This window comes from Streptomyces sp. NPDC088254, from assembly GCF_044740925.1.
In the GTDB taxonomy this organism is placed as follows: Bacteria; Actinomycetota; Actinomycetes; order Streptomycetales; family Streptomycetaceae; genus Streptomyces.
Genome location: NZ_JBIURQ010000015.1, coordinates 57,672 through 243,590 on the forward strand (window position 1 = coordinate 57,672; position 185,919 = coordinate 243,590).

Below are 185,919 nucleotides of genomic sequence, written 5' to 3' on the forward strand. Positions count from 1 at the left end.
CAACGGCAGCGTCGCCGGCATGCGCGTCGGCGTGGTCAAGCAGTTCCGCGGCGAGGGCTACCAGGCCGGCGTCATCCAGCGGTTCGACGAGTCCGTCGCGCTGCTCAAGGAGCTCGGCGCCGAGATCGTCGAGCTGGACTGCCCGTCCTTCGACCTCGCGCTCTCCGCGTATTACCTGATCGCGCCGTCCGAGTGTTCGTCCAACCTCGCCCGCTTCGACGGCCTGCGCTACGGCCTGCGGACCGGCGACGACGGCAACCACTCGGCCGAGGAGGTCACCTCCCTCACCCGTGAGGCGGGCTTCGGCCCCGAGGTCAAGCGCCGCATCATGCTCGGCACGTACGCCCTGAGCTCGGGCTACTACGACGCCTACTACGGCTCCGCGCAGAAGGTCCGCACGCTCATCACCCGCGACTTCGAGAAGGCCTTCGAGCAGGTCGACGTGATCGTCTCCCCGACGACGCCGACCACCGCCTTCGCGATCGGCGAGCGCGCCGACGACCCGATGGCGATGTACCTCGCCGACCTGTGCACCATCCCCACCAACCTGGCGGGCAACGCGGCCATGTCGCTGCCCTGCGGCCTCGCGCCGGAGGACAACCTCCCCGTCGGCCTGCAGATCATCGCCCCGGCCCTGAAGGACGACCGGCTGTACAAGGTCGGCGCCGCCGTCGAGGCCGCCTTCGTGGAAAGGTGGGGGCACCCGCTTCTCGAGGAGGCTCCGTCGTTGTGAGCGCACTGACCAAGGCCAAGAGCTTCAACAAGTCCAAGTCCGGTCTGTACCTGTCCATGGCCGGCACCGCGTTCGGCGCGCTCGGCGTCGCCAAGCGGCTCCGGAAGGCCCGTGCCGAGAACGACCTCCTGGTCGTGATCGACGCCACCGTGTCCGCCGCCGCCATCGTCACCGGCCTCGCCGTCCTGTACCGCGAGCTGAAGCGGCTGGGCGACGACGACGTCCTGCTGGGCTGAGAGGGAAAGTTCACCGTGACCACCACGACCGACCTGGTGTCGTACGAGGACGCGCTGGCGTCGTACGACCCCGTCATGGGCCTCGAGGTCCATGTCGAACTCGGCACCCGGACCAAGATGTTCTGCGGCTGCTCGACCTCGCTCGGCGCCGCCCCGAACACCCAGACCTGCCCGGTCTGCCTCGGCCTGCCCGGCGCGCTGCCGGTCGTCAACGCGACCGGCGTCGAGTCCGCGATCAAGATCGGCCTCGCGCTGAACTGCGAGATCGCCGAGTGGTGCCGCTTCGCCCGGAAGAACTACTTCTATCCGGACATGCCGAAGAACTTCCAGACCTCCCAGTACGACGAGCCGATCGCCTTCAACGGCTACCTCGACGTGCAGCTGGAGGACGGCGAGACCTTCCGCGTGGAGATCGAGCGCGCCCACATGGAGGAGGACACCGGCAAGTCGACCCACGTGGGCGGCGCCACCGGCCGCATCCACGGCGCCTCGCACTCGCTGCTGGACTACAACCGCGCCGGCATCCCGCTCATCGAGATCGTCACCAAGCCGATCGTCGGCGCGGGCGAGCGCGCTCCCGAGGTCGCCCGGGCGTACGTGCGTGAGCTGCGCGAGGTCATCCGCGCGCTCGGCGTCTCCGAGGCCCGCATGGAGATGGGCCAGATGCGCTGCGACGTCAACCTGTCGCTGATGCCCAAGGGCAGCGAGAAGTTCGGCACGCGCTCGGAGACGAAGAACGTGAACTCGCTGCGGTCCGTGGAGCGCGCGGCCCGCTTCGAGATCCAGCGGCATGCCGCCGTGCTCCAGAGCGGTGGCCTGATCGTCCAGGAGACCCGCCACTTCCACGAGGACACCGGGTCGACGACCTCGGGCCGGGTGAAGGAGGAGGCCGAGGACTACCGGTACTTCCCGGAGCCCGACCTCGTCCCCGTCGCCCCGTCCCGCGAGTGGGTCGAGGAGATCCGCTCCGCGCTGCCCGAGCTGCCGCTGGCCCGCCGCAACCGGCTGCTCGCCGAGTGGGGCATCTCCGCCACCGACATGCAGTCGATCACCAACGCCGGTGCTCTGGACCTGATCGTCGCCACGATCGACGCCGGCGCCGACGCGGCCTCCGCCCGCAAGTGGTGGATGGGCGAACTCGCGCGCAGCGCCAACGAGTCGGGCAAGGCGCTCGACGAGCTGGCGATCACCCCGGCGCAGGTCGCCCGGGTCGCCGAGCTCGTCGCGAAGGGCGACCTGAACGACAAGCTGGCCCGTCAGGTCATCGAGGGCGTCCTCGCGGGCGAGGGCACGCCGGACGAGGTCGTCGACAAGCGCGGCCTGAAGGTCGTCTCCGACGAGGGCGCGCTCACCGCCGCCGTCGAGGAGGCCATCGCCGGCAACCCGGGCATCGCGGACAAGATCCGTGGCGGCAAGGTGGCCGCGGCCGGCGCCCTGGTCGGCGCGGTCATGAAGGCCACCCGGGGCCAGGCCGACGCGGCCCGGGTCAAGGAGCTGATCCTGCAGCAGCTCGGCGTCACCGACGCCTGACCCGGCCCACGGGGTTTCGAAGGGGGACGCACCGACTCGGTGCGTCCCCCTTCGCACGCCCCGGCTTCGGCACCCCCCTGACCTGCCCCGTCATCGAAGGCGCTACGCTCGCGCGGCATGAGTGCACGACCCGACTCCGGCAGGCAGAGCGACGTGCAGGGCGGTACGGCCGTCGACGAGGACGAGGAGTACGGCGTCGAGGACGCCCGGCGCGCCCGCTGGACGGCGACCGGCACCGGCGCCCTGCTCACCCTGGCCGGCCTCGCGGCCTCGCTCCTGCGGCTGACCGGCCCCGCCCCCGCGCTCGTCCCCGCCGCGTACGCCCTCGGCGCCGCCGTCTGCGCGCTCGCCGCGCTCCTCGGCTCCCGCGGCCGCACCCGACGCGCACTGTGGCTGCTCATCGCCGGAGTGATGATCATGGCCGTCGGCGACCAGTCCGACTGACGCCGCGGCCCGGCCACGAGGACCGCCCGTGAGAGGCTCACCGAGGTCGGGGACGGTCTCACAGGAGGAGCGGCAGCAGGATGTACGCGATATCGCTGGGCGACGACGGAGCGGAACTGCGCCCACTGGAGCCCTGGCACGCCGAGGAGTTCCTCGCCCACCTGGAACGCGGCCGCGAGTTCATCAACCGGTTCGTGCCCTTCGGCTCGAAGGCCACCGACGTGGACACCGCCCGCGAGCTGCTCCAGCGGTACGCCGACATGCGTGCCGCGGACACCGCCTCCCTGCACGGCCTGTGGCTGGACGGCCGGCTCGTCGGCGGCGTGCTGTTCCTGAACTTCGACGCCGAGCAGGGCAACTGCGAGGTCGGCTGCTGGCTGGAGCCCGCGGGCACCGGGCGCGGACTGGTCACCCGCGCCATGCGGGTGCTGATCGACTTCGCCGTCGAGCAGCGCGGCGTCCACCGCGTCGAATGGATCGCCTCCGCGGGGAACGAGCCCAGCCTGAACGTCGCCCGCCGGCTGGGGATGACCCGGGACGGCGTACGGCGGGAGGCCTATCCCCATCACGGGGTGCGGCACGATCTCGAGACCTGGTCCGTGCTGGCCCCCGAATGGCGTGCCGCACGCGCGCGTGGCGCTCACAGCGGACGTTAAGAAACCTCTCAGACAGCGTCCGTACGGTGCGGGACATGGCAACCAGGACTGAAGACGAGACCGGCGTCACGACGGGCGCCGAAGCGGCCGAGAAGAAGGCCGACGGCCCGGGCCGCGAGACGCCGGCCGAGGTCGCAGAGAACACGCCCCACGCGGCGGACGACACCGACGGCGAAGCGACCGCACAGGCGGGCGGCGCCCCGGCCGCCGGACCCTCCGGGGTCGGCCAGGGCGCCGGCGCGGTGGTGTCGGTCGTGCTCGGCCTGGCGTCCCTGAACGGCGGCTGGCTCGGTACCGTCGCCGCCGCCCGCCAGACCCTCATCGGCCAGCTGGAGACCTCCTCGCGCGCCGGCGTGGCCCAGCAGATCCAGGCCGTCTACGGCGACGCCTGGCAGGCCACCGCCCTGTGGGCCGGCGTGTTCGCGCTGGCCGCGCTCGTCACCGGCTTCGTCGTGCTCGCCCGGCCCGCGTTCGGCGCGCCCGGCAGGCCGCAGGCGCCGTGGATCAAGTCGGTCGCCTGGGCGGGCGTCACGGTCGGCGTGATCGGCCTGCTGCTGGCCGTCCTGAAGTACACCGGCATCCTGTTCGGGCTGCCGTCCGCGAGCTGAGCGCCGCGCCCGGCTCACCGGACGACCGAGCGACGACAAGGGGCCTCAGGCCCGGCCGTAAGCGCCTTACGGCCGGGCCTGAGGCCCCTTACGCGCGTCTGAGGCCCCCCGAGCGGCCCGAAGATGCGGAACCCTCCCGATGTGACGGACCCCCCTGGCCCAGGAAGGTGGAGGCATCGCGGCGGACTGCGCCGCGACAGCAGCCCCGACCACCGGCATTCCAGGGGGACACCGTGTTCGAGTACACCCACCAGCAGGTCCGTGCCGCCGAACTGATCCGTCGGGCCGACGACGAGCGGCTCGCCCGCGAGGCCGTCCGCGCCCGCCGCGCCGCCCGCCGCGAGGCCGCCGAACGCGCCCGCGCCGGCGACGGCGCGCCCCGCGACGGCCGCCCGCGCCGACTCCGGTCCACCCGGACCGCGTGAGCGCCGGCCGCGCTTCCCGCGCCTCCGCGACGACGACCACCGCCGTGACGACGACCACTGGGGCGGTTCCACGCCGCTGTGCGATGCTCGCCCCCGTGGATACCAGGTGCGTCAGTCCCGTCTTCGTAGGCCGAGCCGAGGAGTTGGGCGTCCTGAACGACGCCCTCTCCCGCGCCGCCGCGGGAGAACCGCAGGCACTGCTCATCGGCGGCGAGGCCGGGGTGGGCAAGACCCGGCTCGTCGAGGAGTTCGCCCGCACGGCCGCCACGGCCGCCACGGCCGGACGCCCCGGCGACCACCGCCCCGCCGCCGTCGTCGCCCTCGGCGGCTGCGTCGAGATCGGCGCCGACGGACTGCCCTTCGCGCCCTTCTCCACCGCCCTGCGCGCCCTGCGCCGCGCCCTGCCCGCGGAACTGGCCGCCGCGGCGGCCGGCCAGGAAGACGAACTCGCCCGCTTGCTCCCCGAGTTGGGTGAGGCGACGGGGGGCCGGCACGACGAGGAGGGCATGGCCCGCCTCTTCGAACTCACCGCCCGCCTCCTGGAACGCGTCGCCGCCGACCGCACCGTCGTCGTCGCCCTGGAAGACCTGCACTGGGCCGACGCCTCCACCCGCCACCTCCTCGCCTACCTCCTGCGCACCCTGCGCACAGGACGCCTCGTCGTCCTCGCCACCTACCGCTCCGACGACATCCACCGCCGCCACCCGCTGCGCCCCCTGCTCGCCGAACTCGACCGGCTGCGCACCGTGCGCCGCCTCGAACTCGCCCGCCTCACCCGCGAGGAGGTCGGCCGGCAGGTCGCCGGCATCCTCGCCCAGGAACCCGACCCGGCCCAGGTCGACGACATATTCCAACGCTCCGACGGCAACGCCTTCTTCGTCGAGGAACTCGCCGTCGCCGCCCACGAGGGCTGCCGCACCGGACTCACCGACTCCCTGCGCGACCTGCTGCTCGTCCGCGTCGAAGCGCTGTCCGAGAGCGCCCAGAGCGTCGCCCGGATCGTGGCCGAGGGCGGCTCCACCGTCGAGCACCGGCTGCTCGCCGCCGTCGCCCGGCTCACCGAGGACGACCTCATCGAGGCGCTGCGGGCCGCCGTCGGCGCCAATCTCCTGCTCGCCACACCCACCGGGGACGGCTACCGCTTCCGCCACTCCCTCGTCCGCGAGGCCGTCAGCGACGACCTGCTCCCCGGCGAACGCTCCCGCCTCAACCGCCGCTACGCCGAAGCCCTCCAGGCCGACCCCACACTCGTCCCCGCCGACGAGCGCGTCATGCGGCTGGCCAGCTACTGGTACCACGCCCACGACCCGGCCAAGGCCCTGCCCGCCGTCCTCGACGCCTCCGTCGCCGCCCGCTCCCGGCACGCCTACAGCGAGCAACTGCGTCTGCTGGAACGGGCGATGGAACTCTGGGAGACCGTGCCCGGGGAGGTCCGCGCCCGGCTGCGCCCCGCCGACTACATCGAGGTCCCCCCGTCCCGCGACTGCGGCTCCGCCACCGAGCCGCTGTGCTACCTCGACCTCCTGGCCGAAGCGGCCGTCGCGGGACGCCTCTGCGGCGAACGCGAACGGGCACTGAAGATCACCAAGCGGGCGCTGCGCCTCCTGGAGGACGCCGACGACCCGCTGCGCGCCGCCTGGTTCTGGGTGCAGCGCTCCCGGCTGGTCCGCTTCCTCGGCCGGGGCAGCGGACGCGAGGAACTGGCCACCGCCCAGGACCTGATACGCGGCCTGCCGCCCAGCGAGGTGCACGCCGAGGTGCTCACCCACATGGCCAACTGGTCGCTGCTGCACGCCCCGGGCCCCGACGCCTACTCGGCGGGCGAGCACGCCGTGGAGTACGCCCGGATGGTCGGCGCCCGCGAGGTCGAGCTCAACGCCCGCCAGATCCTCGGCGTCCTCATGGTCGACGCCGGCCACGTCGAGGCCGGCCTCACCGAGCTGTACGAGGTCAAGGAGCGCGCGCTCGCCGAGGACGTCCCCTCCGTCGCCCTGAACGCCTACGTCAACCTGCCCAACGAACTGGAGGCCGTCGGCCGCTCCCACGAGGCCCTGCCCATCATCGAGGAGGGCGTGGCCTTCGCCCGGGGCCGCCAACTGGCCGAGAGCGAGGCCTGGATCCAGGCCAACCGAGCGGAATCCCTGATCTCCCTGGGGCGTTGGGACGAAGCCGAGCGCGCCTGCGCCGTCGCCGGCCGTATCGGCCTCGGCGTCGCCATGCAGGGCTTCCATGCCGCACTGTCCGCCGAACTCGCCCTCTGCCGCGGTGACCTCACCGAAGCCAGACACCAACTGGAGTCCGCCCGCGGCTACTTCGGTGCCCAGGACCACTCGCCCCACCACGAGATCCCCCTCGCCCGCCTCGCCGTCTCCCTCGCCGCGGCCGACGGCCGCCTTCAGGACGCCCGCGACCACCTCACCCGCGTCCTCGACCGGGGCTTCCCGCCCGGCGCCCAGCGCTACGCCTGGCCTCTGCTGATCACCGCCGCCTCCGTCGAGGGCGACGCCCGCACCCGGCCCTCCGCCGAGGAGGGCCGCGCCGCGGTCCTCGACCGCATCCGCGAGGCCGCCAAGCAACTCCCCGCGATCGTCCCCGTCTGGCAGGCCCACGCACACTGGCTGTCCGTGGAACTCCTGCGCGCCGAGGGCTGCGCCCGCCCCGGGGACTGGTGCTCGACGGTCACCGCGTTCGAGGCCCTGGAGCGCCCCTACGACCTCGCCCGCACCCGGTACCGCCAGGCCGAGGCGCTCCTTGACGCCGGCGGCGACGACGAACGCGAGCGTGCCGGCGAACTGCTCCGCCTCGCCCACGCGGTGGCCGGACACATCGGCGCCCGCCCGCTCGCCGACGCGGTCGCCCGGCTCGCCCAGCGCGCCCGCCTCGCCCTGGCCGCCCGATCGGCCGGCGCACCGGACGACCCCGTCCGCGCCCTCGGCCTCACCGACCGCGAACGCGACGTCCTGCGCCTGGTCTCCGCCGGCCGCACCAACCGGCAGATCGCGCAGGAGCTGTTCATCTCACCCAAGACGGCGAGTGTCCACGTCTCCAACATCCTGGCCAAGCTCGGCGTCTCCGGCCGCGGCGAGGCGGCGGCGACGGCGCACCGGCTGGGGCTCTTCCCGGCCGAGACGCCCGCGACGCGCTGAGGCGTACGCTGGCAGGACCCGGCTGTGGAGGCGCTGTGTTCAACATGTTCGAGGAACTGTTCGCGCCCGGCCGCAAGCACACCCGCGACGAGCAGAACCGCCTGGAGCTGACCCGGGAGGACGTCGGCGACACCGACCCCGGTCACGGGCCGATAGACCTGTCCTCCGGCAAAGTCGTCGTCCGCCCGCCGGCACCGCCGGCGGACCGGGGCGAGGGGGAGCCGGAGGCGGGCGCGTGAGCCGCACGGCGCACCTCGGGGCGCTCAGCTCACCCGGAGTTCCAGTATTCGGTCGTCGCCCCCCTCGGGCGCGCCCCGGCCGTCCGTGTTGCTGGTGGTGACCCAGAGCCTGTCGCCGCCCGCCGCGACCACCGTGCGCAGCCGGCCGTACTCGCCCTCCAGGAAGGCCTGGGGGTCCGCCGACGCCTGCGTGCCCTTCAGCGGGACGCGCCACAGCCGCTTCCCGCGCAGGCCCGCCATCCAGATCGAGCCCTTGGCGTAGGCGATGCCGCTGGGGGAGGCCTGGTCGGTGCTCCACTGGGCGAGGGGGTTGCGGTAGGCCGGGTCGTCCGACCTGCCCTCGACCTCGGGCCAGCCGTAGTCGCCGCCCGGCGTGATCGCGTTCAGCTCGTCCCACGTCTTCTGGCCGAACTCCGCCGCGAACAGGCGCTGCTCGGAGTCCCAGGCGAGGCCCTGCACATTGCGGTGCCCGTACGAGTACACAGGGGAGTCGGGGAACGGGTTGCCCGGGGCCGGCTCCCCCTCCGGGGTCAGCCGCAGGATCTTGCCGCCCAGGGACTCCTTGTTCTGGGCCAGCCCCTCGTCGCCGGTCTCGCCCGTGCCCGCGTAGAGCATCCGGTCCGGGCCGAAGGCGATCCGGCCGCCGTTGTGGATCATGCCCTTGGGTATGCCCCTGAACACCGTGTCGGGTGCGCCCAACTGCTCCCCGGCGGGCCGCCGCGCGTCGTACAGCATGCGTACGACGCGGTTGTCCGAGGCGGAGGTGTAGTAGGCGTAGACCATGTGGTCCGCGGCGTAGTCGGGGGAGAGGGCCAGGCCGAGCAGACCGCCCTCGCCGGCCGCCGAGACCCCCGGCACCTCGCCCAGCAGGGTCTTCCTCCCCGTCGCCGCGTCGACCCGGGTGATCGTCCCCTCGTCACGCGAGGCGACCAGCAGACCGCCCTCGGGCAGCGGGGCGAGACCCCAGGGGCTGTTCAGCCCCTCGGCCACCGTGCGCACCACCGTGACGGTGCCCTTGGCGGGCGGGGTCGCCTCGGCGGGGGACTGCGCGGGCGGGGACGCGGCGGATGTGGGCGCGGCGGACGGCCTCGCCGCGCCACCGGCCGGCCCTCCACCGTCGGAGGAGCAGCCGGCCGCCAAAAGAAGCGCACTCGCGGCCGCCACGGCCCTCACTGCTCGACGCTGCACGATCTTGGTCCCTTCGCCACAACGCTCACGGCACCCTCCCCTTGTCATACACCGCCCACCCCGCCAGAGTTCCCGATCCCCGATTCCCAACGCAGAACACGGACCCCGGGCAGGGCACCCCACCCGAGGGGCGCGGGGAACTGCGCGCAGAGCCACGACGCCGCCGCACCCGAAGACAGGCATCGACCAGGCCATGTCACCCCCGGGCAGGGCACCCCACCCCTGCCCGCGCCCCCAGCGGAGCGTCATTCCCAAGACACCCGCGCCGCCGGCAACGCCGACACCTCCGCCAGGTCGCGCACGGCCAGCCGCAGCCCGCACGCCGCGGCGTTCTGCGTGACCCAGCGTTCCTGCTTGGTCCCCGGCACCGGGATCACGTTCCGGCCCTGGGCCAGCACCCACGCCAGCGCCACCTGCGCCGCCGTCACCGTGTCGCCGTGCCGCGCGGCCACCCGCCGCAGCCCGGCGACGATCGGCTGGTTCGCGGCCATCATCTCGGCGGTGAACCGGGGGTGCCGGGCCCGCATGTCGTCCGGCTCGAAGCCCTGCCCCGGGGTCAGCGTCCCGGTGAGGAAGCCGTTGCCCAGCGGCATCGCCGCGAGGAAGCCCACCCCGCGCGCCTCGCACCACGGCAGCAGCGCGTCCAGCGCCTCCGGCGACCACACCGACAGCTCCGCCTCCACCGCGCTCACCGGGAAGACCTGCTGCACCCGCCGCAACTGCCGGATCGTCGCGTCGTAGAGCCGCCCGCCCGACCGCCGGCCGCCCCGCGCGCCCACCGCGCACAACCCCAACGCCCGTACCTTGCCCGCCTGTACGAGCTCCGCCATCGCGCCCCAGGTCTCCTCCACGGGAACCTCGGGGTCGGCCCGGTGCAGCTGGTAGAGGTCGATGACGTCCGTCTGCAGCCGCCGCAGCGAGGCGTCGCAGGCTCTTCTCACGTATCCGGGACGGCCGTTGGCCACGATGTGCTGCTCGCCGACCAGCAGCCCCACCTTCGTCGACACGAACGCGTCAGCGCGCCGCTCCTTCAACACCCGCCCCACCAAAAGCTCGTTGGTGAACGGGCCGTACATGTCGGCCGTGTCCAGAAGGGAGGCGCCCAGATCCAGTGCCCGGTGCAATGCCCTCAGCGACTCGTCGCCCCGCTGCCGCGACCCGCTGTAAGCCCAGCTCATCGGCATGCACCCGAGTCCGACGGCCCCCACCGCGAGCGCCGCCGCGCCGATCGTCCTGCGCTCCACCTGCTCGTGACCCTCCCTGTCCTGGCCCACCAACCTAACCTCTGCACGCGCGCGTGCCTCACATAGCCTCCTGAGCATGACTACGGACACACCCCGCGACGTCTGGCTGCCCATCCCGCCCGACGAGATCGACGGCCTTCCCGAGGGTCCCCGCTATCTCTTCTGGGACGGCGGCGACGCCGGCGAGCAGGACTTCCCCGGCGATCCCGCGGACTGCGTCCTGTACGTGGTGCCGTACATGAAGCGTCAGCCGGTCAAGGTGCGCCCGCTGCGCGAGATGCGCCGCCTCCAGGTCGTGCAGACCCTCACCGCGGGCGTCGACGACATCACCGCCCGGCTGTCCGACCTCGTGCCCGGGGTGCGGCTGTGCAACGCGCGCGGGGTGCACGAGGCCAGCACCGCGGAGCTCGCCCTCACCCTGACCCTGGCCTCCCTGCGCGGGATCCCGCAGTTCGTGCGCGCGCAGGAACAGGGCGTGTGGCGCGGCGAGTTCCATCCGGCGCTCGCCGACAAGAACGTCCTCGTCGTCGGCTACGGGGCCATCGGCGAGGCGATCGAGGACCGGCTCGTGCCCTTCGAGGTGGCGCGGGTGGCGCGCGTCGCGCGCTCCGCGCGCACCACGGAGCGCGGCCCGGTGCACCCCTTCACCGATCTGCCCGCCCTCCTCCCCGAAGCGGACGTCGTGATCCTCTCGACGCCCCTCAACACCAGCACCCGCGGCCTCGTGGACGGCGACTTCCTCGCCCGCATGAAGGACGGCGCCCTCCTCGTCAACGTGGCCCGCGGCGCGGTCGTGGACACCAAGGCCCTGCTCACGGAGGTGCAGAGCGGCCGGCTCACCGCCGCCCTGGACGTCACCGACCCCGAGCCGCTGCCCCCGGGCCACCCGCTGTGGCGGGCGCCGGGCGTTCTGATCAGCCCGCACGTCGGCGGCCCCACGTCCGCGTTCCGGCCGCGCGCCGAACGGCTGCTGGCGGACCAGTTGAGGCGATTCGTGAACCAGGAGCCGCTGCGCAACGTGATCCTGACGACGGGCGCCACGGACGAGACGTGACGGCCGTGGCACGCGGGCGCTCCGGTTCGGGCACCCTCCGCAGTCCCGCGGACGCGGTACGTGCGCGCGTCGCCGCTGGTCGTCACTGAGCGTAGAGGAACTATGTCCCTGAGTGACGAGACTGGTGTATCGTCCGGACTGGGGCTGCGCCGCGCACCGTTCGGCGCCGGGGACGAACATTCCAGACGTGAGGGGGGCGACGGGCGATGCACGGCCAATGGACGAACGATCCGACGCGGTGGAGCGGCCGCCGACGGCCCTGCCACGCGGCCACGCGCCGACGACGCGGCGGCCCCGCCGGTCACCGGGCACCGACCGGGAGGCCACGGTGAGTTCGCCGCCGACCTCCACCCCCCTCCTCGACGGAGCGCCGCGCGCGCACCCGGCGCCGGGTGCGTCGCCGTCCGAGCCGCCGTCCTGCGGCCATGGACCGGGAGCGGTCCGCCAACTGGTGCTGGCCCTGGTGTGCGCGGGATACGCCGTCGGCTCCGCGTGCGGCTGGGGATCCGACCGGACCGCCCTGGTCATGGGCGACTTCGGCCTCGCCGCCGCGGCGGGGACGGCGGCGGTGTCCTGCTTCCTCTACGCGCGCAACCGCCGCATCCGCTTTCGGCCCGCGTGGCTGCTGTTCGGGCTCTCCTCGACGATGGCCGCCCTCGGCAACCTGGTCTGGGGCTGGTACGAGGTCGTGCTGAACCGGCCCGTGCCCAGCCCCAGCTACGCCGACCTCTTCTTCCTGTGCTTCGCGCCGCCCGCGATCGTGGGACTGCTGGTGCTGGCCGCCCGCCCCGTCACCAAGGCCGGCTGGGTCTGCCTCGGGCTCGACGCGTGGCTGATCGCCGGCTCACTTCTCACGCTCTCCTGGAGCCTCGCGCTCGCCCAAGCGGCGCAGCTCGACGGCCCCAGCGTGGCCCACGCCGCGCTGTCCCTCGCCTACCCGCTGCTCGACATCGCCCTCGTCAGCATGGTGCTGGTGCTCCACTTCCGGCGCTCGCCGGTCAACCGCACGGCGGTCAACACCGCCGTCGGCGCCCTGGCGCTGACCGTCATGTGCGACGCCTTGTTCACCTCACCGCTCCTGCACCACTCCTACCGCTCGGGCCAACTCCTCGACGCGGGTTGGTTCGCGGGCTCGCTGCTGCTCGCCTACGCCCCCTGGGCCGCGGACCGGCGGCACCGGCGCGGCGAGGACGGGCGCACGCGTGTGGTGCACGAGCACCTGCCCGGCCGGCGCACCGGCATCGTCGCGCCCCCGCAGCGCGACCCCCGGCCGCAGCCGCCCGGCGAGCACGCCCGGTACCCCGCCACCCGCCCCATCACCGGCTCCCTCGGCGCCCTCACGCCGTACCTCGCGGCCGCCGTGTGCACCCTGGGCATCCTCTACAACGTCCTCAACGGCCGCAGCGTCGACCGCGTGGTCCTCCTGACCGGCGGCACCGTCGTGCTGGCCCTCGTGGTGCGCCAGGGCATCATGCTGCTCGACAACATCACCCTCACCCAGGAACTGGCCCAGAAGGAGAACTACTTCCGCTCCCTGGTGCAGGGCTCCAGCGACGTCATCATGATCGCCGCGCCCAGCGGCATCCTGCGTTACGTCTCCCCGGCCGCCGCCGGCGTCTACGGACGGTCCGCGGAGGACCTGGTGGGCACCGAACTGGCCCAGCTCATCCACCCGGAGGACCTGGGCTGCGTGGTGCACGAGGTGCGCCGCTTCCTCGCCGCCAGCCCCAAGGACGAACCCACCACCCGTATCGAGTGCCGCTTCCGCTCCGGCGACGGCGGCTGGCTCAACGTCGAGTCGACCGTCAACCGCCATCAGGGCGGCCTGATCTTCAACAGCAGGGACGTCACCGAACGCGTGCGTCTGCAGGCGCAGCTCCAGCACAACGCCGAGCACGACCCGCTCACGGACCTGCCCAACCGGGCGCTGTTCACCCGGCGCGTGCGGCAGGCGCTCTCCGGCCGCCGCAGCTCCGACCGGGGCACCGCCCTGCGCAACACCGCCGTCCTCTTCATCGACCTCGACGGCTTCAAGGCCGTCAACGACACCATCGGCCACCAGGCCGGGGACGAACTGCTCGTCCAGGCCGCCCGCAGGCTCCAGGACTCCGTCCGTCAGGGCGACACCGCCGCCCGGCTCGGCGGCGACGAGTTCGCGGCGCTCATCGTCGGGGACGGCACCCGCGACCGCTCCGCGCGCGAGCGGCACATCGTCGACCTCGCCGACCGGCTGAGGGTCACGCTGTCCCAGCCCTACCTCATCGACGGCAGCGAGGTCAGGGTGGCCGCGTCCATCGGCGTCGCCTTCGCCGAGACCGGGCTCGGCGCCGGCGAACTGCTGCGCAACGCCGACCTCGCGATGTACCGGGCCAAGGCGGGCGGCAAGGGCCGGGTCGAGCTGTACAAGCCGCAGATGCAGCAGGACGTCGTCCGCAAGGCCGAGCTGGCCACGCGGCTGAGGGCCGCCCTGCACGACGGCGAGTTCGCCCTGCTGCACCAGCCGGTGGTGCGGCTGGAGGACGGCCGGATCGCATCGGTCGCCGCCCAGGCGCGCTGGCGGTCCTCCCAGGGCGTGCTGTTCACACCGGCGGAGTTCCTGCGGGTCTCGCAGGACGCCGACGACAGCGACAAGACCGCCGAACTGGGCCGCTGGACGCTGGAGGAGGCCGTCGCCCAGGCCGCAGACCGGGCCGCAGGCGGGCTGAACCAGCCGGTGGTCGTGCGGGTGGGCGCCCGTCGCCTGCTGGATCGGTCGATGCCGCTGGGCTCCGTCGAGGCACTGCTGACCCGGCACGGACTGCCGCCCGCGTCACTGGTGATAGAGCTGTCCGACATCGACTCCCGGGTGCCGCTGGACGACCTGGAGCGCCGGCTGGGCGCCCTGCGCCGGCTCGGCGTGCGGATCGCGCTGGACGGCTTCGGCGGCTGCGTGGCCATAACGGCCCTGCGCCGGCTGCCCGTCGATGTGCTCAAGCTCGACCGCGGGCTGGTGGAGGGCGTCGTCGAGTCCGCGCGGCTGCACAAGATCACCAGCGGGCTGCTGCGGATCGCGGGCGACCTCGGACTCCAGTCCGTGGCCGAGGGAGTGGACCTGCCCGAACAGGTCGTCGCCCTGCGCGCGATGGGCTGTACGCACGGGCAGGGGATGGCGTTCTCCGGGCCGCTCGACGAGTACCGGCTGCGCCGGGCCCTCGGCCGCGGCGACTACCCGGTGCCGCACGGACCCGTCGAACCCGCGTTCGCGGGCGGCGGGACGGCGACGTACACCAGCGGCATCAGCGCCGTCCTGGGCGGGACGCCCCTACGCTCACATAATGAGACCCATGTCCCACCCACTTGACAGTCGGTGCGCGCCGGGGGGAGGGTCAGTGCCATGCGCACCCGAATTCTCGTACTTGGAAAGCGCGTCGGCTGAAGCTGGTGACGCTCCGGACGGACCCGGAACTCCCAGCGACCCCACCCGGCGCGCTCCCCTCGCTTGCCCTTTGGCACGAGGGGTTTTTTGTTGCACAGGCAGCATTCGCACACCGTACAAACAACGCAAAAACCCTCAGCATCGAGAAGAGAATGCCGATGACCGAGCAGGCCACCGGGGCCAGTCACCCGCAGCCCCGGCCCCGATCCGGAGGACACTCCGCTTCCGTCGAGAGCGTGACGGGCGCGCAGTCCCTCATCCGCTCCCTCGAGGAGGTCGGCGCCGACACGGTATTCGGCATTCCCGGCGGTGCGATCCTCCCCGCCTACGACCCGCTGATGGACTCGACCCGGGTGCGCCACGTCCTGGTCCGTCACGAGCAGGGCGCCGGCCACGCGGCCACCGGCTACGCGCAGGCCACCGGCAAGGTCGGCGTCTGCATGGCCACCTCCGGCCCCGGCGCCACCAACCTGGTCACCCCCATCGCCGACGCGCACATGGACTCCGTGCCGCTGGTCGCGATCACCGGCCAGGTCGCCTCCAAGGCGATCGGCACCGACGCCTTCCAGGAGGCGGACATCGTCGGCATCACCATGCCGATCACCAAGCACAACTTCCTGGTCACCAAGGCGGAGGACATCCCGCGGGTCATCGCGCAGGCCTTCCACATCGCCTCCACCGGCCGTCCGGGCCCCGTCCTGGTCGACATCGCCAAGGACGCCCTCCAGGCGCGGACGACCTTCTCCTGGCCGCCCACCATGGACCTGCCCGGCTACCGGCCCGTCACCAAGCCGCACGCCAAGCAGATCCGCGAGGCCGCCAAGCTGATCACCGCCGCCAAGCGGCCGATCCTCTATGTCGGCGGCGGTGTCCTCAAGTCCGGCGCCACCGCCGAGCTGAAGGTCCTCGCCGAGCTGACCGGCGCGCCCGTCACCACCACGCTGATGGCGCTGGGCGCGTTCCCCGACAGCCACCCGCTGCACCTGGGCATGCCCGGCATGCACGGCTCGGTGGCCGCCGTCACCGGCCTGCAGAAGGCCGACCTGATCATCGCCCTCGGCGCCCGCTTCGACGACCGCGTCACCGGCAAGCTCGACAGCTTCGCCCCGTTCGCCAAGATCGTCCACGCGGACATCGACCCGGCGGAGATCGGCAAGAACCGTGAAGCCGACGTGCCGATCGTCGGGGACGCGCGCGAGGTCATCGCGGACCTGATCCAGGCGGTGCAGAAGGAGCACGGCGAGGGCCAGCAGGGCGACTACAGCGCCTGGTGGAAGGACCTGTCCCGCTGGCGCGAGACCTACCCCCTCGGCTACGACCAGCCCGCGGACGGCTCGCTGTCCCCGCAGCAGGTCATCGAGCGCATCGGTCAACTCGCCCCGGAGGGCACCGTCTTCGCGGCCGGCGTCGGCCAGCACCAGATGTGGGCCGCCCACTTCATCCAGTACGACAAGCCGGCCACCTGGCTGAACTCGGGCGGCGCCGGGACGATGGGCTACGCGGTCCCGGCCGCGATGGGCGCCAAGGCGGGCGTCCCGTCGAAGACCGTCTGGGCGATCGACGGCGACGGCTGCTTCCAGATGACCAACCAGGAGCTCACCACCTGCGCCCTGAACGGCATCCCGATCAAGGTCGCGGTCATCAACAACGGCGCGCTCGGCATGGTCCGCCAGTGGCAGACCCTGTTCTACAACCAGCGCTACTCCAACACGGTGCTGCACTCCGGCCCGGGCGACGTCAACCCGGAGGCCCGCGGCACGCGCGTCCCCGACTTCGTGAAGCTGTCGGAGGCGATGGGCTGCTACGCCATCCGCTGCGAGTCCCCGGACGACCTCGACAAGGTCATCGAGGAGGCGAACTCGGTGAACGACCGCCCGGTCGTCGTCGACTTCATCGTCCACGAGGACGCGATGGTGTGGCCGATGGTCGCCGCAGGCACCTCCAACGACGAGATCATGGCCGCCCGGGACGTCCGCCCCGACTTCGGCGACAACGAAGACGACTGAGCGAGGAAGACCCAAGAGACATGTCCAAGCACACGCTCTCCGTCCTGGTGGAGAACACCCCGGGCATCCTCGCCCGGATCGCCGCCCTGTTCTCCCGCCGCGGCTTCAACATCGACTCGCTCGCGGTCGGCGTCACCGAGCACCCCGACATCTCCCGCATCACCATCGTGGTGAGCGTCGACGACCTGCCGCTGGAGCAGGTGACCAAGCAGCTCAACAAGCTCGTCAACGTGCTGAAGATCGTCGAGCTGGACCCCTCGCAGGCGGTTCAGCGCGAACTCGTCCTGGTGAAGGTGCGCGCCGACAACGAGACGCGCTCCCAGATCGTCGAGATCGTCCAGCTCTTCCGCGCCAAGACCGTGGACGTCTCCCCGGAGGCCGTGACCATCGAGGCCACCGGCAGCAGCGACAAGCTGTCCGCCATGCTCAAGATGCTGGAACCGTACGGCATCAAGGAACTGGTCCAGTCCGGCACGATCGCGATCGGCCGTGGCGCCCGTTCGATCACCGACCGGTCGCTGCGCGCACTCGACCGTTCGGCCTGACGGCCGATACGGGCGGTCGGGTGACACCGGCCGCCCGTATACCGAGACCCCGAGACTTCCCTTCCGCCCGCCGTCATACGGTGGGACGCAACATCTGCATTCAAGGAGAGAACCCAAGTGGCCGAGCTGTTCTACGACGCTGACGCCGACCTGTCCATCATCCAGGGCCGCAAGGTCGCGGTCATCGGCTACGGCAGCCAGGGCCACGCCCACGCCCTGTCGCTCCGTGACTCGGGTGTCGACGTGCGGGTCGGTCTGCACGAGGGCTCCAAGTCCAAGGCGAAGGCCGAGGAGCAGGGCCTGCGCGTGGTGACCCCCGCCGAGGCCGCCGCCGAGGCCGACGTCATCATGATCCTCATCCCGGACCCGATCCAGGCCCAGGTCTACGAGGCGTCGATCGCCCCGAACCTGAAGGACGGCGACGCGCTGTTCTTCGCCCACGGCTTCAACGTCCGCTTCGGCTTCATCAAGCCCCCGGCCGGCGTGGACGTCGCCCTGGTCGCCCCCAAGGGCCCGGGCCACCTCGTCCGCCGCCAGTACGAGGAGGGCCGCGGCGTCCCCGCGATCGCCGCCGTCGAGCAGGACGCCACGGGCAACGCCTTCGACCTGGCCCTGTCGTACGCCAAGGCGATCGGCGGCACCCGCGCCGGCGTCATCAAGACGACCTTCACCGAGGAGACCGAGACCGACCTGTTCGGTGAGCAGGCCGTGCTCTGCGGCGGCACCTCGGCCCTGGTCAAGGCGGGCTTCGAGACCCTGGTCGAGGCCGGCTACCAGCCGGAGATCGCCTACTTCGAGTGCTTGCACGAGCTGAAGCTGATCGTGGACCTCATGTACGAGGGCGGCCTGGAGAAGATGCGCTGGAGCGTCTCCGAGACCGCCGAGTGGGGCGACTACGTCACCGGCCCGCGCATCATCACCGACGCCACCAAGGCCGAGATGAAGAAGGTCCTCGCCGAGATCCAGGACGGCACCTTCGCCCAGAACTGGATGGACGAGTACCACGGCGGCCTGAAGAAGTACGACGAGTACAAGACCCAGGACTCCGAGCACCTGCTGGAGACCACCGGCAAGCAGCTGCGCAAGCTGATGAGTTGGGTCGACGAGGAGGCGTAAGCCTCGGCGCCGGGGCCGGAGCCGATCGCTCCGGCCCTTTCGGCGAACCGCGGGTAACGTCGTACGAGTCGGTGTTGTCCACCCCGTCCATTCACGGACGGGTGATCCTTCCGCAGAGGCGCAAGACGACCTTTGCCGCAGCACTAGACTGCTGCACTAATACGCGTCAGGCCCACAGCGTCGTGCGTCTTCCGCGGCACAGCGACCCCGAGAAATATCCGGCACACCCCCGCGCCGTCCGGCACGCACTCTCGCCGCACCGGCCAAAGGCCCTGGTAGCTCCGCTACGAGGACCTTCGTCCGGCACACCGAGAGCACGCACCGAACAACGCGGGAGCGCACCTGAAATCTCCCGGCGCCGCTCCCCTCCACCGCCTGCGGCCGTCGGGACGGCCGTCCGCACGCATTGGACTTGTGAGGACTCACGTGAGCTCGAAACCCGTCGTACTCATCGCTGAAGAGCTGTCGCCCGCCACCGTCGACGCACTCGGGCCGGACTTCGAGATCCGGCACTGCAACGGAGCGGACCGGGCCGAGCTGCTCCCGGCCATCGCCGACGTCGACGCCATCCTGATCCGCTCGGCGACCAAGGTCGACGCCGAGGCGATCGCCGCCGCGCGCAAGCTGAAGGTCGTCGCCCGCGCCGGCGTCGGCCTGGACAACGTCGACGTCTCCGCCGCCACCAAGGCCGGCGTGATGGTCGTCAACGCCCCCACCTCCAACATCGTGACCGCCGCCGAGCTGGCCTGCGGTCTGATCCTCGCCACCGCCCGCAACATCCCGCAGGCCAACGCCGCGCTGAAGAACGCGGAGTGGAAGCGCAGCAAGTACACGGGCGTCGAGCTCGCCGAGAAGACCCTCGGCGTCGTCGGTCTCGGCCGCATCGGCGCGCTCGTCGCCCAGCGGATGTCCGCGTTCGGCATGAAGGTCGTCGCCTACGACCCCTACGTGCAGCCCGCGCGGGCCGCGCAGATGGGCGTCAAGGTGCTGACGCTGGACGAGCTGCTCGAGGTCTCCGACTTCATCACCGTCCACCTGCCCAAGACGCCCGAGACGGTCGGTCTCATCGGCGACGAGGCGCTGCGCAAGGTCAAGCCGGGCGTGCGCGTCGTCAACGCCGCGCGCGGCGGGATCGTCGACGAGGAGGCGCTGTACTCGGCGCTCAAGGAGGGCCGGGTCGCCGGCGCCGGCCTCGACGTGTACGCCAAGGAGCCCTGCACCGACTCGCCGCTGTTCGAGTTCGACCAGGTCGTCGCCACCCCGCACCTGGGCGCCTCCACCGACGAGGCTCAGGAGAAGGCCGGCATCGCCGTCGCCAAGTCCGTGCGCCTCGCCCTCGCCGGTGAGCTCGTGCCGGACGCGGTGAACGTCCAGGGCGGCGTCATCGCCGAGGACGTCAAGCCGGGTCTGCCGCTCGCCGAGCGCCTCGGCCGTATCTTCACCGCGCTCGCCGGCGAGGTCGCGGTCCGCCTCGACGTCGAGGTGTACGGCGAGATCACCCAGCACGACGTGAAGGTGCTGGAGCTGTCCGCCCTCAAGGGCGTCTTCGAGGACGTCGTCGACGAGACGGTGTCGTACGTCAACGCCCCGCTGTTCGCCCAGGAGCGCGGCGTCGAGGTGCGGCTGACGACCAGCTCGGAGTCGGCCGACCACCGCAACGTCGTCACCGTGCGCGGCACGCTCGGCAGCGGCGAGGAGGTGTCGGTCTCCGGCACGCTGGCCGGCCCCAAGCACCTCCAGAAGATCGTCGCCGTCGGCGAGTTCGACGTGGACCTCGCGCTCGCCGACCACATGGTCGTCCTGCGCTACGAGGACCGTCCGGGTGTCGTCGGCACCGTCGGCCGCATCCTCGGCGAGGCGGGCATCAACATCGCCGGCATGCAGGTCGCCCGTGCCACGGTCGGCGGCGAGGCGCTGGCCGTCCTGACCGTGGACGACACGGTCACCGCGGCCGTGCTGGCCGAGGTGGCGGAGGAGATCGGGGCGACGTCCGCGCGTTCCGTGAACCTCGTCTGACGCGACCCACGCACGAGCGCCGGGCGGGCTGACCGACGTCAGCCCGCCCGGCGCTCGTCCGTTTCCCCGTCACTTCACGCGGATGCTCCGCAGCGTCATGGCGGCCGCGACCGCCGATCCCGCCAGCAGCACCGCCGCCGCGACCGCCGCACCCTGCATCCCGCTGGTGAACGCCTCACGCGCGGCCGTGGCCAGGGCGTCTCCCGCGCGCCCCGGAAGCTGATCGGCGATCGCGAGCGCCCCGCCCAGGGTCTCCCGGGCCGCGTCCGGCGCCGAGGCCGGGACGTCGTGGCGGTAGACGGCCGTGCCTATGGAGCCGAGGACGGCCATCCCGAGGGCGCCGCCGAACTCGCCGCCCGTCTCCAGCAGGGAGGAGGCCGAGCCGGCGCGCTCGGCCGGGGCGGCCCCCAGCGCCAGGTCCGTCATCTGGGAGACGACCACGACCATCCCGGAGGCGAGGACCCCGCAGGCGACCAGCACGAGCCACAACGAGGCGGTGCCGGCGGGAAGCAGCAGGGCGTAGCCGGCCGCGGCGATCACGAAGCCCGCCGTGACGACGTGGGCCCGGTTGACCCCCTTCTGGACCAGGGCGGTGGCCAGCGGGGCCGTCATGCCGATCGGCACCGAGGGCAGCAGCGCCCACAGGGCCGCCTCCAGGGCGCTCTTGTCGAGGACCGACTGCAGGTACTGCGTGGTGAAGTACGCCGATCCCATCATGCCGAACGAGGCGACCAGGTTGAGGACGACGGCGGGCGCGAAACCGTGGCCGCGGAACAGCACGGGGGAGATCATCGGTGATTCCGCCGTGCGCTGGCGGTGGACGAAGAGGGCCGCGAAGAGCAGACCGACGGCGATCGAGACGACGTACTCGGCGTGCACGCCCTCGACGGCGATCTCCTTCAGGCCGTAGATCACGGGCAGTACGGCGGCCATCGACAGCGGGACGCTCGGCAGGTCGAAGCGGCCGGGGGAGGGGTCGCGCGACTCCGGCAGCAGAACCGGGCCGAGGACCAGCAGCAGGACCATCGCGGGCAGGTTGACCAGGAAGACCGAGCCCCACCAGAAGTACTCGACCAGCACCCCGCTCATCACCGAGCCGAGCGCGACGCCCGCCGTCATCACGCCCGACCACAGGCCGATCGCCTTCGCGCGCTGGCCGGGGTCGGTGAACATCGTGCGCAGCAGGGCCATCGTCGACGGCATCAGCGTGGCGCCCCCGATGCCGAGGACCGCGCGTGCGGCGATGAGGGTCTCGGGGCTTCCTGCGTACGCCGCCACCAGGGAGGCGGCGCCGAAGGCGGCCGCGCCGACCAGCAGCAGCCGGCGGCGGCCGAAGCGGTCGCCCAGCGAGCCCGCCGTCATCAGCAGGCCGGCCAGGACGAACCCGTAGATGTCGAAGATCCACAGTTGCTGGGCGCCGCTCGGCTCCAGGTCGGCGCTGATGGCCGGGACGGCGAAGTAGAGGACGGAGACGTCCATCGAGACCAGGAGCAGCGGGAGCATCAGGACGCCGAGGGCGGTCCATTCGCGGCGCCCTGCACGGGGGCCCGCAGAGGTGTGCGTCGAGTTCGTCATGCCGAGGACTGTACGGCCGTATTAAACGAATGTATAGGACGTCTGTATAAAACCACTGTGTAAAACTTTCGTCTAGGACGGATGTATGGATCGGGCGGTAGGCTGGTCCGCATGGGACACCGTGAGGATCTGCTCGACGGCGCCAAGCGCTGCCTGGTGCAGAAGGGCTTCGCGCGGACGACGGCGCGCGACATCGTCAAGGAGTCGGGGACCAATCTGGCCTCGATCGGCTACCACTACGGCTCGAAGGACGCGCTGCTCGCGCAGGCCTACGTGGCGCTGGTGGAGGACATGGGCCCGGCCTTCGACGGCGGCGGCGAGGGAAGCCTTCCCGGCGAGCCGGGCTCGCTGGAGCGCTTCCACGCACTCTGGTCCAACATCATCGGCACCATGCGGGAGCCCGGCTCGATCTGGCGGCTGGGCATGGAGGCCCTGGTCATGGGCGACCGGATGCCCGAGGTGCGCGACCATCTGGCGCGGGCCCAGCGGGAGGCGGGACGCGGTCTCGTGCCCCTGCTCATGGGCGGACGCGAGGAGGACGTCTCCGACGAGACCGCGGACACCCTCGGGGCCTTCTGCGTCACCCTGATGACGGGCCTCATCGCCCAGTGGAACTTCGACCCGGCGACCGCCCCCGACGCCGACCGGCTCACCGAGGGGATGCGCCAGGTGATCGCGGGGATGCGGCCCGCCGAGAACAGCACCGCCCCCTGAGGCGCGGCCTCACAGCCGGCGTGCCTTGAGCGCCATGTGCAGCAGCAGGCGGTCCTCGCCGTCGTCGAGGTCGAGGCCGGTCAGCTGCTCGACCCGGGACAGCCGGTAGTACAGCGTCTGTCGGTGGACGCCCAGCTCCGCCGCCGTGCGGCCGGCCTGGCCCGCGCAGTCCAGATACGTCTCGGCGGTGTGAGCCAGCTCGCGGTGCGCGGGGGCCAGCAAGGCGTGGACGGTCCGGTCGCGGACGGCCTCCGGGGGCAGCGCGGTCAGCAGCCGGTACGGCCCGATGTCCGCCCACTGGGCGACCGGCCCCAGCCGCGGCTCGGCGAGCACCGCCCGCGCCGACGCCGAGGCCTCCCGCCATGCCGTGCCCAACTCCGCGAGACCCGCCCGCCCCTCGGCCACCCCGGCGGCCGCCCGCGCCCCGGCGCCCTTCGTCGTGTCCGCCCCCGCGTCCCCGCTCGCCACCCGCTCCAGCAACCGCCCCGCCACCACGGTCGCGGGCGTCGACGCGGACGCCGAGCGGAGGCGCACCAGCACCGCAAGGCACTGCTCCGCCGCGCCCCACGGGACCGTGCACAGGGCCTCCGCGCCGGCGAGCGTGCGCAGGGAGGGGGCCTCGGCGGGGTCGGCGGACGGCCAGGGGGCCACGCACACCACCGTGTGGGGGGCGTCCGCGCGCGAGCCCAGCGCGGTGCGCAGCTCGGCCACCGCCATGTCCCGCTGCCAGCCCCGCCCGGCGGTCAGCACCGCCCGCAGCTCCCGGGTGAGGCCCGCGCCGTGCCGGGCCTCGTCGGCGAGCAGCGCGCCGATCCGGGCGGTCACCCGCATCGCGGCGGCCAGCTGCTCGTCCGAGGGGCCGGGATCGCCCTCCAGCAGCCAGACGTAACCGAGGACGACGCCCCGATGCCGCACCGGGAGACACACACGGCCCCGGTGGACGCCGGCCTCCGGGGTCGGCGGGATACGGACCGGGCCGGACGCCCGGGTGATGCCGAACCCCTCGAACCACGCCCGGACCGCGGCCGTGGAGCGCCGGGTCAGGATCGAGCGGGTGCGCACCGGGTCCAGGGCGGCGGCGTCGAGCTCGTCGTCGCTGTCGTACGCGCCGAAGGCGATCAGCTCGAAGTCGCGGTTCTCCAGCGTCGCCGGCGCGCCCAGCAGCTCCGACAGCTCGTCGACCAGCTCCTGGTAATCGCCTCTGAAGTCCCGGAAGTCCCCGCTCACCACGCCATTCTCCCGCATCGCGCGCGACCCTTCATACATCTGTCTGAGATCCGCGGCACGGATGCGTGACAGCTGTCGATGGCAGACGATCGGAGGGATCCTTAGGTTTCACGGTGGTTCTCCGTGCCGTCCCGGATCGTCGGGAACGGCCTCGTGTGGGTTGGTATGTGGAGGTGCCCCGTGCTGGGTCCCGTGATTCTCGCCGCGTCGCGCAGCGACCGGATGCGTCGTCTGATCTCGGCGGCCCCGGTGACCAAGCAGGTCGTCGACCGCTTCATCCCGGGCGAGACCGTCGACGACGTGCTCCCCATCATCGGCGAGCTCACCGCCCGTGGCCTGGAGCTGACGATGGACGTCGTCGGCGAGGACATCACCACGCCCGAGCAGGCCGCCGCGGCCCGGGACGCCTACCTGGACCTGATCGGCCGGCTGGCCGGGCTGGAGCTCGGCGAGCGCGTCGAGATGTCCGTGAAGCTGTCGATGTTCGGCCAGGCGCTCCCCGGCGGTCACGAGCTGGCGCTCGCCAACGTCCGCCCGGTCGTCGAGGCCGCCGCCGCCATCGGCACCACCGTCACCCTCGACGCCGAGGACCACACCACCCTCGACTCGATGTTCGCCATCCACGAGGAGCTGCGGAAGGACTTCCCGCAGACCGGCTGCGTCATCCAGGCCTACCTCTTCCGCACCGAGGCCGACGCCCGCCGCCTCGCCGGCAGCGGCAGCCGCGTCCGCCTGGTGAAGGGCGCGTACAAGGAGCCCGCAGAGGTCGCCCACCAGGACAAGCGCGAGATCGACAAGGCGTACGTCCGCGTACTGCGGACGCTGATGGAGGGCGAGGGGTACCCGATGATCGGGTCGCACGACCCGCGCCTGATCTCCATTGCCCAGGAACTGGCCCGGCGCGCCGGCCGCAAGCTCGACGAATACGAGTTCCAGATGCTGTACGGCATCCGCGGCGAGGAACACCTCCGGCTCGCCGCCGAGGGCCACCGCATGCGCGTCTACACCGCCTACGGCACCGACTGGTACGGCTACTTCATGCGCCGCCTCGCGGAGAAGCCGGCGAACCTGCGCTTCTTCGTGCGGAGCATGGTCACCAAGGGCTGAGCCCGCACCACCCCGCCGGCGACACCCCGCCCCCCGCACCACCCCGCTCGTAACACCGCTCAGTAAGGAGTAGAGGAACCCATGGACGCTGTGACCCAGGTCCCCACCCCCGTCAACGAGCCGGTGCACGGCTACGCCCCCGGCTCGCCCGAGCGGGCCCGGCTGGAGGTCAAGCTCAAGGAGCTGGCCGAGAACCCGGTCGACCTGCCGTGCACCATCGGCGGCGAGAAGCGGATGGGCGGCGGCGACGCCTTCCAGGTGGTGCAGCCGCACAACCACAAGGCCGTCCTCGGCACCTACCGCAACGCGACCGAGCAGGACGCGCAGGACGCCATCGACGCGGCCCTCGCCGCCGCGCCCGCCTGGCGCGCGATGTCCTTCGACGACCGCGCCGCGATCATCCTGCGCGCCGCCGAACTGCTGGCCGGCCCTTGGCGCGAGACCCTGGCCGCCTCCACCATGCTCGGCCAGTCCAAGACCGCCCAGCAGGCCGAGATCGACACCCCCTGCGAACTCGTCGACTTCTGGCGCTTCAACGTCCACTACGCCCGCCAGATCCTGGCCGAGCAGCCCCCGGCCAACTCCCCGGGCGTGTGGAACCGGCTGGACCACCGCCCGCTGGAGGGCTTCGTCTACGCGATCACGCCGTTCAACTTCACGGCCATCGCGGGCAACCTGCCCACCGCCCCGGCGCTGATGGGCAACGTCGTCGTGTGGAAGCCGTCCCCGACGCAGACCCACGCCGCCGTGCTGCTGATGCGGCTGCTGGAGGAGGCGGGCCTGCCCAAGGGCGTCATCAACCTCGTCACCGGCGACGGCATCGAGGTCTCCGAGGTCGCCCTCAACCACCGCGACCTCGCCGGCATCCACTTCACCGGCTCGACCAAGACCTTCCAGTACCTGTGGAAGACGGTCGGTGCCAACATCGAGAAGTACCGCTCCTACCCGCGGCTGGTCGGCGAGACCGGCGGCAAGGACTTCGTCGTCGCCCACCCGAGCGCCGACCGCGCCGTCCTCAAGACCGCGCTGACCCGCGGCGCGTTCGAGTACCAGGGCCAGAAGTGCTCGGCAACCTCCCGCGCCTACATCCCCGCGTCCATCTGGAACGACGGCTTCCGTGAGGAGTTCGCCGCCGAGGTCGACCACATCGCCATGGGCGACGTCACCGACCTCTCGCACTTCATCGGCGCCGTCATCGACGAGCGCGCCTTCGCCAAGAACAAGGCCGCCATCGACCGCGCCCAGGACGACCCGTCCTGCACGATCGTCGCCGGCGGCAGCTACGACGACTCCGTCGGCTGGTTCGTCCGCCCGACCGTCATCGAGTGCACCGATCCGGACAACGAGGTGTTCACCACCGAGTACTTCGGCCCGATCCTCGCCGTCCACGTGTACGAGGACGACCGCTACGACGAGATGCTGACCCAGATGGAGTCGGCCTCCGACTACGCCCTGACCGGCTCGGTCATCTCCGGTGACCGCGCCGCCGCCGCGTACACGATGGAGAAGCTGCGCTACGCGGCCGGCAACTTCTACATCAACGACAAGTCCACCGGCGCCGTCGTCGGCCAGCAGCCCTTCGGCGGCGGCCGCGCCTCCGGCACCAACGACAAGGCCGGCGCCCCGCAGAACCTGACGCGCTGGACCCTGACCCGCGCCATCAAGGAGACGCTGGTCGCGCCGACCGACTACACCTACCCGCACATGGGCTGACGCCCCGTCGAACGGGCCGGTCCGGGGGGCGTCCGCCCCCTGGCCGGCCCTTCGCCGTCTCAGATAGTAGGAAGTCCGAGTAATTGTGGAGACAGGTGCGCGCTCCTCGCTTAACTTTGTAGGAGCCGAACGTCTCGCTCGATCCAGCGAATGGCGGTCGTGAGCCAGGCCCCGTGCAGGCAACCCCTGCGGCCGGCGCTCCCCGCCCATCCGGCGTCTCGTACCCCCTGCCGTGCTCCCTGTCCTGTGAGAAGGAGTCGATTCCCCATGGCCGAGACGACCGTCCGCCGCCGAGTCCGCCGCGTCTCCCGCACGAGCGAGTCCGACCGCAAGAACGCCGCCGCCGCCCTCCAGCGCGCCCTCGACCGCCGCGACAACGGCGGCGAGACGGGCCACTGACGCCCCCTCAGCCCGCCCGCCCCTCCTGAACCGGGAGCCGCCCGCCGGGAGCCGCGCCCGTCGAGGGTGCGGCGCGGAGCCCGAACGGGACCTCAGGCTCCGCGCCGCACCTCGAACCGGTCGATCCGCGCGCCGTCCGCCGCGCGCGCCGACACCGTCAGCCGCGGTGACGGACCCGCGACCGCCTCCACCGCGAGGAACGAGAAGCCGCGGTAGCGCACCCGCGACCACTCCACCGTCTCCGCCGCCCGCTCCCCGGACCGGGTCCACCGGAAGCTGTCGATCTCCCGGTGGCGGGTGACGTGCCCCTCGTAGCTCTCCGCCACGCCCGCCCCGAACCCGTACAGCGCCCGGCCGCCGCCGCCCGCCGTCACGTACACGGTTCCGTCCCGCGCGGGATCGGCCGAGCCGCCGACCGGCACCGGCCGGCCCACCCCGCCGTCCCTCACGGCGTCCGTGCGCTCGTACACATGGTTGTGACCGTTGATCACCAGGTCCACCCGGTGCTCCTCGAACAGCGGCAGCCACGCGTCGCGCACCCCGCCGTCGGAGGCGTGCGTCGAGGTGGAGTGGACGCAGTGGTGGAAGAAGACGACGACGAAGTCCACGTCGTCGGCCGCCCGCAGCGCGACCAGCGTCCGCCGCAGCCAGGCCGTCTGCCGGCCACCCGTCCGCCCCAGGTTCGCGGGGATCTCGTACGACACGTCGTTCGCGTCCAGCGCCACCACGCCCACGTTGCCGTAGACGAAGGAGTACGCGCCCGGCGTCGTGCGCGGGGCGAGGCCGCTGTCGGGGAGGGAGAAACGGGCGAGGAGGCCGCCGTAGCCGTCGGGGGAGTACCAGGCCTCCATGTCGTGGTTGCCGGTGGTCGCCAGCCACGGCGTCGAGCGCGCCACCGGCTCGCTCTGCCGCCAGAACGCGTCCCACACCAAGGGGTCGTAGCCGTCCGACCGCGCGCCCTGCCCGGCGCCGTCCGCGTAGCAGATGTCGCCGGCGTGCAGATGGAACGCGGGCCGCTCCCGGGCCAGCAGCCGGTTGACCGCGACCGGGCCCCGGCCGACGCCCTGGTCGCCGAAGGCGGTGAAGACGAACCGCTCCGGGCGGGCCGGCGCCGTGCGGAACGAGGCGATCGAGGCGCGGTGCTCCGGGGCGGCCGGGTCGAAACCGTCGTGGCCGACGCCGTAGTAGTACGTCGTGCCCGGCAGCAGATCGTCCAGGGCCGCGTGCACGTAGTACTGCTCCACGGCCGGGCGCACACCCTGGACCCCGGGCGTGTACAGGGGGCGCACCTCGGCTTCGGCCTTCGCGCCCAGCGCGTCGGGGCGGGCGCCGAGGCGGACGTACGGACGGCGCACCGGGGCGGGCACCTGCCAGGAGACCCGCATCCGGGTGCGCGGGTCGGCGCCGAAGGAGAGATGGCGGCCGAAGGGGACGACGTCGCGGCCGGCGATCTCCCCGGCTGTGGGCCGCGGCGCGGGCGCGGCCGGCGAGCATCCGGTGAGGAGCCCGCCCGCGACCGAGCCCGCCAGCGCCCCGGCGCCCGCCAGCGCCCGGCGGCGCGACGGCCTCGCCCGCCGGTGCGCGCTCCACAGGTACTCGTACTGCTCCGCCATGCTCATCCGCTCCGCGAGCCGAGGCGGAATGCCGACGTCCGGTGTCTCCATGCCGCCCAGCCTCCCCGTACGCCCCGACGGCCGTCCGGCGAACGAGGGAATCCGCGTCCGGTTCACCCCGCATCGGCTGTCCGTATGCCGGACGATCCGTGTCATCCCATGGGACGAGGAGTAGGGTGCCCGCATGTCTCGCAGCATCGATCTCGCAGTGATCCCCGGTGACGGCATCGGCCAGGAAGTCGTGGCCGAAGGCCTCAAGGTCCTCTCCGCCGTCCTCCCGCAGGATGTGAAGCTGGAGACCAAGGAGTACGACTTCGGCGCCCAGCGCTACCACGCCACCGGTGAGACCCTCACCGACGCCGACCTCGACGCACTCAAGCGGCACGACGTCATCCTGCTCGGCGCGATCGGCGACCCGAGCGTCCCCTCCGGCGTGCTGGAGCGCGGCTTCCTGCTCAAGCTCCGCTTCGCCTTCGACCACCACGTCAACCTGCGTCCGTCGAAACTGCTCCCGGGCGTCGCCACCCCGCTCGCCGGCGAGCCGCAGATCGACTTCGTCGTCGTCCGCGAGGGCACCGAGGGCCCCTACACCGGCAACGGCGGCACGATCCGCAAGGGCACCGAGCACGAGGTCGCCACCGAGGTGTCCGTCAACACGGCCTTCGGCGTCGAGCGCGTGGTCCGCGACGCCTTCGCCCGCGCCCAGGCCCGCCCGCGCAAGAAGCTCGCGCTGATCCACAAGAACAACGTGCTGACCTTCGCCGGCCACCTGTGGACGAACGTCTTCAACAAGGTCGCGGCGGAGTTCCCCGAGGTCACCACCGAGTACATGCACGTGGACGCGGCGACCATCTACCTGGTCACCCAGCCCGAGCGCTTCGACGTCATCGTCACCGACAACCTCTTCGGCGACATCATCACCGACCTCGCCGCGGCCGTCTCCGGCGGCATCGGCGTGGCCGCCTCCGGGAACATCAACCCGTCCGGCGAGTTCCCGTCCATGTTCGAGCCGGTCCACGGCTCCGCCCCGGACATCGCCGGCCAGGGCAAGGCCGACCCCACCGCCACGGTCCTGTCCGTCGCGCTCCTCCTGCGCCACCTCGGCTACGACGCCGAGGCCGGCCGCATCGAGGACGCCGTCTCGGCCGACCTCGCCGAGCGCACCGGCAAGCCCGCCCGCTCCACCTCCGAGATCGGCGACGCGCTCGCCGTACGCGTAGCCGGCTGACCCGGGCCGCACGCAGCTTGCACGCAGCCGCCGGGTCGCCTCCGCGCCCGGCGGCTTCCGCATGTCCGCCGTCGGGTGACACCATCATCCCGGGCCGCATTCACGCCGTTTTCCTCCATGGCACCCCGCTTGAGACAATCGAACGCGGAGCCGCGGAATGAGGGAATGCTCGGACGTCCTAGCACTGGCCACCGGCCGTGCGGGGCGTGAGCGCGGCCCGTCACTACAACCGGTGAAGGACACCCACTCATGACGACGCCCACGATCGAGCTCAAGCCCTCCGCGCACCCGCTCGCCGCCGCCGAGCGCGAGGCGGCTCTGGCGAACCCCGGCTTCGGCCGCCACTTCACCGACCACATGGTGACGATCAAGTGGACCGAGGGCCGCGGCTGGCACGACGGCCAGCTCGTTCCGTACGCGCCGATCCCCCTCGACCCGGCCACCAACGTCCTGCACTACGCCCAGGAGATCTTCGAGGGCCTCAAGGCCTACCGCCGCCCCGACGGCTCGGTCGCCACCTTCCGCCCCGACCAGAACGCCAAGCGCTTCCAGCGATCGGCCCGCCGCCTCGCCATGCCCGAGCTGCCGGTGGAGACCTTCGTCGCGGCGTGCGACGCGCTGGTCGCCCAGGACAAGGACTGGGTGCCCGCGCACGGCGGTGAGGAATCCCTCTACCTGCGCCCCTTCATGATCGCCACCGAGGTCGGCCTGGGCGTCAAGCCCGCCAACGAGTACCTCTTCATCGTCATCGCCTCCCCGGCCGGCGCCTACTTCCCGGGCGGCGTCGAGCCCGTCTCGATCTGGGTCTCCGAGGACTACGTCCGCGCCGTCCCCGGCGGCATGGGCGACGCCAAGACGGGCGGCAACTACGCCGCCTCCCTCCTCGCCCAGGCCGAGGCCGCGGCCCACGGCTGCGCCCAGGTCTGCTACCTGGACGCGGTCGAGCGCACCTGGGTGGAGGAGCTCGGCGGGATGAACCTCTACTTCGTCTACGGCGACCGGATCGTCACGCCGTCCCTCACCGGCTCCATCCTCGAAGGCGTCACCCGCGACAGCCTTCTGTCCGTCGCCCGCGACCTCGGCTACCGGGCCGAGGAGGGCCGCGTCTCCGTCGACCAGTGGCAGCGCGACTCCGAGAGCGGCGAGCTGACCGAGGTCTTCGCCTGCGGCACCGCCGCGGTCATCACCCCCGTGGGCACCGTCAAGCGCACCGGCGCCGAATGGAAGCAGTCCGACGGGCGCCCCGGCGAGGTCACCATGAAGCTGCGCCGGGCGCTGCTCGACATCCAGCGGGGAACGGCCGAGGACAAGCACGGCTGGATGCACGAGCTGGGCTGAGCCGCCCGCCCGGGAGCGCCCCGGGCGGCGCCCCGGGTGACGCCGTCCCGATGACCGACCGTCGGGCGACCGCATCCTGAGACGGTCGGTGAGCGCGGGGGAGGCTTGTGCCAGACTTCCCCCGTGCTCTCGTTCGCCACGATTATTGGCAGCAGGCGCGCCGGTCCGCAGTGACCGCCACGTACGACCAGGTACGGGTGGCCATCGTCGTCCTCGACCCGCGCGCAGACCTCTCGCACCCGCGAGAGGTCTTTCGTTTTCCCGGCCCACCTTCAGCCGGGAGCGAGGTGCGAGGGACCCTCTGGGGGGACGGTGGAGCCGGTCATTCCGGTAAGACCGAAGATCCACAACAGGAGCCTTGAGACCATGACCGAGACGGCAACCAGCGAGCTCGACGACTCGTTCCACGTCTTCGACACCACCCTGCGCGACGGCGCCCAGCGCGAGGGCATCAACCTCACCGTCGCCGACAAGCTCGCGATCGCACGGCACCTGGACGACTTCGGCGTCGGCTTCATCGAGGGCGGCTGGCCCGGCGCCAACCCCCGTGACACCGAGTTCTTCGCCCGCGCCCGGCAGGAGATCGACTTCCGGCACGCCCGGCTCGTCGCCTTCGGCGCGACCCGCCGCGCCGGCGGCAAGGCGTCCGAGGACCCGCAGGTCAAGGCGCTCCTGAACTCGGGCGCGGACGTCATCACCCTGGTCGCCAAGTCCCACGACCGCCATGTGGAACTCGCGCTGCGCACCACGCTCGAGGAGAACCTGGAGATGGTCCGCGACACCGTCTCCTTCCTCCGCGAGCAGGGCCGCCGCGTCTTCGTCGACTGCGAGCACTTCTTCGACGGCTACCGCGCCAACCCCACCTACGCCAAGGCGGTCGTACGGACGGCCTCCGACGCCGGCGCCGACGTCGTCATCCTGTGCGACACCAACGGCGGGATGCTCCCCGCGCAGATCCAGGCGGTCGTCTCCACCGTCCTCGCCGACACCGGCGCCCGCCTCGGCATCCACGCCCAGGACGACACCGGCTGCGCGGTGGCCAACACGCTCGCCGCGGTGGACGCGGGCGCGACCCACGTCCAGTGCACGGCCAACGGGTACGGCGAGCGGGTCGGCAACGCCAACCTCTTCCCCGTCGTCGCCGCCCTGGAGCTGAAGTACGGCAAGAAGGTCCTGCCCGAGGGCCGGCTGCGCGAGACGACCCGCATCTCGCACGCGATCGCCGAGGTCGTCAACCTCACGCCCTCCACGCATCAGCCGTACGTGGGCGTCTCCGCGTTCGCCCACAAGGCGGGCCTGCACGCCTCCGCGATCAAGGTCGACCCGGACCTGTACCAGCACATCGACCCCGAACTGGTCGGCAACACCATGCGGATGCTGGTCTCCGACATGGCGGGCCGCGCCTCGATCGAGCTCAAGGGCAAGGAACTCGGCGTCGACCTCGGCGACGACCGGGAACTCGTCGGCCGGGTGGTCGAGCGGGTCAAGGAACGCGAGCTCGAGGGCTACACGTACGAGGCGGCCGACGCCTCCTTCGAACTCCTGCTGCGCGCCGAGCTCGAGGGCCGGCCGCTGAAGTACTTCGCCGTCGAGTCCTGGCGCGCCATCGTCGAGGACCGCCCCGACGGCACCCACGCCAACGAGGCCACGGTCAAGCTGTGGGCGAAGGGCGAGCGCATCGTCGCCACCGCGGAGGGCAACGGCCCCGTCAACGCGCTCGACCGCTCGCTGCGGGTGGCCCTGGAGAAGATCTACCCCGAGCTCGCCAAGCTCGACCTGGTCGATTACAAGGTGCGCATCCTGGAAGGGGTCCACGGCACCCAGTCCACGACCCGCGTCCTGATCTCGACGTCGGACGGGGCGGGGGAGTGGTCCACGGTGGGCGTCGCCGAGAACGTCATCGCCGCGTCCTGGCAGGCGCTGGAGGACGCGTACACGTACGGCCTGCTGCGGGCGGGCGTCGAGCCGGCGGAGCCCTCCACCGACGGGGACATCGGTCGTATGTCCTGAGCGGTCCTCGCACTGTGCCCGTCCGGGGCGCGCGGCCTGGCACCGCACCCCGCCGCGTTGCCGGAGTCCTCTGGTAGGGCCGCTACCAGAGGACTCCGGCGCCTTGCGATGCACGGCACCGGACCACGCGCCCTGATCGGACGCTCATAGTGCAAGGACCCCTTTGCGCGCGGTTCGGGTAGCGTCGAAGTATGAAGGTCGCACGATCGACCCGAGGCTTCGCCGGACTGCTGGTCGCGCTGGCGCTCGCCGCCCTGAGCCTCCTGGCGGCGGGTGCCCCGCGCACGTCCGCCGCCCCCGCCGTCACCAGCGTGGCGACGATCGCCGAGGCGCTCCGCGAGAGCCCGGTGTACGTCGACCGGGAGGCCTCCGGCCAGCTCTCCCCGGCCGACGCGCACGCGCTGCAGAAGAAGATCGAGGACGCCGACAAGCCGGTGTTCGTCGCCGTCCTGCCGGCCGGCTACCCGACCGCGGGCCTCTTCACCGACCTGCGCACCGCCACCGGCGTGACCGGCCTGTACGCGATTCGCCTCGGCGACCGCTTCGACGCCCGCGCCGACTCCTCGGTGCTGCCGAACACCGCCGTGCGCAACCTCGTCGCGAGCGTCCGTGACGTGAGCGGAGCCCGCGACCAGCTGAACGAATTCACCGACCGCGCGCTGGCCGACATGGGCGGCTCCGCTCCCGCGAGCTGGAGCCCGTCCTCCGGGGGCGGCGCGGTCTCCACCACCGCGCTGATCACCGCGGGCGCGGTCCTGCTGGCCGGCAGCGCGGGCGCGTACTCCGTCGTCCGGCGCAACCGCAGGCGCCGGGCGGAGGAGCAGCGGGCCGCCCTCGACCGCCTCAGGGTCGTCGTCGACGAGGACATCACGGCCTTCGGCGAGGAGCTCGACCGGCTCGACTTCCAGCCGGCCGCCCCCGAGGCCGACGACGCGATGCGCGCCGACTACGAGAGCGCCCTCGACGCCTATGACCGGGCCAAGACGGCCATGGCGGCGGCGACCGCACCGGAGGACGTGCGGGTCGTCACCGAGGCCCTGGAGGACGGCCGGTTCTCCCTGGCCGTCCTCGCCGCCCGCCGCTCCGGCCGGCCGCTGCCCGAGCGCCGCCCGCCCTGCTTCTTCGACCCGCGGCACGGCCCCTCGGTCGCCGACGCGGCCTGGACGCCGCCCGGCGGGGCCCCGCGCGAGGTCCCGGTCTGCGCGGCCGACGCCACCCGGCTGGCGGACGGCCGCGACCCGGTGATCCGCGAGGTCGACACCGACTGGGGCCGCCGCCCCTACTGGGAGGCCGGCCCGGCCTACGGCCCCTGGGCGGGCGGCTACTTCGGCGGCGGCATCCTGCCCGGCCTGCTGGTCGGCACCCTGCTCGGCAGCATGATGGCCACCCCCACCTACGCGGCCGACTACGGCTCCGGGTACGGCGACTTCGGCGGCGGCTACGAGGGCGGCGACGTCTCCGGCGCGGACTTCGACCCCGGTGACTTCGGCGGAGGCTTCGGAGGGGGCGACTTCGGCGGCGGAGGCGACTTCGGGGGCGGCGGGGACTTCGGCGGCGGCTTCTGAGACCGGCGGCCGCGTGACCCGCCGACGGGCACGGCGCGGGATGCGCCGTGCCCGCCGATGTCGCACGCCCCGTCAGAGGGAGGCGGCCGCCGAGGCGATCGCCGAGGCGAAGGTGGAGACCTCGGTGTAGACGCCGGGCGCGTCGGCCCGGGCGCAGCCGATGCCCCAGCTGACGATGCCGACCTGGATCCAGGCGTTGTCGGCGTCGCGGCGGAACATGGGACCGCCGGAGTCGCCCTGGCAGGTGTCGACGCCGCCTGCCGCGTAGCCGGCGCAGATCTCCTCGTTGGCGATCAGACCGCTGTAGCCGCTGTACGACCGACAGATGGCGTCGCTCACGAACGGCACGGTCGACTTGAGCAGATAGCGCTGCTGGGCCCCGCCCTCACGGGCCGCGCCCCAGCCGGCGATGGTGAAGGTGCCGGTGTTGTACTGCGCGCTCGACGCGATCTTCAGCGTCGGCAGGTTGATCGGCTGGGCGAGCTTGACGAGCGCCCAGTCCTTGCCGTCGCCGTTGTAGCCGGGGGCGCGGTACACGTACGTGGAGCGCACCTGGACGCGGCCCGAGGTGGACTGGAGGTCCACGACGCCCGCGGTGGCGGTGATGCCCGTGTTGGCGCCGGTCGCTCCCACGCAGTGGGCCGCCGTGAGCACGATCTGCTGGGTGTAGAGGGCGCCGCCGCAGCCCATGGAGAGCCGGACCATGAACGGGAACTCCCCCTGTGCGGCGCGGGTGCCGCCGACGACGGGGGAGGGGGCGGCCTGTGCGGCCGAGACGGGCTGGAGGCTGACGATCGCGAGGGCGGCGGCGCCGATCGTGGCGCATCTCTTGAGCGCCGTGAGGATTCTCTTCACCGTGATGCCTTCCATGTGGGGGGTTGGCATGGGCAGGTCAAACCTGCCTGGAGTATGAGAACCCCGCGCCCGCCGCACAAGGGAGGCGATCCGGCCACGTACACTCCCCGCCCGAGGGCTCCCGCCCGGCGCGCACTCATGGCGCGTCACTCCGACGGGTCAGCCGACGCGCCGGTCCGTGTGAAGGGCGTCTCACCGCCCGGCTTTGTGCGACCTCTACAACCGCCCGGCCCTCTGAGCAGTCCGAACGCCTGCAAGCCACCCCGGTTCTGTTCAGGGGCACCAGGAAAACGGGTCGGAGACTGTACGGAGTCGACGTCTCCCTTTCCTTGGTGCTCTTCGTAAGGTCGCTACATGACCGTTTTGGAAGAGACGACGGGTGAGCCGACCGCCGAGCCGACGGACGCGCGCGGGCGCGTGGCCGAGCTGCACGAGATCCGTGCGCAGGCCCTGGCCGGGCCGGGCGAGAAGGCGACGGCGGCGCAGCACGCCAAGGGCAAGCTGACCGCCCGGGAGCGCATCGAACTGCTCCTGGACCCGGGCTCCTTCCAGGAGGTCGAGCAGCTGCGCCGGCACCGGGCGACCGGATTCGGCCTGGAGGCGAAGAAGCCGTACACCGACGGCGTCGTCACCGGCTGGGGCACGGTCGAGGGCCGCACGGTCTTCGTCTACGCCCATGACTTCCGCATCTTCGGCGGCGCGCTGGGCGAGGCCCACGCCACGAAGATCCACAAGATCATGGACATGGCCATCGCGGCCGGCGCGCCCCTGGTCTCCCTCAACGACGGCGCCGGCGCCCGCATCCAGGAGGGCGTCTCCGCGCTCGCCGGCTACGGCGGCATCTTCCAGCGCAACACCAAGGCGTCCGGCGTCATCCCGCAGATCAGCGTGATGCTCGGCCCGTGCGCGGGCGGCGCGGCCTACAGCCCCGCCCTCACCGACTTCGTGTTCATGGTCCGCGACACCTCGCAGATGTTCATCACCGGCCCGGACGTCGTCAAGGCGGTCACCGGCGAGGAGATCACGCAGAACGGCCTCGGCGGCGCCGACGTCCACGCGGAGACCTCCGGCGTCTGCCACTTCGCGTACGACGACGAGGAGACCTGCATCGCGGAGGTCCGCTACCTCCTCTCGCTCCTCCCGCAGAACAACCGCGAGAACCCGCCCCGCGTCGAGTGCTCCGACCCCGCCGAGCGGCGCGGCGAGGCCCTGCTCGACCTGGTCCCGGCGGACGGCAACCGCCCGTACGACATGGCCAAGGTCATCGAGGAGCTCGTCGACGACGGCGAGTACCTGGAGGTCCACGAGCGCTGGGCGCGCAACATCATCTGCGCGCTGGCCCGCCTGGACGGCCAGGTCGTCGGCATCGTCGCCAACCAGCCGCAGGCCCTCGCCGGCGTCCTCGACATCGAGGCCAGCGAGAAGGCCGCCCGATTCGTGCAGATGTGCGACGCCTTCAACATCCCGATCGTCACCCTTCTGGACGTCCCCGGCTTCCTCCCCGGCGTCGACCAGGAGCACGGTGGAATCATCCGCCACGGCGCGAAGCTCCTCTACGCCTACTGCAACGCGACCGTGCCCCGGATCTCCCTGATCCTGCGCAAGGCGTACGGAGGCGCCTACATCGTCATGGACAGCCAGTCGATCGGCGCCGACCTGACCTTCGCCTGGCCCACCAACGAGATCGCCGTCATGGGGGCCGAGGGCGCCGCGGGCGTCATCTTCCGACGTCAGATCGCCGAGGCCGAGGACCCCGAAGCCATGCGGGCCCGCATGGTCAAGGAGTACAAGTCCGAGCTGATGCACCCGTACTACGCGGCCGAGCGCGGCCTCGTCGACGACGTCATCGACCCCGCCGAGACCCGCGAGGTGCTCGTCAGGTCGCTGGCGATGCTCCAGTCCAAGCACGCCGACCTGCCCTCGCGCAAGCACGGCAACCCCCCGCAGTAACCCAGCGGACGCTCCGCGACACCACAGCGGAAACCTCTTCCACGGAGACTCACTTTCATGAACCCGCCTGACATCCGCGTCGAGAAGGGCCACGCCGAGCCCGAGGAAGTCGCCGCCATCACGGCGATCCTCCTGGCCCGCGCCGCCGCCCGGACCTCCGAGCCCACCCCGACCCACCGCGGCCGCCCCAGGGCCGGCTGGCGCCGCCTGGAACGCGAGAACGGCTTCCGCGCCCCCCACAGCTGGCGCTGAGCCTTTCCGGCAACGACGAGAAGGGCCCCTCTTTCGAGGGGCCCTTCTCGTCGTTGCCTGGAGGGCGCGGGGAACTGCGCGACCAACCACGGGCTGCCCGCAGACGGCGTACAACCGTCAGGGGCAGCCCGGTGGCCGCACGCCCGCTAACGCAAGCGAGCCATGAGGGCGTGCTCCACGAGAGTGATCAGCGCCGACTTGGCGTCAGCGCGATGCCGCGCGTCCGTCGTGATGATCGGGGTGTCCGGACCGATCTGCAGCGCCTCGCGCACCTCGTCCGGGTTGTACGGCTGGTTGCCGTCGAAGCCGTTGAGGGCGATCACGAACGGCAGACCCGAGTTCTCGAAGTAGTCGACCGCGGGGAAGCAGTCGGCGAGACGGCGGGTGTCCACGAGCACGATCGCGCCGATGGCGCCGCGTACCAGGTCGTCCCACATGAACCAGAAGCGGTCCTGGCCGGGCGTACCGAAGAGGTACAGGATCAGGTCCTGGTCCAGGGTGATACGGCCGAAGTCCATCGCCACCGTCGTGGTGGTCTTGTCTCCGGTGTGGGTGAGGTCGTCGATGCCTGCCGAAGCAGACGTCATGACGGCCTCGGTACGCAGCGGGTTGATCTCCGAGACGGCCCCGACGAACGTGGTCTTGCCCACGCCGAAGCCACCCGCCACCACGATCTTCGCTGAGGTGGTGGAGCGGGAAGGACCGCCGCTAGAGCTTGCGAAGTCCACTGAGCACCCTTTCGAGCAGTGTCACGTCTGGCTGGCCGCCGGCGTTCTCGTCGCCGCCGGGCTGATGGATGGCGACCAGTCCCGCCTCCGCCAAGTCGGCGACGAGGATCCTGGCCACGCCGAGAGGGATGGTCAGGAGGGCCGAGATCTCGGCCACCGACTTGATCTCACGGCACAGATTGCAGATCCGCTGATGCTCGGGCAGTTGGCCCTGCATCTGGTGCGGCTGCGCAGTGGTGTGCACCAGCGCCTCGATGGCGAGCTGGTAGCGCGGGCGCGTCCGGCCGCCGGTCATGGCGTACGGACGCACCAGGGGGTTGTTCGACGCCCCGGCGGGCGCCGGCTCGGGACGGCGCTGCGGCTGCACGGGCTGGATGCGCGGCGAGTGCGGCCGGTCGTACGGGGACGGCCCGGGACCCTGCGGACCCTGGGGCGTGTACGGCCGCTGCTGGCTCGGGGCGGAGGGGAAGTTGTAACGGTTCGGGTTCTGGGAACCGTCGCCTTGACCCTGGGCAGGGCCGTACGACCAGTTGCCCGAATGTGAACCGCCTGGGGGTGTTGCCACTTTCTCTCCTCCTCCGACTGTGCCTGGCACCCGTTCATGTGGAAGCCGCGTCCCGAAACCCTACGGCCTCGGGACGCCAAAACGCACCGTCCGTTTGTTAGTTGAGAAGGCTTCCTTGGAGCTCCGCACGAAGGTCGGGCGTCAGAACCGTACCGGCACGGTCCACCAGGAGGGCCATCTCGTACCCGATGAGGCCGATGTCCGCCTCCGGGTGGGCGAGAACCGCGAGCGAGGAACCGTCGGAGATGGACATGATGAAGAGGAATCCCCGCTCCATCTCCACAACCGTCTGGTTCACACTGCCTCCCTCGAAGATGCGGGAGGCGCCTGCCGTCAGAGACGTCAGACCGGAGGCGACGGCCGCGAGCTGGTCGGCGCGGTCGCGGGGGAAGCCTTCGGACATCGCCAGAAGGAGTCCGTCGGCGGAGACCACCACCGTGTGGGACACCCCCGGGGTGTTGTCCACGAAGTTGGTGATCAACCAGTTCAGGTTCTGTGCCGCCTGGCTCATCGGGCTCACACTAACGCTCCTGGTTGTAGGTGCTGTCAGGACCGAGGCCCTGGCCGTTCGTTTCACTGCCTGCGTTGCGCCCGCGCTGTACGCCGCGACGCAGGTTGCTCAGCCTGCCTCGGACGTCCTCCGGGGCGCGGGAGACCTGGGGGCCTCCCTGGGGGGTGCTCTCGGCGGTGCCCTCGACCAGATTGGCCTTGGGCACACGTCGCGGCAGACCGGAGGAGGTGACCCCACCCGCCTTGGGCTTGCGGAGCGAGGCGGCCTGCTGCCAGCGCGCGTCGTTCGCCGAACGCCAGCTGTCGTCGCCCCCGCCGTCGCCCTCCGAAGTGGTGGCCGGCGCTTCCTGGTTCACGGGGCGAGAGCCGTTCGAACCGCTCGCCGCCGCGATGGATCCGCGGCGGGGCAGCCCGGCGTCGGTCATCGTGGGAGCGGAGGAGGCGGCCGGACCCGGACGGTCGAAGCCTACGCGGTCCTGCTCACCTGCGTCAGCGGCCTGCGCGGATTCCGCTTCCGGAGCGTACTGGTCCGGGTAACCGTTGCGGTAACCGCTCTGCTGCGGCCAGTCGTCCTGGTAGGACTGCTCCTCGTAGGATCCGAAGCCGTCGGCGGCGTCGGCGCGGCCTGCGGAACGCTCGTCCTGCGCCGGCTCCGCGTACGCGGAGTCCGGGTAGCCGCCGTTCTGGGCGTAGCCGCCGTTGTGCGGCGCACCGCCGCCCGTCGAGAAGCCGTCGCCCGCCGAGAAGGCGTCGCCCTGGGGCGCCTGACCGTTCGACGTGAGGTACGGGTCCTCGTACGCCTGGCGCTGCTGTTCGCCGTACGGCGTCTGCTGGTCGTAGGCCGAGGGCTGCTCAGCGTACCCCGTGGCTGCGTTGGCGCCGGCGTCGTAGCCGCCCTGCGCACCGGCGAAGCCGTTCTGGGGGGCGTCGTAGGACTGCTGCTGCGGCTGGCCGAAGTTCTCGCCGTAGGCGGGCGACTCGGGGGCGCGCTGCTGCTGCGACTGCGGCTGCTGCTCTTCGTGCGGCTGGGACTCCAGGGCCGCACGGCGCTCCTCGCGCATCAGGGAACGGCCCACGGGGTCCAGGTCGCGCAGGTCGTCGGGGACCGAGGGGTAGGCGTTGTCGTCGAAGCCGAGTTCGGCCGCGGTGCGCATCGGCACGCCGTTGTTGAAGTCCTCGGCGCCGAAGTTCTGCTCCGGGATGATCTGCGAGACGGTGAACTCGTCGCGCTCGGCGGGCTGCTCGCCGCCGCCGCCGTGAGTGATCGCGTCCGGCAGCATGACCAGCGAGGTGGTGCCGGCCTGCTCGCCCGAGGGGCGCAGCTGGACCCGGATGCCGTGCCGGTCGGACAGCCGGCCGACCACGAACAGGCCCATGCGCTGGGAGATCGCGGCGTCGACGGTCGGCGGGTTGGCCAGCTTGTGGTTGATGTCCGCGAAGTCCTCGGCGGTCAGGCCGATTCCCTTGTCGTGGATCTCGATCATCACCCGGCCGTCGGGCAGACGGGTCGCAGTGACGCGGACCTTGGTCTGCGGGGAGGAGAACGTCGTCGCGTTCTCCAGCAGCTCGGCGAGCAGGTGCACGAGGTCGGTCACGGCACGGCCGTGGATCTCGGCCTCCGGGACGCCGGACAGCTCGATGCGCTCGTACTGCTCCACCTCGGAGGAGGCGGCGCGCAGCACGTCGACCAGCGGGACCGGCTGGTCCCAGCGGCGGCCGGGCTCCTCGCCGGCGAGGACGAGGAGGTTCTCGCCGTTGCGCCGCATACGGGTCGCCAGGTGGTCCAGGCGGAAGAGGTTCTCCAACTGGTCCGGGTCGGCCTCGTTGTTCTCCAGGTCGGTGATCAGGGTCAGCTGGCCCTCGATCAGGGACTGGTTGCGGCGCGAGAGGTTGGTGAAGATCGCGTTGATGTTGCCCCGCAGCAGGGCCTGTTCGGCGGCGAGCCGGACGGCCTCGCGGTGGACCTGGTCGAAGGCGCGGGCGACTTCGCCGATCTCGTCGGTGGTGGTGATCGGGATCGGGGCGACCCGGGTGTCGACGCGCCCGGGGTCGGTGCGGGAGAGCTGGTCGACCAGCATCGGCAGCCGCTGCTCGGCGACCCCGAAGGCGGCGTTGCGCAGCTGGCGCATCGACTGGCTCATCTGCCGCGCCATGAGACTGGCGATGATGAAGGCGGCGAGAAGGGCGACGATGACGATGCTGCCGTTGACGATGGCGTCACGGCGGGCGTCGGAGGCGATGTCCCCGGCGTCGCTCACCGCGCGGTCGATCAGTTCCTTCTCGACCTGGCTGTAGGCCTGGAACTTCAGCGTGGCGGCCCCCATCCACGCCTGGGCGGTGATGCCCTGGTCGGCGAGGTCGGAGGGCTTCTGGCCACTACCGATGGCCCCGATCATGTCCTTCATGGGGGGCGCGGGGACGTAGTTCCGCCCCGCGGCCTCCGCCTTGGCCTTGGCGTCGGCCGCCAGCTGCTGGCCCTCGGCCTGCTTCTGCTGCAGGACCTGCTGCAGCCGGTTGGCATCCGCCGTGGTGCCGCCGGACACGTACTCCTGGAGCGCGATCTGCTCCAGGTACGCGTACGAGGTGAACGCGGTGACCTGGCGGGTGAAGGTCTTCTCCTCGGGGCTCGGCCGCACCAGCAGGTGCATGCCGATCGAACGCTGGAGCGACTCGGCGCCCTTGGCCAGGGCGATGGCGTAGACCGTGCGGCCGTAAGCGGTGATGTTGCCGGTGCCCAGACCGAGTTCGTTGGAGAACTCCATCAGCAGGTGCTCGACGGCGACGTAACCCTCTTCGGTCTGCACCGGGTCGGACTTCGCGGTGTAGGCGGCCGCGCGCACCTTGGCGAGCTGTGGTTCGGTTTCCTCGACAAGGTTCAGCCTGCGCTTGAGGCCCGGCTTGTCCGGCATGCCGACGACTTCGGCGTGGAAGGCCTTGGCCTTCTCGTCGGTGACGGCGCGGGCGTTCTTGACGACCTCGCTGTCCTTCTTGTTCTGCAGGAGCGGCTCGGCGGACACGTCCCGCTCGTTGAGGAGGGCCTCGGCGTACTCGCCGGCGGCGGCCACGATCTTCGCGGTCTTCTCCGCGTCCAGCGCCTCCTGCCAGGTGTCGATCGACGTCTTCACCTGGAAGCCGCCCATGACCAGGCCGACCAGCACGGGTATGAGCAGGATGGCGTTCAGCCGGGTCGGCACGCGCCAGTTGCGCGGGGAGAGACGACCACCGCTCTTGGCGGGTGCGGCCGTCGGCTCCGAGCCGGGCACAGGGGCGGTCGCCGCTCCGCGCGGCGGCGGGGTGAAGTTGCCCCGCGCCGCCGGCTCGGGACTTTTCTTGCTTCGCCTCACTCGACCAACAACCTCTCGGCGGTCGGCACCTTCGTCGTGCCGCAGTGTCTCAGAGCCCGGTCAGCCATCGACCATGAGTACGTCATTGACTATTGGGCAGTTCAGGCATTCCAGCACGTCGGCCTGCGCTCCTCCAAACACCGGTAGGGCACGAATCCTTGGGATGTAAGCCCTAGATAAAACGGTCAAACAGCGCGAGCCCCGCCAAATGGCGGGGCTCGCGGGAGCGCAGTGAGACCGGACGACCGCGAAGCGTGGCCGTACCACCCGATTCCTCTGCCGAAACGTTATGAACACCGGAGCCGGCCGTGTCAAAGGCCACAGCCGGCTCCGATCCGCCTACGACGGCTGCCGTAGGGCAGCGCCGGGAGTGCTACCGCAGACGCGCCATCAACGCGTGTTCCACCAGGGTGATCAGAGCGCTCTTGGCGTCCGACCGGTGCCGTGCGTCGGTGGTGATGATCGGGGTGTCCGGACCGATCTGCAGCGCCTCGCGCACCTCCTCCGGCTGGTACGGCTGCTGACCGTCGAAGCCGTTGAGGGCGACGACGAACGGCAGGCCGCTGTTCTCGAAGTAGTCCACCGCCGGGAAGCAGTCCGCCAGCCGGCGCGTGTCCACCAGCACCACCGCGCCGATCGCGCCACGCACCAGGTCGTCCCACATGAACCAGAACCGGTCCTGGCCCGGAGTGCCGAACAGGTAGAGGATCAGGTCCTGGTCGAGCGTGATGCGGCCGAAGTCCATGGCCACCGTGGTGGTGGTCTTGCCCCCGGTGTGGGTGAGGTCGTCGATGCCCGCGCTCGCGGACGTCATCACGGCTTCCGTGCGCAGCGGGTTGATCTCCGAGACGGCGCCCACGAACGTGGTCTTGCCCACGCCGAAGCCGCCCGCCACCACGATCTTCGCGGAGGTGGTGGCCCGGCCTCCGTCAGAGCTTGCGAAGTCCACTGAGCACCCTTTCGAGCAGCGTCACGTCAGGTGCGCCGCCGTTGTTCTCATCGCCGCCCGGCTGGTGGATGGCCACCAGACCGGCCTCGGCGAGGTCCGCGACGAGGATCCGCGCCACGCCCAGCGGCATGGCCAGGAGCGCCGAGACCTCCGCGACCGACTTCACCTCACGGGTGAGGTGGCAGATGCGCTGGTGCTCGGGAAGCAGCCCCATGAGCGCTGCCGGGTCGGCCGTGGTGGTGATCAGCGCCTCGATGGCGAGCTGATAGCGCGGCCGGGTCCGGCCGCCGGTCATCGCGTAAGGACGCACCAGCGGCTGGTCGCCCTCATCCCCGTACGGCTCCGCGTACGGGTCATGAGAGGCGGTGGGCGGGGTCATGAATCCTCCGGGCGGGACAGCATGTCTCGGTCAGTCGTGCCGTCCGTCGAGGCCGGTGGGGGGATGGTGGCGGCCGGACGGTGATTTCGTGAGGGGGGTGGTACCGGGGACGGTCAGTGGAGCAGACTGCCTTGGAGTTCGGCGCGCAGGTCGGGCGTCAGGACCGCGCCCGCGCGGTCGACGAGGAGCGCCATCTCGTAGCCGACGAGGCCGATGTCGCACTCCGGGTGTGCGAGCACGGCGAGGGACGAGCCGTCCGAGACGGACATGAGGAAGAGGAATCCCCGCTCCATCTCGACGACCGTCTGGGACACCCGGCCGCCCTCGAAGATCCTCGAGGCGCCCGCGGTCAGCGAGGTGAGCCCGGACGCGACGGCCGCCAGCTGGTCGGCACGGTCGCGTGGGAATCCCTCGGACATCGCCAGCAGAAGCCCGTCGGCGGACACGACGACGGTGTGGGACACCCCGGGGGTGTTGTCCACGAAGTTGGTGATCAACCAGTTCAGATTCTGGGCCGCCTGGCTCATCTGGCTCAACTAACGCTCCTGCTGGTGAGTGGGGCTGGGGAAACTGCCGGTCGAGCCGTTGCCGGCCTGACGACCCTGTGCGATGCCCCGACGAAGATTGGTCAGCCGTCCGCGTACGTCGTCAGGCGCACGCGAGACCTGCGGACCGCTTTGGTGCTGTTGCTGCTGAGCCGTGCCCGGGACGAGGTTCGCCCGGGGCACCCGGCGCGGCAGGCCGGAGGTGGTGACGCCGCCCGCGGCCGGCTGCCGGACGCGCTCGGCCTGACGGACGAGTTCGTCGTTGGGCGAGGTGCGCCACGAGGAGGTCGTGGCGCCCGTGGCCGCGGGACGCTGGGGTGCGGCGGGAGCCTGCGGCTGCTGCCGCTGAGGCGCCGGCGCCGCGCCGTTGCCGTCCTCGCCCTGGGCACCGTGGAACCAGTTGGTCTCCAGGGTGTCGTAGAGCGGGGTACGGCCGTCGCCGGGACCCTGGGCCGGCGGCAGCGCCTCCGGCTCGGGGCGGGCGGCGTGACGCTGCGGGGCGGGCTGCTGCTGTGGGGAGCCGTAGCCGTTGCCCGCGGTGTCGTTCTGGGGCCGCTGGTACTGGCCCGTGGACGCGGGGTCCTGACGGGCGGGCAGCGAGGGCTGCCCGGGAGCGGCGCTGTCGTAGCCCGGTGCGGCGAACTGGCCGGTGGAGCCGTTGTCGTACGCCTGCGGAGCCGCGAACCGGCCCTGGTCCGCCGGGGTGTTCTGGGCGCCCGGGGAGCCGAAGACGTCCGAGCGGACGAAGCCGTCCTGCTGGCCGCCCGCGTCGGGAGCCGGGAACTGGCCCGTGTCCTGGTGACGGTCGTTGCCCTGGCCGCCGTTGACCGCCGGGTACTGACCCGTGCCCTGGCCGCCGGCCGGGCGCATGAAGTCGGCGGGGCCGGCCGTGCCCTGGCGCTCGTCGATGCGGGGGAGCGCGGGTATCTCGGCGGTGGAGCCGGGACCCCGGTCGCTCACGCGCGGCATCTGCGCGGTCTGGGCGGCGTCCGGCTCCTCGTGGCCGCGCGGGGCGTCCAGCGGGGTGCGCGCGGCCGGCGGGTAGGAACCGTCGTCGGCCCAGTTGGTACCGACGTTCCCGCGCGGCGGCCGGTTGCCGCCCGGCAGTTCGGCGCGCGGTCCGCCGCGCGGCGCCAGCTGCGGCTGACGGCCGCGGCCGCCTTGCTCGGACCGGTTGTCCTGGGGGCGCTGCGCGGACGGCGGACGCCCGCCGCCGAACAGGTCCTGACCCTGGGAGGGCGCGCCGGTACCGGCCGCCTGGAGGCCCTGCGGGGCGCCCGGGGCCTGACCGCCGAAGCCGGCGCCCGCCGGGGCCGGGCGCCCCTGCTGGGGCGAGGCGGGGGGCTGAGGTCCGCGCGGGGGGTTGTTCGGACGGCCGCCGCCGTCCCGTCCGGGCAGCGCGGCCCGGGGGCCCTGACCGGCGGGCAGGCGGCCGCTGTTGCCGCCGCCGAAGGCGCCGCCACCGCCGAGCGCGCCGGCCTGCTGACCGCCCTGCTGACCGCCCTGACGGCGGGCGGCAGCGGCGCCGGCGGCGGCCTGCGCGGCGGCGGGACCGCCGGAGGCCGCGCCCTGGCCGGGCTTGGGCTGCGGCTTCTTGCCGCCCTGGGCGACGTCGACGGGCAGCATGACCAGCGCGGTCGTACCACCGGAGTCGGACGGGCGCAGCTGGATGCGGATGCCGTGCCGCTGCGACAGCCGGCCGACCACGAAGAGGCCCATGCGGCGGGAGACGGAGACGTCCACGGTGGGCGGCGAGGCGAGCCGCTCGTTGATCGCGGCGAGGTCCTCGGGGGAGAGGCCGATGCCGGTGTCGTGGATCTCGATCAGCACCCGGCCGTCGGGCAGCGCGTGACCGGTGACCTTGACCTTGGTCTGCGGCGAGGAGAACGAGGTGGCGTTCTCCAGCAGCTCGGCGAGGAGGTGCACGAGGTCGTTGACGACCCGGCCGGCGACCTCGGTGGTCGGCACCGAGGCCAGCTCGATGCGCTCGTACTGCTCCACCTCGGACGCGGCGGCGCGCAGCACGTCGACCAGCGGGACCGGGCGGGTCCAGCGCCGGCCGGGCTCCTCACCCGCGAGGACGAGGAGGTTCTCACCGTTACGGCGCATACGGGTCGCGAGGTGGTCGAGCTTGAACAGCGAGGACAGCTGGTCCGGGTCGGCCTCGCGGGACTCCAGTTCGGAGATGAGCGAGAGCTGACGCTGGATGAGGCCCTGGGAGCGGCGCGAGAGGTTGGTGAACATCGCGTTGACGTTGCCCCGCAGCAGGGCCTGCTCGGCGGCGAGACGGACGGCCTCGCGGTGCACGTCGTCGAAGGCCGCGGCCACCTTGCCGATCTCGTCCCTGGAGTGCACACCGACCGACTCGACGGAGGTGTCGACGTCCTGCGGGTCGGACTCGGACAGCTGCTTGACCAGCTCGGGCAGCCGGTCCTGGGCGACCCTGGTGGCGGTCTCCTGGAGGCGGCGCAGCGAGCGGATCATGGACCGGGCGACGACGAAGGCGCCGACCAGCGAGACGCCGAGCACGAGCAGGATCAGCGCACCGGAGATGATCGCTTCCTGCTCCGACTCGGCGCGCAGCTCGCGGGCCTTCTGCTCCATCTGCTCCAGCAGCGTGGTCTCGATGTTCTTCATCTGCTGGATCTTGGTGGTGCTGGCGTCGAACCAGTCCTGGTACGACCGCTTGTTCAGCGACTGCAGACCGGTGGCCGAGCCGAGGGCCCGGGTGGCGTAGGTGTCCGCGTCCTCGATGGTGGGACTGCCCTGCTCGACGGGCTCCAGCAGGGTCTCGGCGTCGTCGTCGCCATAGATGCTGCGGAAGCTCGCGAGTTCGGAGTCCTGGTTCTGCAGCGCGGCGTCGCCGTACTGGCGGTCGTTCTCGGAGAGCTTGCCGAGCTGGGTGTTGCTCGCCGGCAGGGCGGCCGACAGGACGGCCCGCTGGACGGAGGCGTACTCCTTGGCGGAGGAGAAGGCGGCCAGCGCGCGGGTGCGCTGGATCATCTCCGGGTTGCTGGTGGCCTGCGCCATGTCCTGCGACAGGTCGAGCAGCGAGGTGATGAGGCGGTGGTACGCCTCCACCGTCTGGGTGGAGTTGTTCTGCTCCGCGTAGGCCGCCTTGCGGACCTTGGCGATGTTGCCGAGGTCGCCGAGCAGACCCACGAGGCTGTCGCGGACGCCCTGGAGGTTGTCGTCCGAGCTGGCGGCGTCGATGTCCTCGGAGGAGTCGCTGAACGCGGCCAGCGACTGGTCCGTCTTCTCCCGGACGCCCTTGATCGTCGCGTCGGTCTCCTTCGCGCCGTGGGCGAGGGGGCCGGCGGACTTGTCGCGCTCCTCCTGGAGGCGGCTGGCCAGCTCGGTGGCCTGCTTGGTCATGTCGGTGAGCAGCCGCATGTTGTCGAGCTGCTGGATGTCGTCCATCGACTGGCTGATGCGCAGCGTGCCCAGCGTCGTGGCCGCGACCACGGGCAGGGTCAGCAGCGCGACCAGTCGGGTGGAGATGCGCCAGTTGCGCAGAGCGACACGGGAGCCGGTGCCGGGGGAGGCGGCCGGAGGCTTCACCGTCGGAGTCTGGGGGAGCGCGGCCGCGGACGCGGACGTGCCGGAGCGGCCGCCGCCGTCACCGGAGGCCTGGCCCGGATTCTGGGCGTGCTGGGGCGAGGAGCTGCCGGCCGTGGGGCCAGTCCCGCCGTGCGGCTCCGGCTCCGCCGAAGCGCTGCCATCCCTCTTGAAACGTCCCTGCACTAGCGTCGCAACCTCTGGACCAGGCGCCCCCCGCGTGAACGGAAGGACGGTGTCGGCGTGTTGAGGGGTGCCCTGAATGCGGCCCCTCTAACGGTCGTGATGGACCGGCGCTGGCTCCCCCTTCTCGCCGCCGCTCGGCGCTGCTGTGCGCCCTGCGCGCCGGCCAGTTCCAGCGGCGGTCCGTGAGATTCCAGCACAGTGCCGGATCTCCAACAAGGCTTGGTGGCCGGGCTGTGACATGAGTGACAGTCCGTGAGGGGTGGATTACCGCATGTAGAAAGTGTTCTCTCGCAATGCGGACAAAGGCGGGCGAAGGTCTGGGATCAGGGACGTGTCCCAGTCGCCATGATCAGGAGCGAAATGGGTGGTTCGGTATGCCGATGTCCGTTTCCTCATGCCCGCGGGTGGGCCTGATTTGACCGAATTGGGTGGGGATTCGTGAGCAAACTCACACGCAGATCATGAGACCTTCACGCCTTCCCCGGGAATGGCGTGCATAGCCTGAGCCTTTACAGATATGGCAAATCCGACAAGCCGCGCCCCTGCGGAGGTCCGCCGACGGCCCTCCCGGCGCCCGAAGAGAACAGGGCTACGTAGAACAGTGAAGACGACCGCGATGTTCCACAAGATCGCCAACCCGCAGCGTACGACGCTGGCGCACCTCAAGGACGCCGACGAGCTGCGGCTCCTCGAACAGAGGGAGCACGCCGTCGATCTCCCGGCCCAGACCGCCAACCCCAAGCGCACCATCCTCAACGAGGTACCCGTCGCGGCACTCGCCGCCTCCGCGGAGTAGTACGCGCGCCGGCCGCCGGATGCTCAAGGCGGCCGTCCACGGATGTCAAGGGCGTCCCCGGCCGGGGACGCCCTTCCGCGTTAGCCTGGACCGTCAGACTCCCGCCAGCTCAGCAAGGGGCCAACCAACCCGTGCGCATCGCCAGGTTCTCCATCGACGGGAACGTCGCCTTCGGCGCGGTCGAAGGCGACAAGCCGGACGAGCTCGTCCTGAACATCATCAAGGGCATCCCGTTCGCGGAACACGAGCTCTCCGGCACCAGGGTGCCGATGAGCAAGGTCCGGCTGCTCCCGCCCGTGCTGCCCAACAAGGTCGTGGCCTTCGGCCGCAACTACGCCGAGCACGCGCGTGAACTGGGCCACGACGTCCCCGACGCCCCGTTCGCTTTCTTCAAGCCGTCGACCTCGGTCATCGGGCCCGGCGACAACATCCAGTACCCGCCGTTCTCCGAGGAACTGCACCACGAGGCCGAGCTCGCCGTCGTCATCGGCCGCATGTGCCGCGAGGTCCCGCGCGAACGCGTCGCCGACGTCATCCTCGGCTACACCTGCGCCAACGACGTCACCGCGCGTGACGTCCAGCGGCGCGAGAAGCAGTGGGCCAGGGCCAAGGGCTTCGACAGCTCCTGCCCGCTCGGCCCGTGGGTGGAGACGGACCTGGACCTGAAGGCCGCGTCCGACCTCACCGTCCAGCTCACGGTCAACGGCCGGCAGCGGCAGCTCGGCCGCACCAGCGAGATGATCCACCCCATCGAGGATCTGATCGTCAACATCACCGAGGCCATGACGCTGCTCCCCGGCGACGTGATCCTCACGGGCACCCCGGCAGGGGTCGGCCCCCTCAACGTCGGCGACGAGGTCGCCGTCACCATCGAAGGCATCGGCACTCTCACCAACAAGGTTGTCAAGCGTGGCTAGCGCACCCGGCTCCCCCGTACGCGTCCGTTTCTGTCCCTCGCCCACCGGTAACCCCCATGTGGGCCTGGTCCGCACCGCCCTGTTCAACTGGGCGTTCGCCAAGCACCACCAGGGCACCCTGGTCTTCCGCATCGAGGACACCGACGCCGCCCGCGACTCCGAGGAGTCCTACGAGCAGCTGCTCGACTCGATGCGCTGGCTGGGCTTCGACTGGGACGAGGGCCCCGAGGTCGGCGGCCCGCACGCGCCGTACCGCCAGTCGCAGCGCATGGACCTCTACAAGGACGTCGCGCAGAAGCTGCTCGACGCCGGCCACGCCTACCGCTGCTACTGCTCCCAGGAGGAGCTGGACACCCGCCGCGAGGCCGCCCGGGCCGCCGGCAAGCCGTCCGGCTATGACGGCCACTGCCGTGAGCTGACCGCCGCCCAGGTCGAGGAGTACCAGGCCCAGGGCCGCGAGCCGATCGTCCGCTTCCGCATGCCCGACGAGGCGATCACCTTCACCGACCTGGTCCGCGGCGAGCTGACCTTCACCCCGGAGAACGTCCCGGACTACGGCATCGTCCGCGCCAACGGCGCCCCGCTCTACACGCTGGTCAACCCGGTCGACGACGCCCTGATGGAGATCACCCACGTCCTGCGCGGCGAGGACCTGCTCTCCTCCACCCCCCGCCAGATCGCCCTCTACAAGGCGCTGATCGAACTGGGCGTCGCCAAGGGCATCCCGGCCTTCGGCCACCTGCCGTACGTCATGGGCGAGGGCAACAAGAAGCTCTCCAAGCGTGACCCGCAGGCGAGCCTGAACCTCTACCGGGAGCGCGGCTTCCTCCCCGAGGGGCTGCTCAACTACCTCTCCCTGCTGGGCTGGTCGCTCTCGGCCGACCAGGACGTCTTCTCCACCGACGAGATGGTCGCGGCCTTCGACGTCACGGACGTCAACCCCAACCCGGCCCGCTTCGACCTCAAGAAGTGCGAGGCGATCAACGCCGACCACATCCGGCTGCTCGACGTGAAGGACTTCACCGAGCGCTGCACCCCGTGGCTGAAGGCCCCGTTCGCGCCCTGGGCGCCGGAGGACTTCGACGAGGGCAAGTGGCACGCGATCGCCCCGCACGCGCAGACCCGGCTGAAGGTCCTCTCCGAGATCACCGACAACGTCGACTTCCTCTTCCTCCCCGAGCCGGTCTTCGACGAGGTGAGCTGGGCCAAGGCGATGAAGGAGGGCAGCGAGGCCCTGCTGCGCACCGCCCGCGAGAAGCTGGAGTCGGCCGACTGGACGTCCGCCGAGTCCCTCAAGGAGGCCGTCCTCGCGGCCGGCGAGGCCCACGGCCTCAAGCTCGGCAAGGCCCAGGCCCCGGTCCGCGTCGCCGTCACCGGCCGCACGGTCGGCCTGCCCCTCTTCGAGTCCCTGGAGATCCTGGGCAAGGACAAGACCCTGACCCGCATCGACGCGGCCCTGGCCAGGCTGGCGTCGTAACGCGCACCACGTGAGGGGCGGTGTCCGGAAAGAGCCCGGGCGCCGCCCCTCACGCACGCGCTACCGTCGAGGCCATGACGATTCGCGCGGTTGTCTGGGACGTCGACGACACCCTCTTCGACTACACGAGCGCCGACCGGGAGGGCATGCGCAGGCATCTGGACGTCGAGGGACTCCTGGCCGCGTACGACACCCCCGAGGCCGCCGTCGTCCGGTGGCGGGAGGTCACCGACCGGCAGTGGCGGCGTTTCGAGGCGGGCGAGGTCACCTTCGAGGGGCAGCGCCGCGACCGGGTGCGGGTCTTCCTGGGCCGTGAGATGACCGACGCGGAGGCCGACGTCTGGTTCCGGCGTTACATGGATCACTACGAGGCGGCCTGGGCGCTCTTCCCCGACGTGCTGCCCGTCCTGGACGCCCTCGCCACCAGCCACCGCCACGCCGTGCTCTCCAACTCCAGCATCCACGTCCAGGACCGCAAGCTGCGCGTCCTCGGCGTGCACGACCGCTTCGAGGCGATCCTGTGCGCGGCCGAACTCGGCGTCGCGAAACCGCAGGCCGCCGCGTTCCTCGCGGCCTGCGAGGCGCTCCGGCTGCCCCCGCACGAGGTGGCGTACGTCGGCGACCACCCGGAGATCGACGGCCAGGGCTCCGCCGACGCCGGCCTGCTCTCCGTGTGGGTCGACCGCCACGGCGGCACGGCCACCGTCGAACTCCCCTCCGGGCGGCACCGCATCGCCGACCTGTCCGAACTCCCGGCGATCCTCGGCGCGGATACCCGTTTTGGAGCGCAGTCCACCTTCGGGTAATGTTCCTTCTGCGCCGCCGGGGAGCGGGCCGAAAAGGCCGGAACCCGGGGGAGCGAACTAGAACAAGATCCCTTCCGGGGTCGGCGTTCCAGTGGCCTATGGTGTAATTGGCAGCACGACTGATTCTGGTTCAGTTAGTCTTGGTTCGAGTCCAGGTAGGCCAGCTCGCAGAGCTCATCTGCACCAGTGGAGATCTGCTCCACGAAGCCCCCGTTGTGTAGCGGCCTAGCACGCTGCCCTCTCAAGGCAGTAGCGCCGGTTCGAATCCGGTCGGGGGTACAGATCCTTCCCGCGGGGAGAGTTCGGGTAGCTCCCGCTCACCTCGATGCAGGATCGCTAGGGCCCCCGTTGTGTAGCGGCCTAGCACGCCGCCCTCTCAAGGCGGTAGCGCCGGTTCGAATCCGGTCGGGGGTACAAACTGGTCTAAACCACATTGGTCTATGGTGTAATTGGCAGCACGACTGATTCTGGTTCAGTTAGTCTAGGTTCGAGTCCTGGTAGACCAGCTCGGATCTGCGGCGGTGCCGTTTTGGACGCCTGCAAGATCCTCGCCCCCGTTGTGTAGCGGCCTAGCACGCCGCCCTCTCAAGGCGGTAGCGCCGGTTCGAATCCGGTCGGGGGTACAAGACAGCGGCTCCCCACCTCAGCTGAGGCGGGGAGCCGCTCGCGTTGTGCGACGGACAAGGCCGGTTCGCGGGACGCCGCCGCCCCGAGCGCGTCATGTGATCGTTCCTCCGTGGCCCGCCGCGGCGTTGAGGCCGGCCCCGGAGGAACGTGGTTCTGGCTTTCCGGTCAGCCCGTGCGGCGCAGCGCCTCCGAGAGGCGGCCCGCCGCGTCGATGACGGCCTGCGCGTGCATCCGCCCCGGGTGGCGGGTCAGACGCTCGATGGGGCCGGACACCGAGACGGCGGCCACGACCCGGTTGGAGGGGCCGCGCACGGGCGCGGAGACGGACGCCACGCCCGGCTCGCGCTCGCCGATCGACTGGGCCCAGCCCCGCCGCCGTACGCCCGACAGGGCCGTCGCCGTGAAGCGGGCGCCCTGCAGTCCGCGGTGCAGGCGCTCGGGCTCCTCCCAGGCCATCAGGATCTGCGCCGAGGAGCCCGCCTTCATCGTGAGCGTCGAGCCGACCGGGACCGTGTCCCGAAGGCCGGACAGGCGCTCCGCCGCGGCCACGCAGATCCGCATGTCGCCCTGGCGGCGGTAGAGCTGCGCGCTCTCGCCCGTCACATCGCGCAGGTGGGTGAGCACCGGGCCGGCGGTCGCGAGCAGACGGTCCTCGCCCGCGGCGGCGGCCAGTTCGGCAAGCCGCGGACCGAGGATGAACCGGCCCTGCATGTCGCGCGCCACCATGCGGTGGTGTTCCAGTGCCACGGCCAGCCGGTGGGCCGTGGGTCGTGCCAGTCCGGTCGCCGCGACCAAGCCCGCGAGGGTGGCCGGACCGGACTCCAGAGCGCTCAGGACGAGGGCTGCCTTGTCCAGAACGCCGACGCCGCTACTGTTGTCCATGAAACGATATTCCCGTCTCACTCTGTGAAACGCAAGTTCAATTTTCAGTGAGACGCGCAACCCTTGGACCTACAGCGGCCCGCAGACCAACGGGCCCGGCGGCGAGCGCCCGGGGACCGGGACAGGGTGCCGCCTCCACAAGATCTCTAGTTGGGCCGGGCGACTTCCGCCGGCCGGAGGGAAAGCGATGGGTAGGACACTCGCGGAGAAGGTCTGGGACGACCACGTCGTCCGGCGCGCCGAGGGCGAGCCCGACCTCCTCTTCATCGATCTGCACCTGCTGCACGAGGTGACCAGCCCGCAGGCCTTCGACGGACTGCGCCAGAACGGCCGGCCGGTGCGCCGCCTCGACCTCACCATCGCGACCGAGGACCACAACACTCCGACCCTCGACATCGACAAGCCCATCGCCGACCCGGTCTCCCGCGCCCAGCTGGAGACCCTGCGCAAGAACTGCGCCGAGTTCGGCGTCCGGCTGCACCCGCTCGGCGACGTCGAGCAGGGCGTCGTCCACGTCGTCGGACCGCAGCTGGGGCTGACCCAGCCGGGCATGACCGTCGTCTGCGGCGACTCCCACACCTCCACGCACGGCGCGTTCGGCGGACTGGCCTTCGGCATCGGCACCTCGCAGGTCGAGCATGTGCTGGCCACCCAGACGCTGCCGATGACCCGCCCCAAGACCATGGCCATCACGGTCGACGGCGAACTGCCCGAGGGCGTCACCGCCAAGGACCTGATCCTGGCGATCATCGCCCGCATCGGCACCGGCGGCGGCCAGGGTTACGTCCTGGAGTACCGCGGCTCCGCCATCGAGAAGCTCTCGATGGAGGCCCGGATGACCATCTGCAACATGTCGATCGAGGCCGGCGCCCGGGCCGGCATGATCGCCCCCGACGAGACGACCTTCGCCTACCTCGAGGGCCGTCCGCACGCCCCGAAGGGCGAGGACTGGGACGCGGCCGTCGCGTACTGGAAGACCCTGAAGACCGACGACGACGCCGAGTTCGACGCCGAGGTCGTCATCAAGGCATCCGAACTGTCGCCGTTCGTCACCTGGGGCACCAACCCCGGCCAGGGCGCGCCGCTTTCGGCGGATGTCCCCGACCCCGCTTCGTACGAAGACGCTTCGGAGCGCTTCGCCGCCGAAAAGGCCCTGGAATACATGGGGTTGGAGGCCGGGCAGCCGCTGCGCTCGATCAGCGTGGACACCGTCTTCGTAGGCTCCTGCACCAACGGCCGTATCGAGGACCTGCGGGCCGCCGCCGACATCGTCCGGGGCCGTAAAGTCGCCGACGGCGTACGGATGCTGGTCGTCCCGGGCTCCGCGCGCGTGGGTCTGCAGGCCGTCTCCGAAGGCCTGGACGTCGTCTTCAAGGACGCCGGCGCCGAATGGCGGCACGCGGGCTGCTCGATGTGCCTCGGCATGAACCCCGACCAGCTGGCCCCGGGAGAGCGCTCCGCGTCCACCTCCAACCGCAACTTCGAGGGCCGGCAGGGCAAGGGCGGTCGTACGCACCTGGTGTCGCCGCAGGTCGCCGCGGCCACCGCGGTCCTGGGCCACCTGGCCTCCCCGGCCGACCTGTCCGACGACGCCCCCGTCACGCCCGCTGGAGTCTGATCAGTCATGGAAGCATTCACCACGCACACCGGCCGGGCCGTCCCGCTGCGCCGTTCCAACGTCGACACCGACCAGATCATCCCCGCCCACTGGCTCAAGAAGGTGACCAGGGACGGGTTCGAGGACGGGCTGTTCGAGGCCTGGCGCAAGGACGAGTCGTTCGTCCTCAACCGCCCCGAGCGGCAGGGTGCGACCGTGCTGGTCGCCGGCCCCGACTTCGGCACCGGCTCCTCCCGCGAGCACGCCGTGTGGGCGCTGCAGAACTACGGCTTCAAGGCCGTGATCTCCTCCCGCTTCGCCGACATCTTCCGCGGCAACTCGCTGAAGAACGGCCTGCTCACGGTGGTCCTGGAGCAGAAGACCGTGGACGCGCTGTGGGAGCTCACCGAGAAGGACGCGACCGCTGAGGTCACCGTGGACCTTGAGGCGCGTGAGGTGCGCGCCGAGGGCATCACCGCCCCCTTCGAGCTGGACGAGAACTCCCGCTGGCGGCTGCTGAACGGGCTGGACGACATCTCCATCACCCTGCGCAACGAGGCCGACATCGCCGCCTACGAGGCCAAGCGCCCGTCGTACAAGCCGCGGACGCTCACGGTCTGATCCGCAAGGACCCCTCAGGGGGCTGTCCCGGCGCCGCCCGTCGGCAGGGGCGAGATCCGGCCACCGCGAAACCCTTCCGTACCCCCGATCACTCCGATCGGGGGTACGGCCGTTTTCGTCGTCGTACACCTCGGCGAGTCTTCGCGGTTCCTCCCAACTTCCCACGTTAAGCAGGTGGTTGCCGGGGTACGCGAGGTGTGTGGACGCGATCTCCGCAGTCGCCCGGACGGCTGTCCCAGGCGGCAGTTGCCCCCTGGGCGGGCGACAACTCGCCCCAGATGGCACAATCTGTGCATGGAACACGACGGCCAACTCCAGCTCTATACGGCGGTCGCGAACCAACTCAAGGAAGCGCACTCACGAGTGCGCGCACTGCAAGTCCCGGAGGGCGTACGGATGGCGCTGGCCCGGAAGCTGCTGGTCATTACGGCCGCGGCCAAGCACGATCTCGCCGATGCGACAAGGCGGCTGGAGCGGTTCATGGCGGACCTCGATCAGGGACGAATGCCTGAAGAGGAGCGCTGATCGCCTCCGGAGCAGCCGATTTCGTTGCGGCACAAGGGTGATTAGCCCGTTTCGTGTTTGATTTGCGGTATATATCTGCCTAACGTGCGAAAAAGCTTGAACACTTTCGTTCTGGCGAGGTTCCGAAGGGGAAGACGTGAACAAGGCGCAGCTCGTAGAAGCGATTGCCGACAAGTTGGGCGGCCGCCAGCAGGCCGCCGACGCGGTCGACGCGGTCCTGGACGCCATCGTCCGCGCGACCGTCGGCGGGGACCGGGTCTCGGTCACCGGCTTCGGTTCGTTCGAGAAGGTCGACCGTCCGGCGCGATACGCCCGCAACCCCCAGACGGGCGAGCGGGTTCGGGTCAAGAAGACGTCCGTGCCGCGCTTCCGCGCCGGCCAGGGCTTCAAGGACCTGGTGAGCGGCTCGAAGAAGCTCCCGCGCGGCGGCGAGGTCTCCGTCAAGAAGGCTCCCAAGGGCAGCCTGAGCGGCGGTGCCACGGCGACGGTCAAGAAGGCCGCCGCGAAGAAGGCCACCACCAAGGCCGCCGCGAAGAAGACCACCCCCGCGAAGAAGACGACGGCCGCCGCGAAGAAGACCTCGGCCGCCAAGAAGACGACCGCGAAGAAGACGACGGGCAAGACGGCCGCTGCCGCGAAGAAGACCGGCGCCGCGAAGACCGCCACCGCGAAGAAGACGACGGCGAAGAAGGCCCCGGCGAAGAAGGCGACCGCCGTCAAGGCCCCCGCCAAGAAGTCGACCGCGCGCAAGACCACCGCCAAGAAGACCACTGCCGCCCGCCAGGCGTAAGGGTTCAGGGGCACTCACACGCCGGGCCGGACTCCCTCGTGGAGCCCGGCCCGCGGCGTGTCCGCACGCGCGTCACGCCCCCCGCGAACCCGCGCCCCTGACGCTCCCGCCGGGCGCCGGTCAGAACGTCTGCAGCGTCACGAGCGTGATCCGCCGCGCGTCCCCCTCGCCCTCGGTCTCGATCCGCACCCGCTGACCGGGGCGCAGCAGCCTCAGCCCGCCCGCGTCGAACGCCGGCGCGTCGAAGGGAACCGGAGTGCCGTCGTCCAGCAGCACCTGTCCGCTGCGGCTGCCGGGGTCGTACGTGTACGCGGTGGCCTGCATGACGGCAGCCTACTGCCCGGGAATCAGCAGCCGCGCGGCCGCCGCGGCCGTGCGGGGGCCCACGCCCAGGGCCAGGGCGGCCCGCAGGTCCTCGCCGGTGTCCACGTCCTGGCGGACGGAATCCACCGCGTCGAGCCGGAGTTCCACCGCCCCGGAAACACGGTGGCGGTCCCGGGAATCCGGACCGAATGCGGGAAGCAATTCACCGTCCGGGCCGACGGCGAGAAGGGTCGTGCCGATTGCCGCGGCATCCGGGAGAAAAGCGCGCGGGAATTCAGCGGCCGCGTCCAGTACCCGCGCCAATTCCAGTGGACGCAGAGCCGGCAGATCGGCGTTCAGCGCCGCGAGCGCGCTCCGGGGACGCGCGGCCCGCACCAAGGCCGCCCCGTGCTCCAACGCGCCGTTCAGGCCGGTGCGCGGCTCGTCGGGGACGACGCGGGCGCCCAGCGCCGCCAGTTCACGCCCGGCCAGCACGTCGTCCGTGACGACCGCCACATCCCGCACCACCGGGCAGGCCAGCGCGGCCGCCACCGTGTCCTGGGCGAAGGCGAGGGCGAGTCCGGGGCGCAGTTCGCCGGCCGCGGTGTCCGCGAGCCTGCTCTTGGCCAGCGCCAGAGGCTTCACGGGTATGACCAAGTTCCACTGCACCGGTGTACCGTCCCTCTCTCGTCTCCGCCATTGTCACCCGGCCCCTCCGGCACGGCCTCGGTCGGGGCGTACGGTGTTCTCGACAGAGAGGCGGCCTGGGGCGACACTTGTGCGGCCCCCAGGCGCCGTAGGGAAGTCCTAGAGGAAGGTGTCCGCGTGCCCCGCCGCAGAATCGGGTTCTGGTACCGCTTCGCTGCGGTCCTGTGCAAACCGCCCTTGGTGGTACTGATCAAGCGGGACTGGCGCGGAACGGAGCACATCCCGGCCGAGGGCGGATTCATCACCGCGGTGAACCACAATTCGCACGTGGATCCCTTCGCCTACGCGCACTACCAGTACAACACCGGACGAGTGCCGCGATTCCTGGCGAAGAGCGGGCTGTTCAAAAAGGGGTTCGTCGGCGCCGCGATGCGCGGCACCGGGCAGATCCCCGTCTACCGCGAGAGCACCGACGCCCTGAGCGCCTTCCGCGCCGCGATCGATGCGGTGGAGCGCGGCGAGTGCGTCGCCTTCTACCCCGAGGGCACCCTCACCCGCGACCCGGACGGCTGGCCGATGACCGGCAAGACCGGCGCCGCGCGCGTGGCCCTGCAGACCAGGTGCCCGGTGATCCCCGTCGCGCAGTGGGGCGCCAACGAACTGCTGCCGCCCTACGCGAAGAAGCCCAACCTCTTTCCCCGCAAGACCCACCACGTCCTCGCGGGCCCGCCCGTGGACTTGGCGCGGTTCTACGGCAAGGAGATGACTCCCGAGCTGCTGAAGGAGGCGACGGAGGTCATCATGGCCGCCGTCACCCGCCAGCTGGAGGAGATCCGCGGCGAGAAGGCGCCCGCCACGCCCTACGACCCGCGCCGGGAGCGGATCGAGCAGCGCCGCCGTACCCAGGAGGAGCGGCCGCCGGAGGCGACGCAGGCTCAGCAGACGCCGGCTCCGGCATCGGTACCCGCACCGGCACAGACGAAGACGCCCGCACCGACGCAGACCGGTCGGCCGGCCGTCCGAGAAGGGGAGAACGGCACGTGAGCAAGCCCGTCAAGGCGGCCGTGTTCGGCACCGGATCCTGGGGCACCGCCTTCGGGCGGGTCCTCGCCGACGCGGGCTGCGAGGTGACGTTGTGGGCGCGCCGCGCCGAGCTCGCCGACACGGTCAACTCCACGCGGACCAACCCGGACTACCTGCCCGGCGTCGAGCTCCCCGCCAACCTGCGGGCCACCGCCGACGCCGCCGAGGCCGCGCGGGACGCCGACTTCACCGTCCTCGCGATCCCCTCGCAGACCCTGCGCGACAACCTCGCCGAATGGCGCCCGCTGCTCGCCCCGCACACCGTCCTCGTCTCCTTGATGAAGGGAGTCGAGCTCGGCACGACCATGCGGATGAGCGAGGTGATCGAGGACGTCGCCAAGGTGGCCCCCGAACGCGTCGCCGTGGTCACGGGACCCAACCTCGCCAAGGAGATCGCCTCCCGGATGCCGGCGGCGGCCGTGGTCGCCTGCGTCGACGAGCCCGTCGCGCAGCGGCTCCAGACCGCCTGCCACACCCCGTACTTCCGCCCCTACACCAACACCGACGTCGTCGGCTGCGAACTGGGCGGCGCGGTGAAGAACGTCATCGGGCTCGCCGTCGGCATCGCGGACGGCATGGGCCTCGGCGACAACGCCAAGGGCTCCCTGATCACCCGCGGCCTCGCCGAGACCACCCGCCTCGGTCTCGCGATGGGCGCGGACCCGCTCACCTTCTCCGGACTCGCCGGTCTCGGCGACCTGGTGGCGACCTGTTCCTCGCCGCTGTCGCGCAACCACACCTTCGGCACCAACCTCGGCAAGGGCATGACCCTCCAGGAGACCATCGCCGTCACCCGGCAGACCGCCGAGGGCGTCAAGTCCTGCGAGTCCGTGGCGGATCTGGCCCGCCGGCACGGCGTCGACATGCCCATCACCGAGACGGTCGTCGACATCGTGCACGAGGGGAAGCCCCCCGTGGTCGCGCTCAAGGAGCTGATGTCGCGCAGCGCGAAGCCCGAACGACGCTGAGCGACCCCCCCGAGGGACCCTGAGCGACCCCCCGGGAGTCGACGCTGTGTCCGGGCACCGCCACCGGGTACTCTCAACCCGATATGAGCACCGAGAACCTCCCCCAGAGCCCCGGCCAGCCCGCCCGCAAGCCGCGCGTGGCCGTCGTGTTCGGCGGGCGCAGCTCCGAGCACGGGATCTCCGTGGTCACCGCGGGCGCCGTCCTCAAGGCCATCGACCGGACCGAGTACGAGGTCCTGCCGATCGGCATCACCCGGGACGGCCGCTGGGCGCTCACCGTCGACGCGCCCGAACGCATGGCGATCACCGAGCGTCGGACGCCCAGCGTGGAGGAGCTCGCGGAGTCGGCGGAGGGCGGCGTCATCCTCCCCGTCGACCCGGCCAACCGCGAAGTCGTCTACAGCGAGCCCGGATCGGTGCCCAAGGCGCTCGGCGAGGTCGACGTCGTCTTCCCGGTGCTGCACGGCCCCTACGGCGAGGACGGCACCCTTCAGGGCCTGCTGGAGCTCTCCGGCGTCCCCTACGTCGGCTCGGGCGTGCTCGCCTCCGCCGTCGGCCAGGACAAGGAGTACATGAAGCGGGTGTTCACCTCCTTCGGGCTCAAGGTCGGCCCGTACGTGGTGATCCGCCCCCGGGAGTGGCGGCAGGACGAGTCCGCCGCCCGCAAGAAGATCGTCGACTTCGCCGGCGAGCACGGCTGGCCGCTCTTCGTGAAGCCCGCGCGAGCGGGCTCCTCCATCGGCATCACCAAGGTCGACGACCTCGCCGGACTGGACGAGGCGATCGCCGAGGCGCAGAGCCACGACCCGAAGATCCTCGTCGAGGCGGCGCTGCGGGGCCGCGAGATCGAGTGCGGGGTGCTGGAGTTCGAGGACGGCCCGCGCGCCTCCGTCCCGGCCGAGATCCCGCCGCCGGACGCGCACGCGTACTACGACTTCGAGGCCAAGTACATCGACTCGACGCCGGGGATCGTGCCCGCGCCGCTGACCGACGAGGAGACCGCCGAGGTGCGGCGGCTCGCGGTGGACGCCTACGAGGCCGCCTCCTGCGAGGGCCTCGTGCGCGCGGACTTCTTCCTCACCGAGGACGGCGAGTTCGTCATCAACGAGATCAACACCATGCCCGGCTTCACGCCGATCTCGATGTACCCGCAGATGTGGCAGGCCAGCGGCGTCGGCTACCCCGAGCTGGTCGAGCGGCTCATCCAGGCGGCGCTGCGCCGCTCCACGGGACTGCGCTGACCGTCGCGGCTCGAAGTCAGTCGGCGATCCCTTCGGGGATCGCCTTCTTGACGGCCGGTGCGAGGTCCACCAGCGCGGCCGCCCCGTCCCCGGAGGGCACCGAGACCTCGACGTACGCCCGCCGCAGAGCGGTGGTGCACCGGTAGCCGCCGTCCCCCTGCTTCTGCATCAGCCAGGCCACGCCGTCCACCTCCCCGGAGTCGGCGTTCGTATCGTCCATCTCGGCGGGCCGCTCGACACCGCAGCGCAGTATGATCGCCGGGTCCCCCCAACCCGCGGTCAGCGCAGACGCGGGTCCGGGATCCCGGCGGTCACGTCCGTCCACCTTCGACGGCAGCGCCCTGTCGAGGTTCCGGCACAGTTCCACGACCTTCGCGGAAGGGCTGGGAACCGCGACCGAGGCGCTGTCGTCTGCCGAGGAGCAGCCCGCGGCCGCGCAGAGCAGAGCGAGGACCGGCAGGCCACTGAGCCGGCGACGGAAAAGATTCACCGGCCAAGCGTAGACGGGGGCTACAGATGCACGACCGGGCAGGTCAAAGTTCGCGTGATCCCGTCCACCTGCTGGACCTTGGCGACCACCATGCGGCCGAGATCGTCGACGGTGTCGGCCTGGGCCCGCACGATCACGTCGTAGGGACCCGTGACGTCCTCGGCCTGGACGACGCCGGGGATCTTGCCGATCGACTCGGCGACGGTCGACGCTTTACCGACGTCCGTCTGGATCAGGATGTACGCCTGTACCACGGAACCTCCAGGGCGGCCACGAGGATCATGTGGGGAAAAGGAACGCCACGGTATCGCGTCGTAGCTCGCCACGGGGAGACCCGCGGGGAGCGCGACTCGCGCGCCGGGGTGGGGGCAGGACAGAAGTTGACGGCCACCTCGACCGTATCGAGGACACTGGTGACGCGCGACCGGGCAGGACAGCATCAGAAGGGGCGAAAGGTCAATGAAGGGCACTGTTGGTGAGCTCGGTGAGTTCGGGCTCATCAGGGAGCTCACCTCCCGTCTCACGACCTCCGCGGCGGTCCGGGTGGGCCCCGGCGACGACGCCGCCGTGGTCGCCGCCCCCGACCGGCGGGTCGTGGCCAGCACGGACATCCTGCTGGAGGGACGGCACTTCCGCCGGGACTGGTCCACCGCCTACGACGTCGGCCGCAAGGCGGCCGCGCAGAACCTGGCCGACATCGCCGCGATGGGCGCCGTCCCGACGGCGCTGCTGCTCGGCCTGGTCGTGCCCGCCGAACTGCCGGTCACCTGGCCCACGGAGCTGATGGACGGCCTGCGCGACGAGTGCCAGGTCGCCGGCGCCTCCGTGGTCGGCGGGGACGTCGTGCGCGGCGACACGATCATGGTGTCGATCACCGCGCTCGGCGATCTGCGCAACCAGGAGCCCGTCACCCGGGCCGGCGCGCAGCCCGGCGACCTGGTCGCGGTGACCGGCTGGCTGGGCTGGTCGGCCGCCGGGTACGCGATCCTCTCCCGCGGCTTCCGCTCGCCCCGCGCCTTCGTCGAGGCGCACCGCCGCCCCGAGCCGCCGTACCACGCGGGCCCCGCGGCCGCCGGGCTGGGCGCGACCGCGATGTGCGACGTGAGCGACGGGCTGATCGCCGATCTCGGGCACATCGCGGAGTCCAGCAAGGTCCGCATCGACATCCGGTCCGGCGCGATCGACATCCCCTCGCAGATGAACGACATCGGCCAGGCCGTCGGCGTCGACCCCATGCAGTGGGTGCTGACCGGGGGAGAGGACCACGCCATCGTGGCGACCTTCCCGCCGGACGTGAAGCTGCCGGCCCGCTGGAAGGTGATCGGCGAGGTCCTCAACCCGTCCGCGCTGCCCCAGGTGACGGTCGACGGCGCCCCTTGGACGAGCAAGGGCGGCTGGGACCACTTCGGGGACATGGAGTCATGAGCGCACCGCCCAGGGTGCTGACGGTCGCCGGCTCCGACTCCGGCGGGGGGGCGGGAGTTCAGGCCGACCTGAAGACGATGCTCGCGCTGGGCGTGCACGGCATGAGCGTGCTCACCGCCGTCACCGCCCAGAACTCCCTCGGCGTGCAGGGCGCGTGGGAGCTGCCGGCCGAGGCGGTGCGCGCCCAGTACCGCAGCGTGGTGGACGACATCGGCGTCCAGGCCGTGAAGACCGGCATGCTCGCCTCCGCCGAACTCGTCGAGACCGTCGCCGAGTTGCTCGCCGGCACGGACGCGCCGGTGGTCGTCGACCCGGTCGGCGTCTCCAAGCACGGCGACCCGCTGCTGGCGGCCTCGGCGCTGGACTCCGTCCGCGCGAAGCTGCTCCCGGCGGCGACCGTCGCCACCCCGAACCTGGACGAGGTGGCCCAACTGACCGGCGTGCGCGTCGAGTCGGAGGCCGATCTGCGGGAGGCGGCGCACGCCGTGCTGGCGTACGGGCCGCGGTGGGCCCTGATCAAGGGCGGGCATCTGGCCGGCCCCGCCGTGGACCTGCTGACCGACGGTGTCAGCGAGCACTGGCTGCGCGCCCCCCGGCACGACAACCGGCACACCCACGGCACGGGATGCACCCTCGCCTCGGCGATCGCGGCGCAGCTCGCCAAGGGCCGCCCGGTGCCGGAGGCGGTGACGGCGGCCAAGGAGTACGTCACCGGGGCGATCGCCGCCGGGTACGCGCTGGGCGGGGGCATCGGGCCGGTGGACCACGGCTGGAACCTCACCCGGGGCGGCTGACCGCCGTCCCGCCGGATCCGGATACAGCAAGAAGCCGGTCCACCCAGGGTGGACCGGCTTGATGCAGCGAACCGGCAGTGGCCGCGCGCTCAGCTGAGCGTCAGCGCGAGACCTTGCCGGCCTTGATGCACGAGGTGCAAGCGTTCACGCGCTTCGGCGTCCCGCCGACCACGGTACGCACGCGCTGGATGTTCGGGTTCCAGCGACGGGACGTACGGCGGTGCGAGTGCGAGATGTTGTTGCCGAAGCCCGGCCCCTTGCCGCAGACGTCGCAGTTGGCAGCCACGGGTCACTCCAAAGACTTCAGATGCACTTACGGTTGATCCCGGCATGCCGGGATCAAGATCGATGGGATCAGAGATCTGAGTGGCGGTGCCAGGGGATGGCCCGATACGGATCGGGCAACCGGAGCAGCATACAACGGCTGCGCCAGTACAACGAAACTACCATGGCTGCTCAGGGGCCCCGCCCCGGCCCGCTTCCGGCGGACACCCCTCCAAGGTCTACGCTGCGTGCCAGTCCAGCAGCTCAAGGAGGCCCAGGTGCCGCAGGTGCCGCAGACATTCGATGCTCTCGCGGTCCGCACCTGGTGCGGCCTGGCGCTGGGCGCGCTGGGACGCGCGCGTGAGGAGATCGACGCGATCAACGTCTATCCGGTCGCGGACGGGGACACCGGCACCAACCTCTATCTGACCGTCGAGTCCGCGGTGACCGCCGTGGAGGCCGTGTTCGCGGGACACGAGGCCGGGTCGGCCGGGAGTGGGGGCCGCGGCGTCCCCTCGCTCGCGGACGCGGTGCGCGCGATGGCGCACGGCGCGCTCATAGGCGCGCGCGGGAACTCCGGGACGATCCTGGCCCAGTTGCTGCGCGGCATGGCCCAGGTCCTCGCCGCCGAGGGTGAGAGGCTTCACACGGACGCCGGGGGGCTGCGCCTGGCGCTGCGGCACGCGGCCGATTCCGCCCGCCGGGCCGTGGCCCACCCCGTCGAGGGCACCGTCCTGTCCGTCGCCGCGGGGGCCGCCGATGCGGCCGGTGCGGCCGACGGCGACTGCGGGACGGTGGCCCGCGCGGCCTACCGGGGCGCGTGCGCCGCGCTCGCCGCGACCCCCGGCCAGCTGGCCGTCCTGGAGCGCGCCGGGGTGGTCGACGCGGGCGGGCGGGGCCTGGTGGCGGTGCTCGCGGCACTGGTGGAGACACTCACCGGGGAATCGCCGACGGCCCCTTTGGTCCCCTCCCGGGCCGTGCGCTCCCCGGACGCGCCGGACACCCCGCGCTCTCCGGCCGCCCCGGACTCCCTCGACTCCGAGGTCTGCGAGGACGGCCCCGAGGGCAGCGGCCCCGCCTTCGAGGTGATCTACCTGCTGGAGGCCGACGACACCGCCGTGGACCGGCTCCGCAGCCGGCTCGACGCCCTCGGCGACTCCCTCGTCGTCGTCGGCGGCGACGGACTGTGGAACGTCCATGTGCACGTCGACGACGCCGGCGCGGCCGTGGAAGCGGGCGTCGAGGCCGGCCGCCCGTACCGCATCCGCATCACGCACTTCGGCCTCGACGACGTGCACGCGCGCGGGGGCGAGCGGCCGCCCCGTGAGCGCGTCGAGCGGGCGGTCGTCGCCGTCGTGGAGGGCGAGGGCCTCGCGGGGCTGTACGCCGAGGCGGGCGCGACGACGGTCCTCGCGCGCCCGGGGGAGCCGCCCGCGAGCGGAGAGCTCGTCGAAGCCGTGCGACGGGCCCACGCGCGCGAGGTCGTGCTGCTGCCCAACGACGCCGACCTGCGTCACACCGCCGCCGCGGCGGCCGAGCAGGCCCGCACGGAGGGCATCCGGGTCGCCCTCATCCCGACCCGCTCCGCGGTCCAGGGGATCGCCGCGCTCGCCGTCCACCAGCCGGAGCGCCGCTTCGACGAGGACGTGGTCTCCATGACCTCGGCGGCCGGCGCCACCCGCTACGCCGAGATCACGGTGGCCGAACACCAGTCCTGGACCATGGCCGGCATCTGCCAGGCCGGCGACGTGCTCGGGCTCGTCGACGGCGACGTGGCCGTCATCGGCGCCGACGTCACCGCCACCGCCGAGACCGTCCTGAACCGCATGCTGTCGGCGGGCGGGGAACTGGTCACCCTGGTGCTCGGCGACGAGGCGCCCGAGGGCGTCGCCGAGCACCTTGAGGCACGGGTGCGGGAGGCGTACCTCGCCGTCGACACCGTGGTCTACCGGGGCGGCCGGCAGGGCGCACTGCTGCTGATCGGCGTCGAGTGACCCGCCGCCGGGTGCTCAGCCGGTCTGCTCCGTCGTGACCTGGATCAGCTGCTCGGCCTCGGCCCGCCGCGCGCGGACCGTCCCGTCCCCGGTGCAGGGGTCGTCGTCGGCGTAGGCCGCCAGCACCGCACGCGCGCGTGCCGCCGCCTGCCCGGGGCGGCCGAGGTCGGTCTCCAGCCAGCCGGCGGCCAGTTCGGCCCCGGTGCGTGCGTGCAGGGCCTCCTCCCCCAGGGGGACGAACACGGCGACCGCGCGGGCCATCTGCGACAGGGCGACCTCCCACGTGTCCCGGATGGACTCGTCGTCGGCGTCCTCGGCGGCCGAGCGGGCCAGCAGATCGCCGAACTGACGGTGGGTGTGCCCGAGTTCGAGGACAAGTTGCGGACGCGCCTCCGCCGTGTCCGCCGCGTCCAGCGCGTCGGCGCACTCCTCGACGGCCCTCGTCATCAGCTCACGCGCCGCGTCGACGCCGCCCTCGGCGCGCAGCGCCAGCCACGCGCGGGCGCGCAGGGACCGGATCAGCCCGTGGACGTTGCCCAGGGAGCGCCACAGCTCACCCGCGCGCGCGTACGCCCGGTCCGCCTCCTCGTGGAGCCCCGCCTGACCGAGGGACTCGCCGGCCAGGTGCGCGAGCGTGGCGTGGTCGTGCTGCTCGGGCCAGTGCCGGGCTGTGTCGGCTGCCTGCAGCCGCCGTTCGGCGCTCGCCCGGTGTTCGCCGAGCTCGCTCAGACAGTCGCCGAGCCACCACTGCGTCTGGACGATCGCGCCGTCGCCGTGCGTCTCGGGGCTCAGGTCCGCGAGCGCCGACTCCAGCACCTCCGCCGCCTCCGCCCACCGGCCCTGCCGGACCAGGAACCCGCCCAGCTGGTGCCGCGCCCACGCCCCGAGCGTCGGGCCCTCGCCGGCCTCGTCGGCCCAGTGCGCGGCCTCCAAGGCGTGCTCCGCGGCCTCCTCCGGCTCTCCCCGGCCGCCGACCACCTCGGCGAGCTGGAGGCCGAGCTGCGCCCGCCCCACCGGCTCCAGGAACGCCCCGCCGTGCTCCAGCGCCGCCCGCAGCGCCCGCTCCGCCTCCACCAGGTCGCCCAGGTGATGGGCCAGACCGGCGAGCCGGGCCTCGTACTCCACGGCGAACCAGGGCAGGCCCGCCTCGGTGAACTCCGCCGCCGCCCGCGCGAACAGCTCCGCGCCCGCCTGCGCGTCCCCCGAGCGCACGGCCAGCTCCGCGAGCATCGCGTGCCCCTCGGCGACCCGCGCGGCGAGCCGCACGTCGTCCCCGGCCCGCCCGTCGACGAGCGCGAGCAGCTCCCGCACGGCCGCCTCGGCCTCCGACAGCACCGCCGCGGCCTCCGCCGTGTCCGTCGGCTCCGCCTCGTCCGGCTCCCCGACCGCCTGGACACGGCGCATCAGTATGCGAGCGCGGCCCATCAGCACACCCGCCGCCTGCGGCATCTCCGTGCCGCCGTCGGCGTACAGCGCGAGGACCAGGTCGTAGGGTTCGGCGACGGCCGTCAGGGCCGCGTCGACGTCCCCGGCGAGCGCGCGGACGTACGCCGCACGCGTGCGTGCCGCCAAAGCCTCCCCGGGGTCGCCGGCCTCCGCGTACAGCTCGGCGGCCCGCTCGAACTTCCCCGCGCCCTCAGGGCCGAGTGCCATCGCCTCGTGGTCGGCGATCTCCGCGCGGTCGCGCGCCTCCAGCGCGACGCCCTCGGCGGCCCGCGCCACCGCGGCCCACGCCTCCATGGCGTGCGGCTGCAGGGCGTCCGACAGCCGCCGCGCCTCGGCGAGCAGCGTGGGCAGGTCCGCCTCGACAGCCCCCGGGTCCGCGGCCGCCGGCGGCTCCCAGGACGCGGGCGGCGGTACGGCCGGCGTCGCCGGGCGGGCCGTCCGCACGCCCAACGGCAGCCGCTCCACCAGCGGTTCCTGCGCCATACGCGCGCGGGCGCGCTCACTCACGTACGAGGTGCCGTTGCGCTCGTCGAACCGCGCGGCCAGCGCCAGCGCCTCCTCGCGCGCGTGGGCCGCGAGCTCGTCCGCCGTCCACGCCCGCCCCGCCGGGCCGGGCACCGGCCGGCCGCCCAGACCCTGCGCCGACAGCCGCGCCATCAGCAGCGCCACCACGCTCAGGAACTCCAGCCTGCTGCGCGGATGCCCGTCGTCGGTGAAGTACGCCGGCCGCTCCGCGAGCAGCTCCAGGCCCCGCGCCTCGTTCCCGGTCAGCGCGCAGAACTCCACATGGTCCGCGTACGCGCCCCGCATGCTCTCCATCGCCCGCACCAGCCGGAAACCCCGCAGGTGGTGGGCGCGCGCCTCCTCCGGCCGGTCCAGCCGCAGCAGCGGCAGCAGCGAGGAGGCCAGCACGGTGTGCGGTTCGTGCGCGCACGTGTACTCGCCCTCGAGGACCGGCGCCCACAGCTCGAGGGCCTCCGCGTCCCGCCCCCGCTCGGCCTGCCACCAGCCCTGCCCGTGCAGCTCGCACGCGTGGCAGTCGGCCATGCTGTCCCGGTCCGCGGCCAGCCAGGCGGCGAACGCCCGCTCCGCCCGCGGCACGTCCCCGACATGCGCGGCCACACTGAACTCGGCGCTGCGCACGGCGCGTTCGGAATGCCCGGCGAGCCGGTAGCGGTGCTCCATCTCGCCCAGCCACTTCTCCACCGACGCCAGCGGCACATGCGGCTGGTCGAGCATGCCGGACGTCACCCACTTGAAGACCCAGTGCAGCGAGTGCGTCTCGTACTCGTCGAAGTCACCGGGCTGTTCGTCCCACATGCGCAGCAGCCGCGCGAACGGGACGAACATCTTGCCCTTCTCGGAGCTGTAGTTGTAGACCTTCAGTTGGTGCCCGAGCGCCTCGATCACGGCGAGCGGGATGTTCAACCGCTCGGCCGCCACGAGCAGTTGCTCCGCGCGCGCGTTGCGCGCCGGCCCCTCCGGCTGCCCGGAGTTCTCCGCCATCGCCCGGCGCAGCGCCTCGAAGTCCCCGATCTCGGTCATCAGCGACCGCCCTCCCCCTGTGCGGAGTCGCCCTGTGCGGACTCCCCGTGCGTTGCCCACTCCAGGAGCCCGATGAACGCCCGGTTCAGCAACGCCGAATCCGCCGGCCGCAGCGGCCGCTGCGCCATCAGCAGCGCCTGCCCGTACAGCGACTCCGTCGCCGTCCCTATCAGCTCCGCGTCCCGCAGCGAACCGATGCGCCGGACCAGCGGGTTGAGATGGTTCAGCACCAGCCGCGCACGCGGAGCGCTGCCCCGCAGCGAGCCCAGGATCCCCGCCCACAACTCGTCGGCCCGCTCCTCGGCCTCCGCGCGGGCCTGCTCGTGCCGCGCCGCGCGGTCGTCCAGGTGCAGCGCCGGCACGGACAGCGGGTGGAACGCCCGCAGGACGACGTCACAGCCCAGCGGGTCGAGCTTCGCCCGCGCCGCCGCCAGGAAACCCGACAGGGCCAGCTCCACCGCCGGCTCCACCGCGTCCAGATGAGCGGTCACGGTGTCCGCGTCCAGCTCGGCGACGACCGTCCCCGGGCGTACCGACGGCAGCGCCTCGACCAGCTCGGCGTCGTACGTGTAACCGCCGTTCACCACACCGACGCCCTGCGCGGACGCGATCGGCGCGACCTGCCGGTACTCCTCCACCGTCCGCGTGAAGTGCACCACGGGGTGCCGCTGCGCGAACTCCTCCAGCGACAGCCGCCCGTCGGACGTCTCGAAGGGCAGCCACGGCAGCATCGTGCGCAGCATCTCCTTGTCGTGCCGCGCGAGGGACTTCACCCCCAGGTGGTGCACGGCCAGGAACGCGGCGAGGCGCTCCGGATCACCGGCGGCCAGACCCGTCAGCCACGCCCGGATCCGCTCGCCCAGCGCCTCGCGCACGGCCGCCAGCGTCTCGTCCTCGTACAGCGCCTCACGCGAGGCCGTCGGCCGCAGACTGTCCGTGTCCAGCACACAGCGCACGAAGAACGCCCAGTCGGGCAGCAGCTGTTCGGCCCGCTCGGTCAGCAACATGCCCTTCAGGTGCACCCGGTGACCCGCCCGCTGCGCCGGACTGACCGCCGCCGGCAGCACGTACGCCACCCCGCGGATCCCGGCGAGCGGCACGTTCAGCTCGATCGAGTCCAGCGGGGTGAAACCGAACAGCTCGTGGCAGTGCCGGGCCAGCGCCACCCGCCGGCCCGAGGGGGAGGAGTACGGCCGGTCCCAGGGGGCCGGCAGATCGGTGACCGCCTCCTCTCCGACCCGGACGTCGTAGGGCAGCAGCGAGCCGAAGTCCCGCGCCAGACGCAGCACGCGCTGCTCGTCGAGCCACTCCGCCGCCCCGGCCCGCGCCGTCAGGTGGACGGTGGTACCGGGCTCCGGGCGCTCCTCGTCGGGCAGCGTCCGCACGGTGTACGAGCCGTCGTCGCGGGCCGTCCACTCCACCGGCGGCGCGCCGGGCGTACGGGCGCTGCGGCTGACCACCCGGATCCGCTCGGCCACCACGAAACAGGCCAGCAGCCCGATGCCGAACTGCCCGAGAAAGTCGGAGCGGGCCTCCTGCAGTCCCTCCGCCCGCTTGGAGCTGCGCCCGATGGTGGCCAGCAGGTCGTGCACCTCGGCCTCGGTGAGCCCGACGCCGGAGTCCTCCACCCGCAGCGTGCCGCCCGACGCGAACAGCCGCACCCGCGCCGGGGCGTCGGGATCCTCGGCCCGCCGGGCGGTGATGGCGTCCACGGCGTTCTGCAGCAGCTCGCGCAGGTAGACCCTCGGACTGGAGTAGAGATGATGGGACAGCAGGTCCACCAGACCGCGCAGGTCGACCTGGAACGTGTGAGGTGACGGGGATGCCTGGGATGACTGTGACGTCTGGGAGTCCATCGCTCAAGCGCCGCGGCTGGGGGCGTCGACGGCGCGGGGTCGGGCGGTCCCGGTGGGGCGGTGACCGCGGTGAGATGGCCGGGGCGCGTCATCCTAGAGCCCGAACGAGCCGTCTGACCAGGGGTTTCGGGACACGTCTACGGCAATGTCAGTGCGGTGGTGTGCAATGGATCTCGTGCCCGCACTCGAAGAACCGCTGAAGAAGGTGCTCGGCCCACCGACCGCGAAGGTGATGGCCGAGCACCTCGGCCTGCACACGGTCGGCGACCTCCTGCACCACTACCCCCGCCGGTACGAGGAGCGCGGCCAGCTCACCCACCTCGCCGACCTCCCCATGGACGAGCACGTCACGGTCGTCGCGCAGGTCGCCGACGCCCGGCTGCACAGCTTCGCCTCCGCCAAGGCGCCCCGCGGCAAGGGACAGCGCCTCGAAGTCACCATCACCGACGGCAGCGGCCGCCTCCAGCTGGTCTTCTTCGGCAACGGCGTCCACAAGCCCCACAAGGAGCTCCTGCCGGGCACACGCGCGATGTTCGCGGGCAAGGTCTCCCTGTTCAACCGCCGCCTCCAACTGGCCCACCCGGCCTACGAGCTGCTCCGCGGCGATCCCGAGGAGTCGGTGGAGACCTGGGCGGGCGCCCTCATCCCGATCTACCCGGCCACCGCCAAACTGGAGTCCTGGAAGATCGGCAAGGCGATCCAGACGGTGCTGCCCAGCGCCCAGGAAGCCGTCGACCCCCTGCCCGGCTCGCTGCGCGAAGGCCGCGGGCTGGTCTCCCTCCCCGAGGCCCTCCTCAAGATCCACCGCCCGCACACCAAGGCCGACATCGATGACGCCCGCGCCCGCCTGAAGTGGGACGAGGCCTTCGTCCTCCAGGTCGCCCTGGCCCGCCGCCGGCACGCCGACGCGCAACTGCCCGCCGTCCCCCGCCGGCCGAGCCCCGAGGGCCTGCTCACCGCCTTCGACGACCGCCTCCCCTTCACCCTCACCGACGGCCAGCGAAAGGTCTCCCGCGAGATCTTCGACGACCTGGCGACCGACCACCCGATGCACCGGCTGCTCCAGGGCGAGGTGGGCTCCGGCAAGACGCTGGTGGCCCTGCGCGCCATGCTCGCCGTCGTCGACGCCGGCGGACAGGCCGCGATGCTCGCGCCCACCGAGGTCCTCGCCCAGCAGCACCACAGGTCGGTGGTGGAGATGATGGGCGAGCTCGCCGAGGGCGGCATGCTCGGCGGGGCCGAACAGGCCACCAAGGTCGTGCTGCTCACCGGGTCCATGGGAGCGGCCGCCCGCCGGCAGGCGCTGCTCGACCTGGTCACCGGCGAGGCCGGCATCGTCATCGGCACACACGCGCTGATCGAGGACAAGGTCCAGTTCCACGACCTCGGCCTGGTCGTGGTCGACGAACAGCACCGCTTCGGCGTCGAACAGCGCGACGCCCTGCGCGGCAAGGGCAAACAGCCCCCGCACCTCCTCGTCATGACCGCCACGCCCATCCCCCGCACGGTGGCCATGACCGTCTTCGGCGACCTGGAGACCTCCGTCCTGGACCAGCTCCCGGCCGGCCGCTCGCCCATCGCCAGCCATGTCGTCCCGGCCGCCGACAAGCCCCACTTCCTCGCCCGTGCCTGGGAACGGGTCCGCGAGGAGGTCGGCAACGGCCACCAGGCGTACGTCGTCTGCCCGCGCATCGGCGACGACGAGGACGAGCCGAAGAAGAAGGCGCAGGAAGACGCGGACAAGCGCCCGCCCCTCGCCGTCCTCGACGTCGCCGACCAGCTCGCGAAGGGACCGCTCACCGGCCTGCGGATCGAGGTGCTGCACGGCCGCATGGCCCCCGACGACAAGGACGCCGTCATGCGCCGCTTCGCCGCCGGCGACACCGACGTCCTCGTCGCCACCACCGTCATCGAGGTCGGCGTCAACGTCCCGAACGCCACCGCCATGGTGATCATGGACGCCGACCGCTTCGGCGTCTCCCAGCTGCACCAGCTGCGCGGCCGCGTCGGCCGGGGCTCGGCCCCCGGCCTGTGTCTGCTGGTCACCGAGATGCCCGAGGCGAGCGCCGCCCGCCAGCGCCTGGGCGCCGTCGCCGCCACCCTCGACGGCTTCGAGCTCTCCCGCATCGACCTCGAACAGCGCCGCGAGGGCGACGTCCTGGGCCAGGCCCAGTCCGGCGCGCGCACCTCGCTGCGCGTCCTCGCGGTCATCGAGGACGAGGAGGTCATCGCCCAGGCGCGGGAGGAGGCGGTGGCGCTGGTGGCGGCGGACCCGGAGATGACGGGTCTGCCCGGCCTGCGGACCGCCCTGGACGCCCTGCTGGACGACGAACGGGAGCAGTACCTGGAGAAGGGGTGAGGGGAAACTCCGAGGTGCGCGGGCCCGCATCGCCTGTGCGGCTACCGCCGCGGGACAGCGACCAGCCACAATGAACCTGAAGCAGCCCACGACCAAGGACCGAAGATGACCCGCGTGATCGCCGGCGCAGCCGGCGGACGTCGCCTGGCCGTCCCGCCAGGGACCGGCACCCGCCCCACCTCCGACCGCGCACGCGAAGGCCTCTTCTCCACCTGGCAGTCCCTCCTGGGCGGCCCCCTGGCAGGCGAACGGGTCCTCGACCTCTACGCCGGATCAGGCGCCGTCGGTCTCGAAGCCCTCTCGCGCGGCGCGAGCCACACCCTCCTGGTCGAGGCCGACGCCCGCGCCGCCCGCGTCATCCGCGAGAACGTGAGTAGCCTCGCGCTCCCCGGCGCCGAGGTGAGGGCGGGCAAGGCCCACCAGGTGATCCAGACGGCGCCGGCGGCGCCGTACGACCTCGTCTTCCTCGACCCCCCGTACGCGGTCACCGACGACGATCTTCGCGAGATCCTGCTCACACTCCGCTCGGGGGGCTGGCTCGCCGCCGAAGCGCTGGTCACCGTGGAGCGCAGCACCAGAGGCGGGGAATTCGGGTGGCCGGACGGCTTCGACGCCCTCCGCTCCCGCCGCTACGGCGAGGGAACGTTTTGGTACGGTCGCGCCGCCTCAACGTGCGAAGACGCACGATGACCGGACCGGAGAGCGAGGGATCACAAGTGCGCCGCGCCGTCTGTCCCGGGTCGTTCGACCCGATCACCAACGGACATCTCGACATCATCTCCCGTGCCTCCCGTCTGTACGACGAGGTCTACGTCGCGGTGATGATCAACAAGTCCAAGAAGGGCCTGTTCGAGATCGACGAGCGGATCGACCTGATCCGCCGGGTCACCGCCGAGTACGCCAACGTCAGGGTCGAGGCCTTCCACGGCCTCCTCGTCGACTTCTGCAAGCAGCGCGAGATCCCGGCCATCGTCAAGGGCCTGCGCGCGGTCAGCGACTTCGACTACGAGCTGCAGATGGCCCAGATGAACATCGGCCTCTCCGGCGTCGAGACCCTCTTCGTGCCCACCAACCCCGCCTACAGCTTCCTGTCGTCCTCCCTGGTCAAGGAAGTCGCGACCTGGGGCGGTGACATCTCCCACCTGGTCCCGCCGCTCGTCCACGAGGTGCTCACCGAGCGCCTGCGTCAGGGCTGACGGCCCCTGAGCCGCTGACGGCCCCTCACCCGCTGTCCCGCGGCCGCCTCCTGGCCGTACAGTCGTCCCGTCCGTCTCCTTCACAGCTGTAGAGAGTGGCGAGCAACCGGTGGACGTGCAGAAGAAGCTCGACGAGATCGTCACGGTGGTCTCCAGTGCCCGGTCGATGCCGATGTCGGCCTCGTGCGTGGTCAACCGCGCGGACCTGCTCGCCCTGCTGGAAGAGGTGCGCGCGGCCCTGCCCGACTCCCTCGCCCAGGCGCAGGAGCTGATCGGCGGCCGGGAGCAGATGGTCGAGCAGGCCCGCCAGGAAGCCGACCGGATCATCGAGACCGCGCACGCCGAACGCGGCTCGCTGGTCTCCGGCACCGAGATCGCCCGCCGCTCCCAGGCCGAGGCCGACCGCATCCTCGCCGAGGCCCGCAAGGAGGCCGAGGACATCCGCGCGGAGGCCGACGACTACGTCGACTCCAAGCTCGCCAACTTCGAGGTCGTCCTCACCAAGACCCTCGGCTCCGTCGGCCGCGGCCGGGAGAAGCTCCTCGGCACCGGCCCGGGCACCGACGAGAACGGCTTCGAGGACGAGGACGCCCCCGAGCGCAGCCACGATCCGGAGACCCTGCGCCGCGACGCCGACGCCTACGTGGACGTCAAGCTGGGCGCCTTCGAGGCGGTCCTGGCCAAGACCCTGGAGGCGGTCGGCCGAGGACGGCAGAAGCTGCACGGCCGGATCGCCTCCGACGACCTCGGCCTCCTCGCCGACGACACCACGACCTTCCAGCACTCCTCCGACGCCGACTACCTCGCCGACCTCGCCGCCCTCGCGGCGCGGGACACCCCGGCCGAGCAGCCCGCGCAGCAGCAGCCGCCGCAGTACGACCACCGCGAGCCCCAGCCGGCGTACGACTACGCCCAGCAGCAGGACCCCTACGGCGGCTACCAGCCGCAGACGGCCTACCCCGGCGGGCAGGACCCCTACGGCTACCAGCAGCAGGCCGACCCGTACGCCTACCACGGCTACGACGCCCACCAGGCGCCCTACGACCCGAACCAGGCCGCCCCCCGACAGGTCCCGGCCCCGGAGCAGGAGCCGCAGCAGCAGTCGCAGGCCCAGCACCAGCAGTCGGGGCAGGACCCGCAGGCGTACGCCCTCGACGAGACCAGCCTCTTCGACACCGGCATGATCAGCGCCGAGCAGCTGCGCGCCTACGAACAGGGCCGCGGCCTGTGACGGCGGCGGTCACGGCGGCGGGCGGTCGCGGGCGCCCGTGAGCACCCGATTGGGCCATGAGCGCAAGGTCCAGTATCCTGGCTCTTCGGTCGCGTGTGCGCGTCACTGACTGCGTGCCGTTCGCGATCACCGCTGCCCGGAAACCGGAGGGCGGCGACCCCCAGAGCTCGGAAAGATCGAAAGCAGGAATGGCTTCCAACGCCCGCCTCGACCACCGCAACCCTCTCGTGTTCGACACGCACGAGCTGGGTCGGCGTCCTGGCGCGCAGCAGCGCCTGACCCGCGAGATCGACGCCCCCAGGGACCTCGGGATCCAGGGGGTCATCGGAGTGCCGGAAGGCGCCCCGGTGGAGCTGGAGCTCCGCCTCGAATCCGTCATGGAAGGGGTGCTCGTCACGGGCACCGCCCGTGCGACGGCCGAGGGGGAGTGCGTAAGGTGTCTGGAGCCGGTCGAGCTGGAGCTCGAAGCGGACTTCCAGGAGATGTTCTCGTACCCTGACGCCGACGACCGGGGCCGTGTGAAGACGGAACCGGCCGACGACGCCGAGGACGACGAGGACATGCTCTTCCTCGAGGACGGCCTGTTCGACCTCGAACCCGTGCTGCGCGACGCGGTGGTGCTCGCACTGCCCATGCAGCCGGTGTGCCAGGACGACTGCCCCGGCCTGTGCTCCGAGTGCGGAGCCCGGCTGGCGGACGACCCGGACCACCACCATGACGCCGTCGACATCCGTTGGGCGGCTTTGCAGGGACTCGCCGGTTCACTCGAAGACGGCGAGAAGGACGAGATGAGCGGCGAAGCGCCCGATTCAGCGCGCGCCGCCGAGAAGCAGGAGAAGTAGCCGTGGCTGTTCCGAAGCGGAAGATGTCGCGCAGCAACACGCGCCACCGCCGGTCGCAGTGGAAGGCTGCGGTCCCCACCCTGGTTGCGTGCGAGCGCTGCCACGAGCCCAAGCTGCAGCACATCGCGTGCCCGTCTTGCGGCACCTACAACAAGCGCCAGGTCCTCGAGGTCTGAGCGGCTGGTGAGAGGCTTCATGTCTGACGCCAAGGCGGACACGACCGCCAAGAACAAGGCGGACACGGCCTCGTCCCACACGCTTCTGGAAGGGCGGCTCGGCTATCGGCTCGAGTCCGCCCTTCTGGTGCGCGCGCTGACCCACCGCTCCTACGCGTACGAGAACGGCGGTCTGCCGACGAACGAGCGGCTGGAGTTCCTCGGGGACTCCGTGCTCGGCCTCGTCGTCACGGACACGCTGTACCGCATCCACCCCGACCTGCCCGAAGGCCAGCTGGCCAAACTGCGGGCCGCGGTGGTCAACTCGCGTGCGCTGGCGGAGGTCGGTCGTGGCCTCGACCTGGGCTCCTTCATCCGGCTGGGCCGCGGTGAAGAGGGCACGGGCGGCCGGGACAAGGCGTCCATCCTCGCCGACACCCTGGAAGCGGTGATCGGCGCGGTCTATCTCGACCAGGGCCTCGACGCGGCCTCCGAACTGGTGCACCGCCTGTTCGACCCGCTGATCGAGAAGTCCTCGAACCTCGGAGCCGGCCTGGACTGGAAGACGTCCCTCCAGGAGCTCACCGCGACCGAAGGCCTCGGCGTCCCCGAGTACCTGGTCACGGAGACCGGCCCCGACCACGAGAAGACCTTCACTGCTGCCGCCCGCGTCGGAGGCGTCTCGTACGGCACCGGCACCGGCCGCAGCAAGAAGGAGGCGGAGCAGCAGGCCGCCGAGTCCGCCTGGCGGTCCATCCGGGCCGCTGCGGACGAACGCGCCGCGGCGGCCAAGACCGTCCAGGCCGTTCCGGTGGTCGACGGCAGCGCGGACACCGAGTCCGCCTCCGCCTGACCCCCTCCGCCCCGACGAGCGCCCGCCCCTCACCAGGGGGCGGGCGCTCGGTTCGTCCACCAGTCCCACGGGGGTCGTCATGCCCGAGTTGCCCGAGGTCGAGGTCGTCCGGCGCGGCCTGGAGCGGTGGGTCGCCCACCGGACCGTCGCCGCCGCCGAGGTGCTGCATCCGCGCGCCGTACGCCGTCACACGGCCGGGGCCGACGACTTCGCGCACCGGCTGGAAGGCCACCGCGTCGGCGTCCCCAGCCGGCGCGGCAAGTACCTGTGGCTCCCGCTGGAGGACACCGACCAGGCGATCCTCGCGCACCTCGGGATGAGCGGGCAGCTGCTGGTGCAGCCGCAGGGGTCGCCCGACGAGAAGCACCTGCGCATCCGCGTCCGCTTCGCGGACGCCCAGGCCACCGAACTCCGCTTCGTCGACCAGCGCACCTTCGGCGGCCTGTCCCTGCACGACACCACCCCCGACGGTCTGCCCGACGTCATCGCGCACATCGCCCGCGACCCCCTCGACCCGCTGTTCGACGACGCGGCCTTCCACCAGGCGCTGCGGCGCAAGCGGACCACGATCAAGCGGGCCCTGCTCGACCAGTCGCTGATCAGCGGCGTCGGCAACATCTACGCGGACGAGGCTCTGTGGCGCTCCCGTCTCCACTACGACCGGCCGACCGCGTCCCTCACCCGCCCCCGCACCGCCGAGCTCCTCGGCCACGTGCGGGACGTGATGAACGCGGCCCTGGCCGTCGGCGGCACCAGCTTCGACAGCCTGTACGTCAACGTCAACGGCGAGTCGGGCTACTTCGACCGGTCGCTGGACGCCTACGGGCGCGAGGGCCTGCCGTGCAAGCGGTGCGGCACGCCGATGCGCCGGCGGCCCTGGATGAACCGGTCCAGCTACTACTGCCCGAAGTGTCAGCGGCCGCCGCGCGTCTCGTCGTAGCGCGTGCGGGCCGCGAGGACGTCGTCCATCCGCCCTTCCACCAGGTGGATCAGGCCCAGGAGCCGTTCGGCGACCTCATGGCCGAAGGGGGTCAGCTCGTAGTCGACGCGGGGCGGGTTGGTCGGCTGGGCCTCGCGGTGCACCAGTCCGTCGCGCTCCAGCGCCTGCAGGGTCTGGGACAGCATCTTCTCGCTCACGCCGTCCACCCGGCGGCGCAGCGCGTTGAACCTGAGGGAGCCCTCGTGCAGGGCCCCCAGCGTGAGTGCGCCCCAGCGGCCCGTGACGTGCTCCAGCGTGCCCCGCGAGGGGCAGGCCTTGGCGAACACGTCGTAGGGGAGCTCCAGCTCCGGGATGCCGTCCATTCCTTCAGAATACGCGAGCACAGCGCTGAACGACAGATAGCGCTAACCGAAGGTTAGCGCTATCTGTTGGCGTAGTGCTGTCTGTCGGCGCTCCTAGTAGCCGAAGTCCTGCGTCCACCAGGGGCCGCCCGAGCCGAAGTGGACGCCGACGCCCAGGGTCTTGAAGTCGCAGTTCAGGATGTTGGCGCGGTGGCCGGGGCTGTTCATCCAGGCCTGCATCACCGCCGCCGCGTCGGTCTGGCCGCGGGCTATGTTCTCGCCGCCGAGGTCGGTGATACCGGCCTTCGCGGCTCGGTCCCACGGGCTCGCGCCGCTCGGGTCGGTGTGGTCGAAGAAGTTCCGGTTCGCCATGTCCACGCTGAAGGCCTGCGCGAGGGAGGCCAGGGAGCTGTTCGCGGCGACGGGGCTGCAGCCGACCTTCGAGCGCTCCTCGTTGACGAGCTGCAGCACCTCCGCCGCGGCCTGGGCCTCCGAGGACACCGCGACCGCGGCGCTGCTGCGGCCCGGCGACTTCGACGCCGTCTTCGACGGGGCCGACTTGCGCGCCTGCTTCGTCGGCGTGGTCGTCGGCTTCTCGGTGCTCGGCGACTCGCTCGGCGACGCCGTCGAGGCCGACGGGCTGGGCGAGGCCGGCGTCGACGCGGGGGCCGAAGCCGAGGCCGACGGCGTGCCGGACCGGCTCGCGTCCCGGCTGGTCGACGACTCGCCGCGCTCGGCGCCGGGGTCGGTGGAGCCGGACGTGCCGCCGAACTCCGTGGCGGAGTTGGCCGGCGGGTCGGCGGCCGTCACCCGGTCCGAGGGGCCGCCGCCCCCGCCCAGCTTGTAACCGTCGAGGCCGGGCACCACGCCGGACGCCACCGCGACCGTGCCGAGGGCGACGGCCGCGGACACCCCGAGCAGGCCTGTCTTGACCGGGGTCACGGCCTTGCGCTTGCGGCGCCGGCCCGTCCCGCCCCGGCCCGGACCGGTCGACCCGGACCCGCCGGGGCTGAAGCCGTCCGCCGTGAGGACTGCGGTGTCCTCGGCGGACGGGGCGTGGCCGTCGTCCGTCGCGTACAGGTAGTCGTGGCTCCTGGCGGCCGAGTCGGCGTACGCCTCCGGGTTCAGGTACGGCGCGATGCCCATGACGGGGCCATCGGCGTGACGGTCCTGCGCGCCGCGGCCGGCGGCGGCGCGTCGGTGGCGTCCCATGTCCTGGCCTTCCTCGTCCGAACGGTCTCCTCGGTCGACCCGCGCCGGGCGGCGCATGGCGTCACTGACTCCATACGGTCAACCTGACTCACTCGATCGAGTGAGTTTCATATGAGATTCATTGGGTCGGGACGGTACCGCATGCCGCCGGGGGCGGAGGTGTTCCGAGTGACTTCGCCCGGTTAGATGGCACCCATGAGCGAGGAAGTACGGATGGTGGCCTGGGTGCGCGGACACGTCCAGGGTGTGGGTTTCCGCTGGTTCACGCGGGCCAAGGCACTGGAGATCGGCGGCCTGAGTGGCTTTGCTCTCAATGTGGCCGACGGACGGGTCCAGGTCGTCGGCGAGGGCAGTCGTGAGGCCTGCCAGAGGTTGCTGGAGTGGCTCCTGAGTGACGACACGCCCGGGCGCGTGGACGGAGTCACAGAGATATGGGACACACCCCGCGGCGGCTACGACGGCTTCGCGATCCGCTGACGAAACGCGCACCCCGGAGAGACGCGGCGGCGCTGGAACGGACCGTCGACGGCCGCCCCAAGTGAAAAGAAGCAGGTGGTTGCCAAGAACCGCTTGCCGTGGCAGGCTCCGCACGCAAAGATGATCGCCACGCCCTGAGGGCCCGCGGGAGTCACAGCGCCGCCGTTTCCGGCCGTGCGCCCCACGGATGCTCACCGATACGGGGCGTGATCGTGTTGACCGTCAAACTTTTTGGTGAGACGCTGAAAGCACCCCGCGCACCTAGCTGTTTGGCATGGATGAACGGCAGCACGAACAAGATCCGGTCAACACCGCGGGTGCGAATCCCTCACGACCCACCACCGCTTCGGTCGGTCACTCAGTGTGGAGGACCATCCATCATGGCAAAGGCGCTTCTCGGTTACGTCGGCGGCTCCGACCCGCGACTCCTCGCCGAGATGCGACGGCTCCAGCAGCGCGTCCAGGACCTGGAAAACGAGCTCGGACGAATCCAGGCCGAGAACGACGCTCTGACGGCTGCCGCTTCTCACGACAGGTTCATGGAGAGCATCGACGCACACCAGGCGGAGCCTGCGCTCACCTGATCGCTGCACCGCTCCACGACAGCAGGCGCAGCGAAGGGGAGACACTTTCCCATCGCGTCGGACCGCTAAGGTTGTCAGAAGTAGCAAGGGACGCTTCGGCGTCCCTTCTTTCTTCCCCCGATCCCCCGGCTGCCCCCGCTTCCGTCCCGATCCCCCGATCGGCTTCCCGCGCGCATCCTTCCCACTCTTCAACGAAGGGTCTGCCCTCAGCGTTCAAGGGTGAAACCGCGGGTTCACGGAGTGGGACAAGTCGGGAAGGTAGAGTCCAGCGCCGTGCACCTCAAGGCCCTGACCCTGCGGGGGTTCAAGTCGTTCGCCTCGGCGACCACGCTCCGGTTCGAGCCGGGCATCACGTGCGTCGTGGGGCCGAACGGCTCGGGCAAGTCCAACGTCGTGGACGCGCTCAGCTGGGTCATGGGCGAGCAGGGCGCCAAGTCGCTGCGCGGCGGCAAGATGGAGGACGTCATCTTCGCCGGCACCACCGGCCGCCCGCCGCTGGGCCGCGCCGAGGTGTCCCTGACCATCGACAACTCCGACGGTGCCCTGCCCATCGAGTACGCCGAGGTCACCATCACGCGGATCATGTTCCGCAACGGCGGCAGCGAGTACCAGATCAACGGCGACACCTGCCGCCTCCTCGACATCCAGGACCTGCTGTCCGACTCCGGCATCGGCCGGGAGATGCACGTCATCGTCGGCCAGGGCCAGCTCGACTCCGTCCTGCACGCCGATCCCATGGGCCGCCGCGCCTTCATCGAGGAGGCGGCGGGCGTCCTCAAGCACCGCAAGCGCAAGGAGAAGGCGCTCAGGAAACTGGACGCGATGCAGGCCAACCTCGCGCGCGTGCAGGACCTGACCGACGAACTGCGCCGCCAGCTCAAGCCGCTGGGCCGGCAGGCCGCCGTCGCCCGCCGGGCCGCCGTCATCCAGGCCGACCTGCGCGACGCCCGGCTGCGCCTGCTCGCCGACGACCTCGTACGGCTCGAGGAGGCACTCCGGGCCGAGGTCGCCGACGAGGCCGCGCTCAAGGAACGCAAGGACGCCGCCGAGCAGGAGCTGAGGAAGGCGCTCCAGCGCGAGGCATTCCTGGAGGACCAGGTGCGCCGGCTCACGCCGCGCCTCCAGCGGGCGCAACAGACCTGGTACGAGCTCTCCCAGCTCGCCGAGCGCGTCCGCGGCACGATCTCGCTCGCCGACGCGCGCGTGAAGAGCGCCACCTCCGCGCCCCCCGAGGAACGGCGTGGCCGCGACCCCGAGGACCTGGAGCGTGAGGCCGCCCGGGTGCGCGAGCAGGAGGCCGAGCTGGAAGCCGCCCTGGAGGCGGCTCAGCGGGCGCTCGACGACACCGTCGCCCACCGCGCCGACCTGGAGCGCGAGCTCGCTGTGGAGGAACGGCGGCTGAAGGACGTCGCCCGTGCGATCGCCGACCGCCGCGAGGGCCTCGCCCGGCTGCACGGCCAGGTCAACGCGGCCCGCTCGCGCGCCGCCTCCGCCCAGGCCGAGATCGACCGCCTGGCCGCAGCCCGGGACGAGGCCCGGGAACGTGCCGTCGCCGCCGAGGAGGAGTACGAGGCGCTGAAGGCCGAGGTCGGCGGCCTCGACGCCGACGACGCCGAACTCGCCGAACGGCACGAGGAGGCGAAGCGGCGGCTCGCCGAGGCGGAGGCCGCGCTGACCGCCGCCCGCGAGGCGGCCGGCACCGCCGAACGCGAACGGGCCGCGACCAAGGCCCGCCATGACGCCCTGGCGCTGGGCCTGCGCCGCAAGGACGGCACGGGCGCGCTGCTGACGGCGAAGGACCGCCTCGGCGGGCTGCTCGGCCCCGCCGCGGAACTCCTCACCGTCACCCCCGGCTACGAGGTTGCCCTCGCCGCGGCCTTCGGCGCCGCCGCCGATGCCCTCGCCGTCACCACCCCGTCCGCGGCGGCCGACGCCATCCGCCTCCTGCGCAAACACGACGCGGGCCGAGCGGCCCTGCTCCTGACGGGAGCACCGGAGGACCAGGCCCCTGCCCCCGTCACGTCCGCGCAGGCCAAGGACACGGACGGGAACCAGGAGCACGCCCCGACCGCCGCGCCGGGCACGGCCGGCATCCCCGCACGCCTCGCCTCCGGCGAAGGCGAGGCGCCCGCACCCGCCCACAACGCCACTCCCGCCCCAGCGTCCGGCAGCAGCACTCCCGCCCACGCCACCGGCATCGACCACGGTGCCGGTGCTCCCCCCTTCGCCGCCGGCCTCGTCAAGGCTCCCCTCGAACTTCTGCCCGCCGTGCGGCGGCTCCTGCGGGGGATCGTCGTCGTGGAGACGCTGGAGGAAGCCGAGGAGTTGGTGTACGCGCGGCCGGACCTCACCGCCGTCACCGCTGAAGGCGACCTGCTGGGGGTGCACTTCGCGCACGGCGGGTCGGCGGGCGCGCCCAGTCTGCTGGAGGTGCAGGCCTCCGTGGACGAGGCCGCCGCCGAGCTGGAAGAACTGGCCGTCCGCTGCGTGGAGTTGACGGAGGCGCAGCATGCGGCCGGCGAACGGCGCGAGGCGTGCGCGGCTCTCGTCGAGGAGGCGGGGGAGCGGCGGCGGGCCGCCGAGCGGGAGAAGTCGGGCGTGGCCCAGCAGCTGGGGCGGCTCGCGGGGCAGGCGCGGGGCGCGGCGGGGGAGGCCGAGCGGTCTGCCGCGGCGGCCGACCGGGCCCAGGAGGCGCTGGATAGGGCCGTGGAGGAGGCCGAGGAGCTGGCCGAGCGGCTGGCCGTGGCCGAGGAGATGCCGGGGGAGGAGGAGCCGGACACCCACCTGCGGGACCGGCTCGCCGCCGACGGGGCCAACGCCCGGCAGACCGAGATGGAGGCGCGGCTTCAGGTCCGTACGCACGAGGAGCGGGTCAAAGGGCTGGCCGGGCGGGCCGATTCGCTGGACCGGGCGGCCCGTGCCGAGCGGGAGGCACGCGCGCGTGCCGAGCAGCGGCGGGCGCGGCTGCGGCACGAGGCGGCCGTCGCGGAGGCCGTCGCCACCGGCGCCCGGCAACTGCTCGCGCACGTCGAGGTGTCGGTGCGCCGGGCGGACGAGGAACGGGTCGTGGCCGAGGCGGCGAAGGCGCACAGCGAGCGGGAGCTGGCCGCCGCCCGTACCGCCGGGCGTGATCTCAAGGCGGAACTCGACAAGTTGACGGATTCAGTCCACCGAGGCGAGGTACTAGGAGCGGAGAAGAGGCTGCGGATCGAGCAGCTGGAGAACAAGGCGCTGGAGGAGTTCGGTGTCGAACCGGCAGGGCTCGTCTCCGAGTACGGGCCGGACCAACTGGTGCCGCCCTCGCCCCCCGCCGACGGCGAGCAGCTGCCGGAGGATCCCGAGCACCCGCGCAACCGGCCCCGGCCGTTCGCCCGGGCGGAGCAGGAGAAGCGGCTGAAGGCCGCGGAACGGGCGTACCAGCAGCTCGGCAAGGTGAACCCGCTGGCCCTGGAGGAGTTCGCCGCGCTGGAGGAGCGTCACCAGTTCCTCAGTGAGCAGCTGGAGGACCTGAAGAAGACCCGCGCCGACCTGCTCCAGGTGGTGAGGGAGGTCGACGAACGGGTCGAACAGGTCTTCACCGAGGCGTTCCGCGACACCGCCCGGGAGTTCGAGGGCGTGTTCAGCCGGCTGTTCCCCGGTGGCGAGGGGCGGCTGATCCTGACCGACCCCGCCAACATGCTCACCACGGGTGTGGACGTGGAGGCCCGGCCGCCGGGCAAGAAGGTCAAGCGGCTGTCGCTGCTGTCCGGCGGGGAGCGGTCGCTGACGGCCGTCGCCATGCTGGTGTCGATCTTCAAGGCCCGGCCGAGCCCGTTCTACGTCATGGACGAGGTCGAGGCGGCGTTGGACGACACCAACCTGCAGCGGCTGATCCGCATCATGCAGGAGCTCCAGGAGTCCTCGCAGCTCATCGTGATCACGCACCAGAAGCGCACCATGGAGGTCGCCGACGCGCTCTACGGCGTCTCGATGCAGGGCGACGGCGTGTCGAAGGTGATCTCCCAGCGGCTCCGCTAGCGGCGGGCCCTGTTACCCCCGAACTTTACTTTCAAGTATTGAACACATGCTCTTCACGTGTGCCTCTTTTCTCACACAGGTAGGGGCCTTGACTTCGAAACTTGAAGGCATAGTCTCGGCAACGTCGTTTTTACCTTCAGGTACCGCCTACCTCGAAGGGCTGACCCCCACACCGGCAGCGTTGCCGGTGGCCCGAGGAGTTGAACGTGACCAGCACAGCGCAGCCACCCAAGTCAGGAGCCGCAACGGCTCATCCCGATCATCTCGGGCACGTCATCTTCATCGCCGCGGCGGCCGCCATGGGCGGCTTCCTCTTCGGCTACGACAGCTCCGTGATCAACGGCGCTGTGGAAGCCATCCGCGACCGCTACGACATCGGCTCCGCCGCCCTGGCCCAGGTCATCGCCGTCGCCCTGATCGGCTGCGCCATCGGCGCCGCGACCGCCGGCCGGATAGCCGACCGCATCGGCCGCATCCGCTGCATGCAGATCGCCGCCGCGCTGTTCACCGTGAGCGCCGTCGGCTCGGCGCTGCCCTTCTCCCTGTGGGACCTCGCCTTCTGGCGCGTGGTCGGCGGCTTCGCCATCGGCATGGCCTCCGTCATCGGCCCGGCCTACATCGCCGAGGTCGCCCCGCCCGCCTACCGCGGCCGTCTCGGCTCCTTCCAGCAGGCCGCGATCGTCGTCGGCATCGCCGTGTCCCAGCTGGTCAACTGGGGTCTGCTGAACGCCGCCGACGGCGACCAGCGCGGTCAGCTGATGGGCCTGGAGGCCTGGCAGGTCATGCTCGGCGTGATGGTCGTCCCGGCCGTCCTGTACGGGCTGCTCTCCTTCGCCATCCCCGAGTCGCCGCGCTTCCTCATCTCCGTCGGCCGGCGTGAGCGCGCCCGCGAGATCCTCCAGGAGGTCGAGGGCAAGGACGTCGACTTCGACGCCCGGGTCGCCGAGATCGAGCACGCCATGAAGAGCGAGCACAAGTCCAGCTTCCGGGACCTGCTCGGCGGCTCCTTCTTCTTCAAGCCGATCGTCTGGATCGGCATCGGCCTGTCGGTCTTCCAGCAGTTCGTCGGCATCAACGTCGCGTTCTACTACTCCTCGACGCTGTGGCAGTCGGTCGGCGTCGACCCGGCGGACTCGTTCTTCTACTCGTTCACGACGTCGATCATCAACATCGTCGGCACCGTGATCGCCATGATCTTCGTGGACCGCGTCGGCCGCAAGCCGCTCGCCGTCGTGGGCTCTGTCGGCATGGTGATCGGCCTCGCGCTGGAGGCCTGGGCCTTCTCCTACGACCTCGTCGGCGGCAAGCTCCCGGCCACGCAGGGCTGGATCGCCCTCGTCGCCGCCCACGTGTTCGTCCTCTTCTTCGCCCTGTCCTGGGGTGTGGTCGTCTGGGTCTTCCTCGGCGAGATGTTCCCCAACCGGATCCGCGCCGCCGCCCTCGGCGTCGCCGCCTCCGCGCAGTGGATCGCCAACTGGGCCATCACGGCGAGCTTCCCGTCGCTGGCCGACTGGAACCTGTCCCTCACCTACGTGATCTACGCGGCCTTCGCCGCCCTCTCCATCCCCTTCGTCCTCAAGTACGTCAACGAGACGAAGGGCAAGTCCCTGGAGGAGATGGGCTGACCCGACCCGGGGAGCAGGGCCACCACCCCGCCGCCCTCCTCCCCACCCACCGCCGCCCCCGCCCGGCCCACGCAGCCGGACGGGGGCGGCGGTGTTGCCGGACACCCTGGACGCGCGTGTTGCCGGACCTGCGGCCCCGGGTCAGCCGTCCAGGGCCGGGAGGGCGCGCTCGGCGAACAGGCGCAGGCTCCGCCAGCCCTCCTCCAGGGGCATCCCGCCGACCAGCGGATGGAGGACGAGGTTGTCCAGGCCCTCCGCCGCGCACTGCTCCGGGGTCAGGACGCGGTAGACGCCCTCCGCGCGCAGCTCCTCCACCGACGTGGCCCGCGAACGCACCGCCGAGCGGATGTCCGCCGACTGCCAGGAGGCGTAGGTGCGGGCCTCGTGCAGGAAGTGCCCGCCGTACTTCGCCCACACCCGGTCCGGGTCCTCGGCGATGTGCAGCAGCGGGGTCTGCGCCCCCGGCATCATCACCCAGCCCTGCGTGCCGTACTCCACCAGCCGTTCCTTGTAGTACGCCTCCAGCTCCGGCAGATGCGCACTGGGGAAGAACGGCAGCCCGAGCCGGGCGGCCCGGCGGGCGGCGGCCCGCGAGGAGCCCCCGACCAGCAGCAGGGGGTGCGGCTCGGAAGCGGGCCGCGGGGTGACCCGTACCGTACGGCCCCGGTACGCGAACTCCTCGCCGGTCCACGCCCGCAGCAGCGTCCGCAGCACCTCGTCCTGGAGCCGCCCACGCCGCGCCCACTCCACCCCGGCCCGCGCGTACTCCTCGGGCCGGTACCCGATCCCGGCCACCGTGACCAGCCGGCCGCCGCTCAGCAGGTCCAGCACAGCGATGTCCTCCGCCAGCCGCAGCGGGTCGTGCAACGGGCCGATCACCGCGGACACCGTGACCGCGAGCCGACGGGTCGCCCCGAGGACCGCGCCCGCGAAGACGAACGGAGAGGGCAGCCAGTTGTTCTCGACGCCGTGGTGCTCCTCGGTCTGCACCGTGGTGATCCCGTGCTCGTCGGCGTACGCGGCCATCTCCAGAGCCGCCCGGTAGCGCGCGCCGAGCTCGGCGGGACTCGCGCCGGGAGCGACGAGGTTGAAACGGACGACGGTCACGGGCATGACAGGGCCCCCTTCGGTCGTGGAGGGCAGGACGCTAGCTGACCGACCGTCAGGTGGCCAGAGGCGGAGGGCGCCCCGTTCGCACGCGTCGGCGGCCGACCCGGCGGGGAGGGGTCGCGCATACTGGACGCGTTATGGACATCGTCATCCTTGCTGTAGTCATCGCCGTGGTCGCGATCGCCGCGCTCGGCGGGCTCGTCGTCGGCAGCCGGCGCAAGAAGCCGCTGCCCCCGCCGCCCCCCGCCGCGCCCGACATCACGGCGCCTCCGGCCGAGCCGCACGTCGGCGACGAGGCCGAGACGCCGCGCGACGAACCGCGCCGCACCATCGAGGAGGTGGACCTCCCGGGCGGCGGCGCTCCCACCGCCGTCGAGGAACCTCCCGTCGTCGAGGCTCCGCCGATCGAGATCCCGGAGCCCACCGAGGGGCGGCTCATCCGCCTCCGCGCCCGCCTCTCCCGCTCCCAGACCGCCCTCGGCAAGGGTCTGCTCACGCTGCTCTCGCGCGAGCACCTCGACGACGACACCTGGGAGGAGATCGAGGACACGCTGCTCACCGCCGACGTCGGCGTGCAGCCCACCCAGGAACTCGTCGAACGGCTGCGCGAGCGGGTCAAGGTGCTCGGCACCCGCACTCCCGAGGAGCTGCGCGGCCTGCTGCGCGAGGAGCTGCTCAAGCTGGTCGGCACCGAGGTCGACCGCACCGTGAAGACCGAGCCCGAGGACCGCAAGCCCGGCATCGTGATGGTCGTCGGCGTCAACGGCACCGGCAAGACCACCACCACCGGCAAGCTCGCGCGCGTGCTCGTCGCGGACGGCCGTACGGTCGTCCTGGGCGCCGCCGACACCTTCCGGGCCGCCGCCGCCGACCAGCTCCAGACCTGGGGCGAGCGCGTCGGCGCCCACACCGTGCGCGGGCCGGAGGCGGGCGATCCCGCCTCGGTCGCCTTCGACGCGGTCAAGGAGGGCAAGGAGATGGGGGTCGACGTCGTCCTCATCGACACCGCCGGGCGGCTGCACACCAAGACCGGGCTCATGGACGAGCTCGGCAAGGTCAAGCGCGTCGTCGAGAAGCACGCCCCGCTCGACGAGGTGCTGCTGGTCCTCGACGCCACCACCGGCCAGAACGGCCTCGTCCAGGCGCGGGTCTTCGCCGAGGTCGTCGACATCACCGGCATCGTGCTGACCAAGCTCGACGGCACGGCCAAGGGCGGCATCGTGGTCGCGGTCCAGCGCGAGCTGGGCGTGCCGGTCAAGCTGATCGGGCTCGGCGAGGGCGCGGACGACCTGGCGCCGTTCGAACCCGAGGCGTTCGTCGACGCGCTCATCGGGGACTGACCACCCCCGCCCCGCGAGGAAGCGCCCGCCCCTGATCCAGTGGGAGCGGGCGCTTCGCCGTGTTCTGCGGGGTGAGGGGGTTTCGGCGAGCGCCGGTGGGTGTGTACGCCGGTGGCCTACGCGCGGGAGCGGTGGGCCACGTACGCCAGGGTGCCGAGCAGCAGGCGGGCCTCGGGCGGCCGGGTCGCCGAGTCCAGCGCGGGCGGGCGCAGCCAGCGCACGGGGCCGAGGCCGCCCCGGTCGGAGGGCGGCGCCGTGATGTGCGCGCCCGGGCCGAGGCCGCGCAGGTCCAGGGAGTCCGGCGCGTCCCAGCCCATGCGGTACAGCAGGTCGGGCAGCGCGGCGGCGGCCCCGGGAGCGACCAGGAACTGGGCGCGGCCCTCGGGGGTGGCGGTCACCGGGCCGAGGGGGAGGCCCATGCGTTCGAGGCGGACCAGGGCGTGCCGCCCGGCCGGCTCGGCCACCTCGACCACGTCGAATGCCTCACCGACGGGCAGCATCACCGAGGCGCCCGGGTACTCCGCCCACGCGCGCGTGACGTCGTCGAGCGTGGCGCCGGCCGGGACGCGGGGCGCGAACGGAAGGGGATGCGCGCCCGGCGCCGGGCAGCCGGGGCGGCCGCAGGAGCACAGACCGCCGGCGGCGCGCGCCCCCGGCACCACGTCCCACCCCCACAATCCGGTGAACTCGGCTACGGCGGTGCACTCGGACGAGCGACCGCGCCTGCGCGCGCCGGAGCGGATCTCGCGAATGCCGCCGATCGTGAAGTCCATGCCCCCTCCAACGGGTCCGGCGCACCTGTGGTCACGCAGCGGACGCACCTCGTGACTCTGTGTGTTTTCGCCTTCCCCGCCCAGCTGTTTTCAGGCGGCGTCCGGGAGCACTCCGGGTGGTGCGTACCACTGCGCACGCCCCTGAGTGCACCGTTCCGCCCACCCCTGGCCGTCCTATGTCAAGTGAATCGCCAACGCGCCATCGTAGGTTCATTCGAAGGGGTGGCGAATGGTGGCGTTTCTGGAACCGCCGTGGTCGGCGCGTGATCGTGGGGTTACTTTGAGTGTGCGAGACCCAGGGGCACATGCCCCTGTGGGTATGCCGGGGGCAAGTCGGCCAACCGTTCGAAGGGTGAGAACCGCCGGACGGCGGACCCCGTTCACCGGCATTCTGATAGGGCTTGGCGCAGCGAAGCGACAAGTGGTCTCAGGGATGGGGGCGTTCCAGTGAGCGGCAACAGCGGTAGGGGGACGAGCGGGGGGAGCGCCGCGCCCGCCGACAAGCGCCCCAACGAGCTGCTCACGTCCTGGTTCGTGCGCAGCGGCTGGTCCAAGGGCGAACTGGCCCGCCAGGTCAACCGCCGGGCCCGCCAGCTGGGCGCCAACCACATCTCCACGGACACCTCGCGCGTGCGCCGCTGGCTGGACGGCGAGAACCCCCGCGAGCCCATCCCCAAGATCCTCTCCGAGCTGTTCACCGAGCGGTTCGGCTGCGTCGTCTCCGTCGAGGACCTCGGTCTGCGCACCCCGCGGCAGACGCCCGCGGCCACCGGCGTCGACCTGCCCTGGACGGGCCCGCAGACAGTGGCCCTGCTCAGCGAGTTCTCGCGCAGCGACCTGATGCTGGCCCGGCGCGGCTTCCTCGGAACGTCGCTGGCCCTGTCGGCGGGCCCCACCCTCATCGAGCCCATGCAGCGCTGGCTCGTCCCCTCGCCGCCCGCCCCGCCGGAGGCGGAGCCCCTCCCGACCAGCCGCGCGCGCGGCCGGCTCTCCAGGCCCGAGCTGGACCTGCTGGAGTCCACCACCGTGATGTTCCGGCAGTGGGACGCCCAGTGCGGCGGCGGACTGCGCCGCAAGGCCGTCGTCGGACAGCTGCACGAGGTGACGGACCTCCTCCAGGAGCCCCAGCCCGAGGCCACCGCCCGCAGGCTCTTCAAGGTCGCCGCCGAACTGGCCGAACTCGCCGGCTGGATGAGCTACGACGTCGGACTCCAGCCCACCGCGCAGAAGTACTTCGTCCTCGCCCTGCACGCCGCCAAGGAGGCCGGTGACCGGCCGCTCGGCTCCTACATCCTGTCCAGCATGAGCCGCCAGATGATCCACCTTGGGCGGCCCGAGGACGCCCTGGAGCTGATCCACCTCGCCCAGTACGGCAGCCGGGACTGCGCCGGCCCGCGCACCCAGTCGATGCTGTATGCGATGGAGGCCCGCGCCTACGCCAACATGGGCCAGCCCGGCCGGTGCAAACGGGCGGTCCGGATGGCCGAGGACACCTTCGCCGACGCCGCCGACTGGGACGAGCCAGACCCCGACTGGATCCGCTTCTTCTCCGAGGCCGAACTGCACGGCGAGAACTCCCACTCCTACCGCGACCTGGCCTACGTCGCCGGACGCAGCCCCACCTACGCCTCACTCGCCGAACCCCTGATGCAGCGGGCCGTCGACCTCTTCGCCAAGGACGTGGACCACCAGCGCTCCTACGTGCTGAACCTCATCGGCATGGCCACCGTCCATCTGCTGCGCCGCGAGCCCGGACAGAGCGCGGTGCTGGCCGCGCAGGCCATGAAGGAGGCCAAGAAGGTCCGCTCCGAGCGGGTGAACACCCGTATCCGGAAGACCGTGGACTGCGCGATCCGCGACTTCGGGGACCTCACCGAGGTCGTCGACCTCACCGACCGGCTCGCCGTCGAGCTGCCGGAGGCCGCCGAAGCGGTCTGACCGCCGACGTGACCGCCCTGAGCCCCGGCCGCGGCCGGCCTTCCCGAACCGCCCGACTCGGCTCCCCCATGCCAGGTCATCGGAAGGCCGACCGCGGCCGGTCCCCTTCCCTCCCGGCGAGCCCCGGCGTCCGCCGGGTGAAGGTTGCGCCACGATAACGATCGGCTGGGGCGGCATCCGCCAGTTCATCGACGCGTAACACGCACTGCGCCTTCGTCACGGCGGCGAAACAACGAGGGGCTTCCATCGAAACCGCGCTGCGTCAATCTCGTGGCCCATAAGCGGCCCACCCCTCATTCCGCTCAGGCTTCGCCCGCACGGGGCCGTACCTACGACGAGGAGACGCCGATGGCATCAGCCATCACGCTTGCGGCGGACGCACCCACGCTGTCGTCCGCGAACACAGGCTTCATGCTCATCTGTTCCGCCCTGGTAATGCTCATGACACCGGGTCTGGCCTTCTTCTACGGAGGCATGGTCCGCGTCAAGAGCACCCTGAACATGCTGATGATGAGCTTCATCAGCCTCGGGATCGTCACCATCCTGTGGGTGCTGTACGGCTTCTCCCTCGCCTTCGGCACCGACTCCGGCAGCCTCATCGGCTGGAACTCGGACTGGGTCGGCCTCAGCGACATCGGCCTGACCGAGCTGTGGGACGGCTACACCATTCCGGTCTTCGTCTTCCTCGTCTTCCAGCTGATGTTCGCCGTCATCACCCCGGCCCTGATCAGCGGCGCCCTCGCCGACCGCGTCAAGTTCAGCGCCTGGGCGCTGTTCGTCGCCCTGTGGGCCACGGTCGTCTACTTCCCCGTCGCGCACTGGGTCTGGGGCGCCGGCGGCTGGGCCTTCGAGCTCGGCGTCATCGACTTCGCCGGCGGCACGGCCGTCCACATCAACGCCGGTGCCGCGGCCCTCGGCGTGATCCTGGTCATCGGCAAGCGCGTCGGCTTCAAGAAGGACCCGATGCGCCCGCACAGCCTCCCGCTGGTCATGCTCGGCGCCGGTCTGCTGTGGTTCGGCTGGTTCGGCTTCAACGCCGGCTCCTGGCTCGGCAACGACGACGGCGTGGGCGCGCTGATGTTCGTCAACACCCAGGTCGCCACCGCCGCCGCCATGCTGGCCTGGCTGATCTACGAGAAGATCCGCCACGGCGCGTTCACCACCCTCGGCGCCGCCTCCGGCGCGGTCGCCGGCCTGGTCGCCATCACCCCCGCGGGCGGCGCGGTCTCCCCGCTCGGCGCGATCGCCGTCGGCGCCATCGCGGGCGTCCTGTGCGCCATGGCCGTCGGCCTGAAGTACAAGTTCGGCTACGACGACTCCCTCGACGTCGTCGGCGTCCACCTGGTCGGCGGTGTCCTCGGCTCCCTGCTGATCGGCTTCTTCGCCAGCGGCAAGGGCCAGTCCGACGTCAAGGGTCTCTTCTACGGCGGCGGTCTCGACCAGTTGTGGAAGCAGTGCGCCGGCGTCTTCGCCATCCTCGCCTACTCCCTGATCGCCTCCGCGATCCTCGCCTTCCTCCTGGACAAGACCATCGGCATGCGCGTCCCCGAGGACGACGAGGTCGCCGGCATCGACCAGGCCGAGCACGCGGAGACCGCATACGACTTCAGCGGAGCCGGCGGCGGCGCCCGCTCGACCGCCCTCCCGGCCCCCGTGCCCGACACCGCCAAGAAGGTGGACGCATGAAGCTCATCACCGCCGTCGTCAAGCCCCACCGCCTCGACGAGATCAAGGAAGCCCTCCAGGCCTTCGGCGTGCACGGTCTGACGGTCACCGAGGCCAGCGGCTACGGTCGTCAGCGGGGCCACACCGAGGTCTACCGCGGCGCCGAGTACACGGTGGACCTGGTCCCCAAGATCCGCATCGAGGTGCTGGCCGAGGACGACGACGCCGAACAGCTGATCGACGTCGTGGTCAAGGCGGCCCGCACCGGCAAGATCGGCGACGGCAAGGTCTGGTCCCTCCCGGTCGAGACGGCCGTACGGGTCCGCACCGGCGAGCGCGGCCCGGACGCGCTCTGACGGCAGCACAGAACAGGAGCCACTGGGTGACGAGTACGGACGTGCGGAAAGAAGCAGAGGACTCGGGACCCAGCGGTTACGCGGCGGCCCGGCTGCGCCTCCTCACCGAGGAGACGCGGTCCGGGCCGCCGCGCCGTAAGGCCCTGTCCCGACTCACCGACGACTGGCTCGCGGGACTGTTCACCGCGGCCGCCGGCACCACCCAGGGCGTCTCCCTGGTCGCCGTCGGCGGCTACGGCCGAGGCGAACTGTCCCCGCGCAGCGACCTCGACCTCCTCCTGCTGCACGACGGCGGCGACCCCGCGGAGATCGCCGCACTGGCCGACCGCCTCTGGTACCCCGTGTGGGACCTCGGCCTCGCCCTCGACCACTCCGTGCGCACACCGGCCGAGGCCCGCAAGACGGCCGGCGAGGACCTGAAGGTCCATCTCGGCCTCCTGGACGCCCGCCACCTCGCCGGCGACGCCGCGGTGACGGCCGCACTGCGCACCGCCGCCCTCGCCGACTGGCGCAACCAGGCGCCCAAACGCCTGCCCCAGCTCCAGGAGCTCTGCGCCGAACGCGCCGACCGCCAAGGCGAACTCCAGTACCTTCTGGAACCCGACCTGAAGGAGGCCCGCGGCGGCCTCAGGGACGCCACCGCCCTGCGCGCCGTCGCCGCCTCCTGGCTCGCCGACGCACCCCGCGAAGGCCTCGACGACGCCCGCCGCAGGCTCCTCGACGTCCGCGACGCCCTCCACCTGACCACCGGCCGCGCCACCGACCGCCTCTCCCTCCAGGAACAGGACCAAGTCGCCGCCGAACTGGGCCTCCTGGACGCCGACACCCTCCTGCGCCAGGTCTACGAGGCCGCCCGCGTCATCTCCTACGCCAGCGACGTCACCTGGCGCGAAGTGGGGCGCGTGCTCCGGTCGCGCGCCGTGCGGCCGAGGCTGCGCGCCATGCTCGGCGGCGGCAAGCCCACCGCCGAACGCTCCCCGCTCGCCGAAGGCGTCGTCGAACAGGACGGCGAGGTGGTGCTCGCCCGCGCCGCACGCCCCGAACGCGACCCCGTGCTCCCGCTGCGCGCCGCGGCCGCCGCCGCCCAGGCCGGCCTCCCGCTCTCCCTCCACGCCGTACGCCGCCTCGCCGCCACCGTGCGCCCCCTGCCCACACCCTGGCCCGCCGAGGCACGCGAACAACTGGTCACCCTGCTCGGCTCCGGCCGCCCCACCGTCGACGTCTGGGAGGCACTGGAGGCCGCCGGCCTGATCACCCGGCTGCTGCCCGACTGGGAGCGGGTGCGCTGCCGGCCGCAGCGCAACGCCGTGCACCTGTGGACCGTCGACCGGCACCTCATCGAGACCGCCGTACGCGCCTCCGAGTTCACCCGCCGCGTCAGCCGCCCCGACCTCCTCCTGGTCGCCGCGCTGCTGCACGACATCGGCAAAGGCTGGCCCGGCGACCACTCCGTGGCCGGCGAGACCATCGCCCGGGACGTCGCCGTCCGCATCGGCTTCGACCAGGCGGACGCCGCCGTCCTCGCCACCCTCGTCCGCCACCACCTGCTGCTCGTCGAGACGGCCACCCGGCGCGACCTGGAGGACCCGGCCACCGTCCACTCGGTCGCCGAAGCCGTCGGCTCACCCGGCGCACTCGAACTGCTGCACGCCCTGACCGAGGCCGACGCCCTCGCCACCGGCCCGGCCGCCTGGTCCGCCTGGCGCGGCTCGCTCGTCGCCGACCTGGTCAAACGCGTCGCCGCCGTCCTCGCCGGGGACGAACCCGAGGAGCCGGCCGCCGCCGCGCCCACCGCCGAACAGGAGCGCCTCGCCATCGAGGCGGCCGCCACCGGAAGCCCGGTCCTCTCGCTGCGCGCCCAGACCGAACCGCCCGCCGACCCGGCGGCCGGACAAGCGCCCGGCGACCCCGAACCGCTCGGCGTGGAGCTCATCGTCGCCGTACCCGACCAGCCCCGCGTGCTCCCGGCCGTCGCCGGCGTCCTCGCCCTCCACCGGCTGACCGTGCGCACCGCCGAACTGCGCGCCCACGACCTGCCCTCCGGCATCGACGGCTCCGTCCTGCTGCTCAACTGGCGGGTCGCCGCGGAGTACGGCTCGCTGCCGCAGGCGGCCCGGCTGCGCGCCGACCTGGTCCGCGCGCTGGACGGCTCACTGGACATCGCGGGCCGGCTCGCCGAGCGGGACGCCGCCTACCCCAGGCGCCGGGGCACGGTCGCGCCCCCCGCGCGCGTGACGGTAGCCCCCGCGGCCTCCCGCCACGCCACGGTCATCGAGGTCCGCGCCCAGGACGCCCCCGGACTGCTGCTGCGGATCGGACGGGCGCTGGAGGACGCGGCGGTACGCGTGCGGAGCATGCACGTGAGCACGCTCGGCGCCAACGCCGTCGACGCCTTCTACGTCACGGACGACACGGGCGCCCCCCTGCCGCCCGGCGAGGCCACGGCCGTCGCGCGGAAACTCGAGGAGACGCTGAGGGCCTGACCCCGGGCCCCGGCCGGACCGCGTCAGCAGGCCGTCCCCGTCCGCCGTTCGCGGCGGGCGGGGACGATTCGCTTGCGCGGACCGATACCCTGGAAGACGCTCACACTGCCCCCGACACCGAGGACCGACGTCGCCGTGTTCGATACCCTCTCCGACCGCCTCAGCGCGACTTTCAAGAATCTCCGCGGCAAGGGGCGCTTGAGCGAGGCGGACATCGACGCCACCGCGCGCGAGATCCGCATCGCGCTCCTCGAAGCGGACGTGGCCCTTCCTGTCGTGCGGACGTTCATCAAGAACGTCAAGGAGCGCGCCCTCGGCGCCGAGGTCTCCCGGGCGCTGAACCCGGCCCAGCAGGTCCTGAAAGTCGTCAACGACGAGCTCGTCACGATCCTCGGCGGCGAGACCCGGCGGCTGCGCTTCGCCAAGCAGCCGCCCACCGTCATCATGCTCGCCGGTCTCCAGGGCGCCGGTAAGACCACCCTCGCGGGCAAGCTGGGCCGCTGGCTGAAGGAGCAGGGCCACTCGCCGCTGCTGGTCGCCTGTGACCTCCAGCGTCCCAACGCCGTCAACCAGCTGAGCGTCGTCGCCGAGCGCGCCGGTGTCGCCGTCTACGCGCCGCAGCCGGGCAACGGCGTCGGCGACCCGGTCCAGGTCGCCAAGGACTCCATCGACTTCGCGAAGTCCCGGGTCCACGACATCGTGATCGTGGACACCGCGGGCCGCCTCGGCATCGACGCCGAGATGATGCAGCAGGCCGCCGACATCCGCGACGCGGTCAGCCCCGACGAGATCCTCTTCGTCGTCGACGCCATGATCGGTCAGGACGCCGTCAACACCGCCGAGGCGTTCCGCGACGGCGTCGGCTTCGACGGCGTGGTCCTCTCCAAGCTCGACGGCGACGCGCGCGGCGGCGCCGCTCTGTCGATCCGGCAGATCACCGGCAAGCCGATCATGTTCGCGTCGAACGGCGAGAAGCTCGACGACTTCGACCAGTTCCACCCGGACCGGATGGCGTCCCGCATCCTCGACATGGGTGACCTCCTCACCCTGATCGAGCAGGCGGAGAAGACCTTCAGCCAGGAAGAGGCCGCCAAGATGGCCTCCAAGCTGGCGTCCAAGAAGGGGCAGGAGTTCACGCTCGACGACTTCCTGGCCCAGATGGAGCAGGTCAGGAAGATGGGGTCGATCTCCAAGCTTCTCGGCATGCTCCCCGGCATGGGGCAGATCAAGGACCAGATCAACAACCTCGACGAGCGGGACGTGGACCGCACGGCCGCGATCATCAAGTCGATGACCCCCGCCGAGCGCCAGGACCCCACGATCATCAACGGCTCCCGCCGAGCCCGGATCGCCAAGGGCTCCGGTGTCGACGTCAGCGCGGTGAAGGGCCTGGTCGAGCGGTTCTTCGAGGCCCGCAAGATGATGTCCCGCATGGCACAGGGCGGCGGCATGCCCGGGATGCCGGGGATGCCCGGCATGGGCGGCGGCCCCGGTCGCACCAAGAAGCAGCCGAAGAAGGCCAAGGGCAAGCAGCGCTCCGGCAACCCGATGAAGCGCAGGCAGCAGGAGCAGGAGGAGGCGGCCCGCAGGGCGGCCGGCGCGCAGGGCGGCCCCGGCGGCGCCTTCGGTCTGCCCGGCCAGCAGGGCGGCCAGGACTTCGAGCTGCCGGACGAGTTCAAGAAGTTCATGGGCTGAGCCCGCGGGTGTCGTGCGCCAGGGGCGTGTGACACCGCGAGGAACGCAAGGCGCTGAGGGCGTCCTTCCGCAGGGAGGGCGCCCTCAGCGCGTGCCGCCGTCCGCTGTGTGCCGTAACGTCCAGATATGAGCGATGCCGCGCCGCCGCGGCGGACCCCCGACCAGCCGTGGCGCACCGAGGGCACTCCGGACGAGCCGCCGACGAGGTCCGGCGGCCGCAGGAGGCGTGGGCGCTGGTGGGGCCTGGCCGTCACCGCCGTGATCGTCTTCCTGCTGGCCTACATCGGGCTCAACTACCTCGACCGGGGCGACGAGCCCACGATCGCCTACACGGAGTTCAGCAAGCAGGTCGACGAGGGCAACGTCGACAAGATCTACTCCAAGGGCGACGCGATCGAGGGCCAACTCAAGAAGGCCCGGGACGATCCCGACGGCGGCGGCCAGTACACCCGGTTCCGCACCCAGCGGCCGGCCTTCGCCGAGGACGACCTCTGGCAGAACCTGGAGCGGCGGGACGTCACCGTGACCGCGCGGCCGGTGGTGCAGCAGCGCGGTCTGCTGTCCAACCTGCTGATCTCGCTGGTGCCGATCGTGGTCCTGGTCGCCGTGTGGATCTTCGTCGCCCGGCGCTTCGGCGGCGGGCTGGGCGGTGCGGGCGGCATGCTCGGGCGCAAGACCCCGCCCAAGCCGGTCGAGCTGCGCGCCGGCACCCAGCGCACCACCTTCGCCGACGTGGCGGGCATCGACGAGGTCAAGGGCGAACTGGACGACGTGGTCGACTTCCTGGAGCACCCGGACGCCTACCGCAGGATGGGCGCCAAGATGCCCCGCGGCGTGCTGCTTGCGGGCTCGCCCGGCACCGGCAAGACCCTGCTGGCCCGGGCAGTGGCCGGCGAGGCCGGGGTGCCCTTCTTCTCGGCCTCCGCCTCGGAGTTCATCGAGATGATCGTCGGCGTCGGCGCGTCCCGGGTGCGCGAGTTGTTCGCCGAGGCGCGCAAGGTGGCGCCGTCGATCATCTTCATCGACGAGATCGACACCATCGGACGGGTGCGCGGCGGGGGCGCCTCGGTGAGCGGCCACGACGAGCGCGAGCAGACGCTGAACCAGATCCTCACCGAGATGGACGGTTTCTCCGGCTCGGAGGGCGTCATCGTCATCGCCGCGACCAACCGCGCCGACATCCTAGACCCGGCCCTGACCCGGCCCGGCCGCTTCGACCGGGTGGTCAGCGTCTCCCCGCCGGACCGCGGCGGACGGGAGGCGATCCTGCGCATCCACACCCGGGGGATCCCGCTCGCCGACGACGTGGACCTCGCCCAGGTGGCGCGCACGACCCCCGGCATGACGGGTGCGGATCTGGCCAACCTCGCCAACGAGGCCGCCCTGCTCGCCGTCAAGCGCAAGCAGGACCGGGTGACCTCGGCGCACCTGTCGGAGGCGCTGGAGAAGGTGCAGCTGGGGGCCGAGCGTACGCTCGTCATGCCCGAGGAGGACCGCCGCAGGACCGCCTACCACGAGAGCGGGCACGCGCTGCTGGGCATGCTGCAGCCCGGCGCCGACCCCGTCCGAAAGGTCACCATCGTCCCGCGCGGCCGGGCGCTCGGGGTGACGATGTCGACGCCGGAGGTGGAGCGGTACGCGCTCTCCGAGGAGTACCTGCGCGGCCGCATCATCGGCGCCCTGGGCGGGATGGCGGCCGAGCAGGTGATCTACGGGGTGGTCACCACGGGAGCGGAGAACGACCTCGAACAGGTCACCAACATCGCGCGGGGCATGGTCGCCCGGTGGGGCATGAGCGAGCGCGTGGGACGCCTGTCCGCCCTCCCCAGCGACGCCCAGCAGGCCTACGGCCTCGCCGCCGCGCCGCGCACCCTCGATGTGATCGACGAGGAGATGCGGCGCGTCGTGGAGGACTGCTACGAGGAGGCCATCCGCAAACTCCGCGACCACCGAAGGCAGTTGGACGCGCTGGCGGAGGCGCTGCTGGAACACGAGACCCTGGAGGAGGCGGACGCCTACCGCATCGCGGGAATCACCCGCCTGACGAAGAGCGAGGCGTAAGACGGCCCTTGAGCCTCACACGACCCGCGAGCTCACCCGGCCCGTGAGCTCGCCCGGCCTCGCCCTGGTCCGTGAGCTCGCCCGGGCTTGGGGCTCACCAGGCCCGTGAGACCGCCGGCGGCACCTCTCAGGGTGTCCGGGCGATCAGGTACCGGAACACGTTCGGCATCCACACCGTGCCGTCCGGCCGACGGTACGGGTGCAGCGCCTCGGTGATCTCCTTGTCGACCTGCGCCTGGTCCGTCGCGGAGATCGCCGCGTCGAACAGGCCTGTCGACAGCAGGCCCTTGAGGGCGCTGGCCACGCTCGCGTAGCCGAACGGGCAGGCCACGCGCCCGGAGCCGTCCGGCTTCAGCCCGGCGCGCTGGGCGACCTCCTCCAGGTCGTCGCGCAGGGCCGGACGCCAACTGCCCGCTGAGCGCAAAGGATCGGTCAGTTTGGTGGCCACCCGCAGCACCGTGGACGTGGCGCAGCGCTCCGGCGGGCCCCAGCCGACGAGCACGACGGGCGCGCCGCGCCGGGCGAGCGGAGCGGCGGCCGCGAGCTGCTCGCCGAGCCCCTCGGAGTCGCCGGCGAGGCAGCCGATGGGCTCGAAGGCGGTCACGATGTCGTACGGAGCCGTAGCTGCGTCGGCCAGGTCCCGCGAGCCGTCGGCCGAGTCCTCGCCGGCGTTCGCGTGCGTGCCGTCCCCGAGGTCCCGCAGCGTGCCGTCGACGAGGCGGACGGCGTCACGCGCGTGTGCGTCCCAGGTCTGCGGGGCCAGCCGCCGCCGGGCGAGGGCCAGCCGCTCCGGGAAGGAGGACTCGACGCCCGTGACGCGGGCGCCCGCGGAGACGGCCGTCAGCAGGGCCAGCCCGGAGCCACAGCCCAGGGCCAGCAGCCGCGTGCCAGGACCCACGTCCAGCCGCTCGTAGACGGCCTCGTGGAGCGGAACCAGCATCCGCTCCTGGATCTCGGACCAGTCACGCGCGCGTGCCGCCAGGTCCGCGCGGGGCACCGGCCCCGCTTGAGGCCGGTGCTGGCGCACGAGCGTAGGTGTCATGGAAAAGCGCCCCAATCCGCCGTGAGTTGCCGCTGATCGTCGAGGTGGCCCCGTAAGGGGTCCTTGCGCTGTGCCCGCCCGATCAGGGCGGGCACAGCGCAAGGACCCCTAAGTGCGCTCGCACTCCCCGTATGCCAGGTAACTCCGCACTCGGTTCCGCGTCCAGGGGTCGCGGGGCCCGGCTTGCGCTCCGGGCGCCGGTGTGGCCGGATTTCACATTCCGGTAACCCGGGCCCGTACCATCGCGCCATGGTGAGGGCACCCGGCCGTCCGCCGGGCCGTCCTGGCGGACGGGCATGAGGCGGGGGCCGCCGGGAACACGCAGACCGGACGGCGTCCCGCCACGGAGGCGGGGCGGTGCCCGAGCGCGGCGCCCGGCCCGGTAACGTCGCCCCCGTCGCGTACGCCGACCGGGTCGTCGCACCGCGGCGGGGGAGCGGCCGGAAACGCCTCTTGCGCTCCCGGGGGGAGTCGAGTCGCCCGGCGCGCGAACGGAGCGCGGACATCGTCTACGCGCCGGTGCGTATCGCGGACTACGTACCACCTTGGTACGTCCTGTGAGGCTTCTCCGCAGATCAGCGCACCCGCCCTCGTCAGGACGCATCAGAGGCAACTGACGGGTAAGTGCAAATTATTTGGGATGGCCCGGAATAGGAACACAGCGGCACCCACGCTCGTTGTCATTACGTGAGCACGACACAGACACCACCTGTTCTCGCCGCAGAGCTGGCACAGGCGTGGGCCGACATTCAGCGGTACCACCCCGAGTTGCCGGACCTTGCCGCGCCAGAGTCCCTGATCGGGGAGTCGTCGTCCGCCTGCGGTCACGAGCTCTCCTTCGAGCGGCTGCTGCACGAGGCGGTCCACGGGATCGCCGCCTCGCGCGGCGTCCGTGACACCTCCCGGGCCGGCCGCTACCACAACCGCCGATTCCTCGCGATCGCCGAGGAGCTGGGCCTGGACCACCCCGAGGAGCCGCACCCCAGCAGCGGCTTCTCGCTGGTCACGCTCAACCCCGAGGCCAAGCGGCGTTACCGGCCGACCATCGACCGCCTCCACCGGGCCCTGAAGGCGCACCTGGCGGCCACCTCCGCCGACACCACCCGCGCCTTCCGCGGTCCGGCCGCCCGGCACGGCTCCTCCGGCGGCGGCGTCCGCGTCAAGGCGGTCTGCGACTGCGGCCGCAACGTCCGCGTCGTGCCGTCGGTCCTGGCCCAGGCGCCGATCGTCTGCGGCGGCTGCGGCAAGCCGTTCCGCATTCCGGAAATCATGGGCGCGGCGTAACCGGGAGACACCGGCATCTCGTGGCTGCCGGTCCCCGGAGGACTCGCCCACCCCGACACCGCCCCCGCGCCGCCCGAATCCGGCGCGGGGGCGGAATCAGCCATGGAGTCCAGGGGGCCGGGCCCCTGCCCGAAAGCGACCCGCGGGGTGTGGCACAATGGCTAGCTGTACTCGACAGCCGCACAGGACCCCTCTCTCCTCCGGCTGACGCGTCCGTCGGGCACTCGGGTACCGCAACCCCACGCGGCAATCTCGCCGTGCCCAACCACGTCAAATCCAGGAGAACCCACTCCCGTGGCAGTCAAGATCAAGCTGAAGCGTCTGGGCAAGATCCGTTCGCCTCACTACCGCATCGTCGTCGCCGACTCCCGCACCCGCCGTGACGGCCGTGCGATCGAGGAGATCGGCAAGTACCACCCGACGTACAACCCGTCGGTCATCGAGGTCGACGCGGACCGCGTGGCGTACTGGCTGGGTGTCGGCGCGCAGCCGACCGAGCCCGTCCTCGCCATCCTGAAGAAGACCGGCGACTGGCAGAAGTTCAAGGGCGAGCCCGCCCCGGCTCCGCTGCTGACCGCCGAGCCGAAGAAGGCGCGCCCGTCGTTCGAGGCCCTCGGTGGCGACGACACGGGCAAGGGTGAGGCGATCACCCAGAAGAAGAAGGCCGAGAAGAAGGACGAGGCCGCCGCCGAGTCCTCCGAGTCGACCGAGGCCTGAGCAGCATGCTCGAAGAGGCGCTTGAGCACCTCGTGAAGGGCATCGTCGACAACCCTGACGATGTGCAGGTCGCCTCGCGCAACCTGCGCCGCGGGCGTGTGCTGGAGGTCCGGGTCCACCCCGACGACCTCGGCAAGGTGATCGGCCGCAACGGTCGCACCGCACGCGCCCTGCGCACCGTCGTGGGCGCCATCGGCGGCCGCGGCGTCCGCGTCGACCTCGTCGACGTGGACCACGTCCGCTGACGCATCAGCAGCACCGGCTCGGGCCGGGGAGGGCCACTGGGCCGTCCCCGGCCCGCAGTCGTCACGACAGGAGATCTTCGCAAGTGCAGCTCGTAGTCGCACGGGTCGGCCGCGCCCACGGCATCAAGGGCGAGGTCACCGTGGAGGTCCGCACCGACGAGCCGGAACAGCGGCTCGGCCCCGGCGCCGTACTGTTCACGGACCCCGCCTCCGCGGGTCCGCTCACGATCGAGACCGGCCGGGTGCACAGCGGCCGTCTCCTCCTGCGCTTCGAGGGCGTCACCGACCGCACCGCCGCCGAGGCCCTGCGCAACACCCTCCTGATCGCCGAGGTCGACCCCGAGGAACTCCCCGAGGACGAGGACGAGTACTACGACCACCAGCTCATCGACCTCGACGTGGTGACCGAGGACGGCGAGGAGGTCGGCCGGATCACCGAGATCTCCCACCTGCCCTCCCAGGACCTCTTCATCGTGGAGCGGCCCGACGGCAGCGAGGTGATGATCCCGTTCGTCGAGGAGATCGTCACCGAGATCGACCTCGAGGAGCAGCGGGCCGTCATCGCCCCGCCGCCCGGGCTGATCGACGACCGTGCCGAGATCGCCTCCTCCCGGGACGAGTCCTGATGCGCCTCGACGTCGTCACGATCTTCCCCGAGTACCTCGACCCGCTGAACGTCTCCCTCGTCGGCAAGGCACGCGCGCGTGGACAGCTCGACGTCCACGTCCACGACCTGCGGCAGTGGACGTACGACCGCCACAACACCGTCGACGACACCCCCTACGGCGGCGGCCCCGGCATGGTGATGAAGACCGAGCCCTGGGGCGACGCCCTCGACTCGGTCCTCGCCGACGGCTACGAGCGCGGCGCCCACGCCCCCGCGCTGGTCGTCCCCACCCCCAGCGGCCGCCCCTTCACCCAGAAGCTCGCCGGCGAGCTCTCCGAACGCCCCTGGCTGATCTTCACGCCCGCCCGCTACGAGGGCATCGACCGCCGCGTCGTCGACGAGTACGCCACCCGCATACCGGTGTACGAGGTCTCCATCGGCGACTACGTCCTCGCCGGCGGCGAGGCGGCCGTGCTCGTCGTCACCGAGGCGGTGGCCCGGCTGCTGCCCGGCGTCCTCGGCAACGCCGAGTCCCACCGCGACGACTCCTTCGCGCCCGGCGCCATGGCCGACCTCCTGGAAGGGCCCGTCTACACCAAGCCCCCCGCCTGGCGCGGCCGGGACATTCCCGAGGTGCTGCTCAGCGGCCACCACGGCAGGATCGCCCGCTGGCGCCGCGACGAGGCCCTCAGTCGTACGACGGCCAACCGGCCCGACCTGATCGAGCGCGCGGACCCCCGGGCCTTCGACAAGAAGGACCGCGAGATGCTCTCCATCCTGGGGTGGTCCCCGGACCCGGAGGGCGAGCCCTACGGCCGATTTTGGCGCAGGACCGGCGGCGTGGAACAATAGGCCGCTGTTGTGCGCTGTCCGGCGTGCGCCCCTGCCACAGGGGGACACGACGCCCGCCCCGACGCGCGCGACCACCAACCCAGAACCTCTAGTTCCCGTTGATGACCTGTGGCATCAGCGAAGAAAGCAGACGAAATGTCTCACCTGCTCGACTCCGTCGACGCCGCGTCGCTGCGCAGCGACGTCCCGGCCTTCCGCCCGGGTGACACCGTCAACGTCCACGTCCGCGTCATCGAGGGCAACCGCTCCCGTGTGCAGCAGTTCAAGGGCGTCGTCATCCGCCGTCAGGGCGCCGGTGTCCGCGAGACCTTCACGGTCCGCAAGGTCTCCTTCTCCGTCGGCGTCGAGCGCACCTTCCCGGTGCACACCCCGATCGTCGAGAAGATCGAGCTCGTCACCCGCGGTGACGTCCGCCGCGCCAAGCTGTACTACCTCCGTGAGCTCCGCGGCAAGGCCGCGAAGATCAAGGAGAAGCGCGACAACTGAGCGCACTGAGGGGTCCACGGTCCGGCCGGATAACATCTGGCCTCGATGGACACCGAAGCGCAGCACACGGAGCGCGACCGCTCCTCCGCACCCGCCCCTCCCGAGCACACCTCGGAGGCGGCGGCACCGGAGGGACGGTCGCGTTTCGCGTTGGCGGGGCGCGTCACGGAATGGGTTCCCGGCGGGCGGATCAGCCTCACCCTCCTCGCCTGCCTGCTGTTCTTGCTGTTCTTGAACAGTTTCGTGGCTCAGCCCTTCCAGATTCCCAGCCGATCCATGGAAACCGGATTGAGGATCGGGGACCGGGTGCTCGTAAATAAGTTGGCGTACCGTTTCGGTGCCGAGCCGCGGCGCGGCGACGTCGTCGTGTTCGACGGCACCGGGTACTTCGGGCACGCGGACTACATCAAACGCGTTGTGGGTGTGGGAAGAGACCACGTGGTCTGCTGTGACAAGGACGGGAGGATCCAGGTGAACGGCCGGCCGGTCGACGAGTCGACGTTCCTGTACCCGGGCGACAGCCCCTCCACGGTGCCCTTCGACGTCGTCGTGCCGGAAGGCGCCCTGTTCCTCCTCGGCGATCACCGCAGCGCCTCCAGCGACTCCCGCGATCACCTGGGGTCCCCGGGCGGCGGCATGATCCCCGTCGGCGAGGTGATCGGCCGCGCCGACTGGATCGTCTGGCCCTTCGCCCACCAGGCCCGGCTGCACCGCCCGAGTGCCTACGCGCGCGTGCCGGCCGGGGAGGGCGCCGATGGGTAACCGCGGAAAGCCGCGCGGCGTCCCCGTCAGCGCCGCGGACAACCTCCTGCCCACCGGCGCGCGGCGCACGTCCACCCCCGGCGGCGGCGGACGCACGCGCACGGAACGGCGCAAGCTCCAGCGCAAGGTCAAGCGCAAGCGCAGGCGGAGCGCCGTCCGGGAGATCCCGCTGCTCGTCGGCGTGGCCGTCCTCATCGCCCTGGTGCTCAAGACGTTCCTCGTGCAGGCCTTCGTGATCCCGTCCGGCTCGATGGAGCAGACGATCCAGATCGGCGACCGCGTCCTGGTGGACAAGTTCACCCCGTGGTTCGGCTCCAAGCCGCAGCGCGGCGACGTCGTCGTCTTCAAGGACCCCGGCGGCTGGCTGCAGGACGAGCAGACGACCCCGAAGAAGGCGGACCCCGTCGTCGTCAAGCAGATCAAGGAAGGGCTCACCTTCATCGGCCTGCTGCCGTCCGACGACGAGAAGGACCTCATCAAACGGGTCGTCGGCGTGGGCGGCGACCGCGTCCAGTGCTGCGACGGCGCCGGACGCGTCACCGTCAACGGCGTTCCCCTGAACGAGGGAAACTACATCTACCCCGGCGACGCCCCCTCCGCGATGGCCTTCGACATCACCGTCCCCCAGGGCCGACTGTGGGTGATGGGCGACCACCGGGGCAACTCCGCCGACTCCCGCTTCCACCAGGACACCGACTACGGCGGCACCGTCTCCGAGGACGGCGTGCTGGGCCGGGCCATGGTCATCGCGTGGCCCCTCGGTCGCTGGGACTCCCTAAAAGAACCGCAAACCTTTTCCTCCGTGACCGACTCGGGCTTCGCGACGACCTCGGCCCCCGGCACGTCGCATAGGGTTGCTCCCGACCATCCGAACGGACCGGTCGGACTCCCGAGCCCTGCGGAACTCCCGCTCGTTATGGGAGTGGTGGGCCTGCGCCGTATGTGGGGCAGGCAGCGGCACAGAGTTAGGAGTTGGCGTGGGGGATGTGGCGGTTGGCGCACGGTCCGGGCACGACGGCGAGGAGTACCGCGGACGTCCCGTGGAAGCGGCCGACCAGGCTACGGACGGCGCCGTGAACTCCGGGAATGACGTCCCGGCGGCCGGCGGCGAGGGCCCCGGGGGCGGACAGCCGCCCACCACGGAGCCGGGCCCGGGCGACGGCGCGCCCAAGGCGAAGAAGCCGCGCTCCTTCTGGAAGGAGCTGCCGATCCTGATCGGCATCGCGCTCGTCCTCGCCCTGCTGATCAAGACGTTCCTGGTGCAGGCGTTCTCGATCCCCTCGGACTCGATGCAGAACACCCTCCAGCAGGGCGACCGGGTCCTCGTCGACAAGCTCACCCCGTGGTTCGGCTCCGAGCCCGAGCGCGGCGAGGTCGTCGTCTTCCACGACCCGGACAAGTGGCTCGCGGGCGAGCCCACGCCCGAGCCGAACGCGGTGCAGACCTTCCTCAGCTGGATCGGCCTGATGCCGTCGGCGGAGGAGAAGGACCTGATCAAGCGGGTCATCGGCGTCGGCGGCGACACCGTCACCTGCAAGGGCACCGGCCCGCTCACCGTCAACGGCAAGGCCCTCGACGAGCCGTACGTCTACCCGGGCAACACCCCGTGCAGCCAGGACGACCAGGGCGGCCAGTTCTCTGTGAAGGTTCCCCAGGGGTTCATCTGGGTCATGGGCGACCACCGGCAGAACTCGCGGGACTCCCGCTACAACCAGTCCGACAAGAACCACGGCATGGTCCCCGTCGACCAGGTCGTCGGCCGCGCCGTGGTCAAGGCCTGGCCGATCAACCGCTGGGGCACGCTGCCCGTGCCGGACACCTTCGACCAGCAGGGCCTGAACCCGCAGGCCGCCGCCTCCACCGCGCTCACCGTCGCCCCGCAGGGCGTCGCCCTCGCCGGCGTCGTCCCGCTGGTCCTGTGGCGCCGTCGGCGTGCGGACTCCTCCGACGAGCGGACCGCGCCGACGGTGACCTCGGGCCAGAGCCGCTGAGGTCACGGCCTTCGCCTCCGGGCGCCGCTGAGGTCAGGACGTCGGCAAACCCTTTCCCAAGGATGCGACCCCGGCTGACGGGGAAGGGCTGACCCGGCTCGGTACCCCCGGGTAGGGTGCGGACCCATGGGTGGCGAGAGCACGACACGTACGGCCCCGCACAGCGGCGGTGGCCCCAGCAGCGGCCCGGTGGGCAGCCGGACCGGACAGCGCCTGTCCGGACTGGCCGTCGCGCTGGGCCTGGTGCTGTTCCTGGGCGGGTTCGGCTGGGCGGCGCTGACCTACCGCCCCTACACCGTGCCCACCGGTTCGATGGTCCCGACGATCAACGCCGGCGACCGGGTCCTCGCACAGGTCGTGGACGGCGACGAGGTGCGCCGCGGTGACGTCGTCGTCTTCAAGGACACCAACTGGGCCGACGCGCCCGTCGTCAAGCGCGTGGTCGCGGTCGGCGGCGACACCGTCTCCTGCTGCACGAACGGCAAGCTGACCGTCAACGGCAAGAAGATCGACGAACCGTATCTGCCCAAGGGCGCCCCCGCCGAGGTCAAGAGCATCCCCGAGGTGGAGGTCCCCGAGGGGCGGCTGTTCCTGCTCGGCGACGAGCGCCAGGGCTCGCTGGACTCCACCGCCCACCTCACCGACGCCGCCCAGGGCACCGTGGCCGCCTCCGCCGTCACCGCGCGCGTGGACGCCGTCGTCTGGCCGATGAACGGCATGCTGAAGCGCCCCACGGGCTTCCAGGCGCTCGGCAACCTCTCCGAGCCCGGCCCGCTGCGCACCATCGGCTGGCTGATCGTCGCCGGCGCGGTGCTCGTCCTCGGCGGCGGTGCCTACGGGCCCATCGCCAAGCGGACCTCCCGCCGCGGGGACGACGCGAGCACGGGGGCCGCGAGTGCCGGCTGAGCCGGCGCCCGGCGAGCCGGCCGGGACGGACCTGCCGCCGGGCGCGGCCGACACGTACACGGGCGGCCTGCGCAAGGTGGCCCGGGTCGTGCTGCTCGACCCCGAGGACCGCATCCTGCTGCTGCACGGCCATGAGCCGGACGACCCTGCCGACGACTGGTGGTTCACGCCCGGCGGCGGGGTGGAGGGCGACGAGACCCGTGAAGAGGCCGCCCTGCGGGAACTCGCCGAGGAGACGGGCATCACCGAGGTCGAACTCGGCCCGGTGCTCTGGCGGCGGAGGTGCTCCTTCCCGTTCGCGGGCCGCCGCTGGGACCAGGACGAGTGGTACTACCTCGCCCGTACTACCGTGACGGCGACCCGCGCCACGGCCCTGACCGAATTGGAGCGGCGCAGCGTCGCGGGAGCGCGTTGGTGGACGTGTCAGGAACTGAGCCGGGCACATGAGACGGTGTATCCGACCAGACTCGCCGAGCTGCTGAGCAGGGTGCTCGACGAAGGTCCCCCGGCCGGCCCGGTGACGCTCGACACGGAAATCGTCTAGCGGCTCACGGGACTGGCGCACAATGGTGGGATCGCACGGCTGAAGGGGAACATGCCATGAGCGCCGAGGACCTCGAGAAGTACGAGACCGAGATGGAGCTGAAGCTCTACCGGGAGTACCGCGATGTCGTCGGTCTGTTCAAATATGTGATCGAGACCGAGCGGCGCTTCTACCTGACCAACGACTACGAGATGCAGGTGCACTCGGTCCAGGGCGAGGTGTTCTTCGAGGTGTCGATGGCGGACGCCTGGGTCTGGGACATGTACCGGCCGGCGCGGTTCGTGAAGCAGGTGCGGGTCCTCACGTTCAAGGACGTGAACATCGAGGAGCTGAACAAGAGCGACCTGGAGCTGCCGAGCGGATGAGCCTGACCCGTGTGGGTGACGGAGTTGTCCACAACCGCTGAGTTGCGCACCAAGATCCTTCCGCGTGCCGTGAATGCGTGAACGTGGGCGCCGGAGGTGGTGCCGACATGAACGCGAACACGAACACCGACACGATCAAGACCACCGGCGTGGGCGGCGGCTCGGGCACGAGCACGGATCTGTCGCGAGGCGCGCTCGGCAGGTACGGCGAGGAGCTGGCCGCCCGACGGCTGGCCGAGGCCGGGATGGCGGTCCTGGGACGTAACTGGCGCTGCGGCAGGGCCGGCGAGATCGACATCGTCGCGCGGGACGGCGACGTGCTGGTCGTCTGCGAGGTCAAGACCCGCAGGCACGGCGGTTTCCAGCACCCGATGGCGGCGGTGACGCCGGACAAGGCCCGCCGCCTGCGCTGCCTGGCCGAACGATGGATCCACGCACATGGGGGAGCGCCACCGGGCGGCGTGCGCATCGATCTGGTCGGCGTGCTGCTGCCCCGCCGCGGGGCCGCCGTCGTCGACCATGTGCGGGGGGTGGCCTGAGATGGGCTTCGCGCGTACGTGCTCGGTGGCGCTGGTGGGCGTGGAAGGCGTGGTGGTCGAGGTCCAGGCCGACCTGGAGCCCGGCGTCGCCGCCTTCACGCTGGTGGGGCTGCCGGACAAGAGCCTGAGCGAGAGCCGGGACCGGGTACGGGCGGCGGTGGTGAACTCGGGCGGCGAGTGGCCGCAGAAGAAGCTCACCGTCGGCCTCAGCCCGGCGTCCGTGCCCAAGGCGGGTTCGGGCTTCGATCTCGCAATCGCCAGTGCGGTGCTCGGCGCGTCCGAGCGGATCGACCCCCGGGTGCTGGCCGACATCGTCATGATCGGTGAACTGGGGCTGGACGGGCGGGTGCGTCCCGTGCGGGGCATCCTCCCGGCGGTCCTGGCGGCGGCGGACGCCGGGTACGAGCAGGTCGTCGTCCCGGAGTGCGCGGTCGCCGAGGCCTCCCTGGTGCCGGGTGTCTCGGTGCTGGGCGTGCGCAGCCTGCGGCAGCTGATCGCCGTGCTCGCGGACGAGCCCGTGCCCGAGGAGGAGCCGGACGAGGCGGGCCGCCCCGACCCGCTCCTGGCAGGGCTGCGGATGGCCGGGACGGGCGCCGCCACCGGTATGCACACCGTCGACGCCGCCCACCACGACCAGGGGCACGACCTCGCCGACGTCGTCGGGCAGCGCTCGGCGCGCACGGCGGTGGAGGTCGCCGCCGCAGGCGGACACCACCTGTTCCTCGAAGGCCCACCGGGCGCCGGCAAGACCATGCTGGCCGAGCGGCTGCCGGCCGTGCTGCCCCGGCTGAGCCGGGAGGAGTCGCTGGAGGTCACGGCGGTGCACTCGGTGGCAGGGCTCCTGCCCCCGGGCAAGCCCTTGATCGACGTACCGCCGTACTGCGCACCGCACCACTCGGCCACCATGCAGGCGCTCGTCGGCGGCGGCCCGCACATCGCCCGGCCCGGAGCCGTGTCGATGGCCCATCGAGGGGTGCTCTTCCTGGACGAGACCCCCGAGTTCAGCAGCCACGCCCTCGACGCCCTGCGCCAGCCCCTGGAGGCGGGGCACGTCGTGATCGCGCGCAGCGCGGGCGTGGTGCGCTTCCCCGCGCGCTTCCTGATGGTGCTCGCGGCGAATCCGTGTCCGTGCGGACGCTTCTCGCTGCGGGACAGCCTGTGCGAGTGCTCGCCCTCGGCGGTCCGGCGCTACCAGGCCCGGCTCTCCGGGCCGCTGCTCGACCGCGTCGACCTGCGCGTCGAGGTGGACCCGGTCAGCAGGGCCGAGCTGGCCCACCGCGGCCCCGGCGGCGAGACGACGGCGACGGTCGCCGACCGGGTCAGGACCGCGAGGGAACGCGCGTCGGCCCGGCTGGCCGGCACCCCGTGGCGGACCAACAGCGAAGTCCCGGGGCGCGAGCTGCGCAACCGCTGGCACCCGCTGAGAGGGGCGATGGACGAGGCCGAGCGGAGCCTGGAACGCGGGGTGCTCACCGCCCGGGGCCTGGACCGGGTCCTGCGGGTGGCCTGGACCGTCGCCGACCTCGTCGGACACGACCGGCCCGACGCGACGGACGTCGCCCTGGCGCTCCAATTGCGCACCGGGGTGCCCCGCGGGGTGCCCATGGCGCTCGGGGCGATGGCGTGAACGACGTCGGCGGGCGGGAGTTCGACGGACCGGGACCCGAGGAATCCACGGGTGAGCTCGGGGCGGGTGAACCCGCCTTCGGCGAGGCGGGGTCAGCGTCGGGCGGGCCGACGTCCGGCGACGCGGGGTTCGACGAGCCGGACGGGGAGCGGCTCGCGCGGGTGTTCCTCGCCCGGGTCGTCGAGCCGGGCGACGAGACCGGCGGGCGCTGGGTGCGCGAGTACGGCGCGCCCGAGGTGGCCCGGCGGCTGCGCGGCCACGGAGACCCGCTGCCCGGGGTGAGTCCCCGGCGGTGGGCCGGGCTGCGGGCGCGCGCGGACGAGGCGGCGCCCCGGCGGGATCTGGCCGTGGCCCGGCGGGCCGGGGTGCGGTTCCTGTGCCCGGGGGACGTGGAATGGCCCGGCCCGCTGGACGACCTCGGGGACGCCCGGCCGCTCGGCCTGTGGGTGCGAGGCGGTCCCAGCCTGCGGATATGGGCGCTGCGGTCCGTCGCCGTCGTCGGCGCCCGCGCCTGCACCGAGTACGGCGCGCACATGGCGGCCACACTCGCCGCGGACCTCGCCGAACGCGGCTGGGTGGTGGTCTCCGGCGGCGCTTACGGCGTCGACGGCGCCGCCCACCGGGGCGCCCTCGGCGCGGGCGGAGCCACGGTCGCCGTCCTGGCCTGCGGAGTCGACCGGCCCTATCCGCGCGGCCACACGCAGTTGCTCGACCGGATCGCCCGGCAGGGCCTGGTGGTGGGGGAGCTGCCGCCGGGCGACCATCCGACGCCGAGCCGCTTCATCCTGCGCAACCGGGTGATCGCCGCCCTCACCCGGGGCACGGTGGTCGTCGAGGCGGCCCACCGCAGCGGCTCCCTGGTCACCGCGCGGGCGGCGCGGCGGCTGGGCCGGCACACGATGGGCGTGCCCGGACCGGCCACCAGCGCCCAGTCGGCCGGGGTGCACGCCCTCCTGCGGGAGGACGCCGTACTGGTCACCGACGCCGCCGAGGTCGTCGAGCTGGTGGGTGACATGGGCGAGCTGGCGCCGGACAGGCGCGAACCGGCGCTCCCGCGCGACCTGCTGGCTCCGGGCGCTCGCGGTGTCCTCGCCGCGCTCCCCGCCCGGCGAGCCGCGACCGTGGGCGAGATCGCCCGCGAGGCGCGCACCACGCCGGATGACGCGATCGCCCGACTGTACGAACTCAGAGCACTCGGCTACGTCGAACGACATGGCGACGACTGGAAGTTGACACGCCAGGCGGTGGTGTCCGCCCGACGGGGTGGACACCCGTGTTGACCGGGCGGGTTCGGCCGTCCGGGCGAACGTCGACAGCCTTGAGAACGCGCGCAGTTGACGCGTCCCCGGTGTCGCCCGCGGCGAGTGGCGTGCCCCTGGGCGGCGGCCGGTGAGGCCGGTCCCTGCACCGGCCCGGGCCGGACCTTCGCACACCGCGACGCTCCAGTCACGCTACGCTCACGAGGATTCCGTCACAGATCGGCCACCAGTCATCACATCGCAGCACTCGGCAGCACATCCGACCAGTAGGCGTCACACCGCATCACACACGTATCTCCACGGCAGAAACGGCACAAGGCGACGTATGCCCCAGCACACCTCCGGGTCCGACCGGGCGGCGATCCCCCCAGCCGCCCGCGACGGTGGCAGCGTGAGACCGCCCGCCCCCTCGACGCTCGACGAGCTGTGGCGCTCGTACAAGGCGACGGGGGACGAGCGGCTGCGGGAGCAGCTGATCCTGCACTACTCACCGCTGGTGAAGTACGTGGCCGGGCGGGTGAGCGTCGGACTGCCGCCCAACGTGGAGCAGGCGGACTTCGTCTCCTCGGGCGTGTTCGGGCTGATCGACGCGATCGAGAAGTTCGACCTCGACCGCGAGATCAAGTTCGAGACGTACGCGATCACCCGGATCCGGGGCGCGATGATCGACGAGCTGCGGGCGCTGGACTGGATCCCCAGGTCGGTTCGGCAGAAGGCGCGCAACGTCGAGCGGGCGTACGCGACGCTGGAGGCGCGGCTGCGGCGCACCCCCTCGGAGGGCGAGGTCGCTGCCGAACTGGGCATCGCCGTGGACGAGCTGCACGCGGTGTTCAGCCAGTTGTCGCTGGCCAACGTGGTCGCGCTGGAGGAGCTGCTGCACGTGGGGGGCGAGGGCGGGGACGGCCTCAGCGTCATGGACACGCTGGAGGACACCGCCGCGGACAACCCCGTGGAGGTGGCCGAGGACCGGGAGCTGCGCAGATTCCTGGCGCGGGCCATCAACACCCTGCCCGACCGGGAGAAGACGGTCGTGACGCTGTACTACTACGAGGGCCTGACCCTGGCCGAGATCGGGAACGTGCTGGGCGTCACCGAGAGCAGGGTCAGCCAGATCCACACCAAGTCGGTGCTCCAGTTGCGCGCGAAGCTGGCGAGCTTCGGCCGCTGACCCGGCGGGGCCGCCGTGCGGCGGGCCGGCCCGCCGACGGGCGGGTCGAGTCACTCCCGCCGAGAGGGCGGCGTCCGTAAAGTGGTGGACGTGCCAAGGATTCGAGCGGCCTCCGTGGCCGAGCACCGGACGATGCAGCGAGCCGCCCTGCTGGACGCGGCCCGGTCATTGCTGTCCGAGGGCGGGACGGAGGCGCTGACCTTCCCCGCCCTCGCCGAGCGGACGGGACTCGCGCGGTCGTCCGTGTACGAGTACTTCCGGTCACGGGCGGCCGTGGTCGAGGAACTGTGCGAGGTCGACTTCCCCGTGTGGGCCGCGGAAGTCGAGGCGGCGATGGCCGCGGCGGACGGACCTTCGGCCAAGGTCGAGGCCTATGTGCGGCGGCAGCTGGCGCTGGTGGGGGACCGGCGGCACCGGGCCGTGGTGGCGATCTCGGCGAGCGAGCTGGACGCGGGGGCGCGGGAGAAGATCCGCGCGGCGCACGGTTCGCTCGTCGCGATGATCGTGGAGGCGTTGGCCGAGACGGGACACGCGCAGCCCCGGCTGACGGCGATGCTGGTGCAGGGAGTCGTGGACGCGGCTGTCCGCAGGATCGAGCTGGGCGCGGAGGAGCCGGGCGGGGTGACCGAGGCCGCGGTGGGGATGGTGCTGCGGGGGGTTCTGGGCTGAGCCGCCGCGCCGGGCTGCTCGGACGGGGCCACGCCCATCGGGCTCGGGCAGGGCCGCGTCGAGCGGGGCTCGGCTGAGCGGGCCTCCGACGAGCGGCCAGGGGCGGCGGTGCCCCTACGGCAGCGGCACGCCCAGGACCGGCAGCAGGCGGGACGGCCCCCGGCGCAGCAGCCACGGAGGGAGCAGGGACAGAGGGTCCAGATAGGCCTCGTTCCTTCTCAGGCCCCAGTGGACACAGGTGGTCGTGCAGTGTGAGCCGCTCGGCTGGACCGTGCCCACCTGCTCGCCGGCGGCGACCTCGTCGCCCTTGCGCACGGTCGCCGCCACCGGTTCGTACGTCGTGCGCAGGTCCGTGCCGGCCAGTTCCACCGACACGACGCCCCTGCCCGCGACCCGCCCGGCGAAGGAGACCCGGCCGGCCGCCACAGCCCGGACCGGAGCGCCCGGAGCGGCCGCCAGGTCCACACCGCGGTGGCCGCGCCCGTACACCGTCGCCGGAGGCTCCCAGCCACGCAGCACCGGCGGGCGATTCCCCACCGGCCAGGCGCGTCCGATCGCCGGCACCGGCCCGGACGGCGGCGTGAGCGGACCAGGGGACGGTGGACCGGGGGACGCCTCGGACGGCGAGGGATCCGCCCACGCCGCAGGCATCGTCATGCTGATCAGCAGGAGCACCAGCAGGCCCCCGCACCGCTTCGCGTTCATGCCGCACAGCGTGGCCGGAAACCGCCGGCCGCGCCCGGGGCTGTGGACCGGCGCCCGGTTGTGGACAGCGGCGTCACCCGGTGGTCCGCCGGTCCCGTACACTTCTTCTGGCGATCCGGGTCACCGGGTCGACTTCGCACGCCCCAACATCAGACCCTCACCGGTCGGTGTCAGCGCCCCTCGGTCCTTCGTGGCTCGGCGCGTCGCGGGCGTCAGGCGCGGGAGCCGTCCGGCTTCCGCGGCACAACCGAGAACCTCAAGGAGAACGGCCATGGCCGTCGTCACGATGCGGGAGCTGCTGGAGAGCGGCGTCCACTTCGGTCACCAGACCCGTCGCTGGAACCCGAAGATGAAGCGCTTCATCTTCACCGAGCGCAACGGCATCTACATCATCGACCTGCTCCAGTCGCTGTCGTACATCGACCGCGCCTACGAGTTCGTCAAGGAGACCGTCGCCCACGGCGGCACGGTCATGTTCGTCGGCACGAAGAAGCAGGCGCAGGAGGCCATCGCCGAGCAGGCCACCCGCGTCGGCATGCCCTACGTCAACCAGCGCTGGCTGGGCGGCATGCTCACCAACTTCTCGACCGTCTACAAGCGCCTGCAGCGCCTCAAGGAGCTCGAGCTCATCGACTTCGAGGACGTCGCCGCCTCGGGTCTGACGAAGAAGGAGCTCCTGGTCCTCTCGCGTGAGAAGGCCAAGCTGGAGAAGACCCTCGGCGGTATCCGCGAGATGTCCAAGGTGCCCAGCGCCGTCTGGATCGTGGACACCAAGAAGGAGCACATCGCGGTCGGCGAGGCCCGGAAGCTCAACATCCCGGTCGTCGCCATCCTCGACACCAACTGCGACCCCGACGAGGTCGACTACAAGATCCCGGGCAACGACGACGCGATCCGCTCCGTCACCCTGCTCACCCGCGTGATCGCCGACGCCGTCGCCGAGGGCCTCATCGCCCGCTCCGGCGTCGCCACCGGCGACAAGGGCGACAAGGCCGCCGGCGAGCCGCTGGCCGCCTGGGAGCGCGACCTGCTCGAGGGCGAGAAGAAGGCCGACGAGGCTCCGGCCGCCGAGGCCGCCCCCGCCGCCGAGGCTGCCGCGGAGACCTCCGAGGCCCCCGCCGCGGAGGCCGCCGAGGCCCCGGCCGCGGACGCCGAGGCCCCCGCCGCCGAGGCCCCGGCCGCGGACGCCGAGCAGGCCTGACCGTCACAGCGTCACGGTTGACGGCGGGGGCGCTGACATGAAGTCCGCCCCCGCCGTTCACCCGTAGGTCGGCACAGAGCCGGAGAGTTCCCGTGAAGGGGCTCCCCGCCCGTTCCGATCGTCGATCTTCCAGACTTCGAGAAAGACTTACAGACTCATGGCGAACTACACCGCCGCCGACGTCAAGAAGCTCCGCGAGCTCACCGGCGCCGGCATGATGGACTGCAAGAAGGCGCTGGACGAGGCCGAGGGCAACGTCGAGAAGGCCGTCGAGGCGCTCCGCATCAAGGGCCAGAAGGGCGTCGCCAAGCGCGAGGGCCGCTCCGCCGAGAACGGCGCCGTGGTCTCGATCATCGCCGACGACAACTCCTCCGGCGTCCTCGTCGAGCTGAAGTGCGAGACGGACTTCGTCGCCAAGGGCGAGAAGTTCCAGGCCGTCGCCAACGCGATCGCCGAGCACGTCGCCAAGACGTCCCCGGCCGACCTCGACGCCCTGCTCGGCTCGGAGATCGAGGCCGGCAAGACCGTCCAGGCGTTCGTGGACGAGGCCAACGCCAACCTCGGCGAGAAGATCGTCCTGGACCGCTTCGCGCAGTTCGCCGACGGCTTCGTCATCGCGTACATGCACCGCACGATGCCCGACCTGCCCCCGCAGATCGGTGTCCTCGTCGAGCTGGACAAGCCGAACGCCGAGGTCGCCAAGGGCATCGCCCAGCACATCGCCGCCTTCGCGCCGAAGTACCTCTCCAAGGAGGACGTGCCGGCCGACGTCGTCGAGTCCGAGCGCCGCATCGCCGAGGAGACCACCCGCGCCGAGGGCAAGCCCGAGGCCGCGATCGCCAAGATCGTCGAGGGTCGCCTCAACGGCTTCTTCAAGGACGCCACCGTCCTCGGCCAGCCGTACGCGCTCGACAACAAGAAGTCCGTCCAGAAGGTCCTGGACGAGGCCGGTGTCACCCTGAAGCGCTTCTCGCGCATCAAGGTCGGCATCTGAGTCCGTACCGCGATCGACGCGCGCCCCCTATAGGGTCGACGTGAGTCGTCCGCGTACGCCGTCACGCGCGCGTGACGGACGACAGCAGATCTGACGAGGAGGCCATTGCCGCGCACGGGTTGCGAACGACACCCCACCGGCAATGGCCTTCTTCGTATGTGCACCACGTGAAAGAGGCGGGATCTCCCATGACCACCAAGGCCCAGAAGACTGACGACGGCAAAGTACGCGGCCGGTTCCTGCTGAAGCTGTCCGGAGAGGCGTTCTCCGGCGGCGGCGGCCTGGGCGTCGACCCCGACGTGGTGCACAAGATCGCCCGCGAGATCGCCGCCGTCGTCCGGGACGGCGCCGAGATCGCGGTCGTCATCGGCGGCGGCAACTTCTTCCGCGGCGCCGAGCTCCAGCAGCGCGGCATGGACCGCGCCCGCTCCGACTACATGGGCATGCTCGGCACCGTCATGAACTGCCTCGCCCTCCAGGACTTCCTGGAGAAGGAAGGCATCGACAGCCGGGTCCAGACCGCCATCACCATGGGCCAGGTCGCCGAGCCGTACATCCCGCTGCGCGCCGTGCGGCACCTGGAGAAGGGCCGCGTGGTCATCTTCGGCGCGGGCATGGGCATGCCGTACTTCTCCACCGACACCACCGCCGCCCAGCGCGCCCTGGAGATCGACGCCGAGGCGCTGCTCATGGGCAAGAACGGCGTGGACGGCGTCTACGACTCCGACCCGAAGACCAACCCGGAGGCGGTCAGGTTCGACGCCCTCGGCTACGGCGAGGTCATCACCCGCGACCTGAAGGTCGCCGACGCCACGGCGGTCACGCTGTGCCGCGACAACAAGCTGCCGATCCTCGTCTTCGAGCTTCTGGCCGAGGGCAATATCGCCCGGGCCGTCAAGGGTGAGAAGATCGGCACGCTTGTGGGTGACGAAGGCGACCGGGTCTGACCGGTCGAACCGCAGTTCGTATGACAAAGCCTGGCCGGGGGACGGACCCTGGTCGGGGGATGGACAATGTCCTGCCGGTCGGGAACCGTGCAGGAAGAAGACGCGACGCAGCCGGCCGCCGCCTCCGCAAGGAACCGCAGCCGGGCCTACTCAAGACACGCAGGAGCAAGTGGTGATCGAAGAGACCCTCCTCGAGGCCGAGGAGAAGATGGAGAAGGCCGTCGTGGTCGCCAAGGAGGACTTCGCCGCGATCCGCACCGGCCGTGCGCACCCGGCGATGTTCAACAAGATCGTGGCCGACTACTACGGCGCGCCGACGCCGATCAACCAGCTGGCTTCGTTCTCCGTGCCGGAGCCGCGCATGGCGGTCGTGACCCCGTTCGACAAGAGCGCGCTGCGCAACATCGAGCAGGCCATCCGCGACTCCGACCTGGGCGTCAACCCGAGCAACGACGGCAACATCATCCGGGTGGTGTTCCCCGAGCTCACCGAGGAGCGCCGCCGCGACTACATCAAGGTCGCCAAGGGCAAGGGCGAGGACGCCAAGGTGTCCATCCGCTCCGTCCGCCGCAAGGCCAAGGACGCGATCGACAAGCTCGTCAAGGACGGCGAGGTCGGCGAGGACGAGGGCCGCCGTGCGGAGAAGGAGCTCGACGACACCACCGCGAAGTACGTCGCCCAGGTGGACGAGCTCCTCAAGCACAAGGAAGCGGAGCTGCTCGAGGTCTGATGAACGACTCTTCCTGGGGCGCTCCGCCGCACGCCGGTTCACAGGCGGGGTACTGGGGGCCCAACGACCAGGGACCTGTCCAGGGGGCCGCCCCGGCGGGTCCCGGCTACGATGCGCCTGAGGCGCAGCAGACTCGCCCCATGCCCATCGTCCCCGATGTACCCGCTCCCGGCGGACACCAGGATGACGACCGGGGGGCCGCTCGTCCGGGCGGCCCCGCGTTCCGGGACGGGACGCCTCACCGCGAGACGCCGCACGCGTTCCGCGAGGAGTCGTCCCAGAACGAATCGTTCCCCCACGAGTCGTTCCGCGACGGGAACCGCCGCGGCGGCCCGTACCGCGACGACACACCGTCGGTGCAGCCCCCTGCGGCGGCGCCGCAGAATCCGGAGCCCATGCCCGACGCCCCGCAGCCGGCGCCCGCGCCGCAGAAGAAGAGCGCGGGCCGTGACCTGGGCGCGGCCATAGGGGTCGGCGTCGGACTCGGCGCGGTCATCGTCGCGTCGCTGTTCGTCGTCAAGGCCGTGTTCGTCGGTGTCATAGCGATCGCCGTCGTCGTCGGGCTGTGGGAGCTGACCAGCAGGCTGCAGGAGCGCAAGGGGATCAATGCTCCGCTGGTGCCGCTCGCGCTCGGCGGGGCGGCGATGGTCGTCTCCGGGTACGTCCGGGGGGCCGAGGGCGCGTGGGTGGCCATGGCCCTCACCGCGCTGGCGGTCCTCGTCTGGCGGATGACGGAACCCCCGGAGGGCTACCTCAAGGACGTCACGGCCGGTCTCTTCGCGGCGTTCTACGTCCCGTTCCTCGCCACCTTCGTCTCGCTGATGCTGACGGCCGAGGACGGCGCGCAGCGGGTGCTGATGTTCCTGATGCTGACGGTGGTCAGCGACACCGGCGCGTACGCCGTCGGCTGGCGCTTCGGCAAACACAAGCTCGCCCCGCGCATCAGCCCCGGAAAGACCCGCGAGGGCCTGCTCGGGGCGGTGACGTTCGCCATGGTCGCGGGCGCGCTGTGCATGCAGTTCCTGATCGACGGCGGCACCTGGTGGCAGGGGCTGCTGCTGGGCCTCGCGGTCGCGGTCAGCGCCACGCTCGGCGACCTCGGCGAGTCCATGATCAAGCGGGACCTCGGCATCAAGGACATGGGCACGCTCCTGCCCGGCCACGGCGGCATCATGGACCGCCTGGACTCCCTCCTGCCGACGGCCCCGGTGGTCTGGCTCCTCCTGGTGATCTTCGTAGGCTCCACCTGACCACCCCGCCCTCTGCCGACGCACGGGCCCCCGTCCTCCCGGACGGGGGCCCGTCGTGATATCGGAGTGCGCGTGGGAGCCTGTGACTGCCACAGTCACTGCCGTGACCTTGACGGACGTACTTGTCGACTTCGCCCGCACCGGCCGGATCGGACCGCTGCACTGCGGCATGCCCTTGGCCGACGCCGAAGACCTTCTCGGGCCGGGCCGTCCACACCCGGCCATCCGCTTGAAGGGGCCCGACATCGACGGCTATCCCTACGCCTGGGACGGCTTGGAGCTGGAAGTCACTCAGCGGCGGGTCAGCGGCATCTGGATCCGCCTATGGCCCGGCTCGACGACGAAACTCCCACCGCTCGTCCTGCCCGAGTCCGAGACCCACGAAGCGACGGTCCTTCGGGAGGAACTCACCGCAGCCCTCGACAGCGCGGGCTGCCTGCACGAGGTCAACAGCAACCTCACCTTCGGCCGGCAGTCGAGCATCCTCACCCAGCCCGCGAACGTCTGCGCGGTCTTCAGCCTCCCGGCCCGCAACAACCACGTCCCCCACCGCGACCGGCACTACCTCGACGTCATGCACAAGCACACGGCTTGACTCGGGTGACCGCCCCCACCCCGGGAGCGCTCGGGGTCGCGGAGTTGATCTGCGACACTGGTAGCGCCATGCCTAAGCCCGGAGAACTCACATTCGTCGCCCCCCGTGGAGCCAAGAAGCCGCCGCGGCATCTTGCTGATCTCTCGCCCGCCGAGCGGAAGGAGGCGGTGGCGGAGATCGGTGAGAAGCCGTTTCGGGCGAAGCAGTTGTCGCAGCACTACTTCGCGCGGTACGCGCACGAGCCGGCGGAGTGGACCGACATCCCCGCCGGGGCGCGGGAGAAGCTGCGGGAGGCGTTGCTTCCCGAGCTGATGACCGTCGTACGGCATCTGTCGACGGACCAGGGCACGACCCGCAAGACGCTGTGGCGGCTGTTCGACGGGACGCTCGTGGAGTCGGTGCTGATGCGCTACCCCGACCGGGTGACCATGTGCATCAGCTCGCAGGCCGGCTGCGGGATGAACTGCCCGTTCTGCGCGACCGGGCAGGCCGGTCTCGACCGGAACCTGTCCACGGCGGAGATCGTGCACCAGATCGTGGACGGGATGCGCGCGCTGCGCGACGGGGAGGTCCCCGGCGGGCCGGCGCGGCTGTCCAACATCGTCTTCATGGGCATGGGCGAGCCGCTCGCCAACTACAAGCGGGTCGTAGGCGCCATCCGCGCGCTCACCGACCCCACCCCCGACGGGCTCGGGCTGTCGCAGCGCGGGATCACCGTGTCCACCGTCGGGCTGGTGCCGGCCATCCACCGGTTCACCGACGAGGGCTTCAAGTGCCGCCTCGCCATCTCGCTGCACGCCCCCGACGACGAGCTGCGCGACACCCTCGTCCCCGTGAACACGCGGTGGAAGGTGCGCGAGGTGCTCGACGCCGGGTTCGAGTACGCCGAGCGGTCCGGGCGGCGCCTGTCCATCGAGTACGCGCTGATCCGCGACATCAACGACCAGGCCTGGCGCGGCGACCGGCTCGGCCGGATGCTCAAGGGCCGGCCCGTGCACGTCAACCTCATCCCGCTCAACCCGACGCCCGGGTCCAAGTGGACCGCGTCCCGGCCCGAGGACGAGAAGGCGTTCGTCGAGGCGATCGCGGCGCACGGCGTGCCCGTCACCATTCGGGACACCCGGGGCCAGGAGATCGACGGGGCCTGTGGCCAGCTCGCGGCCACCGAGCGGTAGTCTGTTCCCGGACAAGTTCATATCTTCGTATTCCGACAGGGGAGCGCCACAGCGCTGAGAGTGCGGCACCGGCCGCAGACCCTCTGAACCTCGCCCAGGTCATTCTGGGTAGGAAGTTCGGTCATCACTCGAGCTGTTGCGCCCTGCCCGGGCCCGTTGGCGGACCCCGGGCAGGGCCGCGTCTTCTCCTGGTCAACCCCAGGAGGAATCCAGTGCACACCAGGACGTTCGTGGCCGCGGCCGTGGGCCTCGGTCTCGTCACGCTGTCGGCGTGCGGTTCGTCGTCGTCCGGCGACAGCGGATCGGGCGGCGACGCCGGGTCCGGCGGCGGCTCGAAGACCGTCACCCTCGTCAGCCACAGCTCTTGGTCCGTCTCCAAGAACGTGCTCGCCGACTTCGAGAAGCGGTCCGGGTACAAGGTGCGCGTCCTGGAGGACGGCGACGCCGGGCAGGCCGTCAACAAGGCGATCCTCACCAAGGACAACCCGCAGGGCGACGTCTTCTTCGGCGTCGACAACACCCTGCTCTCCCGCGCTCTCGACAACGACCTGTTCCAGCCGTACGAGGCCAAGGGCCTCGACCAGGTCGGCGCCGAGTACCGGCTCGACGCGGACAAGCACCGGGTCACCCCCGTCGACCACGGCGACATCTGCGTCAACTACGACAAGAAGTACTTCGCCGACCACGACCTGGCCCCGCCCGCCTCCTTCGACGACCTGGTCAAGCCCGCCTACAAGAACCTCCTGGTCACCGAGAACGTCTCCACCTCCTCGCCCGGCCTCGGCTTCCTGCTGGGCACCGCCGCGCGCTACGGCGACGGCGGCTGGGAGGGCTACTGGAAGAAGCTCCGGGCCAACGGCGTGAAGGTCGTCGACGGCTGGGAGCAGGCCTACAACGAGGAGTTCTCCGGTTCGGCCGGCGGCAGGAAGGCCGGCGCCGACCGGCCGCTCGTCGTCTCCTACGCCTCCTCGCCGCCCGCCGAGGTGATCTACGCCGAGCCCAAGCCCGCCACCGCCCCGACCGGCGTCGCGGCCGGCACCTGCTTCCGGCAGGTCGAATTCGCGGGCCTGCTGAGCAACGCGAAGAACAGCGCGGGCGGCAAGGCGCTGATCGACTTCCTGCTGTCGAAGGAGTTCCAGCAGGACATGCCGCTCAACATGTTCGTCTACCCGGTGGTCAAGGGCACCGCCGTGCCCGCCGAGTTCACGAAGTACGGGCCCGCCGCCAAGGACCCCGAGACCATGGACCCGGCGAAGATCGCCGAGAACCGCGACCAGTGGGTCAAGTCGTGGACCTCGCTCGTACTGAAGTAGCCCCGGCCAGGAGGCGTTCGGGGAACGCGGCGCGGCTCGGGCTCATGGTCCTGCCCGTCGCGTTCTTCGGGGTCTTCTTCGCCTGGCCCGTCGCCGCGATCGTCGCGCGCGGGCTCGACGTCGACGGCGCATGGCGCTTCGGCCGTCTCCTCGACGTGCTCGGGCAGTCCGACATCCGGCACGTCCTGTGGTTCACCGCCTGGCAGGCGGTCGCCTCCACCGCGCTCACCCTGCTGGTGGCGCTGCCGGGGGCGTACGTCTTCGCCCGCTTCTCCTTCCCGGGCAAGGAGGTGCTGCGGGCTGTCGTCACCGTCCCGTTCGTGTTGCCGACGGTCGTCGTCGGCACGGCGTTCCTGGCGCTCGTCGGGCGGGGCGGGCTGCTCGACGAGCTGTGGGGCGTACGGCTGGACACCACGGTGTGGGCGATCCTGCTCGCCCACGTCTTCTTCAACTACGCGGTGGTCGTACGGACCGTGGGCGGGCTGTGGGCGCAGCTCGACCCCCGTCAGGAGGAGGCCGCGCGGCTGCTCGGCGCCTCCCGGCTGCGGGCCTGGCGCACGGTCACCCTGCCCGCCCTCGGGCCCGCCGTGGCCGCTGCCGCGCTGATGGTCTTCCTGTTCACCTTCACCTCCTTCGGCGTGGTCCAGATCCTCGGCGGGCCCACGTTCTCCACGCTGGAGGTGGAGATCTACCGGCAGACCTCGGAGATCTTCGACCTGTCCACGGCCGCCGTCCTGACCCTCGTGCAGTTCCTGGCCGTCGGCGCGATCCTCGCCGTGCACGCCTGGACGGTGCGGCGGCGGGAGAGCGCGCTGCGGCTGGTGGACGCGAAGCTGACCGCGCGGCGGCCCCGCGGGGCCGGGCAGTGGGCGCTGCTCGGCGGGGTGCTGACGAGCGTCGCCGTGCTGCTGGTGCTGCCGCTCGCCGTGCTGGTGCAGCGCTCGCTGGACGCGCCGGACTTCGCCTACTACCGGGCGCTGACCCGTGACGACGGCAACGTCTTCCTGGTCCCGCCGATCGAGGCGGTCGGCAACTCGCTGGAGTACGCCGTCGCCGCGACCGCCGTCGCGGTGCTGATCGGCGGCCTGGCCGCGGCGGCGCTCACCCGGCGGGACGCCGGACGCCTCGTCCGCGGCTTCGACGCGCTGCTGATGCTGCCGCTGGGCGTCTCGGCGGTGACCGTCGGCTTCGGTTTCCTCATCGCGCTCGACGAGCCCCCGCTCGACCTGCGTGGCACGTGGATGCTGGTGCCGCTCGCGCAGGCGCTGGTCGGCGTGCCGTTCGTCGTGCGGACCATGCTGCCGGTGCTGCGGGCGGTGGACGTACGACTGCGGGAGGCGGCGGCCGTGCTGGGAGCGTCGCCGTGGCGGGTGTGGCGGGAGGTCGATCTGCCGCTGGTGCGGCGGGCGTTGCTGGTCGCCGCCGGGTTCGCGTTCGCGGTGTCGCTCGGGGAGTTCGGGGCGACGGTGTTCATCGCCCGGCCCGACAACCCGACGCTGCCGGTCGCCGTGGCCCGACTGCTGGGCCGCGCCGGGGAACTCAACTACGGCCAGGCAATGGCTCTTTCGACGATTCTGATGCTGGTGTGCGCGGTGGCCCTGCTGGTGCTGGAGCGGCTGCGCACCGACCGGACCGGGGAGTTCTGATGCTGCTGCGGCTCGAAGGCGCGACCGTGCGGTTCGGAGGGCGGGCCGTGCTGGACGGCGTCGATCTCGCCGTCGCCGAACACGAGGTGGTGTGCGTGCTCGGGCCGAGCGGCAGTGGCAAGTCCACGCTGCTGAGGGCGGTGGCGGGGCTCCAGCCGCTCGACGCGGGGCGGGTGCTGCTCGACGGGCGCGACCAGACCAAGGTGCCCGCGCACAAGCGGGAGTTGGGCCTGATGTTCCAGGACCATCAGCTGTTCCCGCAGCGGGACGTGGGCGGCAACGTGGCTTTCGGGTTGCGGATGCACGGCCATGCCAGGCATGAACAGGGCGAGCGGGTCCGGGAGTTGCTGGACCTTGTCGGCCTCCCGGGCGCCGCCCGCCGGGCCGTCGCCTCGCTGTCCGGCGGTGAGCAGCAGCGGGTGGCGCTGGCCCGTGCGCTCGCTCCCCGCCCCCGGTTGCTGATGCTCGACGAGCCGCTGGGCCAGCTCGACCGGTCGCTGCGGGAACGGCTGGTCGTCGAACTGCGGGAGCTGTTCGGACGGTTGGGCACCACCGTGCTCGCGGTCACCCACGACCAGGGTGAGGCGTTCGCGCTGGCCGACCGGGTGGTGGTGATGCGGGACGGGCGGATCGCCCAGTCCGGCACGCCTCTTGAGGTGTGGCAGCGGCCGGCGGACGCCTTCGTGGCGCGCTTCCTGGGCTTCGACAACGTGGTCGAGGCGAACGTCGCCGGCGATGTCGCGGACACCCCGTGGGGCAAGACCCCGGTTCCGCCCGGTTCCCCGCAGGGCCCCCGCACGCTCCTGGTACGCCCGGCCGGGGTGCTCCTGGCCGACGCGGACGACGGCCTGCCCTGCACGGTCACCGCCCGCACCTTCAAGGGCAGCCATGTCACCCTCCACCTCCAGCCGGCCGACGCCCCCCGTCTGGAGGCCGCGTGCCCCCTGCGCCTGGCCCCGGAGGTCGGTGCCGCGGTGGGCGTGAGCTTCGACCCGGCGGAGACCGTCGTTCTCGGCTGAGCGGTGGCGAACCGCAGCGGGTCGACATGCCTGTGGCCCGTCCCCACCGGGGGACGGGCCACAGGGCTTCGGTCAGTGGTTGTCGGCGCCTCGGCGACGCATGCCGTAGAAGACGGCTCCTCCGCCGAGGGCGAGGAGGGCGGCCGCGACGCCGACGATCGCGCCGGTCGGGGCGCCGGAGCCGGTTTCGGCGAGGTTGGATTCGCCGAGGCCGGGGGACGGCGCGTTGCTGGACGCGGGGCCCGATCCGGTGTCGGCCGGCGCGCTGCTGTCGTCCGCCGAGGGCGACGGGGCCGGCGCGCCGGACGTGGCGGTGCCGGACGTCGTGTCGGACGGGGTCGACGACGGCGTCGCGGCCGGGGCGGTGGGCGTGCTGGACGCGGACGGCTTCCCGGGCTTTTCGGGCTTGTCGGGCTTGTTGGGGTTGTCGCTCTTGCAGCCCTTGGCCGGGGTGGTGAGGTTCGGCTCGATGTCGGCGTTCAGATCGGCGTCGACGGCCGTGATGTGGACCCGGTAGACCGCGCCCGGCTCCCAGTCCTCCGCGAAGGTGACGGTGGCGCCCTTGGCCGAGCCGATCACCGTCTGCGCCACGCCGACCTGACGGAGGTCGGCGTTGTTGTTCTGGAGGAAGACCGTGACGACGGCCGGGGTCGCCGTCTTGTCCTTGTCGGTGACGGTGATGACGCCCTTCGCGCCGTCACAGGCGGCGGACGCGGAGAAGTCCGCTATGTCGCCGGCCAGCGCGGAACCCGAGGCCCCGAGGACGAAGGCGGCCGACGCGACGGTGACACCGAGCATGCGCACCGAACGAGCGGCGGTACGGCGGGATGGGGACACGTTTGTCCTTACGTGATGCACAACTGCGGGGGGTGGACGGGCAGGTGACGCCCCCGATGCTGTCGCTGCAGCGACCCCTGGGGACTCACTGGTCTATAAGCGTTCCATAAGATCTGTCAACGCGGGAAGGGTTCACGCCCACGGGCTTTGCCCGCCCATTAACCGCCGCCAGGTTTCAGCGCCTTCTGCGCCGTCTCGAACCCGCAGGCCGAACTCGTCGTGGGAATCGATCTCATGGCCCGCGTGTGCCGTCCAACGGCCGGGCGGGTGCGAGAAGTCGCACCCGCCCGTGCCGCCCGCTCGCGCTCAGTCCTGGATGGAGGCCGGGTCCATCCAGACGATCTCCCAGGTGTGGCCGTCCAGGTCGTCGAAGGAACGCCCGTACATGAAACCGTGGTCCTGGGTGGGGCCGCTGGGGGTGCCGCCCAACGACAGGGCGCGGTCGACGAGTTCGTCGACCTTCTCGCGGCTCTCGGCGCTCAGTGCGACGAGGACCTCGCTGGTCGCGGTGGCGTCCGCGATCTCCTTCTTGGTGAAGGTGGCGTAGAACGGCTTGGTGAGCAGCATCGCCATGATGTTGTCGCTGATCACGACAGAGGCCGCCTTGTCGTCGCTGAACTGGGCGTTGATGGAGTAGCCCAGATCCGTGAAGAACTTCTTCGAGGCGTCGAGGTCGTTCACGGGCAGGTTGACGAAGATCATCTGCTGGTATGCGCGGGCGGTCATCGGGGTTCTCCCATCGGTCGTTCCTGGCTTGGTCCAGCGGCTCGGCCCGGAGGCCGGACCGTGCGGTGCGGTCCTGCGGTGAGCGTGTGCGGCTCGGTGCCTTCGGTGGGTAGACCGGGGATCCGCTCGGAACTCATCGGTGGGTCGGGAATGTGTTCCCCGTGTTCTCTCAGACGGTCAGGGGGAGGGCCGCGAGCGCGGACACCGTCAGGGTGAGCGGGACGAACAGGGCGGCGAGGGCGCCGGCGCGGAAGGCGGCGGCGGTGCGCAGCGCGGTGCTCGGGGCGCCGAGGCGGAGCAGGGCGGCCGTGGTGTCGGCGCGGGCCTGACGGGCCTCCACGGCGGCCGTCAGAAGCGTGGCGAGGGCGCAGCCGGCGACCAGGACCGCGCCGAGGGTGGCCAGCGGGCCGCCGAAGGCCAGGTCCATCGGGGTGGGGGAGGCGGCGGTGGTGGAGGCGTGGAGCGCGGACATCGAGTACGCGCCGGAGACGACGGCGCACAGGACGCCCAGGGGGCGGCCGATACGGGACGCCTCCTGCATCAGGCCTCGTCCGGCCAGCAGCCGCAGGGCGCCGGGGCGGGCGGCCTGGAGCAGGCGGCCGCAGAGATGGGTGAGGCCGGGGCCGGCCAGGGCGAGGCCCACGACGGTGAGGGCCCAGCCGGCGAGGACCGCGGCGGGGCTGGTGGGGCCGCCGGGCAGGGGCAGGGGGGCGGCGGTGGTGGTGCGGGCGGCGTAGGACTCGACGGCCAGGCCGGTGGCCAGGAGGGCCGCGCCCCAGGGGAGGCTCGTGGGGTCGGGGGCGGCGGGCGGGGGGAGGTCGTCCGGGGCGTCGGCGTCCGCTGTCCGGGGTGCGGCGTTGGCAGGGGCCGGGGGGAGGCCGTGCGCGCCGGCGCCCGCACGCCGCCGGTCCAGCACGAGCGGGGGGATGCCGGTGGGCGGGAGGCCGTCGGCCGGCGCGTGCCGGGTCTCGGCCGTGCCCGCCTCTTCCGCCCCGGGACGAGTGACCGCCGGCTCGTCGGCCTCCGCGAGACGCCGGGTGGCGCCCGCGTCCAGGAGGGCCGCCAGGGCGCCGCCCGTCGCGCGGTCGGTGTCGGCGTCGGTGCCGTCCTCGCCCCTGGCGGGAGTCGTGCCGGCCGGGTCGCGCGGACGCAGGGACAGGGCCGTCACCGTGGAGGCCGTGACGGGGAGGAGGGCGAGCAGGGTGAGAGTCGCCGGGAGGGGGAGCGGGGTGCCCGCCGCGAGGGAGGGGGCCGCGGCGCCGTCGAAGGGGAGGCCGGTGAGGTCGCCGCGGAGGTGGAGGAAGACCAGCAGGGCGAGGAGGGAGCCGACGGCGGTGGCGAGGGCGGTCGTGGTGGCCGAGATCGCCATCAGACGGGCGGGGCCCAGGCCGATCGCGGCCAGCCCCGGGCGGGGCCGGGTGCCGGGGTCGGTGCGGGCCACCGCCAGGGCGAGCTGGACCGTGGTGGCGAACGGGAGCGCGCACCAGGCGAGCCGGAGCGCGGAGACCCCCGGGGTGTCCGGGTGGGACAGCGCGTGGCCGAGGGCGCACAGGAGGAGGAAGCCGGTGCCCGCCGAGGCCGCCGTCACCGTCAGACGGCGGAGCTGGACGGCGGGGTGGGCGCTGCGGGTCAGGCGGAGAGCGAGCACGCGGCCCGGCCTTCCGTCTCTGCGGCGGGCGGGAGGTGGAGCGTCTTGACGCGCCGTCCGTCCAGCAGGGACACGGTGCGGTCGGCGAGGGCGGCGGTCTCCGCCTCGTGGGTGGCCAGCACGACGGTGATGCCGTGCGAACGGGCCGCTGTGGTGAGCGTGCGCAGCACATGCGCGCGGTCGGCGCGGTGCAGGGGCGCGGTGGGCTCGTCGGCGAAGAGGACCGACGGGGCGGGGGCGAGGGCGCGGGTGATGCACACGCGCTGGCGTTCCGCCTGGGTCAGCTCGTGCGGGCGGCAGCGCGCCCGCTCGCCGACGTCGAGGCGGTCCAGCCACTCCAGGGCGGCGGCCTTGGCGCGCCGGCGGCTGGTGCCGCGCAGCATCAGCGGCAGGGCCGCGTTCTCCCAGACGTTGAGCTCCGGGACGAGCGCCGGGACCGGGTCGATCCAGCCGAAGCGGTCGCGGCGCAGCCGCTCGCGGGCCGCGGGCCCCATGGTGTGCACGGGCACGCTGTTGAACCAGACCTCGCCGCGCTGGACGGGCGCGAGTCCCGACAGGCAGTGCAGCAGGGCCGTCTTGCCGCTGCCGCGCGGGCCGGTGACGGCGAGGATCTCGCCCTCGTGCACGCCCAGTGAGACACCGCCGAGCGCCGGTGAGCCGTCGGGGTGCGTGAAGTGCAGTGAGCGTGCCCAGAGCACGTCGTTGTCCGGCGGGGCCTCCATGGGCGTACACCTCGGTTCAGGTCCGTGATTGCGTGCCGCGTTCCGTGCCGTTCCCCCGTCCGGGTGAACGAAGGGAGGGCCGAACGGTCACGAGCACGCTAAGGACGTCATGGCGGGCATCCGCACAGCACACGGCCCCGGGCCGCCGTTCTCACTCGAACGGCGGGCACCGGGGCCGGTGTTGATCACCTCAGCGGAAGATCACAGCTTCGTCCACGCCTCCGTGAGGGTCGCCCGCAGGATCTGCTCGATCTCGTCGAACGTCCGCTGGTCGGAGATCAGCGGCGGGGCGAGCTGGACGACCGGGTCGCCGCGGTCGTCGGCACGGCAGTACAGGCCGTTGTCGAAGAGGGCCTTGGACAGGAAGCCGTACAGGACACGCTCGGTCTCCTCGGCGTCGAAGGACTCCTTGGTCGCCTTGTCCTTGACGAGTTCGATGCCGTAGAAGAAGCCGTTGCCGCGGACGTCACCGACGATCGGCAGGTCGTGCAGCTTCTGCAGGGTCGAAAGGAACGCGCCCTCGTTGGCCAGGACGTGACCGGTGAGGTCCTCGCGTTCGAACAGGTCGAGGTTGGCGAGGCCCACGGCCGCCGAGACGGGGTGGCCGCCGAAGGTGTAGCCGTGCAGGAAGGTGTTGTCGCCCTTGTAGAACGGCTCGGCCAGGCGGTCGGAGATGATGCACGCGCCTATGGGGGAGTAGCCGGAGGTCATGCCCTTGGCGCAGGTGATCATGTCGGGGACGTAGTCGAACTTGTCGCAGGCGAACATGGTGCCGAGCCGGCCGAAGGCGCAGATGACCTCGTCCGAGACGAGCAGCACGTCGTACCGGTCGCAGATCTCGCGCACCCGCTGGAAGTAGCCGGGCGGCGGCGGGAAGCAGCCGCCGGCGTTCTGGACGGGCTCCAGGAAGACCGCGGCGACCGTGTCCGGGCCCTCGAAGAGGATCTGCTGCTCGATCTGGTCGGCGGCCCAGCGGCCGAACGCCTCGGGGTCGTCGCCGAAGATCGGCGCGCGGTAGATGTTGGTGTTCGGCACCTTGTGCGCGCCGGGCACCAGCGGCTCGAAGGGGGCCTTCAGGCTCGGCAGGCCGGTGATGGACAGGGCGCCCTGCGGGGTGCCGTGGTAGGCGACGGCGCGGGAGATGACCTTGTGCTTGGTGGGCTTGCCGACCAGCTTGAAGTACTGCTTGGCGAGCTTCCAGGCGGTCTCCACGGCCTCGCCGCCGCCGGTGGTGAAGAAGACCTTGTTCAGGTCGCCCGGGGCGTGGTGGGCGAGGCGTTCCGCCAGCTCCACGGCCTTGGGGTGGGCGTAGGACCAGACCGGGAAGAACGCCAGCTCCTGCGCCTGCTTGAACGCGGTCTCCGCCAGTTCCGTGCGGCCGTGACCGGCCTGGACCACGAACAGGCCCGCGAGACCGTCGAGGTAGCGCTTGCCCTTGTCGTCGTAGATGTAGGTGCCCTCACCCCGGACGATGGTGGGGACGGGGGAGTTCTCGTACGACGACATGCGGGTGAAGTGCATCCACAGGTGGTCGTAGGCGCTGCGACTGAGGTCCTTGGTGCTCACGGTTATCGGGTCCTCACGGTTATCGGGTTCCCCACATGTAGGTCTGCTTCTTGAGCTTCAGATAGACGAAGCTCTCGGTGGAGCGCACGCCGGGCAGCGCCCGCATGCGTTTGTTGATGACGTCCAGCAGGTGGTCGTCGTCCTCGCAGACGATCTCGGCGAGGACGTCGAACGAGCCCGCTGTCATCACCACGTACTCGACCTCCGCCATGTCGCTCAGCGCCTCCGCGATCTCCTCCACGTCGCCCTCGACGTTGATGCCGACCATCGCCTGCCGGCGGAAGCCCACGGTGAGCGGGTCGGTGACGGCGACGATCTGCATCACGCCCTGGTCGAGCAGCTTCTGGACGCGCTGGCGCACGGCCGCCTCCGACAGGCCGACGGCCTTGCCGATCGCGGCGTACGGCCGGCGGCCGTCCTCCTGGAGCTGTTCGATGATGGCGAGGCTGACGGCATCCAGGTGAGGGGTGCCGTTCTTGGACTCGCGGGAGTCCCGTTGCTCTGCGCTTCGACTGGCCACGGGCTCACTGTGCACGACCTCTCGTCGGTTTCGCAAGGTCGAGGCGATGAAATTCGTTGTTTACGAAGGTGACACCTGCGGATTTCGCAGCACCGGCAGGAGCGGGGGTGTTGAAAGCGTCGGGGCACGGACTAGGGTGGGTGTCTCAGTCATTGGACACACGCGAACTGGAGGGCCGGCAGTGAGCACCGAGCTGCGTCGGCTGCGCAAGCTACGTAACTACATCGACGGTGAGTTCCGGGATGCCGCCGACGGACGGACCACCGAGGTGGTCAACCCCGCGACCGGGGAGGCGTACGCGACCGCGCCGCTGTCCGGGCAGGCGGACGTGGACGCCGCGATGCGGGCCGCCGAGGCGGCGTTCCCCGGCTGGCGGGACACCACCCCGGCCGAGCGCCAGAAGGCCCTGCTGAAGATCGCGGACGCCTTCGAGGAGCGCGCCGAGGATCTGATCGCTGCCGAGGTGGAGAACACGGGCAAGCCCGTCGGGCTGACCCGCACCGAGGAGATCCCGCCGATGGTGGACCAGATCCGCTTCTTCGCGGGCGCGGCCCGGATGCTGGAGGGCCGCAGCGCCGGCGAGTACATGGAGGGCCTGACCTCCATCGTGCGCCGGGAGCCGGTCGGCGTCTGCGCGCAGGTCGCCCCGTGGAACTACCCGATGATGATGGCGGTGTGGAAGTTCGCCCCGGCGATCGCGGCGGGCAACACCGTCGTGCTGAAGCCGTCGGACACCACCCCCGCGTCCACGGTCCTGATCGCCGAGATCATCGGCGGCATCCTCCCCAAGGGCGTCTTCAACGTCATCACCGGCGACCGTGACACCGGCCGGCTCATGGTCGAGCACCCGATCCCGGCGATGGCCTCCATCACCGGTTCCGTGCGCGCGGGCATGTCCGTCGCCGAGTCGGCCTCCAAGGACCTCAAGCGGGTCCACCTGGAGCTGGGCGGCAAGGCCCCGGTCGTGGTCTTCGACGACACCGACATCCCCAAGGCCGTCGAGGACATCTCGGTCGCGGGCTTCTTCAACGCCGGGCAGGACTGCACGGCGGCCACCCGCGTCCTCGTCCAGGAGGCCATCCACGACGAGTTCGTGGCCGCGCTCGCCAAGGCCGCCGCCGAGACGAAGACGGGGCAGCCGGACGACGAGGACGTCCTCTTCGGCCCGCTGAACAACCCCAACCAGCTCAAGCAGGTCTCCGGCTTCATCGAGCGCCTCCCCGCCCACGCCAAGGTCGAGGCGGGCGGCCACCAGGTCGGCGAGAAGGGCTACTTCTACGCGCCGACCGTCGTCTCGGGCCTGAGGCAGGACGACGAGATCGTCCAGAACGAGGTCTTCGGCCCGGTCATCACCGTCCAGTCCTTCAGTGACGAGGACCAGGCGGTGGAGTGGGCCAACGGCGTCGAGTACGCGCTCGCGTCCTCGGTGTGGACCAGGGACCACGGCCGCGCGATGCGGATGAGCAAGAAGCTCGACTTCGGCTGTGTGTGGATCAACACCCACATCCCGCTGGTCGCCGAGATGCCCCACGGCGGCTTCAAGAAGTCCGGGTACGGCAAGGACCTTTCGGCGTACGGCTTCGACGACTACACACGGATCAAGCACGTCATGACCTCGCTGGACGTGTAAGTCCCCTCGGCGCCGGGGTGTTCGACGCCTCGCGGACCGGCCTTCGCCGGGCCGGTCCGCGAGGGACGACGTCCTCAGCCGGCGGCGCCGTTGCGGATCGCGGCGATGTCGAACTGGAGGCGCACCTTCTCGCTCACCATGGCGCCTCCCTCCGCGAGTCTCGCGTTGTACGTCAGGCCCCAGTCGGAGCGGTTGATGGTGGTCGTCCCGTCGAAGCCGACCCGCTCGTACCCGAACGGGTCGGTGACCCGGCCGATGTAGGTCAGCTCCAGGTCCACGGGGCGGGTGACGCTCTTGATGGTGAGGTCGCCGCTCATCCGGTACACCTCGTTGTCGGTGAGCCGGACCGTCTTGCTGATGAAGCGCATACGGGGATAGGTCGCGGCGTCCAGGAAGTCACGGCCGACGAGATGGGCGTCGCGCTGCTCCACCCCCGTGTCGACCGAGGCCGTGGAGAGCACGATCTCCGCCCGGGAGCGGGACGGATCGCGTCCGTCGAAGAAGAGCCGGCTCCGGTACTCCGTGAAGGCCCCGCGCACGGTCGTCACCATGGCGTGGCGCACGGAGAAACCGAGACGGCTGTGAGCCGGGTCGATCATCCACTCCCCGGTCAGCGCCGCCAGCGCGGGATCCCTGGGGGAGGAGGCGAACGCCTCGCCGTCGTCAGGGAGTTGGGACTCTGTGGGGGGAGCCGGGCGGCGCAGGGACGCAGCACGGGTGAACAAGTTCATGCTTCACGTACTACGGGACCCCGGAGACCCCCGCAAGCCTCCTTCAACATTCGCGCACACGGTCGTCACCGATCCCCCCAGCATCGACCCGGATCCCACACTTTGCCATCCCTTTACAACCCGCTCGGGCGCTGCCTCGTCTCTCCGCTCGATCCGTCACACAGCCCGTGGAGTTCGCCCGGGTGCCGTGTGCGCGGACCGACGAAGGAGAGCGATTCATGCGTTTCACATACCGCACCGGTCTCGGAGCCCTCGCCGTCGCGGGCGCCGCACTGCTGGCGACCGCCGTGCCCGCGTCCGCCGACGGGACGGGCCCGACGACTGCTCCCACGGCGCCCGCGGTCGACGCCAGTGCCAGGCCCACGCCCGTGGCCGAGCCCGCCACCGACTCCTCCAGCCGGGGCCAGGTGGGCGTCGTCCCGAGGGGAGCGGCCGACACCGGCGCGGTTCCCACCTCCGAGGACTCCACCGGCGAGGCCGGTGTGATCGGCGCGGGCGTCGCCGCCGTGTTCCTCGCGGGCGGCGCCGGCATGTACTTCGTGCGTCGCCAGCGGACCACCGGGGCATGAGCCCGTACTCCAGGCGCGCCTTCCTCGCCGCGGCCGGGGCGGTGCTGCTCACCGGCTGCGGCGAGGCCGGCACGGCCGAACGGCCGCCTGCGGACCGGCCATCCGACGTCTCGTCAGGAACGGGTGCGCGGAACGCCGGCCGCGCCGACGCCGCCGCGACGGCCAGGCCGCTCGCGCGGTCGACGCCGGTCGGGCTGCGGGTCCCGGCCATCGGGGTCGACACCCCGCTCATGGCGCTGGGGCTGACCCCCGACGGCAGCGTCGAGGTGCCCCCGATCGAGGCGGACGACCGGGCGGGCTGGTACCGGCACTCGCCGACGCCGGGTCAGACCGGCCCGTCGGTGATCCTCGGCCATGTCACCGTCGGCGCGTTCGGGGACGGCGTCTTCCGCCGCCTCGACCGGCTGCGCGACGGGGACCGGATCGAGGCGCGCCTGGAGAACGGCACGACGGCCGAGTTCGCCGTCACCGCCGTCCGTACGGTCGCCAAGGCCGACTTCCCGACGCAGCAGGTCTACGGCGACGTGGACCGGCCCGAGTTGCGCCTCATCACGTGCGGCGGGCCGCGCGACGGCCAGGAGTACCGCGACAACGTGATCGTCTTCGCGGCACTGGTCCCGGCGCGAGGCTCCGCGACCGGTTCGACGGCGGCCTCGTCAGGAGAACCAGGAGAACGGTGAAACGGTCCCGCGAGAAGGAGGCGGCCGAGCTGTTCGCCGCCCTCTACCCCCGCCTCGCCGGCTGGTGCCGCCGTCTCGTCGACGACGACGGGACGGCGCACGAGATGGCCTCCGAGGCGTTCACCCGGCTCTGGGCCCGCTGGTCGGCGGTGGCGGAGCCGCAGGGCTTCCTCTATGTCACCGCCGCCAACCTGGTCCGCGACCACTGGCGCAAGGTCGAACGGGAACGCCGGGCCGTGCGCCGGGTCACCGCCGAGGCCGCGGTCAGCGCTTCGGTGGAACCGGCGGACCCCTCGGTGCGGATGCTCGTGCAGTCCCTGCCGGACCGGCTGCGCGTGCCGATCCTGCTGCACTACTACGCTGACATGCCCATCAGCGAGGTGTCCGCGCTGACCGGGCGCAAGGAGGGAACCGTCAAGGCCGATCTCCACGCGGCCCGAGAACTGCTCCGCGCCCACCTGAGGAGAAGCCTTGATCACACCCGCTGACGACTTCGACGACGGCACGCACGGCGCCCCCGACGACCCCCTCGCTGTCATCCTGCGGCCCGCCGCCGCTCATCTCGCCCCGCCGCCCGGCCGGTACGAGGACATCCGCCGGGGCGCGGCCCGCCGCCGGCTGCTGCGCACGGCGGCCGGGGTCGGCGTGACCTGCGCCGTCGCCGCCGCCGTCGTGCTGCCCCTGCGCCTGTCGGCGTCCGAGGCACCCGCATCGCCCGCGGTGCCGCTCGCCCCGCCGCCCATGAGCAGCCCCTTCAGTGGCTCGCCCACACCACCCGCGAGCCCCACCCCGACCGAGGAGTCCCCGACAGCGGCGGCCGCGTCGACCGGGGCGGGACCTACCGAGGGGGCCCCGACCCCCGGCCCCGATCGCCGCACCGGCACCGGGGCACCGGCCGCCGACTCGACCCGACCGTCTCCGTCCGCGGAGGATTCCCGGGCGTCCATCGCCCCTTCGGCCCAGCCGAGCGCGGCCACGGACGCGCGGGAGACGAGGGAGGGGAGGGACAGCCGCGGCTGAGCGGCTGGACGCGGTGCGGATGAACGGGGCACCTTTTGCGAGCGGCCGGCTGCCCTCACCTCGAACGCCTGGACCGCGGCGGCCGCCTGAGCACGGCCTCGCCGGCGGCCGTCAGCCGTTCTTGCGCAGGGCGCACAGCACGTCGACGCGGTTCGTCGTGATGGAGTCGACGCCCAGGTCCAGCAGCCGGCGCATCGAGCGTCGGGTGTCCGGGGTCCACACCGACAGCAGTTGCCCGTCCCGGCGCACACGGTCGGCCAGGTCGCGATCGACCAGTGAGAAGCGGTAGTTGAGCCAGCGCGGCCGTATCGCCGCCAGCACCGCGGGGCGGACGGGGGCGCGGCTGGTGTGGGTCAGGGCGATCTCGGCCGACGGGTCGGCGGCGCGCACCGCGAGCATCGCGGCGGCGTCGGCGCAGTAGTAGACGCGGTCGGCCGCGCCGGCCTCACGGACGGCGTCCGCGATCCGGCGCGCCGCCCGCGTGTCCCTCGTCCCCGGCAGGTCCAGCATCACCCGCGCGCCCTCGGTCGCGGCCAGCGCCTCCGTCAGGGTCGGCACCCCGCCCTCCGTCAGATCGCGCACCTCGGCGGCTGACAGCGACCGCAGCGGCCGCTCGTGCCCCCACAGCCGCTTCAGCGTCTCGTCGTGCAGGAGAACGGGCACGCCGTCCCTGGTGAGCCGTACGTCGATCTCCACGGCGTCCGCGCCCCGGTCGAGCGCGGAACGCAGTGAGTCGAGGGTGTTCTCACGGAAGCGGTACGGGTCGCCGCGATGGGCCACGGCGGTCACGGTCTGCATGGCCTTCATTGTGGTGGGGCGCCGGCGCGGGCCGCCCTCAGGGGGCGGACCACCCCGCGGTGTAGGCGTCGATCTCGGCGGCGAGGCGGGCCTTGCCGGGGCCGTCCAGGAACGACGCCTCGACGGCGTTCTTCGCGAGATCGGCGAGGCCCCGCTCGTCCAGGTCGAGGAGGCGGGCGGCGACCGCGTACTCGGCGTTCAGGTCGGTGCCGAACATGGGCGGGTCGTCGGAGTTGACCGTGACCAGGACGCCCGCCTCGGCGAACCGCCTGATCGGGTGCTCGTCGAGGGTGCGCACCGCGCGGGTGGCGATGTTGGAGGTGGGGCAGACCTCCAGGGCGATCCGGTGCTCGGCGAGGTGGGCGAGGAGCTTCTCGTCCCGCGCGGAGCTGGTGCCGTGCCCGATGCGCTCGGCGCGCAGGTGGGTGAGTGCGTCCCAGACCGTCTCAGGGCCGGTCGTCTCGCCCGCGTGCGGCACCGAGCGCAGGCCGGCGGCGATCGCCCGGTCGAAGTACGGCTTGAACTGCGGGCGCGGCACGCCGATCTCCGGCCCCCCGAGCCCGAAGGAGACCAGTCCCTCGGGGCGCACCCGGTCGTCCGTGGCGAGCCGGGTGGTCTCCTCGGCCGCCTCAAGACCGGCCTCGCCGGGGATGTCGAAGCACCAGCGCAGCACGGTCCCGAAGTCGGCCTCGGCGGCCTTGCGGGCGTCCTCGATCGCGTCCATGAAGGCGACTTCGCCGATGCCGCGGCGGGTGGAGGAGAAGGGGGTGATGGTCAGCTCGGCGTACCGCACCTGCTGGCGGGCCAGGTCCCGGGCGACCTCGTACGTGAGCAGCCGGACGTCCTCCGGGGTGCGGATCAGGTCGACGACGGAGAGGTACACCTCGATGAAGTGCGCGAAGTCCGTGAAGGTGAAGTAGTCGACCAGCGCCTCGGGGTCGGTGGGCACCTTGGAGTCGGGGTGGCGCGCGGCCAGCTCGGAGACGATCCGCGGGGAGGCGGAGCCGACGTGATGGACGTGCAGCTCGGCCTTGGGCAGACCCGCGATGAAGGCGTGGACGTCGGCGCTGGGCCCGGCGGGAGTGAGGGGTCCGGCGGGGACCTCGCGGCTGTCGGTCAAGGGATCCTCCCCAGGAGCGGCGCTCCGAGCGGCCCGGGGCTCGGCGGGAGCGCGGTGATCGGCTGATCGGTGGGTCGGGGTCATCGTAGGCGCATGTGCGGCGGGCGGATGCGGAGGGCAGGGGCGGGCCTCTGTCCGCCCCTCACCGCCGATCTCGGGCCGTAGCATTGCGGAACGCACGACAAAGGGGGGTCCCGCGTATGTCCGACGACGCACCGACGCCGGCAGTGCAGGGGGAGGCCGCGGCTTCGCGGCCTGACGCTGCCGACGACGCCGTCCAGAATCCATGGGCCGCGCCCGGCTCCGTGCCGGAGGGGGCGGAGGGGCCGCAGTACGCGATCGGCGAGGAGCCGTCCGACGCGCACACCGGGCCGCAGGACGCGGTGCCCACGCCCAAGGTGCCGCTGACCAAGCCGGACGCGGAAGCCCCGCCGGTGGCGGACGCGAAGCCCGTGACCGAGGGCAGCACGTCCGCTTCCTCTTCGGCTGCCTCCGGGCCCTGGCCCGAACCCGCCGTGGGTTCCGGCAACGGCACGGATACCACCGTCGTCTTCCCGGAGGAGCCGGTTTCGTTCCCCGAGGCGCCTGCCCCGCAGGGCGCGCCCTCACCGGAGACCGTTCCGCAGGCGGAGGACCGACAGGCGGAGGACCGACAGGCGGAGGAACGACAGACGGAGGACCGACAGGCGGAGCAACGGCAGGCGGAGCAACCACCGGCGGAGGAACCGCAGCCCTTCGCTCCCTGGGACCAGGTCCCCCCGGCCGTCCACCACCAGCCCACGGTCACCTCGATGCCCGGTGCCGGGGCGGATCCCGCGCAGGGAGGCCCGCAGTCCTGGGCCGGCCCCTTCGGCCCGCCCGCGCGGGGGCCCGTGCCGACGCACGCGCCGACGTCCACACCGCCCGCGGGCGCGCCCTTCGCCGCGTTTCCGCCGCCCGACCCCGCCACCCTGGCCGGCGGGCCGCCGCCGGGTTTCGACCCCTACGCGCCTCCGCCCGGCAGCCCGGTTCCGCCGCCGCCGATCGCGCCGGGCGGACCCGGGCCCATGCCCTACGGCTACCCCGTCGGCTACGGCCACCAGGGCGCCCCGGGGTACGGCGGCGGCCTCCCGGCCTACTACGGCTGGAACGGGATGCGGCCGCCGAGCAACGGGATGGGCATCGCCGCGATGGTCCTGGGCATCGTGTCCGCCGTGGGATTCTGCATGTGGCCGGCGACGCTCCTCATCGGCCCCCTCGCCTTCGTCTTCGGCCTGATCGGACGCTCGAAGGCCAAGCGGGGCGAGGCGAACAACCCCGGTCAGGCCCTCGCCGGCATCATCTGCGGCATCGCCGGATTCGTCCTGGCGGCCGCGATGCTCGTCCTGGTCATCGTCACGCGGGGATACCGCTGAGAAAGTCGCCGCAGGGGAGCCGAAGCGCCGCAGGGCGATTCCGCTGCCTGCCGGGGCTGGTGCTGTGCCGGGCGTCGCGAGCCGGTGAACCTTTCCGGTCGCAGCACTAGCTCCCCTGCGGCGCGTCCTCGGAGCGCAGCCGCTCCCGTGCCTCCATCAGCGCGAATCCCAGCAGGTTGGGGCCCTTCCACCGCCGTGGGTCCCATGCGCCGTCGTCCCGGGCGGAGAGGCCGATGCCCCAGACCCGGTCCACCGGGCTCGCCTCGACCAGCACCCGGTCACCCGTGTTCAGCAGGAACCGCCGCAGCTCGGGATGGGCGGCGAACTTGTGCACGCTGCCCTCCACCACGATCCGCAGCCGCTCCCGCTCCCAGGTCGCCTCGTCGAAGCCTCTGACCAGCCGCCCCGCCTTCTTCGCCTCGGCGGGGTGCCCGGCGGCCAGCACCTGCCGCTCGGCCTCGGCGTCACCGAACAGCCGCGCCTTGCCGGCCATCATCCAGTGCTCGGCCGTCGCGTAGGCGACCCCGTCCACCTCGAACGGCGACGGCCACCACTGACTCAGACAGCTCGCGCCCACCCGGCCGTCGGGCTGCGGCCGGTGCCCCCAGAAGTGCAGGTACCTGACCCTCGCCCCCGTGCCGAGCGCCCTGACCAGGGCGTCCCGAGAATCGATCCTCTCCATGCACGCCACCTTGCCACGCACCACTGACACTCCGTCCGTCCTTTTCCACGCCCACTCGACACCTGGTCGACAGATTCCGTCGCGTAACCAAAAGGCAACAACGGAATCACTTGTTGGACGGCCACCGCTCTGCCAGGATCGGCAGTCAAATCGAGCTGGAGCTACGCCACCGGCCCCCGCGTAAAGTGGGGCGAAGGCGGAGGAGAGCGACATGCAGAAACCGGGCACCGCCACCCCGGACCGATCCGACCGGTTCCCCGCACGGGACCGCTTCGCGCAGGGCGCCCAGCACATCGCGGGCCGTCCGAGGCACGGCACGTCCGGCCGCACGCACACCGTGGTCGACCCGGCGACAGGCGAAGAGGTCCTCACCTATGAGCTCGCCGGCGCGGCCGACGTGGACGCGGCCGTCGCGGCCGCCCGCGCCGCGTTCCCCGGCTGGGCCGGCGCCACGCCCGGCGAGCGCTCGGACGCCCTGCACCGCCTCGCCGCCGTCCTCGCCGACCGGGCCGAGGAGTTCGCCCGTGCCGAGTCCCTCCAGTGTGGCAAGCCGCTGAAGCTCACCCGGGAGTTCGACGTCCCGGGCACGATCGACAACACGGCCTTCTTCGCGGGCGCCGCCCGGCACCTCCAGGGACAGTCGGCCGGGGAGTACTCCGGGGACCACACCTCGTACGTGCGGCGCGAGCCGATCGGCGTCGTCGGCTCCATCGCGCCCTGGAACTACCCGCTCCAGATGGCCGCGTGGAAGATCCTCCCGGCGATCGCCGCGGGCGACACCGTCGTGCTCAAGCCCGCCGAGCTCACCCCGCTCACCTCGCTCCTCTTCGCCGAGGCCGTGACGCACGCGGGCATCCCCGACGGCGTCGTCAACGTCGTGACCGGCGCCGGCAGGGAAGCCGGCGAACACCTCGTCGGCCACCCCGACGTCGCCATGACGTCGTTCACCGGCTCCACCGCCGTCGGCAAGCGCGTCGCCGAGATCGCCACCGCCACCGTCAAACGCCTCCACCTGGAGCTCGGCGGCAAGGCTCCCTTCGTCGTCTTCGACGACGCCGACCTGGAGGCCGCCGTCCACGGCGCCGTCGCGGGCGCCCTCATCAACACCGGCCAGGACTGCACGGCCGCCACGCGCGCGTACGTGCAGCGGCCCCTCTACGAGGCGTTCGTCGAGCGGACCGCCGCCCTCATGGAGACCGTGCGGCTCGGCGACCCGTTCGCCCCCGGAACCGACCTCGGCCCGCTGATCTCGCACACCCAGCGCGACCGCGTCGCCGCCTTCGTCGACCGCGCCCGCGCATACGCGCGCGTGGTGACCGGCGGCGAGTCGCCCGAGGGGGAGCTCAAGGCCGGCGCGTACTACCGGCCCACCCTGATAGCGGACGCCGCCCAGGACAGCGAGGTCGTGCAGTCCGAGATCTTCGGGCCGGTCCTGGTCGTCCTGCCGTTCGACACCGACGACGAGGGCATCCGGCTGGCCAACGACACCCCGTACGGGCTCGCCGCCTCCGCGTGGAGCCGGGACGTCTACCGGGCGAACCGGGCGACACGCGAGATCCAGGCCGGCTGCGTCTGGATCAACGACCACATCCCGATCATCAGTGAGATGCCGCACGGCGGACACAAGGCGTCCGGCTTCGGCAAGGACATGTCCGCCTACTCGTTCGAGGAGTACACCCAGCTCAAGCACGTCATGTTCGACAACACCGCGGTGGCCCGCAAGGACTGGCACCGCACCGTCTTCGGGGACCGGCCGTAGCCCGCTCCGGGCTGCCGCCGGGTGGCGTCACACCGGCCGCCGACCAGGCCGACCACTTCCGAAAGGGCACCACGCGCATGGAGCAGTACGAGCCAGACCGCCTGACCCCGCCCCGAGCGGCCGCCGTGCGGCGCAGTCTCAGCAACGGCAGGGCGGCCCTCACCCGCCGGTCGCTGCTGCGCGCCTCCGCCGGCGGCGCCCTGACGCTGGGCGGACTGGGGGCGCTGAGCGCCTGCGGGATCCCCGCGGCCGGCCAGACCGCGGGCGGCACGTCCGCCGAGGACCACTCGGCCCGGGAGAAGACCGTCAACTTCTCCAACTGGACGGAGTACATGGACGTCGACGCGTCGGGGAAGCGCCACCCCACGCTGGAGGAGTTCACCCGACGGACCGGCATCTCCGTCAAGTACACCGAGGACATCAACGACAACAACGAGTTCTTCGGCAAGATCAAGCCGCAGCTCGCCGCCGGCCAGGACACCGGCCGCGACCTCATCGTCCTCACCGACTGGCTCGCCGCACGGCTCATCCGCCTGGGCTGGGTGCAGAAGCTGGACGCCTCCCTGCTGCCGCACGCCTACGCCAACCTGTCGAGCCAGTTCCGCAGCCCCGACTGGGACCCCGGACGGGCCTACTCCTACCCCTGGCAGGGGATCTCGACCGTCATCGCCTACAACAAGAAGGCCCTCGACGGCATCGAGGTGACGTCGGTGTCCGACATGCTCGACAACCCCCGGCTCAAGGGCCGCGTCGGCTTCCTCACCGAGATGCGCGACACCATGGGCATGACCCTGCTGGACATGGGCAAGGACCCGGCGAGGTTCAGCGACGACGACTACGCCGCCGCCATCGCCCGCCTGCAGAAGGCCGTCGACAAGGGGCAGATCCGCCGCTTCACCGGCAACGACTACACCTCGGACATCACCAGCGGGGACTTCGCGGCCTGTATCGCCTGGGCCGGCGACGTCGTCCAGCTCAAGGCGGACAGCCCCGACATCGACTTCGTCATCCCCGACAGCGGCTACATGACGTCCAGCGACAACATGCTGATCCCCAACAAGGCGCGTCACAAGGCGAACGCCGAACGGCTCATGGACTACTACTACGAGCCGCAGCCGGCCGCCCGACTCGCCGCGTACATCAACTACGTGTGCCCCGTCGACGGCGTGCAGCCCGAACTCGCGAAGATCGACCCGGCGGCGGCGAAGAACCCGCTGATCATCCCCGACAAGGCCATGCAGGCCAAGTCCCACTCCTTCCGCTCCCTGAGCGCGACGGAGGAGACGGCCTACGAAGCACAGTTCGCGAAGCTCACTGGGGCGTGACGACGATGAAGACGACTGACAGCGGCGGCGACGTCCGCCTCTCCGGCATCAGCAAGACCTACGGCTCCTTCACCGCCGTCCACCCGCTCGACCTGACCGTCCCGCAGGGTTCGTTCTTCGCCCTGCTCGGCGCCTCCGGCTGCGGCAAGACCACCACCCTGCGCATGATCGCCGGCCTGGAGGAACCCTCCTCCGGGACGGTGCACCTCGGCGACCAGGACGTCACGTCCCTGCCGCCGTACAAGCGGCCGGTGAACACGGTCTTCCAGTCCTACGCCCTCTTCCCGCACCTCGACATCTTCGAGAACGTCGCCTTCGGGCTGCGCCGGCGCGGCATCCGAAGCGTGAAGAAGCAGGTCGAGGACATGCTGGACCTCGTCCAGCTCGGCGAGCAGGCCCGCAAGAAGCCGCACCAGCTCTCCGGCGGCCAGCAGCAGCGGGTCGCCGTCGCCCGCGCCCTGATCAACCACCCCAGGGTGCTCCTCCTCGACGAGCCCCTCGGCGCCCTCGACCTCAAGCTGCGCCGCCAGATGCAGCTGGAGCTCAAGCGCATCCAGACCGAGGTCGGCATCACCTTCGTGCACGTCACGCACGACCAGGAGGAGGCCATGACCATGGCCGACACGGTCGCCGTGATGAACGCGGGCCGCGTCGAACAACTCGGCTCGCCCGCCGACCTCTACGAGAACCCGAAGACCACGTTCGTCGCCAACTTCCTCGGCACGTCCAACCTGATCGAGGCCGAGGTCGACTCCCACGGCGGCGGCGACATCGTCCTCAAGGCGGGCGGCGGCAAACTGCTGCTGCCCGAGGTCCGCTGCACCGCGGCCGCCGAGGCGGGCGGCAGGGTGCTGGTCGGCGTACGCCCGGAGAAGATCTCCCTCACCCACGCCGACGACGCCGGCGAGATCCCCGTCGGCCGCAACCGCGTCACCGGGACCATCGCCGCCACCAGCTTCATCGGCGTCTCCACCCAGTACGTCGTCGACAGCGCCGTCTGTCCCGAGCTCGAGGTCTACGTCCAGAACGTCGACCGCGACGCCCGGCTGGCCCCCGGCGCCGAGGTCGTCCTGCACTGGAACCCCGCGCACACCTTCGGTCTGGACGCCGCCCAGGCCATCGACGCCGGCCTCGACGAGGAGGCGGCCGTCTGATGACCACGCTCACCGAGGCGCCCCCGCCTCTCTCCCCGCCCGCACCCAAGGAGCGGCCACCGCGCAGACGAGGCCGCTGGACGCCGTACCTCCTGCTGCTGCCCGGACTGCTCTGGCTGGTCGTCTTCTTCGCCCTGCCGATGATCTACCAGGCCTCCACGTCCGTGCAGACGGGCTCCCTGGAGCAGGGCTACCAGGTCACGTGGCACTTCGGGACCTACTGGGACGCGCTGAGCGCGTACTGGCCGCAGTTCCTGCGCTCGATCCTCTACGCGGGCTCCGCGACCGTCCTGTGCCTGATCCTCGGCTATCCGCTCGCCTACCTGATCGCCTTCCGCGCGGGACGCTGGCGGAACCTGATCATGATCCTGGTGATCGCCCCGTTCTTCACCAGTTTCCTGATCCGCACCCTCGCCTGGAAGACGATCCTCGCCGACAGCTCACCGGTGGTCGGCGCACTGGACGCGCTGCACGTCCTCGACGTCACCGCCTGGCTCGGCTGGACCTCCGGCGACCGGGTGCTGGCCACCCCGATGGCCGTGGTGTGCGGTCTGACGTACAACTTCCTGCCGTTCATGATCCTGCCGCTCTACACCTCGCTGGAGCGCATCGACGGACGGCTGCACGAGGCGGCCGGCGATCTGTACGCCAAGCCGGTCACCACCTTCCGCAAGGTCACCTTCCCACTGTCGATGCCCGGCGTGGTCTCCGGCACGCTGCTCACCTTCATCCCGGCGTCCGGCGACTACGTCAACGCCGAACTCCTCGGCTCCACCGACACGCGCATGATCGGAAACGTCATCCAGACGCAGTTCCTGCGGGTGCTCGACTATCCGACGGCGGCCGCGCTCTCCTTCATCCTCATGGCCGCGATCCTTTTCATGATCACTTTCTACATCCGCAGGTCCGGGACGGAGGATCTGGTCTAAATGCCCTTCGTCAACTGGTTGAGAAGAAATCTCGTCGTCATCGCGGGACTTCTGACGCTCTCCTATCTTCTGCTGCCCAACGTGATCGTCACGGTGTTCTCCTTCAACAAACCGAAGGGCCGCTTCAACTACGAGTGGCAGCAGTTCTCCGCGGACGCCTGGAAAGACCCGTGCGGCGTCGCCGGGATGTGCGGCTCGCTCGCGGTAAGCCTCCAGATCGCCGTCTGGGCGACCCTCGGCGCCACGGTTCTCGGCGCGATGATCGCCTTCGCCCTCGTCCGCTACCGCTTCCGCGCGCGCGGCGCCGTCAACTCGCTGATCTTCCTGCCCATGGCGATGCCCGAGGTCGTCATGGCGGCCTCGCTGCTCACCCTGTTCCTCAACATGGGCGCGCAACTCGGGTTCTGGACGATCCTCATCGCGCACATCATGTTCTGCCTCAGTTTCGTCGTGACGGCCGTCAAGGCGCGCGTCATGTCGATGGACCCGAGGCTGGAGCAGGCCGCCCAGGACCTGTACGCCGGCCCCGTGCAGACCTTCGTGCGGGTCACGCTGCCGATCGCGGCCCCGGGAATCGCCGCGGGCGCACTGCTCGCCTTCGCGCTCTCCTTCGACGATTTCATCATCACCAATTTCAACGCGGGCTCGACCGTCACCTTCCCGATGTTCGTCTGGGGTTCGGCACAGCGCGGAACGCCCGTCCAGATCAATGTCATCGGCACGACCATGTTCCTTGTCGCCGTGCTGCTCGTCCTGGCCTCCATGGTCGTCGGAAACCGCCGCAACCGGCGGAAGGCATAGCCCTTTCGTGAAATCTCCGTAGGGAGTTGAAATCATGGCCCCGAGCGCCATGAGCAGTGGCAGTGAATTCAGTGAAGAATTCGGCGGAGGGAAGGACCGGGCCGCTTCCCTTTCCGAAGCCCGGCCGGTCCCGTACTGGCTGGAGGACCCCGGAAAGCCCCGGCCCGAGGCCGCCCTCACCGGCCCCGCCACCTGCGATCTGCTGGTCGTCGGAGGCGGCTACAGCGGACTGTGGACCGCGCTGATCGCCAAGGAGCGCGATCCCGGGCGGGACGTGGTGCTGCTGGAGGCCCGCGAGGTGGGCTGGGCCGCCTCGGGCCGCAACGGGGGCTTCTGCGCGGCCTCCCTCACCCACGGGCTGGCCAACGGTCTGGCCCGCTGGCCGCGGGAGATCCGCGTCCTCCAGGAGCTGGGGACGCGCAACCTCGACGAGATCGAGGCGGCGGTCGCCCGGTACGGCATCGACTGCGACTTCGAGCGCACCGGCGAGATCGACGTCGCCACCGAGCCCTACCAGGCCCGGGAGCTGCGCGACTGGTACACCGAGATCGACCGTCGGGGCCTCGCCGAGGACGTCGAGTTCCTCGACGCCGACGCGGTGCGCGAGCAGGTCGCCTCGCCCACCTTCCAGGCCGGGCTGTACGACCGGCGGGGCGTGGCCATGCTGCACCCGGCGAAGCTCGCCTGGGGGCTGAAACGGGCGTGCCTGCGGCTCGGCGTCCGCGTCCACGAGCACACGCCCGCGCTGACGTTGAAGCCGTACGGCGCGGGAATGGCCGTGGGCACCCCGTACGGGAGGATCCGCGCCCGGCAGGTCGCGCTGGGGACGAACATCTTCCCCAGCCTGGTGCGGCGGGTGCGGTCGTACACCGTGCCGGTCTACGACTACGCGCTGATGACCGAGCCGCTGACGGCGGAGCAACTGGCGTCCGTCGGCTGGAAGAACCGGCAGGGCCTCGGGGACTCCGCCAACCAGTTCCACTACTTCCGGCTGTCCGCCGACAACCGGATCCTGTGGGGCGGCTACGACGCGATCTACCCCTACGGCGGGCGGGTCCGCGCCGAGTACGACGACCGGCCCGAGACCTACGCCAAGCTGGCCGGGCACTTCTTCACCTGCTTCCCGCAGCTGGAGGGCGTCCGCTTCACGCACGCGTGGGGCGGCGCCATCGACACCTGCTCGCGCTTCTCGGCGTTCTTCGGCGCCGCGCACCAGGGGAAGGTCGCGTACGCCGCCGGCTACACCGGGCTGGGCGTCGGGGCGACCCGGTTCGGCGCGGAGGTGATGCTCGACCTGCTGGCAGGGGAGCGCACCGAGCGCACCTCACTGGAGATGGTCCGCAAGAAGCCGCTGCCCTTCCCGCCCGAGCCGTTCGCCTGGACCGGCATCGCCCTCACCAAGTGGTCGCTGGCCCGCGCGGACGCCCGGGAGGGGCGGCGCAACCTGTGGCTGCGGACGATGGACCGGCTCGGCCTCGGCTTCGACAGCTGACGCGGGCGCCGCACCCCCGGGCTCACCCGAACGAGTGGGCCGAACCCGCGTAATGCCCGCAGGGGACCCCCCTCTCCTCCTTCTGACGCGCCCGCGTGGACCTCGCACTCGACGAGGGACACCAGGACACCAGGAACACGAGGAAGAGGGGGGTCCGCCCATGGCAGGTCCGAAGACGGCGGCTCAGTGGCTCGCATCGGTGGCGCCGGATCCGCGGGCCTGCCACCGGGAATGGGAGCGCAGCCCGCTCGGGGTCGCCCTGCTGCCGGCCGGCAAGGCCTGGGACGTCCTGATCCTGCCGGGCGGCCTCGGCTATCCCACGCTCGACGTCCTCACCCGCATCCTCGACCGGCCCGGCCCCGTGCTGGTCGACTTCGGCGACGACCGCATGGGCTTCTTCGTGCCGCCCGGCACGGCAGCCCGCTGGATCGGCACCGGCGTCCGCTCGGCCGGCGCCGGCACCTGGATCGTCGTCCCCCACCCCGACCGGTCCACGGCCGGCGTGCGCTGGCTGATCCCGCCGGACGGCACGGGCACCCTCACCGACGCGGCCCTCCTGGAACTCGCCATGCACGAGGCGGCGGCGGGCCGAGCCGGCCGGGGCGACGGACTCGGCTGACGAGGTCCGCCTGCGCCGGGCGGGCGTACGGCTACTCCGTCGACGTCGCTTTCAGGGCCAGCCAGAGTTCCATCCGGGCGTCCGGGTCGTCCAGGGAGCGGCCGAGGATCTCCTCCACCCGGCGCATGCGGTAGCGCAGGGTGTGGCGGTGCACGCCCAGGTCGGCCGCGGCCGCGTCCCACTGGCCGTGCCGGGAGAGCCAGGCACGCAGCGAGGCGACCAGGTCGCCGCGGCCGGTGGCGTCGTGTTCGCGAAGGGCGCGCAGCAGGCCGTCCGCGAAGGCCTTCACCGCGTCGTCCGCGAGCAGCGGCAGCACCGAGCCCGCCGCCAGCTGCTCGTGCTCGACGAGGACCCGGCCCCGGCGGCGGGCCACCGACAGCGCCTGCTCGGCCTGCTTGTAGGCGGCGGCCGCCGCTATCGGACCGGCCGGCGCGGACAGGCCGACGACCATCGCGTCCTCGTCGCCGTCCCCGCCGCCGGTCCGCTTGCCCTCACGCGCCGCCGCGTACCGCGTGCAGGCCGCCACCGCCGCCCCGCCGTCCGCCGCCAGCGCGACCAGCCGGCCGCCCTCGGGCACCACCAGCACCGCTTCCCCCGACCGGGCCGCCGCCGACTCCGCCACGTCGACCAGACCCGCGAGGCCGGCGAGCGGATCCCCCGCCGTCCTGGCGGCGGACGCCGGCTCGGCCACGAGGACCCTGAACGGCGCATCCAGCAGCTCGCCGTACAGGTCCCCGGCGACGGCCCGCGCGTGGTCCGGTTCGCCCGCCAGCAGCATGCGCAGCACCGCCGCGCCGAGCCGCTGCTCCGCCGCCTGCAGCGAGCGGGAGCGCTCCATGGTGAGCGTGAGCAGGGCGATCGCCGAGTGCACCGCGTACCGCTCCGCCGTGCCGAGCGCGGCCGCCGTCCCCACCGCCAGCGTCGCGCGCGGGCGACGGCCGGCGCCGAGGGAGTGCAGCTCGACGCGGTCGGCGTTCCCGGGGGCGTCCGCCGGCTTGGCTTCCCCCGCGCCCTGGGCGGGCGCGGAGCCACCGGCTCCGCCCACCACCGCCGAGGCCGGCGTCGGGCGCTCCCGCAGCCGCTCCACCTCCGCGGTGAGCCGCGCCGCCCGCCGCCCCGCCCACTCGGGTGCCGCAGCGACGACCGAGCCCGACGCGTCGTACAGCGCGGCCCAGCCGTCGACCTGTGAGGCGAGCGCGGAGAGCAGACCCTCGGGACCGGCCGCCAGGGCCTGTTTCGTCAACTCGCGCTGAGCCGCGAACCCGGCCGTCACCGCCCGGTACTGGTCGGCCGCTATCGCCGCCGACACCGCCTTGCTGATCGCGAGGAACGGTGTGCGGCGCGGCACCTCCAGCAGCGGCAGGCCTTCCTTCTCCGCGGCCTCCACCAGCGCCTTCGGGATCTCGTCGTAGGCGACCCCGACGGCGAAGCCCAGTCCCACCACGCCCGCGCCGGCCAGCCGCCGCACATAGCGCCGCATGGCCTGCGGGTCCTCCGCGTCCAGCTTCAGCGCGGTGATCAGCAGCAGTTCCCCGCCCTCCATGTACGGCACGGGGTCGGCGAGCTCACTGACGTGCGCCCAGCGCACCGGCACGTCGAGACGGTCCCCGCCCGCCCGCACGGTCAGCTTCAGCGCCGAGTGGTGGACGAGCGAGGCAAGCGTGGGAGCCATGGGGCCTTCAGGTCTCGGGCCTCGGGTCGGCGGGGGCGACCGGGCAGGTGATCCATTGGCCGCTTCGTATGAAGAGCCTGTGCCGATTCTGCCTCACTGTAGGGGTTCCGGTGTCGCGTTCAGCCCCTCAGGTCCAGCAGCAGCGGCGGCGTGTGCTCACCCTTGACGCTGGTCAGCGACAGCACCGCGTGGCCCGGCGGCACCTCGTGCGCCAGCTGCGAGGCAGACCACCGCTCCCGCTCCACCTGGCGCACGGTCACCGCGTCCGTGGTCACCGCCCGGCCGGTCACCAGCTTGCGCAGGGCGTGCAGCGCGCGGGTCATCGGCTGGTCGGCGAAGACCGTGTGCTGGGCGACCTCCTTCGTCTCCACCCACTCGGTTCCCCAGCTCTGCGCGAACCGGCCGCCGTCCCAGGTGGTGATCCCGGAGAACGCCATCCGGCAGCCGACGGCCGCGTACAGCGGGCCGTGCAGCGTCTCCGGGACGTCGGCGACGCTGCGCAGGGCGAGCAGCACGCCCGCGTTCTGCGAGCGCAGCCGCTGGACGCGGCGCACCGAGTCCGCGGTGACCACCCCCGTCGCGTCGTCCAGCACGAGACACACGAAGTGCGCGCGCCGCCCCTCGCGGACGACCGAGTGGAACTGGGCCAGCACGAGCCGGGTGATCAGCCGCCCGGCCTCCTCGTGCCCCCGCTCGGGCAGATCGATCCGGACCCGCAGCGGGTGGTGGGCGAGGGCGCGCAGCGAGAACGCCCGCCGTTCACCGCCGCCCGCGTGGTGACCCTCACCCCCGGTGGCCTGCTCACCGCCCCCGAAGAACCCCGCGAACGCCGGACGGTTCAGCAGCGCCAGGCGGTCGGCCAACGCACGGCCAGGGTCGCCCGCAGTGCCCAACTGGCGCACCCGCGCCTCCAGTTCGCGGCGCATGATCTCGTCCCCGGCGACGGCCTCCCGCAGTGCGGACAGCGCCGCCGGCTCACCCTCCAGCAGCTCGCGCAGCGCCGGCAGCGTCGGGAAGCGGCCGTACGCCGACCGGTAGGGGCCGAGCAGCTGGGCGAGCGCCGTGGCCGCGGCCTGGCCACCGACGGCGTCGAGGTCGCCCACGAGCGCCTCGGCGAGCACCCCGGCCGCCTCGTCCGGGTCCTCCGACTCGGCGTACGGGTCCAGGTCGTGCACGGACGACCGGTCGCCGATCCGGACGATCACGTCGAACGCGGAGTCCGAGCCGAGCGGGCTCCCCGGCGAGGACACCGCCACGAAGGCGCACCCCCCGGTCAGCGCCTGCAGCGCCAGCGCCTCCGTCACGGGCTCGACGAGCGTGCGCGTCTTGCCGGAACCCGACGGCCCCACGGCCAGCAGCGAGGTGCCCAGCACGTCCGGGCCGAGCGCCGCGCCCGCCTCGTGGTACGGCAGCGGCGCGCGCTCTCCGGCCACCCAGCGCCCGATGCGCACCTGACCGGCCAGCACGTCGTGCCGGGCGGCGCGCCGAGGCAGGTCGCGAGAGCCGGAGGGGTGGGTCCAGGCGGCGCCGCCCTCGCGCAGCACGGTGTCCCGGAAGTCGCCGGAACCCGACTCCCACGCGCGGGCGAGGCGCGCGCAGTCCACGTCGTTCATCCGCCCGGCGGCCACCTCGGCGGTCAGCACCTCCGCCGCCTCGTACTGCCCGGCCTCCCGCAGCCGCGGCCACTGCGCGCGCGGCAGCTCCACGGGGGCCGGCGCTGCGGGGTCGGCGGCCGCGCGCCGGGCGGCGAGCCGTTCCCTCAGATACGGCAGCCAGCCGCCGACCACCGCGAACGGCCACACCACCAGCAGGGTGATCACCGCGTACAGCGAGTCGGTGAACAGGGGTGAGGCGAACAGCTCGTAGCCGCCGGAGACCAGGACGACCAGGGAGAACAGCGGGGAGACCACCGGCAGGGGATCCCAGCCGACGCCCGGAAAGGCGGTGGGGAACACGAAGCTCAGCGCGACCAGCGCCCCCAGCAGGGCGAGCAGCGCCCGCGAGGGCTGCGGCCGGCGGCCGACGAAGTGACGTACGGCCTCGGCCCAGCCGCCCAGCCGGCCCATCGCGTAGAGGAGGACGGCGAAGAAGGCGCCGTCGTAGACCACCCGGGCCTCCGCACCCTCCGTGGTCTTCGGCGAGGCGATGGTGCCGCCCCACCACCAGTCGTCCGGGGTGAACAGGCGCAGCGGGGCGAACTGGTAGGGAAGGCCGCCGCGCCGCCACAGCGACCACAGCACCAGCGCGACCACCAGCGGGATCAGCATCCCGACGACCGTCACCGGAGCCAGCCGCTGCGCAGCCCGCCCCTCCTTCGGCGGCCGGTACCCCAGACGCCAGATGCCGGGCCGTGCCTCGGGCCGCGCCTCGTTCAGCCAGGCGGCCACGGCGGAGGAGGGGGGCTGCGCCGGCTTCGCGGCCTGCTCGGACGCGCCCGGAGCCCGCGTCGGCCGGGGCGGTGTCCGTGGGGGGGCCGGGGGTACCTGGGACGGGGGCGGCGTCGGCGGCGGCCCCGCAGGGCGTGGTACGGGGCTCGCGTGTGTGTCGTGCGTGTCCCGCGTCCCGTCGCTGTTCATCGCCCTTGCCCCCTGACCAGCCGCTCCGTCCACCGTCAGCGAGTCAATCTAACGCCCCGTCCGAAGGAGTCCACCGCTCACACGGCCGGGCCCGGTCCGGGTGCCGCCGGGCCCGCTATGTCCACGGCGGACAACCGGCCCCGCAGACAACGCCCACATGGAGCATGCCCACCTTTTCCGAACCGCCCTAACCTGCGAGAAACGAAGTCCGAGCGTCCTCACCACACCCGGAACAACCGGAACCGCCGCACACCCGGAATCCCGGGTCGCAAGATCATCAGGGAGCCCCCATGACCGCACTTCCGCAGGAGCGCCGCGTCGTCACCGCCATCCCCGGCCCGAAGTCGCAGGAGCTGCAGGCCCGCCGCACCGCCGTGGTCGCGCAGGGCGTGGGTTCCGTGCTGCCGGTGTTCACCGCGCGCGCCGGCGGCGGCATCATCGAGGACGTCGACGGCAACCGCCTCATCGACTTCGGCTCCGGCATCGCCGTGACCTCCGTCGGCGCCTCCGCCGAGGCCGTCGTGCGCCGCGCGAGCGCCCAGCTCGCCGACTTCACCCACACCTGTTTCATGGTCACCCCCTACGAGGGCTACGTGGAGGTCGCCGAGGCCCTCGCCGAGCTCACCCCGGGTGACCACGCCAAGAAGTCCGCGCTGTTCAACTCCGGCGCCGAGGCCGTCGAGAACGCCGTCAAGATCGCCCGTGCTCACACCAAGCGCCAGGCGGTCGTCGTCTTCGACCACGGCTACCACGGCCGCACCAACCTCACCATGGCGCTGACGGCGAAGAACATGCCGTACAAGCACGGGTTCGGCCCGTTCGCGCCCGAGGTCTACCGCGTCCCGGTCGCCTACGGCTACCGCTGGCCGACCGGCCCGGAGAACGCCGGCCCCGAGGCCGCCGCTCAGGCCATCGACCAGATCACCAAGCAGGTCGGCGCGGACAACGTGGCCGCGATCATCATCGAGCCGGTGCTGGGCGAGGGCGGCTTCATCGAGCCGGCCCGGGGCTTCCTGCCCGCGATCCGCCAGTTCGCCGCCGACAACGGCATCGTGTTCGTCGCCGACGAGATCCAGTCCGGCTTCTGCCGCACCGGCCAGTGGTTCGCCTGCGAGGACGAGGGCATCGTCCCCGACCTGATCACCACCGCCAAGGGCATCGCGGGCGGTCTGCCGCTCGCCGCCGTCACCGGCCGCGCCGAGATCATGGACGCCGCGCACGCGGGCGGCCTCGGCGGCACCTACGGCGGCAATCCGGTCGCCTGCGCCGGCGCGCTCGGCTCCATCGAGACGATGAAGGAGCTCGACCTCAACGCGCGGGCGAAGAGCATCGAGGCGACCATGAAGGCCCGCCTCACCGCCATGCAGGACAAGTTCGACGTCATCGGCGACGTCCGCGGCCGGGGCGCGATGATCGCGATCGAGCTGGTCAAGGACCGCGCCACCAAGGAGCCGAACCCGGAGGCGACCGCCGCGCTCGCCAAGGCCTGCCACCAGGAGGGGCTGCTCGTCCTGACCTGCGGCACCTACGGCAACGTGCTGCGCTTCCTGCCTCCGCTGGTCATCGGCGACGACCTGCTCAACGAGGGACTCGACATCATCGAGCAGGCCTTCGCCCGCGTCTGAGGAGTCCGGCGCCGAGGGCGGAGTGTGAAGAACGTGTGCGAGGTGGATGGCGGGACGGAAATCCGTCTGTCGCCGCGGGATCGACTGCCGTAGGTTCTAGGCAGATGAGAGATACACCCCGCCCGCAGGTGACTGCGGGCGCCCAGGCCGGGGCCTCCCCAGCTTCGACCTGGTCGTGCTTCGCGCACACAACCGGGGCCCAGCGCTTCGGATCTCCTCACCGATCGGACGGTCGCCCGCCCCAAACCCCCCGGGGCGGCCGGCGTTCCGGTCCGGACGGCCACCCCGGAACCACCCCCCCTGTTCCGGGGTGGCCGACCTCCTTCTGACGCGCCGACCACGCGACGCGGACCCCGGGACCTCACGGCCCGGGGTCTTCTTCTTCCCGCGGGTCCCACGAGCGGTTCCGTACGAGCGCACACCTGCCCCACTTGCCCGACTTGCCGCACGTCCGCCCCGCGCGACGGGCCGCACCTGACAAGCTGGGCGCATGCCGACCCGCCCCCACCAGCGAGCCGAGGACGCGTCCGCGCCGCAGGCGATCCCCGACCGGGCTCCGGGAGTCCGCAGGCCGGGCCTCGAGTTCACGTTCCTGCTGGGCCTGCCCGCCCTCCTCTTCGTCCTCATCACCTGGCAGGTCGCCGTGGACGGCCCGCTGCTGCGGTTCGACGGACGCCTCAGCCACGCCCTCGTCCACCCCGACCGCGCCTCCGACCTGCTGTCCGCCCTGGGGAACGTGGAGGTCGCCGTGCCGGCCCTGCTGCTGGCCGCCCTGTACGCCGTCCGCCGGGGCAACGCGGCCGGCCGGCGCCGCTGGTGGCTGCCGCCGGTCACCGCGTTCGTCCTGCTGACGCTGGTGGCGCTGATCGTCGTACCGCTGAAGGAGTGGACGGCCCGGCCCGGCACGCCCGTCGTGCCGCCCGCCACCGGCTACTACCCGTCCGGGCACACGGCGACCGCCGGCGTCGCCTACGGGGCCGCCGTGCTCCTGCTGCTGCCCTGGCTGGTCAGCGCGGCCGCCCGGCGCGCGGCGGCCGCCCTCGCCGTCGTCCTCGTGCTGGCCGTCTCGTTCGGACTGGTCAGACACGGGTACCACTGGCCGCTGGACGTCGTCGCCAGCTGGTGCCTGTGCGTGGTGCTGCTGGGGGCGCTGCGGCTCTTCCTGAGACGCGCCATGAGCGACCCCGCCAAACCGGCGCACCCGCGCCCCGCACCCGTACGACTCGGACAAGCGCTCACGCGCCCCCACAGCCCTACGGTGGACCCGGAAACCCAGCACACCCCCGAACGGAAGGGCCGGACCGACACATGACTTCCACCCACGCCTTCTGGCTCGCCGGCCGCCAGGTCACCGGCGAGGACAGCTTCGACGTCAGCTCCCCGTGGGACGGCCGTCTCGTCGGCAAGGTCAGCGTGCCGACGGACGCCCAGGTCGAGGAGGCCGTGGCCGCCGCGTACGCCGTGCGGGACGAGTTCGCCGCCACCCCCGCCCACGTCCGCGCCGCCGCTCTGGACCACGTCAGCAAGCGCCTCGCCGAGCGCACCGAGGAGATCGCCCGACTGATCTCCGCGGAGAACGGCAAGCCGATCAAGTGGGCCCGCGGCGAGGTCGGCCGGGCCGTCTCCGTGTTCCGGTTCGCCGCCGAGGAGGCCCGCCGGTTCAACGGCGGCGAGGCGCAGCGCCTGGACACCGACGCCGGCGGCCAGGGACGCCTGGCGCTGACCCGACGCTTCCCCAAGGGCGTCGTCCTCGGCATCGCGCCGTTCAACTTCCCGCTGAACCTGTGCGCGCACAAGGTCGCCCCGGCCATCGCCGCCGGCGCGCCGATCATCCTCAAGCCGGCCCCGGCCACCCCGCTCTCCGGCCTGATCCTCGGCGACCTGCTCGCCGAGACCGACCTGCCCGCCGGCTCCTGGTCGATCCTCCCGGTCGCCAACGACAAGATGCCCGCCCTCGTCCAGGACGAGCGGCTGCCGGTCATCTCCTTCACCGGCTCCGAGAAGGTCGGCTACGCGATCATGGACTCGGTGCCGCGCAAGCACTGCACCCTGGAGCTCGGCGGCAACGGCGCGGCCGTCGTCCTGGGCGACTGGTCCAGTGACGCCGACCTGGACTGGGCCGCAGCCCGCATCGCCACTTTCTCCAACTACCAGGGCGGCCAGTCCTGCATCTCCGTGCAGCGCGTGATAGCGGACGCCGCCGTGTACGACCGGCTGCTGCCGCGGATCGTCGCCGCCGTCGAGGCCCAGGGCACCGGTGACCCGTCCGACGACGCGACCGACGTCGGCCCGCTGGTCAGCGAGGACGCGGCCAAGCGCGTCGAGACCTGGGTGGACGAGGCCGTCGCCGCGGGCGCGACCCTGCTCACCGGCGGCAAGCGCGACGGCGCCACCTACGCGCCGACCGTGCTCACCGACGTGCCCGCGGACGTCACGATCGCCTGCGAGGAGGTCTTCGGGCCGGTCCTCACCGTGCGCAGGACGGACGGCGAGGACGAGGCCTTCGCCGCCGTCAACGACTCCAAGTACGGCCTCCAGGCGGGCGTGTTCACCCACGACCTCCAGGTCGCCTTCCGCGCCCACCGCGCGCTGGAGGTCGGCGGCGTCGTCATCGGCGACGTGCCCTCCTACCGCGCCGACCAGATGCCCTACGGCGGCGCCAAGCAGTCGGGCGTGGGCCGCGAGGGCGTGAGGTTCGCGATGGACGACTACACCTACGAGCGGGTGCTGGTCCTCACCGGCGTCGCGCTCTGAGCGGACGCCGGGGCGTGGTGCGAAACACGCCGTAGCCCTTCCGAAGGGGCCCGGCACCGAGGCCGTCCGGATGCCGTCCGCATCCGTGGCCTTCCGGTGCCGGGCCTCTTCTCTGCGCCGGCCCCCTCCGGACCCTCAACCGGAGAAGCCGACGCGCGCGAGCCGCAAGGGGCCGCGCAGCCTCAGCCGCAGATCCCGCACGCCCGCCGCCGTGAACGGGGCGTCCAGGGTGACGTAGTCGTACGGTCCCGCCGTCGGCGTCGCGAGGGTCAGCGCGGCGAGGACCGGGCCGCCGTCCACGGTCAGCTCCACCGTGCCCGAGCCGGCCGCCGCCACGCTCACGCCGGCCGTCCCCGCCCCGAAGTCGCAAGCCCGGTACAGCAGTTCGCCCGCGCCGCCCGCGGCCGGCGTCACCGCGTCGCCCGACACCTTGGTCCGGTCGACGATCTCGGTCCCGCCCTGCTCGTCGAAGTCGACGGCCGCGAGCCCGTCGCGGAGCACCGGGCGCGGGGCGGCCGGCTCCCCGTCGAGCGTGACCGTCGTCCGCAGCCGCACGTCCTCGCTGGAGGATCCCACCAGCAGGTCGTACGGGCCCGGCTCCAGCCGCCAACCGCCCCGCGCCACGTCCCAGAACGCGAAGGCGGACAGCGGGACCTCGAAGGACACCTCGGCCCTCTCGCCCGGCGCGAGCGTCAGACGGCGGTGGGCCAGCAGCTCACGGCGCGGCCGGGTGACCGACGGGTCCACCGCGCGCGTGTAGAGCTGCGCGACCTCGTCGGCGGGCCCGTCCCCCGTGTTGACGACCGTGAAGGACACCCGTGCCGTGTCCGCGCCGTCGTCCCCGACGCGCGCCTTCAGATCGGCGTACGCGAACGACGCGTACGACAGCCCGTGCCCGAACGGGAACAGCGGCCTGCCCTCGAAGTACAGGTACGTCTGCCGGCCGCCGATCACGTCGTAGTCGAGCAGGTCGGGAAGGTCCGCGTCGTCGGCGTACCAGGTCTGCGGCAGGCGGCCCGCGGGGGAGACGTCGCCGGCCAGCACCCGCGCCAGCGCCGTGCCCGCGGCCTGGCCGCCGTGCGCCGTCCACAGCACCCCGGACAGCGGCCCGGCGTCGATCGCGTACGGGTAGGCCGACACCAGCGCCAGCACCACGCGCGCGTCGCCGGACCGGGCCGCCGCCAGGAGCCGCTCCTGCTGCGCGGGCAGGCGCAGGGTGGTGCGGTCCTCGGTCTCCCGGCCGTTGATGTGCGGGTCGTTGCCCGCCACCACCACGACGACGTCCGCCTCGGCGGCCACCCGGGCCACCGCGTCCTCGCCGCGTTCGACGACGACCAGCTCGAACACCTCGGGCTCGCCCTCGGCAACCTTCACGCCCTCGGCGGTGACACAGACATGGCGACCCGTTCCGATGTGCCGGAGGAGGTGACCGTTGCCATGGGCGTCGGCCCCGGTGCCCGGTGCCGCCTCCAGGCGGAACGTCTCCTGCACCACCCAGCCGCCGGGCCGGTCGGCGGAGGCCCGCAGGAAGCCGTCCTCGGCGACCGAGAGGTAGCGGCCGTCGGGAGCGCGCAGAGTGAGGACCCCGTCGCCCCAGTCGGCGAGCGCCAGCTCGGTGCCCGCGGGGCCGGCCGTGAGCGGGGGGAGGTCGGTGCGGCCCGCGAGCAGCGCCGGGTCCAGGGCGCCCTGCGCGCCACGCGCCTCGTCGGCTGCCTCGGGGGCGGCCGGGACGTGCAGGAACGTGCCCGCGGACGTCTTCAGCAGGACGCGGTCCACGCCCTCCGCGAACGCCACGCGGTCCGCCCCGAACCGCTCGTGCAGCCCCTCCAGGGGAGTCGAGCGGTGGATCAGCGTGCCGCTGTACCAGTCGAGCTTGCACTCGTCGGCGAGCGGACCGACCACCGCGATCCGGGTGTCGGCGGCGAGCGGCAGGACGCCGTCGTTGCGCAGCAGGACGATCGCCTGCTCGGCGGCCTCCAGGGCGAGTGCGCGGTGGGCCGGGGTGTCGAACTCACCGGTGTCCACGTGCGGGTCGTGGTGCGGGTCGAACTCGCCGAGGCGGAAACGGACCGAGAGCTGGCGGCGGACCGCCGTGTCGACGTCGGCCTCGGTCAGCAGGCCCCGCTCCAGTGCGCCCCGCACCCGGGCGGTGATCTTCGAACCGTCCGTGCCGTGGTCGGTGAAGCTGTCCACGCCGGCGGTGAGCGCGGCCGCCGTCGCCTCCTCGTGCGTGTCGAAGTAGTGCTCGGAGTCGACCAGGTTGGAGGGAGCGCCCGCGTCCGAGCACACCATCAGGTCCTGCTCGGTCCAGGTGCGCAACTGCTCCCGCAGATACGGCGAGACATGGTTGGGACGCCCGTTGACCAGGTTGTACGCCGGCATCACCCCGGCGACCGCGCCCGCCTCGACCGTCTCGCGGAAGGCGCGCAGGTCGTACTCGTGCAGCACGCGCGGCCGGACCGAGGAGGACGTGACGTCGCGGCCGGTCTCGTTGTTGTGGGCCAGCCAGTGCTTGAGGACCGGCGCCGTGCGCCAGTACGTCGGATGCTCGCCGCGCAGCCCGTGGGTGTAGGCGGTCGCGATGGCGGAGGTCAGCTTCGGGTCCTCGGAGTAGCCCTCCTCGTTGCGGCCCCACAGCGGGTGGCGCAGCAGGTTGACCGTGGGCGACCAGACGTTCAGGCCCACCCGCTCGTCGCGGGCGCGCATCGCGCGGACCTCCCGGGACACCGCCTCGCCGACCCGGCGCACCAGGTCCGGGTTCCAGGTCGCGCCGAGCCCCACCGCCTGCGGGAACACCGTCGCCGGGCCCATCCAGGCCACCCCGTGCAGCGCCTCCTGGCCGGTGCGGAACGCGGCGATCCCCAGGCGTTCGACGGCGGGGACGAACTGGTGCAGGAAGGAGATCTTCTCGTCCGGGGTCAGCCGCGCCAGCAGGTCGTCGACGCGCTTCGGGAACGGCAGCTGCGGATCACGGAAAGGCGGCGTGGGCGGCATGAATGCGGTCACGTGGGATCCCTCGGCGCTGGAGCGGAAGAACGCTTTCGAAGCGCTTCGATGCTCATTCGCCTCGCGGACGGCTGTCAAGGGACCCCACTGCAACAAGTCCGACAACTGGGCGTGATTTCAAGCCGACCATACGCGTGGGAGGAACCGGCGTCGCACCGAGGAATCTTGGGAACGACCCTTGTGCACCCCCTGCCCTTCACTTAACCTCGCAGCAACATCGAAGCGCTTCGACGATCCTACGAGCGGCTGGAGTCGCCATCGGGTGCGCCCAAGCCTGGGAAGACCGGGAGTCGGGACGCGCTTCAGCTCAGCCAGATCCACTCGAGACACCGCAGCCGACGGCCACCGCCGGGTGTCCTGGTGCGCCATGAAGGGTTGACGCAATGACGCCGAACGCCGCTTCCCCCTCCTCAGGTCCTTCCGGGCCCAGCCGGAGAAGCTTCCTCGCCTCCACGGCGGTCGCCACCGCAGCGGTGGCGGGAGGAATGCCGTTGCTCGCCGCCTGCGGCGGCTCGGACGGCGGCTCGCGCGACGGCACCACCTCGGGCAGGAAAGCCGGGAAGATCCTGCCGACGTTCGTCGCCGGCAACATCGTCACCCCCGACATCGCCTCCAAGAACGGCTCCGCGGTCGGTTTCACCGGCAAGCTCGACCTCGCGGGCCTGAAGTCCTCCGTGCCGGCGAAGCTCGGCAAGGGCGGCAAGGTCACCGTCATGGCCCCGTTCTGGGGCTCGCCACCCAAGGGCGACAACGCCTACTACAAGGCGATGAACGACCTGGCCGGCGTCGACGTCCAGTGGCGCAACCAGGACGGCAACACCTACGACCAGAAGCTCGGCGCGGTCCTCGCCTCCAGCGACGTCCCCGACATGGTGGTCATCCCCGGCTGGAACATGGGCGGCAAGATACCGAGCGCCATCATCGGCAAGTTCGCCGACCTCGGCCCCCACCTCTCCGGGGACGCGGTCAAGGAGTTCCCCAACCTGGCGGCGATCCCGACCGAGGCCTGGCAGCGCTCCATCTTCGGCGGCAAGCTGATGGGCCTGCCGATCCCCGCCTCGTACGTCCCGAACATCGTGCCCTGCTACCGCCAGGACGTCTTCGACAAGGAGGGCTACCAAGTCCCCAAGTCCGCCGACGAGTTCCTGGCGCTGTGCAAGGAGATCACCGACGCCCGGGCCAAGCGGTGGGCCTGCGGCGACATGAAGTGGACGGCGTTCAACATCTTCGGCGTGCTGTCCGGCGGCGAGAAGCCCCTCGGCTGGGACATGGTCGACGGCAAGCTGGTCAACCGCATCGAGACGGAGGCCTTCCTCGAGGCGCTGGAGTGGACCCGCAAGCTGTTCGCCGCCAAGGTCGTTCACCCCGACTTCGAGCTGGGCAAGAGCCAGGCCACCGACCCGGCGCCCAAGTTCGCCGCCGGCGAGTTCCTGATCTGGAACAACGACATCTCCAACTGGTACGTCCAGACCGCGAGCCAGGCCGCCCAGAACCCCGCCTTCAAGATCTGGGGCATGGACCTCTTCGGCCACGACGGCGGGCAACCCACCCTGTGGGCCACCAACCCGGCCAACATGTTCGCCTTCGTCAACAAGAAGGCCTCCGAGGCCGTCGTCCGCGACGCGCTGGCCCTCGCGAACGTGACCGCCGCCCCGTACGGCACCAAGGAGTACATGCTCACCAACTACGGCGTGGAGGGCACCCACTACACGGTGAAGGACGGCGTGCCCGTCAAGAACGACAAGGGCAACAACGAGGTCGCCAACTCCTACACCTTCATCTCCGCCCCCGCCGCGACCATCGCCCACCCCGACTTCCCGGCCGTCGCCAAGGGCCAGGTCGAATGGCAGCAGCGGATGGGCGCCTTCACCAAGAAGTCGGCCTTCTACGGCATGCAGATCACCGAGCCGACGCGCTTCACCAACCTCACCAACGACGTGGAGCAGTTGGAGGACGACATCGTCCGCGGACGCAAGAAGGTCAGCGACATGCAGCAGTTCGTCGCCGACTGGAAGAGCAAGGGCGGCGACCAACTCCGCGACTGGTACAAGAAGCTGCTCGACGAGAACGGCTCGGCGGCGAGCTGAGCCGGCTGCGAGGCAAGGAGAACGGCTGTGTCGCACAGCACGGTGCCTCGGAGCAGGGCCGAGGCCGACGAGACGGAGAAGACCCCGGTGGCGTCCGGCGGCGCCACCGGCCCCGGGCGCAGGGCGCCCGCCTCAGGATCGAGCCTGCGGGTCAGGTTCAGACGCGACCGCGTCCTGCTCCTGATGACCCTGCCGGCGGTCGCCCTGGTCCTGCTCTTCAACTACGTGCCCATCCTCGGCAACGTGGTCGCCTTCCAGGAGTACGACCCCTACATCAGCGACAACGGCGTCGTCTCCATCTTCAACAGCCCCTGGGTGGGCCTGGACAACTTCCAGCGGATCTTCGAGGACTCCGCCTTCTGGAACGCGGTCGAGAACACGCTGGTGCTGTTCGTCATCCAGCTCGTGCTGTTCTTCCCGATCCCGATCCTCCTCGCCCTGCTCATCAACAGCGTGGTCAGGCCCCGGGTGCGGGCGGTCGCCCAGGCCGTGCTCTACCTTCCGCACTTCTTCTCCTGGGTGCTCGTCATCGCCGTCTTCCAGCAGCTGTTCGGCGGCGCCGGCATCCTCTCCCAACTGCTGCGTGAGAACGGGCACGACGGCCTGAACATCATGGCCGACCCGGACACCTTCGCCCTGCTCATCACCGCCGAGAGCGTGTGGAAGGACGCCGGCTGGGGGATCATCGTCTTCCTCGCCGCGCTGGCCTCCGTCAGCCCCGACCTCTACGAAGCCGCCGCCATGGACGGCGCCGGCCGCTGGCGCCGCATGTGGCACGTCACCCTGCCCGCGCTGCGCCCGGTGATCGCCCTGCTGCTCGTCCTGCGCGTCGGCGACGCCCTGACGGTCGGCTTCGAGCAGATCCTGCTGCAACGCGAGGCCGTCGGACCGGGGGCCGCGGAAGTCCTCGACACCTTCGTGTGGTGGAACGGCGTGCGCAACCAGGACTTCAGCTACGCGGCCGCCGCCGGCCTCATCAAGGGCGTCGTCAGCCTCGGGCTGGTCCTCGCCGCGAACAAGGTGGCCCATCTCATGGGCGAGCAGGGGGTGTACAAGAAGTGACCACCGCGACCTGGGACCCACGGCAGGACAGCGATCCGGGACCGGAGAAGGCGCCGCGCTGGTGGCAGGCCCCGCCCCGGCCCGGCTGGGAGGAGCCGCCCTCCAAGGCGGGTCTCGCCGGCAAGAGCATCGCCCTGGCGCTGGCCTGCCTGGCGATCGTCTTCCCGCTGTGGATCGTCGTCGTCACCAGCCTGTCCTCGCGCAAGACCATCGACGAGGCCGGCGGACTGGTGATGGTGCCCAAGGGCATCACCTTCATCGCCTACGAGGAACTGCTCGGCGGCGGGCAGGTCACCCGCGCGGCGGTCATCAGCGTCCTCGTCGCCCTCGTCGGCACGCTGTTCTCCATGACGGTGTCCGTGCTGTGCGCGTACGGGCTCTCCCGCAGCGGATCGCTCGGGCACCGCTGGCTGCTGATGATCCTTCTGGCGACCATGTTCTTCAGCGCCGGCCTCATCCCCACCTACCTGCTGGTGCAGACGCTGGGACTGACCGACACCTACCTCGCGCTGATCCTGCCGAGCGCGGTGAGCGTCTTCAACATCCTCGTGCTGCGCGGCTTCTTCATGGGCATATCGCCCGAACTCATCGACAGCGCGCGCATCGACGGGGCCGGCGACTTCCGCATCCTCCTGCAGATAGTGATGCCGCTCTCCCGCGCGGTCATCGCGGTGATCACGCTGTTCTACGCGGTCGGGTACTGGAGCGCGTGGTTCAACGCCTCGCTGTACCTGAACGAGCAGGACATGATGCCGCTGCAGAACGTCATGATCCAGCTGGTGCAGAAGCAGGAGGCGCCGGTCGGGCTCGGGCAGGCCATCAGGACCGGCCAACTGTCGGGACTGGCCGTGCAGATGGCGGTCATGGTGATGGCGCTGCTGCCGGTGGCCGTGCTGTCCCCGTTCGTCCAGAAGCACTTCAAGAAGGGCATGCTGACCGGCGCCGTGAAGGGGTGACGGGCGGCCCGCAGACAGGAAACGCCCGCCGCCCCGGTGGGCCGCCCTGGCCCACGTCCACCCCCTCCCACCCCCGAGGTGCCCCATGCACGCCACCCGCCGCACACCCCGATCCGCTGCCAGCGCACGGGAGTTCCCGTACGGGGAGCCCGTCTGATGCCCGCCGGCCGCCGCCCCGGCCTCGCCGACGCCACCCGGGGCCGCGTCCTCTTCGGCGGCGACTACAACCCCGAGCAGTGGCCCGAGGAGACCTGGCACGACGACGTCCGTCTGATGCGCGACGCCGGCGTCAACTCCGTCACCCTCGGCGTCTTCTCCTGGTCCCGGATCGAACCCCACCCCGGGGCACGGGAGTTCGGCTGGCTGGACAAGCTGATGGACCTGATGCACGACAACGGCGTCGGCGTCGTCCTCGCCACCCCCACCTCCTCGCCCCCGCCGTGGCTCGGCCGCCTCCACCCGGAGACCCTGCCCCGCGACGAGCACGGCGCGATCGAATGGTGGGGCGGCCGGCAGCACTTCTCCCACTCCAGCGCGGTCTACCGCCGTCACGCCGCCGCCATCACCGAAGACCTGGCCGCCCGCTACGGCCGCCACCCCGCCCTCACCCTGTGGCACATCAACAACGAGTACTGCACGTACGACCACGGCGACGAGGCCGCCGCCGCCTTCCGCCGCTGGCTGCGCGAGCGGTACGGCACCCTCGACGCTCTCAACGAGGCCTGGGGCACCGCCTTCTGGGGGCAGGGTTACGACACCTGGGACGGCATCCTGCCCGCCCGCCGTACCCACTACCTGCGCAACCCCGCCCAGTTGCTGGACTTCCGGCGCTTCACCTCCGACGCGCTCCTGGAGTGCTACCTCGCCGAACGCGACATCGTCGCCCGGCACAGCCCGCACATCCCGGTGACGACCAACTTCATGCCGCTGTGGTCCGGGCTGGACGCCTGGCGCTGGGCCGAGGAGGAGGACGTCGTCTCCGTCGACCTCTACCCCGACCCCCGCGACCCCTACGGCGCGCAAGCCGGCGCCCTCGTCCAGGACCTCACCCGCTCGCAGGCCCGAGGCCCCTGGATGCTGATGGAGCAGGCGGCCGGACCGGTCAACTGGCGTGGCGTGAACCACCCCAAGCCCCGGGGCGTGAACCGCCTCTGGTCGCTCCAGGCGGTGGCCCGGGGCGCGGACGCGGTCTGCTACTTCCAGTGGCGGCAGTCCCGGCAGGGCGCGGAGAAGTTCCACTCCGGGATGCTCAGTCACGCCGGCGAGCAGGGCCGCACCTTCGAGGAGGTCAAGCAGCTCGGCCGCGACCTCGCCCGGCTCGGCCCCCAGGTGACGGGACGCCCTGTCGTCGCCGAGGTGGCCGTGCTGCACGACTGGCACTCCTGGTGGGCCGGCGCCCAGGACGGCCGCCCCTCCACCGAGGTCGACTACCCCGACGTCCTCACCGCCTGGCACCGCGCCCTCTGGCGGGCCCACCTCACCGCCGACTTCGCCCACCCCGAGCACGACCTCAGCCCGTACAGACTGGTCGTCGTCCCCCAGCTGTACGCCCTCACCGAGAGAGCGGTCGACAACCTCCTCGCCTTCGTGCGCGACGGCGGCACCCTGGTCAGCGGCTTCCTCACCGGCGTCGCCGACCACGACGACCGGGTGCGGCCCGGCGGCATGGACGCCCGGCTGCGCGAGCTGTTCGGCATCCGCGTCCTGCACGAGTGGTGGCCGCTCCAGGCGGGGGAGCACACCGAGTGCGACGGCTTCCGCGGCACGCTGTGGTCGGAGGAGATCGAGCCGAGCGACGACGCCGAGCCCCACGCCCGCTACCGGGGCGGCGACCTCGACGGCATGCCCGCCGTGCTCCGCAGGGGCCGCGCCTGGTACGTCTCCACGCTCCCGGAGCCGGACCCCCTGCGCGACCTGCTCGCCCGGATCGCGGCGGACGCGGGCGCGGGCCCCGTCCTCGGCGAACTGCCGGACCAGGTCGAGGCCGTCCGCCGAGGCGACCTTCTCTTCCTTCTCAACCACGGGCGGGACACCGTGAGGGTCGCCGTGCCGGGCACCCACCGCGACCTCCTGACCGGCGCCGGCGTGACCGACGGGATCACCCTCGGCCGCTACGACGTCGCCGTGCTGGCGCCATGACCGGCGGCCCCGTCCACGGCACCTGGGAGCCGCGCCCCGCGGCCCGCTGGGAGGACGGCTTCCTCAGCGGCAACGGCCACCACGGCGCCCTGGTGTTCGGCGACCCCGACGACGACCGGGTCGTCGTCACCCACCACACCCTGGTCCGCCCCAACGGCGCCGAGCACGCCCGGCCCCCCGAGCTCGCCGCACGACTCGCCGACGTCCAGGACCGGCTGCTCGCCGGGGACCTCACAGCCGCCGAGGACTTCACCGACGGCCGCCCCCTGCAATGGGTGCAGCCCTTCCACCCCGGCTTCCAGACCCGCCTTCGGCGTCCGCCCACGGCGCCCGAGGACCGGCGCCGGTACCGCCGCGCCGTCGACTTCGCCACCGGCGAGGTCACCACCGCCGACGGCGACCGGACCAGCCGCGTCTTCGTCTCCCGCGCCGACGACGTGATCGTCCAGCACGTGACCGGCGGCCGCCTCACCCTCGACGTCAGCCTCGACCACCGCCTCCCGGGCGCGCCCGCCGACCTCCGCGTCGCACACGGCGCCCTGCGCACCCCCGAAGGCGCCGCACTCACCCTCCACGCCCGCTACCCCGACAGCGACCGCTCCTACACCGGCGTCGCCCTCCTCGCCGTCACCGGCGGCCGCACGCTCCCCGCCGGGTCCGGCGTCCGCGTCGAGGACGCCGAATCGCTGCTGCTGCTCACCCGCGTCCGCCGCCACACCGGCGAACCCGACGTCACCGAGGAGACATGCGCCCTGCGCGCCGTCCTCGCCGACGGCCCCCACGACACCCTCCACGCCTACGGCACCCTCCTCGACCGGCACACCCGGCTGCACCGCACCGCGTACGAACGCGTCACCCTCGAGCTCGCCGCCGACCCGGCCGAACGCGCCCTGCCGGGCTCGGAGCTGCTCCGGCGGCCCGGCAGCCCGGCCCTGCTGGAACGGCTCTTCGCCGCCGGCCGCTACCACCTCCTCAGCGCCGCCGGCCTCCTTCCGCCCCGGCTCACCGGCCTGTGGACCGGCGACTGGGACACCGCCTGGTCCGGCGCGTTCACCACGAACGCCAACCTCAACCTCCAGACGGCGTCCGCCGCCGCGGCGGACCTGCCCGAGGTCACCGCCGCCCTCGCCCATCTGGTCCACGGCCAGCTCGACGACTGGCGGGAGAACGCGCGCGCCGTCTTCGGCGCCCGCGGCGTCGTCGCGCCCTCCCACACCGACGGCGAGTCAGGACTGACGTACCACTTCAGCCGCGAATACCCGCTGCACCTGTGGACCGCCGGCGCCGACTGGCTGCTCAAACCGCTCGTCGACCACGACGAGACCCACGGCGGACACGACCCGCGCACCGCCGCCGCCCTCGCCGAAGTCGCCCGCTTCTACGAGGACTTCCTCACCCGCACCGACGCCGACGGGCGGCTCGTCGTCGTCCCCTCCTACTCACCCGAGAACCGCCCCACGGGCGCGAGCTGGGGGACGCTCGACGCCGCCATGGACCTCTCCGCGGCCCGCCACGCCCTGCGCACCGCGGCCGATCACCATCCGGACACCCCCGAAGCCGACCGCTGGCGCGCCCTCGCCGACCGCCTCCCGCCCCACCGCGTCAACGCCGACGACGCCCTCGCCGAATGGGCCCGGCCAGGCCTCGACGACACCTACGACCACCGCCACCTCAGCCACCTCTACGCCGTCTGGCCCCTCGACGAGATCACCCCGCACGACACCCCGCACCTCGCGGCCGCCGCCCACCGCGCCCTGCGACTGCGCGGCGGGGAGAACGACTCCGCGCACGGCCACCTCCACCACGCCCTGATCGCCGCCCGCCTCGGCGACGCCGACCGCGCCGCCCACGCGCTCGCTCAGGTCCTCGAAGGCGACTACTTCCACGCCTCGCTGATGAGCGCCCACTACCCGAACCGACACGTCTACAACGCGGACGCCGCCCACACCCTGCCCGCCGTGCTGATCGAGACCCTCGTCCAGTCGACCCCCGACCGGCTGGTCCTGCTGCCCGCCCTCCCCACGGCCTTGCCGCGAGGCCGGCTCCTCGGCGTCCGCACCCGCTTCGGCGCCGTGCTCGACCTCGCCTGGAGCCCCGAGGAGACGCACGCGGTGCTGCGCCCCACCCGCACCCGCCGCGTCGAACTGCGGACCTCCTCCGGCACGAGCGTGCTCGACCTCGTCGCCGGAGAAGACCACGTCCTTCACACGAAGGCGTGGTGACACCCGCCCCGCGAATCCCCCCACCCATGGAAAGGGACATCATGGCCCTGAGCACACCGCGCAAGCTCGCCACGGCCGTACTGGCCCCGGCGCTGGCCCTCGGCGCGACCGTCGCCCTCGCCGCCGCCCCCGCGTCCGCCGCCGTCTGGAACTCCTGCGACCGCTGGGGCACCACCAGCCTGAACGGCTACACCCTCTACAACAACATCTGGGGCTCCGGCTACGGCAGCCAGTGCGTCTGGGCCAACTCCGGCACCAACTGGGGAGTCTGGGCCGACCACCCCAACACCGGCGGCATCAAGTCCTACCCCGACTCCAAGAAGGTGATCAACAAGCGGATCAGCGCGCTCTCCTCGCTCACCAGCACCTACAACGTCACCGTCCCGTCCTCCGGCGCGTACAACACGTCGTACGACATCTGGGACACCGACTACGACTACGAGATCATGCTCTGGGTCAACAAGACCGGCCCCGTCGGCCCGCTGGGCTCCTCACAGGGAACCGTCACCCTCGGCGGCCACACCTGGACCGTCCACAAGGGCAGCAACGGCTCCAACGAGGTCTTCTCGTTCGTCCGTACCTCCAACTCGACCTCCGGCACCGTCGACATCCTGCCGATCGTCAAGTGGATCAAGGACACCAAGCACTGGTTCGGCGACGAGACCATCGGCGACGTCCAGTTCGGCTACGAGATCACTTCCTCCGCCGGCGGTCTGAACTTCACCACCGACAACCTGACCGTGAGCGGCGGCTGACCCACGCGCCGACGGTGCGGCCGGTCCCCCCTACGGGACCGGCCGCACCCTTCTGTGCGCGGCTACTCCGCCACGGGCAGCCGCGCCCCGTCCCGCAGGAACAGCGGGATCCGGTCCAGCGGGGCGTCGACCGTCACGGCCTGGCCGCCCTGGTACGTCTCACCCGTCCACGCGTCCGTCCAGCCCGCGTCCGCCGGGAGATATGCCGTCCAGGTCGTCGCGCCCGGCTCCAGCACCGGGGCGACCAGCAGCTCGGAACCGAACATGTAGGCGTCGGAGACCTGCCAGGCGAGCTTGTCCTCGGGGAACTCCAGGAACAGCGGCCGCATCGGCGGCAGCCCCTCCTCGTGGGCCTCGCGCATCACCTTGAGGATGTACGGCTTGAGGCGCTCGCGCAGCCGCAGGTACCGCTCCAAGATGGCGCCGGCCTCCTCCCCGTAGGACCACACCTCGTTGGGGCCGCCGGTCATCTCCGGCCCCAGCGGCATGCCCGGGTCACGGAAGCCGTGCAGCCGCATCAGCGGGGACAGCGCGCCGAACTGGAACCAGCGGACCATCACCTCGCGGTACGCCGGGTCGTGCGGGTCGCCGCCGTGGAAGCCGCCGATGTCCGTGTTCCACCAAGGAATGCCCGACAGCGCCGTGTTGAGACCGGCGGCGATCTGGCGGCGCAGGGTGGCGAAGTCGGTGCCGATGTCGCCCGACCACAGAGCCGCTCCGTAGCGCTGACTGCCCGCCCACGCCGAGCGGTTGAGCGTGACGATGTCCTTCTTGCCCTCGGCGCACAGCCCTTCGTGGAAGGTACGGGCGTTCTCCGCCGGGTACATGTTGCCGACCTCCAGGCCCGGACCCGCCCAGTAGCGCAGGTTCTCCGGGAAGCCGGGCTTGAGCTCCGGCTCGCAGGCGTCCAGCCAGAAGGCGTCGATGCCGTACGGGAGGAGGTAATTGTCCCGGATGCGGGACCACACGAACTCGCGCGCCTCGGGGTTGGTGGCGTCGTAGAAGGCCACCTGGACCGTCGAGGCGACCCCCTTGTCCGGCCAGTCGGCGTGCGCCAGCGGACCGTACTGGGTGCCGATGAAGTGGCCGCGCTGCTCCATCAGGGCGTGGTTCTCGCTCAGCGGCGACACCGACGGCCAGACGCTCACCACCAACTTCACGCCCATCTCGTCCAGTTCGGCGACCATCGCGGCCGGGTCCGGCCACTCCGCGGGGTCGAACCTCCACTCGCCCAGATGGGTCCAGTGGAAGAAGTCGCAGACGATGGCGGACAGCGGCAGCCCCCGCCGCTTGTACTCCCTGGCCACCGCGAGGAGTTCGTCCTGTGTGCGGTAGCGCAGCTTGCACTGCCAGAAGCCGGCCGCCCACTCCGGCAGCATCGGGGTGCGGCCGGTCACCGCGCTGTAGCGGCGCTGGGCGTCGGCCGGCGCGCCCACGGTGATCCAGTAGTCGATCTGCCGAGCCGAGTCCGCCACCCAGCGGGTGCCGTTGCCGGCCAGCTCCACCCGGCCGATCGCCGGGTTGTTCCACAGCAGTGTGTAGCCGCGGCTGGAGGTGAGCACCGGGATGCCGACCTCGGCGTTGCGCTGCACCAGGTCCAGCACCAGCCCCTTCTGGTCCAGCCGGCCGTGCTGGTGCTGCCCCAGGCCGTACAGCTTCTCGTCGTCGTAGGCGGCGAAACGCTGCTCCAGCCGGTGGTGGCCGTTGCCGACGGCCGTGTAGAGGCGGGGGCCGGGCCACCAGAAGTGGGCGCGGGCCTCGGACAGGACCTCGAAGCCGTCCTCGGTCCGCAGGAAGCGGACCAGGCCCTCCGCGTCCACCTCGACGGTCAGCGCGCCGACCGTCAGCCGTCCCCGGCCCTCCTCGATCTTCACGGTGGACGGCGTCGGCGGCGTCCGGGGCAGCAGTGCGCCGGGCAGCCCGTCCAGGACGGGGCCGCCCAGGCGGGCCCGGACCCGGACCGCGTCCGGCCCCCACGGCTCGACGCGCAGCGTCTCCTGGCGCCCGCTCCACTCCAGAGCACCGTCCCGCTCACGGAAGGTGCCGATAGTGGGCGAGGACTGCGCGAGGCTGACCTGGGGCTGGTTTTCGGCAGGCTGATTCACGAGGGGGCTCCTGTGCTCCTGGAGGAGTGCGGACGTGCGGAGGGCGGGGCGTCGCGGCGGGGGAGCGGAGGGGGAGGGGGTGAGGGGGGAGGGGCGCGGGGTGGTTCAGGGGGAGGCGGGAGCCGGTCCGGTGCTCGCTCGGACGGTCAACTCGGGCTCCAGCAGCACCACTTCGCTCTCGCCCCGGCCGTCGAGCTTGGCGACGAGACGTTCCACCGCGTGCCGGCCCATCTCCTGCGCGGGGATGGCGACCGACGTCAGCCGCACCGAGGCCTGGACGGCGACCTGTTCGGGGCAGATCGCCAGCACCGACACGTCCTCCGGCACGGCCCGCCCCTGCTGGCGCAGCAGCGCGAGCAGCGGCTCGACCGCCGACTCGTTCTGCACGACGAAACCGGTGGTGCCCGGCCGCTCGTCGAGAATCCGGGCGAGCGTCGCGGCCATGGCGCCGTATCCGCCCTCGCATGGGCGGTGCAGCAGCCGCACCCCCAACTCCCGGGCGCGGGCGCGCAGTCCGTCCAGGGTGCGTTCGGCGAACCCGGTGTGCCGTTCGTACACGGCGGGGGCCTCGCCTATGACGGCGACGTCCCGGTGGCCGAGCTTGGCCAGGTGCTCCACGCACAGCGCGCCCGTCGCCGTGAAGTCGAGGTCGACGCAGGTCAGCCCTGAGGTGTCGGCGGGCAGCCCGATCAGTACCGCCGGCTGATCCGTCCCCCGCAGCAACGGCAGCCGCTCGTCGTCCAGTTGGACGTCCATCAGGATCATCGCGTCGGCGAGCCCGCTGCCGGTGACCCGGCGGACGGCGTCAGGGCCCTCCTCGCCGGTGAGCAGCAGGACGTCGTAGCCGTGCGTGCGGGCGGTGGTGGCGACCGCGATGGCGATCTCCATCATCACCGGCACGTACATGTCGGTGCGCAGCGGGACCATCAGCGCGATGATGTTCGACCTGCTGCTGGCCAGGGCGCGGGCGCCCGCGTTCGGGTGGTAGCCGAGCTCGCGGATGCTCTGCTCGACCCGCTGCCGGGTGGTCGCGGAGATGGACCGCTTGCCGCTGAGGACATAGCTCACCGTGCTCGCCGAGACTCCGGCGTGCTGGGCGACCTCGGCGAGGGTGACCATCCAGCTCTCCAAGCTTTGTGAAGCGCTTCGACAGTGCGCATTGCGAACAGGGGCGGGTGAGGGTGGTTCGACAGTAGCTCTAGCGAGGGTGGGTGTCCATAGCTCGTCGAAGCGCTTCGACAGCGGTTCCGGACGTTCTCACGCCCGTGCCCGCCGGGAGCGGGACGCGGCGCCGTCGCCCCACCGTGCCACTCCTTCGGCGCAAGGGCGCGGCCGGGGTGCCGCCCCTGTTCCGACACGGGCGGAGCCCGGCAGCACCCGCGGCGGGACCGGCCTCCCCCCGGCCCCACCGCCGCCGCAGGGGTGGTGCGGCGACTGAGGATCCGGTACATACGATCGGGTAGGACCCGTCAGTAACCGAATAGGTCCAAGATCCCGATTCGCGGCGAGGTGAGCCTCATGTCCGCACCACCCACCTCTTCCTCCCGACCCGGCCCCACCGTCACCGAACGTGAGGCACGCCAGGTGGCGGAGGCCGCCCGGGAGCAGGACTGGCGCAAGCCGAGCTTCGCCAAGGAACTGTTCCTGGGCCGCTTCCGGCTCGACCTGATCCACCCCCACCCCCTGCCCGCCGGCGAGGACGCCCGCCGCGGCGAGGCCTTCCTCGCCAAGCTCCGCGACTTCTGCGAGACGCGGATCGACTCCGCCCGCATCGAACGCGAGGCGCGCATCCCCGACGAGACGATCAACGAGCTCAAGGAGCTCGGCGCCCTGGGCATGAAGATCGACCCCAAGTACGGCGGCCTCGGCCTCACCCAGGTCTACTACAACAAGGCCCTCGCCGTGGTCGGCACCGCGAGCCCCGCGCTCGGCGCCCTCCTGTCCGCCCACCAGTCCATCGGCGTGCCGCAGCCGCTGAAGCTCTTCGGCACCCAGGAGCAGAAGGACACCTATCTGCCCCGCTGTGCCCGCACCGATATCTCGGCCTTCCTGCTGACCGAACCCGACGTCGGCTCCGACCCCGCCCGGCTGGCCACCACCGCCGTCCCCGACGGCGACGACTACGTCCTCGACGGGGTCAAACTGTGGACCACCAACGGCGTCGTCGCCGACCTGCTGGTCGTCATGGCCCGGGTGCCCAAGTCCGAGGGCCACAAGGGCGGCATCACCGCCTTCGTCGTCGAGGCGGACTCCGAGGGCGTCACCGTCGAGCACCGCAACGCCTTCATGGGCCTGCGCGGCCTGGAGAACGGCGTCACCCGGTTCCACCGGGTGCGCGTCCCCGCCGCCAACCGCATCGGTCCCGAGGGCGCCGGCCTCAAGATCGCCCTCACCACCCTCAACACCGGCCGGCTCTCCCTGCCCGCCATGTGCGTCGGCGCCGGCAAGTGGTGCCTGAAGATCGCCCGCGAATGGTCGGGCGTCCGCGAGCAGTGGGGCAAGCCCGTCGCCCACCACGAAGCGGTCGGCTCCAAGATCAGCTTCATCGCGGCCACCACCTTCGCGCTCGAAGCCGTCGTCGACCTGGCGAGCCAGATGGCCGACGAGGACCGCAACGACATCCGCATCGAAGCCGCCCTCGCCAAGCTCTACGGCTCCGAGATGGCCTGCCTGATGGCCGACGAACTCGTCCAGATCCGCGGCGGACGCGGCTTCGAGACCGCCGAGTCCCTCGCTGCCCGTGGCGAACGCGCCGTCCCCGCCGAACAGTTGCTGCGCGACCTGCGCATCAACCGCATCTTCGAGGGCTCCACGGAGATCATGCACCTGCTGATCGCCCGCGAGGCCGTCGACGCCCACCTCTCCGTCGCCGGCGACCTCATCGACCCCGAGAAGTCCCTCCAGGACAAGGCGAAAGCAGGCGCCAACGCCGGCGCCTTCTACGCCAGGTGGCTGCCCAAGCTCGTCACCGGACCCGGCCAGCTCCCCAGCTCCTACGCCGAGTTCAAGCACGAGGTCGACCTCTCCCCGCACCTGCGGTACGTCGAACGCCACTGCCGCAAACTGGCCCGCTCCACCTTCTACGCCATGTCCCGCTGGCAGGGCCGCATGGAAACCAAGCAGGGCTTCCTCGGCCGTGTCGTCGACATCGGCGCGGAGCTGTTCGCGATGAGCGCGGCCTGCGTGCGGGCCGAGATGCTGCGCGGCCGGGGCGAGCACGGCCGCGAGGCCTACCAGCTCGCCGACGCCTTCTGCCGCCAGTCCCGCGTCCGCGTGGAGGAACTGTTCACGCGCCTGTGGTCCAACACCGACGACGTCGACCGCAAGGTCGTCGAAGGCGTCCTCGGCGGGACCTACGAATGGCTGGAGGAGGGCGTCGTCGACCCCTCCGGCGACGGCCCCTGGATCGCCGACGCCACCCCCGGACCCAGCCGCCGGGAGAACGTGCACCGTCCGATCAGGTGACACCGCACACCCCCCACCAGGGCGTCCCCTCAGCACAAGGATCACGAGGGGACGCCCTGTCCACGCCCGCTCCCGTTACGGAGACAATGGGGGGATGAGCGACAGTCCAGCCCCCTCAGGGCGCGGGCCGGAAACCCCGGCCGCCCCGCGACGCCACGCCGCCCCCACCGCACCGGGCACTGACATCGGCGGTGCCGCGATCCGCGCCCTGGCCGACCCGCACCTCGTCCACGACCCCGTCACCGGCGACGGACCCAAGGACGTGGTGATCCTCGGCGCCACCGGATCGATCGGCACCCAGGCGGTCGACCTCGTGCTGCGCAACCCGGACCGCTTCCGCGTGACCGGCCTGTCCGCCAACGGCGGCCGGGTCGCCCTCCTCGCCGAACAGGCCCACCGGCTGCGGGTGCGGACCGTCGCCGTCGCCCGCGAGGACGTCGTACCGGCCCTGCGCGAGGCGCTCACCGCCGAGTACGGCGCCGGGGAGCCGCTGCCCGAGATCCTCGCCGGACCGGACGCCGCCACCCAGCTCGCCGCCTCCGACGCCGCGCACTGCCACACCGTCCTCAACGGCATCACGGGCTCCATCGGACTCGCGCCCACCCTCGCCGCCCTCCGAGCGGGCCGCACCCTCGCGCTCGCCAACAAGGAGTCGCTCATCGTCGGCGGCCCGCTGGTGAAGGCACTCGCCGCACCCGGCCAGATCATCCCCGTGGACTCCGAGCACGCGGCCCTCTTCCAGGCCCTCGCCGCCGGCACACGCGCGGACGTCCGCAAACTGGTCGTCACCGCCTCCGGCGGCCCTTTCCGCGGCCGCACCAGGGAACAACTGGCGCACGTCACCGTAGAGGACGCCCTCGCCCACCCCACCTGGGCCATGGGCCCCGTGATCACGATCAACTCCGCCACCCTCGTCAACAAGGGCCTGGAGGTGATCGAGGCGCACCTCCTCTACGACATTCCCTTCGACCGCATTGAGGTGGTCGTGCATCCCCAGTCGTATGTCCACTCGATGGTTGAGTTCACGGACGGGTCCACACTGGCCCAGGCGACGCCCCCCGACATGCGCGGGCCCATCGCCATCGGCATCGGCTGGCCCGAGCGCGTGCCCGACGCGGCGCCCGCCTTCGACTGGAGCAAGACGTCGACCTGGGAGTTCCTCCCTCTCGACAACGAGGCCTTCCCCTCGGTCAACCTCGCCCGGCACGTCGGCGAACTCGGCGGGACGGCGCCGGCGGTGTTCAACGCCGCCAACGAGGAGTGCGTCGAGGCGTTCCGCCGGGGCGCGCTGCCCTTCAACGGCATCATGGACACCGTGACCCGCGTGGTCGAGGAGCACGGCACGCCGGTCACGGGAACTTCACTCACCGTGCCGGACGTCCTCGAAGCGGAGGCCTGGGCGCGGACCCGGGCCCGGGAACTGACGGCACAGACGGCGGCGGAGGCCCGCGCATGACGACCTTGACGTTCATCCTGGCGGAGGCCCGCGCATGACGACCCTGATGTTCATCCTCGGCATAGTGGTCTTCGCGGTCGGCCTGCTCGTCTCCATCGCCTGGCACGAGCTGGGCCACCTGTCCACGGCGAAGCTCTTCGGCATCCGCGTGCCCCAGTACATGGTCGGCTTCGGCCCCACCATCTGGTCGCGCAACAAGGGCGAGACGGAGTACGGCGTCAAGGCGATCCCGTTCGGCGGCTACATCCGCATGATCGGCATGTTCCCGCCCGGGGAGGACGGCCGGATCACCGCCCGCTCCACCTCCCCCTGGCGCGGCATGATCGAGGACGCCCGCTCCGCCGCGTACGAGGAGCTCCAGCCCGGCGACGAGACCCGCATGTTCTACACGCGCAAGCCGTGGAAACGCGTCGTGGTCATGTTCGCCGGGCCCTTCATGAACCTCGTCCTCGCGTTCGTCCTGTTCCTCATCGTGCTGATGGGCTTCGGCATCCAGCAGCAGACCACCACCGTCGCCTCCGTCTCCCCGTGCGTCATCGCGCAGAGCCAGAACCGCGACACCTGCAAGCCGTCCGACCCCGCCTCCCCCGCCGCCGCCGCCGGCATGGAGAAGGGCGACAGGATCGTCTCGTTCGACGGCAGGCGCACCGAGGACTGGGACACCCTGTCCGACCTCATCCGTGACAGCGCGGGCCGGCAGGTGCCCATCGTCGTCGACCGCGACGGCAAGGAAGTGACCCTGCGCGCGACGATCGCCACCAACCAGGTCGCGAAGAAGGACGCGGCCGGCGCCTACGTCCAGGGCGAGTACGTCAAGGCCGGCTTCCTCGGCTTCAGCGCCGCCACCGGCGTCGTCAAGCAGGACTTCGGCGACTCCGTGGTCTGGATGACCGACCGGGTCGGCGACGCCGTCGACTCACTCGCCGCCCTGCCCTCCAAGATCCCCGCCCTGTGGGACGCCGCCTTCGGCGACGGCCCTCGCGAACCAGACTCCCCGATGGGCGTCGTCGGCGCGGCCCGGGTCGGCGGCGAGATCGCCACCCTCGACATCCCGGCCTCCCAGCAGCTCGCCATGTTCGTGATGCTCCTGGCCGGCTTCAACCTCTCCCTGTTCCTGTTCAACATGCTCCCGCTGCTCCCCCTGGACGGCGGCCACATCGCCGGTGCCCTGTGGGAGTCACTGCGCCGCACCGTCGCCAAGGTCCTCCGGCGCCCGGACCCGGGCCCGTTCGACGTGGCGAAGCTGATGCCGGTGGCCTACGTGGTCGCGGGGATCTTCATCTGCTTCACCATCCTCGTCCTCATCGCCGACGTGGTGAACCCGATCAAGATCTCCTGACCGCCCCGGTTCACGACGGCCGGGCGCCTCGGTGTCCGGCCGTCCGCCGTCCCCGCGCTGTCCCGGCGGGGCCGGGGCGGGGCGCGCCGATCCCATCGGGCGGTTTACCGGCGGGATGTGCCCGGCCCCGCGCCCGTGCCGTAATCTCGAAGCCTGGCGCCCGCCGCTGACGGGACCTGGGCCTTGATCCACGACTTGGGGTTGCACAGCAGATGACTGCGATTTCTCTCGGCATGCCGTCCGTTCCGACCAGGGTTGCCGAGCGCCGGAAGAGCCGGCAGATCCAGGTCGGCTCCGTGGCGGTCGGCGGGGACGCACCCGTGTCCGTGCAGTCGATGACCACCACCCGTACGTCCGACATCGGGGCGACGCTGCAGCAGATCGCCGAGCTGACCGCGTCCGGCTGCCAGATCGTCCGCGTCGCCTGCCCGACCCAGGACGACGCCGACGCCCTCGCGACCATCGCCCGCAAGTCGCAGATCCCGGTGATCGCCGACATCCACTTCCAGCCGAAGTACGTGTTCGCCGCGATCGAGGCCGGCTGCGCGGCCGTCCGGGTCAACCCCGGCAACATCAAGCAGTTCGACGACAAGGTCAAGGAGATCGCCAAGGCGGCGAAGGACCACGGCACGCCGATCCGCATCGGCGTCAACGCGGGCTCCCTGGACCGCCGGCTGCTCCAGAAGTACGGCAAGGCCACGCCTGAGGCGCTCGTCGAGTCCGCCCTGTGGGAGGCGTCCCTCTTCGAGGAGCACGACTTCCGCGACATCAAGATCTCGGTCAAGCACAACGACCCCGTCGTGATGATCGAGGCCTACCGCCAGCTCGCCGCCGCCTGCGACTACCCCCTCCACCTCGGCGTCACCGAGGCCGGCCCCGCCTTCCAGGGCACCATCAAGTCCGCGGTCGCCTTCGGCGCGCTGCTGTCCCAGGGCATCGGCGACACCATCCGCGTCTCCCTCTCCGCGCCCCCGGTGGAGGAGGTCAAGGTCGGCAACCAGATCCTGGAATCCCTGAACCTCAAGCAGCGCGGCCTGGAGATCGTCTCCTGCCCGTCCTGCGGCCGCGCCCAGGTCGACGTCTACAAGCTGGCCGAAGAGGTCACCGCCGGCCTGACCGGCATGGAGGTCCCGCTGCGCGTCGCCGTCATGGGCTGCGTGGTCAACGGCCCCGGCGAGGCCCGCGAGGCCGACCTCGGCGTCGCCTCCGGCAACGGCAAGGGCCAGATCTTCGTCAAGGGCGAGGTCATCAAGACCGTCCCCGAGTCCAAGATCGTGGAGACCCTCATCGAGGAGGCCATGAAGCTGGCCGAGCAGATGGAGTCGGCCGGCATCACCTCAGGCGAACCGTCGGTGTCCGTCGCGGGCTGAGCCCGCCCTGACCACCGCTGAACCGCGAGCCGACCCGCGCCGGATCCGGGTCGGCACGGCCGCTCCTGCCCGTTCGGTCAGCGGTGGCCTGACCACCGCTGAACCGCGAGCCGACCCGAGGCTGGAATCGGGTCGGCACGGCCGCTCCCGCCCGCCCGGTCAGCGGTGTCTCATCCACACGTTGGGCTCCTCGTACACGCCGGCGTCCGCCTCCACGTCCACCCGCAGGACGCTCAGGCCGTCCGGGATGACGTACTCCCCGGACTCCGGCAAGGCCAGCCCGGTCCACCGCTCCCACTCCGCGACCGTGCCGGTCATCGTCTGCGAGGCCGGCGCCGCCGCCAGGATCCGCGCGCCCAGCCGCTCGTGTGTGCGGACCCACGGGTCCAGGGCGGTCCCGTCCGGGCGGCGCCACCGCATGAAGGAGTCGATCGGAGTCACCGGGTGGCGCGCCTTCGTCGTGGGCCGCACCGGCGCGACCACCCGGTCGAGCCCCGCCGCCCGCCCGGTCTCCCGCAGCGCCGACAGCATCCGGCCCGCCAGCCCCCGCCCCCGCAAGGCCGGCGTGACGACCGCCCCGCAGATCACCAGCGTGTCCGGCTCCACGCCCCGCTCCCGGCCCTCGACGGCCCGGACCAGCGCGTCGGTGTACCCCGCGGGCAGCGTGCCGACCTGCCCGTCCCAGCGGACCGGCACGCCCCACCCCGCCGCGACCGGCGCCCCGTCCTCGTCCACCAGCATCAGATCCAGGTCCGCGAACCACTCCCGGACCCGGCCTATGTACTCCTTCACCAGCCGGTCGGCGGTGATGAACGCGGGAAAGCCCTCGCTGAACAGCTCCGCGAGCGGCTCCTGCGGCCACTCATGGGCGTCCGCCCGCTCGGTCGTCAAGATCATGAAGCGATCCTGGCACAGGCGACGATCACGCCCGGGCCCGTCACGGAGGCAGGCCGGGCCCGCAGCGGCTTCAGGACGGGGCGGCGCGGCACATTCTCGGCAGGTACAGTGCGGGGATCAGGCAGACCCCAGTGTGAGGCCCGCACTTGTTGACGCAGACCACCTCCCGGGTCCTCGAACCGAGCGACCTGGACGCCGCTCTGGCGGTCCTCGACCGCGAGCCGGTCACCAACGCCTTCGTGACCTCCCGTGTCCAGGTCGCCGGCCTCGACCCGTGGCGGCTGGGCGGCGAGATGTGGGGCTGGTACGAGGACGGCATGCTGACGTCCCTGTGCTACGCGGGCGCCAACCTCGTCCCGATCTGCGCCACCCCGCGCGCGGTACGCGCTTTCGCCGACCGGGCGAGAAGGGCCGGCCGCCGCTGCTCCTCCATCGTCGGCCCCGCCGACGCCACCGCCCAGCTGTGGCGGCTGCTGGAGCCGAGCTGGGGCCCGGCCCGTGAGATCCGCGCCCACCAGCCCCTCATGGTCACCGACCGCATGCCCGCCGACATCGCCCCGGATCCCTACGTCCGCCGCATCCGCAAGGACGAGATGGAGACGATCATGCCGGCCTGCGTGGCGATGTTCACCGAGGAGGTCGGCGTCTCCCCGATGGCCGGCGACGGCGGCCTCCTCTACCAGGCCCGGGTCGCCGAACTCGTCGGCGCCGGCCGCTCCTTCGCCCGCCTCGACGAGCACGGCCGGGTCGCCTTCAAGGCGGAGATCGGCGCGGCGACTCCCGACGCCTGCCAGATCCAGGGCGTGTGGGTGGCCCCCGAGTACCGGGGGAGGGGCCTGGCCGCGCCCGGCATGGCCGCGGTCCTGCGCTACGCCCTCGCCGACGTGGCCCCGGTCGTCAGCCTCTACGTCAACGACTTCAACACCGCGGCGCGGCGCACGTACAAGAGGGTCGGCTTCCGAGAGGTGGGCGCCTTCATGAGCGTCCTCTTCTGAAAGCGCCAGCGTCCCGTTCTGAAGGCACGAGCCTCGTGTTCTGAAAGAACGCCCCGCTTCTGAAAAGACGTTCCCGCACCGCCGGCCGGGAGCGGATCCACCGGCCCGCACGCCCCAAAGCCCCCTGTAGTCTCCCCGCATGGACCTCGTCATCGGCCCCCTGGACCTCTCCGCACACGTGGACGAGGCCCTGAAAGTCCAAGCCGTCGCCTTCGGACTCGGCCCCGACGAGGTGGCCGTCCGCCGGCAGATCGTGCTGCGCCACATGACGTACCCCGGCGCCCGCGCCCTCGGCGCCACCACCGCCGACGGCCGCCTGGCCGGCTTCGTCTACGGCATGCCCAACGACCGCACCCACTGGTGGTCCACCGTCGTCGAGCCCTACCTGCGCGCCCTGGGCAACGACGCCTGGCTCGACGACTCCTTCGTCATTACCGAGCTGCACGTCCACCCCGCCTACCAGAACCGCGGCGCCGGACGTGCCCTGATCACCGCCATCACCGACGAGGCGACCCAACCCCGCTCGATCCTCTCCGCGATCGACACCGAGAGCCCCGCCAGGGCCCTCTACCGCTCCCTCGGCTACCAGGACCTCGCCCGCCGCGTCCTCTTCCCCAGCGCCCCCCGCCCGTACGCCGTGATGGGCGCCCCGCTCCCCCTTCTGCGCCGATAACGGATTTCCGGCCACCCCCGGCTCCCGGCTAACCTCCTAGCCATCACCGTCACCCCGGCAGGAGTACGAGAACCATGGCGAACGCACCGGTCCAGCGCATGTCCCAGTTGATGGCGAAGACCTTGCGCGACGACCCCGCGGACGCCGAGGTCCTCAGCCACAAGCTCCTCGTCCGCGCCGGCTACGTCCGCCGCACCGCCGCCGGCATCTGGACCTGGCTGCCCCTGGGCAAGAAGGTCCTCGCCAACGTGGAGCGCATCGTCCGTGAGGAGATGGACGCGATCGGCGCCCAGGAGGTGCTGCTCCCGGCGCTGCTGCCGAAGGAGCCCTACGAGACGACCGGCCGCTGGGACGAGTACGGCCCCGAGCTGTTCCGCCTCAACGACCGCAAGGGCGGCGACTACCTCCTCGGCCCGACCCACGAGGAGATCTTCACGCTGATCGTGAAGGACCAGGCGTCCTCCTACAAGGACCTGCCGGTCATCCTCTACCAGATCCAGACCAAGTTCCGTGACGAGGCCCGCCCCCGCGCCGGCATCCTGCGCGGCCGCGAGTTCCTGATGAAGGACTCCTACTCCTTCGACCTGGAGGACGAGGGCCTCGCCAAGTCCTACGCCCTGCACCGCCAGGCCTACCAGAAGGTGTTCGAGCGCCTCGGCCTCGACTACCGCATCTGCGCGGCGACCGCGGGCGCGATGGGCGGCTCGAAGTCGGAGGAGTTCCTCGCCCCGGCCGGCGCCGGCGAGGACACCTTCGCCGACTGCCCCAACTGCGACTTCGCGGCCAACACCGAAGCGATCGCGTACGAGTTGAGCCCGGTGGACGCGGCCGGCGTGCCCGCCGCCGAGGAGATCCCCACACCGGACACCCCGACCATCGAGACCCTCGCCGCCTCGCTCGGCGTCCCGGCCTCCGCCACCCTGAAGAACCTCCTCGTCAAGGTGAACGGCGAGATCGTCGCCGTCGGCGTGCCCGGTGACCGCGAGGTCGACATGGACAAGGTCGAGGCCCACTTCGCCCCGGCCACCGTCGAGTTGGTCACCGCCGAGGACTTCGTGGGCCGCCCCGACCTGGTCCGCGGCTACGTCGGCCCGCAGGGGCTGGGCGAGAAGGTCACCTACATCGCCGACCCGCGCGTGGCCCCCGGCACGGCCTGGATCACCGGCGCCAACAAGGAGCACACGCACGCGAAGAACGTCGTCGCGGGCCGTGACTTCGAGGTCGACGCCTACGTCGACGTCGTCGTCGTCCAGGAGGGCGACCCCTGCCCGAAGTGCGGCACCGGCCTGAAGCTGGACCGCGCCATCGAGATCGGCCACATCTTCCAGCTGGGCCGCAAGTACGCCGACGCGCTCAAGCTCGACGTCCTCGGCCAGAACGGCAAGCCGGTCCGCGTCACGATGGGCTCCTACGGCATCGGCGTCTCCCGTGCGGTCGCCGCCCTCGCCGAGCAGACCGCCGACGACAAGGGTCTGTGCTGGCCCGCCGAGGTCGCCCCGGCCGACGTGCACGTCGTCGCCGCGGGCAAGGCGCTCCAGACCGAACTCGCCCTCGACGTCTCCGAGAAGCTGCGGGCGGCGGGCCTGCGCGTCCTGGTCGACGACCGGGCCGGCGTCTCCCCGGGCGTGAAGTTCACCGACTCCGAGCTGATCGGCGTACCGCGGATCCTCGTCGCGGGCCGTCGCTCCGCCGAGGGCGTTCTGGAGCTGAAGGACCGCCGTACCGGCGAGCGCGAGGAACTCACGGTCGACGAGGCCATCGCCCGCCTCACCGCCTGAGCGCCCACCGCTGAAGCCGTCTCCCTCCGCGCCGCCCGACAGCACGTCGTCAGCGGAGGGGGGCGACACCAGCCTGCGCTCGGAACACGGCCGAGCCTCAGGGGCTGTCCGGCGGATCAAGTCGCAGGAAAGCAGCGGGACCGTTCGGCCCCGGTGGGCGTGCCGGCCCCCCGCGTCTGCGGCATGATCCGCCGGACGGCCCCTGGGGCCTGTCTGACAAACCCCCGCCTGCTCTGCGGGCGGATGGCGGGGATTTGTCAGACAGGCCCTAGATGTATTGACCCGCAGCGTTGTTCACACGGCTGATGGGTGGCTGGCCTCCGAGTGCGGTGTGGCAGCGATGGTAGTTGTAGCCGTGGAGGAAGTCG

Annotated in this window: 157 protein-coding genes, 5 tRNA genes, 2 pseudogenes and 1 riboswitch (1 of these 165 cut by a window edge); of the genes and pseudogenes, 119 read left to right on the top strand and 45 right to left on the bottom strand. The window is 71.9% G+C overall.

Going from position 1 to position 185,919, the window contains the following annotated elements; genetic code table 11:
- The 9 genes from gatA to ACIOC0_RS35880 all read left to right on the top strand — a co-directional run.
- A protein-coding gene (gene gatA, locus ACIOC0_RS35840) for an Asp-tRNA(Asn)/Glu-tRNA(Gln) amidotransferase subunit GatA (protein ID WP_389039012.1) crosses the window boundary here: on the top strand, nt 1-733 show its final stretch. It extends 761 nt beyond the left edge of the window; the window shows 733 of its 1,494 coding nt (coding positions 762-1,494); its start codon lies off the left edge, out of view; its stop codon occupies nt 731-733.
- On the top strand, nt 730-969 hold the full coding sequence (locus tag ACIOC0_RS35845) for a hypothetical protein (protein WP_130443268.1): 240 nt from the start codon (nt 730-732) through the stop codon (nt 967-969). Before gatA ends, ACIOC0_RS35845 begins: the two co-directional genes overlap by 4 nt.
- 15 nt (nt 970-984) lie before the next feature.
- Nucleotides 985-2,499, top strand: a complete 1,515-nt coding sequence (gene gatB, locus ACIOC0_RS35850; RefSeq protein WP_351098887.1) for an Asp-tRNA(Asn)/Glu-tRNA(Gln) amidotransferase subunit GatB — start codon at nt 985-987, stop codon at nt 2,497-2,499.
- A 117-nt stretch (nt 2,500-2,616) separates the two neighbouring features.
- Nucleotides 2,617-2,943: a hypothetical protein gene (locus ACIOC0_RS35855; protein WP_402160397.1), complete on the top strand. Its 327-nt coding sequence runs from the start codon at nt 2,617-2,619 to the stop codon at nt 2,941-2,943.
- An 80-nt stretch (nt 2,944-3,023) separates the two neighbouring features.
- Nucleotides 3,024-3,599, top strand: a complete 576-nt coding sequence (locus ACIOC0_RS35860) for a GNAT family N-acetyltransferase (RefSeq protein WP_402160400.1) — start codon at nt 3,024-3,026, stop codon at nt 3,597-3,599.
- Nucleotides 3,600-3,634: 35 nt separating this feature from the next.
- On the top strand, nt 3,635-4,207 hold the full coding sequence (locus ACIOC0_RS35865; protein WP_402160401.1) for a hypothetical protein: 573 nt from the start codon (nt 3,635-3,637) through the stop codon (nt 4,205-4,207).
- 233 nt (nt 4,208-4,440) lie between these two features.
- Nucleotides 4,441-4,632 (top strand): hypothetical protein, encoded by a 192-nt coding sequence (locus ACIOC0_RS35870; protein ID WP_402160404.1) that lies wholly within the window; start codon nt 4,441-4,443, stop codon nt 4,630-4,632.
- A gap of 83 nt (nt 4,633-4,715) precedes the next feature.
- Nucleotides 4,716-7,778 (top strand): AAA family ATPase, encoded by a 3,063-nt coding sequence (locus tag ACIOC0_RS35875; protein ID WP_402160683.1) that lies wholly within the window; start codon nt 4,716-4,718, stop codon nt 7,776-7,778.
- A gap of 35 nt (nt 7,779-7,813) precedes the next feature.
- Nucleotides 7,814-8,017 (top strand): DUF6191 domain-containing protein, encoded by a 204-nt coding sequence (locus tag ACIOC0_RS35880; RefSeq protein WP_402160407.1) that lies wholly within the window; start codon nt 7,814-7,816, stop codon nt 8,015-8,017.
- A 24-nt stretch (nt 8,018-8,041) separates the two neighbouring features.
- Here ACIOC0_RS35880 and ACIOC0_RS35885 read toward each other — a convergent pair whose 3' ends face one another.
- Nucleotides 8,042-9,253 carry a PQQ-dependent sugar dehydrogenase gene (locus ACIOC0_RS35885; protein ID WP_402160410.1) on the bottom strand — a complete coding sequence of 404 codons (1,212 nt, stop codon included), beginning with the start codon at nt 9,251-9,253 and terminating at the stop codon, nt 8,042-8,044.
- Nucleotides 9,254-9,450: 197 nt separating this feature from the next.
- Complete coding sequence (locus ACIOC0_RS35890) at nt 9,451-10,449, bottom strand: aldo/keto reductase (protein ID WP_402160685.1); 999 nt, start codon at nt 10,447-10,449, stop codon at nt 9,451-9,453.
- Between the two features lie 76 nt (nt 10,450-10,525).
- Between ACIOC0_RS35890 and ACIOC0_RS35895 the strand changes: the two genes are divergently transcribed.
- The 6 genes from ACIOC0_RS35895 (at nt 10,526) to serA (ending at nt 20,601) form a co-directional block, all read left to right on the top strand.
- A complete protein-coding gene (locus tag ACIOC0_RS35895; protein ID WP_402160411.1) occupies nt 10,526-11,503 on the top strand; it encodes a 2-hydroxyacid dehydrogenase in 978 nt (325 codons plus the stop codon).
- Nucleotides 11,504-11,831: 328 nt separating this feature from the next.
- Nucleotides 11,832-14,843 carry a putative bifunctional diguanylate cyclase/phosphodiesterase gene (locus tag ACIOC0_RS35900; RefSeq protein ID WP_402160687.1) on the top strand — a complete coding sequence of 1,004 codons (3,012 nt, stop codon included), beginning with the start codon at nt 11,832-11,834 and terminating at the stop codon, nt 14,841-14,843.
- A 227-nt stretch (nt 14,844-15,070) separates the two neighbouring features.
- Entirely contained in the window at nt 15,071-16,924 is a 1,854-nt protein-coding gene (locus ACIOC0_RS35905; protein ID WP_402160414.1) for an acetolactate synthase large subunit, read from the top strand.
- Nucleotides 16,925-16,944: 20 nt separating this feature from the next.
- On the top strand, nt 16,945-17,469 hold the full coding sequence (ilvN, locus tag ACIOC0_RS35910) for an acetolactate synthase small subunit (protein ID WP_130443246.1): 525 nt from the start codon (nt 16,945-16,947) through the stop codon (nt 17,467-17,469).
- Between the two features lie 117 nt (nt 17,470-17,586).
- On the top strand, nt 17,587-18,585 hold the full coding sequence (gene ilvC / locus ACIOC0_RS35915; protein WP_351098877.1) for a ketol-acid reductoisomerase: 999 nt from the start codon (nt 17,587-17,589) through the stop codon (nt 18,583-18,585).
- A gap of 426 nt (nt 18,586-19,011) precedes the next feature.
- The gene (gene serA, locus ACIOC0_RS35920; protein WP_130443242.1) at nt 19,012-20,601 is read left to right on the top strand and encodes a phosphoglycerate dehydrogenase; all 1,590 of its coding nucleotides are present in this window, start codon (nt 19,012-19,014) and stop codon (nt 20,599-20,601) included.
- A gap of 69 nt (nt 20,602-20,670) precedes the next feature.
- Here serA and ACIOC0_RS35925 read toward each other — a convergent pair whose 3' ends face one another.
- Nucleotides 20,671-22,176, bottom strand: a complete 1,506-nt coding sequence (locus ACIOC0_RS35925) for an MFS transporter (RefSeq protein WP_402160416.1) — start codon at nt 22,174-22,176, stop codon at nt 20,671-20,673.
- A gap of 111 nt (nt 22,177-22,287) precedes the next feature.
- Here ACIOC0_RS35925 and ACIOC0_RS35930 point away from each other — a divergent pair, with 111 nt between their 5' ends.
- A complete protein-coding gene (locus tag ACIOC0_RS35930) occupies nt 22,288-22,890 on the top strand; it encodes a TetR/AcrR family transcriptional regulator (RefSeq protein WP_402160419.1) in 603 nt (200 codons plus the stop codon).
- Between the two features lie 9 nt (nt 22,891-22,899).
- Here the strand turns inward: ACIOC0_RS35930 and ACIOC0_RS35935 are convergent, their stop codons facing one another.
- A complete protein-coding gene (locus tag ACIOC0_RS35935) occupies nt 22,900-24,135 on the bottom strand; it encodes a PucR family transcriptional regulator (RefSeq protein ID WP_402160421.1) in 1,236 nt (411 codons plus the stop codon).
- 162 nt (nt 24,136-24,297) lie between these two features.
- Between ACIOC0_RS35935 and ACIOC0_RS35940 the strand changes: the two genes are divergently transcribed.
- From ACIOC0_RS35940 to ACIOC0_RS35950, 3 genes are all read left to right on the top strand, one after another.
- Nucleotides 24,298-25,224 carry a proline dehydrogenase family protein gene (locus tag ACIOC0_RS35940; RefSeq protein ID WP_402160424.1) on the top strand — a complete coding sequence of 309 codons (927 nt, stop codon included), beginning with the start codon at nt 24,298-24,300 and terminating at the stop codon, nt 25,222-25,224.
- Between the two features lie 81 nt (nt 25,225-25,305).
- The gene (gene pruA / locus ACIOC0_RS35945; protein WP_402160427.1) at nt 25,306-26,937 is read left to right on the top strand and encodes an L-glutamate gamma-semialdehyde dehydrogenase; all 1,632 of its coding nucleotides are present in this window, start codon (nt 25,306-25,308) and stop codon (nt 26,935-26,937) included.
- 267 nt (nt 26,938-27,204) lie between these two features.
- Nucleotides 27,205-27,336: a hypothetical protein gene (locus tag ACIOC0_RS35950; RefSeq protein ID WP_130443230.1), complete on the top strand. Its 132-nt coding sequence runs from the start codon at nt 27,205-27,207 to the stop codon at nt 27,334-27,336.
- Between the two features lie 92 nt (nt 27,337-27,428).
- Here the strand turns inward: ACIOC0_RS35950 and ACIOC0_RS35955 are convergent, their stop codons facing one another.
- Nucleotides 27,429-29,000, bottom strand: a complete 1,572-nt coding sequence (locus ACIOC0_RS35955) for a purple acid phosphatase family protein (protein WP_402160430.1) — start codon at nt 28,998-29,000, stop codon at nt 27,429-27,431.
- A gap of 133 nt (nt 29,001-29,133) precedes the next feature.
- Here ACIOC0_RS35955 and ACIOC0_RS35960 point away from each other — a divergent pair, with 133 nt between their 5' ends.
- The 4 genes from ACIOC0_RS35960 (at nt 29,134) to ACIOC0_RS35975 (ending at nt 35,090) form a co-directional block, all read left to right on the top strand.
- Nucleotides 29,134-30,177, top strand: coding sequence for a 3-isopropylmalate dehydrogenase (locus ACIOC0_RS35960; protein WP_351338370.1), 1,044 nt, complete (start codon nt 29,134-29,136; stop codon nt 30,175-30,177).
- Nucleotides 30,178-30,426: 249 nt separating this feature from the next.
- Complete coding sequence (locus ACIOC0_RS35965) at nt 30,427-31,515, top strand: branched-chain amino acid aminotransferase (RefSeq protein ID WP_402160433.1); 1,089 nt, start codon at nt 30,427-30,429, stop codon at nt 31,513-31,515.
- A gap of 366 nt (nt 31,516-31,881) precedes the next feature.
- Complete coding sequence (gene cimA / locus ACIOC0_RS35970; RefSeq protein WP_402160436.1) at nt 31,882-33,525, top strand: citramalate synthase; 1,644 nt, start codon at nt 31,882-31,884, stop codon at nt 33,523-33,525.
- A 191-nt stretch (nt 33,526-33,716) separates the two neighbouring features.
- Nucleotides 33,717-35,090: a hypothetical protein gene (locus tag ACIOC0_RS35975; protein ID WP_402160439.1), complete on the top strand. Its 1,374-nt coding sequence runs from the start codon at nt 33,717-33,719 to the stop codon at nt 35,088-35,090.
- A 72-nt stretch (nt 35,091-35,162) separates the two neighbouring features.
- On the opposite strand, the gene ACIOC0_RS35980 is transcribed toward ACIOC0_RS35975, so the two are convergent.
- Nucleotides 35,163-35,945, bottom strand: coding sequence for a S1 family peptidase (locus ACIOC0_RS35980; RefSeq protein ID WP_402160441.1), 783 nt, complete (start codon nt 35,943-35,945; stop codon nt 35,163-35,165).
- A gap of 354 nt (nt 35,946-36,299) precedes the next feature.
- Between ACIOC0_RS35980 and ACIOC0_RS35985 the strand changes: the two genes are divergently transcribed.
- A complete protein-coding gene (locus ACIOC0_RS35985) occupies nt 36,300-37,895 on the top strand; it encodes an acyl-CoA carboxylase subunit beta (protein ID WP_402160443.1) in 1,596 nt (531 codons plus the stop codon).
- A 57-nt stretch (nt 37,896-37,952) separates the two neighbouring features.
- On the top strand, nt 37,953-38,147 hold the full coding sequence (locus ACIOC0_RS35990; protein WP_130443216.1) for an acyl-CoA carboxylase subunit epsilon: 195 nt from the start codon (nt 37,953-37,955) through the stop codon (nt 38,145-38,147).
- Nucleotides 38,148-38,293: 146 nt separating this feature from the next.
- Here the strand turns inward: ACIOC0_RS35990 and ACIOC0_RS35995 are convergent, their stop codons facing one another.
- The 8 genes from ACIOC0_RS35995 to ACIOC0_RS36030 form a co-directional block, all read right to left on the bottom strand.
- Nucleotides 38,294-38,875 carry an ATP/GTP-binding protein gene (locus ACIOC0_RS35995; RefSeq protein WP_026248371.1) on the bottom strand — a complete coding sequence of 194 codons (582 nt, stop codon included), beginning with the start codon at nt 38,873-38,875 and terminating at the stop codon, nt 38,294-38,296.
- Nucleotides 38,856-39,440: a DUF742 domain-containing protein gene (locus tag ACIOC0_RS36000; RefSeq protein ID WP_402160446.1), complete on the bottom strand. Its 585-nt coding sequence runs from the start codon at nt 39,438-39,440 to the stop codon at nt 38,856-38,858. The genes ACIOC0_RS35995 and ACIOC0_RS36000 overlap by 20 nt, the downstream gene beginning before the upstream one ends.
- A gap of 97 nt (nt 39,441-39,537) precedes the next feature.
- Complete coding sequence (locus tag ACIOC0_RS36005) at nt 39,538-39,951, bottom strand: roadblock/LC7 domain-containing protein (RefSeq protein ID WP_004983065.1); 414 nt, start codon at nt 39,949-39,951, stop codon at nt 39,538-39,540.
- Between the two features lie 10 nt (nt 39,952-39,961).
- Nucleotides 39,962-43,294 carry a nitrate- and nitrite sensing domain-containing protein gene (locus ACIOC0_RS36010; RefSeq protein WP_402160449.1) on the bottom strand — a complete coding sequence of 1,111 codons (3,333 nt, stop codon included), beginning with the start codon at nt 43,292-43,294 and terminating at the stop codon, nt 39,962-39,964.
- Nucleotides 43,295-43,667: 373 nt separating this feature from the next.
- Nucleotides 43,668-44,243, bottom strand: coding sequence for a GTP-binding protein (locus tag ACIOC0_RS36015; RefSeq protein WP_402160451.1), 576 nt, complete (start codon nt 44,241-44,243; stop codon nt 43,668-43,670).
- Nucleotides 44,224-44,622 carry a DUF742 domain-containing protein gene (locus tag ACIOC0_RS36020; protein ID WP_130443210.1) on the bottom strand — a complete coding sequence of 133 codons (399 nt, stop codon included), beginning with the start codon at nt 44,620-44,622 and terminating at the stop codon, nt 44,224-44,226. The genes ACIOC0_RS36015 and ACIOC0_RS36020 overlap by 20 nt, the downstream gene beginning before the upstream one ends.
- 113 nt (nt 44,623-44,735) lie before the next feature.
- Nucleotides 44,736-45,149 carry a roadblock/LC7 domain-containing protein gene (locus tag ACIOC0_RS36025; protein ID WP_130443512.1) on the bottom strand — a complete coding sequence of 138 codons (414 nt, stop codon included), beginning with the start codon at nt 45,147-45,149 and terminating at the stop codon, nt 44,736-44,738.
- Nucleotides 45,150-45,158: 9 nt separating this feature from the next.
- The gene (locus tag ACIOC0_RS36030; protein WP_402160454.1) at nt 45,159-48,911 is read right to left on the bottom strand and encodes a nitrate- and nitrite sensing domain-containing protein; all 3,753 of its coding nucleotides are present in this window, start codon (nt 48,909-48,911) and stop codon (nt 45,159-45,161) included.
- Between the two features lie 601 nt (nt 48,912-49,512).
- Here ACIOC0_RS36030 and ACIOC0_RS36035 point away from each other — a divergent pair.
- The 9 genes from ACIOC0_RS36035 (at nt 49,513) to ACIOC0_RS36075 (ending at nt 53,530) form a co-directional block, all read left to right on the top strand.
- Nucleotides 49,513-49,707 (top strand): hypothetical protein, encoded by a 195-nt coding sequence (locus ACIOC0_RS36035; RefSeq protein WP_165430469.1) that lies wholly within the window; start codon nt 49,513-49,515, stop codon nt 49,705-49,707.
- Between the two features lie 131 nt (nt 49,708-49,838).
- Nucleotides 49,839-50,624: a fumarylacetoacetate hydrolase family protein gene (locus tag ACIOC0_RS36040; protein WP_402160456.1), complete on the top strand. Its 786-nt coding sequence runs from the start codon at nt 49,839-49,841 to the stop codon at nt 50,622-50,624.
- Nucleotides 50,617-52,101, top strand: a complete 1,485-nt coding sequence (gene gltX, locus ACIOC0_RS36045) for a glutamate--tRNA ligase (protein ID WP_402160457.1) — start codon at nt 50,617-50,619, stop codon at nt 52,099-52,101. Before ACIOC0_RS36040 ends, gltX begins: the two co-directional genes overlap by 8 nt.
- A gap of 74 nt (nt 52,102-52,175) precedes the next feature.
- Nucleotides 52,176-52,907: an HAD family hydrolase gene (locus ACIOC0_RS36050; RefSeq protein ID WP_402160460.1), complete on the top strand. Its 732-nt coding sequence runs from the start codon at nt 52,176-52,178 to the stop codon at nt 52,905-52,907.
- A 92-nt stretch (nt 52,908-52,999) separates the two neighbouring features.
- Nucleotides 53,000-53,071: transfer RNA gene (locus ACIOC0_RS36055), tRNA-Gln, on the top strand.
- 42 nt (nt 53,072-53,113) lie between these two features.
- Nucleotides 53,114-53,186 (top strand) — tRNA-Glu (locus tag ACIOC0_RS36060).
- A 62-nt stretch (nt 53,187-53,248) separates the two neighbouring features.
- Nucleotides 53,249-53,321: transfer RNA gene (locus tag ACIOC0_RS36065), tRNA-Glu, on the top strand.
- A 20-nt stretch (nt 53,322-53,341) separates the two neighbouring features.
- Nucleotides 53,342-53,413, top strand: a tRNA-Gln gene (locus tag ACIOC0_RS36070).
- 44 nt (nt 53,414-53,457) lie between these two features.
- A tRNA-Glu gene (locus tag ACIOC0_RS36075) sits at nt 53,458-53,530 on the top strand.
- Between the two features lie 169 nt (nt 53,531-53,699).
- On the opposite strand, the gene ndgR is transcribed toward ACIOC0_RS36075, so the two are convergent.
- The gene (gene ndgR / locus ACIOC0_RS36080; protein WP_010984119.1) at nt 53,700-54,416 is read right to left on the bottom strand and encodes an IclR family transcriptional regulator NdgR; all 717 of its coding nucleotides are present in this window, start codon (nt 54,414-54,416) and stop codon (nt 53,700-53,702) included.
- 187 nt (nt 54,417-54,603) lie between these two features.
- Here ndgR and leuC point away from each other — a divergent pair, with 187 nt between their 5' ends.
- The 4 genes from leuC (at nt 54,604) to ACIOC0_RS36100 (ending at nt 57,949) form a co-directional block, all read left to right on the top strand.
- Nucleotides 54,604-56,034, top strand: coding sequence for a 3-isopropylmalate dehydratase large subunit (gene leuC, locus ACIOC0_RS36085; protein WP_352247190.1), 1,431 nt, complete (start codon nt 54,604-54,606; stop codon nt 56,032-56,034).
- Nucleotides 56,035-56,040: 6 nt separating this feature from the next.
- Nucleotides 56,041-56,634 (top strand): 3-isopropylmalate dehydratase small subunit, encoded by a 594-nt coding sequence (gene leuD, locus ACIOC0_RS36090; RefSeq protein ID WP_402160463.1) that lies wholly within the window; start codon nt 56,041-56,043, stop codon nt 56,632-56,634.
- 294 nt (nt 56,635-56,928) lie between these two features.
- Entirely contained in the window at nt 56,929-57,159 is a 231-nt protein-coding gene (locus tag ACIOC0_RS36095; protein WP_130443196.1) for a hypothetical protein, read from the top strand.
- Between the two features lie 136 nt (nt 57,160-57,295).
- Complete coding sequence (locus ACIOC0_RS36100) at nt 57,296-57,949, top strand: HU family DNA-binding protein (protein WP_402160465.1); 654 nt, start codon at nt 57,296-57,298, stop codon at nt 57,947-57,949.
- Nucleotides 57,950-58,069: 120 nt separating this feature from the next.
- On the opposite strand, the gene ACIOC0_RS36105 is transcribed toward ACIOC0_RS36100, so the two are convergent.
- Nucleotides 58,070-58,273 carry a hypothetical protein gene (locus ACIOC0_RS36105; protein WP_130443192.1) on the bottom strand — a complete coding sequence of 68 codons (204 nt, stop codon included), beginning with the start codon at nt 58,271-58,273 and terminating at the stop codon, nt 58,070-58,072.
- Nucleotides 58,274-58,282: 9 nt separating this feature from the next.
- Nucleotides 58,283-58,921 (bottom strand): 2-phospho-L-lactate guanylyltransferase, encoded by a 639-nt coding sequence (gene cofC, locus ACIOC0_RS36110; RefSeq protein WP_402160468.1) that lies wholly within the window; start codon nt 58,919-58,921, stop codon nt 58,283-58,285.
- Nucleotides 58,922-59,077: 156 nt separating this feature from the next.
- Here cofC and ACIOC0_RS36115 point away from each other — a divergent pair, with 156 nt between their 5' ends.
- The 3 genes from ACIOC0_RS36115 to ACIOC0_RS36125 all read left to right on the top strand — a co-directional run bounded on the left by ACIOC0_RS36115 (nt 59,078) and on the right by ACIOC0_RS36125 (nt 62,192).
- Nucleotides 59,078-59,944 (top strand): lysophospholipid acyltransferase family protein, encoded by an 867-nt coding sequence (locus ACIOC0_RS36115; RefSeq protein ID WP_402160471.1) that lies wholly within the window; start codon nt 59,078-59,080, stop codon nt 59,942-59,944.
- Nucleotides 59,941-60,951 (top strand): NAD(P)H-dependent glycerol-3-phosphate dehydrogenase, encoded by a 1,011-nt coding sequence (locus ACIOC0_RS36120; protein WP_402160474.1) that lies wholly within the window; start codon nt 59,941-59,943, stop codon nt 60,949-60,951. Before ACIOC0_RS36115 ends, ACIOC0_RS36120 begins: the two co-directional genes overlap by 4 nt.
- A gap of 83 nt (nt 60,952-61,034) precedes the next feature.
- On the top strand, nt 61,035-62,192 hold the full coding sequence (locus ACIOC0_RS36125) for a D-alanine--D-alanine ligase family protein (RefSeq protein WP_402160476.1): 1,158 nt from the start codon (nt 61,035-61,037) through the stop codon (nt 62,190-62,192).
- Between the two features lie 16 nt (nt 62,193-62,208).
- On the opposite strand, the gene ACIOC0_RS36130 is transcribed toward ACIOC0_RS36125, so the two are convergent.
- Together ACIOC0_RS36130 and ACIOC0_RS36135 are read right to left on the bottom strand one after the other, a co-directional pair.
- Nucleotides 62,209-62,682, bottom strand: coding sequence for a DUF3515 domain-containing protein (locus ACIOC0_RS36130; protein WP_402160478.1), 474 nt, complete (start codon nt 62,680-62,682; stop codon nt 62,209-62,211).
- A 20-nt stretch (nt 62,683-62,702) separates the two neighbouring features.
- Nucleotides 62,703-62,936 carry an Lrp/AsnC family transcriptional regulator gene (locus ACIOC0_RS36135; RefSeq protein ID WP_130443182.1) on the bottom strand — a complete coding sequence of 78 codons (234 nt, stop codon included), beginning with the start codon at nt 62,934-62,936 and terminating at the stop codon, nt 62,703-62,705.
- A 205-nt stretch (nt 62,937-63,141) separates the two neighbouring features.
- Between ACIOC0_RS36135 and ACIOC0_RS36140 the strand changes: the two genes are divergently transcribed.
- On the top strand, nt 63,142-64,107 hold the full coding sequence (locus ACIOC0_RS36140) for a thiamine-phosphate kinase (RefSeq protein ID WP_351095874.1): 966 nt from the start codon (nt 63,142-63,144) through the stop codon (nt 64,105-64,107).
- The gene (gene thiD / locus ACIOC0_RS36145; RefSeq protein ID WP_402160482.1) at nt 64,104-64,901 is read left to right on the top strand and encodes a bifunctional hydroxymethylpyrimidine kinase/phosphomethylpyrimidine kinase; all 798 of its coding nucleotides are present in this window, start codon (nt 64,104-64,106) and stop codon (nt 64,899-64,901) included. Before ACIOC0_RS36140 ends, thiD begins: the two co-directional genes overlap by 4 nt.
- 100 nt (nt 64,902-65,001) lie before the next feature.
- Here thiD and rpmB read toward each other — a convergent pair whose 3' ends face one another.
- The gene (gene rpmB, locus ACIOC0_RS36150) at nt 65,002-65,187 is read right to left on the bottom strand and encodes a 50S ribosomal protein L28 (protein ID WP_003993230.1); all 186 of its coding nucleotides are present in this window, start codon (nt 65,185-65,187) and stop codon (nt 65,002-65,004) included.
- A 256-nt stretch (nt 65,188-65,443) separates the two neighbouring features.
- Here rpmB and ACIOC0_RS36155 point away from each other — a divergent pair, with 256 nt between their 5' ends.
- On the top strand, nt 65,444-67,159 hold the full coding sequence (locus ACIOC0_RS36155) for a DAK2 domain-containing protein (protein ID WP_402160690.1): 1,716 nt from the start codon (nt 65,444-65,446) through the stop codon (nt 67,157-67,159).
- Nucleotides 67,160-67,174: 15 nt separating this feature from the next.
- On the opposite strand, the gene ACIOC0_RS36160 is transcribed toward ACIOC0_RS36155, so the two are convergent.
- Nucleotides 67,175-70,150 carry a tetratricopeptide repeat protein gene (locus ACIOC0_RS36160; RefSeq protein ID WP_402160485.1) on the bottom strand — a complete coding sequence of 992 codons (2,976 nt, stop codon included), beginning with the start codon at nt 70,148-70,150 and terminating at the stop codon, nt 67,175-67,177.
- A complete protein-coding gene (locus ACIOC0_RS36165; RefSeq protein ID WP_402160487.1) occupies nt 70,150-72,006 on the bottom strand; it encodes an HSP90 family protein in 1,857 nt (618 codons plus the stop codon). The genes ACIOC0_RS36160 and ACIOC0_RS36165 overlap by 1 nt, the downstream gene beginning before the upstream one ends.
- A gap of 166 nt (nt 72,007-72,172) precedes the next feature.
- Between ACIOC0_RS36165 and recG the strand changes: the two genes are divergently transcribed.
- The 8 genes from recG to mutM all read left to right on the top strand — a co-directional run bounded on the left by recG (nt 72,173) and on the right by mutM (nt 79,582).
- Nucleotides 72,173-74,365 carry an ATP-dependent DNA helicase RecG gene (gene recG, locus ACIOC0_RS36170; protein WP_402160490.1) on the top strand — a complete coding sequence of 731 codons (2,193 nt, stop codon included), beginning with the start codon at nt 72,173-72,175 and terminating at the stop codon, nt 74,363-74,365.
- Between the two features lie 105 nt (nt 74,366-74,470).
- Nucleotides 74,471-75,055, top strand: coding sequence for a 16S rRNA (guanine(966)-N(2))-methyltransferase RsmD (gene rsmD, locus ACIOC0_RS36175; RefSeq protein ID WP_402160493.1), 585 nt, complete (start codon nt 74,471-74,473; stop codon nt 75,053-75,055).
- A 26-nt stretch (nt 75,056-75,081) separates the two neighbouring features.
- Nucleotides 75,082-75,561 (top strand): pantetheine-phosphate adenylyltransferase, encoded by a 480-nt coding sequence (gene coaD, locus ACIOC0_RS36180; RefSeq protein WP_351096092.1) that lies wholly within the window; start codon nt 75,082-75,084, stop codon nt 75,559-75,561.
- A gap of 109 nt (nt 75,562-75,670) precedes the next feature.
- Nucleotides 75,671-76,792 carry a cell division initiation protein gene (locus ACIOC0_RS36185; protein ID WP_402160496.1) on the top strand — a complete coding sequence of 374 codons (1,122 nt, stop codon included), beginning with the start codon at nt 75,671-75,673 and terminating at the stop codon, nt 76,790-76,792.
- Nucleotides 76,793-76,980: 188 nt separating this feature from the next.
- Nucleotides 76,981-77,634, top strand: a complete 654-nt coding sequence (locus tag ACIOC0_RS36190; protein ID WP_130443164.1) for a DUF177 domain-containing protein — start codon at nt 76,981-76,983, stop codon at nt 77,632-77,634.
- Between the two features lie 2 nt (nt 77,635-77,636).
- Entirely contained in the window at nt 77,637-77,810 is a 174-nt protein-coding gene (gene rpmF, locus ACIOC0_RS36195; RefSeq protein ID WP_007493396.1) for a 50S ribosomal protein L32, read from the top strand.
- 7 nt (nt 77,811-77,817) lie between these two features.
- Nucleotides 77,818-78,642, top strand: coding sequence for a ribonuclease III (gene rnc, locus ACIOC0_RS36200; protein ID WP_388485047.1), 825 nt, complete (start codon nt 77,818-77,820; stop codon nt 78,640-78,642).
- A 79-nt stretch (nt 78,643-78,721) separates the two neighbouring features.
- On the top strand, nt 78,722-79,582 hold the full coding sequence (gene mutM, locus ACIOC0_RS36205; RefSeq protein WP_402160500.1) for a bifunctional DNA-formamidopyrimidine glycosylase/DNA-(apurinic or apyrimidinic site) lyase: 861 nt from the start codon (nt 78,722-78,724) through the stop codon (nt 79,580-79,582).
- Here mutM and ACIOC0_RS36210 read toward each other — a convergent pair.
- Nucleotides 79,555-79,944: a winged helix-turn-helix transcriptional regulator gene (locus ACIOC0_RS36210; RefSeq protein ID WP_402160502.1), complete on the bottom strand. Its 390-nt coding sequence runs from the start codon at nt 79,942-79,944 to the stop codon at nt 79,555-79,557. The two genes, mutM and ACIOC0_RS36210, sit on opposite strands and share 28 nt — an antisense overlap.
- 93 nt (nt 79,945-80,037) lie before the next feature.
- Nucleotides 80,038-81,135 carry a CAP domain-containing protein gene (locus ACIOC0_RS36215; RefSeq protein WP_402160505.1) on the bottom strand — a complete coding sequence of 366 codons (1,098 nt, stop codon included), beginning with the start codon at nt 81,133-81,135 and terminating at the stop codon, nt 80,038-80,040.
- Between the two features lie 195 nt (nt 81,136-81,330).
- Between ACIOC0_RS36215 and ACIOC0_RS36220 the strand changes: the two genes are divergently transcribed.
- The 4 genes from ACIOC0_RS36220 (at nt 81,331) to ACIOC0_RS36235 (ending at nt 87,838) form a co-directional block, all read left to right on the top strand.
- A complete protein-coding gene (locus ACIOC0_RS36220) occupies nt 81,331-81,612 on the top strand; it encodes an acylphosphatase (RefSeq protein WP_402160507.1) in 282 nt (93 codons plus the stop codon).
- 380 nt (nt 81,613-81,992) lie between these two features.
- On the top strand, nt 81,993-82,196 hold the full coding sequence (locus ACIOC0_RS36225) for a hypothetical protein (protein WP_073491170.1): 204 nt from the start codon (nt 81,993-81,995) through the stop codon (nt 82,194-82,196).
- A gap of 273 nt (nt 82,197-82,469) precedes the next feature.
- Entirely contained in the window at nt 82,470-86,213 is a 3,744-nt protein-coding gene (locus ACIOC0_RS36230; protein WP_402160510.1) for an AAA family ATPase, read from the top strand.
- Between the two features lie 206 nt (nt 86,214-86,419).
- A complete protein-coding gene (locus ACIOC0_RS36235) occupies nt 86,420-87,838 on the top strand; it encodes a sugar porter family MFS transporter (RefSeq protein ID WP_402160512.1) in 1,419 nt (472 codons plus the stop codon).
- A gap of 141 nt (nt 87,839-87,979) precedes the next feature.
- On the opposite strand, the gene ACIOC0_RS36240 is transcribed toward ACIOC0_RS36235, so the two are convergent.
- Nucleotides 87,980-88,951: an LLM class flavin-dependent oxidoreductase gene (locus ACIOC0_RS36240; protein ID WP_352247171.1), complete on the bottom strand. Its 972-nt coding sequence runs from the start codon at nt 88,949-88,951 to the stop codon at nt 87,980-87,982.
- Nucleotides 88,952-89,085: 134 nt separating this feature from the next.
- On the opposite strand from ACIOC0_RS36240, the gene ftsY reads away from it, so the two are divergent.
- A complete protein-coding gene (ftsY, locus tag ACIOC0_RS36245; protein WP_402160515.1) occupies nt 89,086-90,288 on the top strand; it encodes a signal recognition particle-docking protein FtsY in 1,203 nt (400 codons plus the stop codon).
- 116 nt (nt 90,289-90,404) lie between these two features.
- Here ftsY and ACIOC0_RS36250 read toward each other — a convergent pair whose 3' ends face one another.
- On the bottom strand, nt 90,405-91,061 hold the full coding sequence (locus tag ACIOC0_RS36250) for a bifunctional DNA primase/polymerase (RefSeq protein WP_402160518.1): 657 nt from the start codon (nt 91,059-91,061) through the stop codon (nt 90,405-90,407).
- Between the two features lie 447 nt (nt 91,062-91,508).
- Between ACIOC0_RS36250 and ACIOC0_RS36255 the strand changes: the two genes are divergently transcribed.
- The 6 genes from ACIOC0_RS36255 (at nt 91,509) to ftsH (ending at nt 101,259) form a co-directional block, all read left to right on the top strand.
- On the top strand, nt 91,509-92,999 hold the full coding sequence (locus ACIOC0_RS36255; RefSeq protein WP_402160520.1) for a hypothetical protein: 1,491 nt from the start codon (nt 91,509-91,511) through the stop codon (nt 92,997-92,999).
- Between the two features lie 348 nt (nt 93,000-93,347).
- Entirely contained in the window at nt 93,348-94,685 is a 1,338-nt protein-coding gene (locus ACIOC0_RS36260) for an ammonium transporter (RefSeq protein ID WP_402160523.1), read from the top strand.
- Nucleotides 94,682-95,020, top strand: coding sequence for a P-II family nitrogen regulator (locus ACIOC0_RS36265; RefSeq protein WP_009190863.1), 339 nt, complete (start codon nt 94,682-94,684; stop codon nt 95,018-95,020). The genes ACIOC0_RS36260 and ACIOC0_RS36265 overlap by 4 nt, the downstream gene beginning before the upstream one ends.
- A gap of 26 nt (nt 95,021-95,046) precedes the next feature.
- On the top strand, nt 95,047-97,503 hold the full coding sequence (locus tag ACIOC0_RS36270) for a [protein-PII] uridylyltransferase (protein ID WP_402160526.1): 2,457 nt from the start codon (nt 95,047-95,049) through the stop codon (nt 97,501-97,503).
- Between the two features lie 135 nt (nt 97,504-97,638).
- Nucleotides 97,639-99,198, top strand: coding sequence for a signal recognition particle protein (gene ffh / locus ACIOC0_RS36275; protein WP_402160528.1), 1,560 nt, complete (start codon nt 97,639-97,641; stop codon nt 99,196-99,198).
- A 126-nt stretch (nt 99,199-99,324) separates the two neighbouring features.
- Nucleotides 99,325-101,259, top strand: a complete 1,935-nt coding sequence (ftsH, locus tag ACIOC0_RS36280) for an ATP-dependent zinc metalloprotease FtsH (RefSeq protein ID WP_402160530.1) — start codon at nt 99,325-99,327, stop codon at nt 101,257-101,259.
- Nucleotides 101,260-101,386: 127 nt separating this feature from the next.
- Here the strand turns inward: ftsH and ACIOC0_RS36285 are convergent, their stop codons facing one another.
- Nucleotides 101,387-102,301 carry an SAM-dependent methyltransferase gene (locus ACIOC0_RS36285; RefSeq protein ID WP_402160533.1) on the bottom strand — a complete coding sequence of 305 codons (915 nt, stop codon included), beginning with the start codon at nt 102,299-102,301 and terminating at the stop codon, nt 101,387-101,389.
- A gap of 687 nt (nt 102,302-102,988) precedes the next feature.
- On the opposite strand from ACIOC0_RS36285, the gene ACIOC0_RS36290 reads away from it, so the two are divergent.
- The 17 genes from ACIOC0_RS36290 (at nt 102,989) to ACIOC0_RS36370 (ending at nt 116,322) form a co-directional block, all read left to right on the top strand.
- Nucleotides 102,989-103,585 carry a hypothetical protein gene (locus ACIOC0_RS36290; RefSeq protein WP_130444689.1) on the top strand — a complete coding sequence of 199 codons (597 nt, stop codon included), beginning with the start codon at nt 102,989-102,991 and terminating at the stop codon, nt 103,583-103,585.
- A 294-nt stretch (nt 103,586-103,879) separates the two neighbouring features.
- Entirely contained in the window at nt 103,880-104,302 is a 423-nt protein-coding gene (gene rpsP, locus ACIOC0_RS36295; protein ID WP_130444691.1) for a 30S ribosomal protein S16, read from the top strand.
- A 5-nt stretch (nt 104,303-104,307) separates the two neighbouring features.
- The gene (locus ACIOC0_RS36300; RefSeq protein ID WP_003973401.1) at nt 104,308-104,547 is read left to right on the top strand and encodes an RNA-binding protein; all 240 of its coding nucleotides are present in this window, start codon (nt 104,308-104,310) and stop codon (nt 104,545-104,547) included.
- An 83-nt stretch (nt 104,548-104,630) separates the two neighbouring features.
- A complete protein-coding gene (rimM, locus tag ACIOC0_RS36305) occupies nt 104,631-105,173 on the top strand; it encodes a ribosome maturation factor RimM (protein WP_402160536.1) in 543 nt (180 codons plus the stop codon).
- On the top strand, nt 105,173-106,006 hold the full coding sequence (gene trmD, locus ACIOC0_RS36310; RefSeq protein WP_402160538.1) for a tRNA (guanosine(37)-N1)-methyltransferase TrmD: 834 nt from the start codon (nt 105,173-105,175) through the stop codon (nt 106,004-106,006). Before rimM ends, trmD begins: the two co-directional genes overlap by 1 nt.
- 135 nt (nt 106,007-106,141) lie before the next feature.
- Nucleotides 106,142-106,492, top strand: coding sequence for a 50S ribosomal protein L19 (gene rplS, locus ACIOC0_RS36315; RefSeq protein WP_020128707.1), 351 nt, complete (start codon nt 106,142-106,144; stop codon nt 106,490-106,492).
- A 45-nt stretch (nt 106,493-106,537) separates the two neighbouring features.
- Nucleotides 106,538-107,254 carry a signal peptidase I gene (lepB, locus tag ACIOC0_RS36320; protein ID WP_402160541.1) on the top strand — a complete coding sequence of 239 codons (717 nt, stop codon included), beginning with the start codon at nt 106,538-106,540 and terminating at the stop codon, nt 107,252-107,254.
- Nucleotides 107,247-108,344 carry a signal peptidase I gene (gene lepB / locus ACIOC0_RS36325; protein ID WP_402160543.1) on the top strand — a complete coding sequence of 366 codons (1,098 nt, stop codon included), beginning with the start codon at nt 107,247-107,249 and terminating at the stop codon, nt 108,342-108,344. The genes lepB (ACIOC0_RS36320) and lepB (ACIOC0_RS36325) overlap by 8 nt, the downstream gene beginning before the upstream one ends.
- Nucleotides 108,232-109,245 (top strand): signal peptidase I, encoded by a 1,014-nt coding sequence (gene lepB, locus ACIOC0_RS36330; RefSeq protein ID WP_402160546.1) that lies wholly within the window; start codon nt 108,232-108,234, stop codon nt 109,243-109,245. Before lepB (ACIOC0_RS36325) ends, lepB (ACIOC0_RS36330) begins: the two co-directional genes overlap by 113 nt.
- A 126-nt stretch (nt 109,246-109,371) precedes the next feature.
- Entirely contained in the window at nt 109,372-110,151 is a 780-nt protein-coding gene (gene lepB / locus ACIOC0_RS36335) for a signal peptidase I (protein ID WP_402160549.1), read from the top strand.
- Nucleotides 110,141-110,695, top strand: a complete 555-nt coding sequence (locus tag ACIOC0_RS36340) for an NUDIX hydrolase (protein WP_402160552.1) — start codon at nt 110,141-110,143, stop codon at nt 110,693-110,695. Before lepB (ACIOC0_RS36335) ends, ACIOC0_RS36340 begins: the two co-directional genes overlap by 11 nt.
- A gap of 56 nt (nt 110,696-110,751) precedes the next feature.
- Nucleotides 110,752-111,060, top strand: a complete 309-nt coding sequence (locus ACIOC0_RS36345) for a DUF2469 domain-containing protein (protein WP_003993268.1) — start codon at nt 110,752-110,754, stop codon at nt 111,058-111,060.
- Nucleotides 111,061-111,137: 77 nt separating this feature from the next.
- Nucleotides 111,138-111,599: a YraN family protein gene (locus tag ACIOC0_RS36350; RefSeq protein ID WP_402160555.1), complete on the top strand. Its 462-nt coding sequence runs from the start codon at nt 111,138-111,140 to the stop codon at nt 111,597-111,599.
- Nucleotide 111,600: 1 nt separating this feature from the next.
- A complete protein-coding gene (locus tag ACIOC0_RS36355) occupies nt 111,601-113,226 on the top strand; it encodes a YifB family Mg chelatase-like AAA ATPase (protein ID WP_402160558.1) in 1,626 nt (541 codons plus the stop codon).
- 161 nt (nt 113,227-113,387) lie between these two features.
- The gene (dprA, locus tag ACIOC0_RS36360; RefSeq protein ID WP_402160694.1) at nt 113,388-114,506 is read left to right on the top strand and encodes a DNA-processing protein DprA; all 1,119 of its coding nucleotides are present in this window, start codon (nt 113,388-113,390) and stop codon (nt 114,504-114,506) included.
- A gap of 304 nt (nt 114,507-114,810) precedes the next feature.
- Entirely contained in the window at nt 114,811-115,653 is an 843-nt protein-coding gene (whiG, locus tag ACIOC0_RS36365; RefSeq protein WP_130444707.1) for an RNA polymerase sigma factor WhiG, read from the top strand.
- A 114-nt stretch (nt 115,654-115,767) separates the two neighbouring features.
- Nucleotides 115,768-116,322, top strand: a complete 555-nt coding sequence (locus tag ACIOC0_RS36370) for a TetR/AcrR family transcriptional regulator (protein ID WP_402160697.1) — start codon at nt 115,768-115,770, stop codon at nt 116,320-116,322.
- A gap of 114 nt (nt 116,323-116,436) precedes the next feature.
- On the opposite strand, the gene ACIOC0_RS36375 is transcribed toward ACIOC0_RS36370, so the two are convergent.
- Nucleotides 116,437-117,027 (bottom strand): murein hydrolase activator EnvC family protein, encoded by a 591-nt coding sequence (locus ACIOC0_RS36375; RefSeq protein ID WP_402160561.1) that lies wholly within the window; start codon nt 117,025-117,027, stop codon nt 116,437-116,439.
- Nucleotides 117,028-117,298: 271 nt separating this feature from the next.
- Between ACIOC0_RS36375 and rpsB the strand changes: the two genes are divergently transcribed.
- The 10 genes from rpsB to ACIOC0_RS36425 all read left to right on the top strand — a co-directional run bounded on the left by rpsB (nt 117,299) and on the right by ACIOC0_RS36425 (nt 127,897).
- Entirely contained in the window at nt 117,299-118,228 is a 930-nt protein-coding gene (gene rpsB, locus ACIOC0_RS36380) for a 30S ribosomal protein S2 (protein ID WP_402160564.1), read from the top strand.
- 157 nt (nt 118,229-118,385) lie between these two features.
- Nucleotides 118,386-119,222: a translation elongation factor Ts gene (gene tsf, locus ACIOC0_RS36385; RefSeq protein WP_130444713.1), complete on the top strand. Its 837-nt coding sequence runs from the start codon at nt 118,386-118,388 to the stop codon at nt 119,220-119,222.
- A gap of 188 nt (nt 119,223-119,410) precedes the next feature.
- Nucleotides 119,411-120,169, top strand: coding sequence for a UMP kinase (gene pyrH, locus ACIOC0_RS36390; RefSeq protein WP_402160567.1), 759 nt, complete (start codon nt 119,411-119,413; stop codon nt 120,167-120,169).
- Between the two features lie 172 nt (nt 120,170-120,341).
- Nucleotides 120,342-120,899: a ribosome recycling factor gene (gene frr, locus ACIOC0_RS36395; RefSeq protein WP_130444716.1), complete on the top strand. Its 558-nt coding sequence runs from the start codon at nt 120,342-120,344 to the stop codon at nt 120,897-120,899.
- On the top strand, nt 120,899-122,149 hold the full coding sequence (locus ACIOC0_RS36400; protein ID WP_402160568.1) for a phosphatidate cytidylyltransferase: 1,251 nt from the start codon (nt 120,899-120,901) through the stop codon (nt 122,147-122,149). Before frr ends, ACIOC0_RS36400 begins: the two co-directional genes overlap by 1 nt.
- Nucleotides 122,150-122,252: 103 nt before the next feature.
- Nucleotides 122,253-122,744: a hypothetical protein gene (locus ACIOC0_RS36405; RefSeq protein WP_402160571.1), complete on the top strand. Its 492-nt coding sequence runs from the start codon at nt 122,253-122,255 to the stop codon at nt 122,742-122,744.
- A gap of 68 nt (nt 122,745-122,812) precedes the next feature.
- Nucleotides 122,813-123,919 (top strand): 23S rRNA (adenine(2503)-C(2))-methyltransferase RlmN, encoded by a 1,107-nt coding sequence (gene rlmN / locus ACIOC0_RS36410; RefSeq protein WP_352247150.1) that lies wholly within the window; start codon nt 122,813-122,815, stop codon nt 123,917-123,919.
- Between the two features lie 27 nt (nt 123,920-123,946).
- Nucleotides 123,947-124,052, top strand: a riboswitch (TPP riboswitch).
- A 79-nt stretch (nt 124,053-124,131) separates the two neighbouring features.
- A complete protein-coding gene (locus ACIOC0_RS36415; protein ID WP_402160573.1) occupies nt 124,132-125,232 on the top strand; it encodes a thiamine ABC transporter substrate binding subunit in 1,101 nt (366 codons plus the stop codon).
- 44 nt (nt 125,233-125,276) lie between these two features.
- Nucleotides 125,277-126,878: an ABC transporter permease gene (locus ACIOC0_RS36420; protein WP_402160575.1), complete on the top strand. Its 1,602-nt coding sequence runs from the start codon at nt 125,277-125,279 to the stop codon at nt 126,876-126,878.
- The gene (locus ACIOC0_RS36425) at nt 126,878-127,897 is read left to right on the top strand and encodes an ABC transporter ATP-binding protein (RefSeq protein WP_402160578.1); all 1,020 of its coding nucleotides are present in this window, start codon (nt 126,878-126,880) and stop codon (nt 127,895-127,897) included. Before ACIOC0_RS36420 ends, ACIOC0_RS36425 begins: the two co-directional genes overlap by 1 nt.
- Nucleotides 127,898-127,969: 72 nt before the next feature.
- On the opposite strand, the gene ACIOC0_RS36430 is transcribed toward ACIOC0_RS36425, so the two are convergent.
- The 6 genes from ACIOC0_RS36430 to ACIOC0_RS36455 all read right to left on the bottom strand — a co-directional run bounded on the left by ACIOC0_RS36430 (nt 127,970) and on the right by ACIOC0_RS36455 (nt 133,931).
- Nucleotides 127,970-128,734 carry an LAETG motif-containing sortase-dependent surface protein gene (locus ACIOC0_RS36430; protein WP_402160580.1) on the bottom strand — a complete coding sequence of 255 codons (765 nt, stop codon included), beginning with the start codon at nt 128,732-128,734 and terminating at the stop codon, nt 127,970-127,972.
- Nucleotides 128,735-129,040: 306 nt separating this feature from the next.
- Nucleotides 129,041-129,460: a VOC family protein gene (locus ACIOC0_RS36435; protein WP_130444730.1), complete on the bottom strand. Its 420-nt coding sequence runs from the start codon at nt 129,458-129,460 to the stop codon at nt 129,041-129,043.
- Nucleotides 129,461-129,629: 169 nt separating this feature from the next.
- Entirely contained in the window at nt 129,630-131,108 is a 1,479-nt protein-coding gene (locus ACIOC0_RS36440) for a hypothetical protein (RefSeq protein WP_402160582.1), read from the bottom strand.
- On the bottom strand, nt 131,090-131,830 hold the full coding sequence (locus ACIOC0_RS36445) for an ATP-binding cassette domain-containing protein (RefSeq protein WP_351095961.1): 741 nt from the start codon (nt 131,828-131,830) through the stop codon (nt 131,090-131,092). The genes ACIOC0_RS36440 and ACIOC0_RS36445 overlap by 19 nt, the downstream gene beginning before the upstream one ends.
- 201 nt (nt 131,831-132,031) lie before the next feature.
- Nucleotides 132,032-133,396: an aspartate aminotransferase family protein gene (locus ACIOC0_RS36450; RefSeq protein WP_402160585.1), complete on the bottom strand. Its 1,365-nt coding sequence runs from the start codon at nt 133,394-133,396 to the stop codon at nt 132,032-132,034.
- A 19-nt stretch (nt 133,397-133,415) separates the two neighbouring features.
- The gene (locus ACIOC0_RS36455; RefSeq protein WP_402160587.1) at nt 133,416-133,931 is read right to left on the bottom strand and encodes an Lrp/AsnC family transcriptional regulator; all 516 of its coding nucleotides are present in this window, start codon (nt 133,929-133,931) and stop codon (nt 133,416-133,418) included.
- Between the two features lie 166 nt (nt 133,932-134,097).
- On the opposite strand from ACIOC0_RS36455, the gene ACIOC0_RS36460 reads away from it, so the two are divergent.
- Nucleotides 134,098-135,546: a gamma-aminobutyraldehyde dehydrogenase gene (locus ACIOC0_RS36460; RefSeq protein WP_402160590.1), complete on the top strand. Its 1,449-nt coding sequence runs from the start codon at nt 134,098-134,100 to the stop codon at nt 135,544-135,546.
- Nucleotides 135,547-135,620: 74 nt separating this feature from the next.
- Here the strand turns inward: ACIOC0_RS36460 and ACIOC0_RS36465 are convergent, their stop codons facing one another.
- On the bottom strand, nt 135,621-136,277 hold the full coding sequence (locus ACIOC0_RS36465) for a YceI family protein (RefSeq protein WP_402160593.1): 657 nt from the start codon (nt 136,275-136,277) through the stop codon (nt 135,621-135,623).
- Nucleotides 136,278-136,495: 218 nt separating this feature from the next.
- Here ACIOC0_RS36465 and ACIOC0_RS36470 point away from each other — a divergent pair, with 218 nt between their 5' ends.
- Genes ACIOC0_RS36470 through ACIOC0_RS36485 form a run of 4 tightly spaced genes read left to right on the top strand, consistent with a single transcriptional unit; the run spans nt 136,496 to nt 138,546 of the window.
- On the top strand, nt 136,496-136,846 hold the full coding sequence (locus ACIOC0_RS36470; RefSeq protein WP_402160596.1) for a sortase-dependent protein: 351 nt from the start codon (nt 136,496-136,498) through the stop codon (nt 136,844-136,846).
- Nucleotides 136,843-137,526: a class F sortase gene (locus ACIOC0_RS36475; RefSeq protein WP_402160599.1), complete on the top strand. Its 684-nt coding sequence runs from the start codon at nt 136,843-136,845 to the stop codon at nt 137,524-137,526. Before ACIOC0_RS36470 ends, ACIOC0_RS36475 begins: the two co-directional genes overlap by 4 nt.
- Nucleotides 137,523-138,014 carry an RNA polymerase sigma factor gene (locus tag ACIOC0_RS36480; RefSeq protein ID WP_402160601.1) on the top strand — a complete coding sequence of 164 codons (492 nt, stop codon included), beginning with the start codon at nt 137,523-137,525 and terminating at the stop codon, nt 138,012-138,014. Before ACIOC0_RS36475 ends, ACIOC0_RS36480 begins: the two co-directional genes overlap by 4 nt.
- Entirely contained in the window at nt 137,998-138,546 is a 549-nt protein-coding gene (locus tag ACIOC0_RS36485) for a hypothetical protein (RefSeq protein ID WP_402160604.1), read from the top strand. The genes ACIOC0_RS36480 and ACIOC0_RS36485 overlap by 17 nt, the downstream gene beginning before the upstream one ends.
- 111 nt (nt 138,547-138,657) lie before the next feature.
- Here ACIOC0_RS36485 and ACIOC0_RS36490 read toward each other — a convergent pair whose 3' ends face one another.
- Together ACIOC0_RS36490 and ACIOC0_RS36495 are read right to left on the bottom strand one after the other, a co-directional pair.
- Nucleotides 138,658-139,344: a glycerophosphodiester phosphodiesterase gene (locus tag ACIOC0_RS36490; RefSeq protein ID WP_402160606.1), complete on the bottom strand. Its 687-nt coding sequence runs from the start codon at nt 139,342-139,344 to the stop codon at nt 138,658-138,660.
- A gap of 37 nt (nt 139,345-139,381) precedes the next feature.
- A pseudogene (locus ACIOC0_RS36495) lies at nt 139,382-140,523 on the bottom strand (adenosine deaminase).
- Nucleotides 140,524-140,664: 141 nt separating this feature from the next.
- On the opposite strand from ACIOC0_RS36495, the gene ACIOC0_RS36500 reads away from it, so the two are divergent.
- Complete coding sequence (locus ACIOC0_RS36500) at nt 140,665-141,858, top strand: DUF4190 domain-containing protein (protein WP_402160609.1); 1,194 nt, start codon at nt 140,665-140,667, stop codon at nt 141,856-141,858.
- Nucleotides 141,859-141,964: 106 nt separating this feature from the next.
- Here the strand turns inward: ACIOC0_RS36500 and ACIOC0_RS36505 are convergent, their stop codons facing one another.
- Nucleotides 141,965-142,540: an NADAR family protein gene (locus tag ACIOC0_RS36505; protein ID WP_402160611.1), complete on the bottom strand. Its 576-nt coding sequence runs from the start codon at nt 142,538-142,540 to the stop codon at nt 141,965-141,967.
- 211 nt (nt 142,541-142,751) lie between these two features.
- On the opposite strand from ACIOC0_RS36505, the gene ACIOC0_RS36510 reads away from it, so the two are divergent.
- The 7 genes from ACIOC0_RS36510 (at nt 142,752) to ACIOC0_RS36540 (ending at nt 150,619) form a co-directional block, all read left to right on the top strand.
- On the top strand, nt 142,752-144,299 hold the full coding sequence (locus ACIOC0_RS36510; RefSeq protein ID WP_402160613.1) for a gamma-aminobutyraldehyde dehydrogenase: 1,548 nt from the start codon (nt 142,752-142,754) through the stop codon (nt 144,297-144,299).
- A 77-nt stretch (nt 144,300-144,376) separates the two neighbouring features.
- On the top strand, nt 144,377-145,624 hold the full coding sequence (locus ACIOC0_RS36515) for a spermidine/putrescine ABC transporter substrate-binding protein (protein ID WP_402160615.1): 1,248 nt from the start codon (nt 144,377-144,379) through the stop codon (nt 145,622-145,624).
- Nucleotides 145,625-145,629: 5 nt separating this feature from the next.
- Entirely contained in the window at nt 145,630-146,778 is a 1,149-nt protein-coding gene (locus tag ACIOC0_RS36520; RefSeq protein ID WP_402160617.1) for an ABC transporter ATP-binding protein, read from the top strand.
- Nucleotides 146,778-147,707 (top strand): ABC transporter permease, encoded by a 930-nt coding sequence (locus ACIOC0_RS36525; RefSeq protein ID WP_402160620.1) that lies wholly within the window; start codon nt 146,778-146,780, stop codon nt 147,705-147,707. The genes ACIOC0_RS36520 and ACIOC0_RS36525 overlap by 1 nt, the downstream gene beginning before the upstream one ends.
- Entirely contained in the window at nt 147,708-148,508 is an 801-nt protein-coding gene (locus tag ACIOC0_RS36530; RefSeq protein ID WP_402160622.1) for an ABC transporter permease, read from the top strand. It begins immediately after the preceding gene.
- Nucleotides 148,509-148,542: 34 nt separating this feature from the next.
- Nucleotides 148,543-150,000, top strand: a complete 1,458-nt coding sequence (locus ACIOC0_RS36535; RefSeq protein WP_402160625.1) for an NAD(P)/FAD-dependent oxidoreductase — start codon at nt 148,543-148,545, stop codon at nt 149,998-150,000.
- 160 nt (nt 150,001-150,160) lie between these two features.
- Nucleotides 150,161-150,619 (top strand): hypothetical protein, encoded by a 459-nt coding sequence (locus ACIOC0_RS36540; RefSeq protein WP_402160628.1) that lies wholly within the window; start codon nt 150,161-150,163, stop codon nt 150,617-150,619.
- 31 nt (nt 150,620-150,650) lie between these two features.
- Here the strand turns inward: ACIOC0_RS36540 and ACIOC0_RS36545 are convergent, their stop codons facing one another.
- Both ACIOC0_RS36545 and ACIOC0_RS36550 read right to left on the bottom strand, forming a co-directional pair.
- The gene (locus tag ACIOC0_RS36545) at nt 150,651-152,291 is read right to left on the bottom strand and encodes a PucR family transcriptional regulator (RefSeq protein WP_402160631.1); all 1,641 of its coding nucleotides are present in this window, start codon (nt 152,289-152,291) and stop codon (nt 150,651-150,653) included.
- A 119-nt stretch (nt 152,292-152,410) separates the two neighbouring features.
- On the bottom strand, nt 152,411-154,867 hold the full coding sequence (locus ACIOC0_RS36550; RefSeq protein ID WP_402160633.1) for an ATP/GTP-binding protein: 2,457 nt from the start codon (nt 154,865-154,867) through the stop codon (nt 152,411-152,413).
- A 290-nt stretch (nt 154,868-155,157) separates the two neighbouring features.
- Between ACIOC0_RS36550 and gabT the strand changes: the two genes are divergently transcribed.
- The 3 genes from gabT (at nt 155,158) to ACIOC0_RS36565 (ending at nt 159,246) form a co-directional block, all read left to right on the top strand.
- Nucleotides 155,158-156,492, top strand: coding sequence for a 4-aminobutyrate--2-oxoglutarate transaminase (gabT, locus tag ACIOC0_RS36555; protein ID WP_402160636.1), 1,335 nt, complete (start codon nt 155,158-155,160; stop codon nt 156,490-156,492).
- Between the two features lie 490 nt (nt 156,493-156,982).
- Nucleotides 156,983-157,804, top strand: coding sequence for a phosphatase PAP2 family protein (locus tag ACIOC0_RS36560; RefSeq protein WP_402160639.1), 822 nt, complete (start codon nt 156,983-156,985; stop codon nt 157,802-157,804).
- Nucleotides 157,801-159,246: an aldehyde dehydrogenase family protein gene (locus ACIOC0_RS36565; RefSeq protein ID WP_402160642.1), complete on the top strand. Its 1,446-nt coding sequence runs from the start codon at nt 157,801-157,803 to the stop codon at nt 159,244-159,246. The genes ACIOC0_RS36560 and ACIOC0_RS36565 overlap by 4 nt, the downstream gene beginning before the upstream one ends.
- A gap of 135 nt (nt 159,247-159,381) precedes the next feature.
- On the opposite strand, the gene ACIOC0_RS36570 is transcribed toward ACIOC0_RS36565, so the two are convergent.
- On the bottom strand, nt 159,382-162,252 hold the full coding sequence (locus ACIOC0_RS36570) for a glycoside hydrolase family 3 C-terminal domain-containing protein (RefSeq protein ID WP_402160644.1): 2,871 nt from the start codon (nt 162,250-162,252) through the stop codon (nt 159,382-159,384).
- 383 nt (nt 162,253-162,635) lie between these two features.
- On the opposite strand from ACIOC0_RS36570, the gene ACIOC0_RS36575 reads away from it, so the two are divergent.
- The 6 genes from ACIOC0_RS36575 (at nt 162,636) to ACIOC0_RS36600 (ending at nt 171,473) form a co-directional block, all read left to right on the top strand.
- On the top strand, nt 162,636-164,339 hold the full coding sequence (locus ACIOC0_RS36575; RefSeq protein ID WP_402160646.1) for an extracellular solute-binding protein: 1,704 nt from the start codon (nt 162,636-162,638) through the stop codon (nt 164,337-164,339).
- A 27-nt stretch (nt 164,340-164,366) separates the two neighbouring features.
- The gene (locus ACIOC0_RS36580) at nt 164,367-165,401 is read left to right on the top strand and encodes an ABC transporter permease (RefSeq protein ID WP_402160649.1); all 1,035 of its coding nucleotides are present in this window, start codon (nt 164,367-164,369) and stop codon (nt 165,399-165,401) included.
- Nucleotides 165,398-166,357 carry a carbohydrate ABC transporter permease gene (locus tag ACIOC0_RS36585; protein WP_402160652.1) on the top strand — a complete coding sequence of 320 codons (960 nt, stop codon included), beginning with the start codon at nt 165,398-165,400 and terminating at the stop codon, nt 166,355-166,357. The genes ACIOC0_RS36580 and ACIOC0_RS36585 overlap by 4 nt, the downstream gene beginning before the upstream one ends.
- A gap of 156 nt (nt 166,358-166,513) precedes the next feature.
- Nucleotides 166,514-168,496 (top strand): beta-galactosidase, encoded by a 1,983-nt coding sequence (locus ACIOC0_RS36590; protein WP_402160655.1) that lies wholly within the window; start codon nt 166,514-166,516, stop codon nt 168,494-168,496.
- Nucleotides 168,493-170,718, top strand: coding sequence for a glycosyl hydrolase family 95 catalytic domain-containing protein (locus tag ACIOC0_RS36595; RefSeq protein WP_402160657.1), 2,226 nt, complete (start codon nt 168,493-168,495; stop codon nt 170,716-170,718). The genes ACIOC0_RS36590 and ACIOC0_RS36595 overlap by 4 nt, the downstream gene beginning before the upstream one ends.
- Before the next feature lie 41 nt (nt 170,719-170,759).
- Nucleotides 170,760-171,473 carry a hypothetical protein gene (locus ACIOC0_RS36600; RefSeq protein ID WP_402160660.1) on the top strand — a complete coding sequence of 238 codons (714 nt, stop codon included), beginning with the start codon at nt 170,760-170,762 and terminating at the stop codon, nt 171,471-171,473.
- A gap of 62 nt (nt 171,474-171,535) precedes the next feature.
- Here the strand turns inward: ACIOC0_RS36600 and ACIOC0_RS36605 are convergent, their stop codons facing one another.
- Together ACIOC0_RS36605 and ACIOC0_RS36610 are read right to left on the bottom strand one after the other, a co-directional pair.
- Entirely contained in the window at nt 171,536-173,578 is a 2,043-nt protein-coding gene (locus ACIOC0_RS36605; RefSeq protein ID WP_402160663.1) for a TIM-barrel domain-containing protein, read from the bottom strand.
- A gap of 105 nt (nt 173,579-173,683) precedes the next feature.
- Nucleotides 173,684-174,697, bottom strand: coding sequence for a LacI family DNA-binding transcriptional regulator (locus tag ACIOC0_RS36610; protein WP_402160665.1), 1,014 nt, complete (start codon nt 174,695-174,697; stop codon nt 173,684-173,686).
- Nucleotides 174,698-175,096: 399 nt separating this feature from the next.
- Here ACIOC0_RS36610 and ACIOC0_RS36615 point away from each other — a divergent pair, with 399 nt between their 5' ends.
- The 4 genes from ACIOC0_RS36615 to ispG all read left to right on the top strand — a co-directional run bounded on the left by ACIOC0_RS36615 (nt 175,097) and on the right by ispG (nt 181,208).
- Nucleotides 175,097-177,043, top strand: a complete 1,947-nt coding sequence (locus ACIOC0_RS36615; RefSeq protein WP_402160668.1) for an acyl-CoA dehydrogenase family protein — start codon at nt 175,097-175,099, stop codon at nt 177,041-177,043.
- A 94-nt stretch (nt 177,044-177,137) separates the two neighbouring features.
- Nucleotides 177,138-178,499, top strand: a complete 1,362-nt coding sequence (dxr, locus tag ACIOC0_RS36620; protein ID WP_402160671.1) for a 1-deoxy-D-xylulose-5-phosphate reductoisomerase — start codon at nt 177,138-177,140, stop codon at nt 178,497-178,499.
- Between the two features lie 46 nt (nt 178,500-178,545).
- Nucleotides 178,546-179,838 carry a M50 family metallopeptidase gene (locus ACIOC0_RS36625; protein WP_402160700.1) on the top strand — a complete coding sequence of 431 codons (1,293 nt, stop codon included), beginning with the start codon at nt 178,546-178,548 and terminating at the stop codon, nt 179,836-179,838.
- Nucleotides 179,839-180,050: 212 nt separating this feature from the next.
- Nucleotides 180,051-181,208, top strand: coding sequence for a flavodoxin-dependent (E)-4-hydroxy-3-methylbut-2-enyl-diphosphate synthase (ispG, locus tag ACIOC0_RS36630; RefSeq protein WP_402160673.1), 1,158 nt, complete (start codon nt 180,051-180,053; stop codon nt 181,206-181,208).
- Between the two features lie 159 nt (nt 181,209-181,367).
- Here the strand turns inward: ispG and ACIOC0_RS36635 are convergent, their stop codons facing one another.
- Complete coding sequence (locus tag ACIOC0_RS36635; protein ID WP_402160675.1) at nt 181,368-182,105, bottom strand: GNAT family N-acetyltransferase; 738 nt, start codon at nt 182,103-182,105, stop codon at nt 181,368-181,370.
- 146 nt (nt 182,106-182,251) lie between these two features.
- Between ACIOC0_RS36635 and ACIOC0_RS36640 the strand changes: the two genes are divergently transcribed.
- From ACIOC0_RS36640 to ACIOC0_RS36650, 3 genes are all read left to right on the top strand, one after another.
- The gene (locus tag ACIOC0_RS36640; protein WP_130444832.1) at nt 182,252-183,100 is read left to right on the top strand and encodes a GNAT family N-acetyltransferase; all 849 of its coding nucleotides are present in this window, start codon (nt 182,252-182,254) and stop codon (nt 183,098-183,100) included.
- A 139-nt stretch (nt 183,101-183,239) separates the two neighbouring features.
- Nucleotides 183,240-183,773 (top strand): GNAT family N-acetyltransferase, encoded by a 534-nt coding sequence (locus ACIOC0_RS36645; RefSeq protein ID WP_402160678.1) that lies wholly within the window; start codon nt 183,240-183,242, stop codon nt 183,771-183,773.
- 74 nt (nt 183,774-183,847) lie between these two features.
- The gene (locus tag ACIOC0_RS36650) at nt 183,848-185,551 is read left to right on the top strand and encodes a proline--tRNA ligase (protein ID WP_402160681.1); all 1,704 of its coding nucleotides are present in this window, start codon (nt 183,848-183,850) and stop codon (nt 185,549-185,551) included.
- Nucleotides 185,552-185,819: 268 nt separating this feature from the next.
- Here ACIOC0_RS36650 and ACIOC0_RS36655 read toward each other — a convergent pair.
- A pseudogene (locus ACIOC0_RS36655) lies at nt 185,820-185,919 on the bottom strand (IS481 family transposase); the annotation flags it as partial.

What these genes read in the sequence shown, in the direction of transcription:
- ACIOC0_RS36375 (WP_402160561.1), bottom strand. Translation starts at nt 117,027, where the DNA reads ATGAACGCGAAGCGGTGCGGGGGCCTGCTGGTGCTCCTGCTGATCAGC.
- ACIOC0_RS36260 (WP_402160523.1), top strand. Translation starts at nt 93,348, where the DNA reads ATGGCATCAGCCATCACGCTTGCGGCGGACGCACCCACGCTGTCGTCC.
- ACIOC0_RS36345 (WP_003993268.1), top strand. Translation starts at nt 110,752, where the DNA reads ATGAGCGCCGAGGACCTCGAGAAGTACGAGACCGAGATGGAGCTGAAG.
- ACIOC0_RS36025 (WP_130443512.1), bottom strand. Translation starts at nt 45,149, where the DNA reads ATGAGCCAGGCGGCCCAGAATCTGAACTGGTTGATCACCAACTTCGTG.
- ACIOC0_RS36105 (WP_130443192.1), bottom strand. Translation starts at nt 58,273, where the DNA reads ATGCAGGCCACCGCGTACACGTACGACCCCGGCAGCCGCAGCGGACAG.
- ACIOC0_RS35960 (WP_351338370.1), top strand. Translation starts at nt 29,134, where the DNA reads ATGTCTCGCAGCATCGATCTCGCAGTGATCCCCGGTGACGGCATCGGC.
- ACIOC0_RS35925 (WP_402160416.1), bottom strand. Translation starts at nt 22,176, where the DNA reads ATGACGAACTCGACGCACACCTCTGCGGGCCCCCGTGCAGGGCGCCGC.
- ACIOC0_RS36300 (WP_003973401.1), top strand. Translation starts at nt 104,308, where the DNA reads ATGCTCGAAGAGGCGCTTGAGCACCTCGTGAAGGGCATCGTCGACAAC.
- ACIOC0_RS36400 (WP_402160568.1), top strand. Translation starts at nt 120,899, where the DNA reads ATGAACGACTCTTCCTGGGGCGCTCCGCCGCACGCCGGTTCACAGGCG.
- trmD (WP_402160538.1), top strand. Translation starts at nt 105,173, where the DNA reads ATGCGCCTCGACGTCGTCACGATCTTCCCCGAGTACCTCGACCCGCTG.
- rpsB (WP_402160564.1), top strand. Translation starts at nt 117,299, where the DNA reads ATGGCCGTCGTCACGATGCGGGAGCTGCTGGAGAGCGGCGTCCACTTC.
- ACIOC0_RS35965 (WP_402160433.1), top strand. Translation starts at nt 30,427, where the DNA reads ATGACGACGCCCACGATCGAGCTCAAGCCCTCCGCGCACCCGCTCGCC.
- ACIOC0_RS36505 (WP_402160611.1), bottom strand. Translation starts at nt 142,540, where the DNA reads ATGGAGAGGATCGATTCTCGGGACGCCCTGGTCAGGGCGCTCGGCACG.
- ACIOC0_RS36610 (WP_402160665.1), bottom strand. Translation starts at nt 174,697, where the DNA reads ATGGTCACCCTCGCCGAGGTCGCCCAGCACGCCGGAGTCTCGGCGAGC.
- ACIOC0_RS36165 (WP_402160487.1), bottom strand. Translation starts at nt 72,006, where the DNA reads ATGGACTCCCAGACGTCACAGTCATCCCAGGCATCCCCGTCACCTCAC.
- ACIOC0_RS36575 (WP_402160646.1), top strand. Translation starts at nt 162,636, where the DNA reads ATGACGCCGAACGCCGCTTCCCCCTCCTCAGGTCCTTCCGGGCCCAGC.
- ACIOC0_RS36250 (WP_402160518.1), bottom strand. Translation starts at nt 91,061, where the DNA reads ATGGACTTCACGATCGGCGGCATTCGCGAGATCCGCTCCGGCGCGCGC.
- recG (WP_402160490.1), top strand. Translation starts at nt 72,173, where the DNA reads ATGGATCTCGTGCCCGCACTCGAAGAACCGCTGAAGAAGGTGCTCGGC.
- ACIOC0_RS36220 (WP_402160507.1), top strand. Translation starts at nt 81,331, where the DNA reads ATGAGCGAGGAAGTACGGATGGTGGCCTGGGTGCGCGGACACGTCCAG.
- ACIOC0_RS36635 (WP_402160675.1), bottom strand. Translation starts at nt 182,105, where the DNA reads ATGATCTTGACGACCGAGCGGGCGGACGCCCATGAGTGGCCGCAGGAG.
- ACIOC0_RS36595 (WP_402160657.1), top strand. Translation starts at nt 168,493, where the DNA reads ATGACCGGCGGCCCCGTCCACGGCACCTGGGAGCCGCGCCCCGCGGCC.
- ACIOC0_RS35985 (WP_402160443.1), top strand. Translation starts at nt 36,300, where the DNA reads ATGACCGTTTTGGAAGAGACGACGGGTGAGCCGACCGCCGAGCCGACG.
- ACIOC0_RS36650 (WP_402160681.1), top strand. Translation starts at nt 183,848, where the DNA reads ATGGCGAACGCACCGGTCCAGCGCATGTCCCAGTTGATGGCGAAGACC.
- ACIOC0_RS35935 (WP_402160421.1), bottom strand. Translation starts at nt 24,135, where the DNA reads ATGCGGGAGAATGGCGTGGTGAGCGGGGACTTCCGGGACTTCAGAGGC.
- ACIOC0_RS36550 (WP_402160633.1), bottom strand. Translation starts at nt 154,867, where the DNA reads ATGAACAGCGACGGGACGCGGGACACGCACGACACACACGCGAGCCCC.
- rlmN (WP_352247150.1), top strand. Translation starts at nt 122,813, where the DNA reads ATGCCTAAGCCCGGAGAACTCACATTCGTCGCCCCCCGTGGAGCCAAG.
- ACIOC0_RS35950 (WP_130443230.1), top strand. Translation starts at nt 27,205, where the DNA reads ATGGCCGAGACGACCGTCCGCCGCCGAGTCCGCCGCGTCTCCCGCACG.
- ACIOC0_RS36215 (WP_402160505.1), bottom strand. Translation starts at nt 81,135, where the DNA reads ATGGGACGCCACCGACGCGCCGCCGCCGGCCGCGGCGCGCAGGACCGT.
- ACIOC0_RS36435 (WP_130444730.1), bottom strand. Translation starts at nt 129,460, where the DNA reads ATGACCGCCCGCGCATACCAGCAGATGATCTTCGTCAACCTGCCCGTG.
- ACIOC0_RS36050 (WP_402160460.1), top strand. Translation starts at nt 52,176, where the DNA reads ATGACGATTCGCGCGGTTGTCTGGGACGTCGACGACACCCTCTTCGAC.
- ACIOC0_RS36535 (WP_402160625.1), top strand. Translation starts at nt 148,543, where the DNA reads ATGGCCCCGAGCGCCATGAGCAGTGGCAGTGAATTCAGTGAAGAATTC.
- ACIOC0_RS36190 (WP_130443164.1), top strand. Translation starts at nt 76,981, where the DNA reads ATGGCTTCCAACGCCCGCCTCGACCACCGCAACCCTCTCGTGTTCGAC.
- ACIOC0_RS35875 (WP_402160683.1), top strand. Translation starts at nt 4,716, where the DNA reads ATGCTCGCCCCCGTGGATACCAGGTGCGTCAGTCCCGTCTTCGTAGGC.
- ACIOC0_RS36545 (WP_402160631.1), bottom strand. Translation starts at nt 152,291, where the DNA reads ATGGCTCCCACGCTTGCCTCGCTCGTCCACCACTCGGCGCTGAAGCTG.
- ACIOC0_RS36530 (WP_402160622.1), top strand. Translation starts at nt 147,708, where the DNA reads ATGCCCTTCGTCAACTGGTTGAGAAGAAATCTCGTCGTCATCGCGGGA.
- pyrH (WP_402160567.1), top strand. Translation starts at nt 119,411, where the DNA reads ATGACCACCAAGGCCCAGAAGACTGACGACGGCAAAGTACGCGGCCGG.
- ACIOC0_RS36465 (WP_402160593.1), bottom strand. Translation starts at nt 136,277, where the DNA reads ATGAACTTGTTCACCCGTGCTGCGTCCCTGCGCCGCCCGGCTCCCCCC.
- ACIOC0_RS36445 (WP_351095961.1), bottom strand. Translation starts at nt 131,830, where the DNA reads ATGGAGGCCCCGCCGGACAACGACGTGCTCTGGGCACGCTCACTGCAC.
- ACIOC0_RS35975 (WP_402160439.1), top strand. Translation starts at nt 33,717, where the DNA reads ATGAAGGTCGCACGATCGACCCGAGGCTTCGCCGGACTGCTGGTCGCG.
- ACIOC0_RS36510 (WP_402160613.1), top strand. Translation starts at nt 142,752, where the DNA reads ATGCAGAAACCGGGCACCGCCACCCCGGACCGATCCGACCGGTTCCCC.
- ilvN (WP_130443246.1), top strand. Translation starts at nt 16,945, where the DNA reads ATGTCCAAGCACACGCTCTCCGTCCTGGTGGAGAACACCCCGGGCATC.
- ftsH (WP_402160530.1), top strand. Translation starts at nt 99,325, where the DNA reads ATGAGCGATGCCGCGCCGCCGCGGCGGACCCCCGACCAGCCGTGGCGC.
- ACIOC0_RS35885 (WP_402160410.1), bottom strand. Translation starts at nt 9,253, where the DNA reads ATGACAAGGGGAGGGTGCCGTGAGCGTTGTGGCGAAGGGACCAAGATC.
- ACIOC0_RS36160 (WP_402160485.1), bottom strand. Translation starts at nt 70,150, where the DNA reads ATGACCGAGATCGGGGACTTCGAGGCGCTGCGCCGGGCGATGGCGGAG.
- ACIOC0_RS36565 (WP_402160642.1), top strand. Translation starts at nt 157,801, where the DNA reads ATGACTTCCACCCACGCCTTCTGGCTCGCCGGCCGCCAGGTCACCGGC.
- leuC (WP_352247190.1), top strand. Translation starts at nt 54,604, where the DNA reads ATGGGTAGGACACTCGCGGAGAAGGTCTGGGACGACCACGTCGTCCGG.
- ACIOC0_RS36560 (WP_402160639.1), top strand. Translation starts at nt 156,983, where the DNA reads ATGCCGACCCGCCCCCACCAGCGAGCCGAGGACGCGTCCGCGCCGCAG.
- ndgR (WP_010984119.1), bottom strand. Translation starts at nt 54,416, where the DNA reads ATGGACAACAGTAGCGGCGTCGGCGTTCTGGACAAGGCAGCCCTCGTC.
- tsf (WP_130444713.1), top strand. Translation starts at nt 118,386, where the DNA reads ATGGCGAACTACACCGCCGCCGACGTCAAGAAGCTCCGCGAGCTCACC.
- ACIOC0_RS36590 (WP_402160655.1), top strand. Translation starts at nt 166,514, where the DNA reads ATGCCCGCCGGCCGCCGCCCCGGCCTCGCCGACGCCACCCGGGGCCGC.
- ACIOC0_RS35930 (WP_402160419.1), top strand. Translation starts at nt 22,288, where the DNA reads ATGGGACACCGTGAGGATCTGCTCGACGGCGCCAAGCGCTGCCTGGTG.
- ACIOC0_RS36210 (WP_402160502.1), bottom strand. Translation starts at nt 79,944, where the DNA reads ATGGACGGCATCCCGGAGCTGGAGCTCCCCTACGACGTGTTCGCCAAG.
- lepB (WP_402160543.1), top strand. Translation starts at nt 107,247, where the DNA reads ATGGGTAACCGCGGAAAGCCGCGCGGCGTCCCCGTCAGCGCCGCGGAC.
- lepB (WP_402160549.1), top strand. Translation starts at nt 109,372, where the DNA reads ATGGGTGGCGAGAGCACGACACGTACGGCCCCGCACAGCGGCGGTGGC.
- ACIOC0_RS35860 (WP_402160400.1), top strand. Translation starts at nt 3,024, where the DNA reads ATGTACGCGATATCGCTGGGCGACGACGGAGCGGAACTGCGCCCACTG.
- ACIOC0_RS36225 (WP_073491170.1), top strand. Translation starts at nt 81,993, where the DNA reads ATGGCAAAGGCGCTTCTCGGTTACGTCGGCGGCTCCGACCCGCGACTC.
- whiG (WP_130444707.1), top strand. Translation starts at nt 114,811, where the DNA reads ATGCCCCAGCACACCTCCGGGTCCGACCGGGCGGCGATCCCCCCAGCC.
- ACIOC0_RS36475 (WP_402160599.1), top strand. Translation starts at nt 136,843, where the DNA reads ATGAGCCCGTACTCCAGGCGCGCCTTCCTCGCCGCGGCCGGGGCGGTG.
- ACIOC0_RS36515 (WP_402160615.1), top strand. Translation starts at nt 144,377, where the DNA reads ATGGAGCAGTACGAGCCAGACCGCCTGACCCCGCCCCGAGCGGCCGCC.
- ACIOC0_RS35895 (WP_402160411.1), top strand. Translation starts at nt 10,526, where the DNA reads ATGACTACGGACACACCCCGCGACGTCTGGCTGCCCATCCCGCCCGAC.
- ACIOC0_RS36125 (WP_402160476.1), top strand. Translation starts at nt 61,035, where the DNA reads ATGAGCACCGAGAACCTCCCCCAGAGCCCCGGCCAGCCCGCCCGCAAG.
- ACIOC0_RS36140 (WP_351095874.1), top strand. Translation starts at nt 63,142, where the DNA reads ATGAAGGGCACTGTTGGTGAGCTCGGTGAGTTCGGGCTCATCAGGGAG.
- ACIOC0_RS36095 (WP_130443196.1), top strand. Translation starts at nt 56,929, where the DNA reads ATGGAACACGACGGCCAACTCCAGCTCTATACGGCGGTCGCGAACCAA.
- ACIOC0_RS36600 (WP_402160660.1), top strand. Translation starts at nt 170,760, where the DNA reads ATGGCCCTGAGCACACCGCGCAAGCTCGCCACGGCCGTACTGGCCCCG.
- rplS (WP_020128707.1), top strand. Translation starts at nt 106,142, where the DNA reads ATGTCTCACCTGCTCGACTCCGTCGACGCCGCGTCGCTGCGCAGCGAC.
- ACIOC0_RS36285 (WP_402160533.1), bottom strand. Translation starts at nt 102,301, where the DNA reads ATGACACCTACGCTCGTGCGCCAGCACCGGCCTCAAGCGGGGCCGGTG.
- ACIOC0_RS36020 (WP_130443210.1), bottom strand. Translation starts at nt 44,622, where the DNA reads ATGACCCCGCCCACCGCCTCTCATGACCCGTACGCGGAGCCGTACGGG.
- ACIOC0_RS36540 (WP_402160628.1), top strand. Translation starts at nt 150,161, where the DNA reads ATGGCAGGTCCGAAGACGGCGGCTCAGTGGCTCGCATCGGTGGCGCCG.
- ACIOC0_RS35905 (WP_402160414.1), top strand. Translation starts at nt 15,071, where the DNA reads ATGCCGATGACCGAGCAGGCCACCGGGGCCAGTCACCCGCAGCCCCGG.
- ACIOC0_RS36005 (WP_004983065.1), bottom strand. Translation starts at nt 39,951, where the DNA reads ATGAGCCAGGCGGCACAGAACCTGAACTGGTTGATCACCAACTTCGTG.
- dxr (WP_402160671.1), top strand. Translation starts at nt 177,138, where the DNA reads ATGAGCGACAGTCCAGCCCCCTCAGGGCGCGGGCCGGAAACCCCGGCC.
- ACIOC0_RS36265 (WP_009190863.1), top strand. Translation starts at nt 94,682, where the DNA reads ATGAAGCTCATCACCGCCGTCGTCAAGCCCCACCGCCTCGACGAGATC.
- ACIOC0_RS36355 (WP_402160558.1), top strand. Translation starts at nt 111,601, where the DNA reads ATGGGCTTCGCGCGTACGTGCTCGGTGGCGCTGGTGGGCGTGGAAGGC.
- rsmD (WP_402160493.1), top strand. Translation starts at nt 74,471, where the DNA reads ATGACCCGCGTGATCGCCGGCGCAGCCGGCGGACGTCGCCTGGCCGTC.
- ispG (WP_402160673.1), top strand. Translation starts at nt 180,051, where the DNA reads ATGACTGCGATTTCTCTCGGCATGCCGTCCGTTCCGACCAGGGTTGCC.
- ACIOC0_RS36240 (WP_352247171.1), bottom strand. Translation starts at nt 88,951, where the DNA reads ATGCCCGTGACCGTCGTCCGTTTCAACCTCGTCGCTCCCGGCGCGAGT.
- ACIOC0_RS35955 (WP_402160430.1), bottom strand. Translation starts at nt 29,000, where the DNA reads ATGGAGACACCGGACGTCGGCATTCCGCCTCGGCTCGCGGAGCGGATG.
- ACIOC0_RS35855 (WP_402160397.1), top strand. Translation starts at nt 2,617, where the DNA reads ATGAGTGCACGACCCGACTCCGGCAGGCAGAGCGACGTGCAGGGCGGT.
- lepB (WP_402160541.1), top strand. Translation starts at nt 106,538, where the DNA reads ATGGACACCGAAGCGCAGCACACGGAGCGCGACCGCTCCTCCGCACCC.
- ACIOC0_RS36645 (WP_402160678.1), top strand. Translation starts at nt 183,240, where the DNA reads ATGGACCTCGTCATCGGCCCCCTGGACCTCTCCGCACACGTGGACGAG.
- thiD (WP_402160482.1), top strand. Translation starts at nt 64,104, where the DNA reads ATGAGCGCACCGCCCAGGGTGCTGACGGTCGCCGGCTCCGACTCCGGC.
- ACIOC0_RS36425 (WP_402160578.1), top strand. Translation starts at nt 126,878, where the DNA reads ATGCTGCTGCGGCTCGAAGGCGCGACCGTGCGGTTCGGAGGGCGGGCC.
- ACIOC0_RS36470 (WP_402160596.1), top strand. Translation starts at nt 136,496, where the DNA reads ATGCGTTTCACATACCGCACCGGTCTCGGAGCCCTCGCCGTCGCGGGC.
- ACIOC0_RS35865 (WP_402160401.1), top strand. Translation starts at nt 3,635, where the DNA reads ATGGCAACCAGGACTGAAGACGAGACCGGCGTCACGACGGGCGCCGAA.
- ACIOC0_RS36500 (WP_402160609.1), top strand. Translation starts at nt 140,665, where the DNA reads ATGTCCGACGACGCACCGACGCCGGCAGTGCAGGGGGAGGCCGCGGCT.
- pruA (WP_402160427.1), top strand. Translation starts at nt 25,306, where the DNA reads ATGGACGCTGTGACCCAGGTCCCCACCCCCGTCAACGAGCCGGTGCAC.
- ACIOC0_RS36420 (WP_402160575.1), top strand. Translation starts at nt 125,277, where the DNA reads ATGGTCCTGCCCGTCGCGTTCTTCGGGGTCTTCTTCGCCTGGCCCGTC.
- ACIOC0_RS35990 (WP_130443216.1), top strand. Translation starts at nt 37,953, where the DNA reads ATGAACCCGCCTGACATCCGCGTCGAGAAGGGCCACGCCGAGCCCGAG.
- ACIOC0_RS36625 (WP_402160700.1), top strand. Translation starts at nt 178,546, where the DNA reads ATGTTCATCCTCGGCATAGTGGTCTTCGCGGTCGGCCTGCTCGTCTCC.
- ACIOC0_RS36615 (WP_402160668.1), top strand. Translation starts at nt 175,097, where the DNA reads ATGTCCGCACCACCCACCTCTTCCTCCCGACCCGGCCCCACCGTCACC.
- leuD (WP_402160463.1), top strand. Translation starts at nt 56,041, where the DNA reads ATGGAAGCATTCACCACGCACACCGGCCGGGCCGTCCCGCTGCGCCGT.
- ftsY (WP_402160515.1), top strand. Translation starts at nt 89,086, where the DNA reads ATGGACATCGTCATCCTTGCTGTAGTCATCGCCGTGGTCGCGATCGCC.
- mutM (WP_402160500.1), top strand. Translation starts at nt 78,722, where the DNA reads ATGCCCGAGTTGCCCGAGGTCGAGGTCGTCCGGCGCGGCCTGGAGCGG.
- ACIOC0_RS36520 (WP_402160617.1), top strand. Translation starts at nt 145,630, where the DNA reads ATGAAGACGACTGACAGCGGCGGCGACGTCCGCCTCTCCGGCATCAGC.
- cimA (WP_402160436.1), top strand. Translation starts at nt 31,882, where the DNA reads ATGACCGAGACGGCAACCAGCGAGCTCGACGACTCGTTCCACGTCTTC.
- ACIOC0_RS36490 (WP_402160606.1), bottom strand. Translation starts at nt 139,344, where the DNA reads ATGCAGACCGTGACCGCCGTGGCCCATCGCGGCGACCCGTACCGCTTC.
- ACIOC0_RS36525 (WP_402160620.1), top strand. Translation starts at nt 146,778, where the DNA reads ATGACCACGCTCACCGAGGCGCCCCCGCCTCTCTCCCCGCCCGCACCC.
- gabT (WP_402160636.1), top strand. Translation starts at nt 155,158, where the DNA reads ATGACCGCACTTCCGCAGGAGCGCCGCGTCGTCACCGCCATCCCCGGC.